This is a genomic window from Pantoea sp. X-Soil-MYKO-1785, assembly GCF_059730675.1.
Window position 1 is genome coordinate 2,914,621 of the sequence record NZ_AP036000.1, and the last position, 230,686, is coordinate 3,145,306.

General features: G+C 56.6%; 210 protein-coding genes, 7 tRNA genes and 1 pseudogene (2 of these 218 running past the window's edge). 76 read left to right on the forward strand and 142 right to left on the reverse strand.

Features of this window, described 5'->3' with window-relative positions; translation table 11 throughout:
* From nrdA to yfaE, 3 genes are all read left to right on the forward strand, one after another.
* Positions 1-1,862 carry the 3' portion of a class 1a ribonucleoside-diphosphate reductase subunit alpha gene (gene nrdA / locus AC6I8D_RS13815; protein WP_312056732.1) on the forward strand. It extends 424 nt beyond the left edge of the window, so the window shows 1,862 of its 2,286 coding nt (coding positions 425-2,286); its start codon lies beyond the left edge, outside the window; the stop codon is at positions 1,860-1,862.
* A 75-nt stretch (positions 1,863-1,937) separates the two neighbouring features.
* A complete protein-coding gene (nrdB, locus tag AC6I8D_RS13820; RefSeq protein WP_312056733.1) occupies positions 1,938-3,068 on the forward strand; it encodes a class Ia ribonucleoside-diphosphate reductase subunit beta in 1,131 nt (376 codons plus the stop codon).
* Positions 3,069-3,070: 2 nt separating this feature from the next.
* The gene (gene yfaE, locus AC6I8D_RS13825) at positions 3,071-3,331 is read left to right on the forward strand and encodes a class I ribonucleotide reductase maintenance protein YfaE (protein WP_010258095.1); all 261 of its coding nucleotides are present in this window, start codon (positions 3,071-3,073) and stop codon (positions 3,329-3,331) included.
* Between the two features lie 100 nt (positions 3,332-3,431).
* On the opposite strand, the gene AC6I8D_RS13830 is transcribed toward yfaE, so the two are convergent.
* Positions 3,432-4,628 carry a nicotinamide mononucleotide deamidase-related protein YfaY gene (locus AC6I8D_RS13830; RefSeq protein WP_312759643.1) on the reverse strand — a complete coding sequence of 399 codons (1,197 nt, stop codon included), beginning with the start codon at positions 4,626-4,628 and terminating at the stop codon, positions 3,432-3,434.
* Between the two features lie 232 nt (positions 4,629-4,860).
* Positions 4,861-5,172: a stress response protein ElaB gene (elaB, locus tag AC6I8D_RS13835; RefSeq protein ID WP_159858965.1), complete on the reverse strand. Its 312-nt coding sequence runs from the start codon at positions 5,170-5,172 to the stop codon at positions 4,861-4,863.
* A gap of 336 nt (positions 5,173-5,508) precedes the next feature.
* Here elaB and AC6I8D_RS13840 point away from each other — a divergent pair, with 336 nt between their 5' ends.
* Positions 5,509-7,167, forward strand: coding sequence for a glucan biosynthesis protein D (locus tag AC6I8D_RS13840; RefSeq protein WP_069728987.1), 1,659 nt, complete (start codon positions 5,509-5,511; stop codon positions 7,165-7,167).
* Positions 7,168-7,199: 32 nt separating this feature from the next.
* On the opposite strand, the gene AC6I8D_RS13845 is transcribed toward AC6I8D_RS13840, so the two are convergent.
* From AC6I8D_RS13845 to lrhA, 15 genes are all read right to left on the reverse strand, one after another.
* Positions 7,200-7,664 (reverse strand): GNAT family N-acetyltransferase, encoded by a 465-nt coding sequence (locus AC6I8D_RS13845; RefSeq protein WP_497820354.1) that lies wholly within the window; start codon positions 7,662-7,664, stop codon positions 7,200-7,202.
* Positions 7,665-7,794: 130 nt separating this feature from the next.
* Positions 7,795-9,252 (reverse strand): NADH-quinone oxidoreductase subunit NuoN, encoded by a 1,458-nt coding sequence (gene nuoN, locus AC6I8D_RS13850; protein WP_497820355.1) that lies wholly within the window; start codon positions 9,250-9,252, stop codon positions 7,795-7,797.
* A gap of 6 nt (positions 9,253-9,258) precedes the next feature.
* Complete coding sequence (nuoM, locus tag AC6I8D_RS13855; protein WP_031376229.1) at positions 9,259-10,779, reverse strand: NADH-quinone oxidoreductase subunit M; 1,521 nt, start codon at positions 10,777-10,779, stop codon at positions 9,259-9,261.
* Positions 10,780-10,984: 205 nt separating this feature from the next.
* Positions 10,985-12,820, reverse strand: a complete 1,836-nt coding sequence (gene nuoL, locus AC6I8D_RS13860) for an NADH-quinone oxidoreductase subunit L (protein WP_312055909.1) — start codon at positions 12,818-12,820, stop codon at positions 10,985-10,987.
* Positions 12,817-13,119, reverse strand: coding sequence for an NADH-quinone oxidoreductase subunit NuoK (gene nuoK, locus AC6I8D_RS13865; RefSeq protein WP_003854236.1), 303 nt, complete (start codon positions 13,117-13,119; stop codon positions 12,817-12,819). Before nuoK ends, nuoL begins: the two co-directional genes overlap by 4 nt.
* Complete coding sequence (nuoJ, locus tag AC6I8D_RS13870; protein ID WP_031376231.1) at positions 13,116-13,667, reverse strand: NADH-quinone oxidoreductase subunit J; 552 nt, start codon at positions 13,665-13,667, stop codon at positions 13,116-13,118. Before nuoJ ends, nuoK begins: the two co-directional genes overlap by 4 nt.
* Positions 13,668-13,677: 10 nt before the next feature.
* Positions 13,678-14,220 (reverse strand): NADH-quinone oxidoreductase subunit NuoI, encoded by a 543-nt coding sequence (gene nuoI, locus AC6I8D_RS13875; protein ID WP_009089021.1) that lies wholly within the window; start codon positions 14,218-14,220, stop codon positions 13,678-13,680.
* 11 nt (positions 14,221-14,231) lie between these two features.
* Positions 14,232-15,209, reverse strand: a complete 978-nt coding sequence (gene nuoH, locus AC6I8D_RS13880; RefSeq protein WP_046288193.1) for an NADH-quinone oxidoreductase subunit NuoH — start codon at positions 15,207-15,209, stop codon at positions 14,232-14,234.
* Entirely contained in the window at positions 15,206-17,929 is a 2,724-nt protein-coding gene (gene nuoG / locus AC6I8D_RS13885; protein ID WP_497820356.1) for an NADH-quinone oxidoreductase subunit NuoG, read from the reverse strand. The genes nuoH and nuoG overlap by 4 nt, the downstream gene beginning before the upstream one ends.
* A 114-nt stretch (positions 17,930-18,043) precedes the next feature.
* A complete protein-coding gene (gene nuoF, locus AC6I8D_RS13890) occupies positions 18,044-19,384 on the reverse strand; it encodes an NADH-quinone oxidoreductase subunit NuoF (protein WP_031376234.1) in 1,341 nt (446 codons plus the stop codon).
* A gap of 2 nt (positions 19,385-19,386) precedes the next feature.
* Positions 19,387-19,902, reverse strand: a complete 516-nt coding sequence (nuoE, locus tag AC6I8D_RS13895; RefSeq protein WP_046288191.1) for an NADH-quinone oxidoreductase subunit NuoE — start codon at positions 19,900-19,902, stop codon at positions 19,387-19,389.
* Between the two features lie 2 nt (positions 19,903-19,904).
* Positions 19,905-21,704, reverse strand: coding sequence for an NADH-quinone oxidoreductase subunit C/D (gene nuoC / locus AC6I8D_RS13900; RefSeq protein WP_497820357.1), 1,800 nt, complete (start codon positions 21,702-21,704; stop codon positions 19,905-19,907).
* 116 nt (positions 21,705-21,820) lie between these two features.
* Positions 21,821-22,498: a NuoB/complex I 20 kDa subunit family protein gene (locus AC6I8D_RS13905; RefSeq protein ID WP_009089012.1), complete on the reverse strand. Its 678-nt coding sequence runs from the start codon at positions 22,496-22,498 to the stop codon at positions 21,821-21,823.
* Between the two features lie 15 nt (positions 22,499-22,513).
* Positions 22,514-22,957, reverse strand: a complete 444-nt coding sequence (locus AC6I8D_RS13910) for an NADH-quinone oxidoreductase subunit A (RefSeq protein ID WP_031376237.1) — start codon at positions 22,955-22,957, stop codon at positions 22,514-22,516.
* Positions 22,958-23,612: 655 nt separating this feature from the next.
* The gene (gene lrhA / locus AC6I8D_RS13915; protein WP_021509211.1) at positions 23,613-24,536 is read right to left on the reverse strand and encodes a transcriptional regulator LrhA; all 924 of its coding nucleotides are present in this window, start codon (positions 24,534-24,536) and stop codon (positions 23,613-23,615) included.
* A 375-nt stretch (positions 24,537-24,911) separates the two neighbouring features.
* Between lrhA and AC6I8D_RS13920 the strand changes: the two genes are divergently transcribed.
* From AC6I8D_RS13920 to yfbR, 3 genes are all read left to right on the forward strand, one after another.
* The gene (locus tag AC6I8D_RS13920) at positions 24,912-25,115 is read left to right on the forward strand and encodes a hypothetical protein (protein ID WP_312055906.1); all 204 of its coding nucleotides are present in this window, start codon (positions 24,912-24,914) and stop codon (positions 25,113-25,115) included.
* Positions 25,116-25,504: 389 nt separating this feature from the next.
* Positions 25,505-26,722, forward strand: a complete 1,218-nt coding sequence (locus AC6I8D_RS13925) for a pyridoxal phosphate-dependent aminotransferase (protein ID WP_312055905.1) — start codon at positions 25,505-25,507, stop codon at positions 26,720-26,722.
* 69 nt (positions 26,723-26,791) lie between these two features.
* Positions 26,792-27,391 (forward strand): 5'-deoxynucleotidase, encoded by a 600-nt coding sequence (gene yfbR, locus AC6I8D_RS13930; RefSeq protein ID WP_312055904.1) that lies wholly within the window; start codon positions 26,792-26,794, stop codon positions 27,389-27,391.
* A 22-nt stretch (positions 27,392-27,413) separates the two neighbouring features.
* Here yfbR and AC6I8D_RS13935 read toward each other — a convergent pair whose 3' ends face one another.
* The 3 genes from AC6I8D_RS13935 to yfbV all read right to left on the reverse strand — a co-directional run bounded on the left by AC6I8D_RS13935 (position 27,414) and on the right by yfbV (position 29,175).
* The gene (locus AC6I8D_RS13935) at positions 27,414-28,073 is read right to left on the reverse strand and encodes a sugar phosphatase (protein WP_497820358.1); all 660 of its coding nucleotides are present in this window, start codon (positions 28,071-28,073) and stop codon (positions 27,414-27,416) included.
* 13 nt (positions 28,074-28,086) lie between these two features.
* Positions 28,087-28,581, reverse strand: a complete 495-nt coding sequence (locus tag AC6I8D_RS13940) for a YfbU family protein (protein ID WP_312759629.1) — start codon at positions 28,579-28,581, stop codon at positions 28,087-28,089.
* Positions 28,582-28,722: 141 nt separating this feature from the next.
* A complete protein-coding gene (gene yfbV, locus AC6I8D_RS13945) occupies positions 28,723-29,175 on the reverse strand; it encodes a terminus macrodomain insulation protein YfbV (protein WP_312055902.1) in 453 nt (150 codons plus the stop codon).
* A 335-nt stretch (positions 29,176-29,510) separates the two neighbouring features.
* Here yfbV and ackA point away from each other — a divergent pair, with 335 nt between their 5' ends.
* Both ackA and pta read left to right on the forward strand, forming a co-directional pair.
* Positions 29,511-30,713, forward strand: a complete 1,203-nt coding sequence (gene ackA, locus AC6I8D_RS13950) for an acetate kinase (protein WP_312055901.1) — start codon at positions 29,511-29,513, stop codon at positions 30,711-30,713.
* Positions 30,714-30,783: 70 nt separating this feature from the next.
* Positions 30,784-32,928: a phosphate acetyltransferase gene (gene pta / locus AC6I8D_RS13955; protein WP_497820359.1), complete on the forward strand. Its 2,145-nt coding sequence runs from the start codon at positions 30,784-30,786 to the stop codon at positions 32,926-32,928.
* A 73-nt stretch (positions 32,929-33,001) separates the two neighbouring features.
* Here pta and yfcD read toward each other — a convergent pair whose 3' ends face one another.
* Together yfcD and yfcF are read right to left on the reverse strand one after the other, a co-directional pair.
* Complete coding sequence (gene yfcD, locus AC6I8D_RS13960; protein WP_031376244.1) at positions 33,002-33,526, reverse strand: NUDIX hydrolase YfcD; 525 nt, start codon at positions 33,524-33,526, stop codon at positions 33,002-33,004.
* A 110-nt stretch (positions 33,527-33,636) separates the two neighbouring features.
* Complete coding sequence (yfcF, locus tag AC6I8D_RS13965; protein ID WP_312055900.1) at positions 33,637-34,278, reverse strand: glutathione transferase; 642 nt, start codon at positions 34,276-34,278, stop codon at positions 33,637-33,639.
* Between the two features lie 182 nt (positions 34,279-34,460).
* On the opposite strand from yfcF, the gene AC6I8D_RS13970 reads away from it, so the two are divergent.
* Entirely contained in the window at positions 34,461-35,360 is a 900-nt protein-coding gene (locus tag AC6I8D_RS13970; RefSeq protein ID WP_312055899.1) for a TIGR01777 family oxidoreductase, read from the forward strand.
* Between the two features lie 389 nt (positions 35,361-35,749).
* On the opposite strand, the gene hisP is transcribed toward AC6I8D_RS13970, so the two are convergent.
* From hisP to AC6I8D_RS14045, 15 genes are all read right to left on the reverse strand, one after another.
* Positions 35,750-36,523: a histidine ABC transporter ATP-binding protein HisP gene (gene hisP / locus AC6I8D_RS13975; RefSeq protein WP_031376246.1), complete on the reverse strand. Its 774-nt coding sequence runs from the start codon at positions 36,521-36,523 to the stop codon at positions 35,750-35,752.
* Between the two features lie 8 nt (positions 36,524-36,531).
* Positions 36,532-37,248, reverse strand: a complete 717-nt coding sequence (locus tag AC6I8D_RS13980; protein ID WP_312055898.1) for an ABC transporter permease — start codon at positions 37,246-37,248, stop codon at positions 36,532-36,534.
* The gene (locus tag AC6I8D_RS13985) at positions 37,241-37,930 is read right to left on the reverse strand and encodes a histidine ABC transporter permease HisQ (RefSeq protein WP_497820360.1); all 690 of its coding nucleotides are present in this window, start codon (positions 37,928-37,930) and stop codon (positions 37,241-37,243) included. The genes AC6I8D_RS13980 and AC6I8D_RS13985 overlap by 8 nt, the downstream gene beginning before the upstream one ends.
* 199 nt (positions 37,931-38,129) lie before the next feature.
* The gene (gene argT, locus AC6I8D_RS13990; RefSeq protein ID WP_497820361.1) at positions 38,130-38,912 is read right to left on the reverse strand and encodes a lysine/arginine/ornithine ABC transporter substrate-binding protein ArgT; all 783 of its coding nucleotides are present in this window, start codon (positions 38,910-38,912) and stop codon (positions 38,130-38,132) included.
* 259 nt (positions 38,913-39,171) lie between these two features.
* Positions 39,172-39,741, reverse strand: a complete 570-nt coding sequence (locus tag AC6I8D_RS13995; RefSeq protein WP_312759624.1) for a UbiX family flavin prenyltransferase — start codon at positions 39,739-39,741, stop codon at positions 39,172-39,174.
* Positions 39,742-39,852: 111 nt separating this feature from the next.
* Positions 39,853-41,370 (reverse strand): amidophosphoribosyltransferase, encoded by a 1,518-nt coding sequence (gene purF, locus AC6I8D_RS14000; RefSeq protein WP_312055895.1) that lies wholly within the window; start codon positions 41,368-41,370, stop codon positions 39,853-39,855.
* Between the two features lie 37 nt (positions 41,371-41,407).
* Entirely contained in the window at positions 41,408-41,893 is a 486-nt protein-coding gene (gene cvpA, locus AC6I8D_RS14005; protein ID WP_031376251.1) for a colicin V production protein, read from the reverse strand.
* Positions 41,894-42,158: 265 nt separating this feature from the next.
* A complete protein-coding gene (gene dedD / locus AC6I8D_RS14010) occupies positions 42,159-42,905 on the reverse strand; it encodes a cell division protein DedD (protein ID WP_497820362.1) in 747 nt (248 codons plus the stop codon).
* A complete protein-coding gene (folC, locus tag AC6I8D_RS14015) occupies positions 42,898-44,163 on the reverse strand; it encodes a bifunctional tetrahydrofolate synthase/dihydrofolate synthase (RefSeq protein ID WP_497820363.1) in 1,266 nt (421 codons plus the stop codon). The genes dedD and folC overlap by 8 nt, the downstream gene beginning before the upstream one ends.
* Positions 44,164-44,257: 94 nt before the next feature.
* Positions 44,258-45,172, reverse strand: a complete 915-nt coding sequence (gene accD, locus AC6I8D_RS14020; RefSeq protein WP_312055892.1) for an acetyl-CoA carboxylase, carboxyltransferase subunit beta — start codon at positions 45,170-45,172, stop codon at positions 44,258-44,260.
* Between the two features lie 149 nt (positions 45,173-45,321).
* Positions 45,322-45,984, reverse strand: coding sequence for a DedA family protein (locus AC6I8D_RS14025; RefSeq protein ID WP_031377193.1), 663 nt, complete (start codon positions 45,982-45,984; stop codon positions 45,322-45,324).
* Between the two features lie 29 nt (positions 45,985-46,013).
* Positions 46,014-46,817, reverse strand: coding sequence for a tRNA pseudouridine(38-40) synthase TruA (truA, locus tag AC6I8D_RS14030; RefSeq protein ID WP_031377192.1), 804 nt, complete (start codon positions 46,815-46,817; stop codon positions 46,014-46,016).
* A gap of 2 nt (positions 46,818-46,819) precedes the next feature.
* A complete protein-coding gene (locus AC6I8D_RS14035) occupies positions 46,820-47,827 on the reverse strand; it encodes an aspartate-semialdehyde dehydrogenase (protein ID WP_312759619.1) in 1,008 nt (335 codons plus the stop codon).
* A gap of 103 nt (positions 47,828-47,930) precedes the next feature.
* Positions 47,931-49,064: a 4-phosphoerythronate dehydrogenase PdxB gene (pdxB, locus tag AC6I8D_RS14040; RefSeq protein ID WP_312055917.1), complete on the reverse strand. Its 1,134-nt coding sequence runs from the start codon at positions 49,062-49,064 to the stop codon at positions 47,931-47,933.
* 55 nt (positions 49,065-49,119) lie between these two features.
* The gene (locus tag AC6I8D_RS14045) at positions 49,120-49,899 is read right to left on the reverse strand and encodes an AraC family transcriptional regulator (RefSeq protein ID WP_312055890.1); all 780 of its coding nucleotides are present in this window, start codon (positions 49,897-49,899) and stop codon (positions 49,120-49,122) included.
* 97 nt (positions 49,900-49,996) lie between these two features.
* Between AC6I8D_RS14045 and AC6I8D_RS14050 the strand changes: the two genes are divergently transcribed.
* Complete coding sequence (locus AC6I8D_RS14050; protein WP_312055916.1) at positions 49,997-50,896, forward strand: DMT family transporter; 900 nt, start codon at positions 49,997-49,999, stop codon at positions 50,894-50,896.
* Here AC6I8D_RS14050 and AC6I8D_RS14055 read toward each other — a convergent pair.
* Together AC6I8D_RS14055 and tctD are read right to left on the reverse strand one after the other, a co-directional pair.
* Positions 50,877-52,265, reverse strand: a complete 1,389-nt coding sequence (locus AC6I8D_RS14055; protein ID WP_497820364.1) for a sensor histidine kinase — start codon at positions 52,263-52,265, stop codon at positions 50,877-50,879. The genes AC6I8D_RS14050 and AC6I8D_RS14055 overlap by 20 nt on opposite strands.
* Positions 52,256-52,927 carry a transcriptional regulator TctD gene (gene tctD, locus AC6I8D_RS14060; RefSeq protein WP_312055888.1) on the reverse strand — a complete coding sequence of 224 codons (672 nt, stop codon included), beginning with the start codon at positions 52,925-52,927 and terminating at the stop codon, positions 52,256-52,258. Before tctD ends, AC6I8D_RS14055 begins: the two co-directional genes overlap by 10 nt.
* A 120-nt stretch (positions 52,928-53,047) precedes the next feature.
* Between tctD and AC6I8D_RS14065 the strand changes: the two genes are divergently transcribed.
* The 4 genes from AC6I8D_RS14065 to flk all read left to right on the forward strand — a co-directional run bounded on the left by AC6I8D_RS14065 (position 53,048) and on the right by flk (position 57,139).
* Positions 53,048-54,028, forward strand: a complete 981-nt coding sequence (locus AC6I8D_RS14065) for a tripartite tricarboxylate transporter substrate binding protein (protein ID WP_497820365.1) — start codon at positions 53,048-53,050, stop codon at positions 54,026-54,028.
* A gap of 12 nt (positions 54,029-54,040) precedes the next feature.
* Positions 54,041-54,472 carry a tripartite tricarboxylate transporter TctB family protein gene (locus tag AC6I8D_RS14070; protein ID WP_312055886.1) on the forward strand — a complete coding sequence of 144 codons (432 nt, stop codon included), beginning with the start codon at positions 54,041-54,043 and terminating at the stop codon, positions 54,470-54,472.
* A gap of 10 nt (positions 54,473-54,482) precedes the next feature.
* The gene (locus AC6I8D_RS14075) at positions 54,483-55,988 is read left to right on the forward strand and encodes a tripartite tricarboxylate transporter permease (RefSeq protein WP_312055885.1); all 1,506 of its coding nucleotides are present in this window, start codon (positions 54,483-54,485) and stop codon (positions 55,986-55,988) included.
* Between the two features lie 113 nt (positions 55,989-56,101).
* On the forward strand, positions 56,102-57,139 hold the full coding sequence (gene flk / locus AC6I8D_RS14080; protein WP_312759614.1) for a flagella biosynthesis regulator Flk: 1,038 nt from the start codon (positions 56,102-56,104) through the stop codon (positions 57,137-57,139).
* 1 nt (position 57,140) lies between these two features.
* Here flk and AC6I8D_RS14085 read toward each other — a convergent pair whose 3' ends face one another.
* A complete protein-coding gene (locus AC6I8D_RS14085) occupies positions 57,141-57,584 on the reverse strand; it encodes a rhodanese-like domain-containing protein (RefSeq protein WP_312055883.1) in 444 nt (147 codons plus the stop codon).
* A gap of 87 nt (positions 57,585-57,671) precedes the next feature.
* Between AC6I8D_RS14085 and pdxR the strand changes: the two genes are divergently transcribed.
* Positions 57,672-59,093: a MocR-like pyridoxine biosynthesis transcription factor PdxR gene (gene pdxR / locus AC6I8D_RS14090; protein ID WP_312759611.1), complete on the forward strand. Its 1,422-nt coding sequence runs from the start codon at positions 57,672-57,674 to the stop codon at positions 59,091-59,093.
* Between the two features lie 85 nt (positions 59,094-59,178).
* Here pdxR and fabB read toward each other — a convergent pair whose 3' ends face one another.
* Complete coding sequence (fabB, locus tag AC6I8D_RS14095; RefSeq protein WP_031377182.1) at positions 59,179-60,399, reverse strand: beta-ketoacyl-ACP synthase I; 1,221 nt, start codon at positions 60,397-60,399, stop codon at positions 59,179-59,181.
* A 154-nt stretch (positions 60,400-60,553) separates the two neighbouring features.
* On the opposite strand from fabB, the gene mnmC reads away from it, so the two are divergent.
* Entirely contained in the window at positions 60,554-62,560 is a 2,007-nt protein-coding gene (mnmC, locus tag AC6I8D_RS14100; RefSeq protein WP_497820366.1) for a bifunctional tRNA (5-methylaminomethyl-2-thiouridine)(34)-methyltransferase MnmC2/FAD-dependent 5-carboxymethylaminomethyl-2-thiouridine(34) oxidoreductase MnmC1, read from the forward strand.
* A gap of 33 nt (positions 62,561-62,593) precedes the next feature.
* Here the strand turns inward: mnmC and AC6I8D_RS14105 are convergent, their stop codons facing one another.
* The 6 genes from AC6I8D_RS14105 to prmB are packed head-to-tail and all read right to left on the reverse strand — an operon-like array spanning position 62,594 to position 67,177.
* On the reverse strand, positions 62,594-62,878 hold the full coding sequence (locus AC6I8D_RS14105) for a YfcL family protein (RefSeq protein WP_312759607.1): 285 nt from the start codon (positions 62,876-62,878) through the stop codon (positions 62,594-62,596).
* Between the two features lie 32 nt (positions 62,879-62,910).
* The gene (locus tag AC6I8D_RS14110; protein WP_497820367.1) at positions 62,911-63,456 is read right to left on the reverse strand and encodes an elongation factor P hydroxylase; all 546 of its coding nucleotides are present in this window, start codon (positions 63,454-63,456) and stop codon (positions 62,911-62,913) included.
* Between the two features lie 16 nt (positions 63,457-63,472).
* Positions 63,473-64,276 (reverse strand): sulfite exporter TauE/SafE family protein, encoded by an 804-nt coding sequence (locus AC6I8D_RS14115; protein WP_312055878.1) that lies wholly within the window; start codon positions 64,274-64,276, stop codon positions 63,473-63,475.
* A gap of 8 nt (positions 64,277-64,284) precedes the next feature.
* Positions 64,285-65,109, reverse strand: coding sequence for a penicillin-insensitive murein endopeptidase (gene mepA, locus AC6I8D_RS14120; RefSeq protein WP_312055877.1), 825 nt, complete (start codon positions 65,107-65,109; stop codon positions 64,285-64,287).
* Positions 65,110-65,113: 4 nt separating this feature from the next.
* On the reverse strand, positions 65,114-66,199 hold the full coding sequence (gene aroC, locus AC6I8D_RS14125) for a chorismate synthase (RefSeq protein WP_312055876.1): 1,086 nt from the start codon (positions 66,197-66,199) through the stop codon (positions 65,114-65,116).
* Between the two features lie 45 nt (positions 66,200-66,244).
* A complete protein-coding gene (gene prmB / locus AC6I8D_RS14130; RefSeq protein WP_279810003.1) occupies positions 66,245-67,177 on the reverse strand; it encodes a 50S ribosomal protein L3 N(5)-glutamine methyltransferase in 933 nt (310 codons plus the stop codon).
* 160 nt (positions 67,178-67,337) lie between these two features.
* Between prmB and smrB the strand changes: the two genes are divergently transcribed.
* Entirely contained in the window at positions 67,338-67,886 is a 549-nt protein-coding gene (gene smrB / locus AC6I8D_RS14135; RefSeq protein ID WP_031375918.1) for an endonuclease SmrB, read from the forward strand.
* A 31-nt stretch (positions 67,887-67,917) separates the two neighbouring features.
* Here smrB and sixA read toward each other — a convergent pair whose 3' ends face one another.
* From sixA to AC6I8D_RS14155, 4 genes are all read right to left on the reverse strand, one after another.
* On the reverse strand, positions 67,918-68,400 hold the full coding sequence (gene sixA, locus AC6I8D_RS14140) for a phosphohistidine phosphatase SixA (RefSeq protein ID WP_031375917.1): 483 nt from the start codon (positions 68,398-68,400) through the stop codon (positions 67,918-67,920).
* A 224-nt stretch (positions 68,401-68,624) separates the two neighbouring features.
* On the reverse strand, positions 68,625-70,721 hold the full coding sequence (gene fadJ / locus AC6I8D_RS14145) for a fatty acid oxidation complex subunit alpha FadJ (protein ID WP_497820368.1): 2,097 nt from the start codon (positions 70,719-70,721) through the stop codon (positions 68,625-68,627).
* The gene (gene fadI, locus AC6I8D_RS14150; RefSeq protein WP_312055874.1) at positions 70,721-72,031 is read right to left on the reverse strand and encodes an acetyl-CoA C-acyltransferase FadI; all 1,311 of its coding nucleotides are present in this window, start codon (positions 72,029-72,031) and stop codon (positions 70,721-70,723) included. The genes fadJ and fadI overlap by 1 nt, the downstream gene beginning before the upstream one ends.
* A 162-nt stretch (positions 72,032-72,193) precedes the next feature.
* Positions 72,194-72,490, reverse strand: coding sequence for a YfcZ/YiiS family protein (locus AC6I8D_RS14155; protein WP_082097556.1), 297 nt, complete (start codon positions 72,488-72,490; stop codon positions 72,194-72,196).
* A 357-nt stretch (positions 72,491-72,847) separates the two neighbouring features.
* Between AC6I8D_RS14155 and fadL the strand changes: the two genes are divergently transcribed.
* Positions 72,848-74,131 carry a long-chain fatty acid transporter FadL gene (gene fadL, locus AC6I8D_RS14160; RefSeq protein WP_312055873.1) on the forward strand — a complete coding sequence of 428 codons (1,284 nt, stop codon included), beginning with the start codon at positions 72,848-72,850 and terminating at the stop codon, positions 74,129-74,131.
* A gap of 65 nt (positions 74,132-74,196) precedes the next feature.
* Here the strand turns inward: fadL and mlaA are convergent, their stop codons facing one another.
* From mlaA to ccmA, 10 genes are all read right to left on the reverse strand, one after another.
* Positions 74,197-74,961 (reverse strand): phospholipid-binding lipoprotein MlaA, encoded by a 765-nt coding sequence (mlaA, locus tag AC6I8D_RS14165; RefSeq protein WP_312055872.1) that lies wholly within the window; start codon positions 74,959-74,961, stop codon positions 74,197-74,199.
* Between the two features lie 144 nt (positions 74,962-75,105).
* A complete protein-coding gene (gene ccmI, locus AC6I8D_RS14170; RefSeq protein ID WP_497820369.1) occupies positions 75,106-76,317 on the reverse strand; it encodes a c-type cytochrome biogenesis protein CcmI in 1,212 nt (403 codons plus the stop codon).
* Positions 76,317-76,772 carry a cytochrome c-type biogenesis protein gene (locus AC6I8D_RS14175; RefSeq protein ID WP_312759603.1) on the reverse strand — a complete coding sequence of 152 codons (456 nt, stop codon included), beginning with the start codon at positions 76,770-76,772 and terminating at the stop codon, positions 76,317-76,319. Before AC6I8D_RS14175 ends, ccmI begins: the two co-directional genes overlap by 1 nt.
* Entirely contained in the window at positions 76,769-77,326 is a 558-nt protein-coding gene (locus AC6I8D_RS14180; RefSeq protein ID WP_312759601.1) for a DsbE family thiol:disulfide interchange protein, read from the reverse strand. Before AC6I8D_RS14180 ends, AC6I8D_RS14175 begins: the two co-directional genes overlap by 4 nt.
* Complete coding sequence (locus AC6I8D_RS14185; protein WP_312055869.1) at positions 77,323-79,281, reverse strand: heme lyase CcmF/NrfE family subunit; 1,959 nt, start codon at positions 79,279-79,281, stop codon at positions 77,323-77,325. The genes AC6I8D_RS14180 and AC6I8D_RS14185 overlap by 4 nt, the downstream gene beginning before the upstream one ends.
* Entirely contained in the window at positions 79,278-79,763 is a 486-nt protein-coding gene (ccmE, locus tag AC6I8D_RS14190) for a cytochrome c maturation protein CcmE (protein ID WP_031375907.1), read from the reverse strand. Before ccmE ends, AC6I8D_RS14185 begins: the two co-directional genes overlap by 4 nt.
* Complete coding sequence (gene ccmD, locus AC6I8D_RS14195) at positions 79,760-79,993, reverse strand: heme exporter protein CcmD (protein WP_159858329.1); 234 nt, start codon at positions 79,991-79,993, stop codon at positions 79,760-79,762. Before ccmD ends, ccmE begins: the two co-directional genes overlap by 4 nt.
* Positions 79,990-80,730, reverse strand: a complete 741-nt coding sequence (locus tag AC6I8D_RS14200) for a heme ABC transporter permease (protein ID WP_497820686.1) — start codon at positions 80,728-80,730, stop codon at positions 79,990-79,992. The genes ccmD and AC6I8D_RS14200 overlap by 4 nt, the downstream gene beginning before the upstream one ends.
* A gap of 53 nt (positions 80,731-80,783) precedes the next feature.
* On the reverse strand, positions 80,784-81,443 hold the full coding sequence (gene ccmB, locus AC6I8D_RS14205; RefSeq protein WP_312055867.1) for a heme exporter protein CcmB: 660 nt from the start codon (positions 81,441-81,443) through the stop codon (positions 80,784-80,786).
* A complete protein-coding gene (ccmA, locus tag AC6I8D_RS14210; protein WP_312055866.1) occupies positions 81,443-82,060 on the reverse strand; it encodes a cytochrome c biogenesis heme-transporting ATPase CcmA in 618 nt (205 codons plus the stop codon). The genes ccmB and ccmA overlap by 1 nt, the downstream gene beginning before the upstream one ends.
* 242 nt (positions 82,061-82,302) lie before the next feature.
* On the opposite strand from ccmA, the gene AC6I8D_RS14215 reads away from it, so the two are divergent.
* Both AC6I8D_RS14215 and AC6I8D_RS14220 read left to right on the forward strand, forming a co-directional pair.
* Positions 82,303-83,232, forward strand: coding sequence for a formate/nitrite transporter family protein (locus AC6I8D_RS14215; protein ID WP_312759592.1), 930 nt, complete (start codon positions 82,303-82,305; stop codon positions 83,230-83,232).
* A 75-nt stretch (positions 83,233-83,307) separates the two neighbouring features.
* Positions 83,308-83,382: transfer RNA gene (locus AC6I8D_RS14220), tRNA-Arg, on the forward strand.
* A gap of 225 nt (positions 83,383-83,607) precedes the next feature.
* On the opposite strand, the gene AC6I8D_RS14225 is transcribed toward AC6I8D_RS14220, so the two are convergent.
* On the reverse strand, positions 83,608-85,206 hold the full coding sequence (locus AC6I8D_RS14225; protein WP_497820370.1) for a VasL domain-containing protein: 1,599 nt from the start codon (positions 85,204-85,206) through the stop codon (positions 83,608-83,610).
* Positions 85,207-85,690: 484 nt separating this feature from the next.
* Positions 85,691-85,840, reverse strand: a pseudogene (locus AC6I8D_RS14230) (type VI secretion system contractile sheath small subunit); the annotation flags it as partial.
* A 1,126-nt stretch (positions 85,841-86,966) separates the two neighbouring features.
* Between AC6I8D_RS14230 and AC6I8D_RS14235 the strand changes: the two are divergent.
* Complete coding sequence (locus AC6I8D_RS14235; protein ID WP_312758945.1) at positions 86,967-87,176, forward strand: hypothetical protein; 210 nt, start codon at positions 86,967-86,969, stop codon at positions 87,174-87,176.
* Between the two features lie 153 nt (positions 87,177-87,329).
* On the opposite strand, the gene AC6I8D_RS14240 is transcribed toward AC6I8D_RS14235, so the two are convergent.
* A complete protein-coding gene (locus AC6I8D_RS14240) occupies positions 87,330-88,214 on the reverse strand; it encodes a helix-turn-helix domain-containing protein (RefSeq protein ID WP_312057374.1) in 885 nt (294 codons plus the stop codon).
* Between the two features lie 178 nt (positions 88,215-88,392).
* Between AC6I8D_RS14240 and AC6I8D_RS14245 the strand changes: the two genes are divergently transcribed.
* Entirely contained in the window at positions 88,393-89,292 is a 900-nt protein-coding gene (locus AC6I8D_RS14245; RefSeq protein WP_497820371.1) for a DMT family transporter, read from the forward strand.
* A 36-nt stretch (positions 89,293-89,328) separates the two neighbouring features.
* Here AC6I8D_RS14245 and AC6I8D_RS14250 read toward each other — a convergent pair whose 3' ends face one another.
* Complete coding sequence (locus AC6I8D_RS14250) at positions 89,329-89,565, reverse strand: hypothetical protein (protein ID WP_312057365.1); 237 nt, start codon at positions 89,563-89,565, stop codon at positions 89,329-89,331.
* A 265-nt stretch (positions 89,566-89,830) separates the two neighbouring features.
* Between AC6I8D_RS14250 and AC6I8D_RS14255 the strand changes: the two genes are divergently transcribed.
* Positions 89,831-91,051, forward strand: coding sequence for an L-lactate MFS transporter (locus tag AC6I8D_RS14255; protein WP_312057364.1), 1,221 nt, complete (start codon positions 89,831-89,833; stop codon positions 91,049-91,051).
* A 34-nt stretch (positions 91,052-91,085) separates the two neighbouring features.
* Here AC6I8D_RS14255 and AC6I8D_RS14260 read toward each other — a convergent pair whose 3' ends face one another.
* On the reverse strand, positions 91,086-91,961 hold the full coding sequence (locus AC6I8D_RS14260) for an SMP-30/gluconolactonase/LRE family protein (protein ID WP_497820372.1): 876 nt from the start codon (positions 91,959-91,961) through the stop codon (positions 91,086-91,088).
* Between the two features lie 262 nt (positions 91,962-92,223).
* Here AC6I8D_RS14260 and AC6I8D_RS14265 point away from each other — a divergent pair, with 262 nt between their 5' ends.
* Entirely contained in the window at positions 92,224-92,397 is a 174-nt protein-coding gene (locus AC6I8D_RS14265) for a hypothetical protein (protein ID WP_497820373.1), read from the forward strand.
* Between the two features lie 74 nt (positions 92,398-92,471).
* Here the strand turns inward: AC6I8D_RS14265 and AC6I8D_RS14270 are convergent, their stop codons facing one another.
* The 4 genes from AC6I8D_RS14270 to AC6I8D_RS14285 form a co-directional block, all read right to left on the reverse strand.
* Entirely contained in the window at positions 92,472-92,753 is a 282-nt protein-coding gene (locus tag AC6I8D_RS14270; protein WP_312758953.1) for a putative periplasmic lipoprotein, read from the reverse strand.
* Positions 92,754-93,007: 254 nt separating this feature from the next.
* Positions 93,008-93,811 (reverse strand): hypothetical protein, encoded by an 804-nt coding sequence (locus AC6I8D_RS14275; protein WP_497820374.1) that lies wholly within the window; start codon positions 93,809-93,811, stop codon positions 93,008-93,010.
* 9 nt (positions 93,812-93,820) lie between these two features.
* Positions 93,821-94,273, reverse strand: a complete 453-nt coding sequence (locus AC6I8D_RS14280; protein WP_031375883.1) for a universal stress protein — start codon at positions 94,271-94,273, stop codon at positions 93,821-93,823.
* Positions 94,274-94,280: 7 nt separating this feature from the next.
* Positions 94,281-95,066 carry an IclR family transcriptional regulator gene (locus AC6I8D_RS14285; protein WP_312057358.1) on the reverse strand — a complete coding sequence of 262 codons (786 nt, stop codon included), beginning with the start codon at positions 95,064-95,066 and terminating at the stop codon, positions 94,281-94,283.
* A 150-nt stretch (positions 95,067-95,216) separates the two neighbouring features.
* Between AC6I8D_RS14285 and AC6I8D_RS14290 the strand changes: the two genes are divergently transcribed.
* The 3 genes from AC6I8D_RS14290 (at position 95,217) to ypdK (ending at position 98,123) form a co-directional block, all read left to right on the forward strand.
* Positions 95,217-96,815: an MFS transporter gene (locus AC6I8D_RS14290; protein WP_497820375.1), complete on the forward strand. Its 1,599-nt coding sequence runs from the start codon at positions 95,217-95,219 to the stop codon at positions 96,813-96,815.
* Positions 96,816-96,817: 2 nt separating this feature from the next.
* A complete protein-coding gene (locus AC6I8D_RS14295; RefSeq protein ID WP_497820376.1) occupies positions 96,818-97,846 on the forward strand; it encodes an HlyD family secretion protein in 1,029 nt (342 codons plus the stop codon).
* Between the two features lie 202 nt (positions 97,847-98,048).
* The gene (gene ypdK, locus AC6I8D_RS14300) at positions 98,049-98,123 is read left to right on the forward strand and encodes a membrane protein YpdK (RefSeq protein ID WP_099257831.1); all 75 of its coding nucleotides are present in this window, start codon (positions 98,049-98,051) and stop codon (positions 98,121-98,123) included.
* Between the two features lie 51 nt (positions 98,124-98,174).
* Here the strand turns inward: ypdK and alaC are convergent, their stop codons facing one another.
* Together alaC and AC6I8D_RS14310 are read right to left on the reverse strand one after the other, a co-directional pair.
* Positions 98,175-99,410: an alanine transaminase gene (gene alaC / locus AC6I8D_RS14305; RefSeq protein WP_031375879.1), complete on the reverse strand. Its 1,236-nt coding sequence runs from the start codon at positions 99,408-99,410 to the stop codon at positions 98,175-98,177.
* A 117-nt stretch (positions 99,411-99,527) separates the two neighbouring features.
* Positions 99,528-100,052 (reverse strand): GNAT family N-acetyltransferase, encoded by a 525-nt coding sequence (locus AC6I8D_RS14310; protein ID WP_312057418.1) that lies wholly within the window; start codon positions 100,050-100,052, stop codon positions 99,528-99,530.
* A 275-nt stretch (positions 100,053-100,327) separates the two neighbouring features.
* Here AC6I8D_RS14310 and AC6I8D_RS14315 point away from each other — a divergent pair, with 275 nt between their 5' ends.
* Together AC6I8D_RS14315 and AC6I8D_RS14320 are read left to right on the forward strand one after the other, a co-directional pair.
* Positions 100,328-101,998 (forward strand): LytS/YhcK type 5TM receptor domain-containing protein, encoded by a 1,671-nt coding sequence (locus AC6I8D_RS14315; RefSeq protein ID WP_312057434.1) that lies wholly within the window; start codon positions 100,328-100,330, stop codon positions 101,996-101,998.
* The gene (locus AC6I8D_RS14320) at positions 101,995-102,723 is read left to right on the forward strand and encodes a LytR/AlgR family response regulator transcription factor (protein ID WP_312057420.1); all 729 of its coding nucleotides are present in this window, start codon (positions 101,995-101,997) and stop codon (positions 102,721-102,723) included. The genes AC6I8D_RS14315 and AC6I8D_RS14320 overlap by 4 nt, the downstream gene beginning before the upstream one ends.
* Before the next feature lie 82 nt (positions 102,724-102,805).
* Here AC6I8D_RS14320 and glk read toward each other — a convergent pair whose 3' ends face one another.
* The gene (glk, locus tag AC6I8D_RS14325) at positions 102,806-103,771 is read right to left on the reverse strand and encodes a glucokinase (RefSeq protein ID WP_031375875.1); all 966 of its coding nucleotides are present in this window, start codon (positions 103,769-103,771) and stop codon (positions 102,806-102,808) included.
* Positions 103,772-103,930: 159 nt separating this feature from the next.
* Positions 103,931-105,583, reverse strand: coding sequence for an indolepyruvate decarboxylase (gene ipdC, locus AC6I8D_RS14330; protein WP_497820377.1), 1,653 nt, complete (start codon positions 105,581-105,583; stop codon positions 103,931-103,933).
* Between the two features lie 219 nt (positions 105,584-105,802).
* On the opposite strand from ipdC, the gene mgrA reads away from it, so the two are divergent.
* Positions 105,803-106,792, forward strand: a complete 990-nt coding sequence (mgrA, locus tag AC6I8D_RS14335; protein WP_312057424.1) for an L-glyceraldehyde 3-phosphate reductase — start codon at positions 105,803-105,805, stop codon at positions 106,790-106,792.
* A gap of 171 nt (positions 106,793-106,963) precedes the next feature.
* Entirely contained in the window at positions 106,964-107,335 is a 372-nt protein-coding gene (locus tag AC6I8D_RS14340; protein ID WP_312057426.1) for a DUF2502 domain-containing protein, read from the forward strand.
* A gap of 46 nt (positions 107,336-107,381) precedes the next feature.
* On the opposite strand, the gene AC6I8D_RS14345 is transcribed toward AC6I8D_RS14340, so the two are convergent.
* Positions 107,382-108,623, reverse strand: coding sequence for an Nramp family divalent metal transporter (locus tag AC6I8D_RS14345; protein WP_031375871.1), 1,242 nt, complete (start codon positions 108,621-108,623; stop codon positions 107,382-107,384).
* A gap of 370 nt (positions 108,624-108,993) precedes the next feature.
* Between AC6I8D_RS14345 and AC6I8D_RS14350 the strand changes: the two genes are divergently transcribed.
* Positions 108,994-110,184 (forward strand): NupC/NupG family nucleoside CNT transporter, encoded by a 1,191-nt coding sequence (locus AC6I8D_RS14350; RefSeq protein WP_031375870.1) that lies wholly within the window; start codon positions 108,994-108,996, stop codon positions 110,182-110,184.
* 358 nt (positions 110,185-110,542) lie between these two features.
* Here AC6I8D_RS14350 and AC6I8D_RS14355 read toward each other — a convergent pair.
* Positions 110,543-110,618: transfer RNA gene (locus AC6I8D_RS14355), tRNA-Ala, on the reverse strand.
* A 44-nt stretch (positions 110,619-110,662) separates the two neighbouring features.
* Positions 110,663-110,738 (reverse strand) — tRNA-Ala (locus AC6I8D_RS14360).
* Positions 110,739-111,095: 357 nt separating this feature from the next.
* On the opposite strand from AC6I8D_RS14360, the gene AC6I8D_RS14365 reads away from it, so the two are divergent.
* On the forward strand, positions 111,096-111,884 hold the full coding sequence (locus AC6I8D_RS14365) for a formate/nitrite transporter family protein (RefSeq protein ID WP_312057429.1): 789 nt from the start codon (positions 111,096-111,098) through the stop codon (positions 111,882-111,884).
* A gap of 112 nt (positions 111,885-111,996) precedes the next feature.
* Positions 111,997-112,350 (forward strand): YfeC-like transcriptional regulator, encoded by a 354-nt coding sequence (locus AC6I8D_RS14370; protein WP_312057431.1) that lies wholly within the window; start codon positions 111,997-111,999, stop codon positions 112,348-112,350.
* A gap of 36 nt (positions 112,351-112,386) precedes the next feature.
* Here the strand turns inward: AC6I8D_RS14370 and gltX are convergent, their stop codons facing one another.
* Positions 112,387-113,802: a glutamate--tRNA ligase gene (gene gltX, locus AC6I8D_RS14375; RefSeq protein ID WP_497820378.1), complete on the reverse strand. Its 1,416-nt coding sequence runs from the start codon at positions 113,800-113,802 to the stop codon at positions 112,387-112,389.
* Between the two features lie 270 nt (positions 113,803-114,072).
* On the opposite strand from gltX, the gene AC6I8D_RS14380 reads away from it, so the two are divergent.
* The 5 genes from AC6I8D_RS14380 (at position 114,073) to AC6I8D_RS14400 (ending at position 115,178) form a co-directional block, all read left to right on the forward strand.
* Positions 114,073-114,148: transfer RNA gene (locus AC6I8D_RS14380), tRNA-Val, on the forward strand.
* 39 nt (positions 114,149-114,187) lie between these two features.
* Positions 114,188-114,263, forward strand: a tRNA-Val gene (locus AC6I8D_RS14385).
* A gap of 39 nt (positions 114,264-114,302) precedes the next feature.
* Positions 114,303-114,378, forward strand: a tRNA-Val gene (locus AC6I8D_RS14390).
* Positions 114,379-114,382: 4 nt separating this feature from the next.
* Positions 114,383-114,458, forward strand: a tRNA-Lys gene (locus AC6I8D_RS14395).
* Between the two features lie 375 nt (positions 114,459-114,833).
* The gene (locus tag AC6I8D_RS14400; protein WP_497820687.1) at positions 114,834-115,178 is read left to right on the forward strand and encodes a FlxA-like family protein; all 345 of its coding nucleotides are present in this window, start codon (positions 114,834-114,836) and stop codon (positions 115,176-115,178) included.
* Here the strand turns inward: AC6I8D_RS14400 and AC6I8D_RS14405 are convergent.
* Positions 115,175-116,095: a LysR family transcriptional regulator gene (locus AC6I8D_RS14405; protein ID WP_312758965.1), complete on the reverse strand. Its 921-nt coding sequence runs from the start codon at positions 116,093-116,095 to the stop codon at positions 115,175-115,177. The two genes, AC6I8D_RS14400 and AC6I8D_RS14405, sit on opposite strands and share 4 nt — an antisense overlap.
* 95 nt (positions 116,096-116,190) lie before the next feature.
* On the opposite strand from AC6I8D_RS14405, the gene AC6I8D_RS14410 reads away from it, so the two are divergent.
* Positions 116,191-117,201, forward strand: a complete 1,011-nt coding sequence (locus tag AC6I8D_RS14410; RefSeq protein WP_031375864.1) for a bile acid:sodium symporter family protein — start codon at positions 116,191-116,193, stop codon at positions 117,199-117,201.
* Between the two features lie 27 nt (positions 117,202-117,228).
* Here AC6I8D_RS14410 and AC6I8D_RS14415 read toward each other — a convergent pair whose 3' ends face one another.
* The 3 genes from AC6I8D_RS14415 to zipA form a co-directional block, all read right to left on the reverse strand.
* On the reverse strand, positions 117,229-117,447 hold the full coding sequence (locus AC6I8D_RS14415) for a DUF3820 family protein (protein WP_312758967.1): 219 nt from the start codon (positions 117,445-117,447) through the stop codon (positions 117,229-117,231).
* A gap of 1 nt (position 117,448) precedes the next feature.
* Complete coding sequence (ligA, locus tag AC6I8D_RS14420; protein ID WP_497820379.1) at positions 117,449-119,467, reverse strand: NAD-dependent DNA ligase LigA; 2,019 nt, start codon at positions 119,465-119,467, stop codon at positions 117,449-117,451.
* A gap of 75 nt (positions 119,468-119,542) precedes the next feature.
* The gene (zipA, locus tag AC6I8D_RS14425) at positions 119,543-120,529 is read right to left on the reverse strand and encodes a cell division protein ZipA (protein WP_312054994.1); all 987 of its coding nucleotides are present in this window, start codon (positions 120,527-120,529) and stop codon (positions 119,543-119,545) included.
* A gap of 218 nt (positions 120,530-120,747) precedes the next feature.
* On the opposite strand from zipA, the gene cysZ reads away from it, so the two are divergent.
* From cysZ to crr, 5 genes are all read left to right on the forward strand, one after another.
* Positions 120,748-121,515: a sulfate transporter CysZ gene (gene cysZ / locus AC6I8D_RS14430; protein ID WP_312054996.1), complete on the forward strand. Its 768-nt coding sequence runs from the start codon at positions 120,748-120,750 to the stop codon at positions 121,513-121,515.
* Between the two features lie 141 nt (positions 121,516-121,656).
* Positions 121,657-122,628: a cysteine synthase A gene (cysK, locus tag AC6I8D_RS14435; RefSeq protein ID WP_031375859.1), complete on the forward strand. Its 972-nt coding sequence runs from the start codon at positions 121,657-121,659 to the stop codon at positions 122,626-122,628.
* A gap of 385 nt (positions 122,629-123,013) precedes the next feature.
* On the forward strand, positions 123,014-123,271 hold the full coding sequence (gene ptsH / locus AC6I8D_RS14440; RefSeq protein ID WP_003848868.1) for a phosphocarrier protein Hpr: 258 nt from the start codon (positions 123,014-123,016) through the stop codon (positions 123,269-123,271).
* Between the two features lie 161 nt (positions 123,272-123,432).
* The gene (gene ptsI / locus AC6I8D_RS14445; protein ID WP_312054998.1) at positions 123,433-125,160 is read left to right on the forward strand and encodes a phosphoenolpyruvate-protein phosphotransferase PtsI; all 1,728 of its coding nucleotides are present in this window, start codon (positions 123,433-123,435) and stop codon (positions 125,158-125,160) included.
* Between the two features lie 42 nt (positions 125,161-125,202).
* On the forward strand, positions 125,203-125,703 hold the full coding sequence (crr, locus tag AC6I8D_RS14450) for a PTS glucose transporter subunit IIA (RefSeq protein WP_069728735.1): 501 nt from the start codon (positions 125,203-125,205) through the stop codon (positions 125,701-125,703).
* 64 nt (positions 125,704-125,767) lie between these two features.
* Here the strand turns inward: crr and AC6I8D_RS14455 are convergent, their stop codons facing one another.
* The 10 genes from AC6I8D_RS14455 to AC6I8D_RS14500 form a co-directional block, all read right to left on the reverse strand.
* Positions 125,768-127,120 (reverse strand): ATP-binding protein, encoded by a 1,353-nt coding sequence (locus AC6I8D_RS14455; protein WP_497820380.1) that lies wholly within the window; start codon positions 127,118-127,120, stop codon positions 125,768-125,770.
* A complete protein-coding gene (locus AC6I8D_RS14460) occupies positions 127,117-127,797 on the reverse strand; it encodes a response regulator transcription factor (protein WP_312055002.1) in 681 nt (226 codons plus the stop codon). The genes AC6I8D_RS14455 and AC6I8D_RS14460 overlap by 4 nt, the downstream gene beginning before the upstream one ends.
* Positions 127,798-127,967: 170 nt before the next feature.
* The gene (gene cysM / locus AC6I8D_RS14465; protein WP_312055004.1) at positions 127,968-128,849 is read right to left on the reverse strand and encodes a cysteine synthase CysM; all 882 of its coding nucleotides are present in this window, start codon (positions 128,847-128,849) and stop codon (positions 127,968-127,970) included.
* An 84-nt stretch (positions 128,850-128,933) separates the two neighbouring features.
* Positions 128,934-130,022, reverse strand: coding sequence for a sulfate/thiosulfate ABC transporter ATP-binding protein CysA (cysA, locus tag AC6I8D_RS14470; RefSeq protein WP_046288180.1), 1,089 nt, complete (start codon positions 130,020-130,022; stop codon positions 128,934-128,936).
* Positions 130,012-130,887 (reverse strand): sulfate/thiosulfate ABC transporter permease CysW, encoded by an 876-nt coding sequence (gene cysW / locus AC6I8D_RS14475; protein WP_312055008.1) that lies wholly within the window; start codon positions 130,885-130,887, stop codon positions 130,012-130,014. Before cysW ends, cysA begins: the two co-directional genes overlap by 11 nt.
* A complete protein-coding gene (cysT, locus tag AC6I8D_RS14480; RefSeq protein ID WP_159861163.1) occupies positions 130,887-131,720 on the reverse strand; it encodes a sulfate/thiosulfate ABC transporter permease CysT in 834 nt (277 codons plus the stop codon). The genes cysW and cysT overlap by 1 nt, the downstream gene beginning before the upstream one ends.
* Positions 131,720-132,736 (reverse strand): sulfate ABC transporter substrate-binding protein, encoded by a 1,017-nt coding sequence (locus tag AC6I8D_RS14485; RefSeq protein ID WP_497820381.1) that lies wholly within the window; start codon positions 132,734-132,736, stop codon positions 131,720-131,722. Before AC6I8D_RS14485 ends, cysT begins: the two co-directional genes overlap by 1 nt.
* A gap of 249 nt (positions 132,737-132,985) precedes the next feature.
* A complete protein-coding gene (locus AC6I8D_RS14490) occupies positions 132,986-133,606 on the reverse strand; it encodes an RpoE-regulated lipoprotein (RefSeq protein WP_312055013.1) in 621 nt (206 codons plus the stop codon).
* A 65-nt stretch (positions 133,607-133,671) separates the two neighbouring features.
* A complete protein-coding gene (locus AC6I8D_RS14495; protein WP_312055197.1) occupies positions 133,672-134,139 on the reverse strand; it encodes a DUF2919 family protein in 468 nt (155 codons plus the stop codon).
* The gene (locus AC6I8D_RS14500; protein WP_031375849.1) at positions 134,129-134,554 is read right to left on the reverse strand and encodes a GNAT family acetyltransferase; all 426 of its coding nucleotides are present in this window, start codon (positions 134,552-134,554) and stop codon (positions 134,129-134,131) included. The genes AC6I8D_RS14495 and AC6I8D_RS14500 overlap by 11 nt, the downstream gene beginning before the upstream one ends.
* 207 nt (positions 134,555-134,761) lie before the next feature.
* On the opposite strand from AC6I8D_RS14500, the gene amiA reads away from it, so the two are divergent.
* From amiA to ampH, 6 genes are all read left to right on the forward strand, one after another.
* Positions 134,762-135,613 carry an N-acetylmuramoyl-L-alanine amidase AmiA gene (amiA, locus tag AC6I8D_RS14505; protein WP_312055016.1) on the forward strand — a complete coding sequence of 284 codons (852 nt, stop codon included), beginning with the start codon at positions 134,762-134,764 and terminating at the stop codon, positions 135,611-135,613.
* Between the two features lie 88 nt (positions 135,614-135,701).
* A complete protein-coding gene (hemF, locus tag AC6I8D_RS14510; RefSeq protein WP_312055017.1) occupies positions 135,702-136,616 on the forward strand; it encodes an oxygen-dependent coproporphyrinogen oxidase in 915 nt (304 codons plus the stop codon).
* Positions 136,617-136,829: 213 nt separating this feature from the next.
* On the forward strand, positions 136,830-137,669 hold the full coding sequence (locus AC6I8D_RS14515; protein ID WP_312055019.1) for a class I SAM-dependent methyltransferase: 840 nt from the start codon (positions 136,830-136,832) through the stop codon (positions 137,667-137,669).
* A gap of 624 nt (positions 137,670-138,293) precedes the next feature.
* Positions 138,294-139,244 (forward strand): transaldolase, encoded by a 951-nt coding sequence (tal, locus tag AC6I8D_RS14520; RefSeq protein WP_497820382.1) that lies wholly within the window; start codon positions 138,294-138,296, stop codon positions 139,242-139,244.
* 58 nt (positions 139,245-139,302) lie between these two features.
* Positions 139,303-141,303: a transketolase gene (gene tkt / locus AC6I8D_RS14525; RefSeq protein ID WP_312055021.1), complete on the forward strand. Its 2,001-nt coding sequence runs from the start codon at positions 139,303-139,305 to the stop codon at positions 141,301-141,303.
* Between the two features lie 254 nt (positions 141,304-141,557).
* A complete protein-coding gene (gene ampH, locus AC6I8D_RS14530) occupies positions 141,558-142,721 on the forward strand; it encodes a D-alanyl-D-alanine-carboxypeptidase/endopeptidase AmpH (RefSeq protein ID WP_312055023.1) in 1,164 nt (387 codons plus the stop codon).
* Here ampH and AC6I8D_RS14535 read toward each other — a convergent pair.
* From AC6I8D_RS14535 to AC6I8D_RS14550, 4 genes are all read right to left on the reverse strand, one after another.
* On the reverse strand, positions 142,718-143,791 hold the full coding sequence (locus AC6I8D_RS14535; RefSeq protein WP_497820383.1) for a DUF1176 domain-containing protein: 1,074 nt from the start codon (positions 143,789-143,791) through the stop codon (positions 142,718-142,720). The genes ampH and AC6I8D_RS14535 overlap by 4 nt on opposite strands.
* A 188-nt stretch (positions 143,792-143,979) precedes the next feature.
* Positions 143,980-144,558: a GDP-mannose pyrophosphatase NudK gene (gene nudK / locus AC6I8D_RS14540; RefSeq protein WP_312055027.1), complete on the reverse strand. Its 579-nt coding sequence runs from the start codon at positions 144,556-144,558 to the stop codon at positions 143,980-143,982.
* 144 nt (positions 144,559-144,702) lie between these two features.
* Complete coding sequence (gene ansP / locus AC6I8D_RS14545) at positions 144,703-146,199, reverse strand: L-asparagine permease (RefSeq protein WP_312055028.1); 1,497 nt, start codon at positions 146,197-146,199, stop codon at positions 144,703-144,705.
* 281 nt (positions 146,200-146,480) lie between these two features.
* The gene (locus AC6I8D_RS14550) at positions 146,481-146,753 is read right to left on the reverse strand and encodes a YdgH/BhsA/McbA-like domain containing protein (RefSeq protein WP_312055029.1); all 273 of its coding nucleotides are present in this window, start codon (positions 146,751-146,753) and stop codon (positions 146,481-146,483) included.
* A gap of 253 nt (positions 146,754-147,006) precedes the next feature.
* On the opposite strand from AC6I8D_RS14550, the gene narQ reads away from it, so the two are divergent.
* The 3 genes from narQ to acrD all read left to right on the forward strand — a co-directional run bounded on the left by narQ (position 147,007) and on the right by acrD (position 152,766).
* Positions 147,007-148,692 (forward strand): nitrate/nitrite two-component system sensor histidine kinase NarQ, encoded by a 1,686-nt coding sequence (gene narQ, locus AC6I8D_RS14555; protein WP_497820384.1) that lies wholly within the window; start codon positions 147,007-147,009, stop codon positions 148,690-148,692.
* A 153-nt stretch (positions 148,693-148,845) separates the two neighbouring features.
* Positions 148,846-149,478, forward strand: coding sequence for a response regulator (locus AC6I8D_RS14560; protein ID WP_312055033.1), 633 nt, complete (start codon positions 148,846-148,848; stop codon positions 149,476-149,478).
* Positions 149,479-149,649: 171 nt separating this feature from the next.
* Positions 149,650-152,766, forward strand: a complete 3,117-nt coding sequence (acrD, locus tag AC6I8D_RS14565) for a multidrug efflux RND transporter permease AcrD (RefSeq protein WP_497820385.1) — start codon at positions 149,650-149,652, stop codon at positions 152,764-152,766.
* Positions 152,767-152,892: 126 nt separating this feature from the next.
* Here acrD and ypfM read toward each other — a convergent pair whose 3' ends face one another.
* Positions 152,893-152,955, reverse strand: coding sequence for a protein YpfM (gene ypfM / locus AC6I8D_RS14570; RefSeq protein WP_139015967.1), 63 nt, complete (start codon positions 152,953-152,955; stop codon positions 152,893-152,895).
* A gap of 402 nt (positions 152,956-153,357) precedes the next feature.
* On the opposite strand from ypfM, the gene AC6I8D_RS14575 reads away from it, so the two are divergent.
* From AC6I8D_RS14575 to AC6I8D_RS14585, 3 genes are read left to right on the forward strand one after another with little or no spacing between them, the layout of a single operon-like run.
* Positions 153,358-153,726 carry an ArsC family reductase gene (locus AC6I8D_RS14575; RefSeq protein WP_497820386.1) on the forward strand — a complete coding sequence of 123 codons (369 nt, stop codon included), beginning with the start codon at positions 153,358-153,360 and terminating at the stop codon, positions 153,724-153,726.
* A gap of 1 nt (position 153,727) precedes the next feature.
* A complete protein-coding gene (gene dapE / locus AC6I8D_RS14580; protein WP_312055038.1) occupies positions 153,728-154,855 on the forward strand; it encodes a succinyl-diaminopimelate desuccinylase in 1,128 nt (375 codons plus the stop codon).
* Between the two features lie 22 nt (positions 154,856-154,877).
* Positions 154,878-155,066 (forward strand): YpfN family protein, encoded by a 189-nt coding sequence (locus tag AC6I8D_RS14585; RefSeq protein WP_031375834.1) that lies wholly within the window; start codon positions 154,878-154,880, stop codon positions 155,064-155,066.
* A gap of 31 nt (positions 155,067-155,097) precedes the next feature.
* Here the strand turns inward: AC6I8D_RS14585 and ypfH are convergent, their stop codons facing one another.
* The 6 genes from ypfH to dapA all read right to left on the reverse strand — a co-directional run bounded on the left by ypfH (position 155,098) and on the right by dapA (position 161,592).
* A complete protein-coding gene (gene ypfH / locus AC6I8D_RS14590) occupies positions 155,098-155,778 on the reverse strand; it encodes an esterase (protein ID WP_069728722.1) in 681 nt (226 codons plus the stop codon).
* 73 nt (positions 155,779-155,851) lie between these two features.
* Positions 155,852-157,819 (reverse strand): tRNA(Met) cytidine acetyltransferase TmcA, encoded by a 1,968-nt coding sequence (locus AC6I8D_RS14595; RefSeq protein WP_497820688.1) that lies wholly within the window; start codon positions 157,817-157,819, stop codon positions 155,852-155,854.
* Positions 157,816-158,682, reverse strand: coding sequence for a KPN_02809 family neutral zinc metallopeptidase (ypfJ, locus tag AC6I8D_RS14600; protein ID WP_312758986.1), 867 nt, complete (start codon positions 158,680-158,682; stop codon positions 157,816-157,818). The genes AC6I8D_RS14595 and ypfJ overlap by 4 nt, the downstream gene beginning before the upstream one ends.
* A 126-nt stretch (positions 158,683-158,808) precedes the next feature.
* Complete coding sequence (gene purC / locus AC6I8D_RS14605; RefSeq protein WP_312055043.1) at positions 158,809-159,522, reverse strand: phosphoribosylaminoimidazolesuccinocarboxamide synthase; 714 nt, start codon at positions 159,520-159,522, stop codon at positions 158,809-158,811.
* A gap of 145 nt (positions 159,523-159,667) precedes the next feature.
* Entirely contained in the window at positions 159,668-160,699 is a 1,032-nt protein-coding gene (gene bamC / locus AC6I8D_RS14610) for an outer membrane protein assembly factor BamC (RefSeq protein WP_312055045.1), read from the reverse strand.
* A 14-nt stretch (positions 160,700-160,713) separates the two neighbouring features.
* The gene (gene dapA, locus AC6I8D_RS14615) at positions 160,714-161,592 is read right to left on the reverse strand and encodes a 4-hydroxy-tetrahydrodipicolinate synthase (RefSeq protein WP_031375388.1); all 879 of its coding nucleotides are present in this window, start codon (positions 161,590-161,592) and stop codon (positions 160,714-160,716) included.
* A gap of 143 nt (positions 161,593-161,735) precedes the next feature.
* On the opposite strand from dapA, the gene AC6I8D_RS14620 reads away from it, so the two are divergent.
* Complete coding sequence (locus tag AC6I8D_RS14620; RefSeq protein ID WP_409455984.1) at positions 161,736-162,317, forward strand: glycine cleavage system transcriptional repressor; 582 nt, start codon at positions 161,736-161,738, stop codon at positions 162,315-162,317.
* A gap of 158 nt (positions 162,318-162,475) precedes the next feature.
* Positions 162,476-162,943, forward strand: coding sequence for a thioredoxin-dependent thiol peroxidase (gene bcp / locus AC6I8D_RS14625; RefSeq protein WP_031375386.1), 468 nt, complete (start codon positions 162,476-162,478; stop codon positions 162,941-162,943).
* A 41-nt stretch (positions 162,944-162,984) separates the two neighbouring features.
* Here bcp and AC6I8D_RS14630 read toward each other — a convergent pair whose 3' ends face one another.
* The 4 genes from AC6I8D_RS14630 to AC6I8D_RS14645 form a co-directional block, all read right to left on the reverse strand.
* The gene (locus AC6I8D_RS14630) at positions 162,985-164,043 is read right to left on the reverse strand and encodes an AI-2E family transporter (RefSeq protein WP_312055047.1); all 1,059 of its coding nucleotides are present in this window, start codon (positions 164,041-164,043) and stop codon (positions 162,985-162,987) included.
* A gap of 84 nt (positions 164,044-164,127) precedes the next feature.
* The gene (locus tag AC6I8D_RS14635; RefSeq protein ID WP_497820387.1) at positions 164,128-165,696 is read right to left on the reverse strand and encodes a sensor domain-containing diguanylate cyclase; all 1,569 of its coding nucleotides are present in this window, start codon (positions 165,694-165,696) and stop codon (positions 164,128-164,130) included.
* Positions 165,697-166,049: 353 nt separating this feature from the next.
* A complete protein-coding gene (locus AC6I8D_RS14640) occupies positions 166,050-166,658 on the reverse strand; it encodes a DsrE family protein (RefSeq protein WP_312055050.1) in 609 nt (202 codons plus the stop codon).
* Between the two features lie 35 nt (positions 166,659-166,693).
* Positions 166,694-167,299, reverse strand: a complete 606-nt coding sequence (locus tag AC6I8D_RS14645) for a DsrE family protein (protein WP_497820388.1) — start codon at positions 167,297-167,299, stop codon at positions 166,694-166,696.
* A gap of 755 nt (positions 167,300-168,054) precedes the next feature.
* On the opposite strand from AC6I8D_RS14645, the gene bepA reads away from it, so the two are divergent.
* Together bepA and arsC are read left to right on the forward strand one after the other, a co-directional pair.
* Entirely contained in the window at positions 168,055-169,518 is a 1,464-nt protein-coding gene (bepA, locus tag AC6I8D_RS14650) for a beta-barrel assembly-enhancing protease (RefSeq protein WP_312055053.1), read from the forward strand.
* A gap of 30 nt (positions 169,519-169,548) precedes the next feature.
* Positions 169,549-169,896, forward strand: a complete 348-nt coding sequence (arsC, locus tag AC6I8D_RS14655; RefSeq protein WP_312055055.1) for an arsenate reductase (glutaredoxin) — start codon at positions 169,549-169,551, stop codon at positions 169,894-169,896.
* On the opposite strand, the gene hda is transcribed toward arsC, so the two are convergent.
* From hda to upp, 3 genes are all read right to left on the reverse strand, one after another.
* Positions 169,893-170,594 (reverse strand): DnaA inactivator Hda, encoded by a 702-nt coding sequence (hda, locus tag AC6I8D_RS14660; RefSeq protein ID WP_180217190.1) that lies wholly within the window; start codon positions 170,592-170,594, stop codon positions 169,893-169,895. The genes arsC and hda overlap by 4 nt on opposite strands.
* Positions 170,595-170,700: 106 nt before the next feature.
* A complete protein-coding gene (uraA, locus tag AC6I8D_RS14665; RefSeq protein WP_312055200.1) occupies positions 170,701-171,984 on the reverse strand; it encodes a uracil permease in 1,284 nt (427 codons plus the stop codon).
* 160 nt (positions 171,985-172,144) lie between these two features.
* Positions 172,145-172,771, reverse strand: coding sequence for a uracil phosphoribosyltransferase (gene upp / locus AC6I8D_RS14670; RefSeq protein ID WP_031375379.1), 627 nt, complete (start codon positions 172,769-172,771; stop codon positions 172,145-172,147).
* A 228-nt stretch (positions 172,772-172,999) separates the two neighbouring features.
* On the opposite strand from upp, the gene purM reads away from it, so the two are divergent.
* Positions 173,000-174,040 carry a phosphoribosylformylglycinamidine cyclo-ligase gene (gene purM, locus AC6I8D_RS14675; RefSeq protein ID WP_497820389.1) on the forward strand — a complete coding sequence of 347 codons (1,041 nt, stop codon included), beginning with the start codon at positions 173,000-173,002 and terminating at the stop codon, positions 174,038-174,040.
* A complete protein-coding gene (gene purN / locus AC6I8D_RS14680) occupies positions 174,037-174,675 on the forward strand; it encodes a phosphoribosylglycinamide formyltransferase (protein WP_497820390.1) in 639 nt (212 codons plus the stop codon). The genes purM and purN overlap by 4 nt, the downstream gene beginning before the upstream one ends.
* A gap of 284 nt (positions 174,676-174,959) precedes the next feature.
* Here the strand turns inward: purN and pstB are convergent, their stop codons facing one another.
* From pstB to AC6I8D_RS14695, 3 genes are read right to left on the reverse strand one after another with little or no spacing between them, the layout of a single operon-like run.
* Positions 174,960-175,727 (reverse strand): phosphate ABC transporter ATP-binding protein PstB, encoded by a 768-nt coding sequence (gene pstB, locus AC6I8D_RS14685; RefSeq protein WP_497820391.1) that lies wholly within the window; start codon positions 175,725-175,727, stop codon positions 174,960-174,962.
* A gap of 12 nt (positions 175,728-175,739) precedes the next feature.
* On the reverse strand, positions 175,740-177,374 hold the full coding sequence (pstA, locus tag AC6I8D_RS14690) for a phosphate ABC transporter permease PstA (RefSeq protein WP_312055061.1): 1,635 nt from the start codon (positions 177,372-177,374) through the stop codon (positions 175,740-175,742).
* The gene (locus tag AC6I8D_RS14695; RefSeq protein ID WP_497820392.1) at positions 177,371-179,458 is read right to left on the reverse strand and encodes an ABC transporter permease subunit; all 2,088 of its coding nucleotides are present in this window, start codon (positions 179,456-179,458) and stop codon (positions 177,371-177,373) included. The genes pstA and AC6I8D_RS14695 overlap by 4 nt, the downstream gene beginning before the upstream one ends.
* 150 nt (positions 179,459-179,608) lie before the next feature.
* Here AC6I8D_RS14695 and ppk1 point away from each other — a divergent pair, with 150 nt between their 5' ends.
* From ppk1 to mgtE, 5 genes are all read left to right on the forward strand, one after another.
* Positions 179,609-181,669, forward strand: coding sequence for a polyphosphate kinase 1 (gene ppk1, locus AC6I8D_RS14700; RefSeq protein WP_031375373.1), 2,061 nt, complete (start codon positions 179,609-179,611; stop codon positions 181,667-181,669).
* Between the two features lie 5 nt (positions 181,670-181,674).
* Positions 181,675-183,198, forward strand: coding sequence for an exopolyphosphatase (gene ppx / locus AC6I8D_RS14705; RefSeq protein WP_312758999.1), 1,524 nt, complete (start codon positions 181,675-181,677; stop codon positions 183,196-183,198).
* Between the two features lie 41 nt (positions 183,199-183,239).
* Positions 183,240-183,854: a tellurite resistance methyltransferase TehB gene (gene tehB, locus AC6I8D_RS14710; RefSeq protein ID WP_312055065.1), complete on the forward strand. Its 615-nt coding sequence runs from the start codon at positions 183,240-183,242 to the stop codon at positions 183,852-183,854.
* A 101-nt stretch (positions 183,855-183,955) separates the two neighbouring features.
* The gene (locus tag AC6I8D_RS14715; RefSeq protein WP_031375371.1) at positions 183,956-184,141 is read left to right on the forward strand and encodes a YfgG family protein; all 186 of its coding nucleotides are present in this window, start codon (positions 183,956-183,958) and stop codon (positions 184,139-184,141) included.
* A gap of 124 nt (positions 184,142-184,265) precedes the next feature.
* Positions 184,266-185,699 carry a magnesium transporter gene (mgtE, locus tag AC6I8D_RS14720; RefSeq protein WP_312055068.1) on the forward strand — a complete coding sequence of 478 codons (1,434 nt, stop codon included), beginning with the start codon at positions 184,266-184,268 and terminating at the stop codon, positions 185,697-185,699.
* A gap of 3 nt (positions 185,700-185,702) precedes the next feature.
* On the opposite strand, the gene AC6I8D_RS14725 is transcribed toward mgtE, so the two are convergent.
* Both AC6I8D_RS14725 and AC6I8D_RS14730 read right to left on the reverse strand, forming a co-directional pair.
* A complete protein-coding gene (locus AC6I8D_RS14725; protein WP_497820393.1) occupies positions 185,703-186,200 on the reverse strand; it encodes a helix-turn-helix transcriptional regulator in 498 nt (165 codons plus the stop codon).
* A 20-nt stretch (positions 186,201-186,220) separates the two neighbouring features.
* Complete coding sequence (locus AC6I8D_RS14730) at positions 186,221-186,466, reverse strand: hypothetical protein (RefSeq protein WP_072051000.1); 246 nt, start codon at positions 186,464-186,466, stop codon at positions 186,221-186,223.
* Between the two features lie 193 nt (positions 186,467-186,659).
* Between AC6I8D_RS14730 and AC6I8D_RS14735 the strand changes: the two genes are divergently transcribed.
* Positions 186,660-186,839: a GDFGVC terminal motif YodC-like protein gene (locus AC6I8D_RS14735; RefSeq protein WP_497820394.1), complete on the forward strand. Its 180-nt coding sequence runs from the start codon at positions 186,660-186,662 to the stop codon at positions 186,837-186,839.
* A gap of 33 nt (positions 186,840-186,872) precedes the next feature.
* Here AC6I8D_RS14735 and AC6I8D_RS14740 read toward each other — a convergent pair whose 3' ends face one another.
* From AC6I8D_RS14740 to guaB, 6 genes are all read right to left on the reverse strand, one after another.
* Entirely contained in the window at positions 186,873-187,646 is a 774-nt protein-coding gene (locus tag AC6I8D_RS14740) for a DUF3750 domain-containing protein (protein WP_497820395.1), read from the reverse strand.
* Between the two features lie 342 nt (positions 187,647-187,988).
* On the reverse strand, positions 187,989-189,368 hold the full coding sequence (locus AC6I8D_RS14745) for a carbohydrate porin (protein WP_497820396.1): 1,380 nt from the start codon (positions 189,366-189,368) through the stop codon (positions 187,989-187,991).
* Between the two features lie 338 nt (positions 189,369-189,706).
* On the reverse strand, positions 189,707-191,386 hold the full coding sequence (locus AC6I8D_RS14750; RefSeq protein WP_497820397.1) for a glycoside hydrolase family 43 protein: 1,680 nt from the start codon (positions 191,384-191,386) through the stop codon (positions 189,707-189,709).
* A 62-nt stretch (positions 191,387-191,448) separates the two neighbouring features.
* The gene (locus tag AC6I8D_RS14755; protein ID WP_497820689.1) at positions 191,449-192,888 is read right to left on the reverse strand and encodes an MFS transporter; all 1,440 of its coding nucleotides are present in this window, start codon (positions 192,886-192,888) and stop codon (positions 191,449-191,451) included.
* Positions 192,889-193,695: 807 nt separating this feature from the next.
* Positions 193,696-195,276, reverse strand: a complete 1,581-nt coding sequence (gene guaA, locus AC6I8D_RS14760; protein WP_069728709.1) for a glutamine-hydrolyzing GMP synthase — start codon at positions 195,274-195,276, stop codon at positions 193,696-193,698.
* 72 nt (positions 195,277-195,348) lie between these two features.
* Positions 195,349-196,815 carry an IMP dehydrogenase gene (gene guaB / locus AC6I8D_RS14765; protein ID WP_312055077.1) on the reverse strand — a complete coding sequence of 489 codons (1,467 nt, stop codon included), beginning with the start codon at positions 196,813-196,815 and terminating at the stop codon, positions 195,349-195,351.
* A 168-nt stretch (positions 196,816-196,983) separates the two neighbouring features.
* Here guaB and xseA point away from each other — a divergent pair, with 168 nt between their 5' ends.
* The 3 genes from xseA to AC6I8D_RS14780 all read left to right on the forward strand — a co-directional run bounded on the left by xseA (position 196,984) and on the right by AC6I8D_RS14780 (position 199,825).
* Positions 196,984-198,357: an exodeoxyribonuclease VII large subunit gene (xseA, locus tag AC6I8D_RS14770; protein ID WP_312055079.1), complete on the forward strand. Its 1,374-nt coding sequence runs from the start codon at positions 196,984-196,986 to the stop codon at positions 198,355-198,357.
* 125 nt (positions 198,358-198,482) lie between these two features.
* Entirely contained in the window at positions 198,483-199,496 is a 1,014-nt protein-coding gene (locus AC6I8D_RS14775) for a M4 family metallopeptidase (RefSeq protein WP_497820398.1), read from the forward strand.
* Positions 199,493-199,825, forward strand: a complete 333-nt coding sequence (locus AC6I8D_RS14780) for a protealysin inhibitor emfourin (RefSeq protein WP_312055082.1) — start codon at positions 199,493-199,495, stop codon at positions 199,823-199,825. The genes AC6I8D_RS14775 and AC6I8D_RS14780 overlap by 4 nt, the downstream gene beginning before the upstream one ends.
* Positions 199,826-199,869: 44 nt before the next feature.
* Here AC6I8D_RS14780 and AC6I8D_RS14785 read toward each other — a convergent pair whose 3' ends face one another.
* From AC6I8D_RS14785 to AC6I8D_RS14845, 13 genes are all read right to left on the reverse strand, one after another.
* Positions 199,870-202,311, reverse strand: coding sequence for a glucose/quinate/shikimate family membrane-bound PQQ-dependent dehydrogenase (locus tag AC6I8D_RS14785; protein WP_312055083.1), 2,442 nt, complete (start codon positions 202,309-202,311; stop codon positions 199,870-199,872).
* A 307-nt stretch (positions 202,312-202,618) separates the two neighbouring features.
* Positions 202,619-202,837, reverse strand: a complete 219-nt coding sequence (locus AC6I8D_RS14790) for a zinc ribbon domain-containing protein (protein WP_497820399.1) — start codon at positions 202,835-202,837, stop codon at positions 202,619-202,621.
* 58 nt (positions 202,838-202,895) lie between these two features.
* Positions 202,896-204,386 (reverse strand): ribosome biogenesis GTPase Der, encoded by a 1,491-nt coding sequence (der, locus tag AC6I8D_RS14795; protein WP_497820400.1) that lies wholly within the window; start codon positions 204,384-204,386, stop codon positions 202,896-202,898.
* Between the two features lie 172 nt (positions 204,387-204,558).
* The gene (gene bamB / locus AC6I8D_RS14800) at positions 204,559-205,740 is read right to left on the reverse strand and encodes an outer membrane protein assembly factor BamB (protein WP_031376481.1); all 1,182 of its coding nucleotides are present in this window, start codon (positions 205,738-205,740) and stop codon (positions 204,559-204,561) included.
* Between the two features lie 19 nt (positions 205,741-205,759).
* Positions 205,760-206,377 carry a YfgM family protein gene (locus AC6I8D_RS14805; RefSeq protein WP_312759013.1) on the reverse strand — a complete coding sequence of 206 codons (618 nt, stop codon included), beginning with the start codon at positions 206,375-206,377 and terminating at the stop codon, positions 205,760-205,762.
* A gap of 39 nt (positions 206,378-206,416) precedes the next feature.
* Positions 206,417-207,691: a histidine--tRNA ligase gene (gene hisS / locus AC6I8D_RS14810; protein WP_497820401.1), complete on the reverse strand. Its 1,275-nt coding sequence runs from the start codon at positions 207,689-207,691 to the stop codon at positions 206,417-206,419.
* Positions 207,692-207,796: 105 nt separating this feature from the next.
* Positions 207,797-208,918 carry a flavodoxin-dependent (E)-4-hydroxy-3-methylbut-2-enyl-diphosphate synthase gene (gene ispG / locus AC6I8D_RS14815; RefSeq protein WP_312055092.1) on the reverse strand — a complete coding sequence of 374 codons (1,122 nt, stop codon included), beginning with the start codon at positions 208,916-208,918 and terminating at the stop codon, positions 207,797-207,799.
* A gap of 37 nt (positions 208,919-208,955) precedes the next feature.
* Positions 208,956-209,978 (reverse strand): cytoskeleton protein RodZ, encoded by a 1,023-nt coding sequence (gene rodZ / locus AC6I8D_RS14820; protein WP_497820402.1) that lies wholly within the window; start codon positions 209,976-209,978, stop codon positions 208,956-208,958.
* The gene (pilW, locus tag AC6I8D_RS14825; protein WP_497820690.1) at positions 209,968-210,702 is read right to left on the reverse strand and encodes a type IV pilus biogenesis/stability protein PilW; all 735 of its coding nucleotides are present in this window, start codon (positions 210,700-210,702) and stop codon (positions 209,968-209,970) included. The genes rodZ and pilW overlap by 11 nt, the downstream gene beginning before the upstream one ends.
* 80 nt (positions 210,703-210,782) lie before the next feature.
* On the reverse strand, positions 210,783-211,952 hold the full coding sequence (gene rlmN, locus AC6I8D_RS14830; protein ID WP_031377788.1) for a dual-specificity RNA methyltransferase RlmN: 1,170 nt from the start codon (positions 211,950-211,952) through the stop codon (positions 210,783-210,785).
* A 185-nt stretch (positions 211,953-212,137) separates the two neighbouring features.
* On the reverse strand, positions 212,138-212,569 hold the full coding sequence (gene ndk, locus AC6I8D_RS14835; protein ID WP_003848684.1) for a nucleoside-diphosphate kinase: 432 nt from the start codon (positions 212,567-212,569) through the stop codon (positions 212,138-212,140).
* 175 nt (positions 212,570-212,744) lie between these two features.
* Positions 212,745-215,120 carry a peptidoglycan glycosyltransferase PbpC gene (pbpC, locus tag AC6I8D_RS14840; RefSeq protein WP_497820403.1) on the reverse strand — a complete coding sequence of 792 codons (2,376 nt, stop codon included), beginning with the start codon at positions 215,118-215,120 and terminating at the stop codon, positions 212,745-212,747.
* The gene (locus AC6I8D_RS14845) at positions 215,075-219,967 is read right to left on the reverse strand and encodes an alpha-2-macroglobulin family protein (RefSeq protein ID WP_497820404.1); all 4,893 of its coding nucleotides are present in this window, start codon (positions 219,965-219,967) and stop codon (positions 215,075-215,077) included. Before AC6I8D_RS14845 ends, pbpC begins: the two co-directional genes overlap by 46 nt.
* A gap of 145 nt (positions 219,968-220,112) precedes the next feature.
* Between AC6I8D_RS14845 and sseA the strand changes: the two genes are divergently transcribed.
* Positions 220,113-220,955 (forward strand): 3-mercaptopyruvate sulfurtransferase, encoded by an 843-nt coding sequence (gene sseA, locus AC6I8D_RS14850; protein WP_497820405.1) that lies wholly within the window; start codon positions 220,113-220,115, stop codon positions 220,953-220,955.
* Positions 220,956-220,988: 33 nt separating this feature from the next.
* On the opposite strand, the gene sseB is transcribed toward sseA, so the two are convergent.
* The 5 genes from sseB to trmJ all read right to left on the reverse strand — a co-directional run bounded on the left by sseB (position 220,989) and on the right by trmJ (position 225,880).
* The gene (gene sseB, locus AC6I8D_RS14855; RefSeq protein WP_312055100.1) at positions 220,989-221,753 is read right to left on the reverse strand and encodes an enhanced serine sensitivity protein SseB; all 765 of its coding nucleotides are present in this window, start codon (positions 221,751-221,753) and stop codon (positions 220,989-220,991) included.
* A 47-nt stretch (positions 221,754-221,800) separates the two neighbouring features.
* Entirely contained in the window at positions 221,801-223,087 is a 1,287-nt protein-coding gene (pepB, locus tag AC6I8D_RS14860) for an aminopeptidase PepB (RefSeq protein WP_497820406.1), read from the reverse strand.
* A 169-nt stretch (positions 223,088-223,256) separates the two neighbouring features.
* A complete protein-coding gene (locus AC6I8D_RS14865) occupies positions 223,257-224,411 on the reverse strand; it encodes an IscS subfamily cysteine desulfurase (RefSeq protein ID WP_312055104.1) in 1,155 nt (384 codons plus the stop codon).
* Positions 224,412-224,499: 88 nt separating this feature from the next.
* On the reverse strand, positions 224,500-224,997 hold the full coding sequence (gene iscR, locus AC6I8D_RS14870; RefSeq protein ID WP_312055106.1) for a Fe-S cluster assembly transcriptional regulator IscR: 498 nt from the start codon (positions 224,995-224,997) through the stop codon (positions 224,500-224,502).
* Positions 224,998-225,127: 130 nt separating this feature from the next.
* Positions 225,128-225,880, reverse strand: coding sequence for a tRNA (cytosine(32)/uridine(32)-2'-O)-methyltransferase TrmJ (gene trmJ, locus AC6I8D_RS14875; RefSeq protein WP_312055108.1), 753 nt, complete (start codon positions 225,878-225,880; stop codon positions 225,128-225,130).
* A 132-nt stretch (positions 225,881-226,012) separates the two neighbouring features.
* Here trmJ and suhB point away from each other — a divergent pair, with 132 nt between their 5' ends.
* A complete protein-coding gene (suhB, locus tag AC6I8D_RS14880) occupies positions 226,013-226,816 on the forward strand; it encodes an inositol-1-monophosphatase (RefSeq protein WP_031376258.1) in 804 nt (267 codons plus the stop codon).
* Positions 226,817-226,878: 62 nt separating this feature from the next.
* On the opposite strand, the gene AC6I8D_RS14885 is transcribed toward suhB, so the two are convergent.
* From AC6I8D_RS14885 to AC6I8D_RS14895, 3 genes are all read right to left on the reverse strand, one after another.
* On the reverse strand, positions 226,879-227,892 hold the full coding sequence (locus AC6I8D_RS14885; protein ID WP_312055112.1) for a TIGR04086 family membrane protein: 1,014 nt from the start codon (positions 227,890-227,892) through the stop codon (positions 226,879-226,881).
* Positions 227,893-228,098: 206 nt separating this feature from the next.
* Positions 228,099-229,076 carry a nickel/cobalt transporter gene (locus AC6I8D_RS14890; protein ID WP_497820407.1) on the reverse strand — a complete coding sequence of 326 codons (978 nt, stop codon included), beginning with the start codon at positions 229,074-229,076 and terminating at the stop codon, positions 228,099-228,101.
* Complete coding sequence (locus tag AC6I8D_RS14895; RefSeq protein WP_312055115.1) at positions 229,067-229,693, reverse strand: DUF1007 family protein; 627 nt, start codon at positions 229,691-229,693, stop codon at positions 229,067-229,069. The genes AC6I8D_RS14890 and AC6I8D_RS14895 overlap by 10 nt, the downstream gene beginning before the upstream one ends.
* A gap of 156 nt (positions 229,694-229,849) precedes the next feature.
* On the opposite strand from AC6I8D_RS14895, the gene csiE reads away from it, so the two are divergent.
* Positions 229,850-230,686, forward strand: the 5' portion of a protein-coding gene (csiE, locus tag AC6I8D_RS14900) for a stationary phase inducible protein CsiE (RefSeq protein ID WP_312055117.1). 432 nt of this gene lie beyond the right edge of the window; only the first 837 of its 1,269 coding nucleotides appear in the window; its start codon is at positions 229,850-229,852; the stop codon falls past the right edge of the window.

Sequence of the window (230,686 nt, forward strand, 5' to 3'; positions counted from 1 at the left end):
ATTTCTCGTATGCCGCAGTGAAGCAGCTGGAAGGCAAATATCTGGTGCAGAACCGCGTCTCGGGCGAAATCTACGAGAGCGCGCAGTTCCTCTATATTCTGGTCGCCGCCTGCCTGTTCTCGGGCTATCCGCGCGACACGCGGATGGATTACATCAAGCGTTTTTATGATGCGATCTCAACCTTCAAGATCTCGCTGCCGACGCCTATCATGTCCGGCGTGCGGACGCCAACGCGTCAGTTCAGCTCCTGCGTCCTGATTGAGTGCGGCGACAGCCTGGACTCGATCAACGCCACCTCCAGCGCAATTGTGAAATATGTCTCTCAGCGTGCCGGTATCGGCATCAATGCCGGCCGTATCCGTGCGCTGGGCAGCCCAATCCGCGGCGGTGAAGCATTCCATACCGGTTGTATCCCGTTCTATAAGCACTTCCAGACGGCGGTCAAGTCCTGCTCACAGGGCGGCGTTCGTGGCGGCGCAGCCACGCTGTTCTACCCGATGTGGCATCTGGAAATCGAAAGCCTGCTGGTGCTGAAAAACAACCGTGGCGTTGAAGGCAACCGCGTGCGCCACATGGACTACGGCGTACAGCTTAATAAACTGATGTATCAGCGCCTGCTGAAAGGCGAAGATATCACCCTGTTCAGCCCATCTGATGTGCCGGGCCTGTATGATGCGTTCTTCGCCGATCAGGATGAGTTTGAGCGCCTCTACACCAAATATGAGCAGGACCAGAGTATCCGTAAGCAGCGGGTTAAAGCGGTCGATCTGTTCTCACTGATGATGCAGGAACGTGCTTCTACCGGCCGTATCTACATTCAGAACGTCGATCACTGCAACACCCACAGCCCGTTTGACGCCAGCATTGCGCCGGTTCGCCAGTCTAACCTGTGCCTTGAGATCGCGCTGCCGACCAAACCGCTGGAAGATGTTAACGACGAAAACGGTGAAATCGCCCTGTGTACGCTGTCGGCCTTCAACCTTGGTGCGATTGACAGCCTCGACGATCTGGAAGAGCTGGCTACCCTGGCAGTGCGTGCGCTTGATGCGCTGCTCGATTATCAGGACTACCCGATCCCGGCGGCCAAACGTGGCGCAATGGGCCGTCGTACCCTGGGTATCGGCGTGATTAACTACGCTTACTACCTGGCGAAACACGGTGTGCGTTACTCCGACGGCAGCGCCAACGGTCTGACCCATAAAACCTTTGAAGCCATTCAGTATTACCTGCTGAAAGCCTCAAATGCGCTGGCTAAAGAGCAAGGTGCCTGCCCGTGGTTCAACGAAACCACCTATTCGCAGGGCATCCTGCCAATCGACACCTACAAGAAAGATCTCGACACCATCAGCAACGAGCCGCTGCATCTGGACTGGGAAAGCCTGCGTGAAGAGATCAAAACGCACGGCCTGCGCAACTCCACGCTCTCTGCACTGATGCCGTCTGAGACTTCGTCGCAGATCTCCAATGCCACCAACGGCATTGAACCGCCGCGCGGCCACATCAGCATTAAAGCCTCGAAAGATGGCATTCTGCGTCAGGTGGTGCCGGAGTATGAGCGCCTGAAAGATCAGTACGAACTGCTGTGGGAAATGCCGAACAACGACGGCTACCTGCAACTGGTGGGTCTGATGCAGAAGTTTATCGACCAGGCGATCTCGTCTAACACCAACTACGATCCGTCGCGCTTTGCCAACGGTAAAGTGCCGATGAAACAGTTGCTGAAAGATCTGCTGACCGCGTACAAATTTGGCGTGAAAACGCTCTACTACCAGAACACCCGTGACGGTGCTGAAGATGCGCAGGACGATCTGGCACCTTCTATCCAGGATGATGGCTGCGAAAGCGGCGCATGTAAGATCTAACGGGCGGGCGGGAGAGACTCCCGCCCCACTCCTTTCACGGGGCGGCTTCGCTTCGTTCACTTTTGGACATTTTTTATGGCTTACTCCACTTTCTCACAGAACAAAAATGACCAGCTGAAAGAGCCGATGTTTTTCGGTCAGTCGGTAAACGTGGCGCGCTTCGACCAGCAGAAATATGACATCTTTGAAAAGCTGATCGAAAAGCAGCTCTCCTTCTTCTGGCGGCCGGAAGAGGTCGATGTGTCACGCGATCGCATCGATTATCAGGCGCTGCCGGACCACGAAAAACACATCTTCATCAGCAACCTGAAATATCAGACCCTGCTGGACTCGATTCAGGGCCGTAGCCCTAACGTGGCGCTGCTGCCGCTGATCTCCATTCCTGAACTGGAAACCTGGATCGAAACCTGGGCGTTTTCTGAGACTATCCACTCGCGCTCCTACACCCACATCATCCGCAACATCGTTAACGATCCGGCGGTGGTGTTTGACGATATCGTCACCAATGAGCAGATTCTGGCCCGTGCCCAGGATATCTCACGCTATTACGACGATCTGATTGAAATGACCAACTACTGGCATCTGCTGGGCGAAGGCACCCATCAGGTCAACGGCAAATCGGTCACCGTCAGCCTGCGCGCCCTGAAGAAGCAGCTCTATATCTGCCTGATGAGCGTCAATGCGCTGGAAGCGATCCGTTTCTACGTCAGCTTTGCCTGTTCATTCGCTTTTGCCGAGCGCGAACTGATGGAAGGCAATGCCAAAATCATCAAGCTGATTGCCCGCGATGAAGCGCTGCACCTGACCGGCACCCAGCACATGCTCAACCTGCTGCGCAGCGGTGAAGACGATCCGGAGATGAAAGAGATTGCGGCCGAGTGTCGTGAAGAGTGCTTTGAACTGTTTAAGAAAGCCGCTCTGCAGGAAAAAGAGTGGGCGGAATATCTGTTCAGCGGCGGTTCGATGATCGGCCTGAACAAAGATATTCTCTGCCAGTACATTGAGTACATCACCAATATTCGTATGCAGGCTGTCGGGCTTGATCTGCCGTTCCAGACGCGCTCAAACCCGATTCCATGGATTAACTCCTGGCTGGTCTCTGACAACGTTCAGGTTGCGCCGCAGGAAGTGGAAGTCAGCTCCTATCTGGTCGGTCAGATCGATTCTGAAGTGGGCGCTAACGACTTCGACGACTTCCAGCTGTAATCATGAGCCGCGACGTGGTTATTCTGCGCAGCTCCGGCACCCGCCTGGAATGCACAGACGAACATACCAATCTGCTGACGCTGCTGGAAGCCAACAATCTGTGCGTGGAGTTCCAGTGCCGCGAAGGTTACTGCGGCTCCTGCCGGATGCGTTTGCTGAAAGGCGAAGTGCACTACCCGCAACGGCCGCTGGCGTTTGTGCAGCAGGACGAGATTCTGCCCTGCTGTTGCAAAGCCAAAGGCGAGATCGAGCTTGAGTTGTAACTGAGGTCGCGTTTGTCGGACTTACAGCCACCAAGGCTAAGTTGGTCAGCATTGTGAAACGAAACGGGCGCCTCAGGCGCCCGTTTTGTTTTCACTGACATTACTGCCTGACCGTTTCGACCACATCAATCCAGCCGTGACCGGTAGTGACTTCACTGCCGTGTAACCAGCGGCGCAGCATGTTCATCGCCATCATTGCCACCACCTTCTGCCGCGTCTCCAGATTATGCCGGCCGGTACTGAACTTCACGCGCTGACCAAAGCTACCATCCGGCGTATGCAGCGCGACCGAAATCTCTTCCTGTTCAAGGCTGCCGATAGAGAGCGCCAGCGCCGCCTGTTGCTGGTCGGCAAGATGGCGGGTGCGGATCACCTGCTGCTCCAGCGTCTCCGGCTTAGGTGGCAAGATGTCAGCACCACACAACGGCACGCCCGCTGCGGCCAGCTGCCAGTAAAGCAGCCCGGCGGTGTACTGCTCACTGAGCGTCAGCTGATAGTCACGTTGCTGTAGCTCGCTGGCCAGCAGTGCCGGCAATCCCGCAGTGCCTTCAAAAATGGTGCACTCCGCCAGTTGCAGCCGCACCTGCTGCCACACCTGCTCCATCGCCACCCGCTGACTGGCCGGACCGGTCAGTTTGATCTCAATGATCGGCATGGAGGAGCGATACCCCATCACCACGCCTTCCGGCAAGCTCAGCGGTTCGAGTTCCGCTGCCAGGTCGCTTTCGCCACGGCCAAAGGTGGTCAGGCGCAGACAGATCGGCGGTTCAGGCGGGGAAAACTTCGCTTTAAGACGCGGAATGATCTGCTGCTCAACCATCACCTTAAATTCAGACGGCACGCCAGGCGTAAAAAACATCCAGCAGCGATTTAACTGCAGCGCAAAGCCACAGGCGGTGCCGACCGGATTATCAATCAGCTCGGCATTGGCCGGGATCTCCGCCTGTTTGCGGTTGCTGGCTGCCATCACCCGGCCGCGACTGGCGAACCAGGCTTCCATTTGCGCCAGCCACGCCTGTTGCAGCTCCAGCTCAACACCGCAGGCCTGCGCCGCGGCCAGGGCGCTGAGATCGTCACTGGTCGGTCCCAGCCCGCCATTAACAATCAGCACATCCGCCTCATGGCTGCGCGCCTGCAGCGTCGCGACCAGTGACTCAAGGGCGTCGCCAACCGTGGTACGGCTGGTCATCGGCAAACCATGCTGGAATAAAACGTCTGCCAGCCAGGCCGCATTGGTATCGACGATTTGGCCGTGCAGCACCTCATCCCCGGTTGAAAGCATCTCTACTCTGATCACGTTAGTTCTCCTTATGCCGGTCGCTTTACTGTAGGAAGTCCGCAGATGAAACACAATCAACATCGCTGACCACTGCACAGCAACGGAGTTGACGGTCTGAGCGCGAGGGCGTCGCGTATCGGCGGCACGGCGGGGGTAGCGGATAGCGGGTGCGGCGGAAACGGCAACAAAAACGGCGGGGATCGCCCGCCGTTTTTAACATCAGTATGCTGCTACGGTGTCGCCAGGGTAATTAGCGACGCGCCAGCAGCAGGCCGAGTACCAGACCGGCAGTCGCGCCGATGCCGATGCCCTGCCACGGTTTCTCATGGACATAATCGTCAGCGCGGTAAGCCGCTTTTTTGGCACGATAGTAGTAGCTGTCGGATGCCTGGCTGACACGGGATTTTACGTCGTGCAGCGCCTGTTCCGCTTTAGTTTTAAGCTCGATATATTTTTGATCCGCCGGATCGCCTGACGACTTCAACACTTCTTCCAGCGTTTCGGTCAGCAGCGCAATATCGTCATCCAGGCCGGTTTCGAATTGATCAGTCTGATTTACCATCATTTCCTCCGTGTGAATTGCAAAGCAGTCCATTAACTATAGCCACAATCTGGCGCTCTGCCGGTTTAGCGCACCAGGAATCACCTGATAATTCATCTGCTAACGCCATCCAGAGCCGCAGGATAGCGGCGGAGCTTTCGCAAAGAAGTGTAAGGCGGCGCGGCAAACACCGAATTTCGCTTCGCTTCTTTGATTAATCTGATAAATTTTCTCCGGACTGAATTTTCACGTCACCCGACTGTCGTACCCTCCTGTTGCCTGTGATTATCGGGCCATAAAAGTGCATTTCGCACGACAGTCACGACAAACTCGAACAGCTAAGGAATGATCTCTGGCATGAATCGAAGAATGTTTATGAAAGCGTCAATGGCCTTCTCCGCCGTCAGCGGCATGACCGGCCTGTCAACGCTGTTTGCGCAATCCGCCTGGGCAGAAGATGGCATTGCTGACGGAACCGCAGTACGCTTCGATTTCGACGTATTGAAGAAGAACGCGGCCGCCCTGGCAAAGCAACCCTGGAGTGGCGCGCCAGGCGCGCTGCCGCAGACGCTGGCGACACTGACTCCGCAGGCGTATAACGAAATTCAGTATGACGCCAACCATTCACTGTGGAACAACATTCCCGACCGTGAACTTGACGTTCAGTTCTTCCACGTCGGGATGGGCTTTAAACGCCGTATCCGCATGTTCTCAGTCGACGGCGAGAGCCGCCAGGCACGTGAGATCCACTTCCGTCCTGAGCTGTTCAATTACAACAATGCCCACGTTGATACCAAACAGCTGGAAGGCAAAACCGATCTCGGCTTTGCCGGTTTCCGGGCGTTTAAAAAGCCGGAACTGGCGCGTCGTGACATCGTCTCCTTCCTTGGTGCCAGCTACTTTCGTGCCGTTGATGAGACCTTCCAGTACGGCTTATCCGCCCGGGGTGTCGCCATCAACACCTTCAGTAACGGTCAGGAAGAGTTCCCGGATTTCACCGCCTTCTGGTTTGAAACGCCGAAAGCGGAAGACACCACCTTCACCTGTTACGCGTTACTCGATGGGGCCAGCATTACCGGCGCCTATAAGTTCATCATCCACTGCGAAGATAAACGCGTGGTGATGGAAGTGGAAAACCACCTGTTTGCCCGTAAAGAGATCCGTCAGATCGGCATCTCGCCAATGACCAGTATGTTCAGCTGCGGCACCAACGAACGCCGCATGTGCAACACCTACCATCCTCAGATTCATGACTCCGATCGCCTGGCGATGTGGACCGGAAAAGGCGAATGGATTGCCCGTCCGCTGAATAATCCGCAGCGCCTGCAATTCAACGCTTATGAAGATGAGAACCCACGCGGTTTTGGTCTGCTGCAGCTTAATCACGACTTCAAAGATTATCAGGACGTGATTGGCTGGTATGACAAACGCCCGAGCCTGTGGGTTGAGCCGGTCGGTAAATGGGGTAAAGGCGCGATCAATCTGATGGAGATCCCGACCACCGGTGAGACGCTGGATAACATCGTCTGCTTCTGGCAGCCGGCTGAACCCGTGAAGGCAGGCAGCGAGCTGAACTTCTCCTACAAACTCTACTGGAGCGGTCTGCCGCCGGTTCGCAGCGGTCTGGCGCGCGTCGATGCTACCCGCACCGGTATGGGTGGTTTCCCGGAAGGCTGGGCACCTGGCGAACACTTCCCGGAAACCTGGAGCCGTCGCTTCGCCATCGACTTTATAGGTGGCGATCTGCAGGCTGCGGCGCCGAAAGGCATTGAACCGGTGATTACCGTTTCATCCGGCAGCGTGAAGCAGGTTGAGATCCTCTACGTGGAACCGCTGAAAGGCTACCGTATTCTGTTTGACTGGTATCCAAACAGCGATTCTACCCAGCCGGTGGATATGCGTCTGTTCCTGCGCAGCAAGGAGGAAACTCTGAGTGAAACCTGGCTTTATCAGTACTTCCCGCCCGCACCGGACCAGCGCAAATATGTTGATGACCGGCAGATGACGGTGGGCTAAGTCCGAAAGGCGAGGCACTGGCCTCGCCTTTTTTAACCTGCCGCGGCGGCTTTCTGCATGTCAATGTGCGGAATGCCATCTTCAAGGTAGATCTCACCGATCGCTACAAAACCGTGCTGGCCATAGAACGCCTGAAGATGTGCCTGGGCGGAGAGAAACAGATCCCGTCCCGGCCAGTGCTGCTGGCAGCTCGCCAGCGCCTCGGCCATCAGGCGGTTGCCCAGCCGGGCACCGCGCACGCTATCAGAGACAATCACCCGACCAATCTTTACCGGGCTGCCCGCATCGGCCGGGGCCAGCAGACGCGCATAGGCGACCAGCTGGTTGTTGTGCATCCCGAGCAGATGGCGGTTGTCGCCCTGCAGATCGTCGCCATCCACATCCAGATAGGCGCACTGCTGCTCCACCACAAACACCGCACAGCGCAGTGCCAGCAGCGCATACAGCTCGGCGGTGGTCAGTTCACGATGATGTTTATCCAGCCAGATAATGTCCATAGGGTCTCCTTGTCAGCTTACTCACTTTAGCGAATCGGCCTGTGTCGGGACAGATCCTGGCCGCGCTGCAGGCAAATTACAGGCAAAAAAAATCAGGCCCGCAGGCCTGATTGTTCAGTCAGGGTCGAACTTACATCAGCGGCTGGGCCATCTGCACCAGCGTAATCAGCGGCTGCGGGTAAACCCCTAACAGCAGCACCAGAATCGCTGAAATCAGCACCACTACGCCGCCAGCAGTAAAGGCCCAGTTAGCCGGCGTATCGCGGGTATGCAGTTCCGGCGGGCTGAGATAGAGGCTCACCGTGACGCGCAGATAGTAGTAGAGGCCAATCGCACTGCCCGCCACCACCGCACCGGTTAACCACCACAGATGCGCACTGACGCCCGAAGCGATAACGTAGAATTTACCGATAAAGCCGAGCGTCATCGGGATACCGGCCAGTGACAGCATCATCACCGTCATCACGGCTGACAGGATCGGACGATGCCAGAACAGACCACGATAGGAGTAGAGCGAATCGGCATCCGGACCACGATACGGGCTGGACATCAGGCTGACCACGCCAAACGCGCCGAGGCTGCTGAACAGGTAACCGGCCAGATAAACCCCGGCCGTTTCCAGCGACAGCTGATGATCTTTCACCGCAATCAGCGCCACCAGCAGATAACCGAGATGGGCGATAGAGGAGTAGCCCAGCAGACGCTTGATATTACTCTGCGAAATCGCCATCAGGTTACCGAACAGGATCGAGACGAACGCGATCACGCCCAGTACCGTCCGCACCGCTTCACTATCAGTTACCGGCGCGTACATGAACAGACGCATAATCACGCCAAAGATAGCAATCTTGCTGGCGGTGGCGAGGAAGGTTGAAACCGGCGCAGGCGCGCCCTGATAAACATCCGGCGTCCAGAGATGGAACGGCACCAGCGAAAGCTTGAAGCCGAGGCCGATGATCATCATGCCCAGACCCACCAGCAACAGCGGCTCCTGGATCATGCTGTCAGTCAGGCTCTTGCCCAGCGTCACGAAGCTCAGGTTACCGGAATCCGCGTAAATCAGCGCAATACCAAACAGCAGGAACGACGAGGCCGCCGCCGACAGGATGGTGTATTTCAGCGCCGCTTCCAGCGAACGTTTCTGGCGGAAAGCGTAGCCAATCAGACCAAACAGCGGCAGTGACAGCAGCTCAATACCGATGAACAGCGCCGCCAGATGGTTGGCGCTGGCCAGCACGATGCCACCGAGTGCCGCAATCAGCACCAGCAGATAGAACTCATCTTTGTTGTCGGGGAAGCCCGCCAGCCACGGATAAGCAAAGGTACAGGTTGCCAGACTGGCCAGCATCACCAGCGCGGTATAGAAAATGGAATAGCCATCGACCCGCAGCAGCGGCGTGACATCCATCGCCCCGACCTGGCCGACAAAGTAGAGTGACAGCAGCGCCAGGTTCAGGCCCACCACCGTTAGCGTGGCGTTAACGAAGTGGTTGCGTCGCCAGGCAATGGACAGCATCACAACCACCACCGTCAATCCGACGATTAACAGCGGCAGCAACGCGATCAATTGTTGAGGAGTTATTGTCATGGCGAATTACGGCCTTGTAGTTGAAATTGAAGCGGTAAACCACTGCTGAATATTGCTCATGGCAGCGTGCGAAGTATCCAGAATCGGCTGTGGATAGACGCCCAGCAGCACCAGCAGCACCACCAGAACCCCGATGGTCAGAAACTCACGCGGCGACATGCCCGGCAGCGGATCTTTCGATTTCGCTTCGCCATAGTAAGCGCGCTGCATCATCACCAGCGAGTAGACCGAGGCGAACACCAGACCAAAGGTGGCGATGACGATAATCACTGGCACCACCTGGAAGCTGCCGGTCAGAATCATAAATTCGCCGACGAAGTTACCGGTGCCCGGCATCCCGAGGTTAGCCACGGCAAAGAACAGCGACAGGCCAGGGATCCATTTAATTCGTGACCACAAGCCGCCCATCTGACGCATGTCACGGGTATGCAGACGCTCGTACAGCTGACCACACAGGATGAACAGTGCCGCGGCTGACAGGCCGTGCGCAATCATCTGCACCACCGCACCCTGGAACGCCAGCTGGCTGCCGGTGTAGATCGCAATCAGCACAAAGCCCATGTGCGAAATTGAGGTGTAGGCGATCAGACGTTTGATATCGGTCTGCGAGAAGGCCATCCAGGCGCCGTAGAAGATACCGATAATGCCTAACCACATGGCAATCGGCGCGAACTCGGCGGAGGCGTTCGGGAACAGCGGCAGGCTGAAGCGCAGTAAACCGTAAGCCGCGGTCTTCAGCAGGATCCCGGCCAGGTCGACCGAACCTGCAGTCGGTGCCTGACTGTGCGCATCCGGCAACCAGCCGTGCAATGGAACCACCGGCATTTTCACCGCGAAAGCGATAAAGAAGCCCAGCATCAGCAGATACTCGACACCGCTCGACATCGGCGTTTTCAGCAGCTGCTCGTAGTTAAAGGTCCAGACGCCGGTGGCGTTGTAGTGGACGAAAACCAGTCCCAGAATCGCAATCAGCATCACCAGACCTGACGCCTGGGTATAGATGAAGAATTTGGTGGCGGCGGTAATACGGGTTTTACCGTCAGAGGCTTTATGACCCCATAGCGCGATGAGGAAGTACATCGGCACCAGCATCATTTCCCAGAAGAAGAAGAACAGGAACATGTCGATGGCAAGGAACACCCCGATCACGCCACCCAGAATCCACATCAGATTCAGGTGGAAAAAGCCCTGATACTTTGAAATCTCATTCCAGGAACAGAGCACCGCCATCAGGCCGAGCAGGCCGGTCAGCACCACCATCAGCAGCGACAGACCGTCGATGGCGACATGGAAGCTGATGCCGAAGCGTGGGATCCACGGTACGGAGAAACTTGACTGCCACTGCGGAATACCCGCTGCCTGCGTCAGTGAATAGCCTCCCTGCAACCAGAGTTGCAGCGAAAGCGCCAACGTCAGCCCCATGGTGATCAGTGCGATCCAGCGTGGCACCTTCGCGCCAAGGCGCTCGGTCAGCCAGCAAATCAGACCACCGACGAAGGGTATGATAATTAGCCAAGGTAATAACACGGCACACTTCCCTTATATTTCCTTTTCTGAGCTATCTTACTTGCCATTTTCATCCCCGGCAGTGCTCGCAATCCTCACATACCTCGGTATGCTCCGGTTGCTGTGCGCTGGCGGTGATAAAACTGGCGGCGACGATGACGCTCATTACTCAGGTTATTTTGACATTCTTCGTTGGGGTGAGCTAACCCACCCCGCTCATCAATCTTTAAATCACCAGCATCAGGGCCAGCACCACTACGGCACCGACACTCATCGACGCGACGTACCAGCGCAGGTACCCATTTTCACTGACCACCAGGCCTTTATTGGCGATACGTGAGAACAGCGCAGGCAGGTTCATCAGGGCATTCAGTGGATCGCGTTTCAGCAGCCACGCAATACCAAGGTAAGGTTTGACGAACACTTTGTCGTAGAGCCAGTCGAAGCCCCATGCAGCGAACCACCAGGTACCGAAGAAACGGCCCGGCGCGCTGTTAGCGATCTTCGTTACCAGCTCACGTTTGCCCAGCCACAGCGCGGCAGCAATCAGAATGCCAACCACAGCGACCACGCCAGAGGTGATTTCAAGTCCCACTTTGCCGGCTTCACCAAACTCATTAGCAGGCAGTACGCCAGCCAGTGGCGGCGTAATCAGCGCGCCGATGAAGGTGGAAAGCAGCAGCAGCACAATCAGTGGCAGATGATGGGTAATGCCTTTACCGGCATGCGCATGAATTTTCTCTTCACCGTGGAACACGATGAAGATCATGCGGAAGGTGTAGATAGAAGTCAGGAAAGCGCCCACCAGACCGGCAACCATCAGATTGACGTGACCGTTGGCCAGTGCGCCAAACAGGATCTCATCTTTACTGTAGAAGCCCGCAGTAATCAGAGGCAGTGCCGCCAGCGCCGCGCCGCCCACCAGGAAGCAGGTGTAAACCAGCGGAATGCTCTTACGCAGGCCGCCCATCTTAAAGATGTTCTGCTCGTGGTGGCAGGCCAGAATCACTGAACCGGAAGAGAGGAACAGCAACGCTTTAAAGAAGGCGTGCGTCATCAGGTGGAAAATCGCCGCATCCCACGCCTGTACGCCCAACGCCAGGAACATGTAGCCAATCTGGCTCATGGTGGAGTAAGCGAGTACGCGTTTGATATCGGTTTGCACCAGCGCGGCAAAGCCAGCCAGCACCAGGGTAATCGCCCCGATAATGCCGACCAGATGCAGCACTTCCGGCGTCAGCAGGAACAGTCCGTGACTGCGGGCAATCAGGTAAACACCGGCGGTCACCATGGTCGCGGCGTGGATCAGTGCCGAGACCGGCGTCGGACCGGCCATCGCATCCGCCAGCCAGGTCTGCAGCGGTAACTGTGCCGATTTACCGACCGCGCCGCCCAACAGCATCAGCGTCGCCCACTGCAGCATGTGGTTGTCTGCGGCAAAGTGCGCCGGTGCCAGTTCCATCATCTCGCGGAAGTTCAGCGTGCCCAGCTCGTTATAGAGAATGAACAGCGCGAACGCCAGAAACACGTCGCCGACACGGGTGATGATGAACGCTTTCATCGCCGCCTTGCCGTTGTCCGGATTGCTGTAGTAGAAGCCGATCAACAGATAAGAGCAGAGCCCTACCCCTTCCCAGCCGAGATACATCAGCATCAGGTTATCGGCCAGCACCAGAACCACCATGCTGGCGATAAACAGGTTGGTGTAGGCGAAGAAGCGCGAGTAGCCCTCTTCACCGCGCATGTACCAGGAGGCGAACATGTGGATGAAGAAACCGACGCCAGTGACCACTGACAGCATGGTCAGCGACAGGCCGTCCAGCGTCAGGTTCACTTTCATGTCAAAATTGCCGACCTGCATCCAGGTCCAGAGCGCCTGGGTATAAGCCTGCTGGCCGTTGGCGAAGAAGTCGACACCGACCATCACCGTGGTCAGCGCCGCCAGTCCTACCGATCCCATACCAATAGCGGCCGACAGATTTTCTGACCAGCGACCACGGGAAAATGCTAACAGCAAGAAGCCGATTAGCGGAAACAGTACTGTTAAATAGAGAAGATTCATCCGCGCATCTCGCTCACAGTGTCAATGTTCAGCGTCTGACGACGACGATAGAGCTGGAGCAGTAGCGCCAGGCCAATACTCGCTTCAGCGGCGGCCAGACTGATCGCCAGGATATACATCACCTGTCCATCGGCCTGTCCCCAGTAGCTCCCCGCAACCACCAGCGCTAAGGCAGCGGCGTTGATCATGATCTCCAGGCCAATCAGCATAAACAGCAGATTGCGGCGGATCACCAGCGAGGTCAGTCCGAGGACAAACAGCACAGCAGCAAGTATCAATCCATGTTGTAACGGGATCATGCATTCTCCTTTTTCGCTTGCGCGGCGTCAGAAACGCGGTTGCTGAGAACTTCACCCTGACGATCTTCACGACCGACGTGGAACGCCACCACCAGACCCGCCAGCAGCAGCATTGACGCCAGTTCAACCGCCAGCACGTAAGGACCAAACAGGCTGATGCCGACCGCTTTCGCGTCGATAATGGTGCCGTCAATGCCCTGATCGTTCGCGGTCAGGATGGCGTAGACCATGACTACCAGCAGCAACAGCGAGACCAGGCCAGGCCCAATCCACAGTGACGGACTCAGCCACTCGCGTTCCTGCTTCTCAGTCTGTTTGCCCAGGTTCAGCATCATCACCACGAAAACGAACAGCACCATAATCGCACCGGCGTAAACGATGATCTCCAGCGCGCCGGCAAAATAGGCGCCCATCGAGAAGAAGACGCCGGCGATCGACAGCAGCGAAATGATCAGGTACAGCAACGCATGTACCGGATTAGTGTGGGTAATGACGCGCAACGTCGTCAGCACCGCCACCAGCCCGCAAAGATAAAACGCAAATTCCATGCCTTGCTCCTTAAGGTAATAAGCCTTTGACGTCGATAGGCTTGGCTTCATTTTCCGCTTCGCCTTTATCTTTACCGTCAATCGCCATACCCGCCATGCGGTAGAAGTTGTATTCCGGATATTTACCCGGACCCGAGATCAGCAGATCGTCCTTCTCGTACACCAGATCCTGACGCTTGAACTCACCCAGTTCGAAATCGGGCGTCAGCTGAATCGCCGTGGTCGGACAGGCTTCCTCACACATGCCGCAGAAGATGCAGCGTGAGAAGTTGATGCGGAAGAACTCCGGGTACCAGCGACCATCTTTGGTTTCCGCTTTCTGCAGCGAAATACAGCCGACCGGACAGGCAACGGCGCACAGGTTACAGGCTACACAACGCTCAGCGCCATCCGGATCGCGGGTTAGCACGATGCGGCCGCGATAACGCGGTGGCAGATAAACCGGCTCTTCCGGGTACATCTGCGTTTCACGTTTGGCGAAGGCGTGCAGGCCGATCAGCCAGATACTGCGCACTGTCGTGCCAAAGCCAACGACAATATCTTTTAAAGTCATTTGTTAACCCCTTACTGCGCTGTGTAGAGAATCACTGCGGCGGTCGCCAGCAGGTTCAACAGCGTCAACGGCAGACACACTTTCCAGCCGAACGACAGCACCTGGTCATAGCGTGGACGCGGAAGCGCAGCACGAATCAGGATGAACATCATCATAAAGAACGCCGTTTTCAGGGCGAACCAGATGAACGGCGGCAGGAATGGGCCATGCCAGCCACCAAAGAACAGCGTGACGATCAGCGCCGACACGGTGGTAATCGCCACATATTCGCCGACAAAGAACAGGCCGAACTTCATACCGGCATATTCAATGTGGTAACCATCGGCCAGTTCCTGCTCCGCTTCCGGCTGGTCAAATGGATGACGGTGACAGACCGCAACGCCAGCAATACAGAAGGTCACGAAGCCGAAGAACTGCGGAATGATGTTCCACAGGTGCGTCTGGCTGTTGACGATATCGTTCATGTTGAACGAGCCCGCCTGCGCCACCACGCCCATCAGCGACAGGCCGAGAAACACTTCGTAGCTCAGCGTCTGCGCGGAAGCACGCATCGCACCCAGCAGCGAGTATTTGTTGTTACTCGACCAGCCAGCGAACAGCACCGCGTAGACCGCCAGGCCCGCCATCATCAGGAAGAACAGCAGACCGATATTCAGGTCCGTCACCATCCAGGTCGGCGACACCGGCACAATCGCAAACGCCAGCAGCAGCGACACGAAAGCGATAACCGGGGCCAGGGTGAAAATGAAGCGGTCGGTAAACGGCGGGACCCAGTCCTCTTTAAAGAACATTTTGATCATGTCCGCTACCAGCTGCAGCGAGCCGCCCCAGCCTACCCGGTTCGGTCCGTAACGGTTCTGGAACAGGCCGAGCAGACGACGCTCGGCGAAGCTCATGAACGCGCCACAGGCCACCACCACCAGCAGAATGACGATGGCTTTACCGATGGCCAGCAGAATGTCGATAACATCCGGTGTTAACCAGCTCATTGCGCCGTCTCCTGCAGTTTGTCGATTTTTCCGTTCGCCAGGAACGGCGGTACACCCGGCATGCCCAGCGGCAGACCAATCTGTCCCGCCTGCAGTGACGCCGAGAAACGGACCGGCAGACGTACGGTTTCACCGGCACAGGTGAACTCAACGGCTGCACCGTTGTTAACGCCCAGTTTCGCCGCATCTTCCGGGTTAATCACCAGCATCGGCTGCGCCATGCGCTGCTGGAATACCGGCGAACGCTGTGACATCTCTTCACTGCCAAACAGCTGATAATACGGTGCCACCCGCCATTGTGCTTCGCTGACAAACGCCGCAGGGACGTTGCTGAACCACGGCAGCTGGGCTGCGCTGGCTTCAAACAGGCGTACGCCCGGATCGCCGTTACGCAGTTTACCGCCCACTTCAACCTGGAATTTGTTCCACGCCTGCGGTGAGTTCCAGCCCGGTGCCCAGGCAAACGGAATCTGCGAGCGTGGCGCGCCTGGCTGGTTGTTGCCTTCCATTGAGAAGGCGAACATGGTGTCCTGATCCTGCGGCTGACGCGGTTCGTGCACGCTGATATTGGCACGCGCGGCGGTACGACCGCTGGAACGGTGCGGTGAACGCGACAGTTTCTGCCCGCGAATACGGAAGCTGGCATCCGGTGCCGCATCCTTGATGCCGGCCAGCTGTGGCAGATGACTCACCACCGCATCGATCACGTGGTCCAGTTGCGTCCAGTCGACGTGACGGCTTTCCAGCGTGCTGTGCAGCGAATGCAGCCAGCGCCAGCTTTCAAGCATCACAATGCTGTTGTCGTAGTAGGAAGGATCGTAAACCTGGAAGAAACGCTGCGCGCGGCCTTCGTGGTTAATCGAGGTTCCGTCACTTTCGGCGAAGCTGGCAGTCGATAACACCAGACCGGCTTTCTCCAGCGTGGCGGTACGCTGATGATCCACCACAATCACGTTGGTGGTCTGTGCCAGTGCCGCATCCACCAGCGCTTTCGGTGCATGACGATAGAGATCGTTTTCCAGCACTACCAGCGCATCGGCTTCACCGTTGCTCAGCTGCTCCAGCGCGCTTTCCAGCGTATTGCCGCCCATCAGGCCAAGACCCACACTGTTAGCGTGTCCCGCCAGCAGCGTAATCCCGACGTCGGCACCGCGCGCTTTCAGCGCTTTGGCCACGTTGGCAGCCGCTTCGATCATCGCGCTGCTGCCGGAGTGGGTACCGGAGATGATTAACGGTTTTTTCGCGCCGGCCAGCGCCTGCACGATGACATCCATCTTGCCGTTCAGCTTGCTGTCGAAATCGGTCACCGCCGGGGCTGTTTCATCCAGCGCGTTAGCGATGGCGAAACCGAGGCGCGCCTGATCTTCAACCGGTGCGCGGTAGCTCCAGGCAGCGATATCATCCAGGCGGGTTTCATCGACGTTAGTGATAAACAGCGGATGTTTGGCGTTCTGACCGATGTTGAGGATCGCTGCAATCTGCCAGTCTGCTACTTTCTGAGCGGCGGCCATGTCGCGCGCTTTGCCTTTAACGGCCTGACGCACTGACAGCGCCACGCGTGCGCCCACCTGGGTCAGATCTTCACCCAGCACCAGCACCGCATCGTAGCTTTCAATTTCGCGCAGCGATGGCGTATAGATCCCGCCTTCACGCAATACTTTCAGCATCAGTTCCAGCCGGGCCTGTTCGCCCGCCGGCATCCCGGTGGAGAAGTTTTCGGCACCAACCAGCTCACGCAGTGCAAAGTTGCTTTCAATGCTGGCGCGCGGCGAACCGATACCAATCACTTTTTTCGCCTGACGCAGCAGATCCGCGCCGGCATTCACCGCCTGTTCTGCGTTCAGTGTCACCCAGTCGTTGCCGCGCAGCAGCATCGGCTGGCGGGGGCGATCTTTGCGGTTGACGTAGCCGTAACCAAAACGGCCACGGTCACACAGGAAGTAGTGGTTTACCGTACCGTTGTAGCGGTTCTCGATGCGGCGCAGTTCGCCGTAACGCTCACCCGGGCTGGTGTTACAGCCGACGCTGCACTGCTGGCAGATGCTCGGTGCAAACTGCATATCCCATTTACGGTTATAGCGTTCGGAGTGGGTTTTATCGGTGAACACGCCGGTCGGACAGATCTCAACCAGGTTACCGGAGAATTCGCTCTCCAGCGTGCCATCTTCCGGGCGACCGAAATAGACGTTGTCGTGCGCGCCATAGACCCCGAGATCTTTGCCGTCGGCATAATCTTTGTAGTAACGCACACAGCGATAGCAGGCGATACAGCGGTTCATCTCGTGAGAAATGAACGGGCCGAGGTCCTGATTGCGGTGGGTACGTTTGGTGAAGCGATAACGGCGGAAGCTGTGCCCGGTCATCACTGTCATATCCTGCAGGTGACAGTTACCCCCTTCTTCACAGACCGGGCAGTCGTGCGGGTGGTTGGTCATCAGCCACTCCACCACGCTTTCGCGGAACTCTTTCGCTTCGCCATCGTCGATGGAGATAAATGTGCCGTCAGAAGCCGGCGTCATGCAGGACATGACAAGACGGCCGCGGGTATCTTCGGCATTCTGGAATTGCTTTACCGCGCACTGGCGGCAGGCCCCAACGCTTCCCAGCGCCGGATGCCAGCAAAAATAAGGAATATCAAGGCCCAGAGAGAGACACGCCTGTAGCAGGTTGTCCGCTCCGTTCACATCATACTCTTTACCGTCTACATGGATTGTAGCCATAGTGACATGCTTCCGTAAGGCTCGTCAGAAACGAGCGTTAATCAAATTCTTGCCCCGACACACTGCGATTATCGGGGCGGCGGCACCAGGCCTGTTTCCGTGTGCTGCGGCGAATTACCAGCGCGCTTTCAGCAGGTTTGGCTGAATCCCGCCAATCGCGCGGGTATTACCAAACACCTGCGGCGCAATGCCGGCTTCAAACTCTTCACGGAAATATTTAATCGCACTCTGCAGCGGCTCAACCGCACCCGGCGCATGTGCGCAGAAGGTTTTACCCGGGCCGAGCTGACGACAAAGTTGCTGTAAGGTTTCGATGTCGCCTGGCTGACCCTGCTTCTGCTCCAGCGCGCGCAGAATTTTTACGCTCCACGGCAAGCCGTCACGGCATGGCGTACACCAGCCGCACGATTCACGGGCGAAGAACTCTTCGAGATTGCGCACCAGCGAAACCATATTGATTTCGTGATCGACCGCCATCGCCAGCGCAGTACCCAGACGGCTGCCGGCTTTGCCAATGCTGGCAAATTCCATTGGCAGATCCAGGTGCTCATCGGTCAGGAAGTCGGTCCCTGCCCCACCTGGCTGCCAGGCTTTGAAGCGCAGTCCGTCACGCATTCCGCCGGCGTAATCTTCCAGAATTTCACGTGCGGTAATGCCGAACGGCAGTTCCCAGACGCCAGGATTTTTCACCCGACCGGAGAAGCCCATCATCTTGGTGCCGGCGTCGTCGCTTTTCGAGATGCCTTTGTACCAGTCGACGCCGTTTGCCAGGATGGCCGGCACGTTTGACAACGTTTCGACGTTGTTAACGCAGGTCGGTTTACCCCATGCGCCCGCACTCGCCGGGAAAGGCGGTTTGGAACGCGGGTTAGCACGACGCCCTTCCAGCGAGTTAATCAGCGCCGTCTCTTCGCCGCAGATGTAACGTCCCGCGCCGGTGTGAACGATCAGTTCGAAGTCAAAACCGGTGCCGAGAATGTTTTTACCGAGATAGCCCGCTTCGGTGGCTTCAGCAATCGCCCGGCGCAGATGCACCGCGGCTTCAATGTATTCGCCACGCAGGAAGATGTAGCCACGATAAGCCTTCAGCGCAAAGGCACTGATCAGCATCCCTTCCACCAGCTGGTGAGGCATCTGCTCCATCAGCAGGCGGTCTTTATAGGTGCCCGGCTCCATTTCATCGGCGTTACACAGCAGGTAACGGATGTTCATCGACTCATCTTTCGGCATCAGGCTCCACTTCAGCCCGGTGGAGAAGCCCGCACCGCCGCGCCCTTTCAGGCCAGAGTCTTTGACCGCCGCCACGATTTCGTCAGGCGACATGCTGTTTAACGCTTTTTCAGCGCCGGCATAACCGTTTTTACTGCGGTATTCATCAATCCACACCGGCTGCTTGTCGTCGCGCATCCGCCAGGTGAGAGGATGGGTTTCAGCAGTACGAATGATAGTTTTCAGTGTCATTGATACTGCTCCAGCAAAGTGGCGATGCCTTCTGGCGTCAGATGCACGTGGGTATCTTCATCCACCATCATCGTTGGCCCTTTATCGCAGTTGCCCAGACAGCAGGTCGGCAGCAGGGTAAAACGTCCGTCCGCCGTGGTCTGGCCCGGTTTGATATTCAGATTCTGTTCCAGCGCAGCCTGAATGCCCTGATAGCCGGTAATGTGGCACACCACGCTGTCGCAGTAGCGGATCACATGGCGGCCAACCGGCTGACGGAAGATCTGGCTGTAGAATGTCGCCACGCCTTCCACGTCACTGGCCGGAATGCCCAGCACCTCAGCAATGGCGTGAATTGCGCCATCCGGCACCCAGCCGCGCGCTTTCTGCACGATCTTCAGCGCTTCGATTGAGGCTGCACGCGCATCTTCGTAGTGGTGTTTTTCGTGCTCAATGGCGTGATGTTCTTCCGCGCTCAGCACGAAGACCTCGTTGGGGTCGATCGTTTTAATGGCAATGTGTTGATCGTGCATAATTAGCGGTCCACGTCTGACATAACAAAATCGATACTACCGAGGTATACGATCAGGTCGGATACCAGGCTGCCGCGGATGACTGAAGGAATCTGCTGCAGATGCGGGAAGCTGGGCGTGCGCACACGGGTGCGGTAGCTCATGGTGCTGCCGTCGCTAGTCAGGTAGTAACTGTTGATCCCTTTGGTCGCTTCAATCATCTGGAAGGATTCGTTGGCCGGCATTACCGGGCCCCACGAGACCTGCAGGAAGTGGGTGATCAGCGTTTCAATGTGCTGCAACGTGCGCTCTTTCGGCGGCGGCGTAGTCAGCGGATGATCGGCTTTGAACGGCCCTTCCGGCATGTTGTTCAGGCACTGTTCAAGAATACGCAGCGACTGCCACATCTCTTCCATCTTCAGCTGGACGCGGCTGTAAGCATCACTGATGCCGGAACCGATTGGGATGTCGAAATCGAAGTTTTCGTAGCCGGAATATGGACGCCATTTACGCACGTCAAAGTCGAGACCGGTGGCGCGCAGACCGGCACCGGTGGTGCCCCAGGCCAGCGCTTCTTCCATGTTGTAGGCGGCAACGCCTTTGGAACGGCCTACCAGCACGCTGTTACGCAGTGCGGCTTTGTCATATTCCTTCAGACGCTTCGGCATCCAGTCAAGGAAGTCACGCAGCAGGCGTTCCCAGCCTTTCGGCAGGTCGTGCGCTACGCCGCCAATGCGGAACCACGCCGGGTGCATACGGAAGCCGGTAATGGCTTCAACCACGTCATAAATTTTCTGGCGATCGGTAAAGGCAAAGAACACCGGCGTCATGGCGCCGACGTCCTGAATAAAGGTCGAAATGTAAAGCAGGTGGCTGTTGATACGGAACAGTTCAGACAGCATCACGCGGATCACGTTAACGCGATCCGGCACCACGATACCGGCCAGTTTCTCTACCGCCAGCACATAAGGCATCTCATTGACGCAGCCGCCGAGATATTCGATGCGGTCGGTGTAGGGAATGTAGCTGTGCCACGACTGACGCTCACCCATCTTTTCGGCACCGCGATGGTGGTAACCGATGTCAGGTACGCAGTCGACGATCTCTTCGCCATCCAGCTGCAGAATGATGCGGAAAGCCCCGTGCGCCGACGGGTGGTTAGGACCGAGGTTGAGGAACATGAAGTCCTCATTGGTGGTGCTGCGCTTCATGCCCCAGTCTTCAGGCTTGAAAGTCAGCGCCTCCATCTCCAGATCTTCTTTCTGTTTGGTCAGCGTGAACGGATCGAATTCAGTGGCGCGCGCCGGATAGTCCTTACGCAGCGGGTGCCCTTCCCAGGTCGGCGGCATCATGATGCGGGTCAGGTGCGGGTGACCGTCAAAGGTCACGCCAAACATCTCCCAGGTTTCACGCTCATACCAGTTGGCATTCGGGAACAGACGGGTGATGGTCGGCAGGTGCATATCATTTTCAGATAACGCCACCTTGAGCATGATGTCGCGATTACGTTCAATCGACAGGAAATGATAGAAAACGGAAAAATCCGCTGCAGGCAAGCCTGCGCGGTGGGTACGTAAACGCTCATCCATGCCATGCAGGTCATACAGCATGACGTAAGGCTTGGGTGATTTACGCAGGAACTCGATGATTTCCAGTAGCTGTTCACGCTTCACCCAGACCACCGGAATCCCGGTGCGGGTCGCCTGAACGGTAAAGGCATCCGGCCCAAAACGGTTACGCAACTCGCCAATCACCGGGTCATCAAGGTGATCACGGGTTTGCCATGAAGGCTGAGCGAGATCTTGCGTGGTCAAATCTGTCATACGTTACTCACCATTCCGGCCTGGTCTCAGGCACTCAAATGAAGGCGTCAGGATGGGGCCATGCATTAAATTGTGATGTTCTGCTGCAGGCGCGGTTTGCCATCCATACGGTTAACTTACACTTCGTCCGGGCTACGCAGGTTGGTGACCGCAATGCGCTCACCGCGTTTTCTTTCACGCTCGGATTGCATGTTGGCGCGGTAAACGCCCTGATCGCCGACCACCCATGACAGCGGACGGCGCTCTTTGCCGATCGACTCCTGCAACAGCAGCAGCGCCTGCATATAGGCTTCCGGACGCGGCGGGCAGCCAGGAATATACACATCAACCGGCAGGAATTTATCCACGCCCTGCACCACGGAATAGATGTCATACATGCCGCCGGAGTTAGCGCAGGCACCCATAGAGATCACCCATTTCGGCTCCAGCATCTGGTCATACAGACGCTGAATCACCGGGGCCATTTTGGTAAATGGCGTACCGGCGATAACCATAAAGTCGGCCTGACGAGGCGAGGCACGCATAACTTCGGCACCGAAACGCGCCACGTCATGCACTGCGGTAAACGAGGTCGTCATCTCTACATAACAACAGGAGAGGCCGAAGTTGTAAGGCCACAGGGAGTTTTTACGTCCCCAGTTCACCATGTCGTGCAGGGCATTTTCGAGTTTGCCCATGTAAACGCTGCGATGAACGTGCTGCTCCAGCGGATCGCTGACGATTTCCTGCTTTTGCAGAGGATAACGGTCGTTCTCACCACCGTTCGGGTCTATGCGGGTGAGCGTATAGTCCATCTTATTGCCTCTCTTTTACTGCTTGTGAGGATTGGTGTGACTGATCGTGGTGGTTTTAACCACGACCCGGCGACGTGCAGGAGCCCAATCGAGTGCGCCGATGCGTACCAGATAGACCAAGCCCGCCAGGAGCACCAAAATGAAAATTGCGGCTTCCACAAAGCCGACCCAGCCGCTTTCGCGGATTGAGGTCGCCCATGCGTATAAAAAGAGGGCTTCGACGTCGAAGATGACGAAAAACATCGCAACCAGATAAAATTTTGCCGACAGGCGGATGTGGGTATCGCCGACCGACTCAATGCCCGATTCGAACGGCGTATCTTTATGACGCGCGCGTGCTCTGCCGCCAAGCAGCCATCCTCCGGTCAACATGAAAGCACACAGGCCAAATGCGATGACGATAAAGACGATAAACGCCCAATGCTGAGCGATGATTTCGGTGGTAGTTGACATACTCATTGCTTACTCATCAAAAGTGGCGCTGGCATCCTGCACGCGTTTCCCGCAGCAAACTGACCACATCGATTCAAGGGAAGGATAAAAACCTTTTAAACGTCGCTGTTATTCTTAAATAAACAGCAATTTTATGGGGTTTTTTACTCCTTTCTATAACCTTTTGTCAACTTTGACAAAAGTATCCAAACATTATTTCACACCTGCATCATATTATTAACAAATGATGCCCCGCTTTCCAGCTAAATCGCTTCAGTCTGTGGGGTTAATTTTAGTGTAGCGGGTATTTACATGCATGGATCGTGCATTTAACAAACATATTTTGACAGGTATCACTGTGTTTTCCTTCCCCTTAGCAGGGGTATTTTCTTGATCCAGAACACACTTCTGCCCTTTTTGCGTTAAATTTCTCCGTTTTTTAGCACTAGCCGAAACATAACGTCCGTTTTTTTGGTGGGTAAATTTCAGATAGCGCAAAGATGAAATTAATTGCAACCGGTGACTATTGAAAAAGACGATTCAGGGGGAAATTCAGAGGGTCAGGATGATAGCGGCAGGCAAAAAAAAGCCTCTCGCTCTGCTTACAGAATGAAAGGCTTTTTTATCGGGGTTTTGATGCGCGCATTCTGCGCATTATTTGCGCAGCATGGAGGCAGCAAAATTATTCTTCGTCATCCAGTAACAGTGTACCGTCAGGATTAGCGCTCAGGTTATACGGATCGTTGGTGGACTGCATGGCGTTAAAGATCGCCAGCGCCAGTTCATTATCGCTGTCAGGGTTACGACACAGCAGATACTGCGTATCCGGCAGAACCGGCAGCCCTTCAGCCGCACCCATCACCCGCAGTTCCGGACTCATCATCTCTACCGGACGTGCCGTCACACCCAATCCTGCTTTAACCGCAGCACGTACCGCAGCCAGCGTCGACGCCACGTACGAAATACGCCATGGGATGCCCGCTTCGTTGAGATGATCGATCGCCATATCGCGATAAGGACTTGGCTCATCCAGCAATACCAATGGAATGGCTTCACCGCGCTGGAAGATGTAATCCGCCGCGCAATACCACAAGGTTGGCGAGGTGCGCAGCACCTGATAGGTGAAATTGCCCGGGCTGGAGGTGGTGACCACAAGGTCCACTTCGCCCTGGTTGAGCATTTCCATCATGAAAGGGTTACGTTTTACCCGTACATCAATCGCCAGTTTCGGATAGACCGAGGTTACGCGGTTTAGCAGGAACGGCAGAATGGTGTCAGACGTGTCATCGGAAGCGCCAATAGTCAGCACACCCTGAATATTGCTGTACATCAGAGAGGTGCAGGCTTCGTCATTAAAACGAAGGATTTTTCTGGCGTAACCTAACAGCTGGATTCCGTGCTCAGTTAACAGCTTATTACGTCCATGTCTGGCAAACAGCTCTTTACCTACCAATTGCTCCAGACGTTGCATCTGCTGGCTGACTGCTGACTGGGTTCTGCAGACCGCTGCAGCCGCCGCCGCAAAAGTATTCAGGTCAGCAACGGCAACGAAGGTTCTCAGCAGATCGAGGTCGAGATTCAGTATCGGACGATTTGCATTAGTCATGTTTTTTCTTCACTTATTAGATTTTTACGAACTACTACCCTGGTGTTATTACTAAGCTTATCAAAGTGATAAGCAGTAATGGTGCTCAATGACAGTCCTGTGTTGAGACTGACACAAAAAATTCCACGTACGTTTACAGACCGCTGAAGACCAGGATAAAGCTGAAGATCAACAGGGTCGGAAGACAGATACAACTTCTGAACCGAAGGCGCGGGGGTGCGCGTATGCAGGAAGCTGTGTAGTTGTCTTATTCCCACCCAAAAAGGCCAGGCGGGACAGAATGTGTGATGGGGCACCGCATTAAGCGGAGCGGCCATACGCACTAAATAATAAATTATACTTAATCATTTTTGACTTCAAAATGGAAATGATTTTGTGAAAACCGCTGTAAATTTTGTGCTAAAGGCGTTTCCAGCGCATCCTGGCAGCCAGGTGCTTTCTTTTCATCCGGTCGGTGAGAAAAATTTCAGCAGTGAAGTGACAGACAATAGCTTGAATTCCGCTTATCTGCTGCCATCCGGCCCTGATCTTTTGGGACTTCTGCGCGAATTACAGGGTGATAGCCGCACCAGTCTTTAACAGTCTTAAGCCGTAAGTGAAATCGCCCTGCCCTGAATGGTCACTATTTAGCCATCAATAAAATATCATTTAACTATTTCACACGGTGTGTATTTCAAAAGCGGGCAAAGGTTCCGCCGTCATAAGTTCCAAAAATGTTTCATAATGTGCCAGCCAGCCGCCATATCTGTCGACCTTTGTCAGTTTAAAATATCGTTTAATTATCCTAATATGGATAGTTTAACTAATAATTATGTTAACAGATAACTTTTACACTACACGCGACCGGAAAAGTTGTTGAACCCGCCAAAACCGAGCGGCACCCTTCTTTTGTGTCCGTGAGGAGAGTACATTGTGCTGGTTTGATTTCTGCGGCAGCCAAAAGGATTCTGCCCATTAAGGCGGTAACAATGACTTTTCAGATTGATAAATCCGGTAAGCTGGATAACGTTTGCTACGACATCCGTGGCCCGGTATTGAAAGAGGCTAAACGCCTCGAAGAAGAAGGCAACAAAGTTCTTAAACTGAACATCGGCAATCCGGCGCCGTTTGGCTTCGAAGCCCCTGATGAAATTCTGGTAGATGTGATCCGTAACCTGCCGAGCGCGCAGGGTTATTGCGACTCCAAAGGACTCTATTCCGCCCGCAAAGCGATCATGCAGCATTACCAGGCACGCGACATGCGCGATGTCACCGTAGAAGATATCTACATCGGGAATGGTGTTTCTGAGTTAATCGTGCAGGCGATGCAGGCCCTGCTGAACAGTGGCGATGAAATGCTGGTGCCGGCCCCTGATTATCCGTTATGGACCGCGGCCGTGTCGCTGTCGAGCGGTAAAGCGGTGCACTATCTGTGTGACGAATCGGCTGACTGGTTTCCCGACCTGGACGATATCCGCAGTAAGATCACCCCCCGCACCCGCGGCATCGTTATCATCAACCCGAATAATCCTACCGGTGCGGTTTACAGTAAAGAACTGCTGTTAGAAATTGTCGAAATTGCCCGTCAGCATAACCTGATCATTTTCGCCGATGAGATCTACGACAAAATTCTTTACGACGAGGCACAGCATCACTGCATCGCCGCCCTGGCGCCCGATCTGCTGACTGTCACCTTCAACGGCCTGTCGAAAACCTATCGCGTTGCGGGCTTCCGTCAGGGCTGGATGGTGCTGAACGGCCCGAAAAAGCACGCCAAAGGTTACATTGAAGGGCTGGAAATGCTCGCTTCTATGCGGCTGTGCGCCAACGTGCCGGCGCAGCATGCGATTCAGACTGCGCTGGGAGGATACCAGAGCATCAGCGAATTTATCGTGCCTGGCGGTCGCCTGTATGAGCAACGCCAGCGTGCCTGGGAACTGATTAACGATATTCCCGGCGTTAGCTGCGTCAAACCACAGGGTGCGCTGTATATGTTCCCGCGCATCGATGCAAAAAAATTCAACATCTTTGACGATCAGAAGATGGTGCTGGATTTCCTGTTGCAGGAGAAAGTCCTGCTGGTGCAGGGCAGCGCCTTCAACTGGCCGTGGCCAGATCACCTGCGCATCGTGACCCTGCCGCGCGTTGATGATCTGGAGATGGCGATCAATAAATTTGGCCGTTTCCTGCAAGGCTACCGTCAATAATCTCAGCCGCGTATACTGACGCTATTTGGGGAGAGCCGGTCTCTCCCCTGTCGGCTCACAGGAACGCTCATGACTCAAAGCCACTTTTTTGCCCACCTCTCTCGCCTTAAGCTGATCAATCGCTGGCCGCTGATGCGCAATGTGCGCACCGAAAACGTCTCTGAGCACAGCCTGCAGGTAGCAATGGTGGCGCACGCCCTGGCGGTGATCAAGAATCTTAAATTCAATGGCACGCTTAACGCCGATCGCATCGCCATGCTGGCGCTCTATCATGATGCCAGTGAAGTGCTGACCGGCGATCTGCCGACGCCGGTGAAGTATTACAACGCGCAGATTGCCCATGAATATAAAAAGATTGAAAAAATTGCTCAGCAAAAGCTGATTGAGATGCTGCCTGAGGAGTTTCAGGCGATCTATCGCCCGTTGATTGATGAGCATCAGCACAGTGAAGAAGAACAGGCCGTGGTCAAGCAGGCCGATGCGCTCTGCGCGTATGTGAAGTGTCTGGAAGAGCTCTCCGCCGGCAATAACGAATTTTTGCTGGCGAAGGCGAGGCTGGAAACCACGCTGGCGCAACGTCGCTCACCGGAAATGGATTACTTCGTTGAGGTATTCATTCCCAGCTTCAGCCTGTCACTGGATGAGATTTCGCAGGATACGCCGCTCTGATTCAGACGGCGCAGTCATGTTCTTACGCCTTGCGCCCGATGCTGAACTGGCCATTGCTCTGTCGGGTGAGGGTTAACGACTCAAGCGACGGCAGCTGCAGCGTGACGTCATTCAGTCGCGGCGTTTCAGCCGGCGCATTGACCGCTATCACCGCACAGCCGGCATTCAGACCGGATAGAATCCCGGCGGGCGCATCCTCAACCACCACACATGCGGTTGCCGCTAACCCAAGCTTTTCGGCCCCCAGCAGATAAGGATCCGGCTCCGGTTTGCCCTTTGCCACCTGTTCCGCAGTGATAAACACCCCCGGCTGCGGTAAGCCTGCCGCTTTATGCCGCGCATGCGCCACCGGCACCGAACCTGAGGTGACAATCGCCCATGGGATCTGCAGTTCATTCAGCGTGTTCAGTAACGCGCGCGCGCCAGGCAACGCCTGAACGCCATCCGTATCGGCGGCCTCAGACTGTTCCAGCGCAACAAACTCTGCCTGAATTGCCGCTTCCGGCTGACCGGCCATAAAGTGACGCAGTGACGTGATCGCCTGTTTACCATGAATAAACGCCAGGATCTCTTCCGCTGCAATGCCGTGGCGGGCGCCCCATTGGCTCCAGGCACGTTCAACTGCGGGCAGAGAATCTACTAAGGTGCCGTCTAAATCAAATAGAAAACCACTGTAGGTCACGCGTCACTCCTCATCAGGCATTAATTACTTGCGCAATTTCATTAGCGCTCAAATGGTACTGTCGCGGACAAGTCTGCCACAAAGCCAGCATGCGTTGATACTTTTCCCACATCGGCGTCTGGGCATTAAAGCCATGGGTGCCGGAATCAAAATGGGTATAGCGCCCTTCGCTATTCACCATAAAGCGTACGTAGCCCAGATAGCGCGCTTCGGTCGCGGCATCAAACCCGAGAAACGCCAGACGCCGCTCCTCGAGCGTGCCTCTATCTTTGAGGTTCGACCAGGAAACGTGCAGCGCATGGTGCATTTCCATAATGTCGATGATGGTGCGGCAGGTCTCTTCACTGAGTTCGCCGAACTCTTTGTCCAGCTCACGCATCTGCAGCGCATAGCCGCGTTCGATAATGGTTTGGTAACGGCGGAAGCGCTCGGCATTTTCCGGCTCAAGCATCGCCATGATTTTGTACTGGTTGGTAAGGATCAAACGCTGTGCATGGGTCATTTCCATCATTCACTCCCGGCCAGAGCCGCTCAGGTAACAGTTAATGAGGAAATGATCACACAGCGTTAGCGATACGGAAATATCCGTATCGCCTTTCTTTGATCTGGCTGCAGGTTAACCGGTATTTTAGTCAGAAACCGGCATCACTCAGAGGTCGTCGAGGAAGGTGCGGTCCAGCTGTTTAAAGGCGCGTTTCAGCACGTCAGCCAGCGCCTGGTAGGTCGGTTTGCCCTCAACCGGAGCAATTGCCTGACCGGCCTCTTCCAGTCTGGCGCGGACCTCGTGGAACCAGTTGAGCAAGGTAGGCGGAAGCGGCGTAATCGATCGTTTTCCCAGCCACCACAAGCCCTGCATCGGCAGGCTACAGGCAAACAGCGCTGTCGCGACTGCCGGGCCAAGCTGACCGCCCATGGCAATCTGCCAGGTTAGCGTGAAAATCGCTAAAGGTGGCATAAAGCGAATGGCAAAGCGCGTCGCTGATGAAACACGGTTTTCAGGGAACACCGGTGCCAGGCGCTTGTCAGCCGGCCAGGTCTTCATGTAGTGCTGTCCGCGCTGAAACATCCGGAACCAACTGGTACTGCCCGATTCATTCGCCATGGCTCACCTCAACTAATACTGCAAAGATTAAAAAATAGTTATAACTACACAACTTTACGTGACATCCTTCAATTTTTTTTGTCTTTAAAGGTGACTCCAGCTATTCTGACGCCGTTTCGACACCTTTCTGGCAGCGACCAGCGCCTTTGGGAAGAGGACGGGTCAGGTTGCGACAAAGAAATTTCAAATTTTTGCGTAAAATTACCAAATTTTTTTGCGGAAAAGCAGAATTCTGACTACCGCATGATGTTTATCATTAATCTACCAGCTTTCATGGGCTACGCTGATAGTCTGATTGCGTTTTTTTTAGCCACTCTCTAAAAATAGGTACTTCCATGTCGAGTAAGTTAGTTCTGGTCCTGAACTGTGGCAGCTCTTCCCTCAAGTTTGCCATCCTCAATCCTGCCAGCGGCGACGAATTTTTGTCTGGCCTGGCGGAATGCTTTCATCTTCCTGAAGCGCGTATCAAATGGAAGCTGGACGGTCAAAAACAGGAAGCGCCCCTCGGTGCCGGCGCAGCGCATAGCGAAGCACTGAATTTCATTGTTAAAACCATTCTGGCACAAAAACCAGAGCTTTCGGCACAAATTGCTGCAATCGGCCATCGCATCGTTCACGGCGGCGAGAAACTGACCCAGTCAGTGGTGATCACTGAAGAGGTGATCCAGGGCATTAAAGACGCCTCTTCCTTTGCGCCACTGCATAATCCAGCGCACCTTATTGGTATCGATGAGGCGATGAAAAACTTCCCGCACCTGTCAGATAAGAATGTCGCGGTATTTGACACCGCTTTCCATCAGACAATGCCGGAAGAGTCCTACCTTTATGCGCTGCCGTACAAACTGTATAAAGAGCACGGCGTTCGTCGCTATGGCGCACACGGCACCAGCCACTATTACGTGACGCATGAAGCGGCCAAAATGCTCAACAAGCCGCTGGCTTCACTCAACATCATTACCTGCCATCTCGGCAACGGCGGTTCGGTTTCAGCGATCCGCAACGGCGAATGCGTTGATACCTCAATGGGTCTGACGCCGCTGGAAGGCCTGGTGATGGGCACCCGCAGTGGCGATATCGACCCGGCGATCATCTTCTTCCTGCACGACACCCTCGGCATGAGCGTTGATGCGATCAACAAGCTGCTGACCAAAGAGTCTGGCCTGTTAGGGCTGACCGAAGTCACCAGCGACTGCCGTTATGTTGAAGAAAACTACACCACCAAAGAGGATGCGAAGCGCGCGATGGATGTGTTCTGCCACCGCCTGGCCAAATACATCGGCAGCTATACCGCGCTGATGGAAGGTCGCCTTGACGCCGTTATCTTCACCGGCGGTATCGGTGAAAACGCCGCGATGGTGCGCGAACTGACGCTGAAAAAACTGGCGCTGCTCGGTTTCGAGGTGGATCACGATCGTAACCTGGCGGCCCGCTTTGGTCAGTCCGGCTACATCAATAAAGAGGGCACCCGCCCGGCGCTGGTTATCCCAACCAACGAAGAGTTGGTTATCGCCCAGGACGCCGCGCGTCTGACTGCGTAATCGCTTCTCTCCGTCAGCTCAGGCTGACGGAGTTGTTTTTGACACCCTGCAATTTCTGAGAGGTTCAATCGTGTCACGTACAATTATGCTCATTCCGACCGGCACCAGCGTCGGCCTGACCAGCGTCAGCCTCGGCGTTATTCGCGCCATGGAACGTAAAGGCGTGCGTCTCAGCGTCTTCAAGCCGATTGCTCAGCCGCGTTCTGGCGGTGATACACCGGATCAGACCACCACCATTATTCGTAAAAACTCGTCGATTCCTGCTGCTGAACCGCTGCAGATGGCACGGGTTGAATCTCTGCTGGGCTCTAACCAGCAGGACGTGCTGATGGAAGAGATCATCTCCCGTTACCATGCCAACACCCAGGACGCCGAAGTGGTGCTGGTTGAAGGCCTGGTGCCGACCCGTAAGCATCAGTTCGCCAACGCGCTGAACTACGAAATCGCCAAAACGCTGAACGCGGAAATCGTCTTCGTGATGGCGCTGGGTAATGACTCTCCGGCACAGCTGAAAGAACGCATTGAGCTGACGCAAAGCAGCTTCGGCGGACAGAAAAACAAAAACATCACAGGCGTGATCATCAACAAACTTAACGCGCCAGTGGATGAACAGGGGCGTACCCGCCCTGACCTGTCAGAAATTTTTGATGACTCGTCAAAAGCCAGCATCGCGAACATCGATCCGAAACAGCTGTTCTCCGATAGCCCGCTGCCGGTATTGGGCTGCGTGCCGTGGAGCTTTGATCTGATCGCTACCCGCGCCATCGATATGTGCCGTCACCTTAATGCACGCATCATCAACGAAGGTGAGATTCAGACCCGCCGGGTGAAATCTGTCACCTTCTGCGCCCGTAGCATTCCGCATATGCTGGAGCATTTCCGTCCAGGATCGCTGCTGGTGACCTCCGCTGACCGTCCGGATGTGCTGGTTGCCGCCTGTCTGGCTGCCATGAACGGCATTGAGATTGGCGCCATTCTGCTGACCGGTAACTATGAAATTGACGATCGTATCGCCAGACTGTGTGAGCGTGCGTTCCAGACCGGCCTGCCGGTGTTTATGGTGAAAACCAATACCTGGCAGACCTCACTCAGCCTGCAGAGCTTTAACCTTGAAGTTCCGGCTGATGACACCCAGCGCATCGAAAAAGTGCAGGAGTACGTCGCCAGCTATATCAACGCTGACTGGATTGAGTCACTGACCGCCACCTCTGAACGCAGCCGTCGCCTGTCACCTCCAGCCTTCCGTTATCAGCTGACCGAGCTGGCGCGCAAAGCCGGCAAACGTGTGGTGCTGCCAGAGGGTGATGAGCCGCGTACCGTGAAAGCCGCGGCGATCTGTGCCGAACGCGGCATCGCCACCTGCGTGCTGTTAGGTAACCCGGATGAAATCCAGCGCGTCGCTGCTGCGCAGGGCGTCGAACTGGGCAAAGGCGTCGAGATTGTCGATCCGGCTGTGGTGCGTGAAAACTACGTGCCGCGTCTGGTTGAGCTGCGTAAGAGCAAGGGCATGACCGAAGTAGTGGCGCAGGAGCAACTGGAAGACAACGTGGTGCTGGGTACCATGATGCTGGAGCGCGGCGAAGTTGACGGTCTGGTTTCCGGTGCCGTGCACACTACCGCCAACACCATCCGTCCGCCGTTGCAGCTGATCAAAACCGCACCGAACAGTTCACTGGTTTCGTCAGTGTTCTTTATGCTGCTGCCTGAGCAGGTGCTGGTTTACGGTGACTGCGCGATTAACCCGGACCCAAGCGCTGAGCAGCTGGCTGAAATCGCTATTCAGTCCGCCGATTCGGCTAAGGCGTTTGGTATCGACCCGCGCGTGGCGATGATCTCCTACTCTACCGGCACCTCAGGTGCTGGCAGCGACGTCGAAAAAGTGCGTGAAGCGACCCGTATTGCGCAGGAGAAACGTCCGGATCTGGTGATTGATGGTCCGCTGCAGTATGACGCAGCGATTATGGAAGATGTGGCGAAATCAAAAGCGCCAAACTCACAGGTGGCCGGCCGCGCCACGGTGTTTATCTTCCCGGATCTCAACACCGGTAATACCACCTATAAAGCGGTACAGCGTTCGGCCGATCTGATCTCCATCGGTCCGATGCTGCAGGGCATGCGTAAACCGGTCAACGACCTGTCACGCGGCGCGCTGGTGGATGATATCGTCTACACCATCGCCCTAACCGCTATCCAGTCACAGCAGGCTGAAGGCTAAACCTCACTGTGTTACATCGGGCATGCCACTGCGCATGCCCTTTTTTTTGTCTGCGCTACATTACCGGTTGATATCAGGCGCGGTTCTCGCCGTTACGGCTCATCCACAGCGACAATGCCTTCAGCGAATCGTCGGTAAACTCATCGCAACGCGCGGTGATCTCATCAGGTGTCATCCAGATAATCTCATCCACTTCAGTTTCCTGCATCGCGAAAGGACCGTGTGACACGCAGCTGAACAGTCCACCCCAGACGCGGCAATGCTCATCTTCGAAGTAGAATTTGCCGTGCTCGGCAAACGGAACGTCGGCAATCCCCAGTTCCTCTTCCGCTTCACGTCGTGCCGATTCCAGCATATCTTCGCCGCTCTGCACCACGCCGCCCGCCGTTGCGTCCAGCTTGCCCGGCATAAAATCTTTGGTCTCAGTGCGACGCTGTACCAGAATTTTACCCATACCGTCATGCACCACGATATAGGTGGCACGGTGACGCAGGCATTCAGCACGCATCTGTGCACGTGTCGCCTGAGCAACCACTTCGTTCTCTTCGTTGACGATATCGACCCACTCGACACCCTCACCCGCAATGTGATCCACCATCCGAAACCCTTTCCTGTTTGGCGTGCCTGGATGCACGCGCTGTTTACCACGTTATTATCATAGTGTGGCGTAAGGTAATCACTTCCGTTAGCTTGAGCAAGCCTCGAAAGTTATCGATTTTTACCGCTTTCAGCTAACCACAGTTGTACTGAGGCACGCTGCCACTGAAACTCAGCATACTGCTGTAAGCGCGCGGGTAACGGATCGCCGTGCAGTACCAGCCGGTTGAGCATCACCGACAGATCGGTATCGGCGATTGACCATTCACCAAACAGATTCTGCTGGCCTTCAGGTAACAGCCGTTCAACCGCCGTAATCAGCTTATCTACCGCCTGCTGCGCCGAGGCGGTCAGCGGTGAAAATCGTTCGCCGGCGAACAGCACTTCGGTCGGCCGTTCCTGACGGATCCACAGAAAGTCACTGCGCAGCCAGGCCTGAATCTCCCTTGCCCTGGCACGCTTCTCACGGTCGCGTGGATAGAGGCGCTCAAACTCGGGAGCCGGAAACCGCTCTTCCAGATATTCGCTGATGGCCGAAGATTCGCTCAGCAGAAAATCATCGATTTGCAGCGTAGGCACCCGGCAGGTTAACGACAGCTCACGATAGGCCGCAGCGAACTGCTGGTTTTGCGATAAATCGACCCGTTTCAGGGTAAAAGGGATGCCTTTTTCGGTGAGAGCAACATAAGCCGACATGGCGTAAGGACTGAAAAATGATGAATCTGACCACAGGGTGATGGGCGGATAATTCATCGGTTACCTCAATTGGCTATCAGGATTGCATCATGTTTACCGATTTTTATTTCTGAAGGCAACGCTGAGCTGGTCCGATGTTTCGACCGATTGCAAGAAAGCGCGACGCGACTCACCTCACACTGGCCTCACTCTTCTATGCTGAAGGGAACAAATAACAAAAACGTCAAGGGAGCCGCAACATGCACATTCTTATTACCGGTGGAACAGGATTGATTGGTCGCCATTTGATTCCGCGCCTGCAGCAACGCGGTCATCAGATCAGCGTGGTGACGCGTGATGTGGTCAGTGCGCGTGAAAAGCTGGGCGACGACGTGGCGCTCTGGTCAGGTCTGGCGCAGCAGCACGACCTCAACAATGTTGATGCGGTGATCAACCTGGCGGGTGAACCGATTGCCGACAAACGCTGGACTGAACCGCATAAGCAGCAGTTATGCGAAAGCCGCTGGCAGATCACGGAACAGATCGCCTCGCTGATTAATGCCAGCACCACCCCGCCCTCGGTGCTGATCTCCGGCTCCGCGACCGGTTTTTACGGCGATGCCGGCGATCTGGTGCTGACCGAAGAAGATCCCGGACACGACGAATTCACCCACCAGCTGTGCGCCCGCTGGGAGCAGCTGGCGCTCAGTGCCGAAAGCGATCGTACCCGCGTCTGTCTGCTGCGTACCGGCGTGGTGCTGGCAGCAGAAGGCGGCGCGCTCAGCAAAATGAAGCTGCCGTTCAAACTGGGTATTGGCGGCCCGATCGGCAGTGGTAAGCAATATATGCCGTGGATCCATCTCGATGACATGCTCAACGCCATACTCTGGCTGCTGGATCATGACGATCTGCGCGGTCCGTTCAACATGGTCGCGCCCTATGCGGTTCGCAATGAGCAGTTTGCCGCGACCCTGGGCCGGGTGATGCACCGCCCGGCCTTTATGCGTACGCCTGCCAGCGCAATTAAGCTGATGATGGGTGAATCGTCGGTGCTGGTGCTGGGTGGACAGCATGTGTTGCCCAAACGGCTGGAAGCCTCAGGATTTACCTTCCGCTGGTATGATCTGCAGCAGGCATTACAGGATGTGATTAAGCATTAATGCGGGCGGCGGATCAGTCGGGTTTCGAGCCGGGCCGCGTTGATCTGCTGCTACCGCTGCGTTTGCCGGTGCGAGCGTTGATTGCCGTCTCTGGTCGGGGGATTAAGGCCGCAAGCCGCCACCAACGCGGCAACGGGCTACCCCGAACACCGCCGGAATTCGGACCAGCGATAAATGGTGTCTGATGCCGTCCGGCAGCAATATACTATTCAGCGGCAGCGCGCTTTTCAGACTGAGCCGGCACATCGCAACGGGATGGACCGGCCAGCGAACGGATAATCGACCGTGCTGATCCAGCACGCCTGCGGAGTCGATCCACAACGGCATCGGCAGCCGATCGGCACCATCTGCATTGCCACGGCCCGCGCCAGCACGACGCGGACGTGGAATTACTTCAGCGAGCCTTTCAGGAACTGCTGCAGGCGGGTGCTCTTCGGGCTACCGAACAGTTCGACCGGCGATCCCTGCTCTTCAATTTTGCCCTGATGCAGGAAAATGACGTGGCTGGAGACGTGACGGGCAAATTCCATCTCGTGCGTCACCACCACCATGGTTTTCCCCTCTTCCGCCAGTTTTTGCATAATGCGCAGCACTTCACCGACCAGCTCCGGATCGAGCGCTGAGGTCGGTTCATCAAACAGCAGCACTTCCGGCTCCATCGCCAGCGCGCGCGCAATCGACACGCGCTGCTGCTGACCGCCGGAAAGATGCACCGGATATTTGGCCTGTGCCCGCGCATCAATCCCGACCTTATCAAGGTATTTGATCGCCCGTTCACGCGCCTCGGCTTTGCTCAGTCCCAGCACCTGGATCGGCGCTTCCATCACGTTTTCCAGTACCGTCATATGGCTCCACAGATTGAAGTGCTGGAATACCATGGTCAGGCTGGTGCGCAGCGCACGCAGTTGTTCTTTATTGGCTACTTTCAGCTGACCATCTTTGTCGCGAACTAAGTTGATCTGCTGATTGTTAACCACAATGGTGCCTTCGCTCGGTTTTTCGAGGAAGTTGATGCAGCGTAAAAAGGTACTTTTCCCCGAACCGGACGATCCGATAATGGTGATCACATCGCCCGCATTTGCGGTTAACGAGACCCCTTTCAGCACTTCGTGTTCACCGTAACGTTTATGTAATTCGGTGACGCTTAATTTATTGTCAGCCATAGTTCTACTCAATGCGATGAAGAGGGTTTGATGTGGGCCAGCCAGCGGCGCTCTGCCAGGCGGAACAGGCTGATTAACACGTAAGAAATGATCAGATACAGCACCGCAGCCAGGCCGAATGCAGTAAACGGCTGATAGGTCGCCGAGTTGATATCCCGCGCGATTTTCAGCAAATCCGGCACCGTCGCGGTAAACGCCAGCGCGGTGGAGTGCAGCATCAAAATCACTTCGTTGCTGTAAGCCGGTAACGCGGTGCGCAGCGCCGATGGCAGGATAATGCAGCGATAAAGTTTGAAGGTGGAGAAGCCATAGGCCCGCGCCGCCTCAATTTCACCGTGCGGTACCGAGCGGATAGCACCGGCAAAGATTTCGGTGGTGTAGGCACAGGTGTTGAGGGTAAACGCCAGTAAAGTACAGTTCAGCCCGCTGCGGAAAAAGGCATTCAGCAGTTCGGTGCCTTTAACAATTTCCAGTGTGTACATACCGGAGTAGAACACCAGCAGCTGGACATAGAGCGGTGTACCGCGAAACACATAGGTAAACAGCCAGACCGGAAAACTGATAAACCGGTTCGGTGACACCCGCGCAATCGCCAGCAGAACCGCCAGCGATCCGCCGATCACCACCGACAGAATCAGCAGCCACAGCGTAATGGCGACGCCGGTAAAGCGATAACCGTCGGTCCAGAGCAGCGATTTCCAGTATTCCTGAATAATATCAATCATAGCTCGCCCTCTTTACGCCAACCGTGTAGCGCCGGTTAAGCCACCACAGCACGCCATTCGATAGCGTGGTAAACACCAGATAGATCCCCCCCGCCACAATCGCAAAGTAGAACGGTTGCCAGGTACTTTTACCGGCCAGCTGCGTGGCTTTCACCACATCTTCCAGCCCCAGCAGTGACACCAGCGCGGTGGCTTTGAGGATCACCTGCCAGTTGTTGCCGATACCCGGCAGCGCATAGCGCATCATCGCCGGAAACAGAATGCGGCGGAACACCTGTGAGCCGGTGAAACCAAAGGCGGTGGCCGCTTCGATCTGCCCTTTGGGCACCGCCATAAAGGCACCACGGAAGGTTTCCGTAAAGTAGGCGCCATAGATAAAACCGAGCGTAATGATACCCGCGACCATCGGGTCGATATCAAACTGGGCCATCCCCAGCGCGTCGGTAATCTGGTTAAGCACGATCTGCAGACCGTAGAAGATCAGCAGCATAAGAACGAGGTCCGGCACACCGCGAATCAGGGTGGTGTAGCCTTCAAAGATCATCGCCAGCAGCCGGTTACGTGACAGTTTGGCACCCGCGCCAATCAGCCCGAGCAGCACTGCCAGAACCACCGAGGTCAGCGCCAGCTCCAGCGTCACCAGCGTGCCCCGGAGAATTACATCAGAATAGCCATACAGCATCGAGAGGGTCCTGTCGTGGGGTGGAAACGGAACGCTGCCCGTCAGCAATCGACGGGCAGTTTTGCTCTGCTCAGCAATTCCGGACAGCAGCAGACGGTGAATTGCCGGTGAGGCGATCGCTGTTAGCCAGCGACCCTCTCCCCCGCATCCGATCCGGCCTGCTAAGGTCCGTCATACCATAGGCAGAGCGACAGGATGGTTAGTCGCCGTACACATTAAAGTCGAAGTACTTCTTCGCAATCTTGTCGTAGGTGCCATCTTTACGCATTTCAGCAAAGGCTTTGTCGATGGCCGCTTTCAGCTCGCTGTCATCTTTACGCAGCCCCATACCGGTACCGACGCCGAAGATTTTGTCATCTTTCACTGCCGGACCGGCGAAGGCGTAGTTTTTACCGACCGGCTGCTTCAGGAACCCTTCGCTCGCCTGCACCTCGTCCTGGAACGCCGCATCAATACGTCCGGCATTCAGATCCTGATAAACCAGATCCTGATTAGCGTACGGCGTTACGGTGATGCCTTTTGGCCGCCAGTTCTGGTTGGCGTAAGTTTCCTGGGTAGTGCCCTGCAACAGACCGATGTTTTTGCCTTTCAGCGACTCAATGGTTGGCTCGATTTTAGACCCTTTCGGTGCCACTAAGCGCGCGTTGGCGGCGTAGAGTTTTTCCGAGAAGGCGATTTCTTCCTGACGTTTTGCTGTGATCGAGAGTGAAGAGATGATGGCGTCAATTTTCTTCGCTTTCAGCGACGGGATCAGCGCATCAAAGTCGCTCTCAACGTAAGTACACTGGGTATGAATGCGTTTGCAGATTTCGTTAGCGAGGTCGATATCAAAGCCCACTAACTGCCCTTGCGCGTTTTTTGACTCAAACGGTGGGTAGGTTGGATCTGTACCGATGCGGATTGAACCTGGTACCGCCGCAAATACGCTGGCAGCACTGGATAAACCCAGCAACAGGGAAAGAGCCAGAACACGCTTTTTCATAGATTACCCTCAAGTGAAATGCTTTTTGTTATGTGGTACGTGATGTGTTTGCGCAAATTAATTTGCATGTTTCATGCCAGTTCTGCAAGTTATCCGCGCACTTAGCGTGTCGTCAGACAGCCGAAAACGCTGAGTTTGTGAGGGGAATATAACAGTGAAGTAAAAGAGAAAAAGCGATGATGTTAACTTTTGGTGCATCAAATGCACGAAGAGTGATCCGAGGCGCGCTTATGCACTAAATAAGTGCGCCAGCGGAACTTTATGCACCCTGCCAGCGCGCGAACAAATCTTGTGGCAGTTCGATATCAAACTGATCGATAACCCGATTGACCGTTTGATCAACCAGTTGCTGGATAGTCTCAGGGCGATGATAGAACGCCGGGACCGGCGGCATTATGATCGCCCCCAGCTCGGCGGCGGTGGTCATCATCCGCAGGTGGCCGACGTGCAACGGCGTTTCACGCACACACAGCACCAGCTTACGCTGCTCTTTTAACACCACGTCAGCCGCGCGGGTCAGCAGTGAATCGCTGTAACTGTGCACGATGCCGGACAGGGTTTTCATTGAGCACGGCAAAATCGCCATCCCGAGAGTTTTGAACGATCCTGACGAAATGCTTGCCGCAATATCGCGCACGTCGTGCACCACATCGGCCAGCGCCTGCACCTCGCGCAGTGAATAATCGCTCTCCAGCCCTAAAGTCTGGCGCGCCGCCTGGCTCATCACCAGATGCGTTTCCACCTCATCGACCTGCTGCAAAACCTGCAGCATGCGCACGCCATAAATCACCCCGCTGGCGCCTGAGATGCCAATGATGAGTCGTTTCATATTTCAACCTTGCTCTACCCGAATGCACCATCATAACGCGGCCTGGTGATTTCTGAAAACAAACAGGGCGGGATTGCTCCCGCCCTGCTTTATCTGCGCTAACGCTGGCGCTTAGCCTTCGTTATGCAGCTCGAGGTTTTCCACCTCATTCTGACGCGCAATCGCTTTTGCGTCGTCATTACGCAGCGACTGGAGATATTCCAGGTAACGCTGGTCAACATCTTTGGTGACATAAATCCCGTTAAACACCGAGCATTCAAACTGAGTAATGTCCGGGTTCTCTTCGCGAACCGCTTCGATCAGATCATCCAGGTCCTGGAAAATCAGCGCATCCGCTTTGATCAGCTGGCGAATCTCTTCGACTTCGCGACCGTGGGCAATCAGTTCGGTGGCGCTGGGCATATCAATGCCATACACGTTCGGGAAACGAATCTCCGGAGCCGCTGACGCCAGATAAACCCGCTTCGCACCGGCTTCACGCGCCATCTCAATGATCTGCTCTGAGGTGGTGCCGCGGACGATGGAGTCATCCACCAGCAACACGTTTTTATCGCGGAACTCGGCGCGGTTAGCGTTCAGCTTACGGCGAACCGCGCTGCGGCGTAACTGCTGGCCCGGCATGATAAAGGTGCGGCCAACGTAACGGTTTTTCACGAAGCCCTGCCGATACGGCTTATCGAGAATGCGGGCAATTTCCAGCGCGATATCGGTTGAGGTTTCCGGAATCGGGATCACCACATCGATATCGAGATCTTCCCACTCGCGGGCAATTTTCTCACCCAACTTGGTGCCCATGCGCACGCGGGCGCTGTAGACAGAAATTTTGTCGAGGAACGAGTCAGGACGTGCAAAGTAGACGTACTCGAACAGGCAAGGATTGCTTTTCGGGTTTTCGGCGCACTGGCGGGTAGAAAGCTGGCCCTGCTCAGTGACATAAACCGCTTCACCCGGCGCAACGTCACGGATGAATTCAAACCCTAACGTATCCAGCGCCACGCTCTCCGAGGCCACCATATATTCGGTACGGCCATCGGCGATTACGCGCTTGCCCAGCACCAGCGGACGGATACCGTTCGGGTCGCGGAACGCCACCATGCCATGACCGATAATCATCGCCACCACTGCATAGGCACCGCGCACCTGCTGGTGCACCGCAGCGACCGCGGCAAAAATATTGTCGGCTTCCAGCGGATCGTTCTGGAAGCGATCCAGCTCCTGCGCGAAAATGTTGAGCAGGATTTCAGAATCTGAGGTGGTATTCACATGACGGCGGCCCTTTTCGAACAGGTGCTTGCGCAGTTCGTGGGCGTTGGTGAGATTTCCGTTGTGCGCCAGCGTGATACCGTACGGCGAGTTTACGTAGAAAGGCTGCGCTTCAGAGGCACTTGAGCTGCCCGCGGTCGGATAACGCGCGTGACCAATCCCCATGTTGCCCTGCAAACGCTGCATGTGGCGTGCTTCGAAAACGTCGCTGACCAGGCCATTTGCCTTTCGCAGACGAAAGCACTTCAGCGCATCGATAGTACAAATGCCTGCGGCATCCTGCCCGCGGTGCTGGAGCACCGTTAACGCGTCATAGATCGACTGGTTTACCGGCATGAAACCGGTGATACCGACAATACCGCACATGTTGTCATTTCCTCATTAAGCCGCACTCCCGGTCACATCACCGGGGTAAAAAACTCGACGTGCTTTTCAGGTAATCAAAAAACCACCTGATTATATAACTGAACTCGGGAATGAGTTGAGACTGTTGCCAGTCCGGACTTTTCGAAAAGCCGGTGAAAGTATCGAGGAAGAACAGCAAAGCGGCCACTATCAGCACACCACGCAACGCCCCGAAACAGACGCCCAACACCCGGTCGGTTCCCGACAGGCCGGTTTTTTCCACCAGCGAGCCGATCACGTAATTCACAATCGCACCGACAATCAGAGTGGCGACAAACAACACCCCAATGGCGATACCGTTACGAACCAGTTCGTCGTCAAAACCTGTAAACCAGACTGCAAGGTAGGCGTAGTAATGACTGGCGACAAAAAACGCGCATCCCCAGGTAACAAGAGATAAGGCTTCCCGGACAAACCCACGGATCAGGCTGACCAGAGCCGAAAAACCAACTACCGCAATAATGACGTAATCAATCCAGATCATGAACTCTTCCAGCGCCAGTGCCATTGCACCCCTGCATCCAGTTCGGGGCGCATTCTAACAGAAAAAGAAAACGTTTGCGTAGCGGTTTTCCTGTTCTGCATCCATAAAAAAGGCGATGAAAAAAACCTTCGTCGCCCGGTGGATTTTCCGACGGTCAGTCCGTTGAAAATCTTCATATTTTTATCCGTTTAGCCGCTTTAACCTGCCGTGCTATGGCCCAAAAGGCGCTGCCTGTTACTGCTATCGGCAGCGCCAATTGGCGGGTTTAACGGGCGCTGTACGGCTTCACGACGCCACCCAGCCCGGAGATACTTTTCAGCTCGCCTACCGCACTCTGCATTTTGGCTTTTGAAGCGTCGGGTCCCACGTAAATGCGGGTGATCTGCCCCTGTACCGGCGTTGATGGCACGGTAAAGGCGCGATAGCCCGACAGCCGCAGCTGCGCGACAATTTCATTCACCTTGCTGGCGTTTTTCAGTGCACCCAGCTGAACCACATAAGCCTGACCGGCAGGCGCGCTCGGTTCGGTCGCCTTCGGCGTCTCGGTCTGCTTCGGCTGCTCCACGGTTTTCGGCTGCTCAACCGGTTTTGGCTTCGGCTGTTCGACCGGTTTAGGCTTCGGCTGTTCAACCGGCTTCGGTTTTAGCTGCTCGACCGGTTTTGGTTTCACCTGCACCGGCGTTGACTGATGCACCGGCGGTGGCGTCACAACGGCCGGCTCGCTCTCTTCGGTGGGTTTTGCGCGTCCCTGTTCAGCCGCTGCGGTGGTTTTTCCGCTGCTGCTGCTGACCGCATTACCTGCGCCTTCCGGCGGCTGGGCCGGCAGCGACTGGGTCACCGGCGGCACCATTTCGCTGTCCTGCTGATCGTCCGGTTTCGGCACCAGCGGAATGGCGGCAAACTCTTCTTTATAGTGCTTCTTCTGTCCATCCAGCAGCCCCGGCAATACAATCACGCCGACGGCCACCAGAATGACGGTGCCGACTAAACGGTTCTGAAACTTACTAGCCACGTCCTTTCTCCGTTTCAATCGATTCCATGACCTGTGCCACGGTGTGGAACGATCCACACACCAGCACAATGTCCTGCGGCTGCGCCTGCTGGCGCGCCTGCTGCCAGGCCTGCTCTACCGTGCTGAATGCCTCGCCCTGCGGCAGCCATTGCAGCAGCTGCTCCGCCGTCGCGCCACGCGGGCCGTCGAGCGGTGCGCAGTACCAGGCGTCCACCGCCGGTGACAGCGCCGCCAGCGTACCGGCAATATCTTTGTCGTGCAGCATACCCACTACCGCGTGTACCCGGCCAGTTTTGGGCAGCGCGGCCAGCCGTGACGCCAGATAGTGCGCCGCATGCGGATTATGCGCCACGTCGAGAATCACCCGCGGCGATTCGCTGATGGTCTGAAAGCGGCCCGGCAGCATGGCTAACGGCAGTGTAGCGCGGATCTGCGCCTCACTGACCTGCAGTCCGGAGGCGCGCAGTGCGACCAGCGCCGTCGCGGCATTCGGCAGCGGCACCTGCGGCAGCGGCAGATCGTTCAGCTCACCTTGCGCGTCGCGCAGCGACCAGCTTTCCGGTTGCTCCCGGTAACCCCAGTCACGGTCGCGTTGCAGCAGCTGTGCGCCCTTCTCACTGGCCACCGCGGCAATGCTGTGCGGCATATCAGGCTCACCCACCACCGCCGGTTTGCCGGCACGGAACACACCCGCTTTTTCGCGGCCAATGCTTTCGCGGTCCGGACCGAGCCAGTCGATGTGATCGAGCGCAATGCTGGTCACCACCGCCACATCCGCATCCACGATATTGGTGGCGTCGAGCCGCCCGCCGAGGCCCACTTCAAGGATCACCACGTCCAGCTGCGCCTGCTGAAACAGCTTCAGCGCTGACAGGGTGCCAAACTCGAAATAGGTCAGCGAGATATCGCCCCGTCCGGCTTCAATGTCGGCAAAGCTGGCGCAGTGCTGCGCTTCACTGAGCTCCTGTCCCTGAACCCGAACCCGTTCGGTATAGCGCACCAGATGCGGCGAGCTGTAAACGCCCACCCGATAGCCAGCCGCCATCAGCAGCGTTTCCAGGGTACGACAGGTGGTACCTTTGCCGTTGGTGCCGGCGACGGTGAAGACGAAGGGAGCGGGTTTCAGCAGGTCAAGGCGTTGCGCGACCTGGCGAATGCGATCCAGCCCCAGTTCGATGGCCTGAGTGTGCAGGTGCTCAAGATAATAAAGCCACGTGGCCAAAGGCGACGTGGCTTGAGGGAGGTGAAGATTGTCCATATGTCCCGTTTTGCTTATTTATACCCGACAGACTGATGCTGAGGTATACGGTGCATTGGTGAAAGGCGCGACGGGCGCGCCTTTCTATCTCCTGTCAGGCCTCGTTGCTCTCCGGCTCAGTCGTCGCCGGGGCGGACTGTTCACCGTCGTGCAGCGGTGCTGGCAGGTTCATCATTTTTGCCAGCAGGCTTGCCAGTTTGTACCGCATTTCCGGGCGACGAATGATCATATCAATCGCACCCTTTTCAATCAGGAACTCACTGCGCTGGAAGCCCGGCGGCAGTTTTTCACGCACCGTCTGCTCGATAACGCGGGGACCGGCAAAGCCGATCAGCGCTTTCGGTTCCGCCACGTTGAGGTCGCCCAGCATAGCAAAGCTGGCTGACACGCCGCCCATGGTCGGGTCGGTCAGTACCGAGATGTAAGGCAGACCGCGCTCCTGCATTTTAGCCAGCGCGGCGCTGGTTTTCGCCATCTGCATCAGCGACATCAGCGCTTCCTGCATACGCGCACCGCCACTGGCAGAGAAGCAGATCAGCGGGCAGTTATCCGCCAGCGCCTGCTCAACCGCACGCACAAAGCGGGCGCCAACCACCGAGCCCATTGAGCCGCCCATAAAGGCGAATTCAAAGGCGGCCGCGACAACCGGCATGCCGTGCAGCTGGCCTTTCATCACGATCAGCGCATCTTTCTCGTTAGTCGCTTTTTGCGCAGCGACCAGACGATCTTTGTACTTTTTCGAGTCGCGGAACTTCAGCAGATCTTTGGGTTCCAGTTCACTGCCCAGCTCAACCAGGGTGCCCTGATCGAGGAAGCTGCCGAGGCGCTCACGGGCGTGCATACGCATGTGATGGTCACATTTCGGACAGACTTCAAGATTACGCTCCAGCTCGGCACGGTAGAGAACCTGGCCACAGCTGTCGCACTTGGTCCAGACCCCTTCCGGGATACTGGCGCGGCGCGCAGGCGTAACGTTGCTTTTATTAAGAATGCGTTCAATCCAGCTCATTGATGACCTTTCTGTTTAAAACTGACCTGGTCCAGTCGTCTTGATACTGCTGAAAACCGCTTCAGCAGACGGTAAATGTCGCTCATTAAACCACAACCCGTTCAGACTGTGGATAAAAATCTGGTCTTACCCCTGAGCAAAGCGGCCACTCAGGGCTGCTTCTGCTGCTTTGCCTGACGGCGATGACGCCAGACTTCAATTACGCCAGGCAATACCGACACCAGGATAATCCCGACAATCAGCAGCTTCAGGTTTTCCTGCACCACCGGCAAATCGCCAAACAGGTAACCGGCATAGGAGAACAGCAGGACCCAGGCCAGCGCACCGGTGACGTTGAACAGCGCAAAGTGACGATAGGACATGTGGCCCATACCGGCAACAAACGGCGCGAAGGTGCGAACAATTGGCACAAAGCGCGCCAGGATAATGGTTTTACCGCCGTGACGGGCGTAAAACGCATGGGTTTTATCCAGATAGCTGCGACGGAAAATTCTGGAATTCGGGTTACTGAACAACCGCTCGCCAAACAGCCGGCCAATGGTGTAGTTCACCGCATCGCCAAGGATCGCCGCTACCACTAACAGCGCCACCATCAGATGCACATTCAGGTCGTTGCCAGGCAACGCCGCCAGTGCGCCCGCCACAAACAGTAACGAATCGCCGGGCAGGAATGGCGTCACCACTAAACCGGTTTCGCAGAACAAAATCAGGAACAAAATAGCGTAAATCCAGACACCGTACTGCGCAACCAGTTCGGCAAGATGCACATCAATGTGCAAAATAAAATCAACCAGAAAATGGATGAACTCCATAACGCGCCCTTTTAAGCCCTAAAAGTGAATTAATCCGCGAGGAACAACGGTCCCATCGACGGCTGTGGTAACGCAAAGTGAGATGGATAATCCACCGCCACCAGATATAACCCTTCTGCCCGGGCAGTGGCTGCAGCCAATGTCCGATCTTTCGCCGCCAGCAGCGTAGCCATCCAGGATTCCGGCTGATTGCCACAGCCAATCTCCATCAGGCTGCCGACGATATTGCGCACCATGTGGTGCACAAAGGCGTTGGCTTTAATATCGACAATCACGTAAGGCCCCTGACGCGTCACATTCAGGTGAATCACGTTGCGCCACGGGGTTCGCGACTGACACTGCACGGCGCGGAACGAGGTAAAGTCATTCTCACCCAGCAGACACTGCCCGGCACGATGCATCTTCTCAGCATCCAGCGGATGATAAAAATGCGTCACACCCTGCGCCAGTACCGCCGGACGCAGCCGCTGATTGTAAATCAGGTAGCGATAGCGACGGGCGGTGGCGCTGAAACGGGCGTGGAACGCCTCCGGCACCGCTTTGACCCAGCGTACCGCAATATCCGGCGGCAGATTGGCATTGACGCCGAGTGTCCAGGCTCCATCCGCCCGCTGCGAAGTGGTTTCAAAATGCACCACCTGCCCGGTACCATGGACGCCCGCATCGGTACGTCCGGCACAAAATACGCTGACCGGATGATCGGCGACTTTTGACAGCGCACGCTCTAACTTCTCCTGCACGCTGCGCACTTCCTGCTGACGCTGCCAGCCATAATAGCGGCTGCCGTCATACTCGATGCCGAGCGCCAGTTTTTGCGTCTGACCGTCGGACATGGTTACAGGTACTCCTGAACCAGTTTCTCAGCCGTTTTCACCGCCATCAACGCGCCGCCAAAGCGAATATTGTCGGCCACTGACCAGAACTGCAGCAGCTCCGGAATGCCGTAATCATTACGCACGCCGCCAATGCTCAGTTCACCGTTACCCGACGCATCGGTGACCGGCGTCGGCACTGAATCTTCTTCGCTCAGCGAGATGTCTGACACCAGCGCCAGTTCAGCCCGCGCCTCTTCCGCCGAAAGCGGACGCAGGTTTTCAATGTGGACAATCTGTGCATTGCCATAAAACACCGGAGCCTGCACGCTGCTGACCGCAATCGGTAAGCCTTCATCCTGCAGCACTTTACGCACCTGATCGACCAGACGACGTTCGCTCTCCACGCTGCCTTCCGCGTCCACCTGCTGCGGCATCAGGTTAAACGCCAGCTGACGCCCGAAGTGGTGATCATCTGCCGGAATGCCGTTCAGCAGACGGGCACTTTCACCGGCCAGCGCATCCACCGCCACTTTGCCGTAGCTGGAGACCGAGATCAGGTTAGTGACCTGCAACCGGCCTAATCCAGCCGCATCGACCAGCGGTTTAATCGCGGTCAGCAACTGGCTGACCAGGTTGTCCGCCACGCTGATAATATTGCGGTTGCGGTAATCGGCCAGCACATGCGGATTAACATCCGGCACCACCAGCGGCACATCGGGTTCCAGCGCAAACAGCTCGCTGCTGTCGATCACCAGGCAACCGGCGTTCGCCGCATCATCGGCAAAGCGGGCAGATGCGTCGCGGCCAGCGACGAAAAAGGCCAGCTGCGCCTGCGACCAGTCAAACTCCGCCGCATTTTCAACCCGCACCGAGCGGCCTTCAAAACGTTTGATCTCACCGGCGCTGTTTTCACTGGCCAGCAAATACAATTCACCAACCGGGAACTGGCGTTCCGCCAGCAATTCCAGTACAGCGTTCCCTACTGCGCCTGTCGCGCCCAGTAGCGCAATATTCCAGCCGTCAGACATGTTGGTTTACTCCAGACAATGACATAAAAACAGAAGGCGGTGATCTCACCGCCGAGGGATTCGGATTTTTCCCTGCCCGCAGGCAGCCGTGCCAGGGCACGACCTATCGGGAAGAGAGCGTTGCGTCAAAACCCAGCTGGGTCAGCATCTCAGCCGTGCTGGCGTCATCACAGATCACCCGCAACGAGGACCATTCGCGGCGCTCCTGATACTGCTTACGCAGGCGATCAAATTCGCCAGGCTGAGCCGCCACTTTTCGCAGGGGCGCATCGTCGCGGCGCACATCATACACCAGATGCACCAGGCGTTTCAGCGTTGCCTGATCCAGCGGGCCATTCAGGCTGATTTCGCTGAATTCCGGCACCGGCAGCAGGCTGCTGAGCGGAACCTGTTGCGGCTGACCGATAAAGTCACACCAGGCTTCAAACACCTGAGTGGTGCCGCGCGCTTTACCTTCAAGGGTATAGCCCGCAATGTGCGCGGTGCCGATGTCCACGTTGTCGAGCAGCGCCAGCGACAGATCCGGCTCCGGTTCCCACACGTCAAGCACCACGCTGAGATCGGCGCGCATCTTCAGCACCTCCAGCAGCGCGGCATTGTCGACTACCGGGCCGCGACAGGCGTTAATCAGAATGGTGTTGGGCTTCAGCGCCATCAGTAACGCCGCATCCGCCAGGTGCCAGCTTTTATAGCGGCCGGCTTTAAACAGCGGCGTATGGAAGGTCAGAATATCCGCCTGCTCCACCAGCTGCTCCAGCGAAAGAAAATCGCCCTGGTCACCGCGATCGGCGCGCGGCGGATCGCACAGCAGGGTTTTCACCCCCCACGCCGCCAGCCGTTTCTGCAACCGTCCACCGACGTTGCCGACGCCGACAATGCCGACAGTGCGGTCACGCAGCTGGAAGCCGTCACGCTCCGCCAGCAGCAGTAAAGATGAGAAGACATACTCCACCACCGCGATGGCGTTGCAGCCGGGCGCGGCGGAAAAGGCAATGCCCGCCTGCTGCAGCCAGTTTTCGTCGATGTGGTCGGTACCGGCAGTGGCGGTGCCGACAAACTTCACCGGTTTACCAGCCAGCAGCGCTTCATTCACCTGGGTCACCGATCGCACCATCAGGCCATCGGCATCGGCCAGCTGCGCCTCCGGCAAAGGACGACCCGGAACCGCCACCACTTCACCGGTCCGGCTGAACAACTCACGGGCATAAGGCATATTTTCATCGACCAGAATCTTCACCACGGCTTTCCTGTCTGTTGCATTGAAGGCCATTATTCTGGCACAAAGCGACGCGTTAGCCTAACCGCGCGCGGTAACGATCCGGTGTGGTTCCTGCCTGCTGCTGAAACATCACAATCAGCGCCGATGCCGAGCTATAGCCGAGTTCGTGGGCGATGCTTTGCACGCTGACGCCCTGTTCCAGCAGCACGATAGCGCGCAGAAAACGCAGCCGCTGTCGCCACTCGCCAAAGGTCATGTGCAACTGCTGCTGACAGCGCCGCGCCAGCGTCCGTTCGGTGGTGAAAACCCGCGCTGCCCAGCCTGCCAGCGTGGTGTTATCACCCGGATTAGCTTCCAGCGCATGCAGCACCGGAGCCAGAAATTTATCGGTTGAGGTCGGCAGGTAGCTCTCCTGCACCTGCGCCAGCGGCAGCCGATCGCGTAGCACCTCACACAGCCGCCACTGCGCCTCGGTGACCGGCTGCTCGATCTGCTGCGCGGCAAACTCATCCATGATGGCGTGCACAATCGGATCGACAATCAGCAGGCAGGCGCGCTGTGGCAGGCCGCAACACAGCGCGGCGGCGAGGTTAAAGGTGCGGAACTGCGCCTGACGGTGGTTATAGCTGCTGTGCCGGTGGCCCGGCGGTATCCACACCGGGATATCGGCCGGGGTCAGCAGCCGCTCGCCCTCGACCCGCATCTCCAGCACGTGACTTTTCACAAAGATCAGCTGGCCCCAGTCATGGGTATGCGGCAGATATTCGGTATGCGCGTTGGCCTGTTCGAAACGCATAAAATAGTGCAGCTGTGGCGCGTCCAGCGGCGGCTGGTAGGTAATCTGTAAGGTCATTATGTCCGGAGAGCGATTAATTTTGTCTGATATTAACTATCTGGATAAATCCGGACAAGCGTACACTGCGCCTCATCTTCTGCTGTGGAGCGTGACCATGTTTTTCCTTTATCCGCTGTGCGCGGTGTTGATCTGGTCGATCAACTCGATTGTCAGCAAGCTGTCGGCTTCCGCCATCGATCCGGCGGCGATCTCCTTCTACCGCTGGCTGCTGGCGCTGCTGGTATTGACACCGTTTGTGCTGCCCGGCGTGTGGCGGACGCGTCAGGCGATCCGGCCGCATCTCTGGCGGTTACTGATCCTCGGCCTGCTCGGCATGGTGCTGTATCAGAGCCTGGCCTATTATGCCGCGCAGAGCGTCAGCGCGCTGTTTATGGGGATTATCGGGGCGTTGATCCCGCTGCTTACCGTGCTGCTAAGCGTGGTGATCCTGCGGATCACCCCGACGCTCGGCATTCTGCTCGGCAGTATCATCTCGTTTATCGGTCTGGTGTGGCTGGTGAGTCAGGGCGATGTGATGCAGTTACTGAGTCACGGCCTTGGCAAAGGAGAACTGCTGATGCTGGCCGCCTCCGCCGCCTATGCGCTGTATGGCGTGCTGACCCGGCGCTGGGCGCTGCCGTTGCCGATCTGGCACAGCCTGTATGTGCAGATTTTATTCGGCGTGCTGTTGCTGTTGCCTGGCTTTCTGCTGGCGCCGGAGGTGTCACTTAACCGGCACAATCTGCCGCTGGTGGCGTTTGCCGGGCTGTTTGCCTCAATCATTGCGCCCTTTTTGTGGATCCACGGCGTGCAGCGCCTCGGGGCCAGCACCACCAGCATCTTTATGAATCTGATCCCGGTGTTTACCGCCCTGATCGCGGTGATGTTCCTGCATGAGCAGCTGCACAGCTATCACTGGATTGGTGGCGGCCTGACGCTGTTCGGAGTGATTCTGGCCCAGCGACTGCGTACGCCGCTAACCCGCCCTGAACCGGTCAACCTGCGTCGGCTATAAACCGCACCGTCACGCGCAGCCCGCCCAGTTGCGGGCTGCGATCGAGCTGCATGGTGGCACCATGCCAGGCGCAGATATCCTGCACCAGCGCCAGACCAATGCCGGCCCCCGGCTGCATACCGACATTATCCAGCCGCTGAAAAGGCTGTAACGCTTTTCGCTGTTCCGCCCCGTCGATGCCGGGACCGCTGTCCTCAATCTCCAGTTTGCCCGCCACGACCCGCGCGGTGACGACGCCGTGATGCGGGGTATATTTAATCGCATTATCCAGCAGGTTGGCGCACAGTTCGCCGAGCAGCACCCCGTCTCCGATCACCTGACTGCTCTCTTCACCCTCATAGCCGAGATCGATTTGCCGGGTGCGTGCCGCCGTGTAACGACTGAAACAGGCTTCACGGACAATGGCCGCCAGATCGACCCGCATCATCGGCTTATCTTCGCCATGTCGCGCCTTGATGCGCGCCAGCTGCAGCAGCCGATCGGTGAGCAAGATGGTTTCATCCAGCGTATGACGCATGCCGAGCAAGCTCTCCTGCCACTGTTCCGGACGTTCACTGTTGAGCGCCACGCTCACCTGGGTTTTGAGAATGGTCAGCGGCGTGCGCAGCTGATGTGCCGCGTCAGCGCTGAAGCGATCCTGACGCGCCAGCAGGCCGCGCAGCCGCTCCAGATAACGGTTAAAGGCGATGATCAGCGGCTGCAGTTCTGACCACGGCAACGACGGCAGCGGGGTTAATTCACCGCCGTCGCGCTGTAATACAATGCGCGATAGCTGCCGCAGCGGGCGTAACACCCGGCGCAGCATCAGGCTGGCCAGCAGCAGCGTCATCAGCACCAGCCCGCTCTGGCTAATCAGGGCGGTACGCATCAGCCCACGGGCAAACTCCTGACGGGAGTTGACGGTTTCAGCCACCAGCACCAGCGCCATCCCGTCGACGCCCGCCTCACTCACCGGTTGCCACAGTGCCGCCACCCGAATGCGATGCTGGTGATAGCGTCCGTCATAAAAGTGCACCAGCGCCGGATAAGCGGTCGACATTTTGCTGGCCGGCGGAATCGGTGGCAGATCGTCATAGCCCGACAGCGTTTTCCCCTGTGGCGAAATCACCTGATAAAACAGCTGGTCGTTCATATTGCGTTCGAAACTGTCGAGCACCACCCAGGGCACGTCCACCTCCAGATGATGCTGCCGCACCACCAGCCGTTCTGCCACGGTGCGCGCCGAGGCCAGCAGCGAGCGATCGTAAGCCTGATTGGCCGCCGCCAGCCCGCTCTGATAATGGGTGTAAACCGACAGCGCCCACAGCAGTAACAGCGGCAGACCCAGCCACGCCAGCAGTTCGCCGCGCAGCGAATGAATCAGCCGCACGGCAGCGTTTCCAGGCTGTAGCCGAGTCCGCGCAGCGTCACGATAGCCACGTCGCTACCCGCCAGTTTTTTACGCACCCGGTGGACATACAGCTCAATGCTCTCCGGGCTGGCCTCATCCGCCAGGCTAAAAGTCTGTTCATACAGATGCTGACGGGAAACCGGCCGGCCGTGGCGCTGCATCAGGGTGGTGAGGATGCTCGACTCGCGCGGCGTCAGCGCCAGCGGCCGGTCTGCCAGCAGGAAATAGCCTTCGCCATCCAGCACCAGCTGGCCCAGCGACTGAGTTTGCGCCGCCTGGCTCTGGCTGCGCCGCAGCAGCGCCCGCAGCCGCGCTTCCAGTTCATCCAGCTCAAACGGCTTGGTCAGATAGTCATCCGCTCCGAGATTCAGGCCGCGTACCCGGTCATCCAGCGCACTGCGCGCCGTCAGCAGCAAAACCGGCACGCTCTGACCCCGCCGCCGTAACCGCGTCAGCACTTCCAGGCCATCAATGCGCGGCAGCGAGACGTCCAGCACCACCAACGCATAGGCTTCACATTGCAAGGCGTGATCGGCCGCGACGCCATCCGCCACCCAGTCGACGGCAAAGCCTTTTTGCGTCAGTGCCTTCTGCAACCAACACGCCAGGTCAACCGTATCCTCTACCAGTAAGAGACGCATATCACATCCTGTCATTAAATCCGGGCAGTGAAAGGTAAATGAAAGGTAATTGTTTTAACAATTCAGCAACGCCAATATTTCGGCGGCAATCACACTCTGGAAGAATGAATGGAGCGCACGATGAAAAAAATAATCCATACCGCCCTGACTACTGCCCTGCTGGCGCTGATGCTGCCAGCTGCAAATGCCGCCGACGGTCCGGGTCGCACCGAATGTATTGCCCCGGCCAAACCGGGCGGCGGGTTTGATCTCACCTGCAAGCTGTTGCAGGTCTCACTGCAGGAAACCAAACAGATTGAAACGCCAATGCGCGTCACCTATATGCCCGGCGGCGTCGGCGCGGTGGCCTACAACGCGATCATCGCCCAGCGCCCGGCTGAAGCCGGCACGGTAGTCGCTTTCTCGGGCGGCTCGCTGCTGAATCTGTCACAGGGCAAATTTGGCCGCTACTCGGTTGATGATGTGAAGTGGCTGGCGGCCGTGGGAACCGACTACGGCATGGTGGCGGTGCGTGAAGATGCACCGTGGAAAACCCTTGGCGAGCTGATGGCGGCGATGAAAGAAGATCCGACCAAAGTGGTGGTCGGTGCCGGTGCCTCGATCGGCAGTCAGGACTGGATGAAAACCGCCCTGCTGGCGCGTGAAGCCGGGATTGATCCACGCAAGATGCGCTATGTCGCTTTTGAAGGCGGTGGCGAGCCAGTTACCGCGCTGCTCGGCAACCATATTCAGGTAGTCTCCGGTGACATGAGTGAGATGGTGCCGCATCTGCAGGGCGGCAAAATGCGGGTGCTGGCGGTCATGTCCGAGCAGCGTCTGCCGGGCCAGCTGGCGCAGGTGCCGACCGCCAAAGAGCAGGGCTTTAACATCGTCTGGCCGATCATTCGCGGCTACTACCTCGGCCCGAAAGTCAGCGATGCCGACTATCAGTGGTGGGAACAGGCGTTCAAAAAGATGGTAGAGACGCCGGAATTCAAAAAGCAGCGTGATATGCGCGGCCTGTTCGAATTTAACCTGACGGGTCAGGCACTCGACAGCTACGTCAAAAAGCAGGTGGCGGATTACCGTGAGCAGGCAAAATCGTTTGGCCTGGCCAAATAACCGGAGCGAATCATGAGCGATCGTATTTTTGCTGGCCTGTGGCTGGCGCTGTGCCTCGGCGGCATGGTGGTGGCCTGGCAAATTCAGAGCGAATACAGCTACGAACCGGTGGGACCACGTCCCTTCCCGATGGCGATCCTCGGCCTGATGGCGATCTGCGCCCTGCTGATGCTGTTTCGCAAACCCGACACCATTCACTGGCCGTCCGGCGGCACGCTGAAGCGGCTGGTGGCGCTGGCGCTGATGATGATGCTGTACGGCTGGCTGTTTGAAACGCTGGGCTTTGCCATCTGCACCACGCTGCTGACCTTTGGCATCGGCCTGCTGTTTGGCGCACGCTGGTGGGCGGCGGCGCTGGCCGGGCTGGCGATGGGCACCTGTCTGTTTTACGCCTTTGATCGCCTGCTGGAAGTGACCCTTCCGGTCGGCAGCTGGCTGAGTTAAGGAGAGCATCATGGATACCTGGTCCTTTTTAATGCAGGGCTTTGCCGTCGCCATGACGCCAGAGAATCTGCTGATTGCGCTGATTGGCTGCTTTATCGGCACCATCGTTGGCCTGCTGCCGGGCCTTGGCCCGATCAACGGCGTGGCGATTCTGATGCCGCTGGCTTTTGCCCTGCACTTACCGGCGGAATCGGCGCTGATTCTGCTGGCCACGGTCTATATCGGCTGTGAATATGGCGGACGTATCTCCTCGATTCTGCTGAACGTGCCGGGTGATGCCGGGGCGATCATGACCGCGCTGGATGGTTATCCAATGGCGCAACAGGGTAAAGCGGGCGTCGCACTGTCGATTTCGGCGGTCAGCTCGTTTGTCGGTTCCACCATCGCCATTATCGGCATTATTCTGTTTGCCCCGCTGCTGGCCAGCTGGTCGCTGGCGTTTGGTCCGGCAGAATATTTTGCGCTGATGGTGTTCGCCATCGCCTGTCTCGGCAGCATGATGAGCCACAATCCGCTGAAGTCATTCCTCGCGGCACTGATTGGGCTGGGAATGGCTACCGTCGGCGTCGATGCCAATACCGGCGTCTACCGCTTTACCTTTGACAGCGTTCATCTCTCCGACGGTATTCAGTTTGTAGTGGTGGTGATTGGCCTGTTCTCGGTGAGTGAAATCCTGCTGATGCTTGAGTCGACCAGCAGCGGACAGAAGGCAGTGCGGGCCAGCGGCCGGATGATGTTCAATATGAAAGAGGCGGCGATGGCAACCGGTGCGACGCTGCGATCCTCCTTTATTGGCTTTTTTGTCGGCGTGCTACCGGGTGCCGGTGCGACCATCGCCAGCGCTATCGCCTACATGACCGAGAAGAAGATCAGCGGCAGCGACCAGTTTGGTAAAGGGGATATTCGCGGTGTGGCCGCGCCGGAAGCGGCAAACAACGCCTCAGCCTGCGGCTCTTTTATTCCGATGCTGACGCTGGGTATTCCCGGCTCCGGCACCACGGCGGTGATGGTCGGCGCGTTAACGCTGTATAACATTACGCCGGGACCGGCGATGTTTGTGGAGCAGCCGGATATTGTCTGGGGCCTGATCGCTGCGCTGTTAATCGGCAACGTAATGCTGTTGATCATGAACATTCCGATGATTAACGTCTTCGCCCGCATGCTGACCATTCCGCTGTGGTTCCTGGTGCCGGCGATTGCCGCCATCTCCGCCGTTGGCGTTTACGCGGTACACAGCACCACCTTCGACCTGCTGTTGATGGTCGGGCTGGGAATCTTTGGCTATATCCTGCGTAAAATGGACTTCCCGATGTCGCCGTTGATTCTGGGCTTTGTGCTGGGTGAGATGCTGGAGCAGAACCTGCGTCGCGCCTTGTCGATCAGCAACGGGAATCTGGTGATCCTGTGGGAAAGTCTGATCTGCAAAGTGCTGCTGGTGCTGGCGATTGCGGTACTGCTGGTGCCGCCGATCTGGAAACGCTGGCGTCGTCATCGTCTGAAGCTGGCAGAAGAGTAAATCTCCCGCCGAAACGCGTGCGCCCCCGTGGGATTTCCCGGGGGCTTTTGCTATCATGGCGCATTCATTTTCCGGCGCACCCCACGCTGTTCTGTTTTCCCAAGGAATCCGCCATGCAACCTCTCAGCGGCCCCGGTGTGCCGGTCGGCGATCGTTCATCTGTCAATCCGCAAACCGGCGCAACGCGTCCCGGTTCGGTGGCCGGTGAACAGCCCCTCTCTCCTGCCCAGCGCACTACCTTAGAACGTCTGATCGTGCGTATTCTCTCGCTCAGTAATTTGAAAGCGCCTGAGCTGTGGGCCGGTGTGCGTCATGAAGTGGGCGTTAAGAGCGAAGCGGAATTACAGTCGCGCCATTTTCCGGCGGCGGAGCAATATCTGAACGCCCGCCTGACCCAGGCGCAGACCGGTCATGCGACGCGTCAGCTGATGACCCAACTGACCGATCTGCTGCCGAAAGGCAATAATCGTCAGGCGGTCAGCGATTTCATTCGTCAGCAATTTGGTCAGACGGTGTTGAGCGCGCTGAGCCAGGATCAGCTGCGTCAGGTGCTGACCATGCTGCAGAACGGACAGATGGCGATTCCGCAACCGCAGCAGACCCGCGTCAGCGATCGTAGCCTGCTGCCAGCTGAGCATCAGACCCTGAATCAGCAGGTGGTGCGCCTTGCGGCCGCCACCGGTGAATCGAGCGGAAAACTGTGGGCCGCGGCGTTAAAGCTGGTCAACCTGACCAGCGGCGATCCGATCCCGTCACGCCACTTCCCGCTGCTGACACAGTATCTGCAGGTGCGCCAGACCTTAAGTCAGCACAGCGCACCGACGCTGCAACTGCTGGAAGTCTCGCTGAAACAGCCGCTCGATCAGCACGAGCAGCGTTTGCTGGAGGATTACAGCCAGCAGCGTTTCCAGGCGACGCCGCAGACGGTTCTCACCGCCACCCAGACGCAGGATCTGCTGAATTTCCTGTTCAGCCGTCGCGCCGAGAAGATGCATGAACAGCCGCTGGCCGCCAGCGAGATCAAACCGCAACCTATCTGGTCGCCGTTTGTCGCCTCGCTGCCTCCGACGCTACAGCCACTGGCAAAACGGCCTCTGCTGGGCGCATTTGTGGTGCTGGTGGTGCTGTTTTTACTGTGGCTGGTGCTGTGAGTTAACAGCCACAGGCGACGTCGGGTGCGGCATCTGGCCATTCACCCGGCGCCTCACCCCAGGTCAGCGGATGACCGTCACGTTTCCAGAAATCCAGCCCGCCAATCAGTTCTTTCACCTGAAAACCCAGCGACGCCAGCTTCCACGCCGCTTTGGTCGATCCGTTACAGCCAATCCCGTCACAATAGGTGACATAGACTTTGCTGCGATCAAGCCGGGCAGTGCTGGCCGCGTCCATGTCGCGATGGGGAAAATTGATCGCACCGCAGATATGGCCGCTGCGGTAGACGTCAAACGAACGCGCGTCGATCACCACGATCTCCGGCTGGCGTTGCGCCAGATCCTCTGCCAGATCCCAGGCATCGGTGTAGTAAGCGAGTTTAGCCTGTAAATAGTCGAGACTTTGCTGCGGGCTGGCCGCGGCAACACGTAATACCGATGACATAGTGATTCTCCTGTTGTGGTATGCCGGCAGTTTACGGCAAAGTGGACTGCTCTTTGAGACCCATTTCCCTTACCGGATAAGACCCTTATGCGCTCACCGCTGCTGCAACTTTTTCAGCATCAGGCCACCGGCGGCCTGCGCGAACGGCTGTGTACCACGCTGCGGCTGGCGATTAGTCGCCACCATCTGCGCGCCGGACAACAGTTGCCCTCCACCCGCCAGCTGGCTGAGGATCTCAAGCTGTCTCGCGTCACGGTGGAAGCGGCGTACGGTCAGCTGGAGAGCGAAGGCTACCTGCGGCGTGAAACCGGGCGTGGTAGCTTTGTGGCGATAACCATGCCGGAACCGTCAGCGCCGCCTGCGGTTCATCAGCCCGCCCCTTTTTCGATGCGCGGTCAGCAGGTGCTGGCAACCGGTGGCTGCCAGGATCCCCCTTTTCCCCATGCGTTTGCTGCCGGTTCGCCGGAGTTACGCGCATTTCCTCATGAGATCTGGCGACGCCTGAGCAGTACCGTGCAGCGTTCACTGGGTAGCGCCGCGATGGGATATGGCGATCCCTGTGGCTATCTGCCACTGCGCCGCGCCCTGGCTGACTATCTGGCGCTGTCACGCGGCGTGCATTGCCAGCCTGAGCAGGTGATGATCCTTACCAGTTCCCAGCAGGCTTTACAGCTGCTGGCGCTAATGCTGCTGGATGCGGGCGATGAGGTCTGGCTGGAAGAGCCGGGTTATCCCGGTGCGCGCAACGCTTTTCTGGCGGCGGGTGCGCGGCTGCGCGCTATCGGGCTGGATGACCAGGGGGCGGTACCGATCGATGGCAGTGCGAAGCTGATGTATCTGACGCCTTCCCATCACTATCCGACGGGCGTCACGCTGAGCCTGCCACGACGGCTGGCCTGGCTGGCGTGGGCGCGGCGCAACCGCAGCTGGCTGATTGAAGATGATTACGACAGCGAGTTTCACTATCACCACCGCCCGATTCCCGCCCTGCAGGGGCTGGACCGTCATCAGCGGGTGATTACGCTCGGCACCTTCTCTAAATCACTGTTTCCTTCGCTGCGACTGGCGTGGATGGTGGTGCCGCCAGCGCTGGTGGCACCGCTGGGCCAGGCACGCAGCGTGCTGGATGGTCACAGCGCCCTGCTGCCGCAGGCTATTACTGCCGCCTTCCTGCAACAGGGCCATTTCGCCAGCCATCTGCGCTTGATGCGACAGCTCTATGGCAGTCGGCGCGAGTTGCTGATCGAACAGATTAACCAGCGGCTGACGCCGTGGATCACTCCGTTCGACAGCGGCGGCGGATTACAGTTAACGGTGAAGCTGGCGCAGGATGAGGCGCAGTTAACCGCCCGGGCCGCGCAAATCGGCCTGTTGCTGCCGCGTCTTAGTCCACTGTATGCCGGACCGCCGCGCCAGCAAGGCTGGCTGCTGGGCTATGCGGCACTAACGCCGGATGAGATCGTGGCGGGTTGCGACAAACTACGCTGGCTGCTGGCGGAGCGAGGCTGAGAAGGAACGACGGACAGAGCAAAAGCGGGGATAAGCGGCAAAAAAAAGGACCGGCAAGCCGGTCCTTCTGGGATCTGTCAGCGCATTACGCCTGGTATTTACGCATGGTCAGGGTTGCGTTGGTGCCGCCAAAGCCGAAGCTGTTGGACATCACTGTGGTCAACTCTTTTTCCATTGGCTGAGTCACGATATTCATGCCTTCAGCCGCTGCATCCAGCGAGTTGATGTTGATGCTTGGGGCAATAAAGCCATGCTCCAGCATAAGCAGTGAGTAAATCGCTTCCTGCACGCCTGCCGCACCCAGTGAGTGACCGGTCATGGCTTTAGTTGCTGAAATGTACGGCGTGTTGTCGCCAAACACTTCACGAATCGCTCCCAGCTCTTTCACATCGCCGACCGGCGTTGAGGTACCGTGGCTGTTGAGGTAGTCGATTGGGGTATCTACGCCGTTCATCGCCATCTTCATGCAGCGCACTGCGCCTTCACCTGACGGTGCCACCATATCTGCGCCGTCTGATGTTGCACCGTAGCCGACGATCTCAGCATAGATATGCGCACCGCGCGCCAGCGCATGTTCCAGCTCTTCAACCACCACCATGCCACCGCCACCGGCGATCACGAAGCCGTCGCGCTCGTTATCATAGGTACGTGAGGCTTTTTCTGGCGTGTCGTTGTAACGGGTAGAGAGCGCGCCCATCGCGTCGAATTCACAGGCCATTTCCCAGCACAGCTCTTCGCCGCCGCCCGCAAACACGATGTCCTGTTTGCCCAGCTGGATCTGCTCAACCGCATTACCGATACAGTGTGCCGAGGTGGCACAGGCCGAGCTGATTGAGTAGTTTACGCCGTGAATTTTAAATGGCGTCGCGAGGCAGGCTGAAACGCCAGACGCCATCGCTTTGGTGACCACATACGGGCCAACCGCTTTCAGGCCGCGTGGGCTACGCATTGCATCAGCACCAAACACCTGGAAACGCGGTGAACCGCCGCCTGAACCGGCAATCAGACCCACACGTGGGTTGTTCTGATACGCTTCCACGCTCAGGCCAGAATCTTTAATCGCTTCTTCCATGGAAAGATAGGCATAGATGGACGCATCACTCATGAAACGCACGACTTTGCGATCGATGAGGCCGGTGGTATCTAATTTTACGTTACCCCAGACGTGACTACGCATGCCGGAATCTTTCATCTCTTCAGAAAAGGTGATGCCAGAGCGGCCTTCACGCAGAGATGCCAGCACCTCTTGCTGGTTATTACCAATACTGGAAACGATCCCTAAGCCAGTAATCACAGCACGTTTCATTCAATAATCCTCATCCACTTCTTCTTAATTGACGAGCACTCTAGCGTACACTTGTACGCCGAACAAGTCCGATCAGCCATTTCCTTTTGTAAATTTGCGTCATGTCACGCTGGTCGCTAAAATCGCGCCACTGCCTGAAAAATGAGCCTTTAGCGTGAAATTAACCCCGGTCGAACATGCACAGCTGAACTGGAATGAACAGGGTACACCTGTTTCCCGAGCGTTTGGTGACGTCTATTTCTCCAACGATAACGGTCTGGAAGAGACCCGCTATGTCTTCCTCGGGGGCAATCAGTTGCCGCAGCGCTTCGCTCAGCATCCGCGTGATGTGCTGATTGTGGCCGAAAGCGGTTTCGGCACCGGCCTCAATTTTCTCACGCTGTGGCAGGCTTTTGATGCGTTTCAGCGCCAGCAGCCGGACGCGATTTTAAAACGTCTGCATTTCATCAGCTTTGAGAAGTTTCCGTTAACGCGCGCCGATTTAACCGCCGCACATCAGCACTGGCCCGAACTGGCCCCGTGGGCGGGCGAACTGCAGGCGCAGTGGCCGGCTGCCCTGCCCGGCTGTCAGCGTCTGCTGTTTGATGGCGGCCGCATTACGCTCGATCTGTGGCTGGGTGATATTAATCAGCTGATGAGTACCCTGGATGACAGCCTGCATCGTCAGGTGGACGCCTGGTTCCTCGATGGCTTTGCGCCGTCGAAAAACCCCGATATGTGGACGCCGCAGCTGTTCAGCATGATGGCGACGCTGGCGCGGCCGCAGGCAACATTTGCCACCTTTACGGCCGCCGGCTTCGTGCGGCGTGGACTGCAGCAGGCGGGTTTCAGCGTTACCCGCCGGAAAGGTTTTGGCCCCAAACGCGAGATGCTGTGCGGCAGCCTGCAATCAGCACCGCCGCTGCCGGCGACGCAGCCGTGGTATGCCCGGCCCGCCAGCCCGACGCGGGAAGCGGCGCTGATTGGCGGCGGCGTGGCCAGCGCCAGTTTAGCGCTGGCGCTGCTGCGGCGCGGCTGGCGCGTGACGCTTTACTGCGCCGATGAAGCACCGGCGCTGGGCGCGTCCGGCAACCGTCAGGGCGCGCTCTATCCATTGCTGAATCAGCACGATCCGGCCATCGCCACCTTTTTTCCGGCGGCGTTCAGCTTTGCCCGCCGCCTGTACGATCGGCTACCGCTGCCTTACGAACATCACTGGAGCGGGGTGTTGCAACTTGGCTGGGACCAGAAAAGCAGCAAAAAAATTGAACAGATGCTAGCGATGGGGTTGCCTGACGACATCGCCTGTGCTGTTGATGCCGACCAGGCAGAAGCGCTGGCGGGCGTGACGCTCGGCTGCGGCGGGATTTTCTATCCGCAGGGTGGCTGGCTGTCACCGGCCGAACTGACCTCGGCGATGCTGGCCCATGGCGAGACGCAGGGCTTGCGGATCCACTGGCTGCACCGCGTAACCGGGCTGGCGCATGACGGTGAACAGTGGACGCTGTCGTTCAGCGATCGTCCGGCGGTGCGCCATCCGACGGTGGTACTGGCGAATGGTCACGCCATCAGCGAGTTTACCCAGAGTGCGCCTCTGCCGATCTATCCGGTGGCAGGCCAGGTGAGTCACGTTCCGTCGACGCCGGAACTGAATGCGCTGCAGACCGTGCTCTGCTACGACGGCTACCTGACGCCGGTCAGTCCGCAGTTCGCTACGCACTGCATCGGTGCCAGCTATCATCGTGGCGAAACCGCCACCGCGTATCGGCAGCAGGATCAGCAGGAGAACCGCAGCCGTCTGCAACAGTGCCTGCCCGACAGTCGCTGGACCGACACGGTAGACATCAGTGCGGATGAGGCGCGTGTTGGGGTGCGCTGTGCCACCCGCGATCATCTGCCGATGGTCGGCAGCGTGCCGGATTATGCCGCCACGCTGGCGCGCTACGCCGATTTACCGGCACAGCAGGCGGCGGGCAGCGCGATCGCTGATGCTCCTGGCTTTAATGGTCTGTATCTGTTTGGTGCGCTCGGTTCACGCGGATTATGCAGCGCACCGCTGGCGGCTGAAGTGCTGGCGGCACAGTTGTCCGGCGAACCGCAACCGGCAGATGCCGCCACGCTGGCTGCGCTGAATCCGAATCGTTACTGGGTCAGAAAATTGCTGAAGGGTAAACCGGTTTAAGCGGGGTTGCGGGCGGCACGCCGCCCTGCACCGTTATGCGGAAAGTTGACGAGCCTGGACAAACAGGTTGTCCCACATGCCGACCACTAAGGCCTGATCGCGTGGCGACAGCTCACCAGCGGCAATGGCATTTTGCAGACTGCGGGTCACCTGAATCTGCAATGCTTCCGGCGTATGTTCGCCCAGTTGTTCGACTTCAGCCACCGCCAGCGTGAGGTGTCCACGCAGATAACCGCTGGCAAACAGCTCATCGTCACTGGCATGATCAACCATGTCGTCAATCAGGGCCAGAATACGCGCTTCAAATTCTGCGATCATCTCAATTCCTCTTTTGATAATGCCTTGCTGCATCACAGATCGTCCGGCCAGGGAAACTGCGATGCGCTTAATGAAGGCCTGCCATAAAATTCCGCCAGGGCGGCAATAAAACGCGCGGGACGAGCGGGAATGCCCGACGTCAGATAGCTCATGACCTGAGCATGCACTTTACGCTGGAACGCAATGCGATCCGGCTCACAATCTCCGTCGAGATTGTCACAACTGACGTTGAAGGGAAAGCCTGCTGCAACACAAAACATCCATTCAAGCGCCTGCGGCTTCACTTCAACGGCTTCAAACTGACTCTGGGTGAGCGCATCGCGGCCATCCGGGCAGTACCAGTAGCCAAAATCGACCAGCTTGCGGCGCGCTTCACCGGCGATGCACCAGTGCGAAATTTCATGCAGGGCGCTGGCATAAAAACCGTGGGCAAACACCACGCGGTTCCACGGCGACTCTGCGTCTGCCGGAAGATAGATCGGTTCGTCGTCGCCTTTAATTAGACGGGTCTGAAATTCATCGCTAAAGCAGCGATCAAACAGCGTAATCAGCTGGGTGTAATCGTGTATTGTGCTCATTGTTATCACGTAATAGTTACGGGTGCAGCGTGGCGAACCACGCCAGAACGGCGCTGCCGTGGCTGTCCCACAGCAATTTAATGCTCATGACAGCGGAGACGATCACCACCATCGGACGGATCAGCTTTTGCCCGCGGGTCAGCACCAGGCGTGCGCCCAGTCGCGCCCCGCAAAATGCGCCCAGCATCATGATCAGACCGGTTCCCCACACCACTTTGCCGCCGAACATAAAGAACAGCAGGCTACCGAAGTTGGAGGTGAAGTTAAGGATCTTGGCATGCGCCGTCGCTTTGGCGAGGTTGTAGCCACAGAGAGTGACAAACGCCAGCGCATAAAAGGAGCCGGCGCCGGGTCCAAAAAAGCCATCGTAAAAGCCGATGCAACCGCCGCCCACCAGCGCATAAGCGATGCCGTGCAGGCGACGGGCGCGATCTTCTTCACCAATGCGCGGCATCAGCAGAAACCACAAACCGATGGCAATCAGAAACAGCGGCAACATCTGGCGCAGAATGTCCGCCTGCAGGCGCTGAATCAGCACCGCCCCCAGCACCGAACCGAGAAAGGTCATGGCGATATTCAGCCACTGCTCATTCAGCTTTACCGCACCGCGTCGGATAAAATAGAGGCTGGCTGAGAATGACCCGCCCACCGACTGCAGCTTGTTGGTCGCCAGCGCCTGCGCCGGGGAAAGGCCGGCGGCCAGCAGCGACGGCACGGTCAGCAGACCGCCGCCGCCGGCAATCGAGTCAATAAAACCGGCCAGCATGGCGACAAAGAACAGCAGCCCGACCAGCAACGGGCTGATCACGAACCAATCCATGTGATCCCTTACAGTAAATGTTTATCCAGCAGCGCCTGACAGGCAGGCGGCAACGGTGGAGGCTCGCGTTTCACTGGCGCACCGCTTCCCGGTTTTTTCGGCAGGAACCAGCTCTGCAACTCTGCGCCACAGCCATCGCCCGCCGGCGGCGCAGGCTGATCTTCACAGCCGATGCTGCCGGCCGGACAGCGCAACCGCACATGCATATGGGCGCGATGGGCAAACCACGGGCGCACTTTACGCAGCCAGTCACGATCCGCGCCAGCATCGGCACACAGCTGTTTCTTGATCGCCGGATTGACGAAGATGCGCGTGACGTCATCGTCTTTCGCCGCCAGCTTAATCAGGCTGTCGATCTCCGGCTGCCAGTGACGGGCAATGACATTTTTATCGCCTGGCCCCACCAGATCCAGCGGCTGCGGCTTCAGCAACTGCTGCGCACTCCAGCGGGTTTTCGGCAGCTGCAGCCAGATATCCACATCAAGTCCGGTCTGGTGACTGGCGTGGCCGCTGCTGAAGCGCCCGCCTGCCGCCATGCCCATGTCGCCAATCAGCAGATTACCCAGCTGCAGATTATGCACCCGGGTGCTGAGACGCTGAATGAACTGGATCAGATCGGGATGGCCGAAGTAGCGCCGCTGGTCCTGACGCATCACCTGATAATACGGCGAATTGAGCGGCAGCGCCTGGGCACCAATGATACAGCCGTTCGCAAAGCCGCCAATCGACTGCGGGGTTCCGCTGATCGGCTGCTGGATTTGTTGCCATGGCGTGGCCGCCACGATTGGGGCGCTGAACAACAGCGCGCTAAGCGTAAGCAGAAGCGCTTTCATGCGATCACCAGCGCGGCACGGGGCTGTTAACGTCCCCATTCTGCGCCCGCTGACGCAGCAGATGATCCATCAGGACGATCGCCATCATCGCTTCGGCGATCGGCACCGCGCGGATCCCGACGCAGGGATCGTGACGACCTTTGGTGATCATCTCTACCTCTTCGCCGTCACGGGTGATAGTTTTGCCCGGCACGGTGATGCTGGAGGTCGGCTTCATCGCGATATTGGCGCTGATGGTCTGACCGCTGCTGATGCCGCCGAGGATGCCGCCCGCGTGGTTGCTCTGAAAGCCGCTACGGCGAATTTCATCACGATGCTGGCTGCCGCGCTGATTAACCACCGCAAAGCCATCACCAATCTCGACGCCCTTCACCGCGTTAATGCTCATTAGTGCGTGGGCCAGGTCGGCGTCCAGACGGTCGAACACCGGCTCGCCCAGACCCGGCGGCACGTTTTCAGCCATTACCGTCACTTTGGCACCAATCGAGTCACCCTCTTTTTTCAGGCTGCGCATCAGTTCGTCCAGCGCGTCCAGCTTGTCTGCATCCGGGCAGAAGAACGGATTCTGTTCGACGATCTCCCACTGTTTTAGCTCACAGGCGATATCGCCGATCTGCGCCAGATAGCCGCGCACCACCACGCCGTGCTTCATCTGCAGATACTTTTTGGCAATCGCACCGGCAGCAACGCGCATCGCGGTTTCACGCGCCGACGAGCGGCCGCCGCCCCGATAGTCACGCTGACCATACTTTTGTTCGTAGGTGTAATCGGCATGGCCCGGACGAAACAGATCTTTGATGGCACCGTAATCCTGGGAACGCTGATCGGTATTCTCAATCAGCAGGCCAATGGAGGTACCGGTGGTCACGCCCTCAAACACACCGGACAAAATTTTCACCTGATCCGGCTCGCGGCGCTGAGTGGTATAGCGCGACGTGCCCGGCCGACGACGATCGAGATCGTGCTGAATATCTGCTTCGGTTAGCGGAATGCCCGGCGGCACGCCATCAACAATGCAGCCCAGCGCAAGACCATGGGACTCGCCAAAGGTGGTTACTCGAAAAAATTGTCCGATGCTGTTTCCGGCCATTGTGGTTCCTTGTTACGGTTCGGCGGGCGATGCTTCGCCCCACTTTTAGTCTTTGTAAAAAGAGAAATGATGCTGTGCGTCGACGATCTGCTGGCGGGTCAGCATAAATACGCCGTCACCGCCGTTATCGAACTCCAGCCAGGTAAACGGCACATCGGGATACTGTTCCATCATGTGCACCATGCTGTTGCCGACTTCGCAAATCAGCACGCCCTGCTCGCTCAGATACTGTGGCGCGCAGGCCAGAATACGGCGCACCAGCTTCAGGCCATCGCTGCCGGCCGCCAGTCCCAGTTCCGGCTCGTGGTGATATTCGCCCGGCAGATCGTCCATATCTTCCGCATCGACATAAGGCGGATTGGTGACGATCAGATCGTATTTCAGCGCCGGTAACTCGCGGAACAGATCGGCGCGGATCGGCGTGACCTGCTGCATCAGGCCATGTTCTTCAATATTCTGCTCGGCAACCGCCAGCGCATCGCTGGAGATGTCGACCGCGTCAACTTCAGCCTCAGGAAACGCATAGGCGCAGGCGATGGCGATACAGCCGCTGCCGGTACACATATCCAGAATGTGGCGCGGTTTCTCGCTGATCAGACCGGCGAAGCGATTTTCGATCAGTTCACCAATCGGTGAACGTGGCACCAGTACCCGTTCATCGACATAAAATTCGTGACCGCAGAACCAGGCTTTGTGGGTCAGATAGGCGACCGGAATGCGCTCATTGACGCGGCGAATGACCCGCTCGACGATCAGATGACGCTCACTGGCGGTCAGGCGTGCATTGCGCATCTCTTCCGGAATATCCAGCGGCAGCCAGAGGGACGGCAGGACCAGTTGAACGGCTTCGTCCCACGGATTGTCTGTGCCATGTCCGTACCAGATTCCGGCAGCGGAAAAGCGGCTGACCGCCCAGCGCAGCATGTCCTGAATGGTGTGCAGCTCGTTCACTGCCTCATCGACGAAAATTTTGTCCACGTAGCCCTCCGCAGGCCATTTACTAAATCGGCCGATAGTGTGCCATGAAGCCGGGGAGAATTCAGCGCAGCAAGGTGAAAAAGCTGACATTTAATGACACTTAACGGTAAGGTATCGCCATCTGCTGTCTGACAGCCTTTTCTGATATAACCGGCCCGCCATGAGTAAAAAAACGCCATTGAGCCAGGATGATAAAGCGCTGTTTCGGCAGTTAATGACCGGAACGCGCCAGCTAAAACAGGATACCTTTGTGCACAAGCCGCGAGTGAAAACCCGCGAAGTGCCGGTAAAACGTCTGCTTTCAGAGCAGGCGGACAACAGTCATTACTTCTCGGATGAGTTTCAGCCGCTGCTCTCAACCGAGGGGGCGACGCGCTATGTGCGCGCTGACGTCAGCCACTTTGAACTGAAAAAACTGCGGCGCGGCGACTATACGCCGGAGATATTTCTCGATCTGCACGGCTTAACCCAGCAGCAGGCCAAGCAGGAACTGGGGGCGCTAATCGCCGCCTGCCGCCGTGAGCATCTGTTTTGCGCCAGCGTGATGACCGGCCATGGCAAACATGTCCTGAAGCAGCAAACGCCGCTGTGGCTGGCCCAGCATCCGTGGGTAATGGCTTTTCATCAGGCACCGAAGATGTTTGGCGGCGATGCCGCCCTGCTGGTGCTGATTGAGATTGAGGAGTGGCAACCGCCTGAATTGCCCTGAGAGGAAGGGCCGATATTTCGGCCCACAGACGTTAAATCGCTTTTGCCAGTTTGCGCGGACTGACCTGCCACAGCAGCTTGCCTTCACTCTGTGCCGGATCAAACTCGACGCAGGCGATAGCGGAAGTGGCGAACATGGGCGGCGCTTCCTGCGGGCACAGTTCTGAGACTAAATATCCCACCAACGGTAAGTGTGAAATCACCAGCGCGGATTTCACCCCTTCGTTTGCCAGGGTTTGCAGATAGCACCCCACCAGCCCCGGGTCGCCGCCCGGCGTTAATTCAGGTAACACTTCCTGGCCTTCAGGCAGAGGAAATGCCTCACGTACCGTGGCGAGCGTTTGCTGCGCACGCAGGTAGGGACTGACCAGCACACATTCTATGTCCGGCGTCTGACTGTTAAGCCAGTTCGCCATCTGGCGTGATTCATCACAGCCGCATAGCGTTAAAGGCCTGACCGAATCACTTGCTGCTTCCAGAGCTGCATCGCCGTGACGCATGATAAAAACTTGCATAAAGCACCGCTGTTGTTTGTCGACATCGCCCGACGCATTGCGCCTGACTCTTCACTCTGCGAATGAACGCTGTGTTGTACCCTAATGGCTTCAGTATAGTCAACCGGTTGTTTATTAAATAAGCACTTCTCAGATTCCTGCTGCGGCGCACACTCTGGCGACGCTTTTCTAACCCGCTGAATCGGAGTGGGTATTCCATTTCAGCCAGAAATGTAAAATTTCGTCTATTCTGCGGCGGCCTTAATCAGCGCCTCACACGGCGCGAAACGTTCGCCATGTTGCTGCATTAGCCGGGTTAATCTATTCACCTGCTCCGTTGCGCCCAGTCGTTGCATATAATGGAACGGACCACCGAGAAACGGCGGAAAACCGATGCCGAACACCGCGCCGATATCGCCATCACGCGCGCAGCGAATCACCTGCTCATCCAGGCAGCGCGCCGCTTCGTTCAGCATCATCATCACGCAGCGTTCGGCTATCTGCGCTTCGCTCTGTCGCGCCTGCGGGGTGATTTTCAGTAAGGCGTAAAGCGACGCATCCGGCTTTTTACGCTGCCAGCGCGGCAGGTCGTAGCGATAGAAGCCTTTGCGGTTTTTACGCCCTTTGCGGCCATCATTCAGTACCGCCTCAAACGCAGCAGGCGCGGCAAAACGCTCGCCGTAGGCCTGCTGCAGAATCGGAGAAATTTTACTGCCGACATCAATGCCGACCTCATCCAGCAGCTGGAGCGGACCGACCGGGAAACCAAATTTCACCAGCGCACCATCGATATGCTCAATCGGTTCACCTTCCAGCAGGCAGCGCATCGCCTCATTTATATAGGGCGCCAGAATCCGGTTAACGTAAAAACCGGGCTTATCCGCCACCACAATCGGCGTTTTGCCCTGGCGGCGTGCCAGTGCCACGATCGTTACCAGTGTTTCGCTGGCGGTATTCAGATGGGGAATGACCTCCACCAGTGGCATTTTCTCTACCGGGCTGAAATAGTGCAGTCCGATGACGTTTTCCGGCCGCTGCGCCCCGGCAGCGATATCCTCAATCGGCAAGGAAGAGGTGTTAGAGGCAAATATCGTCTGCGGCTGACAGTGTGATTCAATCTCACGCACCATCTGCTGCTTAAGCGCCAGATCTTCAAATACCGCTTCAATCACCACATCACGCCGGGCAAAGCCCTGATAATCGATGCCGCCGGTGATGCGGGCCATCTGCTGCTGACGCTGAGCCGGAGTAATCTGACGGCGTTTAACTTTTTTGCTCAGCAGCTCCCAGCTGGTTTGCAGCGCATGGTTTATCCCTTCCAGCGAGATATCCTTTATGCGTACCGGCAATCCGGCGTTGATGGCGCTGACGCTGGCAATACCACCGCCCATCAGACCGCCGCCCAGAATACCGATGCTGTGGACCGGCCGCGGCGTGGCGTCGCCACCCGGCTCTTTTTTCATCGCGGTGGTCGCGAAGAACAGGCCGCGTAACGCCACCGATTCTGGCGTCATCGCCAGTTCACCAAAGGCGCGGGCTTCAGCCTCATGTCCGGCACGGCTGCCCTGCTCCAGCCCAATGCGCACCACCTCAATGATGCGTTTCGCCGCCGGGTAGTTGCCCTGCGTTTTGGCGGCGGTCTGGCGGCTGGCCAGCGCAAACAGCGCCTGACGCGCAACCGGGCCCTGCAGCAGGCGATCGCGCAGCGGCAGCGTACGGACGCTGGCCTTGCCTTTTTTCACCCGTGCGATAGCGGTCTCCAGCAAAATCGCCTGCGGCACCGCATCATCAACCATGCCGAGTTTACGGGCCTGTTTCGCCCGCAGGCTTTTGCCGGTCAGGATCAGCGGCAGCGCCTGCTGCACGCCGATCAAACGGGGTAACCGCTGCGTGCCGCCTGAACCGGGCAATAAGCCGAGCTGGACTTCCGGCAAGCCGAGGCGGGTTTTATCATCCAGCGAGCAGATGCGTGCATCGCAGGCCAGCGCCAGCTCAAGTCCGCCGCCGAGGCAGGCACCGTGAATCGCGGCCACCACCGGGAACGGCAAGGCGGCAAGCATCGCCATCACCTCCTGCCCCTGTTTCGCCAGCGCTTCGGCGTCTGCGGCACTCTGGCAGCGATCGATCATGCTGATGTCGGCGCCAGCGATAAAGTTGTCAGCTTTGCCCGAAATCAGCACCAGCCCGGCCAGCTGAGGATCGCGCCGCGCCTCGGCAATAATGGCAGCGATCTGGCCAGCAAATTCCGCTTTAAGGGTGTTCATCTTCTCGCCCGGCACGTCGATGGTGATGACGCCAACGTGATCCAGCCGCAGCTGTAAATGAAATGCGTTCTGCTCCATTATTCGGCCTCCAGAACCATTGCCGCGCCCAGACCACCGGCCGCACAGGCGGTAACCAGTCCTAATCCTCCCCCGCGCCGCCGAAGTTCGTTCAGCGTCTGGGTGATCATTCGCGCACCGGTAGCGGCAAAAGGATGGCCATAGGCGATCGATCCCCCCAGCACGTTAAAGCGCTCTTCATTCACCTCACCCAGCGCATGGGGGCGATTCAGCACCTCGCGGGCAAAGCGCTCATCCCGGAACAGTTGCAGGTTGCTCAGGGTCTGAGCGGCGAAGGCTTCATGCATATCAATCAGTGTCAGATCGGCCAGGGTGATGCCGGCGCGGTCCAGCGCCACCGGCGAGGCGTAGGCCGGGCCCAGCAACATATCCTGCTGTACGCCAATCGCGGTAAAGGCATAGCTGCGCAGATAGCCAAGCGGCTGCAGTCCCAGCTCACGGGCGCGCCCTTCGCGCATCAGGATGACCGCTGCCGCACCGTCGGTCAGTGGGGTACTGTTGGCGGCGGTCACGCTGCCGTGCTGGCGGTCAAACGCCGGACGCAGCCGGGCATAATCTTCAGCTTTGGCATCCATCCGCACGTTATTGTCCTGATCGATGGGCTTTTTCCACGGCGGCACCAGCGCCGCCATCACTTCCTGATGCAGCACGCCCGATTGCCATGCTTTGGCGGCATGCTGGTGAGAACGCAGCGCCAGCGCATCCTGTGCCTGTCGGCTGATTCCGTGGCTTTTGGCCATCTGCTCGGCGGTGTCGCCCATGCGCAGTCCGGTTGAATACTCGGCCACCGCCGGCGGCACCGGCAGCAGATCGCGCGGGCGCAGACGGCGCAGAATCTGCCATTTTTGCGACAGGCTGCGCGCTTTATTGAGATCAACCAGCGCCCGCGCCAGGCTTTTGCTGACGCCAATCGGTAGCACCGATGACGAATCAGCACCCCCGGCGATGCCGGCAGAGATGGTCCCGGCCAGTAAACTTTCACAGACGTTAGCCACCGCCTGAAAACTGGTGGCACAGGCGCGGCTGACGCTGTAGGCGTCGGTATGGACGCTGAGTCCGCTGCTGAGTACGATTTCACGCGCGATGTTCGGCGCTTCGGGCATCTGAACTACCTGACCAAACACCAGCTGTTCAATCACGTCGACCGGCAGTTCGCTGCGCGCCATTAATTCGCTGACCACCATCCGTCCCAGTTCCACCGCCGGAATGCCATGGAAGCCGGTCGCCTGGCGCAAAAAAGGGGTACGTAACCCGTGGGTAATCGCGATGCGTTCGCCATCGCGCGTCAGCAGCGGCTGCGCTTTGCTCATTGTTCTCACCTGTGAATCGGGACTGTGGCATCATTGCCCAAAGAGGTCTGACCTGATCCCAGTGTTAACCACAAGCGGGTGAGTCGCCAATATCGAAAGGGAAAAATTGCGAAGGGAAACACGAAAATGAAAAACGCCGCTCTGAAAGCGGCGTCTGGCGGCTTAGCGTAAACCGAGCTGGAAAATCAGGGTTTCTGCCTGGCAGCAGAAGGTGAAATCAATATCGAGCTGCACCCCCTGGTCCACATCGCTGAAACGGGCCTCAATCAGGCAAGGGTCAGACTCAACCTCACGCGCACGTTCGGTCAGGCTGGCCAGTTTTGCTTCAGCATCAGCGCGCTGTGCAAACCACTCCGACCAGCTGGCAGTGCAATCGGTATTATCCATTACCGTGCCGACATCGACGCAACAGCAGGCTGCGGTTTCGGTCGCACTGCATTTTTTAATGGCATCAGTCATCATTTTCTCCTGACGATAGTCTGGTGGGATACGCAATTTTATGGACCAGATTTTACCTCTTCGGCTAAAGATGCGCCATTAACCTGTAGCTAAGTGACGAATATCACAATAAAATTTGATCCAGAACAAACTGGACTGGTTATGCTGTGGCGCGTCGGGTCAGTTTTGTTACGCAGATCGAATTTTAAGCGATCAATCCTGAAATATTTTAAAAACAATATTGCAACATGCACACAGGTCGGACCTATACTCTCCGCACTGGTCTGATATGTGCGATTTACATCAGTCCCTACAATCCGCCGTCCCTTGTTACGCGACGTAATAACGTTAAATAATAATTCACATGAGGTTGTGGTCATGAACCATAAAAACCTGTTTGCAAAGTCAGCCGTGGCGGCTGCAGTGGCGCTTGTCTCTTCACATGTTTACGCAGCTGGGTTTCAGTTAAATGAGTTTTCTTCGATTGGTTTAGGTCGCGCATATTCAGGCGAAGGCGCAATGGGCGATACCGCCGCTTCCGCCAGCCGTAACCCGGCAACCATGGCATTAATGGATCGTCCGGCGTTTTCCATCGGGGCGGTGTATATCGACCCGGATGTGAATATCAGCGGACGCAGCCAGAGTGGCCGCAGTCTGGATGCCAATAATATTGCCCCAAACCAGTGGGTGCCGAATATTCATTACGTTCAGCCCATTAATGATCAATGGTGGATTGGCGCATCGGCTACCTCCAATTACGGCTTAGCAACAGAGTTTAATAATGGTTACACCGCTGGCGGCTACGGCGGTAAAACCGACCTGATGACCGGCAATTTTAATCTCAGCACCGCTTACCGATTAAATGAACATTTCAGCGTCGGGGTGGGATTTGATGCGGTCTACGCTAAAGCGAAAATCGAACGTTATGCCGGTGAATCAGGCGCAGCGTTACGCATCCCGGCGGATACCCAGGTCGCCCATCTGAAAGGCGATGAGTGGGGCTACGGCTGGAACGCCGGTATCCTGTATGAAGTCGATGAAAATAACCGTTTCGGCTTTACCTACCGCTCAGAAGTCAAAGTTGATTTTGATGGCGATTACAAAAGTAATCTCCCTTCTGCGCTGAACGCGGTTAATAATCCGCAGCAGTCCGGTATTCCTTACGGCACCAACGGCTCGACCATTCCAGGCGCGCTGACCCTGAATCTGCCGGAAATGTGGGAAGTGTCGGGCTGGCATAAAGTGGCACCGCAGTGGGCGGTTCACTACAGCATGGCCTACACCAGCTGGAGCCAGTTCCAGGAGCTGAAAGCCACCGGTTCTAATGGCCAGACCCTGTTCTATAAAGATGAAAGTTACCGTGATGCCTGGCGTATTGCGCTCGGAACCACCTACTTCTACGACCAAAACTGGACCTTCCGCACCGGTATCGCCTTTGATGACAGCCCGGTTCCGGCCGATAAACGTTCGATCTCCATCCCGGATCAGGATCGCCTGTGGTTGAGCGCCGGGACCTCCTACGCGTTCGACGACAATGCTTCGGTCGATGTCGGCATCTCTTATATGCACGGCCAGAACGTGACGGTCAAAGAAGGCCCATATACCTTTAATTCCGAAGGTAAGGCCTGGCTGTATGGCGCGAACTTTAACTATAAGTTCTGATGCGCAAACGCCAATAAAAAGGGCGACTCTCCGGAGTCGCCCTTTTTGCTGATAAAAATCGCACCTTACTGCGCGTCAATATCCTGCAGATCGTCCTGAATCGCGGCTGCGTTCGGGTTCTCTTCCGGCTTGAGCTTGCCACCGCGCGCCAGAAAATCGTGACGCTGGAAGTAGGCGTTGCGGATAAAGGCGTACGGATCGCTCTGCTGTTTGAGGATCGCATCCGAGTCGAGCAGCTGTGCCCGCGTCTCAATGCCTTCCAGCGTCCATTTACCAATCGACATCGGCCAGGTCAGCCAGCCGAGAATCGGATAGAGGGTATCGACGTAATCGCCGCCATCCTGACGAACGGTAAAGCTGCCGTAAGCCGGCAGTTCAACGTAAGGGCCATAGCCGACGCCATAGTGGCCCAGCGTGGTGCCGAAACGGTGTGGCTCTTCACGCGCCAGCTCCGGATTGGCTTTACCGGCCACGTCAATGAAGCCGCCCAGCCCCAGCACGCTGTTCAGGAAGAAACGGGTGAAGTGAATACCCGCATCACGGGCGTTACCGACCAGAATGGCGTTGACCATGCTGGCGGGTTCTTCGAGGTTACCGAGAAAATTACTCAGGCCGGTGCGGGCTGGCACCGGCACATAGTCGCGCCAGGCAACGGCTACCGGGCGAAGCAGATAGGGATCGAGCACGTTGTAGTTAAAGTTGAACATCGTGCGGTTAAAGCCTTCGAACGGATCGCTGCGTTGCGCAGGTTCGTCATTCGCCGGCTTCGAACTGGCACAACCCACCAGAAGAACGCTGGCAACGGCCAGGCTGGTCAGGCGATAATTCATTCCAATCTCCCTGTGCGGATGAAAAAAAGTCTGCTCACCCTTCAGGCGGCAGTCGATTAACGAACCTGCTTACCCTGAGCATAGCTAACTTTACGTCAGCCTGGGTAGCGACAGGATCTGCCTGAGCGTCGTCGGATCCCGCGCTCAGGGCTGCTGTTGATTTATTTCTACTGCCATCTGCTGATGGCCGTCCCAGGGCATCACCGCACTCAGACCAAACCAGTCACCCGAACGCGCGTTGGCACTGCCGTCGCGGGAAATTCGCGCCCGCACCTGAAGCTGATGCTGCGCCGACAACAGGCGATCCGGCATCATCGCATTGCTGTCATCCAGCGTCAGCGATAGCGGAAAGTGGCTGAGCGGCAGGCGTTTTACCGCCACCGGCACCGGTGAAACACCGTCGGTGACAGAAATATACAACACTCCGCCTTGCGGTAATATTTTTTCTGCCTGCGGCGTCAGGCTGATACTGAGTGCCAGCTGGCTGCTCTGCTGCCCGGCCGCGGTTTTGGCCTGCTCAATGCTGCGGGCGATCATCACACGCCGCTCATCGTTAGCCGGCAACAGCGTCAGCAGCGTTTGCCAGGCGTCAATCGCCTGATCATATTGCTGCTGCTCGAAAGCATTAAACGCCAGCAGGCCCAGAGTACGCAGGTTGTGCCGATCGGCCTTAAGCAATTCGTGCAGCAGCAGCGCCGCCTGGCGATTATCCTGCGGTTCGCTGGAGCGGGTCAGCACTTCGGCGTAGTCCTGCTTCAGGCCGGGATCGTTGGGCGCGAGCTGCAAGGCGCGTTCAAAGGCCTGGCTGGCGATACTGGCGTTATTCAGCACCATGCCGAGCCGTCCCAGCATGGTCCAGTCGTTGAGGTTGTCCGGTTCCGACTGCAATGCGCTGCGCAGCCCAAGCTGCAACCGCGCCAGCTCCTCCATCGTCAGAGGCTTTGCCGCCGGGTCCATCAGCCGTGCCCGTAAGGCAGGATAGTCCTGCTGCACCTGCATCCAGCCAGTCAGCTGCGCCAGGCCGCCGACTTTCAGATAAGTCCCCAGCGACACCAGCAGCAGCACAATCAGGCCGGGCAGTAATATCCAGCGGCTGCTGCTGTGCGCCTGTACGGTCTGGGTGGGTGGAACATCGGCCAGCAGCGTCTGTTGCAGTTCCCGCTCCATGACCGGCCGCTCCGCTACCACGCCCTGATCTTCATCTTCCGCCAGTTCGCTCAGACGCTGATGGTAGAAGCGCTGATTGAGGCGATCGCGATCGCCAGCGCTGGCGTGCCGCTGCCGCCAGCCCGCGGCAAGAAACAATGCACAGGCTGCCAGCAACAACAGTAAAAGGGTGATCCAAAATGCACTCATTACGGCTTCCTGTCTGACTTCAGTAGCGCATCAAGACGCTGTTGTTCATCTTCATCCAGCTCGCTGCGGGTTTTACGCTGGCGACTGCGCAGCACGATGACGCATCCGCCCAGCAGCACGAACAGCGCCGGTCCGACCCACAAAATCAGGGTAGACGGCGTAACCGGCGGCTGATAAGTGACGAAGTTGCCGTAACGCGCCACCATGTAATCGATAATTTGCTGACGGTCCTGGCCCTGCTTCATTAGCTGATAGACCTTGAGTCGCATATCCGCTGCAATCATCGCGTTCGAGTCGGCGATGCTGTTGTTCTGGCATTTCGGGCAGCGCAGCGAGGCGGTCAGATCGCGGTATTGTTCTTCCTGCGCCACCGAATCGAACTGCAGGGTATCGATAGTCGCCCACAGGCTAAAGCTGAACAGCAGTCCACAGACCAGCAGTAACAGACGCCTCATGCTCCCGCCTCCTTACTGTATTTGATCCACAACGGTTTCACTTCCTGTTGCCAGACGCGCTCATTCAGATCGCCTGCATGGCGATAGCGGATAATGCCTTTGCCGTCGATCAGGAAGGTTTCCGGTGCACCGTAGACGCCAAGATCCAGCCCGAGCATCCCGTTGCCGTCATACAGGCTGAGCGCATACGGGTTGCCCAGCGTGTTCAGCCAGCTGACCGCTTTGTTGCGGTCGTCTTTGTAGTTCAGCCCGACCACCCGAATGCCCTGCTCCGCCAGGCTATTCAGGTAGTGATGTTCAGCCCGACAGGTCGGGCACCAGGTGGCCCAGACGTTAAGCAGTATCGGTTTGCCGTCGGTCAGCACCTGCTGATCGTAAATTTTACCCGGCTGATCGAGCGCTTCCAGCCTGAACAGCGGCACCGGCTTGCCAATCAGCGCCGATTCCAGCCGGGTCGGATCGTCGCCGTCGGCATTGCGCGCCAGCTGCCACAGCAGCGCTGCCGCCAGCAGCAGAAACAGCACCAGCGGGATAAACAGGATTTTCTTATTCATGCCAGCTCCTGAGGGACCGCTTTTTTGCGGGCGCGATAGCGAGGATCACCCAGGCAGAACAGGCCACCCAGCGCCATTAACAGGCCGCCGAACCAGATCCAGCGCACAAAGGGTTTGTAATAGATCCGCACAGCCCAGCCACCATCATCCAGCTCTTCGCCTAACGCCGCGTAGAGATCGCGGCTGAAACCGCCGTCAATCGCCGCTTCGGTCATCATGGTGCGTGCGGCAGTATAGAAACGCTTTTCAGCCTGCAGCGTCGCTTCCGGTTTGCCGTTGCGCGTTACCTCGATTATGCCTGAACCGCCGCTGTAGTTAGGGCCCTGCAGGTTCTGTACGCCACGAAAAACAAAGTGATAATGATGAATGTCTACACTGTCGCCGGCCTTCATCCGCACATCGCGCTCTACGCTGTACTGGGTGCTGAAGGCGATGCCAATCACCGTCACGCCGACGCCGAGATGGCCCAGCACCATGCCCCAGTGGCTGCGCGAGAGATGACGCAGCCCTGCAAAGAAGGTGTGACGATGGGTGGCGCGCTCATGCAGTTCCAGCAGCGTCAGCACAATGATCCACAGCGACATCATCAGCCCGACCACGGTCATGGCGGCAATACGATCCTGTAACCACCACGGGATCACTATCGAACCGGCCAGCGTCACGATCAGCGCCAGCGCCAGTCGTTTTGCCAGCTTCTGTGGCTCGTCACGACGCCAGCGCACCAGCGGTCCAATCCCCAGCAGCAGGGCAAACGGCGCCATCAGCCAGCTGAACATGGTATTAAAGAACGGCTCACCCACCGAGATGCTGCCCAGTCCGAGCTGCTTATGCACCAGCGGCAATAGCGTGCCGAGCAGCACCACCAGCATCGCGGCAATCAGCAAAACGTTATTACCGAGCAGGAAAGATTCCCGTGACCAGGTTTCATTCTGCACCCGGCTACGCACTTTCCCACCTTTGATGGCATACAGCAGCAGCGAACTGCCAATCACGATCACCAGGAAAGCGAGAATAAACATGCCGCGCGCCGGATCGGAGGCAAATGAGTGCACCGAAACCAGCACCCCGGAACGCACCAGGAAAGTGCCGAGCAGGCTGAGCGAGAAGGCCGTAATCGCCAGCAGCACCGTCCAGGCTTTAAAGGTGCCACGCTTTTCAGTGACCGCCAGCGAGTGCATTAACGCGGTGCCCGCCAGCCACGGCATGAACGAGGCGTTTTCAACCGGATCCCAGAACCACCAGCCGCCCCAGCCCAGTTCGTAATAGGCCCAGGCCGAACCGAGCACGATGCCGATGGTAAGAAACACCCAGGCGGCGGTGGTCCATGGGCGCGACCAGCGTGCCCATGCGGTGTCGAGCCGGCCGGCCATCAATGAGGCAATAGCAAAGGCAAACGCCACCGAGAAACCGACATAACCCATATAGAGCAGCGGCGGATGGAAGATCAGACCGATATCCTGCAGCATCGGGTTCAGATCGTGTCCATCAATCGGGAAGTCAGGCAAGGTGCGGCTGAAGGGATTTGAAGTCAGCAGGATAAACAGCAGGAAACCGAGGTTAATCATTCCCATCACCGCCAGCACGCGTGCCAGCGCATCCTGCGGCATGCCGCGACTGAAGATCGCCACCGCCACGGTCCAGGTACTCAGCAGCAGCACCCACAGCAGCAGTGAGCCTTCATGAGCACCCCAGGTGGCGGCGATGCGGTAGTAGACCGGCAACAGGCTGTTAGAGTTGGTGGCAACATAGCTGACGGTAAAATCATTGGCGATGAAGGCCCAGACCAGCAGCAAAAATGCGGCTGCAATCAGCACGAACAGGCCGGCAGCCAGCGGACGCGCCATTGCCATCAGTCGGGCATCCTGGCGCACCGCGCCCCACAGTGGATAGGTACTGAGCAGCAGCGCAATGCCCAGCGCCAGGCAGAGCAGAAAGGTTCCGATTTCCGGCATCATGATGACTGTTTTCCCGGCTGATACAGCGACTGCGGGCCGTTGTGATTTTTCTTCATCGCGTCTTCAATCTCCGGCGGCGTATATTTTTCATCGTGCTTCGCCAGCACTTCTTTGGCGATAATCCGGTTACCGGTCTCCAGCACCCCTTGCGCGACCACGCCCTGCCCTTCTCTGAACAGGTCCGGCAAAATCCCTTCAAAACTGACGCTCACCACGCCGCTGGCATCATAAAGTTTGAACGACACGGCAAGCGTGTTGGGATCGCGTTTGACGCTGCCCGGCATCACCATGCCGCCGACGCGCAGCCGCTGTCCCGGTTCCGGTACTTCATGCGCCTCGCCTTTGCCATACAGAATTTCACTCGGGGTATAAAACAGATCGATGTTCGAGCGCAGCGCGTACATCACCAGCGCCGTGGCCAGGCTAAGGCCGATCAGAATCGCCAGCACGGCATACAGACGATTACGTCGACGGATATTCACAGGCTTTCTCCTGCCGCTTCAGCGGTGGCTTTTTTACTTTTCGCTGCCCGGATGCGACGTTCGCGCGCCTCACGCTGGCGGATCTCCGCCAGTAAACGACGGCGTGTCAGCAGGGTATGCAACACCAGACCGATCAGCGGGATTAAGGTACAGGCGACGGCCAGCCAGACATAGAAGGCGTAACCGCCCATGGCGAAGAAGGCGTGCCATGACGAAAATGCCGGCGTCATGCTTTCTCTCCTTTGCTGGCCACGCCGATCGCCCACGGACGATGGCGTTCGGTTAATAAAATCAGATTACGTAACCGCATCAGGGTCAGCGTCAGAAACAGCAGCAGGTAACCGAGAATCGACCAGCGCAGCGGGGTGCGCATCACCGGCGCAATGGCCTGCTGCAGTGTGCCGGACGAGCCCTGATGCAGGGTATTCCACCACTGTACCGAGAAGTGAATGATCGGCAGATTGACTACGCCAACCAGAATCAGGATACCGGCGGCACGCCCGGCTGTACGGCGGTCATCAAAGGCGTGATAGAGCGCGATCACCCCCATATAGATGAACAGCAGCACCAGCTCCGAGGTGAGGCGCGCATCCCAAATCCACCAGGTGCCCCACATCGGTTTGCCCCACGCCGAGCCGGTAACCAGCGCAATAAAGGTGAACACCGCGCCAACCGGTGCCATTGCGGCAGAGGCCAGATCGGCCATCTTCAGCTGCCACACCAGCCCGCAAAAAGCGGCAATCGCCATTGAGGCGTAGATGCCCATCGACCACATCGCGGCCGGAACGTGGATATAGATAATGCGGAAACTGTCGCCCTGCTGATAATCAGCCGGTGCGTAACCAAATCCCCAGATCCACCCCAACAGCAACGACGCCAGACCCGCCACGGCGAACCAGGGTATCAGCCGTCCAGACCACTGATAGAGCCGCTCGGGTTTCCCCAGTTGATGTAACGCTTTCCACATATCAGCCACTCACATTTCGGTAAATTATGGGTCGCCGCGCCGGTCAGACGCGGTCATTGCAGGGTAATCCGCAGCGCCGCCGCGGTCGCAAACGGTGACAGGGTGGCGCTGACCAGCAACATTGCCCCGAGGATCGCCAGATAACCGCCAATCGGTAAGCCCTGCCCGGCGGCCTCAATCGCCGCACTGGCGAAAATCAGCACCGGAATCGACAGCGGCAGCACCAGCAGGCTCAGCAGCACGCCGCCTCGCCGTAAACCGACGGTTAACCCGACGCCGATCGCTCCGAGAAAACTCAGGGTCGGTGTGCCGATCAGCAGCGTTAACGCCATCGCCCACCAGCCATTAAAATCGAGCGATAGCAGCAGTGCCGCCAGCGGCGACAGCACGATCAGCGGCAAGCCGGTCACCAGCCAGTGCGCAATCACTTTCCCCAGCACCGTGACCGGCAGGGGCGTCGGCAGCAGCAGCAGTTGCTCAAGTGAGCCATCGATAAAATCATCGCGAAACAGCCGCTCCAGCGCCAGCAGCGATGCCAGCAGCGCGGCGACCCAGGCGACGCCGGGTGCAATGCGCGCCAGCTGTTGCGGATCGGGTCCGATACCCAGCGGAAACAGGGTAATGACAATCAGAAAAAACCACAGCGGATTAACCACATCTGCCCCGCCACGAAAGGCAATGCGCAATTCACGCTGGATAAGACGGAACAGCATCAGATTGACTCCGCTGCGCTGAGGCGAATTTTACGCACCCGCGCCGTCTGGTCAGGTAAATCCTGATGAGTCGTCAGGATCACCGCTCCGCCGTTATCGGCATGCTGAGCAAATTTCATCATTAATTTTTCGATGCCCGTTTTGTCGATGGCAGTCAGCGGTTCATCCAGAATCCACAAGGTGGCGCGACTCAGCCACAAACGCGCCAGCGCCACCCGCCGCTGCTGGCCTGCCGACAGCTGCGCCACCGGCACTTCTTCGTAACCCAGCAGATCGACGCTTTCCAGCGCAGCAAAAATCTGCGCGTCGTCGCAGTCAGGATGGTAAAAGCGCAAATTTTCCAGTGGGGAGAGCACGGCTTTCACGCCGGGATGATGCCCCAGATAGAGCATCGATGCGTGCCAGCGTTCGCGCTGCTGCTGGATCGGCCGATCGTGCCAGCGAATCTCGCCCTGTTCTGCCCGGCTTAATCCCGCCAGCAAGCGCAACAGCGAGGTCTTACCGGCGCCGTTCGGTCCCTCAATCTGCACAATGTCACCTGCTTTGACGCTGAACGACAGCCGATGGAACAGCGTCCGTTCATCGCGAACACAAGAGAGCGTAATGATTTCCAACATGAAGGGGGAATCGCACCAGCTAAAAAGAGGCCCGGATAATACCATAATGTTGCTGTGGGCCGAAGTCTGCACCGCCGTTGAGACCGACCGTCAGGAGGCGATATGTGCGGTCCGCCGTGCTGTTTGCTTAAAAATGCAGCCGCGAAAAAGCTTGTTACGCTTATTCATATCGACCGTTACATTATCGGCAAATAAAAAGCAGCTACGCTTATTACGCCACAGCACTATCACCAGGAGAAAATATGAAGCCTTCATCAGGTAACCAACAGGGTCACAATGACGTTGAAAGCGATGAAAAGGACGAGGGGACGGAAATAGAAGTTGATGAGGAGGCGCTACCTTCACGTGCAGCGGCGATACATGAAGAGATTCGACAGGATGGGGAAAAAGAGCTGGAGCGCGACGGCATGGCCCTGCTCTGGTCGGCCATTGCGGCTGGATTATCGATGGGCGCCTCGCTGATGGCGAAAGGGATTTTCCAGGTTCATCTCGACGGGGTTCCCGGCGCATTTTTACTGGAAAATCTCGGTTACACCTTTGGCTTTGTGATTGTCATTATGGCGCGCCAGCAGCTGTTTACCGAGAACACCGTGACAGCGGTATTACCGGTGATGCATAAACCGACCTGGGGAAATGTCGGTCTGCTACTGCGTTTATGGGGCTTTGTGCTGCTGGGCAACCTGATTGGCACCGCGCTGGGCGCGCTGGCGTTTAATGAGATGCCGATTTTTGATGATGCGACCCGTCAGGCGTTTACCAACATCAGCATGAAAGTGATGGAAAACACCCCTGGCGAGATGTTTGCTAATGCGGTGATCTCCGGCTGGATTATCGCCACTATGGTGTGGATGTTCCCTTATGCTGGCGGGGCCAAACTGGTGGTGATTGTGATGATGACCTGGCTGGTAGCGCTGGGCGATCTGGCGCATATCGTGGTCGGTTCGGTGGAGGTGCTCTATCTGGTGTTTAATGGCAGCATTCCCTGGCACGAATTTTTCTGGCCATTCGCCCTGCCTACGCTGTTAGGTAACATCACCGGCGGCACCCTGATTTTTGCCCTAATCAGCCATGCGCAGATCCGTAATGACATGAGCGAAGCGGCGGTCGCCAAAGCCAAAGCCGAGCAGAAAAAGCAGGAGAAGCGCCGTCAGCGTGAAGAGCAAAACGGGTAAGTTGCTGTCGGAATGAGCAAACGCACGGCGTCGTAGTGAATTTCTGCGCCTATCTGCGCTATACTGCGCGCCGTCGTCCTCTTAGTTAAATGGATATAACGAGCCCCTCCTAAGGGCTAGTTGCAGGTTCGATTCCTGCAGGGGACACCATACACACCTCTTACGCCGCCTCTTCTGTTCGTCAAAACCCGATTGCATCAGGCATTCCGCCCAACTACCGTTCATCATCGTTTGCTGAAAGCCCGCTATGAATCCGGATAAAGGCGGGATAAATCCGCTTTACCTCATCCTCGTCATCGAAAATTTTGCTGCGCAAGCCAAAGAGCCTGGCTGTCAGGGTAATCAATGGCGTCAGCGATGATTTTTACCGTTTCATTATGATGCTTTCCGTTTTAATTCAGCATAACCGGCTGTCAGTTGCTTCAGATGCATTTCCAGTTGGGTGCTGGCTGCGGCAGGTAAAGGTTCACCGGCAGGATGTTCTGACAATGCCCGCAGTTGCTCTTCAGCCGGCGGAGACTGGCTGAACGACTGCATGGCTGAAAAGACCACTGACTTCAGTTCACTGACCGTCATATATTTTCCCTTCTGCTGATCCAGTCCGTTCAGGCGGTCGCTCAGATGCTGTAGCGTCGTCATCCCCTGATGCCAGCCATTCAGGTTTTCTGCCGGTATGCTGGCAGCATGTAACTGCCGCAGCCACTGCTGTGCCAGCGGTTTTGCCTGTTCCGGCCACAACGCCTGAGCCTGTTCGATCAACTGACCACTGTAGTGAATACGCCAGTCTGGCGGCAACCGTTCCAGGCGCTCGAGCTGCTGCTGCGTGGCGGCGATAAAGGCTTGCGGGGTGAGCGCTTGCTGATGCAGCGTCTCACGTTGCCCGGGAGTCAGTGTTGCGGGCAACGGCATCAGGGAGGCAGCGAGCTGCGTCTGTAGCGGGTCAGGTTGGTGTAAAACATGCCAGCCCCACACCGCCGCCCCACCTGCCACCAGCATGGTTAACATCCCGGCGACAAAGGGTTTCCACTTTTTTTCTGGCGCCGGGAGCGCCGCCAGCACGTCAACATTCGGCTGATGTTCCGGCTGGGCCACATACACCCATTTTACCTGCTTATCCGGCTCGGTTTTCGCCGCAAGCGGAATGATGGGAAGCACATCAACGGAGGTGTCTGAGCGATTGCTTACCGTTGCCGGCAGTACCACACCGGGCTGAATCGCAGCACCTTTGCTGGATGCTCCTTCGCTGGACGCACCTTCGCTGGACGCACCTTTGCTGGACGAACCTTCGCTGGACGCACCTTCGCTGGACGCACCTTTGCTGGACGAACCTTCGCTGGACGCACCTTCGCTGGACGCACCTTTGCTGGACGAACCTTTGCTGGACGCACCTTTGCTGGATGCACCTTTGCTGGACGCACCTTCGCTGGATGAACCTTCGCTGGATGGACCTTTGCTGTTTTCCAGCCGGACAGCGCTGTTGTGGATCAGGGCACGCAAGGCCTCGAGCCGGCTCAGTTGTTTAAGCGCCTGCCGCTGCAGCACCTCTCCCATGCGGTTAAGCTGCTGCTCCGCCAGATAAAGCGGGCTGAGATCGCTGTAGCTTAGAGGAAGTGTGCGCATCCGTTGCTGCAGACGCTGGCTCAGGCTGGTAAGGATTTCTATCCGGGCGTTAACCGGCTGCGGCCAGAGTGCTTCCCATTGATGGGTGATGAGTGCCTCAAGTATTGCCAGCCCTTCATTCAGGCCCGCCAATCCAGCCAGTTGTGTTCGGGTTAGCGTATACCAGGCTGCCGTCTGCAACTCCACACCATTTCGCTCAAACAGTGAAAGACAGAGTTTTTCGGCATAACGCCAGTTCACGTCCGGACGCGCCGGATGTGACAGTTTGCTCAGCTCTTCACGCAGAGCAGCATAATCCGGCAGCATGCGCGGATCGCTGCCGGTTTTAATTTTACGGGAGATAATGTCATTCATGACGACTTGTCCAACTGACGTGTCTATAGCTATGAGGGAGAGTATTTATACGGTTTCGTTTTCTGCAGTTCGGGACGCTGCAACCAGGGTTGTGGCAGAAGATTAGTCTATATCGGCCTTGTTTCGGCCTGTTGATATTTATCCCACAGGGCTTGTAACCTGATGAATTTCACCTGGTGCTGCGATGTTAACAGATTCATTAAACGCATCCTCCTTCCGGCCGGGGTCAGAGTTTGCCTGTCTGGAAACGTATCTGTCTGCCCGATTCCCGCAGAGATAAAAAGCCTTGTTAACGGCGCTGTTATCGCCAGTAAGCGAGGGTTAAAGATCCCCTTTTATTGAATCGGTTAAGGCAGCAGAACATTAATCAGGCGGAAAAAAGCGTCTTCATCAAATAATTCGCCTGGCCGGGATACATCACGTTGCTGATTAAGCGTCCAGGCACTAAGCTGGCCTGCACGCATAAATAACCGACTCAGCCGGGTACCGGGCGTTGCTCTGCGCCATTGCTGTAATCGCCGATAACCATCAGCTTGAGCGGGAGTTCGATTTTTTTCTGTGCCCCGCCGGTGTGCAGGCTGAGCCGGATATTTACGCGGGCTTTGGGGATTTCGGACTGATAGGAATTAGACATGGCTGTCCCTGTTCTACGAAGTAATAGAAACGGTTAATGCCACTGAAAAATTAATAAGAAAGACTTACCTTTAAATAATCCCTTCCCCGTTTACGCTACCCGAAGACGTGAGTCAAAAAATCGGGCAGATTCCATTCATCAGCGAGCATGACACCTGTTTTGAGGTTTTATATGAAAGGCATTAATTTCGGACAACGCCTCATTGACGAAGTTTAGAAACATTGCATCGGCGTTTGGAAATGAAAAGATGTAACTAAAGATTACAGGGATAGGTTTTAACAAAAGCAGATCATCATCATGATTTATAAGAATTTTCTAAAGACACCGTGCGCAGGCCGCATGAGGTAAGGATGTACGCCAGCCGATTACTGTAACCTGGCATTTAAAATCGTATAAAGCATCGTCACTTTCACTCTTCATATGAGACTGTAATATTTATGTAACTACGAGAGCCGGGCCGCGTAGCGGTAAATGGAATGTTCATCATTGCATTGAAAGTGAATTTTTTGTTTTTACTTAAACAGCGCTTAATATTATTTATGTACCCAAAAAGGAGGAGATGTAACCGTTCGTCGTGACTTATTGAGGAAAATGCTGGCATTCTGGACAGGGCGAAGTGATGGGAAGGGTTAGCGACAGAGATGACCTTATTTCGGCTGACAGGTGCAGCAATGTCCGGATCAATACCGATCGCAGTGCGGGAGCAATGCCCGATGTAATGGACCGGACAATGCCCGGAGTCAGGCGCAGAAAAAAGCCGCGGCTACGCTCTGGCTTCTGCACTCAGTGTCAGCAACTTATTCTGCTGTTCAGACTGCGGTGCGAGGCAGGTTCAGCGTGACGCCAGAGCCCGCTCAGGCGCTACTGCACCCCAAGACATTGCCGTGCCCTGAACGCCTCCATTGCGTGCCGTTACCCTCATTCGAAAAGAGAAAATGTCAGCCGTGAACCCGGTCAGGCCTGGCGAAGGAAAAAGCCAGATTGAAAAAGCCGCAGACCACAGCCATGCTGGATAAGGAGACGCTGCAGAGGAGCGTGAAACATTGTGCTGACGACAGCCCCGCCGCAAAAATGAGTAAAACAGTGTGGGTTTCGACCCCGATCGATCAAAACGAGGACCGAAAGCGTGAAAAAGAAAATTACTCTGCCCCAGTTTGGTCAGCAGGCTGATGCAGAGGTGTTCGGCAACAAAATCACCGTTCGCTATGAGGGCAATGAATCCTTTCCCCGAGGCCTCAAAGTAAATGAACAGTATTATGTAGTGATTGATGGCGAGGAAAAAACCATGACGCTGGTGCGCAAGCCGATGGGCTCATGGCAGTTCTCCCTGCAGTAATCACCTGTGCTGTAAACGGCCTCGCTGCGGCGAGGTTTTTGTTATCTGACCGCCGCCAGACACCACACGACAACGGCCAGTCGCTGAGTGCGGTGCAGCGCTATAACTGCCTGCGATAGTCGCCTCTGCGCTCATTGCCGCAAAACATGATAATCACTCATCCAGCGTGTGATGCTTTGCCTTGCGGTAAGCCGAGGGCGTAACGCCGTGTACCTGACGAAAACGGTGGCTGAAGTGGCTGGAAGAGTGAAAACCGCACTGCAGCGCGATATCCGTCAGGGTTAATGCGGGCTGCGTCAACAGCATCCTGGCCCGCAGCATACGGCGCTGCATCACGAACTGATGAGGCGCTTCGCCGGCTGAGTGACGAAACATACGGGCGAAGTGAAACTCACTCAGCGCCGCTTCGCTCGCCAGATCGGCCAGCGTTAACGGCCGATCGAGGTGCGCATCGATAAATTCAAGCACCCGACGCAATACGGCAGGTGCCAGCCCGCCCCGCACCTGAGGCAGTTGCCACTGTACCTCGCTGTATTGCTGCAGAAGATGGGTCAGCAACAAGGTTGTCGCACTGCTCAGGATGAGCTGGCTGGCGGGCTGTTGCCAGTCGCAGCTCAGCAAAAAATGGCGATAGAGTTGGGTAATGCGCGGGTCGGCGGCGAAAATTTTTTCGTGCAGATTTAACTGTGCCGGGCTGCGATCCCATACCTGTTCCGCCAGCTGGCGCAGCTGTGCTTCGCTGCAGTAAAGGTGAACAAAGGCGAGATCGGCGCGCAGATCCCAGCTCGATTCTATCCCCGCCGGCATCAGGCAGAAACGATCCGGTGCGCCGCCATTACGCCAGCCCTGGGCGGTTTTATGCCAGGTATCGTAGCCCCCTTCCACATACAGACTCAGCGTATGGTGATCGCTGAGCGTGGTCACGCGATCGCCGCTGTTAAACCAGGCCGCCAGTTGCAGGCCATTGCGCAGCTCCACCCGATCGCGCAGCTGCGCTTTATGGCGTTGCAGGGTTTCAAAGGTCTGGTAACTACGCATCCGGGTATCAGCTTCAGAGGAACAGGAAACCAGTTTACGGATCTGGCGGGACGGAGAACAGGCCACATCGGGACGCCTGATAAAAATGCGCAAGATTTTGCAAATCTGCCGCAGCCCGATGCAAGCGCCGCCCGTGCTAAAGCCGCAGACTGCGGGCTTTAGGCTAAGGAACGCGACGATGAACCTGTTTTTGTATCTCTCTGTGGTGCTGATCTGGGGTACCACCTGGATTGCCATCTATGCGCAACAGTCGGCTGGCACCAGTGCGGTGACCGTTGCCGTGTTCTGGCGTTTTTTACTGGCTTCAGTGGTGATGTTGCTGCTGCTTAAGGCGGTGAAACGCCTGCATCGCCTGAGTCTGGACGATCATCTGTTCTGCCTGCTACAGGGCGGCTGCGTGTTTGGCTTCAACTTTGTCTGCTTCTATTACGCATCCGGCTACATCAGCAGCGGGCTTGAGTCGGTCATTTTTTCCATGGCCGTGATGTATAACGCCATCAACAGCTGGATTTTTTTCGGCCAGCGTCCTTCGCCGCGTCTGATTCCGGCAGTGCTGCTGGGTATGGCGGGGATCGTGGCGCTGTGCTGGCATGATCTGCGTGACACTCAGGCGTCTGGCGAATTGCTGTGGGGAATGGGACTGAGCGCGCTCGGCACGCTGGGCTTTTCGTTCGGCAATATGATCAGTCAGCGCCATCAACGGCGGCAGCGGGATGTGCTGACCACCAACAGTTATGGCATGTTGTATGGCGCGCTGCTGATGGCGCTGGTGTCACTGCTGCAGGGCGTTTCACTCAACCCTACCTGGAACGGGCAATGGCTGACGGCGCTGAGCTATCTGGCGGTAGTCGGATCGGTGATCGGTTTTGGTGCCTATTTTACATTGGCAGGTCGCATCGGTGCCAGCCGGGCCGCCTATACCACGGTGCTGTTCCCGCTGGTTGCGCTGGCGTTCTCAACCCGCTATGAGGGGTATCAGTGGCATACCAGCGCCATCCCTGGCCTTGTCATTATTCTGCTGGGCAACCTGGTGATGTTTGCCCGCTGGCCGGCAAGCCGTCGCCGCGCTATCGTCTGACGAGGAGGCGGGCTGCGGCCCGCGTCCAGATGAGCGTCATGCCCATTGCTGCTGTTGAATGAGTTTTTGTGGTTGATTGATTGCCTTGCGTGCAATCCAGTAGAGCAGTACTCGCTCATCATCACTATCGCGATCGGCCATCGACAGCAGTTTGAGCGCCAGCGTCGATTTGGTCACAGGCTGTTGTTCAGCACTCAGTTCAATCACTGCCTGACCGATAATGCTGCAAACTTCATCCTCACTGGTGATGGATTCATATGTCCGGTCTTTCATATTTCCTCCTGATAAGTGAACCCTTAGCCTGGCAAAAAATCTGCAAAGCTGCAGGCATAATCGCCTGAGTGAAACATTATCTTACGGCTACTTACCCTTACTTATTAAACTGCCGCTTTGGTTATCTTTCAGCAGAGGCCGTTCATACCCTCTCAGCAGCATTTCATGCCGCGCCTGCTTCCGTTCATGCCGTTGGTCGCCGCGCGCGCGTAAGGCTGGCCTATTCTGTCCGCAATTTCCAGATTCCCGGACGGGAGAGAAAATCATGAACCAGACTCAACAGGCTTCGCACCAGCGCACCCGCTGGCTCACACTGATCGGAACGGTGATTACCCAGTTCGCGCTGGGATCGGTTTATACATGGAGTTTATTCAACGGCCAGCTGTCGCAAAAACTGGATGCGTCGATCAGTCAGGTGGCGTTTTCGTTTGGCCTGCTAAGTTTAGGCCTGGCTATCGCCTCGTCGCTGGCGGGAAAACTGCAGGAACGTTTTGGTGTACGGCGCGTCACTATCGGTGCCGGTATATTGATGGCGTCAGGATTCTGGCTCACCGCGCATGCCGACAACCTGGTGATGCTCTACCTCAGCGCTGGCCTGCTGGTCGGCCTGGCCGATGGTGCCGGTTATCTGATGACGCTCTCAAACTGTGTTAAGTGGTTCCCGGAACGTAAAGGCATGATCTCAGCCTGCGCCATTGGTGCATACGGACTTGGCAGCCTGGGCTTCAAATTTATCTGCGGCGCGCTGCTGACCCATGTCGGCCTGGAACAGACTTTTATTATCTGGGGCGTGCTGGCGATGACGATGATTATACTCGGTGCCCTGCTGATGCGTGATGCCCCGCCGCAAAGTGCGTCCAGCGTCAGCCAGCAGCAGGCTCGCGATTACACGCTGGCGCAGTCGGTACGTCTGCCACAGTACTGGATGCTGGCGCTGATGTTCCTGACGGCCTGCATGAGTGGTTTGTATGTGATTGGCGTGGCGAAGGATATCGGTGAAGGCCTGGTACATCTGACTACGCAGACTGCCGCCAATGCCGTTACGGTGATTGCCATTGCTAACCTGAGCGGGCGTCTGGTGCTGGGCATCTTATCTGACAAGATGTTGCGTATCCGGGTGATTTCGCTGGCGCAGGTGGTTTCGCTGGTGGGAATGAGCGTGCTGCTGTTTACCCACATGAATGAAACCACCTTCTTCCTGTCGTTAGCCTGTATCGCCTTCAGCTTCGGCGGCACCATTACCGTGTTTCCCTCGCTGGTCAGTGACTTTTTCGGCCTCAACAACCTGACCAAAAACTATGGCCTGCTCTATCTCGGCTTTGGTATTGGCAGCGTCATGGGCTCACTGGTGGCATCGCTGTTCGGCGGCTTTACCGTCACCTTTAGCCTGATTATGACCCTGCTGGTGATCTCGCTGTTACTCTCCCTGACCATTCGCTTACCGCATCAACCGGCGGTCGGTAAGGCGGTGTTGCAGCGCCATTAATCTTTACGGGCCGCGACCAGGCGGCCCTTTTGCTTCAGCCGCGGAAACGCGGCTCTGCACTACCCGCCACCTCAAGCTCAACCGCAAATATATCGCCCGATTCAGGGTAGCGTGCCAGCTCTTCTTCGGTGCGATCTTCACGCGAACTGGTAATAAACAGCGTTTTCAGATCGGCTCCGCCGAATGCCACCATGGTCGGCCATTTCACCGGCAGCAGGATCTCATCAACAATCTCGCTACTCTGCGGATCGATACGCACTACCCGTCCGCCATCGAACTGGGCTGACCAGTAGTAGCCTTCACTGTCGACCGCGGCGCCATCCGGTAAGCCACCAGCGGCGTCGAAGCGGCGGAAAACGCTGCGCTCGCCCGGTTCGCCGTGGCTATCTAACGGATAGCGGTACAACACCTCGTTGGGCGTGTCGCTGTGATACATCCAGCGACGGTCGGGAGAGAACGCCACGCCGTTAGAGATTTTGATGTCCCGCGCTTTAATCTCCAGCGTCAGTTCCGGCGTAACCCGGCATAACAGGCCGCCGTTTTTGTCCTGCGGTTCCCACAGGCTGCCACACCAGAAATTACCCCAGGGATCGACCCGGCCATCATTAAAGCGACTGCGCGCGGCTTCCCCCGGATTATCCGCCACCTTCTGTTGCGGTTTGCCCTGCGCATCCAGCAGCCAGACGCCGCTGCGCAAAGCGGCAATCAGTCCGCCCGATTGACGTAAGCCGATACAGCCCACTTCTTCCGGCTGGGGAAAGGTCTGCAGTTCGCCACTGACCGGGTCAAAACGGTGGATCGCCGGTGCCAGAATATCGACGCACCACAGCACCTGCTCTTCTGTTGACCAGAGCGGGCATTCGCCCAGCTCAGCCTGCAACGCCAGTACATTTTTCACTTCATGCGCCATGTTTTTCTCCTGTTAAAGCGTCTGCTAATAATGTAGCTATAATTTATTTTAAATGAGAATTATTTTCGCTTGCTTTTAAGATTATTCTCGCCGAAAATAATCGCTATTCAGCCATTTCTTATTTTCTTCTCTTTTACCGACGCCAGATTCCGCCAACTGAAATATCCAGTAATATCTGCATAAATAACTCTACATTTCCTGCATCTTCACTCCACTTTTCCAGCGTAACGTCGTAGTCATTGGAAAAGAGGAGACGTTTCCTATGAAGAGATTAATTAAAGTCGCTTCGGTAGTCGGGCTGATAACATTATTAAGCGGCTGTATTATCGAACCCCGTCACGACAATGGCTGGCATCACGGCGGTGGCGGCGGGTATCATGGAGGCTATCACGGTGGGTATCATGGCGGGCATCATGGCGGGCATCATCACCGCTAGCGGGCAAAGACGTCACACAGCATAATATAAAAATAGAAAAATTAAGGGCGGGATAATTATCCCGCCCGTTTTATTTAGCTTTTGACTGCATAATTACACTGGAACCAGGCTTTCTTTAGCCCCGGAATATGGCTGTCCTGGGCCGGCAGCGATTCCACTTTATCGAATCCTTTCTTATTACAGTAATTCGCCAGATCAACGTCCATCGCATCACGATTGACTTTCTCCGGGTCAAACCGGTACTGGACAGTATTTGAGCTGGCATCTTCGTCAACACGTTCAAATGCCCCGGGTTTACTGGCGGTACAACCGCTCAGCAAAATCAGCGCCAGCGCGCCGATAATTTTTTTTTTCATTTATTTATCCTCATCTTGCTGCGCAGTGTATGTCGCAGCACGTCACGCATCCATAGGATTAATGCGCGAAAAACCAAAAATTTACACGCTTTTACCGATTAATTCGATACGATTAAACGGCTGTCACTATCAGGGCGAGCGTGACATGATGCATTCAGACCAAACGAAGTCTGCACCACACCAGGTAATAGCCAAAATAACAACGTAATCCTGACCTTTGTGCCCGCGCTAAGCGGGCTTTTTTACGTCAGTCACTAGCCGGAAACTGCAAACATTCTACGTAACAGGTTGGCCGCGCGCTTGTCAGGTAATGCGAGAATCGCACTGTAGAGATCAATCGACATGCCGCACATTGAAGAGCGATCAACCGCGGTATCGGCGGGCATGTTCAGCTGCTGCAGCTTATCGCCCCAGCGCTGATAAAGCTGCGCAACCACCTGTTTCAGATCGCGTTGCGCCAGTGCGCTGTCCATTGGCTGCTGCTGAGGTGCGCTGTTAAGCAGTAATTGCTCCATCGCCCCGGCCTCTTTGTGGTTGAGCGACGGCGGCAGGATTTTCACTAAATTGACGCCGCCATTGACCTGGGGATAGAGAAAACGGAAGCACAGGCCAGGATCAAGGGCATTGAGCGCCTGCATCTCCTCGACTGACACGCCAATGTAATTCACCACCGCCGCATCGGTTGCCCGCATCAGCCGCTGATTAATCACGTCGAGCAGCCAGCCGCGTAGTTCGCCCGTCGCCTGTTCAACCGGTTCACCGGCGCGGACCCGGCGGGTCAGTTCCTGCGTCAACAACAGCCACAATGCCGGTTCCTGGGTTTGTAGTACCCGATATCCCGGCGTCTGTGCCAGGTAACTCACCGCCCGATCGCGCTCTCGTGCCTGCTGCTGCTGCGGCACAGCCCAGCTGAACCACAACAGATTAGCCACCACCAGCGGCAGCAGAAAAAGCATCAGCCCCTGCCACAGTCGCAGTCGGGTGGTTTTAATCAGCACAATAATAATCAACGCCAGCAGCGCAAAGGCGGCCAGCGTAATAACCAGCAAAGAGCTCATGCTACGGTATTAATCCTTACGCACATCAATCAGCACCGGGCAGTGAGCACGCTCAATCACCGCCGCGCTGACCGAACCTTTCAACAGTCGGTTAAAAGAGGAGAGATGACGGCGTCCCATGATAATCATGCTGGCCTTGAGCTGGAGTGACTGCGCAATAATCGTGTCGGCCGCTTCGCCGGCCAGAATCATGCCGCGCGCGTTAATGCCGGCGCGCAGCAGCGGTGCGAGGGCATGGCGCACCACCAGTTCCGCGGTGTTCTGCTCATCCTGCGCCGCGACAAAATCAGCCGGATCTTCACCGGCATCAATTTCCATCGGTTGGTTACAGGAGGAGTACGCCGGATCGACGCAGCACAGCACCACCACTTCTGCGTGGTGAGCCAGCGCCTCTTCAATGGTGAGCGCAACCACTTTTTCGGTTACCGGCGAATGATCAATGGCCATCAACAGGGTTTTCATCGAATGCTTATCCTTCTACAGCGGCGATTTTGCCAATTTCACGCACCAGCGCGTCTTTACACTTCAGCATTTCATCACGATAGCGATCTTCGTGGCGCTGGAAGCGTGCAGAGGGCACCAGCAAAGAGACAGAGAAGCGGCCAAACAGCGTATCGAGGGCAAACGCCATAGTCGAGATGCCTTCCAGCGTTTCACCGCGATCGACCGCAATGCCGGTTTCGCGCACTTCGTTGATCAGTTGCAGCAGCTGCGGCAGGGTTTTGACCGTCATCTCGGTCAGCTCCCGCCAGGCTTCGCCTACAATCACCCGAACGTCTTTATCGCACTCTAACGCCAGCAGCGCCCGGCCGCCGGAGGTGCTGTAGAGCGGCAGGTTGAGCCCCATGTGCGGCACAACGCGCAGCTCACGCGAGGCGACCACACAGTGAACGATAGCCAGCTGAGTACCGCTGGCGCGCGCCAGCGAGACGGTTTCATTGGTATCGGCAGAGAGTTTTTCCAGCAGCGGCCGGACCAGATCGACCACATCGGTGTGCACGCTGGAAATCAGCTTCAGTAACGCCGGTCCCAGCCGCAGGCCGCCGGCACCGCTGCTGCGCACCAGTTCTGCGCTGTCGAGCGCGGCGACAATCCGCTGCACGGTGGAGCGAGGCAGATCGACCGCCTGGGCAATCTCACCCAGGCTCATACCGCCCGGCTGTTCGCCCAGCGCATTCAGAATTTTTGCCGCACGTGCGATCACCTGGATACCGCCCGTTTTCTCTTCCTCACGGCTGGAGGGTTGATGTGCCATAGCGTCGTCCTTTTTCAGCTGGCCTACTGTAGCGCGATCGGCGCACTTTTTACAGCCTGTACCACATTGCAATACAGCATACCGGGATGTAATAATACGCTGCTGTATCACATCGCAATACACTGCATCAAAATAATGAGATAACGTGCTATGACTGCTCAGCCAGCCCCTGTGCCGGCCCCCCATCCTTTTACGCTGCGCCTGGCGCTGGGGTTAATCGGTGTTTTAATCGCCGCCCTGACCTCCGGGCTGAACGATCGCGTCAGCGATATTGCGTTGGCGGATATTCGTGCGGCGATCGGCATCAGTTACGATCAGGGTAGCTGGATTATTTCCGCCTATCAGGCCGCGGAAGTGGCGGCGATGATGATCGCGCCGTGGTTCGCCGTCACGCTATCGTTACGGCGCTTTGCGCTCGGCGTATCGGCGGGCTTTATGCTGACCGGCATCCTGCTGCCGCTGGTGCCAGACCCGACGCTGTTTATTTGCCTGCGGGTGCTGCAGGGGCTGTTTGGCGGCGCACTGCCGCCGATGCTGATGACCGTCGCCCTGCGCTTTTTACCGCCGCCGATTAAACTGTTTGGCCTGGCCGGATATGCACTGACCGCCACTTTTGGCCCGAACATGGCGGCTTCGCTGGCATCATTGTGGACCGATCACGTCAGCTGGATGATGGTGTTCTGGCAGGTGGTGCCGGGCATGCTGATCGCCATGCTGCTGATTGGCTGGGGCCTGCCGCAGGACCCGCTGCGTCCCGAACGTTTCCAGCAGATCGATCTGTTTGGCATGGTCACCGGCTGCAGTGCTATCGCCCTGCTGGTGCTGGTGCTGACTCAGGGCGAACGTCTTGACTGGCTCAACTCCCCGCTGATCGTCGGAATGTTACTGACCGCGCTGCCGCTGCTGCTGGTGTTCCTGATCAACGAGTGGTTTCACCCGCTGCCGCTGTTTAAGTTGCAGATGCTGAAGCGTCATAACCTGGCGCACGGGCTGCTGGCACTGGCCTGCATCCTGACCCTTTCGCTATCAGGTTCGGCACTGCCTTCCGCCTATTTTGCCCAGGTTGAGGGCTTTCGTACCCTGCAGTTTGCCCCGCTGGCGCTGGCGGTTGGCCTGCCACAACTGCTTATTGCGCCACTGGTTGCGGCGTTGCTGAATATCCGCTGGATCGACTGCCGCTGGATGCTGGCGGCGGGCGTGGGTCTGCTGGTCACCTCGTGCCTGCTGGGTTCGCAGGTTACCAGTGACTGGGCGCGACAGAACTTCTGGTTGCTGCAGATTTTGCAGGCGTTCGGACAACCGATGGTGATTGTGCCGATTCTGATGAGTGCCACCAGCGTGGTCGCGCCGCCAGAAGGCCCGTTCGCCTCAGCGATGTTTAACACGGTGCGCGGATTTTCCAGCATCGCCGCCTCGACGCTGGTTGAGGTATTCCTCAGCCACCGCGAGCAGTTTCACTCCAACATTTTAATTAACCAGGCCGCCAGTCGTCCGTGGCTGATAACCGCATCCGACAGCAGCCATGCCAGCAGCAGTCAGCCGTTACTGCCGGACGGCAGCATCAGCGCCAGTGAAAATATCAGCGGTTTCGCCACGCTGGTGAAGCATCAGGCGACGGTGCTGAGCCTGAGCGACAGCTGGCTGATGCTGATCGGCTTTGCTGGCTGCCTGTTATTACTGACCGCCATCCTGCCTAAACGCGTCTGGCCGCCCCAAACCCTGATTCAACCCCTATCCCGGAAGAACTGAATATGCGTGCTTTAATAATGAGAAAAACAGTGCTGCTGAGCCTGCTGCTGCTGGTTTTACTGGCGATAGCCTGGCTGATTGGGTCGATGATGACCCGTAACGATCACCGCACCGACGATGCTTACGTCAATGCCGATTATACCCTGGTGGCACCGAAGGTATCGGGCTACATCAACACCGTGCTGGTGCAGGACAATCAGCAGGTTAAAGCCGGTGAACTGCTGGCGACGCTCGACGATCGCGACTATCGCGTGGCGCTGGAGAGCGCCAGAGCCGACCTGCAGGTCAGCGAGGCAAAACTGCTGAGCAGTCAGGCGCAGCTCGAACAGCAGCAGTCGGTGATTGAGCAGCAAAAAGCCAGCGTGGCCGCCAGTCAGGCCTCAGCGCAGTATGCGGGTCAGAGCGCCGATCGCTATAACCGGCTGTATAAGAGCGGCACGGTCGCTGCTGACGATCAGCAGAAAGCCAGCTCAACCCAGCGTTCAGCGCTGGCGGCGGTACGACAGAGTCAGGCGGCGCTGGCCTCAGCAGTAAAACAGGTTGGCGTATTGCAGGCGGCGGTCCGCTCAGCGGAAGCTGACGTGGCAGCGGCGAAAGCCAGTGTCGATCAGGCCGAACTGAATCTCTCTTATACCCGCATCGTAGCACCGGTGGCCGGCATGGTCGGGCAGCGCGCGGTGCGCACCGGCGCCTACGTCTCGGCCGGCACCCGCCTGCTGGCGGTGGTACCGCTGCAGCAGACCTATATCACCGCCAATTATCTGGAGACCCAGCTGAGCGACGTGCGGCCGGGACAGCGGGTGCGTATCCACATCGACGCCCTACCGGGCGAGACCTTTACCGGTCACGTGGACAGCATTGCGCCCGCCACCGGCGCGACTTTTTCGGCAATCTCCCCCGATAATGCCACAGGCAACTACACTAAAGTCGTTCAGCGTCTGCCGGTGAAAATTGTGCTGGAGAGTGACCAACCGCATCTGGCGCAATTACGTGTAGGCATGTCGGCGATCCCGGAAATTGAAGTGCCGTAAATTTGTGAGCAATATCTCAGAACGGACCTATTTCATTTAGGCGGGATTCCGCGTAAATTAGCGCCCGATCCTGTTCTGAATTATTCAGATCGACCCGGAAAAGAGCAGACCGTTAATTCAGGCGGCGATCTTTTTTCCAAATCTGTTCGCGTTGCACTGGTTTGGGATCGCCATCATCGTAACCGCTCAGAGGAGTTGCTTTGTGAAATATGCCTTGATGGGAATATCTTTTTTCGCGTTGCTTTGGTTCGGAACCTTCGTTCTGCTGCTGAAGTAATGGCGTGACAGTGCCGCCAGGGGGCGACAAGCTTGTCGCCCCAGCTGGCTATCAGATCTCTTCTTCCAGACTTTTTACGCTGCCCGGCAATACGCCATCGGCACGGAACATCGCTTTAATCCCCCGCACCGCCTGACGGATCCGGTCACTGTTTTCAATCAGTGCAAACCGCACATGCGTATCACCATAATCACCGAAGCCGATGCCTGGCGAGACGCAGACTTTGGCCTCCTGCAGCATATGTTTGGCAAACTCCAGCGATCCCATATGGGCGTAATGGTCGGGAATTTTCGCCCAGACGTACATTGAGGCTTTGGGATTGTCGACCATCCAGCCCGCTTCATGCAGCCCTTTGACCAGCACATCACGGCGGCGTTTATACTGCTCAGCGATATCGCGCACGCATTGCTGATCGCCTTCCAGCGCCGCGATAGCCGCCACCTGCAGCGGTGTAAAGGTGCCGTAGTCGTGGTAACTCTTGATACGTGCCAGCGCGGCAACCAGCTCTTTATTACCGACCATAAAGCCGATGCGCCAGCCCGCCATGTTGTAGCTTTTTGACAGAGTAAAAAATTCGACGGCGACGTCACGCGCGCCTGGTACCTGCATAATCGACGGGGCTTTCCAGCCGTCATAAACGATGTCGGCATAGGCCAGATCGTGGATCACCAGAACGTTGTACTGCTTCGCCAGTGCAATCACCCGCTCGAAGAAGTCCAGTTCCACGCACTGCGCGGTCGGGTTAGACGGGAAGCCGAGGATCATCATTTTTGGCTTGGGATAACTTTCGCGGATGGCGCGTTCCAGCTCATTGAAGAAGTCGACGCCCGCCACCAGCGGCACCGAACGGACCTGAGCCCCGGCAATCACCGCGCCGTAGATATGAATCGGATAGCTTGGGTTCGGCACCAGCACTGTATCGCCATGATCCAGCGTCGCCAGCATCAGGTGCGCCAGGCCCTCTTTCGAGCCGATGGTAACAATCGCTTCGGACTCGGGGTCAATCTCCACCTGATAACGATCGGCGTACCAGCGTGAAATGGCCCGGCGCAGGCGAGGAATGCCGCGCGAAGTAGAATAACCGTGGGTATCGTCACGCTGTGCGACCTGACACAACTTTTCCACGATATGCGGTGGCGTCGCCCCATCCGGGTTGCCCATTGAAAAGTCGATAATATCTTCGCCGCGCCGACGCGCAGCCATTTTCAGTTCAGCGGTGATGTTGAAAACGTAAGGGGGCAGACGTTCGATACGCGAAAAACGACGGGGTGTGCTGTTATCAGCCATGATGTCCTCTGGAGTACGTGAGCGCCCGGACCGTCCGAGCGACGCTGGTCACTGCGGTGACCTCCCAAGAACATAACGTGGCGATAACAACTTTGTCGAGGGTGGCGGAAAATATTTTTATTTTTGCGGATTCAGCCGTCCCAGCAGCCAATCGTTTACCCAGCGACCGTTCAGCAGATAATTATCCCGTAGCGTCCCTTCGAGCTGAAAGCCATTTTTTTCCAGAATCCGGCGCGACGCCCAGTTGCCTTCAATCACCATGGCTTTGAGCTTATGGAAATCGGCCTCAAATAAAAACTGGCACAGCGCCGCCAGCGCTTCGCTGCCAAACCCCTGACCACAGTGACGATGCAGCAGCATGTAGCCCACTTCCGCCTGGCGGTAAGGCTCCCATTCCGGGCTGCACCCGAACAGGCCAATCGGTTCACCGGTATCGAGCCGGCGCGCCACCAGGCAGAGCATATGAAAACTGCTGGCCTGCCAGGGTGCCAGCCGCTCATTGAAGCGCTGGCGAATATCCGCCTCATCAGGAATTTCGCTCACCCAGGTCATGGTGTCGCGGTCCTGATGCACAGCGCGGAACAGTTGCCAGTCCTCTGGCTGGAGTTTACTCAGGGCTAATCTGGCGGTGACGAATTGCATGCTCGGCTCCCGATGCGCGCGGTTTTACGACGGTTCTGGCTCGCTTATCGCGCAACATAGCAAACTGCCCCGTTGGCGACCAGTCCCGGCCGGCTGGAAAATGTTCCCCTTTATAGCACTCAGACTTTCCCCTTTTCGTTATTTGATCCCCATGATTGATCTGAAACATAAACCGGCATAGCGGATCGCCAGAATGCTAGCGGTTCGCGATCACATTTTTTATCATAGGCCCACATTCCTTTGCCGATGAGTCGCCTGTGTCCTCCCACTTCACGATGTTACTGGCAGTGTTTGATCGCGCCGCATTAATGCTGATCTGTCTTTTCTTTCTGACGCGCACCCATCTGTTTCGCCAGCTGCTGCAAAAAGATGAACACACCGGCTATGAAAAAGCGGCTGTTACCGCCATCTTTTCACTGTTTGCGCTGTTCAGCACTTGGTCCGGCGTTGATGTTGATGGATCGTTGCTGAATGTGCGGGTGATTGCGGTCATGGCTGGCGGCATTCTGTTCGGGCCGTGGGTCGGTATCGCGACCGGCGTGATTGCCGGTCTGCACCGTTTTTTGATTGATATTCACGGTGTCACCTCGGTGCCCTGTCTGATCACCAGCATCATTGCCGGTCTGGTGGCGGGCGGCATTAACCGGCGGGTGCTGAAAGAGCATCGCTGGCGGGTGGGCATCATCGGCGGCATGCTGTGTGAAACCCTGACCATGCTGCTGATCATCCTTTGGGCGCGCCCGACCTCACTCGGGCTGGCAATCGTATCGGAAATTGCGCTGCCGATGATCCTCGGTGCCTCCAGCATCGGCCTGATTGTGCTGCTGGTGCAGAGCGTAGAAGGTGAAAAAGAGGCGATTGCTGCCCGTCAGGCCAAGCTGGCGCTGGAGATCGCCAATAAAACCCTGCCGCTGTTCCGTCAGGTCAATAGCGATTCACTGCGTAATATCTGTGACATTATCCGGCGCGAGATAAAAGCCGATGCGGTGGCGATGACCGACAAAAAGCAGATCCTCGCCTACGTGGGATATGGCGAACAGAACTATCAGCATGGCGATGATGACATCAGCCCGACCACCGCCCAGGCGCTGGCCAGCGGTAAGATCATCATCAGAAATAACGATGAAGCGCACCGCACCAAAGATATTCACTCAATGATCGTCATTCCGCTGTGGGAAAAAGGCAAAGTGACCGGCACGCTGAAGATCTATTACCGCCGGGCGCACCGCATTACCGGCTCGCTCAAGGAGATGGCGATTGGGCTGTCACAGATTATCTCCACCCAGCTTGAAGTCTCCCGCGCCGAGCAACTGCGCGAGATGGCCAATAAAGCGGAACTGCGCGCACTGCAAAGTAAAATAAATCCTCATTTCCTGTTTAATGCCCTGAACGCTATCTCCTCCTCCATCCGCCTTAATCCCGATACCGCCCGCCAGCTGGTGATCAACCTGTCGCGTTATCTGCGCTACAACCTGGAGCTGAATGACGATGAGCTGATCGACATCCGCAAAGAGCTGTGGCAGGTAAAAGATTACATCGCCATTGAGCAGGCGCGTTTTGGCGATAAGCTGACGATGATTTACGACGTCGATGAAGATCTGCACTTTTTACTGCCCAGCCTGCTGATTCAGCCGCTGGTGGAGAACGCTATTGTGCACGGTATCCAGCCCTGTAAGGGTAAAGGCGTGGTGACGCTGAGCGTGCGGGATCTGGGCGATCGGGTGCGGATCGCGGTGCGCGATACCGGCCAGGGGATCAGCGATGAGGTGATGGCGCGCGTTGCCCGCAACGAGATGCCCGGTAATAAGATCGGCCTGCTGAATGTGCATCATCGGGTCAAACTGTTATCGGGCCAGGGATTATCCATCGTCCGCCATCAGCCCGGCACCGAGATTGCCTTCATACTGAGTAAAAACGGCCAGCGCCTGGCGGAGAATCTGTTATGAAAGCGATTATTGTTGAAGACGAATTTTTGGCCCAGCAGGAGCTGAGCTGGATGATCCAGCAGCACAGCACTATCCAGATTGAAGCCTGCTTTGATGACGGTCTCGACGTGCTGAAATACCTGCAGCAGCATCGGGTTGACGTGATTTTCCTCGACATTAATATTCCGTCGCTGGATGGCATGCTGCTGGCGAAGAATATCAATCAGTTTGCCCACAAACCGTTGATTGTGTTTATTACCGCGTGGAAAGAGCATGCGGTTGAGGCGTTTGAACTGGAGGCGTTCGACTACATTCTCAAGCCTTACCACGAGTCACGCATTGTCACCATGCTCAACAAGCTTGAAGCCACCGTCCAGACCCAGCAGGCCGTCAGCAATCCTGCCGTTGCACCGCAGCCGCAGACGGTCAATCTGCTGAAAGATGAACGCATCATCGTCACCGACGTGAATGATATTTACTACGTGGAAGCCCATGAGAAACTGACGTTTGTCTATACCCGCCGTGAAGCCTATGTGATGTCGATGAATATCAGCGAGTTCTGTTCACGCCTGCCGGAGCAGCAGTTCTTCCGCTGCCATCGCTCTTACTGCGTTAATCTGAGTAAGATTCGCGAAATCGAACCGTGGTTTAACAACACCTACCTGCTGAAACTGCGCGATCTGGACTTTCAGGTGCCGGTCAGCCGCAGCAAAGTGAAGCTGTTTCGTCAGCTGATGCGTTTGTAATTACCGGCAGGGAATGGCAGAAATTCACTTCCCGACCGATCGGCAGCCGGGTCGGGAAGCGGTATAGCGGATCAGAAAAGGATCAGATTTCGCGGCCCAGCGTCTGACGCAGATGCGCACCGGCACCCAGCAGGCCAGGCTGATCGTGAGTGATCATATAAACCGGGATGCTGGCAACGTAATCGCGGAAACGGCCTTTATCTTCAAACGCAGCGCGGAAACCCGACGCTTTAAAGAACTCAAGGAAGCGCGGCACGATGCCACCCGCAATGTAAACGCCGCCAAAGGTGCCAAGGTTGAGCGCCAGGTTGCCGCCGAAGCGTCCCATGATGACGCAGAACAGCGAGAGCGCGCGACGGCAGTCGGTACAGCTGTCATCCAGCGCCCGTTCACTGACATCTTTCGGTTTCAGGTTTTCCGGCACGCGATTATCGACTTTAACGATGGCGCGATAGAGGTTAACCAGCCCGGCACCGGAAAGCACGCGTTCTGCGGAGACGTGGCCCAGCTCTTCGCGCAGCACTTCCAGAATCTGATCTTCTTCTTCGCTGTTGGCGGCGAAGTCAACATGGCCGCCCTCGCCCGGCAGGCTCACCCAGCGCTTATCGACGTGGACCAGATGGCTGACGCCCAGCCCGGTACCGGCGCCGTAAATGGCGATAGGCTTATCTTTAACCGGCTCGCCGCCACCGAACTGAATCACGTTATCGGCAGTCAGCATCGGGATCGCCATCGAAACCGCGGTGAAGTCGTTAATGATTTCCAGGTGTTCAAAACCGATGTTCTCTTTCAGCTTGCGCGTCGAAAACGCCCAGTCGTGGTTGGTCATTTCAACCCAGTCATCGGTAATCGGGCAGGCGATGGCAATACAGCCATCTTTAATATCCTGCTGTTGTTCATCAAGATAATGGCGGATGACGGCTTCGAGGCTGTCGTACTCTGATGTTGAGAATGTTTTGGCCTGGGAGATGCTGCCGCTTTCCACCTCACACAGGGCGAGACGGGCGTTGGTGCCGCCGACATCGCCGACCAAGGCATAGGTTGTCATTCTTCTGTTGCTCCGCTTGGGGTCTTAAAGAGTTGGAGGACACTATAAAATCCTGCCCATAAAACAACAACGCTCACCGGTGCGATTGGTGAGCGTCTACTCAGGTGCGCTACAGCCTAACCGCGATAGCCTGACCTGCACAGCGGCAACTATCTGAATCTATCCACCGTTGCGTTGATTCAGGCAGGCGGTGACTTTTCGCAGCAGCGGAGGCAAGTCCTCTTTCTGCATCACCACCTCAACCAGCGTCAGACGCTGAGGCTGAGAAAGTCGCGCCATTACTTCCTGTAACTGGACCGTTTCACTGATGCGCCAGCTCTGCGCCTGGCCGTGCAGGCTAAGGGCTTGCGGCAACGCCGTCCAGTTCCACTGAGCGATATCATTGTAACGTTGTGTTGCGCCATGAATCGCCCGCTCAACGGTATATCCTTCATTATTCAGCAGAAAGATAATTGGCTGCTGCTGGTCGCGCAACATTGACCCTAATTCCTGAATGGTCAGCTGTGCCGAACCGTCGCCAATAATCAGGATCACCCGGCGAGCGGGATCGGCGGTCTGCGCGCCAAACGCTGCCGGTAAAGTATAGCCGATCGATCCCCATAATGGCTGAACCAGTAGCTGCGCCTGTGCCGGCAAGCGCAACGCCGCCGCCCCAAAGGCCGCGGTACCCTGTTCGGCCAGAATAATATCGCCTGGCTGCAGAAATTCCTGCATCGCCTGCCAGAAAGCCTGCTGGCTGATGACCGCCGCTGCCTCAACCGGCGCGGCGGCTTCTGCCTGCGGCCCGAGCTGCCACTGCTGGCCATATTGGGCGAATAAGCCATCAAGTACGCTGAGCGCATCGGCCATCGAAAGCGGTGAAAACGTTTCCCCGCCAACAGTGGCACTGTGCGGTTGCAGATCGATCAGACGTTCAGCGGCAAACTGCTGGGTAAAGCCGGCGGTAATGGTATCGGTGAAGCGTACGCCGACGCAGAGGGCGACATCAACCTGTTCGATCTGCTCACGGACCTGACCGGCGCTGCCCTCGCCCGCATAGGTGCCGACGAATCCCGGTTGCTGTTCATTCAGCACCCCTTTGCCCATCAGTAAACTGGCACAGGGGATGGCGCGACGCTGGCGCAGCGCAGCCAGTGCCGGCTGCTGCTGCCAGCGCAACGCCAGAAAGTCCGCCAGTAACGACACCCGCGCGGCCGGTGCCAGCAATCGTTCGGCGGCCTGCCGGAAGGCTTCGCGTACCTGGTGTGATGAAGGGTGGAGCAGGTTTAACGGCTGCGTCGGTGGCTCAACCTCGCAGGCGGCGACGTCCACCGCCAGCGACAGATAACCGGGCTGGCGCATCTGCAGTGCGCTGACGATCACCCGGTCGATCTCCGCAGTGGCATTTTCCGCGGTTAACAGCGCGGTTGCGGCACTGACCTCTTCGGCCATGCGGATGAAATGGCGAAAGTCACCATCACCCAGCGAATGATGCACGCAATCACCCTGCTGCTGGGCCTGGGTCGCAGGGGCGCCGACAATCTGGATCACCGGCAGATGCTCGGCGTAACTGCCGGCAATGCCGTTGATGGCACTCAACTCGCCCACGCCAAACGTCGTCAGCAGCGCTGCTGCTCCACGGCAGCGGGCATAACCGTCTGCGGCGTAGGCGGCATTCAGCTCGTTGGCACAACCGACCCAATGGATCACCGGATGGTCGATAACCCGATCGAGAAATTGCAGATTGTAGTCACCCGGCACACCGAACAAATGCTGCACGCCAATCTCCTGCAGACGCGCCAACAGGTAGTCACCAACAGTAAAAGCGGACATAGCAGATTCCTTTTTTGGGAGAGTCGGCTTAAGTATCTGACAGCCTGTAAAATTGGCGAGAAAAGTGTCGCAGGTGCCAGCCACAATGGCTGGCAAGCCGCCGTTACGGCGGCGGATTACTCTGTAATTATGCGATCTGCGGCGCGTTGTCACTGAGTGTAACCGTATACACTGCTATCCTTTTGGCACAAATCCCCGTTTTTGACCCAGGAGCGTTGAATGTCGTCTTTCCCCCGTCCCGATCGATATCAGCAGATGGAATACCGCCGTAGCGGCCGCAGTGGCATCAAACTTCCCGCAATCTCACTTGGTCTGTGGCATAACTTTGGTGACAACACCCGGGTGGATAACAGCCGCGCCCTGCTGCGTCATGCGTTTGACCACGGCATTACTCACTTCGACTTAGCCAATAACTACGGTCCGCCGCCGGGTTCGGCGGAAGAGAATTTTGGCCGTATTCTGCGCGAAGATTTCCGTGCCCATCGCGATGAACTGATTATCTCGACCAAGGCGGGCTACACCATGTGGGACGGCCCGTATGGTGACTGGGGATCGCGTAAATATCTGGTAGCCAGCCTCGATCAAAGCCTGAAGCGCATGGGGCTGGAGTACGTTGATATCTTTTATCATCACCGTCCGGATCCGGAGACGCCGCTGGAAGAGACCATGCGCGCGCTGGATCAGGTGGTGCGTCAGGGCAAAGCGTTATACGCCGCCATTTCGAATTATCCGGCCGATCGCGCAGCCGAGGCGATTGCCATTCTGCGCGATCTCGGCACGCCGTGTCTGATCCACCAGCCGCGTTATTCGATGTTCGAACGCACCCCGGAGCAGGGTCTGATTCAGACGCTGGGTGATGCGGGTGTCGGCTGTATCGCCTTTTCACCGCTGGCGGGCGGCGTGCTGACTGACCGCTATCTGCAGGGCATTCCGGAGGATTCACGGGTAGCAAGCGGCAGTAAATTCCTCAATGAGAATCAACTGACCGACGAGAAGATGGAAAAAGTCCGCAAGCTGAATGAGATTGCCCTCCAGCGTGGACAAAAACTGGCGCAGATGGCGCTGGCCTGGGTGTTGCGCGACGATCGGGTGACCTCAGTATTGATCGGGGCCAGCAAAACCGCCCAGATTGATGATGCGGTGGCGATGCTCGCCAGCCGTCAGTTTGATCAGGCGGAGCTAGCCGCAATCGAAGCGGCCCTGCAGTAACCTTTTATCGCCCGGCGCAGGCCGGGCATTTTCTGCGCCAGAATAGTCTCAATCCCCTTTTTCTCCCCAATTTCCTCACAATCTTCCGACACAATGATGCGGTAACAACAGCAATACGCAGGCATAATCGCTGCGCCGCAACAGCATCAGACTGTTGATGAGGAGAAAAAAATGAAAAGAGCCGTTTTGTTTGCCGCCTTGCTGGCAATGTTATCACCGCTGGCAGTACACACCGCACACGCGTCCAGTGCCTCAATAACCCTGGCCCCCGGCGTAACGCTGCAACTTGGCGACCGCGACCGTCGTGGCTACTACTGGGATGGCGGCCACTGGCGTGAACCGCGCTGGTGGAACGATCGTTATTCCTGGAATGAGCGCCGCTGGTGGCGTCATGAAGAGTGGCGTCGTCATCAGGAGTGGGAGCGCGAACGTCGCTGGCACCAGCGTGACCGGGATCGTCGCTGGGAACATCAGCATCGCCGCGATCATCATGACCGCCACGATCACCATGGCCGCGACCACCATGGACGCGACCATCATTAAGGCAAAACGCCCGGCATCACCGGGCGTTTATCGTTACCTGTCGCCGTTATAGTCCCAGCGCTTGTCCTACCAGCAGATAGATATTCAGCGTAATCACCAGCGCCACAATCACCCAGCCAGTCAGTTGCATCAGACGAGAATTCACCATCTCATCGCCCATCAGTTCACGGTTGCCGGTGAACGCCAGCAGCGGAATTAACGCCAGCGCGATACCAAAGCTGAGCAGTACCTGACTCATCACCAGAATGCGGGTCGGGTCCCAGCCCGCCCAGATGACAATAAAGGAGGGCAGCATGGTCACCGTGCGGCGCACCCAGAGCGGGATATGGAAACGGATAAAGCCCTGCATCACCACCTGTCCCGCCAGCGTACCGACCACCGTCGATGATAAACCCGCGGCCACCAGGCTCAGGCCAAACACGATGGCAGCGGCTTCGCCCAGTAACGGTTGCAGCGTCAGGTAAGCCTGATCGAGTTCGGCAATTTTACTGTGCCCACTAAAGTGGAAGGCCGCGGCTGCGGTTGCCATCATCGCCAGGTTAACGAATCCGGCGATGGTCATCGCAATCGCCACGTCCAGTTTGGTCGACGAGTAACGCTGACCTTTGCTGTCGCTGCTTTTGCCCTGGGTCAGTGCGGAGTGCAGGTAGATCACGTGCGGCATAATGGTCGCCCCCAGCACCCCGGCGGCAAGGAACACCGCGTCTGAGGTCGGCAAAGAGGGTAGCGCCATGCCGAGCACCAGTTCACTGACCTTGGGCTGGGAGAAGAACAGCTCAACGATATAGGCAGCGGCGACAAACAGCAGCAGCCCGCCAATCACCAGCTCCAGCGGCTTTTGTCCGCGACTCTGTAACATCAGGATCAGGAAGGTGGCGATACCGGTCAGCACCGCGCCCTGCATCAACGAAATGCCCAGCAGCAGTTTGAAGCCCAGCGCCGCGCCGATAAATTCCGCCAGATCGGTGGCCATGGCGATGATTTCCGCCTGCACCCAATAGAACCACACCGCTGGCCGGGGAAAGCGGTCGCGAATATGTTCAGCGAGGTTTTTACCGGTAGCGATGCCCAGTTTGGCCGACATCAGCTGGATCAGCATCGCCATGATGTTGGCCCACACCACCACCCACAGCAGTTTATAGCCGTACGCTGCGCCCGCCTGAATATTAGTCGCAAAGTTGCCCGGATCGATATAGCCGATAGCGGCAATAAACGCGGGTCCCAACAGTGCGAGTTTGACTTTTCTTACTCCGCGAGCGGCGCGCTCGGCGGTACGACTTTCAAACATATACGGTACCCTGTCTGAACATGTGCCTACCCCGGCAAGCTTAGGAGGAAGCGGTTGCAAGTGAAATTCGATTATTGTTATTGGTGAAATAGATGCTGCTATAAAGTATAGCCATTGCTATATCTTACAGTAAAGGAAGTGAGTGCTAAAAATGTGAGCAACGATGTCACTCTACGCCCGGGGCAAAATATAGACAATAAATTTGTGGTTATCTACTGTGAAGGTTTTGTAAACGAGACGTGATCGCTGAGAGTTTTCTGGAAAATAAGGTGATAGCGAATACTTATATTGTGGCTCAGATCTCGTTTTTAAGTAACGCGTTACATAGAATACGCAGCAAAATACAACCCTCCTCAAATTTGGAGCAACCATGTCCCATATTTTGCAGTTTCTTTTAGCACTGGTGGTGGTCGGCGTGTTGGCCTTGCTGGTCAGTCACGACCGAAAAAGTATTCGCATTCGCTACATTATACAGCTTCTGGTGATTGAAATTGTGCTCGCCTGGTTCTTCCTGAACTCCGAAGCGGGACTCGGATTCGTTAAAGGTTTTGCCGGCGTGTTTGACCATCTGCTGAAATACGCGGCGGAGGGCACCAACTTTGTCTTCGGCAATATGAATGATAAAGGCCTCGCCTTCTTCTTCCTCAACGTACTGTGCCCGATCGTCTTTATCTCTGCGCTGATCGGTATTTTGCAGCACTTCCGCATTCTGCCATGGGTTATCCGTGGCATCGGCACCGTACTGTCGAAAGTGAATGGCATGGGCAAGCTGGAATCGTTTAACGCCGTGAGTTCTCTGATACTGGGACAGTCAGAAAACTTCATTGCCTATAAAGATATCCTCGGCCAGATGTCACAGCGCCGGATGTACACCATGGCAGCCACCGCGATGTCGACCGTGTCGATGTCGATTGTCGGCGCTTACATGACCATGCTGCAGCCGAAATATGTGGTCGCGGCGCTGGTACTGAACATGTTCAGCACCTTTATCGTGCTGTCGCTGATTAACCCTTACCGCGTCGACAGCGAAGAAGATCTGCAACTGCAGGATCTGCATAAAGGCCAGAGCTTCTTTGAAATGCTGGGCGAGTACATCCTGGCCGGTTTCCGCGTTGCCATCATTGTGGCCGCGATGCTGATCGGTTTTATCGCACTGATTTCAGGTCTGAATGCGCTGTTTGACGTGATTTTCGGTATCACCTTCCAGGGCGTACTGGGTTATGTCTTCTACCCGTTTGCCTGGGTGATGGGCGTGCCGGCAGGTGAAGCGTTGCAGGTTGGCAGTATTATGGCCACCAAGCTGGTGTCTAATGAGTTCGTTGCGATGATGGATCTGCAGAAACTTGCTGGTCAGCTGTCACCGCACGCCGAAGGCATTCTGTCGGTGTTCCTGGTGTCGTTCGCTAACTTCTCTTCTATCGGCATTGTGGCAGGCGCCATCAAAGGTCTGAACGAAGAGCAAGGCAACGTGGTTTCCCGCTTTGGTCTGAAACTGCTGTATGGCTCAACCCTGGTCAGCGTGCTTTCAGCTGCGATCGCCGGTCTGGTGCTGGCGTTCTGATCTAAAAGGGCGAGCGGGTCTCGCCCTTCTCTTCTGTCTTTCTGCCCTTCCTGCTTCTTCCTGCTTCTGCTTCCTGTCGTCACGGCTCAGCAACATGCTGAGGCTGCGCATTAGCAATCGCTCAGCGCGGCACAACCAGCACAGCAGCGCGCCAGAGCCTAATCGTCGTGACAGACAACGAATAGCGCTATCGCCGCACAGCAGCGTGTGAGCGTGTGAGCGTGATGAGTTCGGCGATTGACAACAGAAGGTTCAGATACGGGATAATCGGCGGGTAAACGTCAGACGTGACGCGTTGGCGCGGTTAAGCGAGAAGTCGAAATCAGAAAGGCGAATTTGACAGAGAATTGTCAGAAAATGGTGGAGATAAGCGGGATCGAACCGCTGACCTCTTGCATGCCATGCAAGCGCTCTCCCAGCTGAGCTATACCCCCACATCTGGAATTGTTTTTCAGTGCCAAACTTTTGGGAAGAAGTTTGGTGGAGCTAAGCGGGATCGAACCGCTGACCTCCTGCATGCCATGCAGGCGCTCTCCCAGCTGAGCTATAGCCCCGAACCGAAAAACTGTCGTGTTAAGCGACGGACGGCATAATATGAAACCCCCTCCAGGGTGTCAACGGCAAAATCACATTCTGTGTTTGATCGCTGAAAAAGACGGCAACCTGAGCGGTTTCAGCAGCATGCCAGCGCCAGAACCACAGCGGTAACTGCCTGAGCGTTTTTTTTCTGTTATTCAGACGGCGGCCAGGTTAAATCACGGTTAAATATGTTATGGGAATTTTCTTGTCTTCGTCTTTTTCGCATGCAAAACTTAGCGCGCTAATTAAGCGGTCACCGGACCCCTCTCCCGCCGGCCGCGCGTCCACCAGGCGTTTACCGTCCCATTAATCAAAAAAACTATTGAGATACTATGTCACTGCATACACCAAAAGAAATCGCCCAACTGGCGATCCAGGCAGGCGTGGCCAAAAGCCGCGCGCCGATCAGCATTCTTCTGATCCTCGGCTTTATGGCCGGCGCTTTTATTGCCACCGGCTTCCTGCTGGATCTGCATGTCATTAATTCCCTGCCTGCCGACTGGGGCTCGTTCGGCGGCCTGTTGGGCGCGGCGGTCTTTCCGGTCGGACTCATTCTGACGGTACTGGCGGGCGGAGAGCTGCTGACCGGCAATATGATGACCTTACCGGTGGCCTGGTTTGCCCGTCGTATCTCGTTTTTCAGCGTCGCGCGTAACTGGTTTTGGGTGACGCTGGCTAACTTTCTCGGCAGCGTCGCGGTGGCCTGGTTCTTTGGCCACATGCTGGGCATGACCGAAGGGGATTACCTGAAGAAGACTGTCGCCATCGCCTCAGCGAAAGTGCACGCCGATTTTCTGCACGCCTTCATTTCCGGCGTAGGCTGTAACTGGCTGGTCTGTCTGGCGGTGTGGCTGGCGTTTGCCAGTAAAGATGTGGTCGGCAAAATTTTCGGCATGTGGTTCCCGGTGATGGCCTTCGTCGCCATTGGCTTCCAGCACGTGGTGGCCAATATGTTCATCATTCCGGCCGCTATCTTCGCCGGGCAGATGAGCTGGGCAGAGTACTTCCCTAACTTTGTCGCGGTATTTTTAGGTAATGGCGTCGGCGGTGCCGTTTTCGTCGGTCTGGCCTACTTCCTCGCCTTCCGCCCTGCTGTTGAACCTGCCAGCAGCGTGCAATAAATGATTATTTGCCTTTTGTCGAGTGGCAAAAGGCAATTTCACCTTCAGTTACTTTCACCCGTTACGTTTTGCTGTAATATGTAGTGCTAATGTATTTAACAGGGACAGCACTGTGAAAAAGGAATGGCTCACTCCCGAAGAGTTAGCGGCAGAAACGGGTTACAGTCGACAAACGGTGAATAAGTGGATCAAGCGGGAAAACTGGACCACCACGCCAAAGCCCGGTGTACAAGGCGGTAAGGCTCGCCTGATCCATATTGATGAGCGTGTTAAAAGTTTTATCCAGGCAACGCGCAACCTGAATGAAACCTCAGCGACCTATGGCACAGCCCCTCATTCATTGCCTGCGTTATTAATAAGTTCCGTCCAGCAAATGAGTCAGGCAGAGCAGGATCAGTTCACGGCATTAATATTACGTGAAGGGATTAAAGGCGTATTGCAGCGGCTGGGGATTAATGAAGAGTAAAAAAAACCGGAAGCGTGCTGCTTCCGGCTTGTTTATTCAGGCCTGCGCTTCGCGCTCACTGATAAAGGCCAGCGCCTGCTTGATGCGCGCGACGCTGCGGCTACGGCCAATCGCTTCAACGGTCACGTCCAGACCCGGTGACTGACCGGCACCGGTCACCGCCACACGCAGCGGCATACCGACTTTGCCCATTCCGACTTCCAGCTCATCTGCGGTGCTCTGAATCGCCTGATGAACGTTTTCTGCTGTCCAGTCGCTGATGGCCGCCAGCTTATCACGCACCACTTCCAGCGGCTGACGTGCAACCGGACGAAGATGTTTCTTCGCAGCATCGGCATCAAACTCATTAAAGTCTTCATAGAAATAACGGCAGGAAGCCGCCATCTCTTTCAGCGTCTTACAACGTTCACCCAGCAGACCCACCAGCTTCGCCAGTTCCGGACCGGTACGGGTATCAATTTTCTGCTGTTCAATATGCCATTGCAGATGCGTCGCAACATATTCTGGCGGCAGCGCATTAATGTAATGGTGATTCAGCCACTGCAGCTTTTCGGTATTAAAGGCACTGGCAGACTTGCTGACCGCATCCAGCGTAAACAGCTCAGTCATCTCAGCAACGCTAAAGATCTCCTGATCGCCATGTGACCAGCCGAGGCGAACCAGGTAGTTCAGCAGCGCTTCCGGCAGATAACCATCATCACGATACTGCATAACACCAACGGCACCGTGACGCTTGGACAGTTTCTTGCCATCGTCGCCGAGGATCATCGACACGTGGGCATAGACCGGCACCTGAGCGCCAATCGCTTTCAGGATGTTGATCTGGCGCGGGGTGTTGTTGATATGGTCTTCGCCACGAATGACGTGCGTGATGCCCATATCCCAGTCATCAACCACTACGCAGAAGTTATAGGTTGGTGAACCGTCGGTGCGGCGGATGATCAGATCATCCAGCTCCTGGTTGCTGAATTCAATCGGACCGCGGATCTGGTCATCAAAAATGACCGAACCGTCCTGTGGGTTGCGAAAACGCACCACGCAAGGCTCATCGGCTGCATGATGATCGTGACTGTCACGGCAGCGACCGTCGTAACGCGGCTTTTCGCCGTTTGCCATCTGCTGTTCACGCAGGGCTTCGAGACGTTCTTTCGAGCAGTAACATTTATAGGCTGTGCCCGCTGCCAGCATCTCATCAATCACCGCGTTGTAGCGATCGAAGCGTTTAGTCTGGTAATACGGGCCTTCATTCCAGTCGAGGCTCAGCCAGTTCATACCATCCATGATGGCTTCGATGGCCTCTGGCGTAGAGCGCTCCAGATCGGTGTCTTCAATACGCAGCACAAACTCGCCCTGATTGTGGCGGGCGAAGAGCCAGGAATAGAGTGCGGTACGGGCGCCGCCTACATGTAAATAGCCGGTAGGACTGGGCGCGAAGCGAGTTTTGATTTTCATTGAGTATTGCCTTAGATGCGCAGGTTCTCTGTCTGGATGACAAAAAACAGGTTAGACGCGAAAACAGTGGCCACATTCTAGCATCTGGCGGTGAATCCTCAATGCGTGCCCGTTGCCTGCGCCCGGCTAAAAGGGGCTTTTCTGCCAGTAAAACCAGCACATTGACTAAAAGCGCGACAGGATGTTTAAAAATAAACCGAACGCACATTTATGTTTTAAAAAGCGTTGACTCAAAATCAACTATCCCTATAATGCGACTCCACACAGCGGGGGTGATTAGCTCAGTTGGTAGAGCATCTCCCTTACAAGGAGGGGGTCGGCGGTTCGAACCCGTCATCACCCACCACTCTAAAAGGTGGCCCGCAGTGAACAGGATATAAGATATGGGTGATTAGCTCAGTTGGTAGAGCATCTCCCTTACAAGGAGGGGGTCGGCGGTTCGAGCCCGTCATCACCCACCATATCTTAGTGTGATACACGCCTGTTAAGCAGTACGAAGTGGGTGATTAGCTCAGTTGGTAGAGCATCTCCCTTACAAGGAGGGGGTCGGCGGTTCGAACCCGTCATCACCCACCACTTCGGGTCGTTAGCTCAGTTGGTAGAGCAGTTGACTTTTAATCAATTGGTCGCAGGTTCGAATCCTGCACGACCCACCAATTAAGAAGAAAGCGCCTTTAAGGCGCTTTTTTCGTTTCTGCTGCCCAGAGTTGAACGTGCCGGATGAGAACCTGCCGCAGGTTCGACTGAAGCGCCGGGAGCGATTCAGGCTGATGCGACAGCATCACCCGCAGGGCGTGGCCCCGGACGGGCCGCGGCTTATCCTGCACGACCCACCCATTCAGAAAAAAGCGCCTTTAAGGCGCTTTTTCCGTTTCTGCGGTCACCCGCTGTTACCTCACTGCCCCGCCACATCCGCCTTAACGGCGCAGACAATCTCTACTCGCCGTTCTTTTCGCCTTCTTAACATTTTTCTTCTCAAGACATTTTTCCACAGGCCGATATTTATATTAACTATTTGCAGGGAGAAAATGATGTCATCTATATCGGGCGTTTTAAGCAGTGCAGCCAGTAGCAGTGACAGCGGCGGCGGCAGTGTCGCGGCGCAGGTGGCCGCACTGAACAAACAGATCCAGAACATCACTAAGCAACTGAAAGACCTGTCCGGCAATCACGATCTGTCTGACAAACAGAAAGCTGAGATGCAGCAGATGTATGAGTCGCAAATCACCATGCTGGAAGCGCAGATTGCGCAGTTAGAGCAGAAGCAAGCCGAACAGGCTGAGCAGAAAAGTGATGACAGCAAACTGCCAGGCGAAATCAAGGCGGACGGCGTCAACCGTCCAACCGACAACCACCAGCTCGATGTCTATATCTAAAACGGCGGATTGACCGCCCGTTGTTGCGCCAGCAGCGCGGCCTGCTGGCGCACCTCTTGCCAGATCGCTTCGGCGGCTGGCGTCAGCGAGCGATTTTTGCGCTTAATCAGCATCAGGCTGCGATTTATCTCCGGGTATAAACGTCTCACCGTCAGCGCCCGCCCGGCCGGCAGCGGTAAGGCCAGCGCCGGCAGAATGCTGATACCGATCCCCGCATCGACCATCGGGAACAGCGTGGCGGGATGACCAATATCCTGCACCACGTCGACCTGAATCTGCTGTTGCTGCATCGCTGCATCAATCAATACCCGACTGCCTGAAGCGTAATCCTGCAGCACCATAGTGCGCCCCGCCAGCATCGACCACTGCGCCTGTTCCACCAGCGCCAGCGGATCGTCATCACGGCACAATAAAAGAAACGGCTCATCCAGAATGGCGAGGCAATCGAAATCGGTATCACTGAGCGGACCGATGATAATGCCAAAATCGACCTCGGCGTTGCGCACGCTTTGCAATACCCACTGCTGGGCGCGATCGTGGAGGATCACTTTGATATCGGGAAAATGGTGCTGACTGGCCGCCAGGCATTGTGGCATCAGATGAGCTGAAATCGTCTGGCTGGCCGCCAGCCGCACCGTGCCGCTACGCTGCTCGCCATAGCTGCGGATATCCAGTAGCGTGGTATTGATCTCTTCCAGCAACCGCTCCATACGCGACGCCAGTTGCTGCCCGGCTTCCGTCAGCATCACCTCGCGCGTGGTGCGGTCCAGCAGGCGGACGCCGGTTTCCGCTTCCAGCTCTTTTATGCTGTGACTGACCGCCGACTGGCTCAGGCCGATCGCCTGCCCGGCCTGACTGAATCCGCCGTGATGCGCTACCGCGATAAAGGTCCGCAGCTGTTTAAGGGTATAATTCATCGATTCAGCTCATAGATTAATTCAATAAATCAATTTTATTTCTAAACCCGCTTCGCGCACAATCAGGCTATTCAATATTTAACCGGATTTTAACGATGGGATTTTTACGGCTCGATCCGATGATGGTCAAACTCATCATTACCGTGTTGCTGGCGTCTTTCCTGCCTGCAAAAGGCATTTTCGTCGATATCTTTAGCTATCTGACCACTGCCGCCATCGCCCTGCTGTTTTTCATGCACGGTGCCAAGTTATCACGCGAAAAGATCATCGCCGGCAGCAGTCACTGGCAACTGCATCTGTGGATTATGTTCAGTACCTTTGTGCTGTTCCCGCTGCTCGGGCTGCTGCTGGTCTGGTGGCATCCGGTGAATGTCGGCCCTGAAATCTATACCGGCTTTATCTACCTCTGCATTCTGCCGGCGACGGTGCAATCAGCCATCGCCTTCACTTCGATGGCGGGCGGTAACGTTGCAGCAGCGGTCTGTAGCGCTTCAGCATCAAGCCTGTTGGGGGTATTCATCTCCCCGCTGCTGGTTAATCTGGTGATGGATGTACACAGCAATGCGCCATCCGACGGCCTGGAGCAAATCGGTAAGATTATGCTGCAGCTGCTGGTGCCTTTTGTGCTGGGACATCTCTCGCGCCGCTGGATTGGAGCCTGGGTGGAGAAACATCGCAGCCTGATTGGCAAAACCGATCAGACGTCGATTCTGCTGGTGGTCTATTCCGCCTTCAGTGAAGCGGTGATTAACGGCATCTGGCACCGCGTCGGCGTCGATACGCTGTTGTGGATTCTGGCAGGATGCGTACTGCTGCTGACCGCAGTGTTGCTGATCAACCTGCTGGCGTCGCGTCTGTTCCGCTTTAAACGTGCCGATGAAATCGTGGTGCTTTTTTGTGGATCGAAGAAGAGCCTGGCCAACGGCGTGCCGATGGCGAATATCCTGTTCCCGGCCAGCAGCGTGGGGATGATTGTGCTGCCGTTAATGATCTTCCATCAGGTTCAGCTGATGGTCTGTTCCTTTATCGCCGGGCGCTACAAAAAGAGTGGCGAGAAGCTGCAGGCGCAGCAGGTTAAAGCGCCGGTGATGGAGTCACAAAAATAGAAACACTGCCCGCCAGCGCGGGCAGAATTACTTACTGGCCTTAAGCGGTGTGACCAATCCTTCAAGGCCTTCAATTTTGATTGCCAGCGTTAGTTGCATCAGGTCACCCAGCTGGCCTGACGGAAAATCCCCGCTGCGGGCAAACCACAGCAGGTAAGGCTCGGGCAGATCGATCAGCATCCGCCCTTTGTATTTGCCAAAGGGCATCGCAGTATTGGCAATCGCCACCAGCTGATGTTTCTCCATATCAGGCACCCAGCAGACGGATCATTTCCGCTTCATCGATCACCTCAATCCCCAGCTCCTGCGCTTTAGCCAGCTTGGAACCGGCCGCTTCACCGGCAATCAGCAGATCGGTTTTCTTCGAAACGCTGCCGCTTACCTTTGCGCCCAGCGCAGTTAACTGCGCTTTGGCATCATCACGGTTCATCTGCGACAGCGAGCCGGTCAGCACCACCGTTTTACCGGCAAACGGACTGTCGATCTCTTCGGCTCTCACTACCACCACCGCCGGCCAGTGAATGCCTATCTCATCGACCAGCTGGCGGATTACCTCGCGGTTGCTCTCCTCTTCCATGAAGTTACGCACGTGAGACGCCACCACCTTGCCGACATCCGGCACCGCAATCAGCGCCTCCAGATCGGCATCCATCACTTTTTCCAGTTCACCAAAATGGTTAGCCAGATTGGCGGCGGTCGCTTCACCGACTTCGCGAATGCCGAGCGCATAGAGAAAGCGCGCCAGGGTGGTCGATTTCGCCTTTTGCAGCGCATCCACCACGTTTTGCGCCGATTTCGGCCCCATACGATCGAGGCCGGTCAGCACACCGGCGGTCAGGCGGAACAGGTCAGCCGGGGTTTTGACATACTCTTTTTCCACCAGCTGGTCGATAATCTTATCGCCCATGCCGTCCACATCCATCGCCCGGCGCGACACAAAGTGCTTCAGCGCTTCTTTGCGCTGGGCACCACAGATCAGCCCGCCGGTGCAGCGCGTGACCGACTCCCCTTCCACCCGCTCAACGTCCGACCCACAGACCGGACAATGTTGCGGAAACACCACTTCACGGGCGTCATCGGGGCGTTCCGTCGTTACCACATTAACCACCTGCGGAATGACATCGCCTGCGCGGCGAATCACCACCCGATCGCCGATGCGCAAGCCGAGGCGCTCAATTTCATCGGCATTGTGCAGCGTGGCATTGCTGACGATAACGCCGGCCACCTGAACCGGTTCGAGCCGCGCCACCGGCGTAATCGCGCCGGTGCGTCCGACCTGAAACTCGACGTCGCGCACCCAGGTCATCTGCTCCTGAGCCGGGAACTTAAAAGCAATAGCCCAGCGTGGTGCGCGAGCCACGAAGCCGAGCTGCTCCTGCAGCGCCTGCGAATCGACTTTGATTACCACACCGTCGATATCAAAACCGAGCGTGGGGCGCTGCCGCTCAATCTCACGATAAAAAGCCAGCGCCTCTTCTGCGTTGTGCGCCAGACGGATCCGATCGCTGACCGGCAGCCCCCAGGCTTTGAACTGTTGCAGTCGCGCCAGGTGGCTGTGTGGAATATCGCCGCCTTCCAGCAGGCCAAAACCGTAGCAGAAGAAGGTCAGCGGGCGCTTAGCGGTAATGCGCGGATCCAGCTGGCGCAGCGAGCCTGCCGCCGCATTACGCGGGTTGGCAAACACCTTGCCGTCGGTACGCCGTGCTTCTTCATTCAGTTTTTCAAAGCCGCGCTGGGTCATAAACACTTCGCCGCGCACTTCCAGTCGCGCCGGAATGTTGTCGCCCTTCAGCCGCAGCGGAATGGCGCGAATGGTGCGGACATTGGCGGTAATATTCTCGCCGGTAGTACCGTCACCGCGGGTCGCCGCCCGCACCAGCAGGCCGTTTTCGTACAGCAGGCTGACCGCCAGGCCATCCAGTTTCAGTTCGCAGCAGTAGGTGATGTCATCGCTGTTTTTCAGCCGATCCTGCACCCGCTTGTTGAAAGCCATAAAGGTGGCTTCATCAAAAGCGTTATCCAGCGACAGCATCGGGACTTCATGACGCACCTGCTCGAACACCGTCAGCGGCGCAGCACCGACACGCTGAGTAGGCGAGTCCGGAGTGATCAGCTCGGGATGCGCCGCTTCCATCTCACGCAGCTCACGCATCAGACGATCGTATTCGGCATCCGGTACTTCCGGGGCATCCATAACGTGGTAGAGATATTCATGATGACGCAACGTTGTGCGCAGTTCGGTGATTTGATCCTGGACGGATTTCATAAAGCCCCATCAGATAAAAAACCCCCGACAGGCGGGGGTTTGTTTTGACAATTCAGTTAACCGTTAGCGCAGGTCTCAGATGCCGACCACATCGCGAATGCGCGCTTTGTAGGTTTCCAGCTTCTGTGGTGTCATCATGCGGCGCTCATCATCCAGCACCACACCGCCGACATCATCCGCGATACGCTGCGCTGACTGTAACATCAGCTTGAAGTTCTGATTCGCATCCCCATAGGAAGGCACCATCATAAAGATAGAGATGCCAGGCGTGCTGAAATCAGTCATCAGATCAGGATTGAACGAACCCGGTTTAACCATATTGGCCAGGCTAAACAATACCGGACCGCTGCCTGCCGGGCTGAGATGACGGTGGAAAATGTTCATTTCGCCAAACTGGAAGCCAGCCTGCAGAATCCCCTGCAGCAGCGCTTCACCGTTCAGCTCGCCACCGGAGTGCGCGGCCACATGCAGCACCAGCACCGCCTCTTTAGGCTTCTCTGCTGGCGCTTTGGTTTCAGGCGCAGCAACCACCTCAGACTGCGGCTCAGGCTCAGCCTGATACTGCGGTTCCGGCTGTACCGACTCCAGCGGATCTAAATCGAGCAGCGGATCGGCCTGCACCGGCGGCGCGACAAAGGTCGGCGCAGGTTGCTGCTGGCGGACCGGCTCAGGACGCGGCTGCGGCTTAGGCTGCGGTGCCGTGTCGAACAGCGGATCGCTTTCAGGTTCAGACTGCGGTGCAGGTCGCGGCGCGGGCTGACGCACAGGCTCAGCGGCCGCAGGCTGACGCGGCGCTTGTGGCTGTGAATCGCGAACTTCATCGAAACGCGGTTCCTGATGAGTCGGACGCTCAGGGCGTACACGTACCTCACCGACGCCGTCGTCCTCGTCGTCAATCAGGTCCTGCTCATCATGTTCATCACGTTGTTTAAGACGTTTGTGCGGGCGATCGCGGAACACTGACGAGCGCTCTTTTCGGCTGGTCCACAGCCCGTGAAGAAGGAGCGCTATAATGGCGATCGCGCCAACAACGATTAATATCAGACGCAAATCCTGCATCATTGTATTCTCTGTTGTTCCAATACCTTGCCACCGCGGCAAACTTTATCCTCTAACTGTATTTGCCCTGCTACACAAGTGCAAGTCTGTGCACTATTTTCTGACAAATAAGATAGGCGACCCACGCTTTTTCGCTGTTTTTTTACCCAAACGGCAGCTGGTCAGCAGAAAAAGCCAGGTTATAGTGGGCGCGGCTTAACATCTTCAGGAGAATTGGCTTTATGGCCCGTGAGAAATCGGTCTCAAATTTTAACGGTGTACACTATTTCAGCCAGGGCTGGAAACTGGTGCGTTTACCGGGCATCCGGCGTTTTGTGGTGATGCCACTGCTGATTAACATCGTAATGCTGGGCGGCGCGTTTATCTGGCTATTTTACCGGCTGGGCGACTGGATCCCACGCCTGCTGGCTCATATCCCGGACTGGCTGCAGTGGCTGAGCTATCTGCTGTGGCCGCTGTCGGTGATTGCAATTGTGCTGGTGTTTAGCTACTTCTTCTCCACGCTGGCGAACTGGATTGCCGCGCCCTTCTGCGGACTGCTGGCCGAGCAGCTCGAAGGTCGTCTTACCGGTAAGCCGTTGCCCGACAGCGGTTGGGCTGGATTGATTAAGGATGTGCCGCGCATCATGAAGCGTGAGCTGCAAAAGCTGGGGTACTACCTGCCGCGCGCCATCGGGCTGCTGCTGCTCTACTTTATTCCCGGCTTCGGCCAGACCGTGGCGCCGGTGCTGTGGTTCCTGTTCAGCGCCTGGATGCTGTCGGTGCAATATTGTGACTATCCGTTTGATAACCATAAAGTCCCTTTTCAGCAGATGCGCAACGCCCTGCGACAGCACAAAACCGCTAACATGCAGTTTGGCGCACTGATTAGTCTGTTCACCATGATTCCGATTCTGAACCTCGCCATCATGCCGGTTGCTGTTTGCGGTGCCACGGCAATGTGGGTCGATCGCTATCGACAGAACCTGGCGCATCCCGGTTTGCGTTAGACCTCTCAGCCGGCCTTATGCTCTTTTTAACGCGGCTTATTGCCGGCTGACATATAGATATGCGATTTCTTTCCTTCCGCACCCAGGCAGAACAGGTATGCTCAGAGGGTTCCCAATAATTCATACAGTTAAGGGCAGGCTATGAGTAAGATCTATGAAGACAACTCTTTGACAATTGGTCATACGCCACTGGTTCGACTGAACCGTATCGGTAACGGCCGCATCCTTGCGAAAGTTGAATCCCGTAATCCGAGCTTCAGCGTGAAATGCCGTATCGGTGCCAATATGATTTGGGACGCAGAGAAACGCGGCATTCTGAAACCGGGCGTTGAACTGGTTGAACCAACCAGCGGTAACACCGGTATCGCGCTGGCCTATGTGGCGGCGGCGCGCGGTTACAAACTGACGCTGACCATGCCGGAGACCATGTCGGTTGAGCGTCGTAAGTTGCTGAAAGCGCTGGGCGCACAGCTGGTGCTGACCGAAGGTGCCAAAGGCATGAAAGGCGCGATCGCCAAAGCAGAAGAGATCGTCGCCAGTAACCCGGATAAATATGTGCTGTTACAGCAGTTCAGCAACCCGGCCAACCCGGAAATCCACGAAAAGACTACTGGCCCGGAAATCTGGGAAGATACCGACGGTGAAGTGGACGTGTTTATTGCTGGCGTCGGCACCGGCGGTACGCTGACCGGCGTGAGCCGCTACATCAAGAACACCAAAGGCAAAAAAGATTTGATCTCGGTTGCCGTTGAGCCGACGGACTCACCGGTGATTGCTCAGGCGCTGGCCGGCGATGAGATCAAACCAGGCCCGCATAAAATTCAGGGTATCGGTGCCGGCTTTATTCCAGGCAACCTTGATCTGAATCTGATCGATCGGGTGATTGCCATCAGCAATGAAGAAGCCATCAGCACTGCCCGTCAGCTGATGGAAGAAGAAGGTATCCTGGCCGGTATTTCATCCGGCGCGGCAGTCGCTGCGGCGCTGAAGCTGCAGGAAGATGAAGCTTTCGCCAATAAGAACATTGTGGTGATCCTGCCCTCTTCCGGCGAACGCTACCTCAGTACCGCCCTTTTTGCCGACCTGTTCACCGAAAAAGAGCTGCAGCAGTAACGGCTGATAGTCTGAAAATGCCGAAAAAAGCACCCGATTGGGTGCTTTTTTGTGGTGCAGATCCCACTTTTACCACCCTGCAGATTGATTTCAGTGACGCGGCTCTGGTATTTAGACTGCCAATTATTTCGATGCCTGAAATTAATCCCTCTTTGAAGTGGATCAAGCTGAATCGATTTACGGATTTGGCGAAACGGCGATTAACGGCATAATTACCCGGTGACGTGTAGAATCGTTTTTGACACGCAACGGAATTGAAAAATTCATTCATGCGCGTCGTTAGCCAGCATGATGCTATACCCGCGCACCTACACAGGCTAAAGTGACGGCTCCAGGCTAGACTTTAGATCCAAAACACTCATCCTGATAACGTTGGGGAAATAGAATGTTCCAGCAAGAAGTTACCATTACCGCACCAAACGGTCTGCACACTCGCCCAGCTGCGCAATTCGTTAAAGAAGCCAAAGCTTTCCAGTCAGAAATTACCGTGACCTCTAACGGTAAATCAGCGAGCGCAAAAAGCCTGTTCAAACTGCAGACGCTGGGTTTAACCCAGGGGACTGTCGTGACCCTTTCCGCGGAAGGTGAAGACGAGCAAAAAGCAGTTGAGCATCTGGTCAAACTGATGGCTGAACTGGAATAAGTTCCGCTCAGCTTTCCAGCAAATCGACTCCTCTGCGCCATTGAGTGCAAACATCTTGATCGCGGACAATCTGTCCGCGTTATTGCTTTCGTAAAGTACGTGTCCCGCGACAATGGCACCGCAAAGAGTCCAATCAGCCATCGTGATTAAAAGGTAAGGTTATGATTTCAGGCATTTTAGCATCACCAGGTATCGCTTTCGGCAAAGCACTGCTGCTGAAAGAAGACGAGATCGTCATCAACCGCAAGAAGATTTCGGATGACCAGGTTGAGCAGGAAGTTCAGCGCTTCCTCGACGGCCGCAGCAAGGCGGCAGTACAACTGGAAGCGATTCGCATCAAAGCGGGTGAAACCCTCGGTGAAGAGAAAGCCGCCATCTTCGAAGGCCACATCATGTTGCTGGAAGATGAAGAGCTGGAGCAGGAAATCATCGACCTGATCAAAAAAGATCACGCCTCTGCTGACGCCGCTGCCTACTCTGTTATCGATGGCCAGGCGAAAGCGCTGGAAGAGTTAGATGACGAATACCTGAAAGAGCGTGCGGCTGACGTGCGTGACATCGGTAAGCGTCTGCTGCAGAACATTTTAGGTCTGCATATCGTTGACCTGAGCGCAATTCAGGACGAATCCATTCTGGTGGCCAAAGATTTAACGCCGTCAGAAACCGCACAGCTGAACCTGAAAAAGGTGCTGGGCTTTATTACTGATTTAGGCGGGCGCACCTCGCACACCTCAATCATGGCGCGTTCCCTTGAGATCCCGGCGATTGTCGGAACCGGTAACGTCACCGCCACCATCAAAAACGGCGATTTCCTGATTCTGGATGGCGTTAATAACACCATTTACGTCAATCCTTCTGAAGCAATTCAGGAAGAGCTGAAAGCCGTACAGACCCAGTATCTGTCTGAAAAACATGAATTAGCCAAACTGAAAGATCTGCCGGCGGTGACGCTGGACGGCCATCAGGTAGAAGTGTGCGCTAACATCGGTACCGTGCGTGATATCGCTGGCGCTGAGCGCAACGGCGCAGAAGGTGTTGGCCTCTACCGTACTGAATTCCTGTTCATGGACCGTGATTCGCTGCCAAGCGAAGAAGAGCAGTTCCAGGCCTATAAAGCCGTCGCTGAAGCGATGGGTTCACAGGCGGTGATCGTGCGTACCATGGACATTGGCGGCGACAAAGATCTGCCGTACATGAACCTGCCGAAAGAAGAGAACCCGTTCCTCGGCTGGCGCGCGATTCGTATCGCCATGGACCGCAAAGAAATTTTGCATGCCCAGCTGCGTGCCATCCTGCGCGCGTCATCATTCGGCAAACTGCGCATCATGTTCCCGATGATTATTTCGGTTGAAGAAGTGCGCAGCCTGAAAGCGGAACTGGAGCTGTTGAAAGCCCAGCTGCGCGAAGAAGGTAAAGCGTTTGATGAGAGCATTGAAGTCGGCATCATGGTGGAAACCCCGGCGTCTGCCGTCATCGCGCACCATCTGGCGAAGGAAGTCGACTTCTTCAGTATTGGGACCAACGACCTGACGCAGTATACTCTGGCGGTCGATCGTGGTAATGATTTGATCTCGCACCTGTACAACCCAATGACGCCGTCAGTGCTGAATTTAATCAAGCAAGTCATTGATGCATCTCACGCTGAAGGCAAATGGACCGGCATGTGTGGTGAGCTGGCAGGTGATGAACGTGCTACACTACTGTTACTGGGAATGGGGCTGGACGAGTTCAGCATGAGTGCCATTTCTATCCCTGGCATCAAGAAAATCATTCGTAATACTAATTTCGAAGATGCGAAGGCATTGGCGGAGCAGGCACTGGCTCAACCGACAGCGGATGATTTGATGAATCTGGTTAACAAATTCATCAAAGAAAAAACGCTCTGCTAATCTGCGAGATGCTGGCCCCAAATTACTGCTTAGGAGAAGATCATGGGTTTGTTTTCTAAACTTTTTGGCGAAAAAACAGATAGCGCTGGGACAATTGACATCGTAGCGCCTCTGTCAGGCGAAATCGTGAACATTGAAGACGTACCAGATGTGGTGTTTGCAGAGAAAATCGTGGGCGACGGTATTGCGATCAAACCAAGCGGCAACAAAATGGTCGCGCCGGTTGATGGCACTATCGGCAAGATTTTTGAAACCAACCACGCTTTTTCAATCGAGTCTGATAACGGCATTGAGCTGTTTGTCCACTTCGGCATCGATACGGTTGAACTGAAAGGTGAAGGCTTCAAACGCATCGCTGAAGAAGGCCAGAAGGTCAAAAAAGGCGACGTGGTCATCGAGTTCGACTTACCGCTGCTGGAAGAGAAAGCAAAATCAACCCTGACACCGGTTGTCATCTCCAACATGGATGAAATCAAGGAATTGATTAAGCTGTCTGGCCAGGTCACCGTTGGCGAAACGCCGGTGATTCGCATCAAAAAGTAAGCGTCAGTGATTAAACATAACGGCACCTTCGGGTGCCGTTACTGTTTCTGACTCTCGTCCAGGCTCAGGGCTGCTGCCAGCGCGGTAAACGCAGCGTCAGTTCCAGGCCGCCGTCAGGTCGATTAATCGCTTTGACCTCGCCATGATGCGCCAGCACTACTTTGCGCACAATAGCTAACCCAAGGCCATAACCTTTGCCCATCAGCGGTGAATTGACCCGCACAAACGGGTCAAAAATGCTGGATAACTTCTCTTCATCAACACCCGGCCCCTGATCCCGTACCCGTATCGCCAGCCACTGCTGTTCCGCGCTTAAGCGTACTTCAATCTGCTGACCGGGCAGCGAAAAGCGCAGCGCATTGCGCAGCACGTTTTCGACGCCACGCCGTATCAGTTCCGCATTACCGCGCACCGTATAGTCGGCCTGGTTATCTACCAGAAATTCAACCCTGACGTCTGGGATCTGCGCTTCATAGCGGACATCGGTGACCACCGCATCGACTAACCCGGTCAGGTCAAAATATTGCTCATCCGGAATGCTTTCATGTTCAGCACGCGACAGGGTGAGCAGCTCGCCGATCATCTTATCCAGCCGGCGCGCCTCTTCATCAATCCGATCGAGCGAACTGCCGACGCTTTCCGGCGTCTGACGCGCCAGCCCGGTGGCCAGCTGCAGCCGCGCCAGCGGGGAGCGCAGCTCGTGAGAGATATCATGCAGCAGCTCTTCTCGCGCCCGCACCAGCGTCTCCAGCCGTTCAACCATCGCATCAAAGGCTTCCGCCACGTTGGAAATCTCATCGTGGCGTTTACGCATCATCGGGAACAGCCGTACGCTCAAATCGCCCCCGGCGACCCGGGAAAAGCCTTCGCGTAACTGACGCATCGGTCGCGTCAGGTTCCAGGCCAGCAGCAGGCTGAACAGCAGCCCTACCGAGCCGGCAAACACGAACATCGGCTCGGGAATATTCAGGAATTTACGCGGCATCATGTTCATGCTGCTGTCTTCCCGCATGCCTTTAATGTTGTAGCGCAGCTCATACTCTTTGTTGTCTGCACCACGTACCCAGCGCACGATCTGGTCGGGTATCCGGCCTTCAGACGGCGGATTTAGCCGCTCGGGCAGGCTGGGTTGCCCGGCTGGCCGCGTATGCTGTATCACGGTAAAAAACTGGCGATCGTTAGGCTCCCAGCCTGCCATCATATCCTCCAGCGCCGCGGGACCACCCCGCTCCAGCACCGAAACCGCAGAGGCCATTTGCAGATCGACGGTACGCCGGATAGCGACGTTTTCAGGCGGCTCATGGCGTTTACCGGAGAGCGAAAAACCCAGCCAGATTAACTGGCTCATGATGACGAACACGACCCAGAAGCCGATCAGAATCTTCCAGAACATCCGTCCACGGTAACTCTGCTTCATCGAATACGGTAACCAATGCTGCGCACGGTTTCGATATTTACGCTGTCGGCGGTTAAGGCGCTTAACTTCTGGCGGATATTACTGATATGAACATCGACGCTGCGGTCATAGGCTTCACGGGGACGACCGAGCCCCTTCTCCGACAGCTCATCTTTCGATACCACCCGATCCGGCGCGCGCAGCAACAGATCCAGCAGATTAAATTCCGAGGCGGTCAGGTCAAAGGCTTTGCCCTGCCATTCGGTGATGCGGGTAGCGGGATTAAGCGTCAGCTCACGCCAGCGCAGCGGTTCTTTCGCGTCCGGTTGCGGCGCCTGCTCTTCAAACCGACGCAGCACCGCCCGCAGTCGGGCAACCAGTTCACGCGGATAGCAGGGTTTCGGCATGTAATCATCCGCGCCCATCTCCAGGCCGATCACCCGATCAATATTGTCGCCTTTCGCGGTCAGCATGATCACCGGCAGGCGGCTGTTCTGCCGCACCTGACGCAGCACATCAATACCGCTCATATCGGGCAGCATGATATCCAGAATCATTGCGGTGTATTGACCGGACAGCGCCCCCTGAACCCCGGCGCTGCCGGTTAACACCAGCTGCGCATCGAACCCTTCAGCGATCAGGTACTGGCTTAACATGGTGCCTAATTCAACATCATCATCAACAAGCAGGATTTTCATTTTTATCTCTCGTACAAAATTGCCGCTATTTTGTCCTGAGCCGGAGCAGGGCGCAGCCTGATTTACGCGATCCTTACAGATTTAGCACTGCCGACGGCATAAGGCCACGCAAAAAAAAAGCCTGCGGGCAGCGAAGACGCGCGCGCAGGCCGGTTCAGGCAGAGATAACGTTACTGATAGAGGCCGGTCGAAAGATAACGATCGCCGCGATCGCAGGCGATCGCCACCACCACGCTGCCGGGATGGGCCGCGGCGATCCGCAAGGCGCCCGCCACCGCGCCGCCGGAGCTGACGCCGCAGAAAATTCCTTCACGTCGCGCCAGCGCGCGCATCGTCTCTTCCGCTTCCTGTTGTGACATATCAATCACGTCATCAACCAGATTGGGCCGGTAAATGCCCGGCAGATAGGCCAGCGGCCAGCGGCGGATCCCCGGAATACTGCTGCCCTCGCTGGGCTGTAAACCAATCACCTGCACCCCGGTATTGTGCTCTTTCAGGTAACGTCCGACGCCGGTAATGGTGCCGGTGGTGCCCATGCTGGAGACAAAATGGGTCATCCGCTGGTTTGACTGCTGCCATAACTCGGGGCCGGTGGTCTGATAATGGCCCAGCGGGTTATCCGGATTATTGAACTGGTCGAGCACCCGGCCTTCACCGCGCGCCGCCATCGCCTGCGCCAGGTCGCGCGCGCCCTCCATCCCCTGCTCGCGCGACACCAGCACCAGTTCCGCGCCGTATGCGCGCATCGCATCCTGCCGCTCCTGACTCATGTTATCCGGCATCAGCAGGCGCATCCGGTAGCCTTTCAGCGCGGCGATCATCGCCAGCGCAATGCCGGTGTTGCCACTGGTGGCTTCAATCAGCTGATCGCCGGGAGTAATTTCACCGCGCAGCTCCGCCTGATTGATCATCGACCAGGCCGCGCGATCCTTGACCGATCCCGCCGGATTATTGCCTTCCAGCTTGAGCCACACCTCACTGCCGTTGGCGGGCGTCAGGCGCTGCAGCTTAATCAGCGGGGTATTGCCGATGGTATCTTCGAGAGTCGTCACGGTGTCGTTCCTGGCGTAAGGCAAAAGAAAAATGGCAAAAAAAAGGCGGGAGTCACACTCCCGCCCGGTGTTGATGAGAAAATATCAGGCGCTCTGCGCAAAGGCAACTGCGCGCAGCGGGGTGTCACCCTGATAGAGGCGCGCCTGCTGCAGGCCAACAAACAGGCGTTCGCCACGAATTGGCGCTGTCTGCTCGCCTTCGAACACCAGTGAGAACGGTTCGCTCTGCCAGCCGGCGGGTTGCACTACCAGCTGCCAGAAATGGCCGCGCGGACTGATCTCCAGCACCTGAACCGGCAGCGGCGTTTCCAGACTGCTTCGGCGTGAAACGTCAATCTCCCACGGCCGCAGGAACAGTTCTACCGCGCCCTGATGCGCCGAGGTGTAGCCCAGCGGCCAGTGATGCGCGCCAACGTGGAACTGTGAGCCCTGAATTTCGCCATCAAAGCGGTTAACTTCACCAAGGAACTCCAGCACGAAGCGGGTCGCCGGATCGCGCCAGACGTCATCGGGCGTACCGACCTGTTCGATATTGCCCTGGCTCATTACCACAACCCGATCGGCTACTTCCATCGCCTCTTCCTGGTCATGGGTGACGAACACGCTGGTAAACTTCAGCTCTTCATGCAGCTGGCGCAGCCAGCGGCGCAGCTCTTTACGCACCTGCGCATCCAGCGCGCCAAACGGCTCATCCAGCAGCAGGATTTGTGGTTCAACCGCTAACGCACGTGCCAGCGCCACACGCTGTTTCTGTCCGCCCGACAGCTGAGCCGGAAAACGATTCGCCAAGTGCGCCAGCTGTACCATCTCCAGCAAACGGGTCACGCGCTGTTTGATTTCCGCCGTGGAGGGACGCTCACGACGCGGCAGCACCGTCAGGCCAAAGGCGATGTTGTCGAACACTGTCATATGACGGAACAGCGCATAGTGCTGAAACACAAACCCCACCTGACGGTCACGGGCGTGCAGCCGGCTGACGTCATGGTTATGAAAACGGATCTGGCCGCTGTTCTGATGCTCCAGCCCGGCAATAATGCGCAGCAGCGTAGTTTTACCCGAACCAGACGGGCCCAGCAGCGCCACCATTTCGCCCGAGGCAATATCAAGAGAGATATCGTTCAGCACCGACGTGCGACCAAAGGATTTGTTGATCTTGTTAATCTCAATGCTCATGATTTCCCTCCTGTTGCAAGCGGTTGTGCTGATGCGCTAAGCGCCATTGCACAATGCTTTTCAGAAACAGCGTAACAATTGCCATCAGCGTCAACAGCGCGGCGGCGGTAAACGCGCCAACGGTGTTGTAGTCCTGATGCAGTAATTCAACCTGAAGCGGTAAGGTATAGGTCTCACCGCGAATCGATCCCGATACCACCGAGACCGCACCAAATTCACCAATCGCGCGGGCGTTGGTCAGCACCACGCCGTACAGCAGCGCCCAGCGGATATTCGGCAGCGTGACGCGACGGAACATCTGCCAGCCAGAAGCGCCCAGCAGCACCGCTGCTTCATCTTCGTGGCTGCCCTGGCTCAGCATCACCGGCACCAGCTCGCGCACCACAAAGGGACAGGTCACAAACACCGTCGCCAGCACCATGCCGGGCCAGGCAAACATAATCTGGATGTTATGCGCATCCAGCCAGCCGCCAGCCGGGCCGTTGACGCCCCAGAACAGCAGATACATCAGGCCAGCCACTACCGGCGAGACGGCAAACGGAATATCAAACAGCGTCAGCAGCAGCTGTCGTCCCGGAAAGGTAAAACGCGTCACCAGCCACGCCAGCAGCGTACCGAACACCAGATTGACCGGCACGGTGATCAGCGCTACCAGCACCGTCAGCCAGATCGCATGCAGCATGTCGCCATCCGCCAGATTGCCGAGCGCTACGCCCAATCCCTGGTTCAGTGCTTCCCAGAAGATCGAGGCCATCGGCACCACCAGCAGCAGTACCGAGAACAGCGTCCCGATACCAATCAGCAGCCATTTGCCCCAGTTTACCGGCTGGCGGGCAGCATGATTAAGTTGCGAAACCTCTGCCATTAGTGGCCTCCCAGACGACGGCCAAAGCGGCTCTGTAGTGTGTTAATCGCGAACAACAGAATCAACGAGGCGGCCAGAATCACCGAGGCGATAGCACTGGCGGCCGGATAATCAAACTCCTGCAGGCGGACAAAAATCATCAGTGAGGTCACTTCGGTTTTCCACGCGATGTTGCCGGCAATGAAGATCACCGCGCCAAACTCTCCCAGGCTGCGGGTGAACGACAAGGCGGTGCCAGCCAGCAGCGCAGGCGCGACCTCCGGCAGTACCACGCGGCGGAAACTCTGCCACGGCGTGGCGCCCAGGGTTTCAGCAGCTTCTTCATACTCCGGGCCTAACTCTTCCAGCACCGGCTGCACGGTTCGCACCACAAACGGAATACTGGTGAACGCCATCGCGATGGCGATACCGATCCAGGTGTAGGAAATTTTGATATCAAAATGGGCGAACCACTGCCCATACCAGCCGTTGACCGAAAACAGGCCGGCGAGGGTTAACCCCGCTACGGCCGTCGGCAGGGCGAACGGCAGATCCATCAGGCCATCCAGCAGCGTGCGGCCAGGAAAACGGTAACGGGTGAGGATCCACGCCATCAGCATGCCGAACACCGCGTTAAACAGTGAAGCCACGCCCGCAGAGAGCAGCGTCACCTTATAGGCGGCAATCAGCTGCGGATTGGTGACCACATCCCAGTACTGTTGCAGTGTCATCTGCGACAGCTGCATGATCACTGCACTGATGGGCAGCAACAGAATTAAACAGGTAAACAGCAGACTGGTGCCCAGGCTGATACCAAAGCCGGGCAACACGCGTTTCTGGCTGGCTGCAAACATTATCCACGCCCCGCCGCTAACAATTTGTCGAGCTCACCGCCGCTGGCAAAATGGGTCTGCATGACCTTATCCCAGCCGCCAAAGGCCTCTTCCACCCGGAACAGCGAGGTTTGCGGGAAACGATCTTTCTGCTCCGCCATCAGCTGTGGATTGTTCACCCGATAGTAATAACGGGTGATGATCGCCTGAGCTGCCGGGGTGTAGAGATAATTGAGGTATGCGCTGGCCGCGTCGGTGGTGTTGTTGTGGGCGACGTTTTTATCCACCCACGCCACCGGGAACTCCGCCAGAATGTCAGTTTTCGGCACCACCACTTCATACTGGTCTTTCGCGTACTGATTGCGGATGTTGTTAACTTCCGACTCAAAGCTGATCAACACATCGCCGAGGCCACGCTCGGCAAAAGTGGTGGTCGCGCCACGGCCGCCGGTATCAAACACTTCTACATTTTTCAGAAACTGCGTCATAAAGGCGCGGGTTTTGGCCTGATCGCCGCCATCGGCTTTATCCGCAGCGCCCCAGGCAGCCAGGTAGGTATAACGACCATTACCGGAGGTTTTTGGATTAGGGAAAATCAGCTTCACGTCGTTGCGGGCCAGATCTGACCAGTCATGAATCTGCTTTGGATTGCCCTTACGCACCAGGAACGCCATGGTGGAGTAAAACGGCGAACTGTTGTTCGGCAGTCGGTTTTTCCAGTCGGCCGCAATCAGGTTGCCTTTGTCATGCAGCACCTGCACGTCAGTAACCTGATTGTAGGTGACCACATCCGCGCGCAGCCCCTGCAGGATCGCCAGTGCCTGCTTCGACGAGCCGGCATGTGACATCTTAATGGTCAGGGGATCGGCTGGATGGCTGGCATCCCACTGTTTAATGAACGGCGCATTCAGGGCAACAAACAGCTCACGTGACACATCATAGGAGCTATTCAGTAATTCAGTAGCATGGGCTGCGCCGGCCACGCTCAGCGACAAGGCGATACCGCTCACGATTTTTTTCATCGCTTGTAATGTCATTTGGCACCCTGAAAAAGTTTGATGCGGATCTCACCCGCTGAGGCACCAGTTTATTTATAACTGTGTGAAAACCAGTAACGGTTTTATATATCGTTTGATGATTTCAAAGTCGAAAAAAGCATAAGACGACGGCGAAGTTTATGCAGTTTTCAGCAAAAGACGAGGCGGACGACAGGTCGCGTCCGCAGGGGCATTGAGGTAAGCATGCAGGGCAGCGGCGGACTGCCGGGCAGCGCGCCGCTGCCGGGTTTAACGCTGCCAGACAATCTTGCTGATTTTCCAGTTCTTCAGCGTGTCGTCTGAAGGCATTAAGCCTGCCGGGCCGTGCCAGTCGCCGTGGTAAACGTAGGTCAGATGCTGGCTGCCGGGCACGCGGCAGGCGACGTCGCGGCTATCGGTTCCGCTGGCCAGCGTGCAGTTATCGAAAGCTTTGCTGAATTTATTGCTGAACAGATCGCCGACTTTGCTGCCGTCAGCGCTGACAATATTGCTGTCCATCACTTCAATGCGTTCTGGCTGTGACTGACCGTACACCACCACTTTGACCTCGCCATCTTTCAGCGCCTGCCAGAAAGAAACCACCTGGCCGTTCTGACTGCGCATCCCCTGACGCAGGTTATAGTCGCCATTCAGTCCGTCATTAATGGCGCTTTCGTTCATGGCGGTCGAAGCGGTTAAGCCGCCCACGCCCTGCTCAGTCACGGTCAGCGAGGAGCCAAACCAGTTCCACGGCAGCGTTGATGACCAGTGATAACTCAGCGGATTCCACCAGCTTACCTGCTGGCTGCTGTCAGCGCCGGAACCGGCGTTGCTGGCGCAGCCACTCAACACAACGGCGGCCATCAATAGCGTGGAACGAACAGCTTTCATGAAAACTCCTGTTAATGCGATGCCGGTAAGGCGGAACTGATTGGAGTCGCAAAGCGGCAAAAAGTTTATTTAAGATGGTGTTCGGGCAGAAAGCAGTCGCGCAGTCGCCGGTTGCTTTGCAGCCAGATCAACGCCAGCAGGTCAAACAGCGTCAGTAACAGCGGCAGCGGCGAGCTGAGCAGATCGCCCTGAATAAACTGCACGCCCTGCCAGAGTAAATTCACCAGCAGTGAAAGCGCCAGCACGCTGCGCCAGTGTTGCCACAGCCGCGGCCAGCGCGTCCGGTAGCCGGTCAGCAGCAGTCCCGCCAGCGCCGGTAACCCGAGCGCGAGACCGATCCAGAACGCCTGCCGGTCAGGATAGAACAGCGCGAGCAGATCGTTACCCTGCTGACGTGAGGCGCCGGCCATCACCAGCAGCAGCCAGGTTCGCGCCTGCAGCAGCAGGATCAGCCAAAAAAGAAACGGCAGCCGCAGCTGCCCTTTGCCATCATACTCATCCGGCAGATAGTCGGGTGACGGATTAATATTCACGATCTTCAATCAGACGCTTGCCATACAGCAGCGCATCGACCGGCTCGTAATCAAGCTTCTCGTAAAACGCCACCACCTGATCGTTCTCTTCCCGGATCATCAGATGCAGCTTCGGACAACCGCGGGCGATCAGCTTCTTCTCCAGCCGGTTCATCAGGGCATTAGCAAAGCCGCGGCCCTGATAATCAGGATGGACGGCCAGATAGTAAGCAGCACCGCGATGGCCATCGTAGCCTCCCATCAACGTCCCTACGACTACGCCGCCGACTTCAGCGACCAGGAAAAGATCGGGGTCGTGATGCATCTTACGTTCGATATCCAGCTCCGGATCGTTCCATGGCCGTAACAAATCGCAACGTTCCCATAAGGTGATCACTTCTTCAAAATCTTCCTGGCGGAAGGCGCGGATTTCCATCTTCTTTACCTGCAACTAACCACAATTTGCTGATTATCACGCATTCTTCGACACACGCAACCCTCGCCACGCTGGCGACAAACAAAAAACGCAAATTTTCTGTTCGCGGACTGAAATACAAAGTAATGCCCTGAAATGTTTCAAAGATCGCAGCTGGCATAGCGTTACGCTATAACATCGGCAACATTCTTCTGAACGGACCCGCACATGCATTTGCTTAAACGTTTGATTCACCGTCGCCAGTTACTGCTTTCCGGGCTGGCGCTGGCCATTTTATCGCCGCGTGCCGTTCAGGCCAAAGAGCAGTCTGCCGGGTTGCAGAACAGTACGCGTCATCCGCGCCCTGCCCCGCCAGCCAAAAATGGTAAGCGCATCGTTATGCTTGATCCCGGCCACGGCGGCGTTGACTCCGGCGCAGTCGGCGAAGAGGGATCGGAAGAGAAGCACATCGTGCTGGAGATCGCCGGCAATGTGCAGCGACAGTTACAGAGTCATCCGCGCATTGAGGTCCGGCTGACGCGCGACAGCGACCATTTTATTCCGCTGTATCAGCGGGTCGAGATTGCGCATCAGCACGGCGCGCATCTGTTTATGTCGATCCATGCCGATGGTTTCACCAGCCCGGACGCCAATGGTGCCTCGGTTTTTGCCCTTTCCAATCGCGGCGCCAGCAGTTCAATGGCGCGCTATCTGTCGCAGCGGGAAAATGATGCCGACAAACTGGGTGGTGCTGCGGTACAACAGCAGGATCACTATCTGCAGCAGATTCTGTTCGATCTGGTGCAGACAGATACCATCAAAAACAGCCTGACGCTCGGCAAGCACGTGCTGGATCAGATCCGGCCGGTGCACCATCTGCATAGCCAGCACACCGAACAGGCCGCGTTTGCGGTCCTGAAGTCACCGTCGATTCCCTCAGTGCTGGTCGAAACCTCCTTTATCACCAATCCGCGTGAAGAACAGTTGCTCGGCACCAGCGCGTTCCGCCAGAAAATAGCCGCCGCCATTGCCAGCGGGATCGTCAATTACTTCGATGAATTCGATCGCCGCAATGCCTGATTGCGGCTCACTGTGACGGCCGCAACCATGCACGCCGCCAGATTTTGCGTATAATCGCGGCAGACTTTGACCAACAATAAGCGAAGAGATGGCTGATATTTCCCGCGTAAAAGCATTCCTGCTCGCCCTGCAGGATGAGATTTGTACCCGACTGGCGGCTGAAGATGGCGGCGCACAGTTTGCTGAAGATAGCTGGCAGCGTCCCGGCGGCGGCGGCGGGCAGAGCCGTGTGCTGCGCAACGGGGCGGTATTTGAACAGGCGGGCGTCAACTTTTCGCATGTGCATGGCGATCAGATGCCGGCCTCGGCAACCGCACACCGGCCCGAGCTGGCGGGCCGCAGCTTTGAAGCGATGGGCGTCTCACTGGTGATCCACCCGCATAATCCCTACGTGCCCACCAGCCATGCCAACGTCCGTTTCTTTATTGCTGAGAAACCGGGCGCCGATCCGGTGTGGTGGTTTGGCGGCGGCTTTGACCTGACGCCGTTTTACGGCTTTGAGGAGGATGCGCTGCACTGGCATCAGACCGCCTTCGATATTTGCCAGCCGTTCGGCGACGATATCTATCCCCGTTATAAAAAGTGGTGCGACGACTACTTTTATCTCAAACATCGTGATGAGCAGCGCGGCATTGGCGGCCTGTTTTTTGACGATCTTAATACCCCTGACTTTGAGCACTGCTTCAGCTTTATGCAGGCGGTGGGCCGCGGCTTTATCGAAGCCTATCAGCCGATTGTGACACGGCGCAAAGATCATCCGTGGGGCGACCGCGAACGCCAGTTCCAGCTCTATCGTCGCGGCCGCTACGTGGAGTTCAATCTGGTGTGGGATCGGGGTACGCTGTTTGGTTTGCAGACCGGCGGCCGTACCGAGTCGATCCTGATGTCGATGCCGCCGCTGGTGCGCTGGGAATATGCTTACCAGCCAGCGGAAGATTCCCCTGAAGCCGCGCTCTACCGTGATTTCCTGCCGGTAAAAAATTGGCTCAATCTGCCTGCCTGATCGCATGACTCCGCAGCGCGGCCCCGCGCTGCGGTTAAATCACCGTTGCAGCGTTAAATGGGCTGTTTTACCGCGGCCAACAATAAAGCCATTCTGTTACCGGTTCTCCTGGCCGAATAAAACCAAAATAGCCTTCACTTCCGTTTGATGCTCATCCAATTGTGCTTCTCGTTTGATTGATATAATAAAAGCCCCGCGACAAGGATAACGGCAATGGCCCTTTTTATTAATCCAGACGAAACACTTCAATCACTTAGCTTTACTGACGTTGCTGAACGACTCAATATTGCATTAAAAAGTGGTTTTAAACCCAACCTGACCCCGTGGCTGGGTAAAAATATTCTCTTCGACGATATCGTTGCTAAAAGAGATCACAGTAACGACCATTATGAAGATCAATGTTCAGCAAAATATTACTATGACATTTTCAATACGATTAAATCGACGCTGGGCGAAGCGAGCCGAATTGTTGAAGTCGGCGTATTTATGGGCGGCAGTACCTCAATATTAGCCGGATGCGCGCATTATCTCGGCATCGAACTCGATTTAATCGATATCAACCCTGACTTTTTACGGTTTGCCCACGAACGCGCCAGAAGAAGTTACCCTGAAACCGTCGAAAGCCGGGTCAGGATGTTTCACGGCACGCTGCCAGAGTACGTCAGAGACGTGCTGATGGAAGAAGAGGATGTCAAAATTATTGTCCATCATGACGGCGCTCACTCTTTTGAACAGGTAATTCGTGACCTCGGCAGCCTCGCTTATTTAAAAGATAAACTGCACAGCGTTTTGATTCAGGATACCCATTTACGCGGCGTGCCTAAGTTCTTTAATTTTGTCGACGCGGCCGTCTATGCTATTTTCGGCCGGGATGTCACCTACGCACCTATCGGCAGCGTTTATCATGACAGCCGGGTTTGCGAGCCTAATAAGTGGGAAGGCAATTATTATATGCCGGGCGAGCCTGAAGGAATGTATATTCCACTGAGCCATAATAAATTCCACTATCCGCATCCGAAAATCGCGTTATCACAGTTTTTCGAGACGCTATAAGGCTGCTACGTCTTCGCTGCGCTCGCCGGATTCGATACGTTTCCCCGGCCGTAAGGCTTCATCCTGAAGATATAACACGCTTCTGAACCGGTTAGCCGTTATTAAACGGTTAATAAGATGCCGATATTCCCGCCGCCTCGGTGTGCGGCGGGTTTTCAGCGCCCCGCTTTTCCAGCATACACTCACCCGCTAAAAAACCGGTCCTGATTACTATCTGCTTAGCAGCGCTCCCGCTGCCGCCGCCCTGCAGCGACGCGTCCTCTATTGCCTTCTTAACGCGCCCGGAGCACACCCCTATCATCCCTACATCAATCGCGGTGCGCTGTCCGCTAACGCTGCCGGTGTTTCTGATACGGCACGGATTGCTACAGTGTTGCCTGCGTCATTTGTCCTGCCTGCTATGCTTAGAGGTGGAATATGGCGCACCCCACGGTTAAAACCGCATGACGGCTTCCTTCGCACCGCCTCGCAGCGCAACAATCAGAGAAACCGCATTTTCATCGGAAAGTGTCTGTTGCAATGTTATGGGTTCGCGTTCCCGGTAGCAGAGCACGCCACAGACTGGCTACGAGGCCTGAGGTGCTCCCTTTTCGCTTTCATGTTTTCTTTTCAAGGAGTTAAGAAATGAACCAGCTAGAAGCCCTTAAACAGTTCACCACCGTGGTGGCGGACAGTGGTGATATCGAATCAATTCGCAATTACCACCCGGAAGACGCCACCACCAACCCGTCACTGATCCTCAAAGCCTCCAGTCTGGATGCCTATAAACATCTGATCGATGATGCCATCGACTACGCCAAAAAGCAGGGCGGCAGCAAAGAGACGCAGATCATCAATGCCAGCGACAAAGTGGCGATTAACCTCGGTATGGAGATTCTGAAAAGCGTACCGGGCCGTGTCTCGACCGAAGTGGATGCGCGCCTCTCTTTCGATCGTGGCATGTGTGTGACTAAAGCAGAGAAACTGGTTCGCCTGTACGAAGAGCACGGTATCGACCGCTCACGTATTCTGATCAAGCTGGCCTCAACCTGGGAAGGTATTCGTGCGGCGGAAGAGCTGGAGAAAAACGGCATCAACTGTAACCTGACGCTGCTGTTCTCCTTTGCTCAGGCGCGGGCCTGTGCCGAAGCGGGCGTGTTCCTGATCTCGCCTTTTGTCGGCCGTATTTATGACTGGTACAACAGCCGCAAACCGATGGACCCTTATGTGGTCGACGAAGATCCGGGCGTGAAATCCGTTCGTCGCATCTACGACTACTACAAAAAGCATCGCTACAGCACCATCATCATGGGCGCCAGCTTCCGTAAAGTGGAGCAGATTGTGGCACTGGCCGGCTGCGACCGCCTGACCATTTCGCCTAACCTGCTGGAAGAGCTGCAGAACAGCGATGCGCTGCTGGAACGTAAACTCGAGCCGTCAACCGAAGGCTTCCATCAGCCGTCACCGCTCTCTGAAGCTGAGTTCCGCTGGGAGCATAACCAGGATCCGATGGCGGTGGAAAAACTCTCTGACGGTATCCGTCAGTTCGCGGTTGACCAGCAGAAGCTGGAAGATGTGCTCGCCGCACGCCTGTAGTGTTCATTTTTAGTCGGGCGGGAATTTCCCGCCCTGATTCTTAACAAGGGAGAACTTTATGTCCTCACGCAGAGAGTTGGCAAACGCGATTCGTGCACTGAGTATGGATGCAGTACAGAAAGCAAACTCAGGTCACCCGGGTGCGCCAATGGGCATGGCAGATATCGCTGAAGTGTTGTGGCGCGACTTCCTCAAGCACAATCCAACCAATCCCGCCTGGCTCGACCGCGACCGGTTTATCCTCTCCAACGGTCACGGTTCAATGCTGCTTTACAGCCTGCTGCACCTGACCGGTTATGACCTGCCGATTGAAGAGCTGAAGAATTTCCGTCAGCTGCACTCAAAGACGCCAGGCCACCCGGAGATCGGCTACACCCCCGGCGTTGAAACCACCACCGGCCCGCTGGGTCAGGGACTGGCGAATGCTGTCGGCTTAGCGATTGCTGAGCGCACGCTGGCGGCGCAGTTTAACCGCCCGGATCACGACATCGTTGACCACTTCACCTATGTCTTCATGGGCGATGGCTGTCTGATGGAAGGGATCTCGCACGAAGTTTGTTCGCTGGCCGGTACCCTCGGCCTCGGCAAACTGATCGGCTTCTACGACCACAATGGTATTTCGATTGATGGCGAAACCGAAGGCTGGTTTACCGACGACACCCATAAACGCTTTGAATCCTACAACTGGCACGTGATTGGCGACATTGACGGACACGATCCGGACGCGGTCAGCCAGGCGATCAAAGAAGCGCAGAGCGTAACTGACAAGCCGTCACTGATTATCTGCCGCACCATTATCGGTTTCGGTTCGCCGAACAAAGCCGGTAAAGAGGAGTCGCACGGCGCGGCGCTGGGTGAGGAAGAAGTGGCGCTGACGCGTAAGCAGCTCGGCTGGAACTATCCGCCGTTTGAAATTCCGGCAGATATCTACCAGCAGTGGGATGCCAAAGCCGCCGGTGCAGAACGCGAAAAAGCCTGGGATGCGAAATTTGCCGCCTATAAGCAGGCCCATCCTGAGCTGGCACTGGAATATGAGCGCCGGATGAATGGCGAAATGCCCTCTACCTGGGAAGCGGAAGCCACCAAATTCATCAACGATCTGCAGGCCAATCCACAGAAAATTGCCAGCCGTAAGGCGTCGCAAAACTCGCTGGAAGCCTACGGCAAATTACTGCCTGAGTTCCTCGGCGGATCGGCTGACCTGGCCCCAAGTAACCTCACCATCTGGTCAGGCTCGAAGTCGATCAAAGACGATCCGGCCGGTAACTACATTCACTACGGCGTACGTGAATTCGGCATGACGGCGATTGGTAACGGTATCGCTCACCATGGCGGCTTCGTGCCTTACACCGCCACCTTCCTGATGTTTGTTGAGTACGCCCGTAATGCAGCGCGTATGGCGGCACTGATGAAGGCACGGCAGATTCTGGTCTATACCCATGACTCGATTGGTCTGGGTGAAGATGGTCCGACGCACCAGCCGGTTGAACAGATCGCCAGCCTGCGCCTGACGCCGAACATGAGCGTCTGGCGTCCGTGCGATCAGGTTGAGACGGCAGTGGCATGGAAAGCGGCGGTAGAGCGCCATCACGGCCCGACGGCGCTGATTCTGTCTCGTCAGAACCTGCTGCAACCGGAGCGCACGCCACAGCAGATTGAGAACATCAAGCGTGGCGGTTATGTGCTGAAAGATTGCGACGGTACGCCAGAAGTGATTCTGATCGCCACCGGTTCAGAGATTGAGATCACCCTCGGTGCCGCAGAGAAACTGACCACCGGCGGCCATAAAGTCCGGGTCGTCTCGCTGCCGTCTACTGACCTGTTTGATGCGCAGGATGCCGCTTACCGTGAATCGGTGCTGCCGAGCGGCGTGAAAGCGCGCGTGGCGGTTGAAGCCGGTATCGCTGACTACTGGTTCAAGTATGTCGGACTGGATGGTGCGATTGTCGGGATGACCACCTTCGGTGAATCAGCGCCAGCCGGTAAGTTGTTCCCTGAGTTTGGCTTCACGATTGAAAACATCGTCAGCCACGCTGAAGCATTACTCAAGCCAGTCTAATGCTTTTGCCCTTCCCGGCCGATCGGGAAGGGCCATTTCGGCTGATAGCCTGAAACAGAAAAAAAATCCGTTCTCCCCTCTTCACGCCTCACGCAAACTGATTACTATAGACTTGTCCTATTTTACGCTGCCTGTCTGCTGGCCGCCCGCAGCTTCCTGTCTGATGGAATGCAGCGGTTTGCTGTCGGTGACATCCTGAAATATTAAGGCAGCCATTTTCCGCCGATTGAATAGCGAAGCCCTTTCCGTTGAACATGCGCACACCTTATTTACTGGCCTTAATGGTTTCTCTGCTTCCATTAAAAAGCATGGCGCAGGTCGCGCCCGATCCGTTGCTGGCGTCACAGATTGTCGATCGCTATGCGGAACATATTTTCTACGGCAGCGGTGCGACCGGCATGGCGCTGGTTGCCATTGATGGTAATCAGCGGGTGTTCGCCAGCTTTGGTGAAACCCGGCCAGGCAACAATGTGCGTCCGCAGAAAGATTCGCTGATTCGCATCGCCTCGCTGAGTAAGCTCATGACCAGCGAAGTGATGGTGAAACTGGCAGAGCGCGGCCAGATCCGCCTCGACGATCCGCTCAGTAAATATGCACCACCGGGTGCACGGGTGCCGAGCTACAACGGCCAGCCGATTCGGCTGATTAACCTGTCGACCCATACCAGCGGTCTGCCGCGTGAGCAGCCCGGCGGTAAGCCGCATCGTCCGGTCTTTGTCTGGCCCACCCGCGGTGAGCGCTGGAACTGGCTCTCTGGTGCCACGCTTAAATCAGCGCCTGGCAGCGATGCTGCCTACTCCAACCTGGGTTACGATCTGCTGGGCGATGCGCTGTCACGGGCAGCCGGTACGCCTTATCCGGCGCTGTTTCAGCAGCTGATTACCCGGCCGCTCGGTATGAAAGACACCACGTTTACCCCGTCGCCAGAGCAGTGTGGCCGGTTAATGGTGGCCGAGAAAGGCGCCAGCCCCTGTAACAATACGCTGGCCGCGATTGGCAGCGGTGGCGTCTATTCCACCCCGGACGATATGGGCCGCTGGATGCAGCAGTTCCTGAATTCGTCGGTCAACCACCGCACGCCGCAGATCGATCGGCTGCAGACGCTGATTTATCGCCGCGACCAGCTGCGCAAAGTTGAGGGAATGGATGTGCCCGGCAAAGCCGACGCGCTGGGGATGGGCTGGGTCTATATGGCACCCAAATCCGGACGCCCCGGCATCATTCAGAAAACCGGCGGTGGCGGCGGTTTCATTACCTATATGGCGATGGTGCCGCAGCATAATGTGGGAGTCTTTGTGGTGGTTACCCGCTCACCGCTCACCCGCTTTACGCCGATGAGCGATGGCGTGAACAACATGCTGGCTGAGCTGGTGGGCAACCAGCTGGGATCGCCGATGATGGTGCAGGCGATTCGTTAACGCTGCTGCACCGCACTGGCGGACTGGCTTACCCACAGGGTGGGCCAGTCATCGCTGCTGTGCCAGGCATCACAGGTCGATTCTTCCGCATACTCCGCCAGCACAAAACGCGTTCCGTCGAACTGCCAGCGTGTCGCTCTGCCGCAGTCTCCTAATCCGCGTCCTTTGCCAAAGGTATAGAGCTGGCCGGTGGCCGCATCATAATCCGCATTAATCAGCTCAAGCTGGCGTTCACTGGAGCCTGGCGGCGTAAACGGCAGCGTCAGCGTCACGCCGCGCGCCACGTAAGGCTGACTGCGCGTCACTTCAAACGCCAGATCGATCACGTTGTAGGCCCCCATTTCGCAACTCACCAGTAGCAGTGCTTTCTGGTCGGTCAGCGGCGCCACGCTCACCTGGCGCCGCATCGGGTCCAGCGAACAGGAATCGGTGTTGATCCGCCAGGTGCCGTAATCGATCAATCCGCTGGTTTCTTCGCGGGTCAGCGCAGCAGGCTGAGGCGGTGCAGGCGGTAACGACGGCAGGGTTGGTGAAGGCGGTACATCCCAGCTGGCTCGATCGCCGCGCTTAACCCAGGCACTCATGCCGTTCACCCTGCCCTGCACGTCATCCATCAGCAGCAGGGCCGCTTTCATGCCGCGCAGCGAAATCAGAGCGTTAGGATCGTAGGTGAGCTGCACGGTTTTAGCGTCCAGTACCAAATCAAGGAATTCATCAATGGCGATGGCGTTACTGGTGGCGAGATGATGAGGTTCCACCGTCCAGTGTTTCAGATCGGGTTTGAGGCGACGCTGGTCGAGCAACAGATTGTCCTGCAGCGGCCCGCCCTTGAGCTCACCGCTGTAGGCGCTGCCATAGTCAATACGCAGCAGCGGCCGGTCATTAACCCCCGCATGGCGCGAAATAGTCATGACTAATCCTTTGTCGCCCGGAATATTGCGTGCCACGCAGAATGCCGCGTTGTTGCAGGTCATTTGCCAGTCGTTAAACGACTTCTGCAACGGTTCGGCCTGCACAGAGGCAACCAACAATGAAGACGACAGCCACAGCGATTTCATCCAATACGACATTAAGAAAATCGATCCCCGAATACTCAGAGTGGAGATGATAGCGCATCAGCGGGCCCGACGGCGGCCGCATTCTGTGAACCCGTCCAGAAAGCGCGGTTAACTGCTTAAAAATCAGGCATGAGTCAGTAAAAAAATGCCGCATTGACGGTCGCCGCTCAGGATAAAATCGGATCGATTTACTGCCTGGGTTACGGCGTTAACCAGCCCGCCAACTGCGCATGCTGTAACAGCATCACGGTTTTTCCGTCGCAGATGCGGCCATCTTTGACCATCGCCAGCGCCTGCGGAAAAGGCATCTCCAGCACCTCGATCAACTCATCTTCAACGCCACCGCCGGCATTGTCGCGCAGCGAATCATTATACTCAGCGGCGAAAAAGTGGATAAGCTCGGTCACGCCGCCCGGCGACATGTAGCAGGCGTAAAGTTTTTCCACCTTGCCCACCGCATAACCGGTCTCTTCAATCGCCTCTTTGCGAATGCAATCTTCGGGTGAATCGTCGTCGAGTAAGCCAGCACAGGCTTCGATCAGCATGCCGCTTTGGTTACCGTTGACGTAGGTGGCAATGCGAAACTGACGCGTCAGCACCACGCTGTTCTTTTCGCGGTTATACAGCAGGATTGTCGCCCCGTTCCCGCGATCGTAGACTTCGCGTTTATGGCGAATCACTGTGTCACGCCGGTCGGTGATTTCGTAGGTGAAGTTGCGTAGCACAAACCAGTTATCAGACAGCAACTTATCCTTAATGACATTGATCTTAAACGACATGCAGACTCCGCTACGGCATAAAGGGAGTCTGCCATCATAGGATGAAGCCGTCGGGAAAACTATCTGAATTCGCCTGTCGCCGCGCTGGATAAACGGCCATAAAAAAGCCAGCCCGCAGGCTGGCTTCTTCACAACACGCTGAGATTAGCGCGCGCTTTCATCAGCCAGTCGGGTTGGCTTCGGCTCTTCTTCATGGTGATCGTGCTCGGTTTCGGCGATAGCGCTGACGCGTTTACGAACGCCAAACCAGCCCAGCACCAGAATCACCGCAATCAGCGGGATTGAGGCGATGGTGTAGGTGCCGTTCGGGTAATCAAACGCCATCAGTACCAGCACGCTGAACAGGAACAGCAGCGTTAGCCACGAGGTAAACGGCGCGCCTGGCAGCTTAAAGCTGACGTCATCCGCTTTGCCTTCTTTAATCGCCTTACGCAGACGCAGCTGGCACACCACAATAAACGCCCAGGAAGAGATAATCCCCAATGACGCGACGTTCAGGACAATCTCGAAGACCTGAGAAGGCACATAGTAGTTAAGCACCACGCCAATCACGTAGACGCCGATGGTGACCAGAATACCGGCATAAGGCACCTGCTGACCGTTCATCTTTGACATGAATTTTGGTGCCGATCCCCCCATCGACATCGAGCGCAGAATACGTCCGGTCGAGTAAAGACCGGAGTTCAGGCTGGAGAGCGCCGCGCTCAGCACCACGATATTCATGATGCTGCCAATGTAAGGCACACCCAGCTTCGAGAAGAAGGTGACAAACGGACTCTGACCGGCCTGATAAGCATTCCACGGCAGCAGCATCACCAGCAGCACCACTGACCCGACATAGAACAGGCCGATACGCCAGATCACGCTATTGATCGCTTTCGGCAGCATGGTTTTCGGGTCTTTACATTCGCCTGCTGCGGTGCCGACCAGTTCAATCGAGGCGAAGGCAAACACCACCCCCTGAATCAGTACCAGCGCCGGCAGTAAGCCATGCGGGAACAGGCCGCCGTTGTCGCTAATCAGATGGAAACCGGTACTGTTGCCATCCAGCGGTTTGCCGGTGCCAAGGAACACCACACCCACCACCAGGAACAGCACAATCGCCAGCACTTTAACCAGCGCGAACCAGAACTCCATCTCGGCGAACCACTTCACGCCAATCATGTTCATGGTGCCGACGATGGCCAGCGCGCCCAGCGCGAAGACCCACTGCGGCACATCGCCAAACGCGCCCCAGTAGTGCATATAGAGCGCGACGGCGGTGATGTCGACGATACCGGTCATCGCCCAGTTTACGAAATACATCCAGCCTGCGACGTATGACGCTTTTTCACCGAGGAATTCACGCGCATAAGAGACAAAGCTGCCGCTGCTGGGACGATGCAATACCAGTTCGCCAAGCGCACGCAGGATAAAGAACGAGAAAATGCCACACACCAGGTAGATGATGGCCAGCGCCGGTCCGGCGGCCTGCAGGCGGCCACCGGCTCCGAGAAACAGACCGGTGCCAATCGCACCACCGATAGCGATCATCTGTACGTGACGGTTGCCCATCGCCTTTTGGTAGCCGCTGTCGTGCGAATTCAGCCAGCGTCTTTTTGCAGCACGCATCTCGGCCGCAGATTTTTTATTCGATTTCATAGCCTTCCTGTTTGTCCTGACCATCATTCGCAGCACATCCAAACGATTGCGTGATGCTATGCGAAATGGGGTATTTTCCTCTGTGCGTCTGCCTGTGAGTTAGCGAAAGCAGCGCGGGAATTAACGGCGATGAATCCTACCCGTTCTGCAAGAACGAAGCAAAATATAGTGGGGAGCTGCACGGGTTGATTTGTAAGAATCGGTTGTGATGCACAAAAACAAAAAAACCGGCCACAAACGGGCCGGTAAAAGCTACAGGGATGGAAACCAGGAGGGTGGGTTTAGCGGTAAATCTCAGCGGTGCCGGTCCACAGGCTGGAGTCGCCTGGGTTATCGACACCGATAATGCGATAGTGGCTGGCACCCATCTCTTCCGCTTTTTGCGACAGCTGGCGATTAGCATCGTCCAGCGATCCACGGACGCTGGAGACAGAAACGCTGCCGATGCTCTGCATACTCTGCGCCTGCTCACGGTCAACCGGTAGCGCGGCGAAAGTTGAAAATGAGGCGGTCGCCAGCAGGGCACCAGCCAGAACTGCATTCAGTCTTTTCATCAGATGCTCCTGAAATGTGATTGATGAGTGATTTAATGACTGGATGAATTATCAACGCTGCAATGAAAGGCAACCTCTGGCTGGCGTAAAGCTGATTATTTTTTAGACTTCTTTATCTACCCTCTCCTGGCAACGGTCAGTTACGGTCATTTTATGTACATTGTGTAACGGCCTGTGTAATAAACAGGGGATTGGGACTTTGCGTTGCGCCACCGCTCTCTTATAATCCCGCACTCCCTACAGGGCTATTCATGTGATTGTTAAACGTTCCGTTACCCACAGCATTGCGCAGGCGTTAAGCGCCATCGTCCTGCTCTCACTGCTCACCACCGGTCTGGCACTGGTCACCCTCTTCAGTAGTCAGCGCGATGCCGAAGCGATCAATCTGGCTGGCTCGCTGCGGATGCAGAGTTACCGTATGGCCTGGGATGCCAGCAGTCAGCCACAACAGCTGGCTCAACATCTGGTGCTGTTCCGGCAGACGCTCGACGCGCCGGTGCTGCAAAAGCTGGATCGCCCCTGGGTACCGCGCGAGGTCAAGCTGCTCTATCAGCGGTTGCGCGCGGGCTGGCCGTCGTTGCAGCAGCGGCTGGAACAGGGCGATGCGCTGGATTATCAGCAGCAGGTGCCGCTTTACGTCGGCGAGATCGACCGTTTCGTGCTGGGTCTCCAGCGCTATACCGAACTGAAAATGCAACTGGTGGCGGCCAGCAGCCTGGCCGGTGTCATCGCGATTGTGGCACTGGCGCTGCTGACAATTCGCTTCACCCGGCAACAAGTCGTGCGCCCGCTCAATGCATTGGTCACCGCCAGCCGCTATGTTGAGAGCGGCAATTTTGATTTTCCGCCGCTCAGGGTGGAGCCGCAGAACGAACTGAAGGTGCTGTCGCAAGCGTTTAGCGGCATGGCGACCCGTCTGCATTCGCACTATCAGCTGCTGGAAAGTACGGTGCGCGCCAAAACCGAAGATCTCACTCAGGCCAACCATACGCTGTCACTGTTGTATGACAGCTCGCAGATGCTGACCGCCAGCCCGCTGCAGCCAGCCCTGTTTGAAGCGGTGCTTAATAATGTCCTGAGCCGCGAGAAACTGGCGGCGATTAAGCTCGACAGCGACCAGTTTCATTTTCACGCCGGTGAATACGAAACTGCAGCGGACTGGCAACGGCTGCCGTTGCAGCAGGGCGACCAGCAGATTGGTGAACTGCGCTGGCGGGCGCGCCATCCTGCGCCGGCGGATGAGTTAATGCGCAGCCTGGCAGCGATGCTGGGACGCGCCATCTGGATCTGGCAGACCCAGAAACAGCATCAGCAGATGCTGCTGATTGAAGAGCGCACCACCATCGCTCGCGAACTGCATGATTCGCTGGCGCAGTCGCTGTCATTTTTACGCATTCAGCTTACGCTGCTGCGACGTACCGTCGATAAATCTGACCAGGCTGCCCACGGCATCATTGCCGACTTTGACCAGGCGCTGGCTGATGCCTACCGACAGTTACGCGAACTGCTGACTACCTTTCGCCTGACCATCGAACAGGCGGATCTGGTGGCGGCGATGCAGGCGATGATCGCCTCGCTGCAGGAACAGACCGGCGCGCAGATTCTCTTCAACTATCAGCCGGGCCTGGAGAGTCTCGAAGCGCAGCAGCAGGTCCATGTTTTACAGATTGCCCGCGAAGCGTTACTGAACGGGATTCGTCACGCCAGCGCGCAGTACATCACCATTGATTATCAGCACAGTGAGCAAGGTGAGCACTTACTGACGATTACCGATGACGGCGTGGGTATCAGCAACACCGATGAACCGCCAGGCCACTACGGACTGACTATTATGGCGGAGCGTGCGCAGCGCTTAAACGGCAACCTGAGCATCAACGCCCAGCCACGCGGCACCCAGGTCGCACTGCGTTTTCCGCCGCGTCCACGTCAGTTCGGATAGCGGCGCGGGGTAACCGACTCTTTATAAGCGATCGCCAGCCTGCTTCAGGCTAATGGCGACAACAGAGCCGCTGCGGTGCACATTTCTGTGCCAGCAGCAGGTGACATCCTTCATGCATAACAGCCTGAAACAGTTCGGGGAAAGGAAAAGAACATGCAACAGCCCACATTAACTCTGATGATTGTTGACGATCATCCGCTGATGCGCCGGGGGATTCGTCAGCTGCTGGCGCTCGATCCCCGGCTGGTGGTAATCGCAGAAGCCAACAACGGCACTGAAGCGCTGGCAGAGGCTCGCCAGCAGGAGCCGGATGTGATTCTGCTCGACCTGAACATGAAAGGCATGTCGGGGCTGGATACCCTTAAAGCCCTGCGCCACGAAGGCATCAACTCGCGCATTCTGGCGCTGACCGTCTCTGACGCCCAGAGTGATATTTTTGCTATGGTCGATGCCGGTGCCGATGGCTATCTGCTGAAAGACAGCGAGCCGGAGATCCTGCTGGGCCAGATTCTGCAGGCCTCGCAGGGCGAAAAAGTGTTTAGCGAAAGCGTCGCGCGTTATCTTGCCAATCGCCAGCATAGTGCCGATCCTTTGCGCCAGCTGACCGAGCGTGAGCGGGATGTGCTGCAGGAGGTAGCGCGCGGTCTGTCGAATAAAGAAATTGCCGCCATTCTGCATATTTCAGAAGAGACGGTAAAAGTGCATATCCGCAACCTGTTGCGTAAACTGGATGTACGTTCGCGCGTTGCCGCTACCGTGCTCTGGCTTGAAAGCCGCCATCGTTAAATAATCGGAGAATTTACACTTTCTCCACAATTTCTCCACGATTCCCTGAACCCCCACACGTAGAGTAAGTGTCGGCAGGAAATCGTGGGACAGCTCATCCGGTTGCTCTGCCGGTGCACCCTTTCCTGGGCCCCCGTTCCTGATAAAAAAGCACTGAGGAGTGTCGATTTAATGTCGAATTTCTTTATCGACCGACCCATCTTTGCATGGGTTCTGGCGATTTTGCTGTGTCTTTGCGGCACCCTTTCCATTATTTCGCTGCCTGTGGAACAGTATCCCGACCTGGCGCCGCCTAACGTGCGGATCACCGCTAACTATCCTGGCGCCTCCGCCGAGACGCTGGAGAACACCGTTACCCAGGTGATCGAGCAAAACATGACCGGCATCGATAACCTGATGTACATGTCATCTAACAGCAGCAACACCGGCCAGGCGCAGATAACCCTCACCTTCACCGCCGGCACCGATCCGGATGAAGCGCGTCAGCAGGTGCAAAACCAGCTGCAATCCGCGCTGCGAAAACTCCCCCAGGCAGTACAGTCGCAGGGCGTGACGGTTAATAAAACCGGTGACAGCAACATTCTGATGGTGGCGTTTGTCTCAACCGACGGCAGCATGGATAAGCAGGATATTGCCGATTATGTCGCCAGTAATATCCAGGACCCGCTGAGCCGCATTGATGGCGTCGGCCAGGTCGATGCCTATGGTTCACAGTATGCGATGCGCATCTGGCTCGATCCCAACAAGCTGATCGCCTACTCGCTGACCACCGATGACGTGGTCAGCGCCATCGAGTCGCAGAATGCCCAGGTCGCCGTCGGCCAGGTCGGCGGCCTGCCATCGGTAGAAAAGCAGGCGCTTAACGCCACGGTGAATGCCCAGTCGATGCTGCAGACGCCAGAGCAGTTCCGGGCGATTACCCTGAAGAACAATCCTGATGGCTCGGTAGTGACGCTGGGTGATGTCGCCAGCGTGGCGCTGGGCGCAGAAAAATATGACTACCTCAGCCGCTATAACGGCCAGCCCGCTTCCGGTCTGGGGGTCAAACTGGCCTCGGGCGCCAATGAGATGAATACCGACAAGCTGGTGCGGGCGCGGATTGAGGAGTTGTCCCACTATTTCCCGCACGGGCTGGAAGCCAAAATTGCCTATGAAACCTCGCCGTTTGTCAAAGCGTCGATTACTGATGTGGTGAAGACGCTGCTGGAAGCGATTGTGCTGGTGTTTGGCGTAATGTACCTGTTTATGCAGAACTTCCGCGCCACACTGATCCCCACCATCGCCGTGCCGGTGGTGCTGTTTGGCACCTTCAGCGTGCTCTACGCCTGCGGTTTCAGCATCAATACCCTGACGATGTTCGCCATGGTGCTGGCGATCGGCCTGCTGGTGGACGACGCCATCGTGGTGGTGGAAAACGTGGAACGCCTGATGAGCGAAGAGGGATTGTCGCCCCGTGCCGCGACGCGCAAATCGATGGGGCAGATTCAGGGCGCACTGGTCGGGATTGCGCTGGTGCTCTCGGCCGTCTTCGTGCCGATGGCCTTTTTTGGCGGCACGGTCGGGGCCATTTATCGCCAGTTCTCAATCACCATTGTGTCGGCGATGGTGCTGTCGGTGCTGGTGGCGATGATTCTGACCCCGGCGCTGTGCGCCACACTGCTTAAGCCGGTGGCGCAGGGCGAGCCGCACGGTCGTGGCGGCTTCTTCGGCTGGTTCAATCGTCACTTCAATAAAAACGCGGACCGCTACCAGCACGGCGTGGCGGGCATTCTGCGTAAGGGCGGCCGCTGGCTGCTGCTCTATCTTGCGCTTATCGGGCTGATGGCCTTCCTGTTTCTGCGTCTGCCAACCTCGTTCCTGCCGCTGGAAGATCGCGGGGTGTTTCTGACCCAGGTTCAGCTTCCGGCCGGATCGACCTTAGAGCAGACCGCCGCCGTGGTGGCAAAAGTCGAAAATTACTATCTGACCGAAGAGCAGGCCAATGTGCTGTCGGTGTTCTCAACCATCGGCGCAGGACCTGGCGGTAATGGCCAGAACGTGGCGCGGCTGTTTGTCCGACTGAAAAACTGGGAAGATCGTCCCGGTGCCGATCGCACCTCGTTCGCGATTATCGATCGCGCCACTAAGGCGTTTCAGAAAATTAAAGAGGGCCGGGTGATAGCCAGCAGTCCGCCAGCCATTACCGGCATGGGCAGCTCGTCGGGCTTTGACCTGCAGCTGCAGGATCACGCCGGGCTCGGCCATACGCAGTTAATGGCGATGCGCGACAGGCTACTGGAGATGGCCGCCAGTGATAAATCGTTATCGCGGGTGCGGCACAACGGCCTCGACGATAGCCCGCAGCTGCAAATCGATGTCGATGAGCGTAAAGCGCAGGCGCTGGGCGTTTCGCTCGATACCATCAACGACACCCTGACCACCGCCTGGGGCTCAAGCTATGTGAATGACTTCCTCGATCGTGGCCGGGTGAAAAAAGTCTACGTGCAGGCGGCAGCCCAATTCCGCATGCTGCCGGGCGATATTAATAAGTGGTACGTGCGCAACAGCAGCGGCGGCATGGTGCCGTTCTCCGCCTTCGCCACCAGCCGCTGGGAGACCGGCTCCCCCCGGCTGGAACGCTACAACGGCTACTCCTCGCTGGAGATTGTCGGCGAAGCCGCCAATGGCGTCAGCAGCGGCACCGCGATGGATGAGATGGAAAAGCTGGTCAACGCCTTACCGCTGGGCGTCGGCTTCCAGTGGAGCGGCGCGTCGTACCAGGAGCGGCTGTCCGGCTCGCAGGCACCGGCGCTGTATGCTATCTCGCTGCTGGTGGTGTTCCTCTGTCTCGCCGCGCTATATGAGAGCTGGTCGATTCCGTTCTCGGTGATGCTGGTGGTCCCGCTCGGCGTGGTTGGCGCGCTGATCGCCACCTGGCTGCGCGGGCTGGAAAACGACGTCTACTTCCAGGTGGGGTTACTGACGGTAGTGGGCCTCTCCGCCAAGAACGCCATCCTGATTGTTGAATTTGCCAATGAGATCAACAGCAAAGGCGGCGAACTGGTGGCCGCGACGCTGGAGGCCGCACGCCAGCGCCTGCGGCCGATTCTGATGACCTCGCTGGCCTTTATCTTTGGGGTACTGCCGATGGCGATCAGCAGCGGTGCCGGCTCCGGCAGCCAGCATGCGGTCGGCACCGGGGTGATGGGCGGCATGATCTCCGCCACGCTGCTGGCGATCTTCTTCGTGCCGCTGTTCTTTGTGCTGGTACGCCGTCGCTTCCCGCTGAAAGAGAAGCCGCACGATTAAGCCGGCTGGCTCAACCGGCAATCGCAGCAGAAATAAAAAGCGGCCACTGATATCAGTGACCGCCTTATTTCTGTGTGTGGTAAGAATTGCAGCAAGAGGGAAACGCCCTGCTTTTCTCGTCACGTGTTACTTGTTGCGTAACATCGCTTCGATAAATTCTTTCCAGTTCCCCATTTCAGTGTCAATCATAATGCCCTCTCTTATTGTGATGGCAATGTTACGCGCTATTTTTCATCAGGTGAATACGTTTACACCTGTTATCACTATCGGCAGCGGTGAATAAAACCTGAGATTTATCGGATTTGGTAGCTGACGCACATTTCAGCAACTGCTTAACCCGTCTGCAATTATTAGTTAATAACCCCAGCGGTAGCTTATTTTCTCAACATGGCGAAATTCTTAATTAGCCAATGATAAGCCAGGTAATGATTACGGCTGAAATTGATAACGTTTACCTGGTGCCTGTCGGTGAGGATAATTGACGGGTCTGGCCCGCCGGGTGAGATGCCGCAACGGATCGCACTATGCTAAACTCGCGCTTTGGCTGCTTTTTTCAGCTTCAACGTTTCACAGGATAATAAGGATCAGGCAATGAGCGCGCAGTGGGTGATGTACGGGATTAAAAATTGCGACACGATAAAAAAAGCCCGGGGCTTTTTAACGGCTGCTGGCATCGACTATCGGTTCCATGACTACCGTGCTGATGGCCTGAGTGACGCGCAGCTGCAGGAATTTATTGATGCGCTGGGTTATACCACCCTGCTCAACACCCGCGGCACCACCTGGCGTAAATTGCCCGAGGCAGAGCGCGAGGCCGTCACCGATGCAGACAGCGCCAAAGCGCTGATGCTGGCCCAGCCTGCGATGATTAAACGCCCGCTGTTACGCACTCCGGATGGCATTTTGCTGGCCGGCTTTAGTGAGACGACCTATCAGAATGCTATCCAGGAGAAGTCATAATATGTTTTGCCCGGTCATTGAGCTGACGCAACAGCTTATTCGTCGCCCGTCTCTCAGCCCCGATGATGCCGGCTGTCAGGCATTGCTGATCGCCCGCCTGCAGGCGATTGGCTTTCACATCGAGACCATGAACATCGGTGACACCCTGAATTTCTGGGCGACCCGCGGTGAAGGCGAAACGCTGGCGTTTGCCGGTCATACCGACGTGGTGCCGGCGGGCGATGCCAACCGCTGGATCAATCCCCCTTTTGAACCGACCATTCGCGACGGCATGCTGTTTGGCCGCGGTGCGGCCGATATGAAAGGCTCGCTGGCGGCGATGGTGGTGGCCGCGGAACGTTTTGTCGCCGTGCATCCTCAGCATAAAGGCCGGCTGGCGTTTTTGATTACCTCCGACGAAGAGGCCAGCGGGGCTAACGGTACCGTTAAAGTGGTTGAGCGCCTGATGGCACGCCAGGAACGGCTTGATTACTGCCTGGTCGGCGAACCGTCCAGTACCGAAGTGGTGGGCGACGTGGTGAAAAATGGCCGGCGCGGCTCAATCACCGCCAATCTGACGGTGCATGGGGTTCAGGGTCATGTCGCCTATCCGCATCTGGCCGATAACCCGGTGCATCGGGCGATGCCGGCGCTGAACGAACTGGTGGCCGTCGAGTGGGACCAGGGCAACGCCTTCTTTCCGGCAACCAGCATGCAGATTGCCAACGTACAGGCCGGAACCGGCAGCAACAACGTCATCCCTGGCGAGCTGTTCGTGCAGTTCAACTTCCGTTTCAGCACTGAGCTGACCGATGAGATGATCCGCCAGCGGGTAGCAGAACTGCTGGATCGTCATCAGCTGCGCTACACCATTGAGTGGAAACTCTCAGGTCAGCCGTTCCTGACCGATCGCGGTAAGCTGGTCGATGCGGTGGTGAAAGCGGTGGCGCACTATAATGAGATTAAGCCGCAGCTGCTGACCACCGGCGGCACCTCTGATGGCCGTTTTATCGCCCGGATGGGTGCGCAGGTAGTAGAACTGGGGCCGGTGAATGCCACCATTCATAAAATCAATGAGTGTGTGAAAGCCTCCGACCTGCAGATGCTGAGCCGGATGTATCAACGCATCATGGAACAACTGATCGCCTGAGTGCGATGTTAAGGAGCGGGAAATGGAGTTTATTAAAGACTACTGGTGGATCCTGGTGATCCTGCTGATGGTTGGCGTGCTGATGAATGTGTATAAAGACCTGAAACGCATCGATCATAAAAAATTTATGGATAACAAACCGGACCTGCCGCCGCATCGTGATTTTAACGATAAATGGGACGATGACGACGACTGGCCGAAGAAAAAGTAATCGCGGATGCCCTCGCCGTGCGAGGGCATTTTTACATCATCACAATCACATCGTCATCACCGGGTTTCGCCCCGCTTAACGCTTCATCAAAGTAGCGTTTCGGAACCGTATAACGCAGATGATTAAGCGCCAGCTCCATGCTGCGATGGTCAATCGCGTGGGCTAAATCGTCGACAATATCCAGCGTCACATCGCCGCCTAATGCCGTCAGGCGTTGCTCTGCCTGCTGCGCATGATGCAGCGGGATCTGCTCATCATAATCGCCGTGGATCAGATGCACCGTGGTGCGGGTGCTGGCTTTCTCTGGCAGAGTGACGAAACGGCCATTGAACACCACCGCGCGCCCCGCCAGGTCGGCGTGGGCTTTCACTCCTTCCAGTACCATGCTGCCCCCCTGCGAAAAGCCGATCAGCGCCGTGGCTTCCGCCCGCACACCACTCTGCTGCTGCCAGTGACGCACCGACTCAACAAACTGCGGCATGGCGGCATCTACCCGCTGCTGAACCGTCTGGTCGTGTAATTCCGCTTCGGTAAACCACTGACGACCAGCGGCAGGCGATCCCACCGAAACCACCAGCGCCTCAGGAAAGGTGCGGGCAAACCAGCTGCCGATCTCGCCCATTGAATCCGGGTTGTCGCCCACGCCGTGATAGAGCAGGAACAGCTGGGCCGCGGTGGCAGGCTGTTGAACGATTACATATTTCAGTGTCATGTTGACCTCCTGTTGTCACTCTACGCCGCCGGGCGCGAAATGATATGAGGAATATTTGAAGCCGCCGGTCGAATTATTTCAACGACCGACGTAAGACGTCAGCATCAACCTCCGGCAGCGTTTCAAGCGCGAGAGCGGCTTGCTGACGCAGTGCGGCAATTAACGCTTTACGGCCGCTCAGTCCCGCCTGTCGGGCCAGCGCAGACAGCGCCTCAGGGGCAGCGATGGCGGCCTCGATCAGCGGTAATGGCTGAACAGAGATCCTGGTCAGCCGCTGTAACACCGGCAAGCTGGCCTCCAGTGGCCGCTGCGCCCAGGCGAAACCGGCCGCCAGTCGGGCATCCTGCGGCGTGAAACCAGCCTCCCGGCACGCAGTGATGTCCGGGTCCAGCGCGATATGCTGACGCAGCACCGGCCAGTCGCGGGCCAGCTGGTGAGCGGCCCGCCGCTGCAACGCCTCACCGGCAGCCGAACAGGCCAGCATTGCCATTGCGGCGTAGCAGCCGCTGCTGGCTTCACGCTGGCTGCCGATGCGTACCAGGGTAAAACCACAGCTGCGCCAGAAAGCCCAAAGAGATTCAGTGTAGCCGAAGCTGACGGAAAGATAGTCGTAATCCGCGGCGGCGTGACGGGCCGCAGCCACCAGCTGCTGACCAACACCACGGCGACGACTCTCCGCCGCCACGGCAATGCGGCTGATGCGCAGTGAGCGTAACGTGGCCGCCTCAGCCAGTCCGGCGTGCGCCGCCAGCGACTGGGCTACCAGGTTACCGCGCGGGCGTCGGGTTCCGGCCCATACCGCCTGCGCCAGGGCAGGATCAAGCCCGCCCTCTTCCACCAGCCATAGCGCGCCCTGCAACGCCAACGCGTCACCCGTCAGCCACAGCTGCATGCCGGGCGCATCCAGCAGACGGCGTAAATCAAGCGGCGAGGTGCGGTAATGAGCGCTGGTCAGCAGCCGATAGGCCGCCTGCAGCGCCGTAAAATCGTTGCGCGACGCCCGATGCGGAAGCGCTGAGGATGATGGCGCGACGGCAGCGGCATCGTCAAACAGCAGCGCCTGGTTGAGCCAGCGTTCCAGCGGATCGTTGCGCGACCAGCGCAGTGGTTCATCGAGGGTGAAATAGCGCACCTGCGGCAGTCCGGCGCAAAATTTCAGGATAAAACCGCGTCCGCTGCCTTCGTAACCCTGCACCGTGGTGGTGAGTAATACCCGGGAAAAACGGCTGACCAGCGTCTGCAGCAACGGCGCGGGAATGGCGGCGGCTTCATCAATAATCAGCCAGGTAACGGGCGGCGGCGGCACCAGCGCCAGCAGCGCATCCGGTGCCATAAAGTGAAAATGATCGCCAGCAAACGCGGCCAGCACGCCGGTGGACGCCCTGGCCGGTGCGGTCACCAGACAGTTCTCCTGCTGGCGCGCCAGCATTCCCGCCAGCGCCGACTTCCCGCGCCCGCGGGCGGCGGTCAGCACCGCCACGCCGGACGGCAGCGCCAGCAGATGTTGCAGCACCGCCTGCTGCTGTTGCGGTGCCTGACACTGCCACTGCGGCCAGTCGGTGTGCGGCGGCAAACGGCAGGGCTGATGCTGCTGCTCCAGCAACACTTCAGCATCGTCCAGAATCAGCTGTTGCAGATGGTCAACGAAGCGAGGCGTGGCGATCGGCTCGGCGACGTCCGCCCAGCGCAGGCTATCGGTATCAGGCTGTTGCGGCCAATCTGCCCAGGGCGGGAGCAGCAGCAGCAGCCAGCTACCGGCGGTTAAGGTTCCAGCCAGCGCCGCGAAGGCTTCGGCATGAAAGCCCTGCCGGGCATCGAAAATCGCATGATGGAATTCGCGTCCCAGCAGGGTACGCACCGCCGCCGGCACACAGTGTGGACCGGGAAACAGTGCGCTGTCGCCTAGCGTCAGCCAGTCACCCGCCAGCGCGTCACGCCACGCCCTCGCCCGCGCCAGACACCACTCTGCATCGCCGCTGATCACCGCCAGCCGACGAATGCCGGCCTGCTGCATCTGTGCGGTGAGGTGTTGCAGGGTCACTGGTTGCTGGCGAAGGTGTTGCACTGCCCTGGATTACCGCCATCAAAGCCGCGCTTGAACCAGCTGTATCGCTGCTGCGAGCTGCCGTGGGTAAAGCTGTCCGGCACCACCCGGCCCTGACTTTTTTGCTGCAGCCGATCGTCGCCAATCGCCTCAGCGGCATTCAGGGCTTCCTGCAGATCGCCAACTTCAAGGATATTTTCCTGCTGCATATAGTGTCCCCAGACGCCAGCAAAGCAGTCAGCCTGTAACTCCATTTTGACCGACAGCTGATTCACCTGGGTCTGGCTGGCACCCTGCTGCATTTCGCGTACTTTCGGTTCGATACCCAGCAGTTTTTGCACGTGATGGCCTACTTCATGCGCAATCACATAGCCCTGAGCAAAGTCGCCGCCGGCACCGAGTTTGGTTTTCATCTCATCATAAAACGAGAGATCGATATAGACCGTCTGATCGGCAGGACAGTAGAACGGCCCCATCACTGACTGGCCGGTACCGCAACCGGTGCGGGTGGCACCGCGATACATCACCAGCTTCGGCGCGACATACTGTTTGTTCATCTGCTGGAACAGTTTTCCCCAGGTATCTTCAGTGGTCGCCAGCATCACCCTGGTAAATTTCGCCGCTTCATCCTCATTCGGACTGACGCTGCGTTGCTGTTGCTGGCTGGTCGGTGCCACCTCACCCCCGGTCAGTAAGCCGGTCAGGTCATAGCCATAATAGCCCGCCACTGCCACCACAATCAGCAGAACGATACCGCCTTTGCCGCGCGGCAGACGAATCTGGCGGCCTCCGCCATAACCGGACGATTGATCGCGACGGTCCTCTACATTGTCGCTTTCGCGACGCCCTTGCCAGCGCATGCTTTACTCCCTTAGCAGTTTACTCAGATGGCATGATTTTAGTTGTGTGCCGATGCAATCACCAGCTTTACGCCAAAATGAAAAAAGGAGAGCCGGGGCTCTCCTTTTTCTGCGGTATTGTACGACTTAATCGAGCTTCACGCCCAGTCGGTGAGCCACCGCTTCATAGGCTTCCACCACGCCACCGAGGCTCTGGCGGAAACGGTCTTTGTCCATTTTATCCAGCGTCTGTTTGTCCCACAGGCGCGCGCCATCTGGCGAGAACTCATCGCCCAGCGTCACTTCGCCGTTAAACAGACCAAACTCCAGCTTGAAGTCGACCAGAATTAAGCCAGCGTCATCAAACAGCTTGCTCAGCACCTCGTTGGCTTTGAAGGTCAGTTCCTGCATCCGCGCCAGGTTTGCCTTGCTGACCCAGCCAAAGGTTTCGCAGTAGGATTCATTGACCATCGGGTCATGTTTCGCATCATCTTTCAGGAAAAGATCGAACAGCGGTGGATTCAGCACCATCCCCTCTTCCACGCCCAGACGCTTGACCAGTGAACCCGCGGCACGGTTGCGAACCACACACTCAACCGGCACCATCTCCAGCTTCTTCACCAGCGCTTCGTTATCAGACAGCAGCGCTTCCATCTGGGTCGGGATACCCGCTTCCTGCAGTTTAGTCATGATGAAATGGTTAAACTTGTTGTTCACCATTCCCTTGCGATCAAACTGCTCGATTCGGGCGCCGTCACCGGCTGACGTATCGTTGCGGAATTCGAGTATCAGCAGATCCGGATTGTCGGTGCTGTATACGGTTTTCGCTTTACCGCGATACAACTCAGCTCGCTTTTGCATCTTGTTAACTCCAGACTTGAAATAACGGGTGTTCAACGGCCTGTGCCGCTGCGGCGATTGGCGGGACGCAATCGATTACTTCGCCGCGCGCTATTATGCCAAAAACAAAATAAAAAGGCCGGAGAATCTCCGGCCGTTAATCACTTTATTTGTTCAGCGCGCCCTGGAACACCGCCACCAGCGCATCATTTTGCGCCTGGGTCAGCACGTGCCCTTTCGGATCGATGAACTGCAGGCTGGTGCGGTTATCGAGATCGCCGACCTGCACTTTGTAATCACCGTTTGGCAATTCCGGATCTTTCGCGCCCACTTCATCCCAGCTGCTGCTGCCCGGTGATTTATAGGTCACCTTCATGCTGCCGGTTGAACGGGTGGTGTCCGTCACTTCCATGCCGACGCGTTTCATCGCCTCTGGCAGACGCTGCCATGCCACGTTGTAAGGCGTACGCAGGATCAGCAACGGCAAGCCGGTATCATCTGCGCCACTCTGCACATCAATCGCACCATTCACCCGACCTGAAGCGGCGTTTTCGCTGGCGGTTTCGATCTTATCCAGACCGGTGCTGATGTCGTTGAGCATCTGCGCGGTATAACGCTGGATTTGCGCCGGCGAGGTGATGGTTTTGCCATCCTGTTGCAGTTCCAGCAGGCGCACCGTCAGCAGCTGCTGATAGCTCTGCGACTGCACGCTGATCTGGTAGCGGCCACGGTACTGCTGATCTTCATCAGCCCGATTCCACTGCACCCAGTCAGTGGTCAGCTGCTGTCCCGCGTCATTACGTGACGCAATCGGGAATTTGTAAGACTGCACCACATTAACCACCTGTGACCAGACAGAGCCACGGCTGTTCTCAATCATCAGCGCGCCGGTATTATTGCTGTATTGGGCGCGCGTTCCGTTCAGCAGCGCCAGTGGCTGGGCCGGTGGACGGATATCGAGCTGCTTGCCGGTCGGCGCCTGACTGCTGGTGCGCGGCACGTCAAAATCGCCACGCTGAACCGGCAGGATCATTCCGGCAGGGGCCTTCAGTTCACGTAATTCGCTGGCTTGCAGGTAAGATTCATCACCGCTGACCTGGCGCTTGTAGCGCTGGTCGCTCGAACAGGCCGACAACAGCATCAGGGTGGAAAGCCCCACCACGGTAGCTACCGTTGACCGCTTTACTGAGTAATTCATTCAAACTCCCTAAATTATCGCAAACCCGCTTTCACCAGCGCCTGCTCCACTTTCGGCTGGCCGGCTGCAGTCAGTGGCGTCATTGGCAGACGCAGCGTGTCGTTAGCGATTAATCCTAGCTGTTTCGCAGCCCATTTTACCGGGATAGGATTGGGTTCACAGAAAAGCGTCTGGTGCAGATGCATCAGACGCTGATTCAGGCGGCGAGCCTCGACGAAATTGCCCTGCTGCGCCAGTGTGCACAGCTCGGCCATTTCGCGCGCGGCCACGTTCGCAGTCACCGAAATGACGCCTTTGCCGCCCAGTTGCATAAAGTCCAGTGCGGTAGCGTCGTCGCCACTCACCAGAATGAACTCTTCATTAACCAGCTCTTGGATCTGACTAACCCGCGATAAGTTCCCGGTTGCCTCTTTGATTCCGATAATATTTTTTATTTCAGCCAGACGGGCAACGGTTTCCGGCAGCATGTCACACCCGGTGCGCGAGGGAACGTTATACAGCATTTGCGGCAGGCTGGTGCTGTCGGCGATGGCTTTAAAGTGCTGGAACAACCCTTCCTGCGTCGGACGGTTGTAGTACGGCGTAACGGTCAGACAGCCGACCACGCCGGAGTGTTCGAAACGTTTAGTCAGAGAGATGCCTTCTGCGGTGGCATTCGCCCCGGTTCCGGCAATCACCGGGATCCGGCCATCGGCCAGCTCCAGGGTCAGCATCACCACATCGCCGTGTTCTTCATGGCTTAGCGTGGCCGATTCGCCTGTGGTGCCGACGGAAACAATCGCCGCGGTGCCGCTGGCGACATGATAATCAATCAGTTTTTTCAGACTCGCACGGCAGACATTACCTTTGTCATCCATTGGCGTAACGAGTGCAACAATACTTCCCGTAAACATTGGCGATCCCCTCGACAAACAAGTGCTTCATGGTACGTTTTACACTTAGGGAAAAGCAAGCAAGCCACGCTATTCCCGCGCTTGTCAGCAGTTTTTTTTATGTTTACCTTATGGTTATTAGCGAAAGCACAGGAAAAGCCATTTTGCCGCAATCTCAGCCCCATCATCTGGTGATCACCGCGCTCGGTGTTGACCGTCCGGGTATCGTCAATACCATTACCCGACACGTCAGCAGCTGCGGTTGCAATATTGAAGATAGCCGTCTCGCCATGCTCGGGGATGAGTTCACCTTTATCATGTTGCTCTCCGGCAGCTGGAACGCCATTACGCTGATTGAATCCACTCTGCCGCTGAAAGGTGCCGAACTGGAACTGCTGATCGTGATGAAGCGCACCAATGCCCGTCAGCGTCCGCCGATGCCGGATACCGCGTTTATTCAGGTTGAGGTGGCGGATTCGCCGCACATCATTGAGCGCTTTACCGATCTGATCGATAAACATCAGATGAACGTTGCCGAACTGGTGTCACGGATCACGCCGGGGCAACACGATTTACCCCCAACGCTCTATATTCAAATGACCGCCCACAGTCCAACGCGGACCGAAGGCACGTCGTTTGAGCAGGCCTTTAATACGCTGTGTCATGAGCTGAATGCCCAGGGTTCGCTGCGTCTTTACAGTGCGTCGGATGCCGACAGCAGTGAAGCCATCAGCCCGGCACGCTAACGGCCCAGGTCACGATACCGGAGCTATTTCTCCACATTACTGTCAGCCAAACGTGCGCGGCTATGTGGTGAAATACCCCCTGATGGTAATTTTCCGTTTGGCAGTTTCCGGCCGGATGGTGTATTACCGACAGCCTGAATAAAAAATGGAGAGATGTGATGAATCCACTGAAAGCCGGTGATACCGCACCGAAATTTAGCTTGCCCGATCAGGACGGCGAACAGGTTAATTTGACCGACTTCCAGGGACAGCGCGTTCTGGTGTATTTCTATCCGAAGGCGATGACGCCAGGCTGCACCGTCCAGGCGTGTGGTCTGCGTGACAATATGGATGAGTTGAAAAAAGCGGGCGTCGAAGTGCTGGGCATCAGCACTGACAAACCGGAAAAACTGTCACGCTTTGTCGAAAAAGAGCTGCTGAACTTCACCCTGCTGTCGGATGAAGATCATGAGGTCTGTAAGGCATTCGGCGTCTGGGGTGAAAAGACCTTTATGGGTAAAACCTATGACGGCATCCATCGCATCAGCTTCCTGCTGGATGCGGATGGCAAGGTGGAAAAGGTATTCGATAACTTCAAAACCTCAAATCACCACGACATCGTGCTGGACTACGTTAAGTCCGCCTGATGGCTGTCGGGCGCGGCAGTTCACTTGCCGCGCCCGGCTTATTACGCCGTCCGGTGCTCATCCGGCCAGGCATGCACCACCGCTTTGACCAGCGTCGCCAGTGGAATGGCAAAGAACACGCCCCAGAATCCCCACAGCCCGCCAAAAATCACCACCGATAAGATAATTACCAGCGGATGCAGATTGACCGCCTCCGAGAACAGTATCGGCACCAGAATGTTGCCATCCAGCGCCTGAATTACCAGATAGACGATAAACATGGTCCAGAATTCGCTGCCCATCCCCCACTGAAACAGCCCAACGCCGATTACCGGCAGGGTGACCAGCATCGCGCCAATATAGGGAATTAACACCGAAATCCCCACCAGTACCGCCAGTAACAGCGCATAGTTGAGGCCGAGAAACAGGAAGGCCAGCCAGCTGGCGATGCCGACCACCACCATCTCCAGCACTTTGCCGCGAATATAGTTAGTGATCTGCTGATTCATCTCCAGCCACACCACACCCGCCAGACCGCGATTGCGCGGCAATACCCGACGCACCGCGTTCAGCATCTGCTCTTTATCCTTTAACAGGAAGAACACCATCAGCGGCACCAGCACCAGGTAGATCATCAGCGTCATCAGGCCAACCAGCGACGCCAGAGAGTAGCGGACCAGCGAATCACCCATGCCGCTCAGCCGGCTACGCAGGTTCTCAGCTATCAGATCGATGATGCCGGCATCCATCAGTGCCGGAAAACGCTTCGGCAGCCCGGCGGAAAACAGATAGAGCTTATTGAGCATGTTGGGCAGGTCGCGGGTCAGATTAATCCCCTGCTGCCAGGCGACCGGCGCCACAATCAGCACCATTACCAGCAGAATACCGGCGAACAGCACCAGCACAATCGAGGTGGCCCAGCTTCGGCTGCAACCGACGCGCTGTAGTCGCGCCGTTGGCCATTCCAGCAGGTAGGCCAGCACTACGGCCAGCAGCAGCGGTGCCAGCAGATCGCTTAAGAAAAACAGGATACAGAAGCCCGCCAGCAGGATCACCAGCAGGGCGATGGCCTGCGGATCGCTGAAGCGACGTTTGTACCATTGAAATAATAAAGCCAGCATAACTTCCGATCCAATACAGCCAAAAGGAGGACGATTGTACCTGATATGAGCAGCCTGAACAGGGCGTTGCCTGCTGGCGCGCAGCTAGCTGACGGGCGCCGCAATCACGCAGTTACGTCCGCCGTTTTTCGCCTGATACAGTGCGGCATCGGCCTGCTTTAAGCTGGCTTCCAGCGACACCTCCTGCTGACCGTTCCATGCCGAGACGCCAATCGATAAGGTGATACGGCCAACGTCGGTGAGCCAGGCTTCGGCAATGCCGAGCCGCACCCGCTCGGCGATGATCAGCGCTTCTTCCAGCGGAGTGCCCGGCAGCAGCATCAGAAATTCCTCGCCGCCGCTGCGGCAGACCACGTCGGACTGACGGGCACTGGCTCGCAGGGTACTCGCCACCTGTTGGATCACCCGATCGCCAACGTCGTGTCCCCAGCTGTCGTTGACGTTTTTAAAGTGATCGATATCCAGTGCCAGCACCGAAAACGGCTGGCGCAGCGTCTGGTAATAGTCCAGTACCGCGTTGAGACCGCGACGGTTCAGTAACTGGGTCAGCGGATCGGTTTGCGCTTCCGAGTTGAGCCGGCCAATTTTGTCCTGCACCAGACCAATGCCGGTCAGCAGTGCGCGTTTGACCTGCGCGGCCTCAAAATACCAGGCGCTGATGCCGCCAATCTCCCTTGACACGCCCTGCGCATCCATCCGGCTGGCTTTACGGGCCAGTTGCCACAGCGGCAGCGCAATCAGCCGGGCCAGCACGACCGCTACCAGCAGCGTCAGCAGCGCAAACGGCACGGAGTTTTTCAATACCTTGAGCAACAGCCCGGAAAGCGGCTGCAGCGTGACATTGATCGGCTTGAGCGCCACTACCGTCCAGCCGGTGGTCGGCACCACGGCATAACCTGCCAGTTGCTTAACTTCACCCGACTGCGAGAGCATCAGCGAGCCATTGCTCTGCTCCTCACGCGGCCCGATGATGGCGGGCAGCACTTTGCCAATCAGCTGCCGATTCTGGTGATAGAGCACCTGATTATTGCTATCAAGCACGTAGACGCTGGTGCCATCACGATAAAACTGCTCGCCCAGCAGCGCGTTCAGAATGCTCTTTTTCTTCAGATAGATGGTGCCGCCCACATAGCCCAGATAGTCGCCATCGCGGCTCCAGATCGGCCAGGAGACAAATACCAGCAAATTGTTTGCTGCAGAAAGAGTGGGTTTACTGATGTTCGGCTGGCGCATCTCCAGCGCTTCGCGTGACGCTTCACTGGTCAGATGCATTCCTTTCAGCGTCAGCGACTCCGGCGAGATGGCTTTTACTATCCCCTGCTCATCCACCACCGCCACCGAGTTAAAACTGGTGGTTTGCTCGCGCAGGCGGTTGACTTCGTTTTGCAGCAGCGTCTGGTTATTAAAATTATTACTGAGCTGATTGGCGCTGTAATGCAGCTGTGACTGCGCCAGCTGGAAGAAAATCTCGCTGGTGGAGGCCAGTTTAGCGGCATAAGCCCGGTTAGCCTCAAGGGTGCTTTCAATCAATACCTGACGCTGTACCCGCCAGGTCGCGTAGAGGGTATTGGCCAGCGTAATGACGATGCTGGCCATAACCAGCAGTGCGATTAGATTGCGTAGATCGGTTTTGGGCCGAAAACGCCTTAGCATGGCGTTGCCGCCGCAGGAGAAAAAGTCATGTCTTACGCGCCTGATTATTGTTTTTAGCGTGTGCCGGATGTGCAGATGATTCCGGGCGTAAGTCTACACCCTGGCGGAGGATTTGAGCAGGTTTAAGGCCGTCGGCAGCGTACTAAATTCAAATTTAGCTGGCCCTGATTGTCCAGCGGCTGGCGAGTATAAGACGGGCATAGTGAAGAAACGTGGTCAACACCGCAGGTCGGGGTCACGCTTGCCTGCGATGCCAGCCAGCGTTGCAGCAGAAAATCAGTCCCACTTAGCGGGCAGGCAGGGTGCGGGAACCTGACGATAAGAGCACAGCGGCGCTGTCGCCGCTGGCCGAATCACAGCATCAGGAAAGCGTAGCCTTCATTTTGCAGCGTAGCGACGGTCGTGCCGCTGGAGATAGTATGAGTGACCATCGGGTCGATCCATTCGCGCTCCAGCTGATGGAACGCCACCGACTGATCGCAAATCGACACTTCAACGCCGGCTTTTTTCAGTTCACCGATCAATTTAAGGTTCGGGTTGTCGACGCCGTAAGCTTTATGAAACTGCGCATTGGTTAAGGCAGCCGGAACCGCGTCGCTGTTGATCGATACCACGAATTTAAGCTGGTCGAGCGGGACGCCCGCCGCATAATAGAGGTTAGTCACGCGAGCAACCCGCTCCAGTCCCAGGTTCGGCTGTCGGATATCGCCTTCACTGCGGTTGATCTGGAAAACGATTTTATTGCTCAGGCCTGGCGTGGTGCCCGGTTTAAAGGCTGGCGTATCGACGTAATGTATTTTTCCGTAGCCCTCAATGGCTGGCGTACTCCAGAAATCTGCCGGCTGGGTTTTATTATCCGCCACTTTACCGCTGACCTTATCGAATAATTCCGGCAACTGTAAAACATTACCCCCAATAAACCCCGCCACGGCGGCGACCACAATAAAAGCTGCTGGACGCATCACTTATTCTCCTGATGTATTAGACAAAGTATTAATTACATTGCCAGCCACGCGTAACCCTGATTTTGCAGGGTCGATACCGTGGTCGGACTGGAAAGCGCATGCACCACCGACTTATCAATCCAGTTATTGGGATAGTGATGGAAGGCCACCGACTGATCGCAGACCGATACTTTCACGCCGGATTTATTTAACTCATCGATCAGTTTCAGGTTCGGATTATCAATGCCATAGAACTTCCTGAAATGGGCGTTATCCAGCATCGCCGGGGTAGCGTCGCCGGTTACTGAGACCACAAATTTCAACTGGTCAGCCGGAATGCCTGAGGCGATATAGAGATTCACTACCCGCGCGACCCGCTCCAGCCCCAGATTTGGCGCGGTCATCGCACCGTCGCTGCGGGTAATCTGGAAAACAATTTTATTGCTCAGCCCCGCTACCGGTTTAAAAGCGGCGTCAGCCTCATAATGAATTTTGCCGTAACCCTCAATCGCTGGCGTACTCCAGAAACCCTCAGGCTCCGGTGGCTCAGACGAAAAATGCCGCGTAACTTTGTCATAGATATTGCCGCTTTGTGTGACAACCGCGCCGACCACACCGCCCACAATGGCAATTAACACGTAAGCAACCGCTGAACGCATAACACTCCTCTCCGGCAAATAACGCGTTACAGATCCATATTCTGAATCCGGGCAATATCTATATCACAGCGCATCGATATTCAGCGCCTGAGTAAATGTGCGTCAGCACAGCCTGGGTGATGAACGAAATAATGTCAGAGCTTAATCAATCGAAAATTTTCATTAGCGGGCAATGTAAAGTGAATAATATATGGACCTTAATATAATCGTTAATTGCCAGCAGGCTTTATGACTTCAGATGAATAAAATACCATTATTTACTGGAGCGAATAACGGTTAGCTGATGAGGAAGATTTAATTAATCAATCGAGGCCATGGGCATAAAGCGCGCAAAACGGCCTTTTTTTCGGAGTAAACCTGGAAAAATTCATGCCATATTCAGTTTTTTTGAGTGAATTTACATAACTTTAAATTAAGTGCCCGGGGCGATTTAATTCGCTCTCAGCATAATCTGCTTTATTTCCATCAGCTACATCGGGAAAACCTGAATAAGCCGGAATCCTTTCGTCCATTACCCTCAGCTCAGGCGGCCGGCGTTTTTTCGTTTAACTGCGGTTTAGGTTGTTAACATATTCAATTTTTTTCGTCAGAAAAGGCGGTCTTGCACAAAACAGACACCATTCGGCGCAGAATACCCCATTCCTTTCTTATCATGCTGTGGTTAAGATGGTTGCGAACCGCTGTTAGCTGCGAAAAAACGGAAGCTTACCGCTGCGCACCTGGCCAGTTTCAGGGCCTCTTTACAGGATTAAGGCATGTTGAACCGGTTAAAAAAAACGCTGATTGCCGCACTGCTCCCGACGCTGATGTTAACCAGTCTGGCACCTGCCTGGGCCGACATCAGTGATTCCCTGCCCGATATGGGGACCACGGCGGGCTCAACGCTGTCGATTAATCAGGAATTACAGATGGGCGACTTCTACGTTCGCCAGCTGCGCGCCAGTGCTCCCCTGATCAACGACCCGTTGCTTAACCAGTACATCAATCAGCTCGGCCAGCGGCTGGTGTCCCACGCCGATTCGGTTAAGACGCCGTTCCACTTCTTTCTGATTCAGAACGATGAACTCAACGCCTTTGCCTTCTTTGGCGGCAATGTGGTGCTGCACTCTGCGCTGTTCCGGTTCACCGAAAATGAAAGCCAGCTGGCCTCGGTGATGGCGCATGAAATTTCCCACGTGACCCAGCGCCATCTGGCTCGCGCCATGGAAGATCAAAAGCGTAATGCCCCACTCACCTGGGTCGGCGCGCTGGGCTCAATCCTGCTGGCGATGGCCAATCCGCAGGCCGGTATGGCGGCGCTAACCGGGACGCTGGCGGGAACCCAGCAAGGCATTATCAGCTTCACCCAGGGTAACGAGCAGGAGGCGGATCGCATCGGGATTCAGGTGCTGCAACGTGCCGGTTTTGATCCCCAGGCGATGCCAAACTTTCTACAGAAGCTGGCCGATCAGAGCCGCTTCTCGTCGAAGCCGCCGGAGATTCTGCTGACGCACCCGCTGCCTGACAGCCGTCTGGCTGATGCGCGCAACCGCGCCAACCAGATGCGACCGGTGGTGGTGCAGTCCAGTCAGGATTTCTATCTGGCGAAGGTGCGTGCGCTGGGGATGTACGCCACCGGCCGCAATCAGCTGACCGATGAACTGCTGAACCAGTACGCCAGCGGCAACACCCGCGAACAGCTGGCGTCGCAGTACGGTAAGGCGGTGCAGTTTTTGCAGGCGAAAAGCTACGCCGATGCGAAGCGGATCATCACTCCGCTGCTGGCGAAGCAGCCGGATAACGTCTGGTTCCTCGATATCATGTCGGATATCGACATCGGACTGAACCAGCCGCAACAGGCGATCGCCCTGCTTACCGGCGCAACCAGCGCGAAGAACAGCCCGGTAGTACAGCTCAACCTGGCAAACGCCTACGTTGAAGCGAAACAACCGGCCAACGCCAGCCGCATTCTGAATCGCTACACCTGGACCAATAAAGATGATCCTAACGGCTGGGATTTACTGGCACAGGCATCAGCCCAGCAGGGACTGAACGATGAAGAGCTGTCGGCGCGCGCTGAAAGCCTGGCGCTCAACGGCCAGCTAGATCAAGCGATCACCACTCTCAGCAGCGCCAGCGCCCAGGTGCCGCTCGGCAGCCTGAAGCAGGCGCGTTACGATGCCCGTATCGATCAGCTGCGGCAGTTGCAGCAGCGCTTTAAACAATATCAGAAAGGCTAACTGGCCTGTTATCAGAGGAGATCGCCTGAAATGGTGACGATTTATCACAATCCGCGCTGTAGCAAGAGTCGCGAAACGCTGGCGCTGTTACAGCAACGCGGCATTGAACCTGAGGTGGTGCTCTATCTGCAAACTCCACCGACCCGCGACACGCTGCAAATCCTGCTGCAGAAGCTGGGCATGCAGAGTATACGCCAGCTGATGCGCACCAAAGAGCCGCTTTATCATGAGCTGGGGCTGGCGGAGGAAACGAAGAGTGAGGCTGAACTGATCGCCGCGTTAGTCGACAATCCCAGCCTGATTGAGCGACCGATTGTGATTAATGGCGACCAGGCGCGCATCGGCCGCCCACCCGAAGCGGTACTGGGGATTATTTAAAGGCCGAGCGTCTCTTTAACAAAGGGGATGGTCAGTTTGCGCTGGGCGCTGATCGAGGCGCGATCGAGGCGATCCAGCGTATCAAACAGCGTGCGCATTTCGCGATCGAGTCGCTTCAGCAGGAAGCGGCCAACGTCTTCCGGCAACTCAAAACCGCGCAATCCGGCCCGCAGCTGCAACGCCTGCAACTTATCTTCGTCGGAGAGCGGCTGCAGACGGTAGATCTGCCCCCAGTCGAGGCGCGAAGCCAGATCGGGCAACTGCAGATTAAGCTGACGTGGCGGACGATCGCCGGTGATAAACAGGCGGGTATTGCCGGTTTCCAGAATGCGGTTGTAGAGATCGAAGATCGCCATTTCCCACTCCGGCTCGCCGGCAATGCACTCGATATTATCGATGCAGACCAGTGACAGTTGCTCCATCCCTTCCAGCACTTCCGGCACGAACCAGGTGCGCTTATCCAGCGGCACATAGCCGACCGCCGCACCGCGCGCTGACATTTCTGCGCAGGCGGCGTGCAGCAGATGGCTCCGGCCACCGCCTTCGCGCGACCAGAAGTAGAGATAGCTGCCATGTTGTTGGTTGAGAGCACCTTTCAGCGCGGCAATCAGCGACGGGTTCTCCCCCGGCCAGAAGCTGGCGAAGGTTTCGTCGTCAGGCAAATAGAGTGGCAATGACAATTGTGCCGGCGTGTTCAGAAGCACCTCAGCAAGAGAACAAGCAAAAAACCGGGCAAGTCTACCACAGTTTTCAGAAAGAGATGAATGGAGCGTCCCTGCCCCGATCTCAGCAAGCGACTAACGATCAGGAATCCTGGCGTTCGTCAGCTTCCAGCACCACTTCTTCCGGACGCAGCAGTGAAATCACGCGGAAGATCAGCGCTAATCCCACGCCGACGAGGGTGGCCAGCGCCATGCCTTTCAGCTCCGCCGCGCCGATATGCACCTTCGCACCGCTGACGCCGATGATCAGGATCACCGAGGTCAGGATCAGATTCTGCGCTTTGTTATAGTCCACTTTGGATTCGATCAGCACTCGGATACCGGACGCGCCAATCACCCCGTACAGCAGCAGCGAGACGCCGCCCATCACCGGCACCGGGATCGCCTGAATCGCCGCCGCCAGTTTTCCGACACACGACAGAAGAATGGCGAGGATCGCCGCGCCGCCAATCACCCAGGTGCTGTAGACGCGGGTGATCGCCATCACGCCGATGTTCTCACCGTAGGTGGTATTGGGCGTCGATCCAAAGAAACCGGAGATCACCGTTGATAAGCCATTGGCGAACATCGAGCGGTGCAGGCCCGGGTCGCGGATCAGATCTTTCTTGACGATATTAGCCGTCACCACCAGATGGCCGATGTGTTCGGCAATCACCACCAGCGCCGCCGGCAGAATGGTCAGCATCGCGACCCACTCGAAGCGTGGCGTATAGAAAGTGGGCAGCGCGAACCACGGCGCGTTTTCTACCCCACGCCAGTCGACGATGCCCATAAACCACGAGAGCGTATAGCCGACCAGCACGCCGATCAGAATCGGGATAATCGCCAGGAAGCCGCGAAACAGCACTGAACCAAACACCGTCACCGCCAGCGTCACCAGCGAGATAATTACCGTGGTGCTGTCGGGCGAACTGCCCTCAGCCGGCAGCAGACCGGCCATATTCGCCGCCACGCCAGCCAGCTCCAGACCGATTACCGCGACTATCGCGCCCATCGCCGCCGGTGGAAACATCACATCCAGCCAGCCGGTACCGGCCCGTTTCACAATCAACGCCACGATACAGAACAGCACGCCGCACAGAATAAATCCGCCCAGTGCCACCTCGTAGCCCAGTGGCAACAGCAGCAGCACCGGCGAGATAAAAGCAAAGCTTGAGCCGAGATAGGCGGGAATTTTGCCCTTACAGATAAACAGATAAATCAGCGTGCCGACGCCGTTGAATAACAGTACGGTAGCCGGGTTGATGTGGAACAGAATCGGCACCAGCACCGTGGCACCAAACATGGCGAACAGATGTTGCAGACTGAGTGGAATGGTTTGCAGTAACGGCGGTCGTTCACTGACGCCAATGGCGCGACGAGTCATCATTTATCCCCTTGCGTTCGTTTTCCCCGTTGGCTGACACCCGCGCCGACGCAGCGTCACGCAGCATGCGTGACGCTGACGCCAGACGGCGGATGTTATCCGATTGGGGATGATGCTTTTTTTGCCAAAAAAAAGCCGACTCTGCGGCCGGCTGTGCGATTTATTTGGTTCCGAAAATCTTATCCCCGGCGTCACCGAGCCCAGGAATGATGTAACCTTTGTCGTTCAGTCCCTGATCGACCGAGGCGGTGTAAAGCTCGACGTCAGGATGCGCTTTTTCCAGAGCGGCAATCCCTTCAGGCGCGGCCACCAGCACCAGCACTTTAATGCTGCTGCAACCGGCTTTTTTCAGCAGGTCGATAGTGGCGATCATCGAGCCACCGGTCGCCAGCATCGGGTCTACCACCAGCGCCAGGCGCTCTTCAATGTTCGAGACCAGCTTCTGGAAATACGGAACAGGTTCCAGGGTTTCTTCATCACGGTAAACGCCCACCACGCTGATGCGTGCGCTGGGAACATGCTCCAGCACGCCTTCCATCATGCCAAGACCGGCACGCAGAATCGGGACCACCGTAATTTTTTTACCTTTGATTTGATCGATCTGCACCGGGCCGTTCCAGCCCTCAATAGTCACTTTTTCGGTTTCCAGGTCGGCGGTGGCTTCGTAGGTCAGCAGGCTGCCTACTTCTGATGCCAGCTCGCGGAAACGCTTGGTACTGATATCATGCTCACGCATCAAGCCCAGTTTATGTTTGACCAGCGGGTGTCTGACTTCCACGATCTTCATTGGTGTTCTCCCGGAATGAGTTGAGCTAAAAAAAATCGCGGGATTATACCGCCTTTTTGCCTTCGCGCCACTTATCCTTGCGCAAGGCGGCGGCATTTACCGGGACAAAATAAGGATTGATGAAAATCGTCTGGTGCGCAATCCCGGACTCGCAAACGTTTGCCTGCGCTGGTAGAATTGCCGCGCTTTATTTAAACCACCAACCGCAACTCGCGTGGGGACCTCGCAGTGACCGACAAGACCTCTCTCAGTTACAAAGACGCCGGTGTTGATATTGATGCTGGTAACGCCCTGGTTGACCGTATTAAAGGCGTAGTGAAAAAGACGCGTCGCCCGGAAGTAATGGGTGGACTGGGCGGCTTCGGTGCGCTTTGCGCGCTGCCGCAAAAATACCGTGAACCGGTGCTGGTCTCCGGCACCGATGGCGTCGGCACCAAGCTGCGTCTGGCGATGGACCTTAAGCGCCACGATGCGATTGGCATTGACCTGGTCGCGATGTGCGTCAACGACCTGGTAGTTCAGGGCGCAGAGCCGCTGTTCTTCCTCGACTATTACGCCACCGGCAAACTGGACGTTGATACCGCTTCTGCGGTGATCACCGGCATTGCCGAAGGCTGTCTGCAGTCGGGTTGTGCTCTGGTCGGCGGCGAAACCGCTGAAATGCCGGGCATGTACCACGGTGAAGATTACGACGTGGCCGGTTTCGGTGTCGGCGTGGTTGAGAAATCAGAAATCATCGACGGCAGTAAAGTGCAGGACGGTGACGTGCTGATCGCGCTCGGCTCCAGCGGTCCTCACTCTAACGGCTACTCGCTGGTTCGTAAGATTCTGGAAGTCAGCAATACCGACCCGCTGGTTGAACAGCTGGAAGGCAAACCGCTGGCTGATCACCTGCTGGAACCGACCCGCATCTACGTGAAAAATATCCTCAGCCTGATTGAGCAGGTCGATGTGCATGCGATTGCGCACCTGACCGGCGGCGGCTTCTGGGAAAACATTCCGCGCGTGCTGCCCGACAACACCCAGGCGGTGATTGACGAGAAGAGCTGGCAGTGGCCTGCGGTGTTCAGCTGGATGCAGCAGGCGGGCAACGTCAGCCGCTTTGAGATGTACCGCACCTTTAACTGCGGCGTCGGGATGATCATTGCCCTGAGCCCGGACGAGGCGGACAAAGCCGTCGCGCTGATGCAGGCTGCCGGCGAAAAAGCGTGGAAGCTGGGCGTGATCAAGGCCTCCGATGCGGAAGAGCGTGTGGTCATCAACGGATGAAAAAGCTGGTTGTACTGATTTCCGGCAACGGAACTAACCTTCAGTCCATCCTTGACGCCTGTGCCAGCGGGCGGATTAACGGCAGCGTCGCTGCCGTTATCAGCAACCGCGCTGCTGCCTATGGCCTGACCCGGGCGCAGGAGGCGGGCATTCCCGCCAAAGCGCTGGCCGCCAGCGACTTCGCTGACCGCGACGCCTTCGATCGGCAATTGATCAACGAGATCGAGGCGTACTCGCCGGATCTGGTGGTGCTGGCAGGCTATATGCGGATCCTCAGCAGTGGGTTTGTTGCGCATTTTCATGACCGCCTGCTGAATATTCACCCTTCGCTGCTGCCGAAATACCCTGGCCTGCATACTCATCGTCAGGCGCTGGAGAATGGCGATAGCGAACACGGTACCTCAGTGCATTTTGTCACCGATGAACTGGATGGTGGCCCGGTGATCCTGCAGGCCAAAGTGCCGGTATTTCCGGACGACAGCGAAGCGGAGATTACTGAGCGGGTGCAGCATCAGGAGCACGCGATCTATCCGCTGGTGATTAGCTGGTTTATCGACGGACGCCTCAGGATGCGTGACGGAAAAGCCTGGCTGGACGGTGAACCCCTGCCGCCGCAGGGTTATGCAAACGACTAACGCTCTGGCAGCAGAGGCCATCGTTTCTTCTGAAGTGCTGGCAGAGTAAAGGCTCAGGGAGCACAGGCCCGTAGTAAAGCATCGCGGGCCATGGATAAAAACGTCGGGTGCGTTTTTGAACAACGCAAAGCGTTGGCCCGGCTACGGGAGCACCTCAGGGATGAGGTGCGTAATCGCCCGCGCTGAGCCGCCACGGAGAGTGTTTTTACGTCTTTACGGAGGGCATCGGCTCCCTGAGCCGGTGCGTGATCCACACCTCACCAACCCCGCTCTTCTCCCTTTCCTTAGCCGTAGCGGCCGGTAATGTAATCTTCGGTGCGTCGTTGTTTCGGCGCGGTAAAGATCCGATCGGTATCATCAAACTCCACCAGCGCGCCCTGATGCATAAACGCGGTATAGTCGGAGACGCGTGACGCCTGCTGCATATTGTGGGTGACCAGCACCAGCGTGAAGTGCTGCTTCAGCGTGGTCATCAGCTCTTCAATCACCAGGGTAGAGATCGGATCCAGCGCCGAGGTCGGTTCATCCAGCAACAGTACCTCCGGTTCGATAGCGATCGCCCGCGCAATCACCAGCCGCTGCTGCTGTCCGGTCGAGAGCGTCAGCGCATTTTGCCCCAGCTGATCCTTCACTTCACTCCATAACGCCGCCGCCCGCAGCGCACGTTCGCAGGCTTCGTTCAGCACCCGCCGATCGCGAACGCCCTGCAAGCGCAGGCCGTAAACCACATTTTCATAGATTGACTTCTGAAACGGATTCGGCCGCTGAAACACCATGCCGACGCGCCGACGTAGCGCGGAAAGATCCTGATCCGGCCGCATGATCGGCACTGCGCCCAGCAGCACTTCACCCTCGACCCGGCAGTGATCGATCACATCGTTCATCCGATTGAAGCAGCGCAACAGGGTCGATTTACCGCAGCCGGACGGGCCGATCAGCGCGGTAATACGGTTTTTCGGCACCTGCAGCGAAATATCCTGCAGCGCCTGGCGCTCGCCGTACCACAGTGAAAGATGATTAACGGTGAGCGCAATGTCAGTGTGGGGCGTCATAGTCATAGCCTGTTATTGAGTCATAAGGCGATAGCGTTCACGCAGGCGGTGACGCAGGCTCATCGCCAGCAAATTGAGCGACAGAATAATCACCACCAGCAGCAGCGCAGTGGCAAACACCAGCGGCCGGTCGGCTTCAATATTCGGACTCTGAAACGCCAGATCGTAAATCTGGAAGCCAAGATGCATAAATTTGCGGTCGAGGTGCAGATAGGGGAACACCGCATCGATCGGTAATTCCGGCACCATTTTCACCACCCCGACCAGCATCAGCGGTGCGGTTTCACCCGCTGCGCGTGCCACGGCGAGGATCAGTCCGGTCAGCATTGCCGGCACCGCCAGCGGCAGCACCACATGCCACAGGGTTTCCGCCTGAGTGGCACCGAGCGCCAGCGATCCCTGACGCAGACTATTGGGAATGCGCGAAAGCCCCTCTTCTGTCGCCACGATCACCACCGGCAGAGTCAGTAATGCCAGCGTTAACGCCGCCCACAGCAGGCCCGGCGTGCCGAAGGTTGGATTGGGCAGTGCGCTGGCAAAGAACAGCTGATCGAGCGTGCCGCCGACCAGCCAGACAAAAAAGCCGAGGCCAAAGACGCCATAGACAATTGAAGGCACCCCGGCCAGATTAACCACCGCAATCCGCACCAGCCGGGTCAGCGCGTTGCGGCCGGCATATTCATGCAGCCAGATCGCGGCAATCACCCCAAGCGGCATCACCACAATCGACATCAGCAACACCATCAGCACGGTGCCAAAGATCGCCGGGAACGCACCGGATTCGCTGCCACCGTCAGCTGGCGAGTCGCTGACAAAGCGCCATAGCTGCTGCAGGAAATGGCGGCTTTTTTGGCCCAGCGTCATTGCGTTGGGTTTCCAGCTATCGACAATTTCCGTTAATGGAATCGTGTGGTCGATGCCGTGCACATCGCGCAGGATCAGAGCGTCGCGCTGGCTCTGCTGTTGCAGGCTGGCCAGCGTCTCACTGAGATGATCGAAACGACGCTGCAAGGCCGCCTGATTCGCCTGGTATTCCGACTGGGTCTGGAGATCAAAGCGACCGGCAGCGCGCTGCTGCGCGGCCTGCTCGTCCAGCTGCTCACGCTGGCTGTTGACGCGCGCCATCTCTACCCGGCGAATCTGACTGGCCTGCCGCACCAGCAGTTGCACCTGCGCCAGTCGCTGATGCAGCAGCGCATCGGGATTGCGGGCGGTTAAGACCTCATTATCCTCGCGCAGGCCGATAAACCAGCCGTAAGCCTGGCCGTGACTGCGGCGCTGCAACACCATGATCGCTTTTGGCTGGCTGACGCTGGCCGCTTCCCGGCTGTAGACCACGCGGAAATCGGGCGCGTCCCAGTCGCGGTTGCCGGTTTTAATCAGGTAGCGATGAACCTCTCCACCGCTGTTGCCCTGCTCATCCACCGGGGCGGGAAAGCGCGGCTGATGCTCAAGGGTTTCGCCCAGCAGACGCACCTCGCGCCCGTCAGGCTGGCTGAAGCTGTAAAGGTCGACCCGCTGCGGCCAGAAAGCCCGAACGCCCTGCCAGGCCAGCAGCCCAATCAGCAGGGTAAAGGCTAACAGGCAGACCGCCACGGCACCGGCGGTTAACCAGCGCCAGCGATCGTTTTGTCGCATCACCTTCATACCTGCTCCTCCTGCTGACTGTAGCGCTGACGCAGCCGCTGACGAATCAGCTCCGCCACGGTATTGATCACCAGGGTGAACAGCAGCAGCATCAGGGCGCTGAGAAACAGGATGCGATAATGGGCGCTGCCGGCGGCGGCTTCCGGCATCTCAATGGCGATATTGGCTGACAGGGCGCGCAGTCCGCTGAACAATCCGCCCTGGCTTTGCGGCGTATTGCCGGTCGCCATCAGCAGAATCATCGTTTCCCCCACTGCGCGGCCCAGACCGATCATCAGGGCGGCAAAAATTCCGGCCGAGGCGCCTGGCAGCACCACCCGGGTCAGGGTTTGCCACGGCGTCGCGCCCAGCGCCAGCGACCCCTGCCCCAGCGCCGCAGGCACGCTGAACAGCGCATCTTCAGAGAGCGTAAAAATCAGTGGCACCAGCGCAAAGCCCATCGCCAGCGCCGCCACCAGCAGGTTGCGCTGTTCATAATCTGGTAGCCAGTCGCCTGCGTCAGGAATAAACAGCGTTGGCAACCACAACGTCAGTAAGGTAACCAGCAGCAGCAGCGGCAGCAGAATCAGCACCTCCCGGCCTGGCTGTCGCCAGCGCGCCGGTAAACGCGCGCTGAGCCCCCCGCACAGCAGCAAACTGGCGGCCAGCGTCAGCGGCAACAACAGCACACCAATCAGCGCCTGACTGATGTGCGGTGCCAGCCAGACACCGGCAATCAGTCCCACCACCACGCTCGGCAGCGCGCCCATCATTTCGATAGCCGGTTTCACCCAGCGACGCAGTCCCGGTGCCATAAAAAATGCGGTATACATGGCCGCCGCCAGCGCCAGCGGCGTGGCAAACAGCAGCGCTAAGCTGGCGGCTTTCAGCGTGCCGACCACCATCGGTACCAGGCTGAACTTGCCCTGATAGCTGTCGCCCGCTGCGGTCGACTGCCAGATCCAGTCCGGTGCCGGGTAATTTTCGTACCAGATTTTCTGCCAGAAGTTACGCCAGGTGACATCAGGCCACGGGTTATCCAGCCGCAGGGTTTGCCAGCTGCCAGCCCGCTCAATCAGCAGACTGTCGCCACGCGGCGAGAACTGCGCGTCGAGAATACCAGGCGCCAGCTGGCGCTGCAGAATCGGGCCGTCCTGTTTGCTGGCGAACAGGCGCAGCAGGCCAGTTTCACTGACGGTTGCGAACACCCGACGTTGTGATTCGGTAACCACTTTCGCCGGTCCTGCGCTGTGTGCAAAGGTCCGGATGCGTTGAAGACGCGGCCCCTGGGAACTGGCGATAGCAAACCACTGGCTGATGCCACTCTGATCCTGAATTAACAGGCTTTTACCGCCCACCAGCAGATGCAGGCTTTGCGGGCGTTGCGGCAGCGTCTGGGTTTCACGCAATCGCGCCTGATCCTCGTCGAGTTGCCAGACGCGCAGCACGTTGCCTTCGGTGGTGTAGAGCAGATCGCCTGCCGGAGAAAGTGTCAGCAGGTCCGGCGGCGGCTGCGGCAGGTCGATAGTCGCGGCATGCTGATTGGTGCCGAGCGTCAGCACCGTCAGGCCGCGGCTGGTCAGCGCGGCGATACGCCACTGGCCCGGGTGACGGGTCGCCAGAGCCATTTTTGTCACCGCGCCGTGCGGCAGGTGAAACGGTTTGTCGCCCAGCGGAAAACGCCACTGCTGTTCCGCTGTCGGTTGCATCAGCATCAGCGCGCCCTGCATATTCAGCAGCAGCGTCTGGCTGTCGGCACTGCGCACCACCTGTTGCGGTGCCGGCGATAACGCCAGCGCCGGTTCCGCCGGTTGCCCATCCAGCGGGATAAACCGTGCCGCGCCGTGCGCGCTGATACGCCAGCCGATACGACCATCATTGCCGAGGGCTAACGCCGGCGCGCGATCCCACAGCTGCTGATTACTGGCAATCTGCAGACCCGGTGCACTGAACAGCGGCAATACCACGCCAATCAGCCAGCAAAACAGCAGCAACATCAGCAGCAGAATCGCAATGCCACAGGACGTGACCAGCCGCCGCGTCAGGCGGTCAACGGCACGACGCTTACGGTCGCTGAACTGGACTGGGATGTGGTTTACGCTCATGCGGTTCCGGTAGCAGGCAAAAACAAGCCGCTATGTTGCCCGTAGCCGGTTGATAAGACAACTATTGACGTTGGACAACGCTGCCATACTCTCGCCATAATGATCAGGGACACTGGATCTTCAGTCCTGCAACCGCTATATGGAGTGAGAATGGGTCAGGTAAAGCTTTATATTGAAAAAGAATTAAGCTGGTTATCCTTTAACGAACGGGTTTTGCAGGAAGCGGCGGACAAAAGTAATCCGCTGATTGAGCGGATGCGTTTTCTCGGTATCTACTCCAATAACCTCGACGAATTCTACAAGGTGCGTTTCGCCGACCTGAAACGCCGCATTCTGATTGGTGAAGAGCAGGGTTCCGCCAGTACGCCACGTCATTTATTCAAGAAGATCCAGCAGCGAGTCCTGAAGTCTGACCAGGAGTTCGACGCCCTGTATAACGATCTGCTGCTGGAGATGGCGCGTAATCAGATCTTCCTGATCAACGAGCGCCAGCTCTCGCCGAATCAGCAGGCGTGGCTGCGCCACTATTTCAAACATGAACTGCGCCAGCATATCTCGCCGATTCTGATCACCCATGAAACTGACCTGACCGAATTTCTGAAAGACGATTACACCTATCTGGCGGTGGAAATTATCCGCGGCGATACCATTCGTTATGCGCTGCTGGAGATCCCGTCCGATAAAGTGCCGCGTTTCATTAATCTGCCGGCTGAGCCGCCGCGTCGTCGTAAGCCGATGATCCTGCTGGATAACATTTTACGTTACTGCCTGGACGATATTTTCAAAGGCTTTTACGACTACGACGCACTGAACGCCTACTCGATGAAGATGACGCGTGACGCCGAGTACGATCTGGTGACGGAGATGGAATCGAGTCTGCTGGAGCTGATGTCGTCCAGCCTGAAGCAACGCCTGACCGCCGAGCCGGTCCGCTTTGTCTACCAGCGCGACATGCCCGATTCGATGGTGGAACTGTTGTGTCACAAGCTCTCCATTTCTAACTTCGATTCCATATTGCCCGGCGGACGCTACCACAACTTTAAAGACTTCATCGGTTTCCCGAACGTCGGCAAAAACAACCTGGTGAACCGGCCGCTGCCGCAGATTCGCCATATCGGATTTGATGGCTTCCGCAATGGCTTTGATGCCATTCGCGATCGCGATGTGCTGCTCTATTATCCTTACCATACCTTTGAGCACGTGCTGGAACTGCTGCGTCAGGCGTCGTTTGACCCCAGCGTGCTGGCGATAAAAATCAATATTTATCGCGTCGCCAAACACTCACGCATCATGGATGCGATGATTCATGCGGCCTATAACGGTAAAAAAGTGACGGTGGTGGTTGAACTGCAGGCGCGCTTTGATGAAGAGGCGAACATCTACTGGGCTAAGCGCCTGACCGAAGCGGGCGTGCACGTAATTTTCTCTGCGCCGGGGCTGAAGATCCACGCCAAGCTGTTCCTGATTTCCCGCCGTGAAGGTGAAGAGATTGTGCGGTACGCGCATATCGGGACCGGCAACTTCAACGAAAAAACCGCCCGCCTCTATACCGACTACTCGTTGCTGACCGCCGATGCGCGTATCACCAACGAAGTGCGCCGGGTGTTTAACTTTATCGAGAACCCTTACCGGCCGGTCACCTTCGATCATCTGATGGTGTCACCGCAGAACTCACGCCGGATGCTGTATGAGTTGATCGATAACGAAATCGCCAATGCGCAGCAGAAAAAGCCATCCGGCATTACTCTGAAAATCAATAATCTGGTGGACAAAGGACTGGTTGACCGGCTTTATACAGCCTCCAGCGTGGGGGTTAAGGTCAATCTGCTGGTGCGCGGCATGTGCTCATTAATTCCCGATTTGCCGGGCATCAGTGAAAATATTCGCGTCATCAGTATCGTTGACCGTTATCTGGAGCACGATCGCGTCTATATTTTTGACAATGGCGGCGATAAAAAAGTGTTCCTCTCCTCGGCTGACTGGATGACGCGTAACATTGATTACCGCATCGAAGTGGCGGTGGCGATTCTCGATCCACGTATTAAGCAGCGCATACTCGACATTATTGCTATTCAGTTAAGTGATACGGTAAAAGCCCGCATCGTCGATAAAGAGTTGAGTAACCATTACGTCCAGCGCGGCAATCGTCGCAAAGTGCGATCGCAGCTGGCCATTTATGATTACATCAAGAACCTGGAACAACCTGAATAAATCCTATGCCAATTTCCCATAAAAGTACGCCAAAACCCCAGGAGTTTGCGGCGATCGACCTCGGATCGAACAGCTTCCATATGGTCATCGCCCGGGTGGTGGATGGCGCGATGCAGGTATTGGGTCGCCTGAAACAGCGCGTCCATCTGGCTGACGGGCTGGATGCCAGTAATCGCCTGAGCGAAGAGGCGATGGAGCGGGGATTAACCTGCCTGGCGCTGTTCGCGGAACGTCTGCAGGGATTCAGCCCGAGCAATGTCACCATTGTCGGCACCCATACGCTGCGCCAGGCGGTCAACGCCGAAACCTTTTTGCAACGGGCCGCCGAGGTGATCCCCTACCCGATTGAGGTGATTTCAGGTCATGAAGAGGCCCGTCTGATCTTTATGGGCGTGGAGCATACTCAGCCGGAGAAAGGTCGCAAGCTGGTAATCGACATCGGCGGCGGGTCAACCGAACTGGTGATTGGCGAGGATTTTGAGCCGCAGCTGGTGGAAAGCCGCCGCATGGGTTGCGTCAGTTTCGCGCAGCTCTATTTCCCCAACGGTGAAATCAGCCGCGAGAATTTCCGTCGCGCCCGCTTAGCCGCCGCGCAGAAGCTGGAAACGCTGGCGTGGCAGTATCGCCTGCACGGCTGGCAATATGCGCTGGGCGCGTCCGGCACTATCAAAGCCGCCTGCGAAGTGCTGCAGGCGATGGATGAGAAAGAGAAGCTGATTACGCCTGAACGTCTCGACAAATTGTATGACGAAGTGATTAAGCACAAGTCATTTGCCGCGCTGAGTCTGCCTGGCCTGTCGGAAGAACGTAAAGGGGTGTTTGTACCGGGACTGGCGATTCTGTGCGGCGTGTTCGACGCGCTGGCGATTCGCGAGCTGCGCCTCTCCGATGGCGCGCTGCGCGAAGGCGTGCTGTACGAAATGGAAGGCCGCTTCCGCCATCAGGATATCCGCAGCCGCACCGCGCAGAGTCTGGCGAATCATTACGCGATTGACAGCGATCAGGCGCGACGCGTGCTCGACACCACCGAACAGCTCTATCTTCAGTGGCGCGATCAGAATCCCAGGCTGGCAAATCCGCAACTGGCGGCGCTGCTGAAGTGGGCGGCGATGCTGCATGAAGTCGGGCTGACCATCAACCATAGCGGTCTGCAGCGCCATTCAGCCTACATTCTGCAAAACACCAATATGCCTGGCTTTAATCAGGATCAGCAAATGCTGCTGGCGGCGCTGGTAAGATTCCATCGGAAAGCGGTGAAACTCGATGAGTTGCCGCGGGTGACGCTGTTTAAGAAGAAGCAGTTCGTGCCGCTGATTTTCCTGTTGCGTCTGGGTACCCTGCTGAATAATCAGCGCCAGGCCACTACGCGGCCGGATACCCTGGAGCTGAAGTGCGACGACGGTCACTGGACGCTGATTTTCCCCGCGGGCTACTTCAGTCAGAACACTCTGGTGCAGCTCGATCTCGAGCGCGAACAGGGTTACTGGAACGACGTCACCGGATGGAAACTGATCCTCGAAGAGGCCTGATAACGTGGGTGCCTGGCCCCCATTTAACTGAACTGATAATCATGACACAACATACCGAACGTCTGCGTGACGAACACTATTTCGCCGAAACCTACGGCCTGACGCCGCCCCACTCTGAAGTCGTGGCGGCGCTGCCCCAGCTCAACGTCGGTAAGGCTCTCGACCTCGGCTGTGGCGGCGGACGTAATACGCTGTATCTTAATCAGCACGGTTTCGACGTCACCGCCTGGGATCATAATCCGCAGAGCCTGGCGCGTCTGCACGATATTATCGAGCGGGAAGGTCTGAGCGGTATCCATACCGAACAACGCGATCTGAACCAGACCCGCTTTAACGGTGGCTACGATTTTGTCCTGTCGACCGTGGTGATGATGTTCCTGCAGCCGCAGAGCATTCCGCAGCTGATTGCTGATATGCAGGCCTGCACGGTGAAGAACGGCTACAACCTGATCGTGGCGGCGATGAACACCGACGATATGCCGTGCCCGGACGATTTTACCTTTGCGTTTAAATCGGGTGAGCTGAGCAATTACTACCGTAACTGGCATATCGTGAAGTACAACGAAAATCCTGGCCAGCTGCACCGCAAAGATGAACATGGCAATCGCATTAACTGCCGCTTCGCCACGCTGCTGGCGCAAAAAGCCAGTTACTGATCTTTGCCTGCTGTTTTTTTCAACAGCGATTGATTTCGTCTGGCGACTGTGACTAAATGTTGCGGTCGCCCAGCTTTGGGTCATTACAGGAACCACCCCGCGTGAACAGCGCTATTTCTCCCCGAAGACGTCAAAAGACCGGCACCATGACCCGTATCGTGTTGCTGATCAGTTTTATCATTTTGTTTAGCCGCCTGATTTTTATCCTGCCTGCTGCCTTCGAACATCATCAGCAACAAAAATCGCTGCCTGAACCGGTTGCCGTCAGTTCTGGCGATACGCGTTAGCGAACACGACTTTTTCGCCTGAAAAACTGCCCCGCCGTCCGGTTGACTGCGCCATTTTTTGCATCCCTTTTTCAGGCGAAACGCTACACTTCGTGCTGGTGCTTACAGACTAAAGGGATTCAATGTGTCTGCCTCACACTCTCAACGTTTAAGTGAAATACGTCATCGCATTCTGACGCTGCTGCTCAACGAGCACGATCTGGTTGATGCGTTACTGGATAAATCCAGCGACCTCACTCCTGAACAGCAACGTGAAAATGCGACCCAGCGTGACGCGCTGGAACAGGATATTCGTCAGCTGCACGCTGCCGACCTTGCCGATATCCTGGAAGCATTACCGGAAGAAGAACGTCAGGCGCTGTGGCGACTGGTGCCGAACGAACGGCGCGGTCTGGTGCTGGTGGAGGCGTCAGAAACCGTCTGGGCCAGCCTGACCGAAGAGATGAGCGATCGCGATATTCTGCGTGCCATCGAACCGCTGGATATTGATGACCAGGTGTGGCTGGCGCGTTATCTGCCCCGTGACCTGACGGGCCGCCTGCTGGCGACCGTGGAACCGGGCCTGCGCGCCCGCATGCTGAGCGTGGTGGAGTTTGACCGCGACCGCGTCGGTCGGGTGATGGATTTCAATATCCTGACGGTGCGCGACGACGTGACGCTGGCCACGGTACAGCGCTATCTGCGTAAGCACAAAAGCATGCCGGGCGGCACCGATAAAATTTTTATTACTAATGACGATAATCTGCTGCTGGGCGAACTGCTGCTGACCGATATTCTGCTGAACAAGCCGAAAACGCTGGTCAGTGAGGTGATGAATGCCCGCCCCACCACTTTCCAGCTCAACGACAAGGCGGAAGATGCCGCCAGCGCCTTCGAACGTTATAACCTGATATCCGCCGCCGTTACTGATGCAAAGGGCCGCCTGATTGGCCGTATCACCGTTGAAGACATCATTGATTTAGTGAATGCCGAAAACGAAAGCAACATCCGTAAAATGGGCGGTATCAGTCAGGAAGAGGATGTGTTCGCGCCGGTGCGGAAGTCAGTGCGTAAACGCTGGGCATGGCTGGCGATTAATCTCTGTACCGCCTTTGTCGCCTCCCGGGTGATTGGGCTGTTTGAAGGGACTATTTCGCAAATCGTGGCGCTCGCCACTCTGATGCCGATCGTCGCAGGCATCGGCGGCAATACCGGTAATCAGACCATCACCATGATTGTGCGCGCGCTGGCGCTGCATCAGGTTGAGCCGGGAAACTTCTCGTTCCTGATTGTCCGTGAACTCGGCGTGGCGCTGATCAACGGCCTGTTCTGGGGCGGGATTATGGGCGGTATCACCTGGCTGATGTATGACAATCTGGCGCTGGGTGGCGTGATGATGCTGGCGATGGCGCTGAATCTGCTGCTGGCAGCGCTGATGGGCGTACTGGTGCCGCTGGTGATGACCAAAATGAAGCGCGATCCCGCCGTCGGCTCCAGCGTATTGATCACCGCTATCACCGACACCGGCGGCTTCTTCATCTTCCTGGGACTGGCTACCCTGTTCCTGCTACCGCACTGAATCTCAGGTGCGGCCCGGGTTGTGTTCTGTTGCTCGCTTGAGATTACGCTGGCGCGTCACCTGCGCCAGTTCACCGATGGCGGCTGGCAGCGCATAGGTACCGCGCTGGCTTAACCACTCCAGCACATCGTCCAGATGCCAGATGGCAGTTTTGCCGTCATGCACCGGCAACGGAAACGGCGGGCGGTGGCTGAGCATCAGTTTGCGCATATTCTGCCGCGACATTCCGGTTAATTCTGCCACATCCGTCAGCCCGACAAAATCGGGCGCGGCTTCCGCCAGTGTTGCGCCGGGTATGGCGCTGACGACCTCGGCTTCAGCGCGCATCAACGCCTCGCTGGCAGAAGAGGCTTCACGGCTAAACTCCAGGGCAATTCTGCCCGGTACGCCGAGCCCGACCAGCGCATCATCACAGCCCGCCAGTGCCAGATTCTCCAGCATCTCATCCTGCGTGGCGTGCTCCGCTGGCAGGCTAAATCGTAAAGTAAAACGGTATTCCATGAGCCGCTCCTTTTGCTGTGTCAGGCCGTAAGAAAGTGACAATGATCAACCACGCGGCGCAGGGCATTGGCATGGTTTTGCGCACTCTTCGGCGTACTCCAGATGCAGGTCAGACAAAATTCGCCGCACCGACAGGTCATCAGGTTTTTCGGGCAGTACATCTTGCCCCACGCATGATGGCCGCCCGGCACTACCCGCCATCCATGGGATTCGGCGTAACATAAAGCCGATTCAATCTCTTTACTGTGATGTCGCTTTCTGACCATTTGAGCCTCTAGCGTGACGTTAAATCGATGGGTTGTCAACTGACAACTTAATGAGATGTAGATTATGCGGCTCAGCATGGGCAGACTTTTTCTCGCGGTAAAACAGTCAGGGTATAAACTGAAAAACGGCACGCAAAAAATCAACAACAGTGGATTTACGCGACCAGAATGAACAACAAACTGTGGAGGCAACATGTTTAAAGTGGATGATTTTGTCCAGTCAAAGACCGGCGGTCCAAAAATGCAGGTGCTGCGAGTTGAAGGCGAGACTTTGTGGTGCGCACGCACAGACGATGCGACCAAAAAAGAGATTGAAGTGAAGGCTGATAGCGTGAATCTGTATCACGAAGAAGGTGACTTCGGCGTCTGCTGATAAAAACTGGCCCCGATGAACGGGGCCGGACTGTTACGGGTTATTCTGTTGAAGGTTGTCGTGGCCGAGGCCGCCGATAAACGGCAGACGTAACCGGAAAGGCGTGAAATCCAGCCCCATGTTTAACCCCAGCAGGTTCACTTCAAAGCCCTCTTCTGCGCCGACTGTCACGCCCGCCACGCCCAGTATTGACACCTGCAATCCGCGTCCCGATGGCGGTAACCCAATCGGACGCCACAGCGGTCGGTAATCTTTGCCGAGCGCATTAGCGGGCAGATCAAGCTTCAGTGCCGGTACCTCACGGCCAATGTGTGCCAGAAAGGTATTACTGTTGGGCCCCGGCCAGGCGTGATAGGTGGTCGGCCACGGGTAGGATTTAATTGCTGCTTCAATCTGCGGGATCATCGCTTCCGCCGCCGGACCGCGGTGTTCCACCAGCAGGCGCGGTTTCGCACCATACCAGTAACCGTCCGGGATATTGGTGTTGCGGCGGACTTTATCGCCGCTGCCCCAGCTAATCACCTCATAACGGTTATACCGGCTTTCGCCCGCACGCTTGAAAATGATCCACGGATGAACCGCAACTGCACCTTTCCAGCCATAGGTCGGCGCGGCATAGACCTGAACGATAGCGAGGTTGGCTATGGCGCGCGGATCGGGCGCCATACCGGCCGAATCACGGCGGGCCGACCACCAGCCCCCCTTTTCGCTGTTATCAGTGTGGCGTGTGGCCTGCGCGATGCTGGCACCCAGCGATAACAGTAAGACGGCAACAAAAAACAGGCTGAACACTTTAAGTGAAAGCATGACAACATTCCTGAAGACAAAAAATGGCAACGCCTGCTGAGCAGACGGATTCACAAGGGGCGGCTTTGGGATAGTGAGCGAAAGCGGCGGGTAAAGGCTGGCGACAAGTCTGGCGCGCGTCTCTCTACTGCAGAGCAGAATAGCGCAAATTTCGTCAAAGTGAACAATAAAACGCCAGCGGCGGCCGGGGATGCGCTGAAAGGTTAAAACTGCGGGCAGAATGACCTGTCCGGCCGGCAGCAACCCGTAAAAAGCCCGCTGTGCGGCGGGCTTAAGAACACTCAGGATTCAGTCGGTGGTATGTCGCTCCATTCCGGCAGGCAGGGGGGTTAATAAGCTCACTTAGAACCATGCCTCAAACATGCCGCCGACGTTCAGCGAATCCAGCTGCTCGTTGCTGGCACCATCGACTCTGGTGATATGCGTGTTGTCCACCTGACCGCCAGTCACATAGAAGCGCAACATCGGACGGAATTCAGGCCCCATGCCAATGGCGATGTTCTGCGATAACGTCAGCTTCCAGCCTTTGTTATCGCCGCCCCGATCGTAATCCACCCGCTGGTAGCCAGCTTCCAGCCAGGTTGAATGCACGTCGTTCCAGAAATACATCGGTCGTACAATGGCAGCATAGTTTTTACGGTTGTCGGTGTTGTCTTTGCCGTCATCGTAGTCATGGAAGGCCAGCAAATATTCGAGCTGCGCCTGCCGGGTAAACTTATGACTGCCCTCGAAGCTGGCATAGACCGTGGTCAGATCGTCCGTTTTGTTGTAGACGCTGTTATCTGCGTTATCGGAATAGCGCAAAATGACTTTATTCACTCCGCTGTCGTTGGTGTGGCTCAGCACCAGACCGCCCTGCCAGGCATCGAGCTGCTCATCGTTGTCTATCGCTTTCGAGTCAAAGCCGTAGTTAGCGTACACTTCGACGTCAATCGGTCCGGCCTTGATGCCGTGGGTTTTGGTGGTCAGCGCATAATGACCGTCATCACCGGTGTCGGAGCTACCGGTACAGGTAATACGTGAAGGGTTAGTCTCATCGGCCGACACTTCCGGGCTACAGGATTTCACCTGCGACACCGTTGCCACGTCAAACTGAATACCGCCAATATCAAAATTTTTCACCCCGGCCCCCTGGCCGTCATGGTTCATCCAGAAGTAGTCGTTGATCCCCTGTTGCGGACGTTGATGGAAATCACGGCCAGCCCAGATATAGGCATTCGGGTTCGATTCGAGGACGTTAGTGACGCCTACATAGGCCTTTTTCAGGTTCACTTCGTCGCTCCAGTGGTCAAACATGACGTTAAGATCCCAGATAGCCCCTCTGTCGCTTTTGAAGGCTTTGCTTAACTGGAATTCACCGCCGTTACTTTCGTTACCCAGACGGCCGATAGCCGAGGCGCCGTTATAGGATCCGTCGACGCCAACATATTTCTGATCGCCCGTCTGGAAGTGGGCGCCGTAACGGGCGTAACCGCTGAATTTAAGACCAAATGGAATTTCTAAATCCGGGGAGGCTGCAGTGGTTTGCGGGTTGGTAATAACGTCGACATTTTTATCGGCGGCAGCAGTGATTTTTGCCTGCCTCTCGGCCAGGGCTTTATCAACCGCTTTGGCGACGATGGCGTCAATCTGTTCCTGAGTGAATTCCTGTGCCAGAACGGAAACCGGGCACAGTGCGGTAATTATCGCCAATACTAAAGGGCGTGTTTTTAAAGTTTTCATGGCTATCTCAATTTAATTATATCTTCAGACAATAACCATCCTGTTTCGGTATTAACAGAAACAACTCTACCAAAACAAGTGGATTTTATTTTTTTATTTCGCAGAGGTAAAATTAAATAATTAGCGTAATAGGTGTCTCCGTAGTCAGAATGATCAAACAGGATGGTTGATAAAGGCAGATACTCTATTCCATTCGTTCACTCGCCAGCAAAGCGTTGATTGGTGAGTTCTGTGCGTACAGTCAATCAAGCTCTCAGGCTGGTGCGTTCTTCAGGTGCAACGCCCCCTTAGCATCAAGGCTGGCGTTGCACTTATTGTCTGAGTTCAGACTTTATTATTTAATTAAATCGTGACTCACTGGCTTCCCAGTTGTACCTGTTATTTTCAAGTAGGAAATCGCCAAGCTCCTGATAACTGAAATGATAAAATTCTGCGCTGGCTGCATAACCTGAATAATCAACCACAGCGAGGCCAACAAATGCGCCAGTAAAGAACCCACCATAACTTTGCAGTACATAATCATCTGAAAGAATAGCCGAATCTAATTTGACAGGGATTTCAGTGAAACTGACGCCATCAAAACTATATTCGTAGGTATAGGTTTCCTTCCGAACCCTGGTGCGAAACCAGACATACTGCGTATCCTCTGGGATCTTAATGGCATCATCTTTCAAATAGGATGTGTATTTACCACGGTTATTCTCACCAATTTCAATAACTGACCCATTAATTTCATTCCAGGTAATAAAAATAAAACTCCAATGGCGGTCGTTGTAATAATGTGTTAATCCCGCCATTTGCTGATAATTAAATGGCTCAAATTTGACTTTAACCTGCGCATCAAAATAAAAGGCTTGCCAGCGTCGGGCAATCAGCGATAGGTCATGAGTATTGGCTAACGATCCCTGGCCTGTTAAGGTTAACTTTCCATCGCCCGTCGATCCCATTTTTTCGCTGAACGGGACCCGGAGCGTATTCCAGTTGAGATCGAGTGTCGTTGTTATAAACTCATCGTACTGGCTATGATCTCCTGTGCTTTCGGTATAAATCGCATCGGTTGGACCTTCGACAAACGTCCGTCCACCGTGGCCTCCTGCAATGCGTGGCCAGCCATCTTTATCCCAATACACTTTCTGAATAGAGGTTTCTCTTCCCAGAGTAGACCAGCCACGCGGGTCGTAGGCGGACTCACCGGCACGATTCCACGGACGCGCGCAAAGTGAAGCATAATACCATTCCCCTTTCGGGGTGGAGACCAGCGAGCCATGCCCCTGCTTTTGGATATAGCTGTCTGGCGTATCAAAATTGGTTAAGAACACTTCACCGGGCTGTGTTTCAAAACTATTGGCATCTAATGTTTTTGAACGCGCCACAACTTCCTGGTGAGTGAAAACGGTTCCGCCCTGAGCGGCAAAAAGGTAATAATATCCGTTCAGTTTGTAGAGATGTGGACCCTCAACCAGGGCAACAGCAGTGCCGCGATAAATCGTTCGCGCAGTCTGGGGTTTTATTTTCAGCGTCTGTGTATCAAGCTCAGTTAACGTGATGCCATCAAAAGGATGATGATACTCCCGATGATCCCAGGTTTGTTGAACGATATATTTACGGCCATCATCATCATGGAAAAGTGAGGCGTCAAAGCCGACACCATTCAGTTTAATCGGATCTGTCCATGGACCACGAATATTAGTGGCTGTAGTCAGATAATTCGTCATGTCTTTAAAGGCGCCTTCTGTAACTTTCACATCGGTATAAACTAACCAGAACTTGCCATCCGCATAAGAAAGCGCTGGCGCCCAAATCCCGCCGGAGGAAGGATTTCCTTTCATATCTAAAAGCGCGGTTGTTGATAAGGGGGCTGGGAGAAGGTTCCAGTGTTCCAGGTCTTTTGACTCATGTAAACGAACACCCGGAAACCATTCAAATGTAGAGTTTGCAATATAGTAGGTGTCTTCTACCCGGATAATGCTCGGGTCAGCATTAAATCCAGGTAAGATAGGGTTTTGAATCAGAGACATATAATCACACCTTTTTAAGTTTAAGCTGTATATCTTTTGAATGTTATCGTGACTTATTCAACCTACACACGTACTTCATCAAGCTGACGATTGATGTCTGTGACATGTTTGTCTGAGATGGGATAAACCTGAATGATGATCATTGAAACGGCAGCTAACATTATGGGGACCCAAATCGCTGTAATAATTATTCCATCGATAGCATTTGCACTTTGCTGAGCCCCTTTTTCGTTAAAACCATAAGCTGCCAGTAACCAAAGTGGAATCGCGCCACCCAGGGTAAAACCGATTTTAAAAAACAGTCCCATAATGGCATTGATAATGGCGGCGTTTCGTTTTCCTGTTTTTAATTCGCCATATGCAACAACTTCAGGGACTAGCGCCCACATAAAGCCGGTCGCTGAACTTAATCCCCACTGCTTAATGAATGTTGAGATATAAGCCAGCCAAAGTGCATCATGCATTGCTTCGCGTGACCAGACGTACGTCAGTAGTTCACCGACAATAAACATGCCGAGGAACAGATGGAAGAAACCTTTTTTGCCAAAAATTTTCTTCAGTCTGGGCCAGAAAACAGGGAAGACAATACCGGGAATTGAGGCGACCAGGCCGATAGCACCCATCCACTCTGAGTGGCCAACAACATATTGGTTGAAAAAGCCATTTACGGTATTCATGAAAAACATGAAGGTAAAGGCCAGCATAAAAAACAGTCCGAGGATAACCAGCGGCCGATTATGTCTGAGTTCATGGAACAAATCTGTTGCTTTTACGTTGGCGGTTTGTTCTGCCGTCGCAACAACACGTTCTTTAGTAAATTTATAACAGATGAAAAGAGCCACTGCGCCGATCAGCATATAGATTGAGTAAACCCCAAACCACGCGTAGCTAGCTGAGGGATCGGTATAGTTGCCCATATTGAGTTCAAGGCCAAAGAAACCGGTATCTTTCAGGCTTCGATCTTTCGGCGAAGCCATTTGTACAAACATTGGGAATAGCGTATAGACCAGAAGATTGGCACTATTAGCCAGCATCATACGTGTGCTGGTCAGTTTATCAATAGATTCAGGATCTCTGGTTAGGGAAGCGTTAAGTGAACCATACGGAATATTCACTACGGAATAAACCAAATCCAGGGCTAAATAAACCACAAATGCAAAAGGGACAGAACCCTGGATAGCGGGAATGGGAGCAAAAAGTAGAGCAGAAAGAATAACCAGCGGAACCCCTGCTCTTAAAAGCCAGGGACGATATTTGCCGGCAAGTGAGCTTCTTTTATCAACGTAAGTCCCGACCATCGGGTCCCATAACACGTTAACAATAAGGACAAAAAGAAATATAAATCCGGCTGTGGCTGTACTGATTGTATTTACAGTCAACATGTGAAGCGCCAGAAAGCCACCTATGGTACCGAACACCAGGTTTTGCGCAAAGTCGCCCATTCCATAACCAATACGCTCTCCGCGGGTTAATTTATGATATTCATCATGCCGGCTTTGCATTATGTTATTGCTCATTCTGGTCCGATCTCCGGTTCTTTTGTATGGGTGGAACACTTTCTGACACAACTAACCCTGGAGAATCTATTACGTTTTTGAACTAATTAATTATGTTTTTTTATTAATGTGATCATCAAAACAAAAGTCATTTAGCGGTGCAGAAGGGTTGTCTGACCACGCATTGACGATATTTCAAGCAAATCAACTACCATACTAAATAGACAATTATTTAGCTTTACCTAATCTCTGTGATAAAGCAAAATCAATATCTAAGCGTAATTTTGCGGCATAGCTCACACTTGATAATTATCTCAATACAAGAGTGAAATAACGTAATTGAGCCACCAGCGATGAAAACAGAGGATAGGTAACAACCCTTTATTTAGCGCATTCTTAATTACGGAGTTCTTTATGCAAACTCAGGCGACGCCTACCCTTGTTTCTATGCCAAATGATAAGTCAGCGCCAAAAGCCGGTTTAACGTAGCGCGACTCATTAGTCGTATCGGAATCGTAGTGCGAAGGAAGGATATAATCCGTGCTACCGGCAAAGGTTTTTGTGAGCAATCACCCGGCTGGCTGAAAAGAAAAATTTAATAAGGTCATTACGGTCATTACGGTCATTACGGTCATTACGGTCATTACGGTCATTAACGTTAGAGCGTTGCTCCTGAATGTCATTGAAAAAACCGTGCTTCCCGTTGCTAACCGCTGCCAGAAAGTGCCAGACACAAAAACAAAAAAGCCCGCAGTTACGCGGGCTTAGAGGGGCTTTACTGCTTAACCGTGCCGGCTGTTGCCAGACGCGAAATCATTCCCACTCGATGGTCGCCGGTGGCTTGCCGCTGATGTCATACACCACGCGGGAGATGCCGTTGACTTCATTGATGATGCGGTTAGAGACGCGGCCGAGGAATTCATACGGCAGGTGCGCCCAGTGTGCAGTCATGAAGTCAATGGTTTCCACTGCACGCAGTGAAACCACCCAGTCATATTTGCGGCCATCGCCCATCACACCGACCGAACGTACCGGCAGGAAGACGGTGAAGGCCTGGCTGACCTTGTTGTAAAGATCGGCTTTGTGCAGTTCTTCAATGAAGATCGCATCGGCACGGCGCAGCAGGTCGCAATATTCTTTCTTCACTTCGCCCAGCACGCGCACGCCCAGACCTGGGCCCGGGAACGGATGGCGATAAAGCATATCGTACGGCAGGCCCAGCTCCAGACCGATCTTGCGCACTTCATCTTTGAACAGCTCTTTCAGCGGCTCAACCAGTCCCATCTTCATCTCTTTCGGCAGGCCACCGACGTTATGATGCGATTTGATGACGTGCGCTTTACCGGTGGCAGAGGCGGCTGATTCAATCACGTCCGGATAGATAGTGCCCTGTGCCAGCCACTTAACGTCCTGCAGTTTCAGCGCTTCTTCGTCAAAGACTTCCACAAAGACGCGACCGATGGTTTTACGCTTAGCTTCTGGTTCATCAATACCCGCCAGTGCATCCAGGAAGCGCATCTCAGCCGGCACATGGATGATGTTGAGACCAAAGTGGTCGCCAAACATATCCATCACCTGTTGCGCTTCGTTCAGGCGCAGCAGACCGTTATCCACGAATACGCAGGTCAGACGATCGCCGATGGCGCGGTGCAGCAGCATCGCGGTCACAGAGGAGTCAACGCCGCCGGACAGGCCAAGGATGACCTTGTCATTGCCGACCTGCTCACGCAGGCGCTCAACCGCATCTTCAATGATCTTAGCCGGCGTCCACAGTGCTTCACATTCACAGATATCGATAATGAAACGCTCAAGCATCCGCAGCCCCTGACGGGTATGGGTTACTTCCGGGTGGAACTGCACGCCGTAGAAACGCTTCTCTTCGTTGGCCATGATGGCGAACGGACAGGTTTCGGTGCTGGCAACGGTGACGAAGTCAGCCGGAATGGCGGTCACTTTGTCACCGTGGCTCATCCAGACATCCAGCAGCGGTTTACCGGCGGCGCTGATCGCGTCTTCAATACCGCGTACCAGCGCGCTTGGGGTGGTCACTTCAACCTGCGCATAACCGAACTCACGCTCGCTGGAACCGGAGACTTTACCGCCCAACTGCATCGCCATGGTCTGCATGCCGTAGCAGACGCCCAGCACCGGTACACCAGCGCTGAAGACATATTCAGGCGCACGCGGGCTGTTCAGCTCGGTGGTGCTTTCCGGACCGCCAGAGAGGATGATGCCGCTCGGATTGAACTGGCGAATCTGCTCTTCGGTCACGTCCCATGCCCAGAGTTCACAGTAGACACCCAGTTCGCGCACGCGACGTGCCACCAGCTGAGTATATTGAGAGCCGAAATCGAGAATCAGAATGCGATGCTTATGGATATTTTCCGTCGTCATTGAGGGGTTTCCAGAACGGTGACTTGATAAATAAAAGCGCCCGGCTGAAGCCGGGCGGGAAATCTTACGGGATTACGATCCCATGCGGTAGTTCGGTGACTCTTTGGTAATGGTCACATCGTGGACATGGCTTTCGTTGATGCCGGCACCGCTGATGCGGACAAATTCCGCTTTGGTGCGCAGGTCATCAATGGTTGGGCAGCCGGTCAGGCCCATACAGGAGCGCAGTCCGCCCATCTGCTGGTGTACGATCTCTTTCAGGCGGCCTTTATAGGCCACGCGGCCTTCGATGCCTTCCGGCACCAGTTTGTCGGCGGCGTTATCAGTCTGGAAGTAACGATCAGATGAGCCTTTCGACATCGCGCCCAGTGAACCCATGCCGCGATAAGATTTGAACGAACGGCCCTGATAGAGTTCGATTTCGCCCGGCGATTCTTCGGTTCCGGCCAGCATAGAACCGACCATCACGCAGGATGCACCCGCAGCAATTGCTTTAGCGATGTCGCCAGAGAAGCGGATACCGCCATCGGCGATGACCGGAATACCGGTGCCTTCCAGTGCAGCTACCGCATCAGAAACGGCGGTAATCTGCGGCACGCCGACGCCGGTGACGATACGGGTAGTACAGATGGAGCCCGGGCCGATACCGACTTTCACGGCGCTGACGCCCGCGTCTACCAGCGCCAGTGCGCCAGCACCGGTCGCCACGTTGCCGCCGACGATTTCAAGGTCAGGATATTTGGCGCGGGTTTCACGAATACGTGACAGCACGCCTTCGGAATGGCCGTGCGAGGAGTCAATCAGCAGCACGTCAACACCAGCCGCAACCAGCGCATCGATACGCTCTTCGTTACCGGCGCCGGCACCTACGGCGGCACCGACACGCAGACGGCCCTGCGCATCTTTACAGGCGTTAGGTTTACGTTCGGCTTTCTGGAAATCTTTTACGGTGATCATGCCCAGCAGATGGAAGCTGTCATCCACCACCAGCGCTTTTTCAACGCGCTTTTCGTGCATTTTGTGCAGCACTACGTCGCGCGCTTCACCCTCTTTCACCGTCACCAGACGATCTTTCGGGGTCATCACCGCAGATACCGGCTGTGAGAGGTCAGTAACAAAGCGAACGTCACGACCGGTAATGATACCGACCAGTTCGTTGTCGCGGTTTACTACCGGGTAACCGGCAAAACCGTTACGCTCGGTTAGCGCTTTCACGTCGGCCAGCGGTGTGGTTGGCAGCACGGTTTGTGGCTCAGTCACCACGCCGCTTTCATGTTTCTTCACCTTGCGCACTTCGTCCGCCTGGCGTTCAATTGACATGTTTTTGTGAATGAAGCCAAGACCACCTTCCTGCGCCAGCGCAATCGCCAGACCCGCTTCGGTCACGGTGTCCATTGCAGCGGAGAGCATCGGAATATTTAAACGGATGTTTTTGGTCAGCTGAGTGCTGAGATCGGCCGTATTCGGCAGGACGGTGGAGTGTGCAGGAACGAGCAAAACGTCGTCGAAAGTGAGTGCTTCTTTAGCGATTCTTAACATGGCAATACTCCACCTCGGGTGAATGAGAATAGATAAAATATTGCCGCGGCATTATACAGGCCGTAACCGATTGCCTCCAGCATTATTTCAGAAAAACGCTTGATCCGCGCTATCAGCCCTGTAGTATCGATGAATTAACCTACTGATTTGGAATTTGATCTTCGTCACATGTCGCTGCCACCCGTCGCCAATATTTTTACCGTCAGCCGTCTTAACACCACAGTGCGTCAGCTGCTGGAAAAGGAGATGGGCCTGGTCTGGCTGAGCGCCGAGATCTCCAACTTCACCCAACCCGCTTCCGGTCACTGGTACTTCACCCTGAAGGATGACGGTGCCCAGGTGCGCTGCGCCATGTTCCGCAACAGCAACCGTCGCGTCACCTTTCGTCCGCAGCATGGTCAGCAGGTGCTGGTTCGCGCCAACATCACGCTGTATGAGCCGCGCGGCGACTATCAGCTGATTATCGAAAGTATGCATCCGGCCGGTGAAGGACTGCTGCAGCAGCAGTTTGAACTGCTGAAAGCGCGGCTGGCGACCGAAGGCCTGTTCGAACCGCAGCATAAGCAACCGCTACCCGATCCGGCGCGCCAGGTGGGGGTGATCACCTCATCAACCGGCGCGGCGCTGCACGATGTGCTGCGGGTGCTGCATCGCCGCGATCCCTCCTTGCCGGTAGTGATCTATCCCACGCCGGTTCAGGGCGTTGATGCGCCTGCCGCAATCGTCCGGGCGATTGAGATCGCTAACCTGCGCAATGAGTGCGACGTATTGATTGTCGGCCGTGGCGGCGGCTCACTGGAAGATTTGTGGAGCTTTAACGACGAACGGGTCGCGCGGGCGATTTTTGCCAGCCGTATTCCGATAGTCAGCGCCGTCGGCCATGAAACTGACGTCACGATTGCCGATTTTGTGGCAGATTTGCGCGCGCCTACGCCCTCGGCCGCCGCCGAGATCGTCAGCCGTAATCAGCTTGAGCTGCTGCGTCAGCTGCAGTCGCAGCAACAGCGGCTGGAGATGGCGATGGACTACTATCTGGCGCGCCAGCAGCGGCTCTACAGCCGGCTGGAGCACCGTCTGCAACAGCAGCATCCTCAGTTACGACTCGCCCGCCAGCAGACCGCCCTGTTCCGCCTGCAGCAGCGACTGACTGACGCGATGGAAACCGGCTTGCGCCACGCCAGCCGGCAGCAGGATCGCCTGACGCACCGGCTGACGGCACAGCAGCCGCAGCAGCGTCTGTTTGAAGCGCAGAAGCAGCTGCAAAGCTGGCACTATCGTCTGCAGCAGAGTATGCAGAAACAGCTAAGTGCCAATAAGCAGCAGTTCGGCCAGCGGGTGGCGCAGCTGGAAGGCGTCAGTCCGTTAGCGACCCTGGCGCGCGGCTTCAGCGTCACCACCGATACCGCAGGTCAGGTAGTGAAAAAAACCCAGCAGCTGCAGAATGGCGATCTGCTGCGCACCCGTCTGGATGATGGCTGGGTTGAGAGCCAGGTGACCCAGCTGTTGCCGGAGAAAAAGCGTCGCCGCAAAGCCGCTTCCTGATCGCCCTGCTGGTTTCAGACCGGCAGCTCACCGGGTATGGTGTTGCCGGTTAAGGCATCGACGAGGTGTATCTTTACTGACCGGTCTATACTTTTTGGCACATCCCTGTTGCCAAGGAGTTTCATATGGCCTTTAGCGTTATTCCTCCCTATATCCTCCGCAAAATTATCGCGCACGGCTCCGGCCACCAGCAGGAACAGGCGCGACGCACCCTGACTCATGTACAGCATCTGATGGCTGAACACTGGCAAAAGCCGACCGTGGCGAAAACGGCAGCGGGCGGCCATGTGGATCGCGAAATTTATGATGCGCAAAATCAGCAAACCCTGCCCGGTAAGCTGATTCGTCAGGAAGGCCAGCCGGAAACCGGCGATGTCGCCGCTGGCGAAGCCTGGGATTATCTCGGCACCACCTATGACTTTTTCTGGCAGGCCTATCAGCGCAACTCGCTGGATAACCAGGGACTGAAACTGCTCGGGACGGTCCACTACGGCGATAAATACCAGAACGCCTTCTGGAACGGTCAGCAGATGGTATTCGGTGATGGTGACGGCGAGATTTTTAATCGTTTTACCATTGCGATCGACGTGGTGGCGCACGAACTGACGCACGGCGTGACCGAGAATGAAGCCGGTCTGATCTACTTTGAGCAGGCGGGTGCGCTGAACGAGTCACTCTCCGATGTGTTTGGCTCGCTGGTCAAACAGTTCAGTAAAAAACAGAGTGCCGATCAGGCTGACTGGATCATCGGTGAAGGTCTGCTGGCCAGCGGTATCAATGGCAAAGGGCTGCGGTCGATGTCTGCCCCCGGCACCGCCTATGACGACCCGATGCTGGGCAAAGATCCGCAGCCGGCGCACATGGATAATTACGTTCAGACCCGCGAAGATAACGGCGGCGTGCACCTCAACTCCGGTATTCCTAACCGCGCCTTCTATCTGGCGGCGAAAGCGCTGGGCGGCTATGCGTGGGAACTGGCGGGTCACGCCTGGTATGACACCCTGTGCGATGACGAACTGCCGCAGGATGCCGATTTTAAAACCTTTGCCCGCGTTACCGTTCAGCATGGCGAAAAACGCTTTAACCGCTCCGTTGCCAGCGCGATTGAGCAGGCGTGGAAAGAGGTCGGTGTGCTATGAGTGATCTGCCCGAACTCACCGATGACGCCATCATCATCGTGGCGCGTGAAGGAGGCCTCGCTTTTATGCCGGGCCTGCGTGCTGAACGCCGTTTTTCGCTGGGTGAACTGCCGCCGCCGGAAAAGCAGCGGGTCTGTCGTGCGCTTGAGCAGGCGATGCCGCTGGGCGAACCGGAAGAGAAAGCACCTGAGGTGGGACGTGGCGATCAACGCTATTTTCGCATTCAGATTCAGTATGCGACCCACCGCGAGGTCGGCACCATTGTGCTGTTGATTCCGGAACAGGTGGCGCCGCCAGAATTGCAGGCGCTGTGGCGTGATGGTGAATAAGCAAAAAAAAGGGCCGACAATGTCGGCCCTTTTCACTGGTGAACTTACTTGCTGTCTGGCAGCGCGTAAGCAATAACGTAATCACCGCGGTCTGGTGACTGACGCGCACCACCAGCGGAGATGAGGATGTACTGTTTGCCGGTTTTCGGCGAAACGTAGCTCATCGGGCCGCCCTGGCTGCCAACCGGCAGACGTGCTTTCCATACTTCTTTACCGGTTGAAGCATCAAAGGCGCGCAGGTAGTAATCCTGAGTACCGGCGATGAACACCAGGCCACCCTGGGTTGCCAGCGTACCGCCCAGCGTTGGCATACCAACCGGCATTTTCATGCGCATTTTGATGCCGAAAGGTCCGGTATCCTGCACGGTTCCGACCGGCACCTGCCAGACGATTTTCTGAGTTTTCATGTCAATCGCCGACAGCGTACCAAACGGTGGCTTCTGGCAAGGAATGCCCAGCGGCGACATAAAGCGGTTTTTGTTTACCGCATACGGTGTGCCTTTCAGCGGCACCGCGCCCATACCGGTATTGATCGCTTCACCGCCGTTGCTGCCACGTGAAATCTTATTGGTGTCAGCCGGGATCATCTGTACCCACAGGCCAAGACGCATGTCATTGACGAACAGCAGATGATTGTTCGGATCGGTCGACATGCTGCCCCAGTTCATCCCGCCCAGCGAACCCGGGAAGCTCAGCGACTTATCGGTGTCCGGTACGGTGAACAGGCCATTATAACGCATCGATTTGAAGCCAATACGGCAGGCCAGCTGATCAAACGGCGTAGCACCCCACATGTCAGACTCTTTCAGCGTCTGGTTGCCAATCTGCGGCATACCGGTCGAATGAGGCTGGGTTTTGGTGTACTGCTCGTTCGGGATATGTCCCTGCGGCATCGGCAGCTCTTCGACTTTGGTCAGTGGCTTGCCGGTCATGCGATCGAGCACGAAGATCATGCCGGTTTTACCGCCAATCACCACCGCTGGTTTAGTGGTGCCATCCTTCAGCGGGAAATCGATCAGGCTTGGCTGCATCGGCAGGTCGAAGTCCCACAGATCGTTATGTACGGTCTGATAAACCCACTTCTCTTTACCGGTGGTGGCATCCAGTGCCAGCACGGATGCGCCATATTTGTGATCCAGTTCGGTACGGTTCGCACCCCACAGATCGACAGATGAGCTGCCCATCGGGATAAACACGGTGTTCATCGCCGGATCGTAGGACATCGGTGCCCACGAGTTCGGTGTACTGCGGGCGTACTCTTTGCCCGGCATTAACACCGCATTCGGATCGACATTACCCGGGTCAAACGCCCAGCGCATCTGACCGGTGACGACGTCAAAACCACGCAATACACCACCCGGCATATCGGTCTGGACGTTGTCAGCAACCCGGCCGCCCACTACCACGGTGGTGCCTGCCAGCGTCGGGGCCGACGTCAGCTGATACTGCGGATCGGGCGCCTGGCCGAGACCGGCTTTCAGGTCAACGATACCGTGATTACCAAAGCTCTCACAGAACTCACCGTTGTCAGCGTTGATGGCAATCAGACGTGCATCGATGGTGTTCATCAGGATGCGGCGCTGACAGCTGTCACCGGCTGGCAGCGTGACGGCCGGAACCGGCGTCGAGCCTGGCTGAGTGGGCTGCTGCAGCGGTTTAGTGGCATCGAAATAAGCCAGACCACGGCAGCGCGGCCAGACTTCCGCCTGGGCATTGATTTCGCGTTTCCAGATCTGCTTACCGCTGTCTGCTTCGACCGCAATAACATTGTTGTGCGGGGTGCAGAGATAGAGGGTATTGCCGACCTGTAATGGGGTTTGCTGATCTTCCGCGCCGTTGCCGGTTGGGCTGTCCGGGATATCGCCGGTCCGGAAGGTCCAGGCGACCTGCAGATCTTTCACGTTATCACGAGTGATTTGATCCAGCGCCACAAAGCGGCTGCCCTGCGGGGTGTTGCCATAGTTATCCCAGTCTTTCTGCTGTTTCGCTTTATCCACCGGAATCAGCGGCAGCTCTTCGCCGGAAAACGCAACGGTAGGATGAGGCTGAAACATCTGTACGAAAGTCACTACCATGCCGACTGCCAGCAGCGCAGAAAGCCCATAAGCGGGCTTAGCCAGCGAGCTTTTGCCTTCACGCTTACGCAGCGCAGGCCAGAGCAGGAAGGCGACGATCATCAGGCCGGTAGGCACCATCAGGCGCGAAACCAGCGGCCAGAACTCGATGCCAGCATCAAACAGCGACCAGATCAGGGTGCCGACAAACATCAGCAGGAACAGTACCACCGCCGATGATTTGCGACGGAAGAACTGAATTGCTGATAAAACGGTAACGATACCGGCAATCAGGAAGTACCAACTGCCGCCGAGGGCAACCAGTTTGCCGCCGCCTATCGCGAAGAACAGGCCGGTAGCCAGTAGCACCAGCCCGAGCAGCACGGATACTATTCCCAGCCCCTTAGCGGAGCGGGACGATGTTTCAGCCATAACACTAACTCTCCTGAATAAACAGAGCGTCCACGCCGGTTGCCGCCTGAACTGCGCAACCTTGTCAAAGGGACATGCGGAGTGCCGCACTGTTTCAAATCAAATATAAACAGACCCGCGTCCATGGAGAGATCCGGACCGGAAAAGACCTGGTGTGGCTGGCCCATCCCCACGACGCGGCAGGATTGTACCACCTGGTACATTACAGAGTGAACATCTATAACCCGGTTGTTACGCTGCAATAGCATTTTTGCTACAAACAATTGTAGTGAATGCCGGGGGCATCCGCCGGATTGCTGCCGCGTAGTTAGCGCTGTGGCTGAAATTCGACCCGCTTTTTCGAGATCAGGCCGTGTCCATGGTGACAAAAGTAGTTCACTGCGCCACAGGCAGAAAGCCGTTCCAGCGGCTGATGGCAATCCGGGCAGCACGCCTGCGCCGGCGTGTGTGCGCCACAACCGCGACAGATAAATTCGCCGTCGCTGAGCTGCAGCGGCTGCTGACAGTTTTCACAGATGATGGTCATGATTAGCCTCTTGCTCACTATCAGGACAAAAAAAGAGGGCCTTCCGGCCCTCTTTCGCTTAACGCTTATTTTTCTTCATATGCGCCATCAGACGCTTACGCTTACGCTGCTGGGTTGGCGTCAGCAGGTTGCGCTTACCTTCGTACGGGTTCTCACCCTCTTTGAACTGGATACGAATCGGCGTTCCCATGACGTTCAGTGATTTACGGAAGTAGTTCATCAGGTAGCGTTTGTATGAGTCCGGCAGGTCTTTAACCTGGTTACCGTGGATCACCACGATCGGCGGGTTATAGCCTCCGGCATGCGCATACTTCAGCTTAACGCGACGACCGCGAACCAATGGTGGCTGATGATCTTCGGCCGCCATGTTCATGATACGGGTCAGCATTGAGGTGTTCACACGTTTGGTTGAACAGTCATAGGCTTCGGTGACCGATTCAAACAGGTTGCCGACACCACTGCCGTGCAGCGCAGAGATAAAGTGGATGCGGGCGAAATCGATAAAGCCCAGACGGTAGTCCAGCGTCTCTTTCACTTCATCACGGATTTCCTGCGACAGGCCATCCCACTTGTTGACCACAATAACCAGCGAGCGGCCGCTGTTGAGGATGAAGCCCAGCAGTGAAAGATCCTGATCGGAAATACCGGCACGCGCATCGATCACCAGCATCACGACGTTGGCATCTTCAATCGCCTGCAGCGTTTTGATCACCGAGAATCTCTCTACGGTGTCAGAAATTTTGGCACGCTTGCGCACACCTGCGGTGTCGATCAGCACATACTCGCGTCCATCACGTTCCATCGGAATATAGATGCTGTCGCGGGTGGTGCCCGGCATGTCGTAGACCACCACGCGATCTTCGCCGAGAATACGGTTAGTAAGCGTTGACTTACCTACGTTAGGACGACCGACAATCGCCAGCTTGATTGGCAAACCGGTCGGGTCGAAGTTTTCTTCTTCCTCTGCGGCTTCCTGCTCAGCAGTCTGTTCGGCGTCAAGCGCATTCCAGTAAGCCTGGTTCTCTTCTTCTTCAGTGAGTTCGACCGGCTCAACCTTGTCGATCCACGGCAGCAGGGCCGTTTCGATCAGGCTGGTAACACCACGACCATGCGACGCCGCAATGGCATGGATCTCGCCGAGGCCCAGGGAATAGAAATCCACTACTGCCTGATCGGGATCGAGTCCGTCGGTTTTATTCGCCACCAGGAAAGTGGCTTTCTGACGTGAGCGCAGGTGTTTCGCGATTTGCTGATCGGCGGCCATCATTCCGGCGCGTGCATCGACCATAAACAGCACCACATCCGCTTCTTCAATCGCCAGTAGTGACTGCTCGGCCATCCGCGTTTCAACACCCTCTTCGGTGCCGTCGATACCACCGGTATCGATAACAATAAATTCGCGCCCTTCCACTTCGGCGCGACCATATTTGCGATCGCGAGTCAGTCCAGGAAAATCCGCTACCAGCGCATCACGAGTGCGGGTTAAACGGTTAAATAGCGTAGATTTTCCCACATTGGGACGCCCAACCAGCGCGACCACAGGTACCATAACAATGCCTCAATAAATAATTAATCGCCCGAATGGCGTGATTATAACGGCTCTGGCCGTTAAGTTCAGGCTGAAGGCGCAAAGAATACCATGCCTGACTAAAAACGAAACGGCCCCTGATTAAATCAGGAGCCGTCAGAACGGAGGATTTCACCTGCCAGACGTTTACCCGTTAGCGGGTAATCGCATAAACCTCGCCATCTTTCGACTGGATCAGCAGCTTATCGCTGGCGACCACCGGTTCGGTCTGGAAGCCGGAGCTGTCCAGTTTCTGCTGCGCGACGAAGCGACCATCGGTGGTGTTAAGCCAGTGCAGGTAGCCTTCGCTATCGCCGACCACCAGGTAGCCGTTGTAGAGCACCGGTGAAGTCAGATTACGGTGCAGCAGATCGCTCTGGCGCCAGATTGCCACGCCACCATCGGCATTAAGCGCAATCACCCGATCATCCTGATCGACCAGATAGATGCGGCCGGCATCAACAATCAGATCTTTTACGCCGCCGATTTCGCGTTTCCACAAAATCTGGCCGGAACGCAGATCCAGCGCCGTCAAATCGCCGTTATAGGCCAGTGCGTAAACCACACCGTTGACGATAACCGGCGTAGTATCGACGTCATTCAGACGATCGATCTCGGTCGCGCCGCTGACCTGAGAAATACGTTGCTGCCAGATCAGTTGTCCCTGATTCAGGATAACCGCACTGACGCGGCCATTGTCGCCACCGACGATGGCTCCGCCAAACGCGACCGCTGGCGCAGATTCGCCACGCAGTGACAACGCGGGCATATCCAGGTTGACGCTCCACTTGATAGCGCCGCTGCTCTGATCCAGCCCCTGCAACATACCGTTGCTGGTGTGTACCAGTACCAGGCCGTCGCTGACCACCGGACGAGAGAGTGCTTCACCCGCCACTTTGGTCTGCCACGCCAGGCTGCCATCGCTGCTGTTCAGCGCATAAATCTGACCGCGCTCGCTGCCGACATAGAGACGATCGCCGTCCGCTGTCAGGCCGCCTGACAACAGCGCTGAGCGATTTTTCGAGAAGAAGCCGGTTTTCTCAGAGAGATCGACCTTCCATTTTTCTTTACCGTCGGCGGCGTCCAGCGCTTTTACGATACCGAAACGATCGGCCGCAAATACGGTGGTGTCCTGCCAGGCGGGATGCAGGTTGGAGTAAAAATCACCGACGCCATCTCCCACCGAGGTGCTCCACACTTCCTGTGGCGTGAACTGATTTTCCACCTGGGGCAGCGGGGCCATTTTTACTACATCTTCTTCGCCGCTAAACAGCGAACAACCGCTGAGCAAAGTGACTGAAATCAGCCCCGGCAGCAGGTATTTACGTAATTCCATGCGCTCTCTCTTGACTGGCTTAGCTTAAGTTATTCATCTTCATCTGCATCATTTGCTTCAATGCCGGAGAGGCGTCAGATTCAACCCCTTTGCTCCATGCATCGCGCGCGCCCTGCTTGTCGCCTTTGCTCAGCAGCGCTTCACCACGGATATCGGCCACAATGGCTGTCCAGCCATCACCCTTCACAGCGTCAAGGGTTTTAAGCGCCGCATCAGCATGATTCTGTTGCAGTTGAATGCGTGCCAGACGCAGGTTAATCACCGCCTGCAGGTTGGCATCTTTGGTATCTTTCAGGCCGTTTTGCAGCAGCGTCGCGGCTTTGTCCAGCTGGTTGGTGTCAACATACTGTTTTGCCAGATCCATCGCCGCCAGCGCACCGTAGGTGTTGCTGTTTTCATTGGCAAAGGTGTTCACCGCTTCCAGCGTTTCTGGCTTGCCCGCCTGCATGGCGCTGGTGAGCTGTTGATACTGCGCCGATACTGATTTCGCCGTATCTTCCTGATGACTGGCCCAGTAACGCCAGCCGCCAAGCGCAGCAATGCCGATGACTACGCCAACCGCTAACGCTTTGCCGTTATTGGCAAAAAAGCGGCGCAGCGCATCGGTCTGCTCGTTCTCATTGCTATACACTTCCACGCAATCCCTCTCCTTTCTATGGTTGGTGCTGCGCCACGCTTACTGCAACAGCGTACGCAAAACAGCAACAGCCTCTGCCTGAGCCAGCGTTTGCTGCTCGCCACGGCGTAGATCTTTAATCACCACCTGTCCGGCCTTCACTTCATCCTCGCCTAATACCAGCGCGACGCGAGCGCCCCACTTGTCAGCGCGGGCAAATTGCTTTTTGAAGTTGCCGCCGCCGAAGTTGGTCATCAACCGCAGTTCTGGCGCTTCATCACGCAGTTTCTCTGCCAGTTGCATGGCAGCAGACTGCACGCCCTGACCCGAAGCGATTACATAGACATCCACATTGCTCGTCGGTTCAAAATCGGGATTCACCGCCTGAACCAGCAGCACCAGACGCTCCATGCCCATAGCAAAACCTACGGCTGGGGTTGCGCGCCCGCCGAGCTGTTCAACCAGCCCATCATAGCGTCCGCCGCCGCACACCGTGCCCTGTGAACCGAGGCTGTCGGTCACCCACTCAATCACCGTGCGATTATAGTAATCAAGCCCGCGCACCAGGCGCTGGTTGATGGTGTAGGCGATACCGGCGTCATCCAGCAGCGCGCACAGGCCGTTGAAATGCTCGCGTGATTCGTCATCAAGATAGTCGCCGAGCTGCGGCGCATCGTTCAGCAGCTGCTGAATCTCAGGATTTTTACTGTCCAGCACCCGCATCGGGTTACTGTACATGCGGCGTTTGCAATCCTCATCCAGCACCTCTTTATGCTGCTCAAGGAAAGCCACCAGCGCATCGCGGTAGCGAGCGCGGGCTTCAAGGGAGCCAATGGAGTTCAGTTCAAGGCGAACGTGATCGGCGATGCCCAACGCTTTCCACCAGCGCGCGTTCAGCATGATCAATTCAGCATCGATGTCCGGGCCCTGCAGGCCAAACACTTCGACGCCCATCTGGTAAAACTGACGGTAGCGGCCCTTCTGCGGGCGCTCATAGCGGAACATCGGGCCCATGTACCACAGACGCTGTTCCTGGTTGTAGAGTAAACCGTGCTCGATACCGGCGCGTACACAGCCTGCCGTCCCTTCCGGACGCAGCGTCAGGCTTTCTCCGTTGCGGTCCTCAAAGGTGTACATCTCTTTTTCAACCACATCGGTAACTTCACCGATGGCACGTTTAAACAGCGGGGTCTGCTCCACCAGCGGTAAGCGAATTTCGCTGTAACCGTAGCTCGCCAGCGTCTGCTTGAGAATGCCTTCAATCCGTTGCCAGATGGCGGTATCCGCAGGCAGGTAATCGTTCATCCCGCGAATCGCCTGAATATTCTTCGCCACGTTAGAATCTCTTAATGCAAAAAAACCTGTCCGGCATCATACCTTATAAGGGTGAAACCGCACAGGTTCAGTCAAAAAAGTCACGCACGCAGGCCGCGCGCGCCATTATTTTTCCAGATGCTGCACATCAATACGGCGCGTGGCATCAAGCATCGACGCTTTGGCACGAATACGCGCTTCCAGCTGATCGATCATATCGTCGTTGTCGAGACGATCGCGCTGACGCACGCCATCTTCGTAGAAGCCACTTTTCTTGTTGCCGCCGGTGACGCCCAGCGTAGAGATGGTCGCTTCACCCGGTCCGTTAACCACACAGCCAATAATCGAGACATCCATCGGCGTGATGATATCTTCCAGACGCTGTTCCAGCGCGTTAACGGTGCCGATAACGTCAAATTCCTGCCGTGAACAGGTTGGACAGGCGATGAAGTTAATACCACGCGAACGAATGCGCAGTGACTTCAGGATATCAAAACCGACCTTCACTTCTTCGATCGGATCGGCCGCCAGCGAGATACGCAGCGTGTCGCCAATCCCTTCGGACAGCAGTAAACCGAGCCCGATAGCAGATTTTACCGCACCGGCTCGCGCCCCGCCCGCTTCGGTAATACCGAGGTGCAGCGGCTGCTCAATCTGCTTCGCCAGCAGACGATACGATTCGACCGCGAGGAAGACGTCCGACGCTTTTACGCTGACTTTGAACTGATCAAAGTTAAGGCGATCAAGGTGATCGACATGGCGCATCGCCGACTCAAGCAGTGCCTGCGGCGTCGGCTCGCCATATTTTTCCTGCAGATCTTTTTCCAGCGAACCGGCGTTTACGCCAATCCGAATCGGAATGTTGTTATCGCGCGCGCAGTCGACCACCATGCGGATACGCTCGTTATTACCGATGTTGCCGGGATTAATTCGCAGGCAATCAACGCCATATTCGGCCACTTTCAACGCGATGCGGTAGTCAAAATGGATATCGGCCACCAGTGGGACGTTCACCTGTTGCTTAATCAGTCTGAATGCCTCAGCGGCATCCATCGTCGGCACCGAGATGCGGACGATATCGACACCGACGCGCTCAAGGGCTTTGATCTGATTTACCGTCGCCGCCACGTCAGTGGTGCGGGTGTTGGTCATCGACTGAACAGCGATTGGCGCGCCGTCACCGACTGGCACCTTGCCGACGTAAATGCGTTTGGATTTACGACGGATAATGGGTGCTTCGTTATGCATATTTCTTCTCCACAATTGCCCGGTACGCGATACGCTGTTATTGCGCACCCAACGTCAGGCGAGCAACCTGGTTATTACGGATAAAACGACTTAAATCAACGGGCTGATTCTGATATTGCACCTGAACCGCAGAAGGAGCGCCAATTTTCAGACGATACGGAGCGGTTCCTGCGAGACTGAGTTTACCACCGCTGCGCTGCAAGCCGCTGAACAGTTTTTTACCGGTTGCATCGCTGACTTCCAGCCAGCAGTCGGCATTGAAGGTCATTACCACCGCGTTAGGATCGCCAGCCGGTTCACTGACCGCTGCTGCGCCGACCGGCATCTGCGGGGCGGTGCTGGCGGTGTTCGTGGTGGCTGCTGGCGCGGCTGCGCCGGTGTCTACCGGTGCCTGGCTGGGTGACACCACTGCATTGCTGGTCGTGTCTGACTGAGCAGCAGGCGCGGCAGTACTGGCACTGGCGGCCGGGGCCGAAGTGGCTGGCGTGCTGGTGCCGGCAGCGCTGTTATCTGCTGCTGGCGCGGTGTTGCTTTCATCTGGCGCAGCCGGAACGGTGCTGTCACCGCTCGACTCCCCCAGCGGAATAGACTGACCGTCACCGCTACTGCCATTCTGATCGGTCACCGACACCAGATCGTCCTGAGAAGCTTTGTGATTCTGCCACCACCAGGCGCCCGTCAGACCCACCACAACAAACAGCACCAGCCAGGTAAAAATCATCAACCAGCCGTCACGCTTTTTGCGGCGCTTACCCAGCGAGAAACTTTGCATCGGTTCAATTTTTGCAGCACGAACCGGCGTCTGTTTCGCCATCATTGGCAGCAGTTCCTCTTCAGGAATATGCACCAGTCGCGCGTAGGAGCGAATGTAGCCGCGCAGGAAGGTAGAGGCCAAATCAGCAGGCGATTTGTCTTCTTCAATGTCACGCACGGTAGAAAGTTTCAGACACAGGCGTTCAGCGACGTTCTGCTGCGTCAGTCCCAGCTGCTCACGGGCCAGACGCAGGCGTTCACCTGTTGAATGTACTGCAGAATTCTCTTGAGTGGCTTCAGTATTCATTAGCTAAATAACGCTGGTACTGTATCGATTGCGGAAAACGTCGCGCTAACCGGTCGCCATAACGTGAAACGTCAACGGCATTTTCCTGTAGCGCGGCGAAACGTAAGTATAACGCCAGACTGCGTGCCGTTTCGGGCCGCTGATGCTGGTAAATATCGAGCAAAATCTGCGCGTTAGCCAGTTGATTATCGGCCATCAGCTTTTCAGCTTCAGCCAGTACCGCCCCGGCTTTGCGATCGTCCGTCTCAATGGCCTGCCGCAATACACGGCGTGTGGCAGCAAAATCGCCTGCCTGCAGATAACAAAATCCCGCCAGTTCAAGCGCATCGATACGGGCGTCAATCTGCTGCGCATCGCCTGCCCGACTAAACTGTTGATGCGCTTCGCCATACTGCCTTAAAGCGCAAAGAAACGCACCGTAATTGTTAGCAACAAAACCATTCAACGGCGCCTGCTGCTGCGCCAGTTGGTAATGGGCACGCGCTGCCGCACGATTACCCTGCTGCTGCGCCAATCGGGCCAGCGCCAGCGAGACCCGATAATCATCCGGTGCCGCCGCCTGCGCCCGCAGGAAATTGCGTTCTGCCGCCGCCTCATCGCCGCCCGCCAGATAATGCATCCCTAACTGTAGACGCAGTTCCGCCGCGCCGGGCGATTGAGTGTAGCTGACACACCCGCTTACAACAAACAGGGCCAGTAAAATCCCCGGTAATCCCTTAGCCATCATCGTTTCCATCCGGTTGGCGTTAGCAGCGTACAGCCTGCCACGCGTCACACCTTCAGGAAACGTTAACCGTCAGTCTTTCAGAGCGCTTTCACAGATATCGCTTCACCGGCCATCTTTTTGCGCAAAGTACGTTTGGTACGGTCGATAACTTCACCCGCCAACTGACCGCAGGCGGCATCAATATCATCGCCACGGGTTTTACGCACGATAGTCGTGAAACCGTAGTCCATCAGCACCTTAGAGAAGCGATCGATGCGGCTGTTAGAGCTGCGGCCGTACGGTGCGCCCGGGAAGGGGTTCCACGGAATCAGGTTGATTTTGCACGGCGTATCTTTCAGTAATGCGGCAAGCTCATGCGCATCGTCGGTGCTGTCATTAACATGATCCAGCAACACGTACTCGATAGTGACGCGACCCTGGTTGGCATTCGACTTGCCAATGTAGCGTTTCACCGCCGCCAGGAAGGTTTCAATATTGTATTTTTTGTTGATCGGGACGATGTCGTCACGCAACTTGTCGTTCGGCGCATGCAGCGAGATCGCCAGCGCGACGTCAATCATATCGCCGAGTTTGTCGAGCGCCGGCACCACGCCGGAGGTCGAAAGAGTCACACGACGCTTCGATAAGCCGAAACCGAAGTCATCCAGCATGATCTCCATCGCGGGTACCACGTTGTTGAGGTTGAGCAGTGGCTCACCCATGCCCATCATCACCACATTGGTGATCGGACGCTGGCCGGTGATTTTGGCCGCGCCGACAATTTTCGCCGCGCGCCATACCTGACCAATAATCTCTGAAACCCGCAGGTTACGGTTAAAGCCCTGCTGAGCGGTCGAACAGAATTTACACTCCAGCGCACAGCCCACCTGTGAAGAGACGCACAGCGTGGCGCGGTCGCCTTCCGGGATGTAGACGGTTTCCACCAGCTGATCGCCAACGCGGATCGCCCATTTAATGGTGCCATCGGTGGAGCGCATCTCTTCCGCCACTTCCGGGGCGCGGATTTCCGTCAGCTCCATCAGCCGGGTACGCAGCTTTTTGTTGATGTCGGTCATCTGCTCGAAGTCGTCGCAGCAGTAGTGATAGATCCACTTCATGACCTGGTCAGCGCGGAACGGTTTTTCACCGAGCGACAGGAAGAATTCGCGCATCTGCTGACGGTTGAGATCCAGCAGGTTAATTTTTTGGCTCTTGGGGGAAACAACAATCGGGGATGCGGACGCGGACGTCACAATCTGTTCGGACATAATGTTCTCTGGCCTCGTTGTTACACGTTATGGCGCTGTTCAGGAATAGGTAAAAAATTGCGCCTTCATCAAGCGGAGTTAATGAAGGCGCAATATTGTACAACATCTGCGGCCTGATAACAGGCGGGAGTCGCCTCCCTCAGGCAGATTTTTGTAAAGCCAGCCGGTGGTTTATCGCCAGGCGATTAACGGGTACGCGGGCAGATTTCGTTTTCGCCGAAGAAGTAAGCGATTTCACGGGCAGCGGATTCTGCAGAATCTGAACCGTGGGTCGCGTTCTCGGTGAAGCTGTCAGCGTAGTCAGCACGCAGGGTGCCGGCCAGTGCGTTTGCCGGGTTAGTCGCACCCATCAGGTCACGGTGACGCTGAACGGCGTTTTCGCCTTCCAGTACAGAAACTACTACCGGACCAGAGGTCATGAATTCAACCAGACCGTCGAAGAATGGCTTGCCCTGATGTTCAGCGTAGAAACCTTCAGCCTGCTCTTTGCTCAGCTGCAGCATTTTTGCGCCAACGATTTTGAAGCCTGCGCTTTCAAAACGGTTGTAGATGGCACCGATCACGTTTTTAGCGACGGCGTTTGGCTTGATGATAGAAAAAGTACGTTCGATTGCCATGATGACCTCTGTCTTGACGTCCTGAAGAAACCGGGGGCGCACGCCCCGGCTAAGAAACGGCGCCGATTATAGGGGCAGAGCCTGGCGTTGCCTATCAGAGATCCGCAATTTATTGAAAAATCTTGATCTGAATCGAAGCAAAGCGGCCGCAATTCTGATTTAGCGCATCAAAATATCACAGGCGACTGAAGGTGACGGTGGCCAGCTGACCCGCTTCGTCCATCACCACCAGCTGATAGTCGCCCGGACGATCAAGATGCAGCGACAATGAACCGCTCTGGCTTTGCTGCGGTTGACCGTTGAGAAACCACCAGCGCGCCGTGCCCTGCCCGCCCTGCACTGCCACCGGCAGTTGCAGCAGCGGATTGCCCGGCAGCGGTTGCACCCGCTGTCCGTCAATCACGCCGGTGACGATCAGCGGTGCGCTGCTGCCCTGCTCTAACGGCGGACAGTGTGGATCGATTGGCGGTAAGCGCTGCGCCCGCCGCTCCTGAGGTGGCAGCCAGGCTTCGAGCGGCAGCGGCCACATCAGGCGTTCACGGCTGCTGGCCTGCGGACAATCCGCTGCCACCCGCAATCCCCGATCGTTTTGCCAGTAGCGTAACCGCAGGCCGCTGAGGCTCTCCTGTCCGGCAGCCAGCAGCGTGGGCGGCAGCGTGTCGTTGAGCACCCAGCTCTGCCGCCGTTGCCGACAATTCTGGTCGCCCACCGGCAGTGGCTGACCGCCTGGCCAGCAGATAGCGGCGACCGTCACCGAGGCCGGACGCCGATCGGCAGGCCATTCCTGGCCGGCTAAACGGCTGATCAGGATGCTGTTAACCTGATTCAGCACCGGTACCGCCGAGGCCACGCCTGACTGCCCGGCCACCGGCGTCGCATCCGGGCGTCCAACCCAGACGCCAATCAGGTAACGCGGATTCACCCCAACCGCCCAGGCGTCGCGGTAGCCGTAGCTGGTGCCGGTTTTCCACGCCAGCGGAACCACCGCCGGTTCGCTGCCGTTCGCCGCTGATTGCGCCTCGCCTGCCAGAATGCGGCGGATAATCCACGCCGCGCCAGGTGACAGTAACGGTCGCTGCTGCAACGGCTGCTCGGGCAACCAGCGCAGCTGACCGGCGTTGCCGTGGCGGGCAAAGGCGCTGTAGGCCGCTACCACCTCGTCCATCCGTGCCCCGGTGCCGCCGAGGATCAGCGACAGATTAGGTCCGGAACCGGCTGGAAAGCGTAAGTTGAGCCCGACGTTACGCAAACGGGCCGCCACATTTTTCGGCCCCAGCGCTTCCAGCAGCTGAACGGCAGGCAGGTTAAGCGATCGCACTAATGCCTCGCTGGCGCTGACCGGACCATGAAAACCGCTGTCGAAGTTACCCGGCCGGTAGTCGCCGACGCGACGCGGCACATCCTGCAACAGGGACTCTGCATGGATCAGGCCATCATCGATCGCCATGCCATAGACAAAGGGTTTTAACACCGAGCCGGGCGAGCGCACGCTGGCGATCATATCCACCTGACCAAAGCGGCTGTCATCGCCAAAGTCGGCGGAACCGACATACCCCTGCACCGCCATGGTGGTGTGATCGACCACCAACACCGCCAGTGAGGTGCGCGGTGGAAGCTGACTTTTAATGTTCAGCGCCATGCTCTCCAGCTGACGCTGTAACGACGGATCGAGGGTTGAGACAATCTTGTCACGGTCGGTCATCGACAGCAGACGCCGGGCCAGTAAGGGTGCCATCTGTGGCATCTGTCGCGGCGGAAGCCAGACCGGCTCCTGACGGATTTCAGCCACCTGCTGAGGCGACCAGACGCGGTACTGCGCCAGCCGATCCAGCACTTTGTTGCGGGCGGCTTCGGCTCGCGCCGGCCAGCGATCCGGCCGTAACCGGCTGGGTGCCTGTGGCAATACCGCCAGCAAGGCGGCCTCGCCGCGGGTCAGCTCAGCGGGCGATTTTCCCAGCCAGCTCCAGCTTGCCGCGCCGACGCCTTCCAGCGTGCCGCCAAAGGGTGCCCGATTGAGATAGAGGGTCAGGATATCGCGTTTAGAAAGGTGCCACTCCAGCTGCAGCGCGCGCCACGCCTGAATCAGCTTGCCCTTTAGCGTCCGCGGCTGGGGGTCGATAAGCCGAGCCACCTGCATGGTTAAGGTGCTGCCACCGGAAATCACGCTACGGTGCCGCAGATCCTGCCAGGCGGCGCGCAGCAGGGCCAGCGGATTGACGCCAGGGTGATACCAGAACCAGCGATCTTCGTAAGTCAGTAGTGCCTGCAAATAGGCCGGCGAAACCTCCTCTGGCGTGACCGGATAGCGCCAGATCCCGTGGCGATCGGCGAAGCGCCACAGCGGCGTACCGTCGGCGGCCACCACCACGCGCGCCGGCTGCGGTTGCTTTAGCGGTAACGGAGAGAGCCGATCCAGCCCCCACAGAGCCAGCAGCAGCGTCAGTAAAAACAGCGGCAGCGCCAGCCACCGCTTTTTAGCCGGGCGGATATTCAACACCAATCCGCTTACCGGACGTTCATCGGCGGTGGGGTACTGCCGATGGCGTGCCATTCAGGAACATACATCGATTCCACCTGCGGCGGTGGCATCTGGTAAGTGCCCGGCGTGACGGCCCGCGCCAGATAGATCAGCGTTGCAGGACGATAACTATCAACCGCCAGCGCGGCGACGAAACGATCGTCACGGAACTCAATATGCCGAATATTTACCTGCTGCATATCCATCATGCTCTCTTTTAACGCATCCGCGCTGTCGCCCAGGCTGGCGCTGCTGTCCGCCAGATTCTGGTTTTCCAGCTCTAGTCCGGCAGGCAGTAAATCCACCACCAGCGCATCGCTGATGTCGCGTCTGGCTGAAACGGTCAGACGCACCACCAGCAGCTCACCGCTGCGCAGCTGGCTGAGATCGGCAGCTTTGCCATCGAGGGTGAAGTACTCCCGTTTGATCGCCAGCTGCTGGCTGACCGGCGCTGGCGGGGTCAGCGGATATCCCACTACGTTCAGGTTGCCATATAGGGCCGCCGGACCCGGATTGCTTATCGTCACGCCCTGCGTCAGCTGCCGGGCACTCAGCCCGCGGTTTAACGGCGCATTGCCGGTCAGCGGTTGTGGATCGCCCGCAAGGTTCGCCTGCCAGCGCTGGCCCTGAGCCGTTTGCAGAGTGCGCGCCGCCAGATAGAGGGCGTTATTCTCCTGCGTCGAGAACCCGCGCTTTCCATTGAGCTCTTTCGACAGCGACAGCAGCAGGCTGTTTTGCAGGTCCGGCTGCAGCTGATTTTCCGCTAACAGCGCAATCATCATGCCCTGATCGCGTACCGTGCTGCCGTAGTCCCCAATCCAGCGATCGTCAGGGCGCGTCAGACTGGCAGCCTGCACGATCGCCAGCTGCGAGCGCGGTGTATCACCCATCAGCTTCAGCGCGATGCCGAGCTGCATCAGCGCCAGCCCTGAGCGGTTCTGGTCACGCTTTTCATACAGCGCACGCAGCGCACCCAGCGGCGCGCGCTGCTGCCGCGCCAGTACCAGGCCGGCGTAAACCTGCACGCTAAAGCGCAATGCTTCAGGCTGGTTACCGCCGCTGGCGGTGATCTGCGCCGGGTCCTGTAAATAGCGCAGCAGCCGGGCGTTAGCGCGGGCGATCAGGTCGTCAGGTAACGCATAACCGGCCTCGCTGGCACGCAGCAGAAAATCAGTCACATAAGCGGTTAACCAGAACTCCTCTTCGCTCTGTTTACCCCATAAGCCGAAGCTGCCGTCCGCGCGCTGCATGCCTGCCAGCCGGGCGATGCCGGTTTCTACCGCCGCCCGCCGCGCCTCATCAGTGCTGGTTTTAATTCCCATCGCACTGAGCTGCGCCTGACTGGTGTAGAGCGAAGGCCAGAGGCCGCTGGCGGTCTGCTCCAGACAACCGTAAGGATAGGCATACAGCGCACTGATATAGCTGGCGAGATTTAACGGCGGCCGGTTACTCAGCGTCAGTTGCCCGCTCAGCGTCTGGCTGTCGAGACCGGTAAGCGCCGCGGCCGCCACCTGCCACGGCTGCCCGGGGGTAATCACCGCGTCAAAATTGAGGGTCTGGGCAGGATAAGGCGGCCTGACGCCGATCTTCCACTGCTGTTTGCTCGGCCGCAGCTGCTCACCAGGCAGATTCAGCCCGCTGATCTGCACCGCGATCTCGCCGTCGCCAAAACCGCTTTTCGCCATTACCGGTATCTGCAGGGTGGTGCGAGCGCCTTTTGCCAGGCTGATAGTCTGACTGGCGGCGCCCGCCAGCCCGACCAGGCCACTGGCTGCCACATCCACTTTCAGGGTCTGCGGCAGATCGGTCAGGTTGGTAATGTCCAGCGCCAGCGAAGCCTGGTCGCCGCTGGCAAGAAAGCGCGGTGTCGCCAGTTCACTGACCAGCGGTGCTGCCACCACTACTTTGCGTTCGGCAGCGCCGAAGCTGTCGTCACTCCAGGTCTGCGCCATCAGTCGTAGCTCACCGTTAAACGCCGGGATCGGCAGCGTAAGAGTGCCTTTGCCCTGTTTATCCAGCGTCACAACCTGTAATTGCTGCGCCACAATATTGACGTGGGTAACCGGCTTTTTACCGCCGCGGGTGTTGGAAGGATCTTCGCCATCACCGCCAAAGCGCAGGGTCGCCAGTCGGCCTCCGCCCTCAATCAGCTGGCCGAACACGTCATACTGATCGACGTTATAGCGTTTACGACCGAAAAACGCCTGCCACGGATCGGGAGTCTGGTAGTCAGTCACGCTCAGCACGCCACTGTCGACCGCCGACAGCAGCACCTGCACCTTATCAGGCAGCGGACCGCCGTCGCGGCTGGCCTGCAGGTTTACCGTCAGGTTCTGCTCTGGCCGGATGGTCGCGGGCGTTTCCAGCGTCAGGTTGAGTCGCCGCGCCTCGGTCGCCATCGGCAGATGCAGCAGTCCGACCGCGCGTTTTGGCGTCGCCCCGCTGACCTTATCGCCGTCGCGCACCACGATGGCACTGAAGTAGAGATCGTGACGCTGCCAGCTATCGGCAATCGGCACCTCAACCTGGGTCCCCCCCTGCGGCACGGTTAACGGCTGCCACCACAGCGTGCCGCTGCTTGACTCCACCATCAGATAGCCTTTACCGGCTGTCGGGGACTCCACCTGCAGATGGACCGTTTCACCAGGCTGATACGCCGCTTTATCCAGTTTTAGTTTCACCTGATCCGGACGCAGTGCCCCGGTGCCGTTGGTATTATCCTGCCAGTCATAACCCGCCTGAAAACGTACGCTGCTGACGATCTTTTCGTCCGCCTGCACCTCAAGCCGGTAACTGCCCCACTCTACCGGGAAGCTCACCTTACTGCTGCCACCCGCCGGAACGGTGATGACGCGTTCATCTTCCTGCAGATCTTTGGCATCGTAACGCGATTGCCAGCCCTCGCTGTCAGAAAAGCTCCAGTAGTAATCGCGCCGTTCGCGGATTAATCGCACCACCAGCTTGTCAGCCGCCAGCTTTACGCCCTGGCTGTTGGCGTAAACGAGATCAAATTCCGCCAGGCTGTTTTCCGGCACGGTAGGCTCGTCGTGATAGCTGTCGCTGCGGTAGTCATACACCGCTTTACTGGCAAACAGCGGACGAATGCCGGGCAGCGCGGCGGCTGGCCAGATGGCGGTAGTGGCACGGCGGGTGACCGGCCGGCCACCGGTTTCCAGCAGGCTGGCCTGCAGAATCAGGTTAAGCGGTGAATGCAGTTGATCCCACTGATTATCGACCGTGAGCCGGGCCTTGCCGCTGGCATCCAGCTTCAGATCGACTTCATCCAGCGTGCGCTTCAGGTCCTGTTCGGTAATATCGCCAAACTGGTAACCCGGCAGCGCCGCGACCGCCTCCCGTGCCGGGCGCAGATAAAGCTCGCCCTGCAGCGCGTTACCGGCAGCCGGTGCGCCATACAGGTAGCGCCCCTCAATATTGAAGGCGATGTCGGCATCGGCAGGCTGCGGCTGGGGATCGGTTTTCAGGGTCAACGCCATGCGTTCCGGCAGAAAATCCTCGACGTGGAAAGCCCATTGACGCTTCAGATTGTCACCGGCATTCAGTCGCAGCTGCCAGTCACCGGTCATCGACGCGTCGGGCAGGGTGAAACGCTGCTGATAAAAACCGTCCTGCGGTTGCCAGACAAAGGTACGCACCAGCTGGCCATCGGGCTGGACCAGCTCGGCTTTCACCGGCTGGGCCGGCAACGGTTTACCGTCGGCATCGCGTAATAGCGCATTGACGATCACCGTTTCGCCCGGGCGATAGATATCTCGCGGGCCAAACACGAACAGCTGTTTGTCATAGCCCTGTGGCCCGGTAACCGGAAACTCCGCCAGATCCAGCGCCGGACGCGCCAGGTCGATCAGCGAGGTCTGCTCGCCCTGCATCGCCAGCAGAAAGCGGCCCTTCTCATCCGCTTTCAGACGCAGATGCCCGTTGCTGTCGCTGTTGCCACTTTGCAGCACCTGGCCTTTCTCGTTCAGCAGCCTGACGCTGACGTCAGCAAGCGGCTTGCCGTTTTCCAGGCTCTGGGCGAACAGTTCAAGCTGGGTGGGAAAGCGATGCAGTGACAGACCAATATCGCTCAGGGTAAACAGCGTGGCGGGCATGCTGTAGTGATAGGTGCCCGCCTGTTTCATCACCGCCAGATAGACGCCCGGCTGCTGCAGCGGGCTAATATTCTGAAGCGGCAACTGCAGTTTTTCACGGGTATTGCGAGCCGGGTTGAGTTCAAAACGTCCGCTGTAAACCAGCTGACTGCTTTTTAATAACGACTGAGATTGCCAGCTTGAGAGGTTATTGCCGTCATTCCACTCGGCAAGAAACGCCGCCAGACCGGCATTTTTTATCCGGAAAAAATCCACATCAACCTGGTCGATATTCAGCGCCAGCACCGGTAACCCCTGGGTAAGGCGCAGCGGCAGCAACGAGCCACGGCTGGCAAAACCGACCATCGGTTCGATATCCCGGGTGGTGATTTTTTTGCTGAAGCCGGCCGCCAGCGTCTCTCCGCTGGCCGCGCGCAAGCCCGCTTCCACCGTGACGGTAAACTGATGCGACGGCTGGGGATGACGAAAACGCAGCGTTTTGTGGTTGTCAGACAGCTCCCAGCCACCGTCTACCCGCCCCTGTTTATCGTCGGTCAGCCTGACTTTTTGCGTCAGATCCTGCTTATCATCCAGCGGCTGATTAAAGGTTAAAACCAGCGCGGCAGCGCCATCAAGCTGAAGTTCAGAGAGGTCGGAGAGCGTCAGCGGCTTACTGACCTGCGTGGCGGGGGTTTCCGCTGCGCTGACAGGGTAAATCGGTACGGCTGCGGTCGCCAGCAGCGAACCGCCGATCAGCAGGCCGATCAGCAGTCGGTTAATGCGTTTTTTCATGGTAAATCCTTCACCGGGTCCCAGAGGAGTTGTTTTATAACGCTGCGCAATTTCATCTCAATGCTCGCATTTAATCAACGCTTCTCTTGAGATGGCGCCCGCATTGCCCGACACTGACAGCACAGATAACTGAGATGAGGTTGTTATGACGACGCCACTGTTTGTGTCCGCCGACTGGTTACAGGAACACTATCACGATGAAAACCTGCAGGTGCTGGACAGCCGGATGCTGCCGTCTGGTCAGGAAGCGGTGCGGGATGTGAATGCCGAATATCTGGCGGGCCATCTGCCTGATGCACCGTTTTTCAACATTGAAGAGCTGTCGGATCACACCAGCCCTTACCCGCACATGCTGTCGCGCCCCGAGCGTTTTGCCGTGGCAATGCGTGAACTGGGTATCAGCAGCGACAAACATCTGGTGGTCTATGACGAGGGAAATCTGTTCTCGGCCCCACGCGCCTGGTGGATGCTGCGCCTGTATGGCGTTGCCCAGGTGTCGATTCTGGCTGGCGGCCTGCAGGGCTGGAAAGCGGCCGGTTTTGCCCTTGAGAGCGGCCCGGTATCACTGCCGGAAGGTGAGTTTGAAGCCAGCTATGATGAAGGCCAGGTCCGTCGGCTGAATGATGTGCTGCTGATCAGTCATGAAGGTGGCGCACAGCTGGTGGATGCGCGTGCGGCCAACCGTTTTAACGCCGAAGTGGATGAACCGCGTCCCGGTCTGCTGCGCGGCCACATTCCAAATAGCCTGAATGTGCCGTGGAATAGCCTGGTGGTGAATGGCGAACTGAAGCCGCTGGCTGAACTGCGCGATCTGTTTGCCCGCGCCGGGGTTGAGCTGGACAAACCGGTGGTGGCCAGCTGTGGTTCGGGCGTCACGGCAGCGGTAGTGATTCTGGCGCTGACCGCGCTGGGCGCGCGTCACACCGCCATCTACGACGGTTCGTGGAGCGAATGGGGCAGCCGCGACGATCTGCCGATTGCGAAATAAAAAAAGAGCGGCCAGTGCGCCGCTCTTTTTCCATCAGATGATGCGTTCGCTGCCTTTGAAGTCGCGCAGGAAACTGCCCCAGCGACGTTCATAGAACGGGGTAATATGGGCAGTGAAGAAATGGCTGATGCCGCGATCCTCCACCGTCACTTCGCATAAGTCGACCGGCGCATCGTCCGGCAGCGTATCCATTGCTACGCTGCCCGCCGCCTGAATGATCGCTTCAATATCGCTGTCCGCTTCAATACCAATCAGCAGGTTCGGCGTTTCATCAGCCCGCTCACGGATGCTGGCGATAAATGCGCGGCGCACCTGCTTGTATTTGCTGAACAGCTGGGTCAGCGAATCAACCATCTGCGCCGGCGGTTCCGCCACTTCAGACAACAGCAGCGACTGTCCGCCTTCCAGCACCGTTTGCTGACTCAGGGCGTTGCCCTCTTCCGCCAGCAGATGAGTGATTTCGGCAGGCGAGAACTCTTTGCCGGTCGGTAATTTAGGGTTGAGAAACAGCGTTTCGCCACGGGTCATTTCAAACAGCGTGCGCACCGGCAGACGCAGATAAGCCTGCTCGCTGCTGACCGCGTCGCTCATCGCCTGTTCTGAACTGAAAAACGGAATGATGCTGCTGCCATCCTCTTTTTCCCAGTGCTGCAGATCGACCGGCGTGCTGGCATCAAGTTGCTGCGACGTGCTTTCGCCCGGCACCCAGACGTCTGATTCCAGCAACAGTTGAAAAAATTCGGGCCGGTGAGCGGGCTCGGTAGCGGCCAGCTTCAGCACCTCTTCAAGACGGTTCATATTCACTCTCTAAAAACGCGGCGGCACCCGCCACCGCTGAATAGCAGTTATTTCAGTAACAGGTTAGCCAGCGTCCGCACGCCAAGGCCGGTGGCACCGGCCGCCCACTGATCGACCGCGCTTTTGCGGTAGGTCGCAGAGCAGTCGATGTGCAGCCAGCCCTGCTGGTAGTTGCTGACGAAATAAGAGAGGAACGCCGCCGCGCTGCTGGCACCGGCCGCATGTGCCGGGCTGGCAATGTTATTCAGATCGGCAAAATTAGACGGCAGATGGCTGCGATGGAACTCGGCCAGCGGCAGACGCCAGAACGGCTCGTTTTCACTGACTGCGCTGCCCATCAGCGACTGCGCCAGCACCTCATCAAAGGTGAATAACGCATGGTAATCATTGCCCAGCGCGGTTTTGGCTGCGCCAGTCAGGGTGGCAGCATCGATCAGCAGCGTCGGTTGCTGCTCGCTGGCGTCGATTAAGCCATCAGCCAGCACCAGTCGGCCTTCGGCGTCGGTGTTCATCACTTCCACCGATTTGCCATTGCGATAGCGAATGATATCGCCCAGTTTAAAGGCGTTGCTGCTGACCATATTGTCGGCGCAGCAGAGGTAAAGCTTCACGCGTTTGTTGAGGCCGCGGGCAATCGCCATCGCCAGCGCGCCGGTCACGGTGGCCGCCCCGCCCATGTCAGACTTCATTGAGTCCATGAAGCTGCTCTGCTTCATACTGTAGCCGCCGGTGTCGAAGGTAATGCCTTTGCCGACCAGACAGGCGTACACCGGCGCGTTGTCGTCACCGGTCGGATTGAAGTCGAGCGCCAGCAGCACCGGCGGACGGCTGGAGCCGCGCCCTACCGTATGCAGGCCCATGTAGCCCTGCACCCGCAGATCGTCACCTTTGGTGATGCGATAGCTGACGGCGCTGCCGCCCACTTCACTGATCAGGTCGATGGCGGTGTGCGCCAGCTGCTCCGGTCCCAGCTCTTCGGCTGGCAGGTTGATGGTGTTGCGTACCCAGTCGATAATTTTCAGCCGGCGATCAAATTCTGCCTGCTCGTGCTCGCCCAGCGTTGGCCAGTCAACCTGACGCTGTCCTTTCGGGCCGCGGTAGCCTTGCCAGAATGCCCAGCACTGTTCAAGGTGCCAGCCTTCGCCGGCCAGAGCCACGTGGCGAATACCCTGGCTATCCAGTTTGCGACCGGCACGCTGAATGGTCATCAGCGCATCCGCACCGATCAGGTGCAGGGTCATGCCGCTGTCGTTGCTGCTCAGTATGGCGTTTTCGCCCCAGCGCGCATCGGCGGGCTGGCTGCTAAGAGTGATGTTCATCGGTTGTGTGGTCATCGCGAAGCTCCATAGACGTTATTCGTTTCATCCAGCCCGATTGTTAAAGCGGCTTTAATAAGATGTTAAATGTAATGCACAGACAGACCTGATAACAGATTCCGTCAGAGGATGCCAGCCTGGCGCATATTATGGCGCGGTTTCAGAATCTGGCCGGGTATCTGGCCGATTACATTAAGGCACGCAGTCGCGTCACTGATTTCTGCACCAGCGTGATGGCGTAATCGATCTCTTCTTCGGTGGTAAAGCGGCCAAGCGAAAAGCGCAGCGAACTGTGCGCCAGCTCTTCACCGACTCCCAAAGCCCGCAGGACATAAGAGGGCTCCAGACTGGCTGAGGTACAGGCCGAACCGGAGGAGAGTGCCAGGTCTTTCAGCGCCATGATCAGCGATTCGCCCTCAACGTTGGCAAAACTGAGGTTAAGGATGTTGGCAGCGCTGTGCTGCAGGTCACCGTTCAGCGTGACGTCCGGCAGCTGGCTGATGCCGTGCCACAGCCGGTCACGCAGGCGCTGCAGGCGCGCCATCTCGGTCTCACGCTCTTCCGCTGCAATGCGGTAGGCCTCACCCATTCCGACAATCTGGTGGACCGGCAGGGTGCCGGAACGCATGCCGCGTTCATGGCCACCGCCATGGATCTGGGCAGCGATCAGCACCCGAGGTTTGCGGCGGACATAGAGCGCGCCGATCCCTTTTGGGCCATAGAGTTTGTGGGCGGAAAATGACATTAAATCGACCGGCAACAGGCTAAGATCGATCGGCAGTTTGCCGACGCTCTGGGTTGCGTCAACGTGAAACAGAATGTCGCGTTCACGGCACAGCTCGCCGAAAGCAGCAATATCCTGAATCACGCCGATTTCATTATTGACGTGCATGATCGAGACTAAAATGGTGTCGTCACGCAGGGCGTCACGCAGCATTTCAGGGCTGATAATGCCGTTGGCGGCCGGTTTCAGGTAGGTGACATCAAAGCCTTCACGCGCCAGCTGCTGGCAACTGTCGAGCACCGCTTTGTGTTCAGTCTGGCTGGTAATGATATGTTTGCCGCGCGCCTGATGGGCGTGGGCTGCGCCTTTAATCGCAAGATTGTCAGATTCGGTGGCGCCAGAGGTAAACACGATTTCACGCGGATCGGCATTAACCAGTTCGGCCACCTGATTGCGCGCCACATCGACCGCTTCTTCAGATTGCCAGCCAAAACGGTGAGAACGGGAGGCCGGATTACCGAACGTGCCATCCAGCGTCAGAAACTGCATCATTTTGCTGGCTACACGCGGATCGGCCGGCGTGGTGGCGGCATAATCCAGGTAAATCGGTAATTTCATTGCGCTACAGCTCCGTATAAAAAATCATACGTCTTTATAGCAGATTCGGCCCTGCCCGCGTTAGCAGTTAGGGCCGCAACAGCGGGGATTACGAGGCGCGCAGATTGACGTTGATTTCCTGAGCGCGTGGGCTCTGGAAGCGACGATTGTCATTGGCGTTCTGACGATCGGCCACGTCGAGGATCTCCTGATTATTCACCAGCTCAGCCAGCGAAATATTGTTCAGGAAGTCACTGATGCGCACGCTCAGATCGCGCCACAGGACGTGGGTCAGGCAACGTTCGCCGCCCTGGCAGCCTTCTTTGCCCTGGCATTTGGTGGCGTCAACCGACTCATCGACCGCGGTGATCACTTCACCGACCGCGATAGCATTCGACTCTTTACCCAACAGATAACCGCCGCCCGGTCCCCGTACGCTGGCAACTAAGCCATTTTTACGCAGGCGGGAGAACAACTGCTCGAGATACGACAGCGAAATGCCCTGACGCTCGGAAATGTCAGCCAGCGGAACCGGGCCTTCATGGGAATGAAGGGCAACGTCCAGCATAGCAGTTACGGCATAACGTCCTTTGGATGTCAGTCTCATAGCGTACGACCTCAATAGCGTCCGGTTATCGGAGGATTAGCAAAAGATGTCGGCAAGTCTGACATTCCCGAGTAATTTGGTCAACTATTTAACCAGGTAAAACACTCAAGTATTTAACCTGGTAATTTACTCAACTATTATCGTCTTCTTTCTTCTCGTTTTTTCGCTTTTCAAACGACGAAAGCATGCCGCGCAGGATGTTTAGTTCATCACGTTCCGGCCGGGCACGGGTGTAAAGACGACGCAGTTTACTCATCACCTGACCCGGGTTAGCTTCTCGGATAAAGCCGCTGTTCAGCATCATCTGTTCCATGTGCTGATAGAAGCGCTCAAGGTCATCCACCAGCGGATAAGGCGATTCGGCATACTGCGGCTGCGGGCTGGCCTGTTCCTGCGCCTGCAGCCAGGCCATCCGCACTTCATAAGCGATGATCTGCACCGCCATCGCCAGGTTTAGCGAACTGTATTCCGGGTTGGCCTGAATCGCGACGTGATAGTGGCACTTCTGCAGCTCTTCATTAGTCAGGCCGACGCGCTCACGACCAAACACCAGCGCCACCGGCGCCTGCTGGCCCTCTTCGACACTTTTCACGCCACATTCGCGGGCATCAAGCATCGGCCACGGCAGCGAACGGGACCGTGCGCTGGTGCCCACCACTAAACTGCAGCCGGCGATAGCTTGGTCCAGCGAGTCGACGATTTTAGCGTCGCCAATCACATCACTGGCCCCGGCGGCGAGGGAGATCGCCTGTGAATCGGGTTTGACCAGCGGGTTAACCAGATAAAGGTTGGTCAGGCCCATGGTTTTCATGGCGCGGGCGACGGAGCCCATGTTGCCGGTGTGAGAGGTTTCAACCAGCACGATACGGATATTTTGCAGCATTATTGAGGAGTCTCAGCAGCGGGTCAGTAAAATCAGTAGCGCGAATGCTAACATAAAGCAGGACATTTACCGAACACGCTGCTATACTCCGCGCCGTTTTCCCCGTTCTTTAACATCCAGCGAGAGATACCGATGCATCCAATGCTCAACATTGCCGTGCGCGCAGCGCGCAAGGCCGGAAATTTAATTGCCAAGAATTATGAAACCCCGGACGCCGTCGAAGCCAGCCAGAAAGGCAGCAACGACTTCGTAACCAATGTTGACCGCGAAGCAGAACGCCTGATTATCGAAGTGATTCGTAAATCTTACCCGAAACATACCATCATCACCGAAGAAAGCGGTGAACTGGCGGGTGAGGATCAGGACATTCAATGGGTTATCGATCCGCTGGATGGCACCACCAACTTCATCAAACGTCTGCCCCACTTTGCTGTTTCCATCGCCGTGCGCATCAAAGGCCGCACTGAAGTCGCGGTGGTTTACGACCCAATGCGTAATGAACTGTTCAGCGCCGTACGCGGCCAGGGCGCCCAGCTTAATGGATACCGTCTGCGCGGCAGCATCGCTCGCGACCTGGATGGCACCATTCTGGCTACCGGCTTTCCGTTCAAGCTGAAGCAGCACGCGCCAGCCTACATGAACATCCTGACCAAACTGTTTACCCAGTGCGCCGATTTTCGCCGTACCGGCTCAGCGGCGCTGGATCTGGCCTATGTTGCAGCCGGTCGCGTCGATGGTTATTTTGAGATTGGCCTGAAGCCATGGGATTTCGCAGCGGGTGAACTGCTGGTGCGTGAAGCGGGTGGTCTGGTCACTGACTTCACCGGTAACCACGGTTATCTGCATTCCGGTAATATCGTTGCCGGTAACCCACGCGTAGTGAAAGCCATGCTGTCCAACATGCGTGAAGAGCTGAGCGAAGCGTTAAAACGCTAAGTCACAGCACAGAAAAAGGCGGCTTCTCAGCCGCCTTTTTTATTGCCTGTTTTTCGCGTCGGTTAACGACGTTCGTGTGACAGCACCTGACGAGGCTGAGTACGACGGCCCACCATCCCCATCACACCGGCCAGCACCGCTTCGATAATCAACAGAATCAGCGCATACCAGCTGGCTTTCGCCGTGGCCGCTGCCGCTTTCTCTGCTGCTTCACGCGCTTTCTGCTCGGCCTGCTGCTTCACTTCCTGATATTTCTGCATCGCCTGCTGATAGCTCTGCTCAGTCTGGGTAACAATCTGATCGACTTCCTGATCGCTTTTACCGGTACGCGCTTTGATAATATTTTTCAGCGCATCACGATCGGCAGCCTGTAATGTATCTGAATGACGATTCATCACGCCTTTTAACCAGTTAGCCAGATCAGTATCCGCCGTCTGTGGATGGTTAGCGGTGTTGTTAGCCTGGTTCTCTGCATTCTGCGCTTCGTTATTTGCATCCTGTTTTAAGTTCTCAGGCTGTAATTCCGGTTTACCGGTCTGACGCAGCGTGGTTTCCAGCTCGTTTTGCAGGTCATCTAAATTAATATTACTTTCCTGCAGTTTATCTTTCGCCATTTGAGTGACCGATGGCGCAGCAGCGGAAATACCGCTACCCAATGCCTGGAAACCAGAACCGACAATATTCATCGCCCCACCCAATACACTGCTCGCCAGCGCAATCGCCAGGTAAATAGTGAAAATTGTGCTAAGGCCAAACATCAGTAAGCCGTGCAGCGCGCCTTCACGCTGTGCCAGACGACCCGCCACATAGCTACCGGCCGCCATCGCCACCAGCATTTCAATGGCGGTCCAGACCAGTGCGCCAGTACCCAGTCCGTCTAATGGATTCTGTTCCTTCATCGGATCTACGCTGGTCGCGCCAATTGCCGTTCCCAGCAGCGTCAATATGATGTGAACGATCAACGCGCAAATTACCCCGGCAAAAACGGCGCTCCAGGAAATACGCTTTAGTGGCAATCCTGCCGGCCCGGTGGCCAGCGTTTCGGTATAGCCATTATTAATACGGGTATCAGCCATGAAATATACTCCTCGCAAAAAACAGAAAGGTGCTTTGGTTTTTTATCATCCCGGCAGAGAATGCCGTTTTGGTATTAACAGCGTAGACAGTGAATAGTCATTTCACCACCATCGGGAAGTGAGAAAAAAATAACGATGTGAATTTACAGAAATTAGCGAGATAAGCTACGCAGCGGAAATTTAATTCCCGCTGCGTTTGTTAAAGTTCAGAAAGGTCGAATTCCGCCGCTGAAAGCGGGCTGTGCTGACTGCCATAAAGCGATACCGGCCACAATTAATATCAGGCTACCGATTAAGGTCAGCACTGGAACCAGCAACTGTGCCAGTCGATTGTGCCGCGGCTGGGCCAGCCGTTGCGCCACTATCCGGGCGCGCTGGACCAGCAAGCCAATCAGCGAGATGGTCAATGCGGTGCCGAGCGCCATCGCCGCCGCTGAGAGTACGCCCCAGGCATAGACGCCGATCACTTTGGCAAACAGCAGCATCATGATCGCCCCGGAACAGGGCCGCAGCCCCATGGACACGACCACCAGCAGCTGGGTTTTCACACTCACCGCCTCGCGTATCTGCTGCGGTGACGGCAGGTGCGCATGTCCGCAACCACAGTGTGCGTGATGCTGGTGATCGGGACGCAGCGTGCGAAAAGCGAGCGCCGGGCGCGGACGTCGCATCTGCCACAGCGTTCCCAGCGCGCGGTAACCGATCCAGGCCCCCAGCCCGATCACCAGCAGAAAGCTGCCCTTTTCCAGCCAGAAGCTGCTGAGATGCAGCTGACGTGAAGTAGTTTGCAGCAGCACCAGCATCACCGTGACCAGCACGATCGCCACCGAGCCCTGCAATAGCGAGGCCAGCAGCGTCAGCTTAATACTGGTTTTGACTCTGGCCGGATGGGTTGCCAGAAACGTGGTAATCACCACTTTGCCATGGCCCGGCCCCAGCGCATGCAAAACGCCATACAGCAGGCTGAACAGCACCAGCGACAGCCCGGCCTGCTGCGGCTGCTCAGCCACCTGCTGTAACAGTTGAGTCATCTGTTGATGCAGATCTTTCTGACACAACACGCTCTGCAGCAGAATCTGCGGCCAGTTAAGCCAGAGCAGCGTGCCGCCAGTCAGCAGCAGCGCCGCCAGCAGCCACAGCGGCCAGAGTCGTGAGACGCCGCCCGGAGTGGACATTACTGACATGTGAGCCTCACCGTCTGCGCGAACTGCCGGCCCAAATCAAGCTCTTCTGCCGGCGCATCGGCCTTATCCAGCGACAGCGCATACTGTTTCAGCGAGTCGTTGGGCTTTGGCGTGTTAAGCGTAAACTTACAGCGCTCCTGCAGGGCCGGAGGCAGCGTCAGGGCGCTGGCGTTGTCATAAAACATGTCGACAAAATAAGTGGGATCGAAGGTCAGAATGTCGAAACGCTGCCCGGTCAGTACCGGTGGTTCCGCCAGCGGCAGAATAAACTCCAGCACCGCCTTATGACCGTTACGCGAAAGATTATATTCGTCAGGCAGATTCAAAAATTTTACCCGCTGTTGGTTATGCCAGATTTCTGAGAAGTAGTGTTGGCCCAGCACGTTAGCCATCACGCCGGCCGCCAGCTTCTTCCACACCACGCTGCCTGGCTTCGCCTCGCCAGCGTCATACAGCAGATCGGCAGAGGTGATCTCATCCATGGTCCAGGTCATTTTTAAGCCGGTGAAGGTATCCCCCTTCGCCACCAGTTCAGTTTTCATGTCGATGAAACTGTGTGGATGCGCCAGTGCCGCCGGACTTAAGGCCATCAGTAATACAAAGCGTGTGCGTTTCATAATGTTATAAAGTAACGTTCCCGATAAAAAGAATCTATAAGTAACAAAATTTTGTGACCCGCCTTAAACCTCTGACTAAAAAAACCGCCTGACAGCTACCGGGACTGACCGGGTTGGCTATTCTTAGCTCAAACTAGCCTGCTGGAAATCTGATTGATGAGTTCTGCTACCCCTTTGGCACCACTCTTCACCCGTTCACAGCGACAGTGCCATCTTTTATTGCTGCTATTTCTGCCGACTCCCGCGCTTACGCTTGAAAAAGTCTGCCAGTTAAATGGCGTTGATCCTGCGGTTGCCCGACAGGATATCGCGGAAGTGGGTGACGAGATACAGCGATATCACCGGCTGGAACTGCACCAGATGGTGGATGGCAGCTTTCGTCTTCATGGAACAGAGTTGGATCGGCGCCTCTGCCTGCTGCACAACCTGCGACGCAGTTTGCGTTTGTCGCAGACCTTTGTCTGTGAGCATTTTGCCGGTCCGCTGCGTCAGCGTCTGAAAGTGATGAAGATAGAGAAAGCGCTCTACGATGAGACCAATCTGCAGGCGTTAATTCAGCACTGCGGACTGCGGCTGGACCGCGATTTTAGCGAACGGGATCGGCTGTTTTTGCAGATTTTTATGAAGTACGGGCTGTGTCAGCGTCAGCCCGCGCTGTTCAGCGAGGCTCAGCGCGTCTGGCTGCAACATAAAGCAGAACGGCAGGCGGCTGAAGATGTGATCCATCACTGGCGCAAACGCTGCCATCTGGCACCGCACATCAGCGAAACGGATTTCTGGACGCTGCTGTTCAGTCTGATCCACACCCCGCAGGCCGATCGGGTAAAGCATCCCTGCGAGCAGCGATTAATGGCGGCGACAGTACAGCTGATTGCCGATTTTGAGCAGTGTGCTGCGGTGACCTTTGCCGACCGCGACGATCTGCTGCAGCAGCTCTATACCCATCTGGCGCAGGCGCTGGACCGCACCCATTTCACCATCGGTATCGACAAC

What these genes read in the sequence shown, in the direction of transcription:
- nrdB (WP_312056733.1), top strand. Translation starts at nt 1,938, where the DNA reads ATGGCTTACTCCACTTTCTCACAGAACAAAAATGACCAGCTGAAAGAG.
- yfaE (WP_010258095.1), top strand. Translation starts at nt 3,071, where the DNA reads ATGAGCCGCGACGTGGTTATTCTGCGCAGCTCCGGCACCCGCCTGGAA.
- elaB (WP_159858965.1), bottom strand. Translation starts at nt 5,172, where the DNA reads ATGGTAAATCAGACTGATCAATTCGAAACCGGCCTGGATGACGATATT.
- AC6I8D_RS13840 (WP_069728987.1), top strand. Translation starts at nt 5,509, where the DNA reads ATGAATCGAAGAATGTTTATGAAAGCGTCAATGGCCTTCTCCGCCGTC.
- AC6I8D_RS13845 (WP_497820354.1), bottom strand. Translation starts at nt 7,664, where the DNA reads ATGGACATTATCTGGCTGGATAAACATCATCGTGAACTGACCACCGCC.
- nuoN (WP_497820355.1), bottom strand. Translation starts at nt 9,252, where the DNA reads ATGACAATAACTCCTCAACAATTGATCGCGTTGCTGCCGCTGTTAATC.
- nuoL (WP_312055909.1), bottom strand. Translation starts at nt 12,820, where the DNA reads ATGAATCTTCTCTATTTAACAGTACTGTTTCCGCTAATCGGCTTCTTG.
- nuoK (WP_003854236.1), bottom strand. Translation starts at nt 13,119, where the DNA reads ATGATCCCGTTACAACATGGATTGATACTTGCTGCTGTGCTGTTTGTC.
- nuoJ (WP_031376231.1), bottom strand. Translation starts at nt 13,667, where the DNA reads ATGGAATTTGCGTTTTATCTTTGCGGGCTGGTGGCGGTGCTGACGACG.
- nuoI (WP_009089021.1), bottom strand. Translation starts at nt 14,220, where the DNA reads ATGACTTTAAAAGATATTGTCGTTGGCTTTGGCACGACAGTGCGCAGT.
- nuoH (WP_046288193.1), bottom strand. Translation starts at nt 15,209, where the DNA reads ATGAGCTGGTTAACACCGGATGTTATCGACATTCTGCTGGCCATCGGT.
- nuoG (WP_497820356.1), bottom strand. Translation starts at nt 17,929, where the DNA reads ATGGCTACAATCCATGTAGACGGTAAAGAGTATGATGTGAACGGAGCG.
- nuoE (WP_046288191.1), bottom strand. Translation starts at nt 19,902, where the DNA reads ATGCACGATCAACACATTGCCATTAAAACGATCGACCCCAACGAGGTC.
- nuoC (WP_497820357.1), bottom strand. Translation starts at nt 21,704, where the DNA reads ATGACAGATTTGACCACGCAAGATCTCGCTCAGCCTTCATGGCAAACC.
- AC6I8D_RS13905 (WP_009089012.1), bottom strand. Translation starts at nt 22,498, where the DNA reads ATGGACTATACGCTCACCCGCATAGACCCGAACGGTGGTGAGAACGAC.
- AC6I8D_RS13910 (WP_031376237.1), bottom strand. Translation starts at nt 22,957, where the DNA reads ATGAGTATGTCAACTACCACCGAAATCATCGCTCAGCATTGGGCGTTT.
- lrhA (WP_021509211.1), bottom strand. Translation starts at nt 24,536, where the DNA reads ATGACTAATGCAAATCGTCCGATACTGAATCTCGACCTCGATCTGCTG.
- AC6I8D_RS13925 (WP_312055905.1), top strand. Translation starts at nt 25,505, where the DNA reads ATGACTTTTCAGATTGATAAATCCGGTAAGCTGGATAACGTTTGCTAC.
- yfbR (WP_312055904.1), top strand. Translation starts at nt 26,792, where the DNA reads ATGACTCAAAGCCACTTTTTTGCCCACCTCTCTCGCCTTAAGCTGATC.
- AC6I8D_RS13940 (WP_312759629.1), bottom strand. Translation starts at nt 28,581, where the DNA reads ATGGAAATGACCCATGCACAGCGTTTGATCCTTACCAACCAGTACAAA.
- yfbV (WP_312055902.1), bottom strand. Translation starts at nt 29,175, where the DNA reads ATGGCGAATGAATCGGGCAGTACCAGTTGGTTCCGGATGTTTCAGCGC.
- ackA (WP_312055901.1), top strand. Translation starts at nt 29,511, where the DNA reads ATGTCGAGTAAGTTAGTTCTGGTCCTGAACTGTGGCAGCTCTTCCCTC.
- yfcD (WP_031376244.1), bottom strand. Translation starts at nt 33,526, where the DNA reads ATGGTGGATCACATTGCGGGTGAGGGTGTCGAGTGGGTCGATATCGTC.
- yfcF (WP_312055900.1), bottom strand. Translation starts at nt 34,278, where the DNA reads ATGAATTATCCGCCCATCACCCTGTGGTCAGATTCATCATTTTTCAGT.
- AC6I8D_RS13970 (WP_312055899.1), top strand. Translation starts at nt 34,461, where the DNA reads ATGCACATTCTTATTACCGGTGGAACAGGATTGATTGGTCGCCATTTG.
- hisP (WP_031376246.1), bottom strand. Translation starts at nt 36,523, where the DNA reads ATGGCTGACAATAAATTAAGCGTCACCGAATTACATAAACGTTACGGT.
- AC6I8D_RS13980 (WP_312055898.1), bottom strand. Translation starts at nt 37,248, where the DNA reads ATGATTGATATTATTCAGGAATACTGGAAATCGCTGCTCTGGACCGAC.
- AC6I8D_RS13985 (WP_497820360.1), bottom strand. Translation starts at nt 37,930, where the DNA reads ATGCTGTATGGCTATTCTGATGTAATTCTCCGGGGCACGCTGGTGACG.
- argT (WP_497820361.1), bottom strand. Translation starts at nt 38,912, where the DNA reads ATGAAAAAGCGTGTTCTGGCTCTTTCCCTGTTGCTGGGTTTATCCAGT.
- AC6I8D_RS13995 (WP_312759624.1), bottom strand. Translation starts at nt 39,741, where the DNA reads ATGAAACGACTCATCATTGGCATCTCAGGCGCCAGCGGGGTGATTTAT.
- purF (WP_312055895.1), bottom strand. Translation starts at nt 41,370, where the DNA reads ATGTGCGGTATTGTCGGTATCACCGGTTTCATGCCGGTAAACCAGTCG.
- cvpA (WP_031376251.1), bottom strand. Translation starts at nt 41,893, where the DNA reads ATGATCTGGATTGATTACGTCATTATTGCGGTAGTTGGTTTTTCGGCT.
- folC (WP_497820363.1), bottom strand. Translation starts at nt 44,163, where the DNA reads ATGGACAATCTTCACCTCCCTCAAGCCACGTCGCCTTTGGCCACGTGG.
- accD (WP_312055892.1), bottom strand. Translation starts at nt 45,172, where the DNA reads ATGAGCTGGATTGAACGCATTCTTAATAAAAGCAACGTTACGCCTGCG.
- AC6I8D_RS14025 (WP_031377193.1), bottom strand. Translation starts at nt 45,984, where the DNA reads ATGGAGTTCATCCATTTTCTGGTTGATTTTATTTTGCACATTGATGTG.
- truA (WP_031377192.1), bottom strand. Translation starts at nt 46,817, where the DNA reads ATGTCCGACGGTCAGACGCAAAAACTGGCGCTCGGCATCGAGTATGAC.
- AC6I8D_RS14035 (WP_312759619.1), bottom strand. Translation starts at nt 47,827, where the DNA reads ATGTCTGACGGCTGGAATATTGCGCTACTGGGCGCGACAGGCGCAGTA.
- AC6I8D_RS14045 (WP_312055890.1), bottom strand. Translation starts at nt 49,899, where the DNA reads ATGACCTTACAGATTACCTACCAGCCGCCGCTGGACGCGCCACAGCTG.
- AC6I8D_RS14050 (WP_312055916.1), top strand. Translation starts at nt 49,997, where the DNA reads ATGTTTTTCCTTTATCCGCTGTGCGCGGTGTTGATCTGGTCGATCAAC.
- tctD (WP_312055888.1), bottom strand. Translation starts at nt 52,927, where the DNA reads ATGCGTCTCTTACTGGTAGAGGATACGGTTGACCTGGCGTGTTGGTTG.
- AC6I8D_RS14065 (WP_497820365.1), top strand. Translation starts at nt 53,048, where the DNA reads ATGAAAAAAATAATCCATACCGCCCTGACTACTGCCCTGCTGGCGCTG.
- AC6I8D_RS14070 (WP_312055886.1), top strand. Translation starts at nt 54,041, where the DNA reads ATGAGCGATCGTATTTTTGCTGGCCTGTGGCTGGCGCTGTGCCTCGGC.
- AC6I8D_RS14075 (WP_312055885.1), top strand. Translation starts at nt 54,483, where the DNA reads ATGGATACCTGGTCCTTTTTAATGCAGGGCTTTGCCGTCGCCATGACG.
- flk (WP_312759614.1), top strand. Translation starts at nt 56,102, where the DNA reads ATGCAACCTCTCAGCGGCCCCGGTGTGCCGGTCGGCGATCGTTCATCT.
- AC6I8D_RS14085 (WP_312055883.1), bottom strand. Translation starts at nt 57,584, where the DNA reads ATGTCATCGGTATTACGTGTTGCCGCGGCCAGCCCGCAGCAAAGTCTC.
- pdxR (WP_312759611.1), top strand. Translation starts at nt 57,672, where the DNA reads ATGCGCTCACCGCTGCTGCAACTTTTTCAGCATCAGGCCACCGGCGGC.
- fabB (WP_031377182.1), bottom strand. Translation starts at nt 60,399, where the DNA reads ATGAAACGTGCTGTGATTACTGGCTTAGGGATCGTTTCCAGTATTGGT.
- AC6I8D_RS14105 (WP_312759607.1), bottom strand. Translation starts at nt 62,878, where the DNA reads ATGATCGCAGAATTTGAAGCGCGTATTCTGGCCCTGATTGACGACATG.
- AC6I8D_RS14110 (WP_497820367.1), bottom strand. Translation starts at nt 63,456, where the DNA reads ATGAGCACAATACACGATTACACCCAGCTGATTACGCTGTTTGATCGC.
- AC6I8D_RS14115 (WP_312055878.1), bottom strand. Translation starts at nt 64,276, where the DNA reads ATGGATTGGTTCGTGATCAGCCCGTTGCTGGTCGGGCTGCTGTTCTTT.
- mepA (WP_312055877.1), bottom strand. Translation starts at nt 65,109, where the DNA reads ATGAAAGCGCTTCTGCTTACGCTTAGCGCGCTGTTGTTCAGCGCCCCA.
- aroC (WP_312055876.1), bottom strand. Translation starts at nt 66,199, where the DNA reads ATGGCCGGAAACAGCATCGGACAATTTTTTCGAGTAACCACCTTTGGC.
- smrB (WP_031375918.1), top strand. Translation starts at nt 67,338, where the DNA reads ATGAGTAAAAAAACGCCATTGAGCCAGGATGATAAAGCGCTGTTTCGG.
- sixA (WP_031375917.1), bottom strand. Translation starts at nt 68,400, where the DNA reads ATGCAAGTTTTTATCATGCGTCACGGCGATGCAGCTCTGGAAGCAGCA.
- fadJ (WP_497820368.1), bottom strand. Translation starts at nt 70,721, where the DNA reads ATGGAGCAGAACGCATTTCATTTACAGCTGCGGCTGGATCACGTTGGC.
- fadI (WP_312055874.1), bottom strand. Translation starts at nt 72,031, where the DNA reads ATGAGCAAAGCGCAGCCGCTGCTGACGCGCGATGGCGAACGCATCGCG.
- AC6I8D_RS14155 (WP_082097556.1), bottom strand. Translation starts at nt 72,490, where the DNA reads ATGACTGATGCCATTAAAAAATGCAGTGCGACCGAAACCGCAGCCTGC.
- fadL (WP_312055873.1), top strand. Translation starts at nt 72,848, where the DNA reads ATGAACCATAAAAACCTGTTTGCAAAGTCAGCCGTGGCGGCTGCAGTG.
- mlaA (WP_312055872.1), bottom strand. Translation starts at nt 74,961, where the DNA reads ATGAATTATCGCCTGACCAGCCTGGCCGTTGCCAGCGTTCTTCTGGTG.
- ccmI (WP_497820369.1), bottom strand. Translation starts at nt 76,317, where the DNA reads ATGAGTGCATTTTGGATCACCCTTTTACTGTTGTTGCTGGCAGCCTGT.
- AC6I8D_RS14175 (WP_312759603.1), bottom strand. Translation starts at nt 76,772, where the DNA reads ATGAGGCGTCTGTTACTGCTGGTCTGTGGACTGCTGTTCAGCTTTAGC.
- AC6I8D_RS14180 (WP_312759601.1), bottom strand. Translation starts at nt 77,326, where the DNA reads ATGAATAAGAAAATCCTGTTTATCCCGCTGGTGCTGTTTCTGCTGCTG.
- AC6I8D_RS14185 (WP_312055869.1), bottom strand. Translation starts at nt 79,281, where the DNA reads ATGATGCCGGAAATCGGAACCTTTCTGCTCTGCCTGGCGCTGGGCATT.
- ccmD (WP_159858329.1), bottom strand. Translation starts at nt 79,993, where the DNA reads ATGACGCCGGCATTTTCGTCATGGCACGCCTTCTTCGCCATGGGCGGT.
- AC6I8D_RS14200 (WP_497820686.1), bottom strand. Translation starts at nt 80,730, where the DNA reads ATGTGGAAAGCGTTACATCAACTGGGGAAACCCGAGCGGCTCTATCAG.
- ccmB (WP_312055867.1), bottom strand. Translation starts at nt 81,443, where the DNA reads ATGCTGTTCCGTCTTATCCAGCGTGAATTGCGCATTGCCTTTCGTGGC.
- ccmA (WP_312055866.1), bottom strand. Translation starts at nt 82,060, where the DNA reads ATGTTGGAAATCATTACGCTCTCTTGTGTTCGCGATGAACGGACGCTG.
- AC6I8D_RS14215 (WP_312759592.1), top strand. Translation starts at nt 82,303, where the DNA reads ATGAAGCCTTCATCAGGTAACCAACAGGGTCACAATGACGTTGAAAGC.
- AC6I8D_RS14225 (WP_497820370.1), bottom strand. Translation starts at nt 85,206, where the DNA reads ATGAATGACATTATCTCCCGTAAAATTAAAACCGGCAGCGATCCGCGC.
- AC6I8D_RS14240 (WP_312057374.1), bottom strand. Translation starts at nt 88,214, where the DNA reads ATGCGTAGTTACCAGACCTTTGAAACCCTGCAACGCCATAAAGCGCAG.
- AC6I8D_RS14245 (WP_497820371.1), top strand. Translation starts at nt 88,393, where the DNA reads ATGAACCTGTTTTTGTATCTCTCTGTGGTGCTGATCTGGGGTACCACC.
- AC6I8D_RS14250 (WP_312057365.1), bottom strand. Translation starts at nt 89,565, where the DNA reads ATGAAAGACCGGACATATGAATCCATCACCAGTGAGGATGAAGTTTGC.
- AC6I8D_RS14255 (WP_312057364.1), top strand. Translation starts at nt 89,831, where the DNA reads ATGAACCAGACTCAACAGGCTTCGCACCAGCGCACCCGCTGGCTCACA.
- AC6I8D_RS14260 (WP_497820372.1), bottom strand. Translation starts at nt 91,961, where the DNA reads ATGGCGCATGAAGTGAAAAATGTACTGGCGTTGCAGGCTGAGCTGGGC.
- AC6I8D_RS14265 (WP_497820373.1), top strand. Translation starts at nt 92,224, where the DNA reads ATGAAGAGATTAATTAAAGTCGCTTCGGTAGTCGGGCTGATAACATTA.
- AC6I8D_RS14270 (WP_312758953.1), bottom strand. Translation starts at nt 92,753, where the DNA reads ATGAAAAAAAAAATTATCGGCGCGCTGGCGCTGATTTTGCTGAGCGGT.
- AC6I8D_RS14275 (WP_497820374.1), bottom strand. Translation starts at nt 93,811, where the DNA reads ATGAGCTCTTTGCTGGTTATTACGCTGGCCGCCTTTGCGCTGCTGGCG.
- AC6I8D_RS14280 (WP_031375883.1), bottom strand. Translation starts at nt 94,273, where the DNA reads ATGAAAACCCTGTTGATGGCCATTGATCATTCGCCGGTAACCGAAAAA.
- AC6I8D_RS14285 (WP_312057358.1), bottom strand. Translation starts at nt 95,066, where the DNA reads ATGGCACATCAACCCTCCAGCCGTGAGGAAGAGAAAACGGGCGGTATC.
- AC6I8D_RS14290 (WP_497820375.1), top strand. Translation starts at nt 95,217, where the DNA reads ATGACTGCTCAGCCAGCCCCTGTGCCGGCCCCCCATCCTTTTACGCTG.
- AC6I8D_RS14295 (WP_497820376.1), top strand. Translation starts at nt 96,818, where the DNA reads ATGCGTGCTTTAATAATGAGAAAAACAGTGCTGCTGAGCCTGCTGCTG.
- alaC (WP_031375879.1), bottom strand. Translation starts at nt 99,410, where the DNA reads ATGGCTGATAACAGCACACCCCGTCGTTTTTCGCGTATCGAACGTCTG.
- AC6I8D_RS14310 (WP_312057418.1), bottom strand. Translation starts at nt 100,052, where the DNA reads ATGCAATTCGTCACCGCCAGATTAGCCCTGAGTAAACTCCAGCCAGAG.
- AC6I8D_RS14315 (WP_312057434.1), top strand. Translation starts at nt 100,328, where the DNA reads ATGTTACTGGCAGTGTTTGATCGCGCCGCATTAATGCTGATCTGTCTT.
- AC6I8D_RS14320 (WP_312057420.1), top strand. Translation starts at nt 101,995, where the DNA reads ATGAAAGCGATTATTGTTGAAGACGAATTTTTGGCCCAGCAGGAGCTG.
- glk (WP_031375875.1), bottom strand. Translation starts at nt 103,771, where the DNA reads ATGACAACCTATGCCTTGGTCGGCGATGTCGGCGGCACCAACGCCCGT.
- ipdC (WP_497820377.1), bottom strand. Translation starts at nt 105,583, where the DNA reads ATGTCCGCTTTTACTGTTGGTGACTACCTGTTGGCGCGTCTGCAGGAG.
- mgrA (WP_312057424.1), top strand. Translation starts at nt 105,803, where the DNA reads ATGTCGTCTTTCCCCCGTCCCGATCGATATCAGCAGATGGAATACCGC.
- AC6I8D_RS14340 (WP_312057426.1), top strand. Translation starts at nt 106,964, where the DNA reads ATGAAAAGAGCCGTTTTGTTTGCCGCCTTGCTGGCAATGTTATCACCG.
- AC6I8D_RS14345 (WP_031375871.1), bottom strand. Translation starts at nt 108,623, where the DNA reads ATGTTTGAAAGTCGTACCGCCGAGCGCGCCGCTCGCGGAGTAAGAAAA.
- AC6I8D_RS14350 (WP_031375870.1), top strand. Translation starts at nt 108,994, where the DNA reads ATGTCCCATATTTTGCAGTTTCTTTTAGCACTGGTGGTGGTCGGCGTG.
- AC6I8D_RS14365 (WP_312057429.1), top strand. Translation starts at nt 111,096, where the DNA reads ATGTCACTGCATACACCAAAAGAAATCGCCCAACTGGCGATCCAGGCA.
- gltX (WP_497820378.1), bottom strand. Translation starts at nt 113,802, where the DNA reads ATGAAAATCAAAACTCGCTTCGCGCCCAGTCCTACCGGCTATTTACAT.
- AC6I8D_RS14400 (WP_497820687.1), top strand. Translation starts at nt 114,834, where the DNA reads ATGTCATCTATATCGGGCGTTTTAAGCAGTGCAGCCAGTAGCAGTGAC.
- AC6I8D_RS14405 (WP_312758965.1), bottom strand. Translation starts at nt 116,095, where the DNA reads ATGAATTATACCCTTAAACAGCTGCGGACCTTTATCGCGGTAGCGCAT.
- AC6I8D_RS14410 (WP_031375864.1), top strand. Translation starts at nt 116,191, where the DNA reads ATGGGATTTTTACGGCTCGATCCGATGATGGTCAAACTCATCATTACC.
- AC6I8D_RS14415 (WP_312758967.1), bottom strand. Translation starts at nt 117,447, where the DNA reads ATGGAGAAACATCAGCTGGTGGCGATTGCCAATACTGCGATGCCCTTT.
- ligA (WP_497820379.1), bottom strand. Translation starts at nt 119,467, where the DNA reads ATGAAATCCGTCCAGGATCAAATCACCGAACTGCGCACAACGTTGCGT.
- zipA (WP_312054994.1), bottom strand. Translation starts at nt 120,529, where the DNA reads ATGATGCAGGATTTGCGTCTGATATTAATCGTTGTTGGCGCGATCGCC.
- cysZ (WP_312054996.1), top strand. Translation starts at nt 120,748, where the DNA reads ATGGCCCGTGAGAAATCGGTCTCAAATTTTAACGGTGTACACTATTTC.
- cysK (WP_031375859.1), top strand. Translation starts at nt 121,657, where the DNA reads ATGAGTAAGATCTATGAAGACAACTCTTTGACAATTGGTCATACGCCA.
- ptsH (WP_003848868.1), top strand. Translation starts at nt 123,014, where the DNA reads ATGTTCCAGCAAGAAGTTACCATTACCGCACCAAACGGTCTGCACACT.
- ptsI (WP_312054998.1), top strand. Translation starts at nt 123,433, where the DNA reads ATGATTTCAGGCATTTTAGCATCACCAGGTATCGCTTTCGGCAAAGCA.
- crr (WP_069728735.1), top strand. Translation starts at nt 125,203, where the DNA reads ATGGGTTTGTTTTCTAAACTTTTTGGCGAAAAAACAGATAGCGCTGGG.
- AC6I8D_RS14455 (WP_497820380.1), bottom strand. Translation starts at nt 127,120, where the DNA reads ATGAAGCAGAGTTACCGTGGACGGATGTTCTGGAAGATTCTGATCGGC.
- AC6I8D_RS14460 (WP_312055002.1), bottom strand. Translation starts at nt 127,797, where the DNA reads ATGAAAATCCTGCTTGTTGATGATGATGTTGAATTAGGCACCATGTTA.
- cysA (WP_046288180.1), bottom strand. Translation starts at nt 130,022, where the DNA reads ATGAGCATTGAGATTAACAAGATCAACAAATCCTTTGGTCGCACGTCG.
- cysW (WP_312055008.1), bottom strand. Translation starts at nt 130,887, where the DNA reads ATGGCAGAGGTTTCGCAACTTAATCATGCTGCCCGCCAGCCGGTAAAC.
- cysT (WP_159861163.1), bottom strand. Translation starts at nt 131,720, where the DNA reads ATGTTTGCAGCCAGCCAGAAACGCGTGTTGCCCGGCTTTGGTATCAGC.
- AC6I8D_RS14485 (WP_497820381.1), bottom strand. Translation starts at nt 132,736, where the DNA reads ATGACATTACAAGCGATGAAAAAAATCGTGAGCGGTATCGCCTTGTCG.
- AC6I8D_RS14490 (WP_312055013.1), bottom strand. Translation starts at nt 133,606, where the DNA reads ATGAAAGCTGTTCGTTCCACGCTATTGATGGCCGCCGTTGTGTTGAGT.
- AC6I8D_RS14500 (WP_031375849.1), bottom strand. Translation starts at nt 134,554, where the DNA reads ATGGAAATCCGCGCCTTCCGCCAGGAAGATTTTGAAGAAGTGATCACC.
- amiA (WP_312055016.1), top strand. Translation starts at nt 134,762, where the DNA reads ATGCATTTGCTTAAACGTTTGATTCACCGTCGCCAGTTACTGCTTTCC.
- hemF (WP_312055017.1), top strand. Translation starts at nt 135,702, where the DNA reads ATGGCTGATATTTCCCGCGTAAAAGCATTCCTGCTCGCCCTGCAGGAT.
- AC6I8D_RS14515 (WP_312055019.1), top strand. Translation starts at nt 136,830, where the DNA reads ATGGCCCTTTTTATTAATCCAGACGAAACACTTCAATCACTTAGCTTT.
- tal (WP_497820382.1), top strand. Translation starts at nt 138,294, where the DNA reads ATGAACCAGCTAGAAGCCCTTAAACAGTTCACCACCGTGGTGGCGGAC.
- tkt (WP_312055021.1), top strand. Translation starts at nt 139,303, where the DNA reads ATGTCCTCACGCAGAGAGTTGGCAAACGCGATTCGTGCACTGAGTATG.
- ampH (WP_312055023.1), top strand. Translation starts at nt 141,558, where the DNA reads ATGCGCACACCTTATTTACTGGCCTTAATGGTTTCTCTGCTTCCATTA.
- AC6I8D_RS14535 (WP_497820383.1), bottom strand. Translation starts at nt 143,791, where the DNA reads ATGTCGTATTGGATGAAATCGCTGTGGCTGTCGTCTTCATTGTTGGTT.
- nudK (WP_312055027.1), bottom strand. Translation starts at nt 144,558, where the DNA reads ATGTCGTTTAAGATCAATGTCATTAAGGATAAGTTGCTGTCTGATAAC.
- ansP (WP_312055028.1), bottom strand. Translation starts at nt 146,199, where the DNA reads ATGAAATCGAATAAAAAATCTGCGGCCGAGATGCGTGCTGCAAAAAGA.
- AC6I8D_RS14550 (WP_312055029.1), bottom strand. Translation starts at nt 146,753, where the DNA reads ATGAAAAGACTGAATGCAGTTCTGGCTGGTGCCCTGCTGGCGACCGCC.
- AC6I8D_RS14560 (WP_312055033.1), top strand. Translation starts at nt 148,846, where the DNA reads ATGCAACAGCCCACATTAACTCTGATGATTGTTGACGATCATCCGCTG.
- acrD (WP_497820385.1), top strand. Translation starts at nt 149,650, where the DNA reads ATGTCGAATTTCTTTATCGACCGACCCATCTTTGCATGGGTTCTGGCG.
- AC6I8D_RS14575 (WP_497820386.1), top strand. Translation starts at nt 153,358, where the DNA reads ATGAGCGCGCAGTGGGTGATGTACGGGATTAAAAATTGCGACACGATA.
- dapE (WP_312055038.1), top strand. Translation starts at nt 153,728, where the DNA reads ATGTTTTGCCCGGTCATTGAGCTGACGCAACAGCTTATTCGTCGCCCG.
- AC6I8D_RS14585 (WP_031375834.1), top strand. Translation starts at nt 154,878, where the DNA reads ATGGAGTTTATTAAAGACTACTGGTGGATCCTGGTGATCCTGCTGATG.
- ypfH (WP_069728722.1), bottom strand. Translation starts at nt 155,778, where the DNA reads ATGACACTGAAATATGTAATCGTTCAACAGCCTGCCACCGCGGCCCAG.
- ypfJ (WP_312758986.1), bottom strand. Translation starts at nt 158,682, where the DNA reads ATGCGCTGGCAAGGGCGTCGCGAAAGCGACAATGTAGAGGACCGTCGC.
- purC (WP_312055043.1), bottom strand. Translation starts at nt 159,522, where the DNA reads ATGCAAAAGCGAGCTGAGTTGTATCGCGGTAAAGCGAAAACCGTATAC.
- bamC (WP_312055045.1), bottom strand. Translation starts at nt 160,699, where the DNA reads ATGAATTACTCAGTAAAGCGGTCAACGGTAGCTACCGTGGTGGGGCTT.
- dapA (WP_031375388.1), bottom strand. Translation starts at nt 161,592, where the DNA reads ATGTTTACGGGAAGTATTGTTGCACTCGTTACGCCAATGGATGACAAA.
- bcp (WP_031375386.1), top strand. Translation starts at nt 162,476, where the DNA reads ATGAATCCACTGAAAGCCGGTGATACCGCACCGAAATTTAGCTTGCCC.
- AC6I8D_RS14630 (WP_312055047.1), bottom strand. Translation starts at nt 164,043, where the DNA reads ATGCTGGCTTTATTATTTCAATGGTACAAACGTCGCTTCAGCGATCCG.
- AC6I8D_RS14635 (WP_497820387.1), bottom strand. Translation starts at nt 165,696, where the DNA reads ATGCTAAGGCGTTTTCGGCCCAAAACCGATCTACGCAATCTAATCGCA.
- AC6I8D_RS14640 (WP_312055050.1), bottom strand. Translation starts at nt 166,658, where the DNA reads ATGCGTCCAGCAGCTTTTATTGTGGTCGCCGCCGTGGCGGGGTTTATT.
- AC6I8D_RS14645 (WP_497820388.1), bottom strand. Translation starts at nt 167,299, where the DNA reads ATGCGTTCAGCGGTTGCTTACGTGTTAATTGCCATTGTGGGCGGTGTG.
- bepA (WP_312055053.1), top strand. Translation starts at nt 168,055, where the DNA reads ATGTTGAACCGGTTAAAAAAAACGCTGATTGCCGCACTGCTCCCGACG.
- arsC (WP_312055055.1), top strand. Translation starts at nt 169,549, where the DNA reads ATGGTGACGATTTATCACAATCCGCGCTGTAGCAAGAGTCGCGAAACG.
- uraA (WP_312055200.1), bottom strand. Translation starts at nt 171,984, where the DNA reads ATGACTCGTCGCGCCATTGGCGTCAGTGAACGACCGCCGTTACTGCAA.
- upp (WP_031375379.1), bottom strand. Translation starts at nt 172,771, where the DNA reads ATGAAGATCGTGGAAGTCAGACACCCGCTGGTCAAACATAAACTGGGC.
- purN (WP_497820390.1), top strand. Translation starts at nt 174,037, where the DNA reads ATGAAAAAGCTGGTTGTACTGATTTCCGGCAACGGAACTAACCTTCAG.
- pstB (WP_497820391.1), bottom strand. Translation starts at nt 175,727, where the DNA reads ATGACGCCCCACACTGACATTGCGCTCACCGTTAATCATCTTTCACTG.
- pstA (WP_312055061.1), bottom strand. Translation starts at nt 177,374, where the DNA reads ATGAAGGTGATGCGACAAAACGATCGCTGGCGCTGGTTAACCGCCGGT.
- AC6I8D_RS14695 (WP_497820392.1), bottom strand. Translation starts at nt 179,458, where the DNA reads ATGAGCGTAAACCACATCCCAGTCCAGTTCAGCGACCGTAAGCGTCGT.
- ppk1 (WP_031375373.1), top strand. Translation starts at nt 179,609, where the DNA reads ATGGGTCAGGTAAAGCTTTATATTGAAAAAGAATTAAGCTGGTTATCC.
- ppx (WP_312758999.1), top strand. Translation starts at nt 181,675, where the DNA reads ATGCCAATTTCCCATAAAAGTACGCCAAAACCCCAGGAGTTTGCGGCG.
- tehB (WP_312055065.1), top strand. Translation starts at nt 183,240, where the DNA reads ATGACACAACATACCGAACGTCTGCGTGACGAACACTATTTCGCCGAA.
- AC6I8D_RS14725 (WP_497820393.1), bottom strand. Translation starts at nt 186,200, where the DNA reads ATGGAATACCGTTTTACTTTACGATTTAGCCTGCCAGCGGAGCACGCC.
- AC6I8D_RS14730 (WP_072051000.1), bottom strand. Translation starts at nt 186,466, where the DNA reads ATGGTCAGAAAGCGACATCACAGTAAAGAGATTGAATCGGCTTTATGT.
- AC6I8D_RS14735 (WP_497820394.1), top strand. Translation starts at nt 186,660, where the DNA reads ATGTTTAAAGTGGATGATTTTGTCCAGTCAAAGACCGGCGGTCCAAAA.
- AC6I8D_RS14740 (WP_497820395.1), bottom strand. Translation starts at nt 187,646, where the DNA reads ATGCTTTCACTTAAAGTGTTCAGCCTGTTTTTTGTTGCCGTCTTACTG.
- AC6I8D_RS14745 (WP_497820396.1), bottom strand. Translation starts at nt 189,368, where the DNA reads ATGAAAACTTTAAAAACACGCCCTTTAGTATTGGCGATAATTACCGCA.
- AC6I8D_RS14750 (WP_497820397.1), bottom strand. Translation starts at nt 191,386, where the DNA reads ATGTCTCTGATTCAAAACCCTATCTTACCTGGATTTAATGCTGACCCG.
- AC6I8D_RS14755 (WP_497820689.1), bottom strand. Translation starts at nt 192,888, where the DNA reads ATGCAAAGCCGGCATGATGAATATCATAAATTAACCCGCGGAGAGCGT.
- guaA (WP_069728709.1), bottom strand. Translation starts at nt 195,276, where the DNA reads ATGACGACGGAAAATATCCATAAGCATCGCATTCTGATTCTCGATTTC.
- guaB (WP_312055077.1), bottom strand. Translation starts at nt 196,815, where the DNA reads ATGTTAAGAATCGCTAAAGAAGCACTCACTTTCGACGACGTTTTGCTC.
- xseA (WP_312055079.1), top strand. Translation starts at nt 196,984, where the DNA reads ATGTCGCTGCCACCCGTCGCCAATATTTTTACCGTCAGCCGTCTTAAC.
- AC6I8D_RS14775 (WP_497820398.1), top strand. Translation starts at nt 198,483, where the DNA reads ATGGCCTTTAGCGTTATTCCTCCCTATATCCTCCGCAAAATTATCGCG.
- AC6I8D_RS14780 (WP_312055082.1), top strand. Translation starts at nt 199,493, where the DNA reads ATGAGTGATCTGCCCGAACTCACCGATGACGCCATCATCATCGTGGCG.
- AC6I8D_RS14785 (WP_312055083.1), bottom strand. Translation starts at nt 202,311, where the DNA reads ATGGCTGAAACATCGTCCCGCTCCGCTAAGGGGCTGGGAATAGTATCC.
- AC6I8D_RS14790 (WP_497820399.1), bottom strand. Translation starts at nt 202,837, where the DNA reads ATGACCATCATCTGTGAAAACTGTCAGCAGCCGCTGCAGCTCAGCGAC.
- der (WP_497820400.1), bottom strand. Translation starts at nt 204,386, where the DNA reads ATGGTACCTGTGGTCGCGCTGGTTGGGCGTCCCAATGTGGGAAAATCT.
- bamB (WP_031376481.1), bottom strand. Translation starts at nt 205,740, where the DNA reads ATGGAATTACGTAAATACCTGCTGCCGGGGCTGATTTCAGTCACTTTG.
- ispG (WP_312055092.1), bottom strand. Translation starts at nt 208,918, where the DNA reads ATGCATAACGAAGCACCCATTATCCGTCGTAAATCCAAACGCATTTAC.
- rodZ (WP_497820402.1), bottom strand. Translation starts at nt 209,978, where the DNA reads ATGAATACTGAAGCCACTCAAGAGAATTCTGCAGTACATTCAACAGGT.
- pilW (WP_497820690.1), bottom strand. Translation starts at nt 210,702, where the DNA reads ATGGCTAAGGGATTACCGGGGATTTTACTGGCCCTGTTTGTTGTAAGC.
- rlmN (WP_031377788.1), bottom strand. Translation starts at nt 211,952, where the DNA reads ATGTCCGAACAGATTGTGACGTCCGCGTCCGCATCCCCGATTGTTGTT.
- ndk (WP_003848684.1), bottom strand. Translation starts at nt 212,569, where the DNA reads ATGGCAATCGAACGTACTTTTTCTATCATCAAGCCAAACGCCGTCGCT.
- pbpC (WP_497820403.1), bottom strand. Translation starts at nt 215,120, where the DNA reads ATGGCACGCCATCGGCAGTACCCCACCGCCGATGAACGTCCGGTAAGC.
- AC6I8D_RS14845 (WP_497820404.1), bottom strand. Translation starts at nt 219,967, where the DNA reads ATGAAAAAACGCATTAACCGACTGCTGATCGGCCTGCTGATCGGCGGT.
- sseA (WP_497820405.1), top strand. Translation starts at nt 220,113, where the DNA reads ATGACGACGCCACTGTTTGTGTCCGCCGACTGGTTACAGGAACACTAT.
- sseB (WP_312055100.1), bottom strand. Translation starts at nt 221,753, where the DNA reads ATGAACCGTCTTGAAGAGGTGCTGAAGCTGGCCGCTACCGAGCCCGCT.
- pepB (WP_497820406.1), bottom strand. Translation starts at nt 223,087, where the DNA reads ATGACCACACAACCGATGAACATCACTCTTAGCAGCCAGCCCGCCGAT.
- AC6I8D_RS14865 (WP_312055104.1), bottom strand. Translation starts at nt 224,411, where the DNA reads ATGAAATTACCGATTTACCTGGATTATGCCGCCACCACGCCGGCCGAT.
- iscR (WP_312055106.1), bottom strand. Translation starts at nt 224,997, where the DNA reads ATGAGACTGACATCCAAAGGACGTTATGCCGTAACTGCTATGCTGGAC.
- trmJ (WP_312055108.1), bottom strand. Translation starts at nt 225,880, where the DNA reads ATGCTGCAAAATATCCGTATCGTGCTGGTTGAAACCTCTCACACCGGC.
- suhB (WP_031376258.1), top strand. Translation starts at nt 226,013, where the DNA reads ATGCATCCAATGCTCAACATTGCCGTGCGCGCAGCGCGCAAGGCCGGA.
- AC6I8D_RS14885 (WP_312055112.1), bottom strand. Translation starts at nt 227,892, where the DNA reads ATGGCTGATACCCGTATTAATAATGGCTATACCGAAACGCTGGCCACC.
- AC6I8D_RS14890 (WP_497820407.1), bottom strand. Translation starts at nt 229,076, where the DNA reads ATGTCAGTAATGTCCACTCCGGGCGGCGTCTCACGACTCTGGCCGCTG.
- AC6I8D_RS14895 (WP_312055115.1), bottom strand. Translation starts at nt 229,693, where the DNA reads ATGAAACGCACACGCTTTGTATTACTGATGGCCTTAAGTCCGGCGGCA.